Origin of the sequence: Halomicrobium mukohataei DSM 12286, from assembly GCF_000023965.1 — an archaeon.
GTDB classification, from domain to species: Archaea; Halobacteriota; Halobacteria; order Halobacteriales; family Haloarculaceae; genus Halomicrobium; species Halomicrobium mukohataei.
On the sequence record NC_013202.1, the window covers coordinates 2551878 to 2774089 of the forward strand.

The window sequence follows — 222212 nt, forward strand, 5'->3', positions numbered from 1 at the left end:
CGTGTCCAGTCGGTCGTAGTCGTCGGGATCGTGGCGATCGGCGACGACCTCGCGGACGCGGTCGACGTAGCCGTCGAAGCCGAAGACGACTCGCTCGCTCGGGACTGTCTCCGGGAGCTGTGCCCGTGCAACGGCGACGGCGGCCTCGGTCTCGTCGTCGAACGAACTCATAGTGGTCCTCTCTCCTCCCGTCCCTTAGAGTACGTCGTCTGCACTCGCACCCTCGAAGACGACCCGTTCGAGTTTGTCGAGGATGTCGTACGGGTCCTCTCGTTGCCAGACGTTGCGGCCGACCGCGAGCCCGGAGACACCCGCGTCGAGACAGCCCTCGACCAGTTCGAGGAACTCGCGGTCGGAGGTCTTCGAACCGCCAGAGAGGAGGACGCCGGTGTCGCCGGCCGCGTCGACGGCGTGAGCCATGGCCCCCGGACTGCGTGGGTACTTGACCTTCACGAAGTCACCGCCGAGTTCGAGGCCGATGCGGGCGGCGTAGGCGATCGCGTCCCGACTCCGATGCTCCTTGATCGCCTGTCCGCGCGGGTACGACCACATCGCTATCGGGAGGTCGTGATCGCGTGCTCGCTCCTGAACCGGCCCGAAGTCCTCGAACAGCCGCGGTTCGTCGTTGACGCCGGGGTAGACCGTGTACCCGACGGCGTCGGCACCCAGCTCGGCGGCGTAGTCGACCGACCAGTTCTGGGCCGCGTACGGTTCGCCCATCCAGAGGTCCGAACCGCCGTTGAGCTTCGCCAGCAGATTCACCTCGTCGTCGTAGCTGGGATAGTACGTCTCGGTCAGTCCCTTGCCGACGGCCAGAGCGGTGACCGCGTCGTGGGTCGCCATCTCGAAGACCGCGTTCGGATCGAGACGCGCCTCGACGCCGTCGAACTGCTTTGGCCCGTGTTCGAGCCCGTGATCGTGCGCGAGGACGATCGTCTTGCCGTTGCGGACGAGCGGCGAGTCGTCGCTGACGTGCATGCACGCTCGTACGAAAAACGATCACAAAGCGTTTTCGAATATGATTGTTTCGTACCGTTTCCGATCGGGCCGGCCAGAGCGTCGCCACTATCGGGAGTCACGGTCACGAAACGTCGCTCCGGGCGCTACGCGGCGCGGTCGCAGACCATACTCCAGCGCCCGTTCGTCTCTAGCTTCTCCTGGAGCAGTCCCGCGTACTCAGCCGCGAGCTCCTCGGCTTCCTGGATGCGGTCGTCGCCGCCACCACCGCCGCCGAGTCCCAGCGCGTCCTTGACGCCGCCCAGGATCCCTCCGCCGGTGTCGCCGCTCGAACCGCCGCCACCACCACCACCCATCGGCCCCTGCTCGGCGATCCGATCGAGTTCGGGCATGATCGTCGAGAGGTTCGACGTGTCGGCCACGATCTCTGCCGTCTCCGGATCTTCGGCCCCGTTGATCTCGAATTCGAGTGCCGTCATCACGAGGTTCCACTGCTGGTTCGAGAACGACGAGGCCTCGACGCGGTCGTTGAACTCGGTGTCGACCTCCATTCGCTCCGCGGCGATCGCGTTCGTCCAGTCGCTACTCATACACAGGCGTTCACGAGCCGGGGGTATGAGCGTTTCCCGCTCGTATTACCTTGTTTTCCACCACCGTGGAGTCTCCGCTAACTCCGTGACACATAAGTTGTCCTTTCAGTTAGACAGTGTACATGGACACACAGGTCGGTACAGGGCAAGCAACGGGAGATAACGGTGACGCCGCCGGTATGGCAGCAGCGCGTGAGGCTCTTAACGGCATTGAAGCTGATAGCCCCGACTTCTGTCAAGTATTCTGTTCACCAGTCTACGACTACGATGCAGTGCTGTGGGGCATTCGAAGCGTCGTCGGTTCAGACACCGAAGTCATCGGCTGCTCGTCTTCGGGAGAGTTCACTGAAGCGGGCTCGAAAGCAGAGACCGTGACAGTTGGCATCGTCGCTTCGGACTCGATGGAGTTCTTTACTACGCTCTCGACGGGGTTGGGTGCCGACCACAAGCGCTGCCTGTTCGAAGCGGTACACGATCTTCCGGAACCGGATGCTCCGCAGATCGACCAGTACCCACACCGTGCGGTAATCAACCTCCATGACGGAATCGTCAGCATCGGAGACGAGATCACGAAGCTCACCGAGCAGTATCTCGACGACGACCAGATTCCGATTGTCGGCGGCTCTGCTGGTGACGACCTTCGGCTAGAGGAGACACACGTATTCTGTAATGGACAGGTCGAATCAGACGCCGTCGCGCTCGCGCTACTGGCCTCTGAAGATCCATTCGCGGTAACGGTCAACCACGGCCACGAACCGATTTCGGAGCCGATGGCTGTCACGCGGGCCGAAGGAAGCACAGTCTACGAGCTCGACGGACGGCCCGCTTTCGAGGCCTGGCGAGATGCAATTCAGACAGATGCGAGAGAGTCGTACGGAATCGACGTCGACGACTTGGATGCCGGTTCTGAGGAGTTTCTAATGTTACTCGGCCGCTACGAGCTGGGTATCGAGTCGGAACCCGACGCCGACGCACAGAGTATCGCGTCTCGGATTAGAGATTTCGTCGCGTCTGCGTTCATTTCGACGGAAGGGTACAACATCCGGTGGCCGGGACGGACCGCAAATACTGATGGCTCTCTCGGATTTACCGTAGACATTGCCGAAGGAACTGAGTTACGTGTCACACACAGCAGCAAACCCGATCAGGTGTCGGCCGTCGAAACAGCCGCATCGAATGCCGCCGACGAACTCGGCGGCAATGCCGTTGCTGGCGGGTTCGTCTACGACTGTGCGTGTCGGGCGATGATTCTGGGAGATGACTTCGACGACGCAGTCGACGCGATCAGCCGTTCGATCGATGCACCGTTCGCTGGCTTCGAAACATACGGCGAAGTCTGCTCGGCGGACGAGGACTATACGGGCTATCACAACACCTCTGCAGTTGTGTTCTTGTTCCCGGAGTAACCGCCGGCAAAAGTCGTCTCCTCGCGGCTCAGACCACGTCGTCGTGCAGCGTGATCTCGGCGTGGAGTTCGTCCTGGAGTGCCGAGTGAACGTGACAGATCTCCTCGCCGAGTTCGACGATCTCCTCGACGTCGTCGCCGAGGTCGGCCTCGACCTTGATCTCGAACGCCACCGCGTCGAGGTCGTCGTCGTCGTCGAGATCAGCTGCAACCTCGGCCTCGACAGCGCCCAGATCGTCGTAGCCGGTCTGGTCTGCGGCGACGCGCAGCGCCGGGATGTAACACGAGACGTAGTCCGCCGCCAGCACCTGGTTCGGAGACGGACCGTCCTCGCTCAGCGCGTCGACGACCAGTTCCCACTCGTCGTCGATGACGTTCGTGACCGTATACCCTTCCTCACACGTACTGCTGACTTCGATGTCTGCCATAGCACTCGTGAGGTCGAACGGCTCCGCCGTAAACGTTGTCGATCCGTAATACTGAGGGTCGACAGGCGGGGTGGAGAGGGCCTCGCGGTTTCACCGCTCGGCTTTCGGAGACCCTCGCTTCGCTCGGCGCGCCCTTCGCTGCTCGCGTGTCGCTACGCTCCCGCTCGCAAAAACGAGACCCCTCGCTTCGCTCGGCATGCCCTTCGCTGCTCGCGTGTCGCTACGCTCCCGCTCGCAAAAACGAGACCCCTCGCTTCGCTCGGCGCGCCCTTCGCTGCTCGCGTGTCGCTACGCTCCCGCTCGCAAAAACGAGACCCCTCGCTTCGCTCGGCATGCCCTTCGCTGCTCGCGTGTCGCTACGCTCCCGCTCGCAAAAACGAGACCCCTCGCTTCGCTCGGCATGCCCTTCGCTGCTCGCGTGTCGCTACGCTCCCGCTCGCAAAAACGAGACCCCTCGCTTCGCTCGGCGTCTCGCTTAGTCCGCGCTCGCCGTCTGTCCACCGACCACGTCGATCTCGCCCTCGTCGAGCTCCTGTTCGATCTCGCGGGCCGCCTGGACCATGTTCTCCATCTTGCCGTAGGCGACCTCGCGGGGCAGGAGCTTGATCCCGCAGTCCGGGGAGACCGTCAGCTGCTCGGGCGGAACGACTTCCAGCCCTTTCTTGATGTTGTCTTTGATCTCCTCTACGGACTCGACCTCGGCGACGTGGGCGTCGACGACGCCCATCGCGAAGTCCTTCGTGAACTCGTCGTTCTTGAACACGTCGAGTTGCTCGTAGTCGCCGTTGGCGAGTTCGAGGTCGTACTCGTGGACCGGGTACTCCAGCATCTCGGGGTAGATCCGAGAGTAGTCGCCGTAACAGACGTGCAGGCCGAGGCGCACGTCCTCTGGGAGCCCGTCGGCGATGCGTTCGAGACACTCGCCGACGATCGCGTGGTCGTCCTCGTACTGGGCGAGAGCCGGCTCGTCGATCTGGACGTACTTACAGCCGGCGTCGACGAGGCGCTCGATCTCCTCGTTGACGAGGTCCGCCAGGGCGTAGGCGGCGTCCTCGGTCGTCTCGTAGGCCTCGTTGAAGGCCCAGCGGGCGAGCGTGTAGGGACCGGTGATCGGCACCTTGACCGGGCGGTCGGAGACCGACGACGTGAACTTGTACTCGTCGACGAGCCACTCCTCGCCGTACTCGACCTCGTCGGCGATCGAGGGCTTGTCGAAGTAGTTGTGGCCCCACACCTTCACGCGGCCGTTGAACTCGTAGCCGTCGATCAGCTCGGCGAAGTACTCGACCATCTCGTTGCGGCGCATCTCGCCGTCGACGACGGTGTCGAGCCCGGACCGCTCGTGTTCCTGCGTGATGAGTCGGGCGGCGTCGTCCTTCGCCTCTTCCCAGTTGTGCTCGTCGAAGTCGGCGTCGGGGTCTTCGAACAGCTCGCGGGCGCGGTCGTGCCACTTGGGCTTGGGGTAGGAGCCGACGACGCTGGTCAGCAGGAAGTGCTCGTTGTCGTGGTCCTCGGGTCGGAACTGCTCTCGGGGACCCGTCATGCTTCCACCTCCTCGATCGCGGCGGCGTCAGCCAGCGCCTCGATCTTGGCCTCGAACTTGTTCTGCGGGAGGTAGAACAGCTCGGTGTTGGCCGTCGCGTAGACGGTGTCGTAGTCGCCGTCGGTCTGCTCGACGAACCACTCGACGCGCTCGCGGATCGTTTCGGGAGTCTCGACGAACGTGTTCTGGCCGTCGACCAGGCCGAGTGCCACGTCGTCTTTGGTGCCGTACTCCTGGACGTTGTAGACGTTCTGCTCGTGGTCGGCGATCAGGTCGAAGCCGATGGCGTCCACGTCGGCGTCCATGAGGTGGGCGTACACCTTCTCGTCGAGACTGCCCCAGTAGGTGTGAGCGACCACGTCGGCGTCGACGGCCGAAGCGACGGTGTCGATTGCCTCGCTGGCGCGCTCGTCGGCCCCCTCACCGGGCGCGTTCTCGACGAGAGACGGCTCCAGCAGGAACAGCGTCTCGACGTCCGGGAACTGGTCGGCCTCGGCGGCGAGAAAGTCCGCGACGGCGTCGAGGAACGCCGCCTCGTCGCCGTAGTGCTCGTCGGTCGCGAGGTCCGCGAGCGAGTACGGACCCGGCAGGACCGCCTGGAGCCCCGAATCGACGTGTGCTGCCGCGGCGTCGAGTTCGCCGGCCACGTCGCCGGAGGCTTCGAGGTCGCCGGTGACGACCGGCTCTCTGTAGAAGTTGTTGTTGTCGTAGTAGCGGACGATCCCGCGGGTCTCGACGCTGTCGGCGACCGCCAGCGGGTGAGCGATCATGTCGTCCCAGCGCAGCTGGCCCTCGGAGACGCGGTCGAGGCCGGCGTCGGTCTGGACGCTGACGACCTCTTTGCGAGCGCGGTCGTAGGCGTCGACGATCTCCGGTCCCTCGTCACCGCTGACGAGGTCGGACTTCTGGTGGCCTTTCAGTCGAGACAGTTCGTCTTTCGCCCAGTCCGGAAGCGGGAACAGACCGGCTGTCGTGGCGACTACCTGTGTCATTACGGCTAGGTTGGAAATGACGGGCTTTAATATTTCCTATATCAGAAAATGTCCGGTAGTTATTCGACGGAGTTCCGATCACCGGGCGTCACAGCCCTGTGGTGGTACGTGCTACCGCACCTATATTTGTGTGACGTTCGAAGACGCAGTATGGCACACAGCCCCGAAAACGTCGTCGAGTTCGTCTGTTCGAACTGCCAGGTGACACACGCCGGCACGCCGGTTCACCGCTCGGCCGGCGATCACCAGTTCGAACCACCCGAGGCCTGTGGAGCCTGCGGAGCGACGGCGTTCGTCCCGACCAGCGAGTGGATTCACCACCACGAGTGACGCCGCCAGTCGTCTCACGCGAGAGTCGACTCGGCGTCTGCCCGTCCCTCGGGGCGGCCCCGTCTCACAGCACACAGCCGATCACGGGAGCGGGCTCTCGTCTCGCGACTCGAACCGGATCACGACCAGTCGCTCGTAGGGGTGTGCCTCGTCGGCGACGATCTCGCCCGCGAGCCCCCGCTCGTGGGCGTAGCGTTGCACGTCGCCGATCCCGGTGAGGCTGCTGATCAGCAGGAAGACACGTCCGCCGGGGGCCAGCACGCGCTCGACCGCTTCGAGGAAGGGGTCGACGAGCCTGCGGCCGTCTTCCCCGCCCGAGAGCGCGTGTTCCATCCAGTCGTCCCACTCCTTGTCTGGCTCGGTCGGGAGGTACGGTGGATTGAACGTGACGAGATCGAAGGCGTCCTCGCGGAACGGAGCGAGCAGGTCGGCACGGACGGCCGGGACACCGCGAGCCGCTGCCTCGCGACAGGCGTCCGGGTTCAGATCGGACGCGACTACGTCGACGCCCGCCTCGGCCAGCGTCTCGGCGACGTAGCCCGAGCCCGTTCCCACGTCGAGCCCGCGGTCGCCGGGCGTGGCGTGTGACCTGGCCGTCCGCGCCAGCAGATCGGAGTCCGCTGCCGGCTGGTACACCGTCTCCGTGTCGCGCTGTGTGGCAAGCGAGGGTCGTCCGTCGTCGTCGTCCGTCGGCGGCTGGCCGGGCATCGCTAGTACTCTCCGGGTCGGCCGGTCTCGTACGCGAGTGTCGCCAGCGCCGCGAACGTCGCGGGCGATAGCTCTCCCGCGCGCTTGCCCATCAGCGACTCGTCTGCGGCGTCGACGACGGCGTCGGGATCCCCGAGGTCGGTGATGTGGGCCGTGTTCCGGACGGCGTTTCGCATCGTCTTGCGACGCTGTGTGAACACGCCCTTGAGGAAGTCCATGAAGAAGTCGTCGTCCGGGACGCTGTAGTCGGGTTCGCGCGGCCGGAGCCGGACGATGGCACTGTCGACGCGGGGCTGTGGGTCGAACGCCGTCGGCGGCACCGTCTCGACGATCTCGACGTCGGCGTAGTGGCCTGCCGTCACCGAGAGCCGCCCGTAGTCGTCGCTTCCGGGATCGGCCGCCATCCGTTCGGCGAACTCCTGCTGGAACATCAGGACGAGCGGCTTTCCACGCGGAAGCAGCCGGAACGCGATCTCGCTGGAGGCCCCGTATGGGAGATTCGAGACGCTCGCGGAGAACTCGGGCAGGTCCACGTCGAGGGCGTCGCCCTCGACGATCGTCAGGCGATCGGCGTCGATGGCGTCGGCGAACTCCTCGCGGAGGTGGGCCGCGAAGTCGGGATCGCGCTCGATCGCAGTTACCCGGTCCGCGACCGCGAGCAGTCGATCCGTCAGCGCGCCGGGACCGGCACCGACTTCCAGTACGTGGGATCGGTCCATCTGGTCGGCGTACCCCGGAATCCGGTCCAGAACTCGATCGTCGATCAAGAAGTGCTGGTCCTGTCGGGTGTCCGCTCGCTTGCCCGCACGGGCGACGAGCGCGTCAGGATCGCGAGCGCCGTCGGCCCCCTCGGAGGGCGGTCCGTCGGTAGTCATCGCTCCCGGATAGCGGGCAGGCCCGTAAAACGCTGTCACTTCCGGGCCGACTACGACTGGTCTTCGCGGCGCACGAACCTGCTGTACTTCAGGTCGTCTTCCGATAGCTCTTCGAGGATCCGTTCGACCAGGACTTCCTTGGGGTTGTGGAGGCCACTGACTCGTTCTTCGAGCTCCTCGAAGCTCTCGAAGGGCTTGCGCTTTCGCTCGTCCAGAATGGAGTTGCGCAGCTTCTTGCCGATTCCGGGCAGCAGGTTCAGCTGGTGGAGCCGGAGCGTGATCGGCTGGGCCTCGTTGTAGAAGTCGACGAACCGACCTGCCTCTGCCTCGACGAGGTCCTCGACGGCGTAGTCGAGTTCGGACTGCGCACCGCTCGGGAGGTCGTCGTACTCGACGACGCTGACCCGGTCGAAGTCGGTGCTGTGAACGTCGATGCGGTCACCGAAGGTCACGTCCGTCTCCTCTCCGACCACGATCTCGTAGAGCCGGAAGTCTTCGGTCCCCATCGCGTACGCGAGCGGCTGCTTTTGATACTGTGGCCGGTCGTCCTCGGACTTGCCGTGTGGCAGGAAGTCCAAGACGACGGCCGGTTCGCCGTCGTCACCGCTCTCGGTATCGCTCATGGCAGTCGATAGGTCTAGCGCCCACTTAATGGCGTGGGTCGGGGAGGCCGGTGACAATCGCCACGCGGGCGACCGATCTACGCGTACTGTTTGACGACGTTGAGAATCTCGTCGAGTTCGTCGCCCGACAGCGAGTACCGCTCCTGTGCGAACACGGAGCGCAGCTCGTCGCGATCCAGCGGTCGGAGGTTCGCGATCTTGTAAGCGGTCGCCTCGTCGACCTTCTCCAGGTCCCGGAGCTGGTCGACGAACTCCTCGGCCTCGTCGGGATCGAGCATCGCGAATCGGTTGACGTGCTCGATCGCACGAGCGAGTTCGTAGCGCATCTCCCGGTCCTCGTCCATCGAGCGCTCGGCTTCGATGTCTTCGAGGATCTCCTTCGTTTCGGCGATCGTGAGGTACTCCTCGTCGACCTTCTCTTTGAAGATCGTCATACCTTACTCCTGTCGGCGGAGGTGTGCGGGCGTGACGATGATCGTCTTGTCCTTGCCGTTGTCGTTGATCTCGACCTTGTAGGCTTCGCCCTGCTGTCCGAGGACGACGCCGGTCGAACCGTCGAAGCGCGGGTGGAAGCGACCGTCGTTGACCGACGGGTCGATCTTGAGGTGGACCGTGTCGCCCTCCTCGTACTGCTCGACGGCGCGCTGGGGCGGCGAGGTGCCGCGCTCGCGAGGCTTGTTCTTCAGCTTGTTCCGCGTTCCTTTGAGGGGTCCATCCGAACTGGGCATTCGTGCGGAGGGGTAATCCGGTCGTCCTAATAAAACGTGCGTTCCCGTCGCGCCAGCGCCACCGGACTCTCGGCAGGGCGGATCGCACCTCGACCAGCGCGAGCGTCGCGACTCGGTGCGTCGAACGGCGGGGAAGAAAGCGCTCGGTCTATATTCGGCCGACGTTCTCGACGGAGACCGACTCCACGTCGTCGACGTTGCTGAAGGCCTCCTCGACGGCTTCCGTGCCACCGCTGTCGTCGGGGACGATCACCGTCGGGAACAGGGCGACGAGCCCGAAGGCCACGTCGTCGCGCTCGACGCCGTTGATCTTCGCGCCCTCGGGGAGCGAGCCTTCCAGACGCTCCTGGAGCGCGTCCAGGTCGACGTCGGGGCTGTTCGGCATGACCTTGATCTTGGCGGCGACTTTCCCCATCGTTAGGGCCCCCGGAAGCCACAGTCGGGACACTCGTAGAGGTTGCTCTGCTTGCGGCAGGTCCCACAGCGGTAGATCTGCTGACCGCAGTCCGGGCACTTGAACGCGGCGGCGTTCGTGCCGGCGATGTTGATGCCACACGAGACGCACTTCTGCGTGCGTTTTTGCTGAGTTTCGCTCTCGCTCATACACTCTCGTATCCGGCCACGACTTTTAACGATTGTCAAACGCACCGGAGTAGGGAGTGGGTCTCCGAACGGCCGCAGTAGTCCGCTGGACTAGCTCCCCGGCAGGATGTCACCCAGCGCGGCACCGATGGCCATCGGGAAGAAGGCCACGACGCAGACACAGAAGTCCAGCCACGGGTCCGCCCAGTCGACGACGCCCCAGACACTCAACAGCGCGACGGCCGTCGCGAACGACGAGCCGAGGACGCCCACAAGTCGCCGAGGGACGAGACCGAAGAACGCGTAGGCCACCCGCACGTCCTGAATGTCGGCCACGTAGAGGATCCCGACGACGACCGCGACCGTCGCGATCAGCGTCAGGATCAGGAACAGGGGGCGAGCGGCGATGAACTGCCCGGAGTCGACCGTCCCGCCCTCGACGGCCATCGGGATGCCAAAGAGCAGCGCGCCCAGAACCGACTCTGCGAGGTCCGCACGGTCGAACCCCCAGACGACCCGGCCGAACACCGGCCCGTCGTCGTCGACCTCGCTCGCCGTCTGCATCGCCTCGCGGACGCGGGCTCGTTCCTCCGGTGAGTCGACGAGGCTCTCCAGCTCCGAGAGGTCGTCGAACAGGTCGCTCATGTCGGCGTCGTCCTGCTCGACCGGCGAGTCCCCTCGCCGCCGCTCGGACCGGCTCATCGCTCACTCGCCTCAGCTGATCGGGTTTCGACCGTCGGATTCGGACTCGCCGGCCCGACCCGTTCACCGTTCTCCCACTCGTAGAAACCGGTACCGGTCTGGCGACCGAGATCGCCCGCCTCGACCTTCTCGAAGAGGAGGTCCGGCGGATCGAACCGCCCACCGAGCTCTAGGGCCAGGGTTTCAAGCGCCGACAGCACGGTGTCGAGCCCCAACCGGTCGGCCAGTCCGAGCGGACCGATCGGGTGGTCGCGACCCAGTTCGAGCGCGCGGTCGATGGCCGTGACGCTGGCGACCCCCTCTTCGACCATCCTGACGGCCTCCACGATGGCCGCCAGGTCGAGTCGCGTCGTCGCGAATCCCGGCGTGTCCCGGACCACGATGGGCATGGTGTCGAGCGACTCGACGAACGACACCGCGCGGTCCCGCGTGTCTGCCGTCGTCTGCTCGGCGACGACGAGTTCGACCAGCCGGCTCTCTGCCGGATCGACCACGTGGATGCCGAGCGCGCGGCCGGGCCGGCGGAGACCCGCCGCGACGGCCGTGATTCGGTCGGACGTGTCTCCGACGACGAGCAGCGTCTCCACCGCGACCAGTGCCTCGACCTCGGCCAGCAGGTCCCGCCGAGCGTCGATCTCGCGTCCGGTGAGGTCGAAGACAACGTCGGCACCGCCGACGGCCGCTTCCAGTCCGGTCGTGCCGTCGATCGCGTCCTCGCGGCCAGCGCGTCGCTGGACCGCGTCGACGCTGTCCATCACGGCGTTGGCGTCGTCCCCGTAGAGACGAACGGCGGCGTCGGACCGAAGGCACCACGCGGCGAGCGCGTGACCGGTGGTCGAGGTCCCGAGTACGGCAACGTCCATGGATGTTATCGGGTCGTCGTATCGGATAAGCCTTTACTGGAACTCACTTCTCGTTGGGATACCGCCGTGGGAATCGCCCGATCGATGGATTCACACGAGAGGGGTGCTGAAACGAGATCCGTGCAAAGAAGCGCTGAGCTGTCACATTCCGTCGAGTAAGCTCGTGTTACTATCGGCACTGGTCGCCACCAGCCAAACGTTTATATGTCTGAATTGTTTCTCCATAAAAGGACACATGGAGCGCCCCACCCGCCAGCGCGAGCACGACGGGACGCAGGAGCAGGAGACGGAAGAATCCGAGCAGACCTGTCCTGAGTGTGACTCGACGGCAATATCGACGGACGGGAGCGGCGAACTCATCTGCGAAGACTGCGGACTCGTCATCGAAGATGAGAACATCGACCGCGGCCCGGAATGGCGCGCGTTCAACCATTCTGAACGGCAGAGCAAGTCCCGCGTCGGGGCACCGACGACCCAGACGATGCACGACAAGGGGCTGACGACGACGATCGACTGGAAGGACAAGGACGCGTACGGCCGGTCCATCTCGTCGAAGAAGCGGTCCCAGATGCACCGACTGCGAAAGTGGCAGGAGCGAATCCGGACGAAGGACGCGGGGGAGCGAAACCTCCAGTTTGCCCTCTCGGAGATCGATCGGATGGCGTCGGCACTGGGCGTTCCTCGTTCGGTGCGAGAAGTCGCGTCGGTGATCTACCGGCGCGCGCTGGACGAGGACCTCATCCGCGGCCGTTCCATCGAGGGCGTCGCGACCTCCTGTCTGTACGCCGCCTGCCGACAGGAAGGCATCCCACGGAGCCTCGAAGAGGTCTCGGACGTCTCTCGGGTCGAGCAAAAGGAGATCGGGCGCACGTATCGCTACGTCGCCCAGGAGCTCAAGCTCAAGATGGAGCCGGTCGACCCCAAACAGTACGTGCCGCGCTTCGCCAGCGAACTCGAACTGAGCGAGGAGGTCCAGTCGAAGGCCAACGAGATCATCGACGTGACCGCCGAGCAGGGCCTGCTGTCGGGCAAGTCCCCCACGGGCTACGCCGCGGCGGCGATCTACGCCGCGTCGCTGCTGTGCAACGAGAAGAAGACCCAGCGAGAGGTCGCCGACGTCGCCCAGGTGACCGAAGTGACGATCCGGAACCGCTACCAGGAACAGATCGAAGCGATGGGCATCCACTGATTCCGATCGTTTAGCCGTACGACGGTTTTTCCTCGACTCCTTCGGTGATCGCCGGTCACGAATAGACGATCGCAAGCAGTGTGAGTGACTGCCCCACACTCAGGACGCGTTTTCACGATGCGTCTTCACGGCATCGCCAGAGATGTACAGCCGGTAGAGTCAGTCAGACGGCTGTGCGTCGTGGTCTGGAGCCATCACCGCGTCCTCGTCTTCGAACACCTGCGTCCCGAGTTCTTCGACGATCGCCTCGCCACTGAGCGCAAGCAGGCCGAAGCCGACCTTCGTCACCACGTCGAGGTAGGCGACGACCAGCGCCGTCGTTTCGAGGTCCATCAGCCCGAGTCCGGACTGTCCGAGGATCCAGATGATCGGATAGATGCCCCAGAGCACGACGACGAAGTTGCGCAGCGTCTCGTAGACACCGAATCCGACCTCCGAGAGCGTGTCGACGGCCGCGTCTGTGATCGCGCCGTACAGCAGGTAGCCGACGCCGACGAAGGCGAGCCCGCCCAGCGCGAACAGTCCCCAGGAGAGCAGCCCTCCGATCACCGCGCCCGCGAATCCGAAGACGATCGTCAGGACCTGCAAGCCGACGAGTTTCCCGATCGTCTCGCGGTCGGCACCCGCGAACAGCCCGAGGAACAGGACGTTCAGGGGTGTCGTCAGCAGCCAGTCGACGTAGCGGGGAATCCAGACGGTGTGGGTTCCCGTGTCGAAGCCGCCGATGCCGAGTGCCATGATCGCGTAGGCGAAGATCGCGATGCCGGGAATCGAGACCAGCACCGCGTACCGGGTGCGTCTCTCGGCCGGGACGAGCCTGAAGCCGTAGGCGAGAATTGCCGTCCCAGCGAGCATACCGATCGTACCGAGTGTGAACCAGAGTTCTATCATCGTTAGTCGTCGTCAGTGGCCGCAGTCGTCTGCTGGCCGGGACTCTCGGCAGACTGCACCGAGAACCGGTCGAGCGCCTGTTCGAGTTCGTCTGCACGCTGTCTGAGTTCCGTCGCGGAGTCAGACACCTCGCCGATGGAGTGTGCCTGGTCCTCGGCCGCACCGGCGACCGTGTCCGCCTCCGTCGCGGTCTCCTGGCTGATCTCGGTCAGCTTGTCGATCATCTCCAGCAGCTCCGTCGCCGTCTCTGCCTGCTCTTCGGTCGCCCGGTCGATCTCCTGGATACCGGCGTCGACCTCCTCCGTGTACTCGACAATGGTCTCCAGGGCGTTGACGGCCTCTTCGACGGTCTCGACGCCGTCGGTGATCCGCTGGCTGGTCGACTCCATCGTCTCGACGGTGTCGCCGGCCTGTGACTGGATGCGCTCGATGCGCTCCTCGATGTCCCCCGCGGCCTCTTTGGTCTCTTCGGCGAGGCCCTTGATCTCGTCTGCGACGACGGCGAAGCCCGCGCCCTCCGCGTCGGCGTGGGCCGCCTCGATCGAGGCGTTGAGCGCGAGCATGTTGGTCTGCTCGACGATCTGGGTGATCACCGAGACGATCTCGCCGATCTCGTCGAGATCCTCGTCGAGCGCGTTGATCTCGGCGACGGTCTCCTCGGTCTCGGCCTCGATGCTGTTCATCTCCTCGATGGCCTCCTGGGCCGCACTACGGCCGTCTTCGCCGACCTCGGCGGCCGACTGGGACGTGTCGGCCACCTGCTGGGCCGACGCCGCCATCTCCTCGGAGGCCGCAGAGAGGTTCTCCATCTCCGAGGCCGCGTTCTGGAGTCGTTCGCTCTGTTCGTTCGTCCCGTCGAAGATCTCCTGGATCGACTCGCTGACCTGCTGGCTGGCCCGGTCGACCCGCTGGGCGTTCGTCCCCACGTCGTCGCTCGCCTGCAACACGTTGCTCGCGAAGGACTTCATCTCGGCGATGGTCGTAGAGAGATCCGCCAGCATGGCGTTGATCTCCTCGCCGACCTCGCTCATCGCGTCGTTCATGCTCTCGGTGTCGACGCGGACGGTGAGGTCGCCGTCGGCCGCAGAGGACAGTGCGTCACTGTACTCGGTGGCCTTCAGTTCGAGGTGGCCCGTCAGTGCCTCCATCTCTGCCTGCTCTTCCTCGGCGTCCTCACGAGCCTGTTGGGCGTCGCTCTTGGCTTGCTCGGCCTCGCGTCGTGCCTCCTCGGCGTCTGAGATCGTCTCTCGGAGGTTCGTCCGCATGTCGTCGAGCGACTGGTACAGCGAGCCGATCTCGTCGGTCCGGGCGGTGGTCAGGTCCACGTCGAGGTCGCCGGCACCCATCTCCTCGGCCCTGTTGGAGAGTCGGCGAAGGGAGACGATCGTGCCGCTCCCGATCGTGACGCCGACGAGCCCGAGGTTGATCACCGCGAACAACACGATCCCGATCAGGTCGGAGTTGATCTGGGAGCTCAGCGCGTAGGCCTCGCTCCGGTCGGAGTGGACCATCACCGTCCAGTCGGCCGTTTCGAGCGTCGTCATGCCCATCAGCGTGTCGCCCATCGCCACGAACCCGGATTCACCCGACGCCGGCATCGTCATGCTGCCGTCGTGTGCCGTGTTGATCTTGCTACTGTTGGGGTGGGCGATGTACTGACCGTCGTCGTTGACCACGGCGGTGTATGACCCGTCACGCTGGTCGGAGAACGCCTCCGTCCGCTCCTTCAGATCGGTCATGAAGACGATCGCGTGATCGCTGTCGCCCTCGACCGGCGAGAGAACGGCGATGATCGGGTGGTCGACGATCGAGACCTGGAATGGATCGGTCACGTGCGTGTCGTCCGGCCCCTCGAAGCTCGGGGGGTCGGTCGCGAACGGCGCTCCCTGCTCGCTGGCGTCGACGCCGACGAAGTCCTCGTTCGAACTGGCCTCGATCTCCATCGTCGTCGTGTCGACGTAGTGGACTGCGACGACGTCGGCCGGGAGCCTGTCGTTGTCCTGTAAGGTGTTCAACTGCGCCTGTATCTCGCTGGTCGACCCGGACTCGAAGACCGGCAGCGCAGAGGTCATCCGGACGCTCTGTCGAGCCGACTCGAGCCACGCGTCGATCTGGTCGGCCTGAGTCGCCGAGGTCGCGCGCAGATCGGACGCTACGTCGGACTCCAGCTCGTCTGAAGCCTGGACGCTCACCACAGCGCCGACGGCGATGACGACGATCACCGCCAGCGCCAGCGCGAGTCCGAGTCGCAGGGCGTAACTGTCCCCGATAAACTCAGGAAGGAGAGATGATGTCTCAGAACTCATCGTGTCGATGCTGGGCGTTCACGGATTAATAGATTCGCGCGCAGTTTTCAGCGGTGATAAGCGGATTCTGAAACGCGGGGGTCTCCCGGGACGGTGTCCCCGTCGAGGGCCGATCTGTCGTCGCCAGAACCCATAGAACTGTGGGTATCGCCCACCGATTCGTGACGTGTCGGCCGTGCCGGACACGCCACCGAGTCGTCGGACACGTCGCCTCGCCGTTCGTCCCGCCGTCACTTCGTCTTATACTGGCTGTAACTGTTTCAAGTGCTCTGTTGAATCCGCAGACGGCACTGGGATTGAGGCTGAAGATACAGTTATCAGACTCCATTGGTGGCGAATTCTTACGACCGACCTTCGATTGATGGGTCAGCTTTGGAGAGCGAAAGCAGATTCTGACTCGCTATCTGTTGCCGACTCCATCTGACACACTGGACGCTATAGTAGCCATTGAAAATCAATGCACACCCGATCGCACGACGGCAGTGCGATCGGTGTGTAAATCGTTTCAATTGTTACTATAGCCCGTCGACTTGGCCGCCATCACCGGATTCAACAGAGTAGAGTCAGGCTTATCCGAGATCCAGATTGCGGTGTGATTATTACAGCATTCCCAGAATTATTCGTATGAAATCCGTTGAACTATCTGTGAAATTCGACGAGAACCCAGTTAGTCAGGCGATGGTCACTGGGAGAATTCAGGTTGTCGCAGACGGACAGACCTTAACTCGTCTTATTGACGAGAACGGCGAACTCGTTACCGACAGGACGGCCCCATGCGGATACGTCGGAACACGTATTTTATTTGATTTGCTCAATCTAACGAAAGCGGTGAGTTTACTGAAACGCGGCAATGTAGGTCTTTACGAGCAGTATCGATCCGAATTTACTGGAGAACGGTTTGACTTGTTATTTGAACGGCTGTCGGATAACGCTGTCCGGATCTGTTATCAAGATCGAACGACCAAGTCCAAATCGGTTGAGCATCCAGCACCACCTGCTGAAGTGGCATTGGGTGCTTCTGTAGAACTTGATGAGCTCTGCGATCAGGTGATCTCATGTGATGAACGACTTCTCAAGTTTGCAAGAGAGGCTGATTTGGATGTTGAAGAGCCGCCGCTTGCCGCCATCTCAGAGATTGTGAGTGAGTTGGAGAGATTGCGGGAGGATTACGAGGGCTTCCCACAGTGATTCAGTTCTCCATCTAAGCTTTTACTGAACAGCATCGCGTTAAGTTTGGCGTGCTCTGTTGAATCCGCAGACGGCACTGGGATTGAGGCTGAAGACACAGTTATCAGACTCCATTGGTGACGAATTCTTACAACCGACCTTCGATTGATGGGTCAGCTTTGGAGAGCGAAAGCAGATTCTGACTCGCTATTTGTTGCCGAGTCCATCTGACACACTGGACGCTATAGTAGCCATTGAAAATCAATGCACACCCGATCGCACGACAGCAGTGCGATCGGTGTGTAAATCGTTTCAATTGTTACTATAGCCCGTCGACTTGGCCGCCATCACCGGATTCAACAGAGTAGTTTCAAGAGATTCGCGATACGGGATCGCGAAATTCTTCACAGACGTACAGCCGGTAGTATCAGAAACGAAAGGCTCCGCTGTGGGCAACTCGGACTGGGTTTTATCCGCTGTCGGCCCGAGCTACCCCGTATGTCAGTCGAATTTGACTTCGACGGCAGCGTCGTACTGGTGACCGGCGTCGGCGGTGCTCTCGGTGGTGCCGTCGCTCGTGCGTTCGACGACGCCGGTGCGACGGTCTGTGGAGCCGACATCGTCGCCCCGGAGAGCGAGGACTTCCTGCTCGACGAGACGGAAGCCATCGACTACTACCAGGGCGATTTCACCGACGAGGACGACGTGGCCGACATCGTGGCCGGTGTGGTCGAAGAGCACGGCCGCCTCGACGCCCTCTGTAACATCGCCGGGACGTGGCGCGGCGGCGATCCGATCCACGAGACCGACGCCGACACGTTCGACTTCCTGTTCGACGTAAATCTCAAGACGATGTTTCTGGCGTCGAAACACGCGCTTCCGCACCTCCGAGAGAGTGAGGGTGCCGTCGTCTCGGTCTCGGCGCGCTCCTCGCTTGAGGGTGGCGAGGGCGACGGAATCTACCGCGCGACCAAGGCCGGCGTGCGACTTCTGACCGAGACGATTGCCGCCGAAAACGAGGGGGTCGTCCGGGCCAACGCGGTCATGCCGAGCGTCATCGACACGCCGATGAACCGCGAGATGATGCCCGACGCCGACTTCGAGACGTGGGTCGACCCGGACGATATCGCGACGATGATGCTGTTCCTGTGCTCGGAGGGAGCCCCCGTCACCAGCGGCGCTGCGGTCCCGGTGTACGGCGAAGCCTGACGCGCTGGTAGCCCCGGCCTGCCGAACACAGCGGGCCGGTCACCCGATCCTCAGATAGCCTCGACGGCGTCGAGCACGTCGTCGTACTCCGGCTCGACGCCGGGATCGTCGCTCACCCAGGCGTACTGGACGACGCCGTCGCCGTCGATGACGAACACGGAGCGTTTGGCGACGCCGTCGACACCCAGTTCGTCGAAGTCCATCGAGAGGCCCCACTCGTCGACGACCTCGCGGTTCGAGTCGCTGAGCAGGTCGAACTCCAGACCGAGCTTGTCGCGGAACTCGTTCTGTGAGAACGGCGTGTCGATGCTGACGCCGTACACGCTCGCGCCGGCCTCGCTGAAGTCGTCGAGGCGATCCTGGAACGTGTTCATCTCGTGGGTACAGACGCCGGTGAACGCACCCGGGAAGAAAGCGAGGACGATCGGTGCCTCGTCGAGGCGGTCTGTGAGCGTGAACGACTCGATGTCACCGTTCGCCAGTGGTGCCGTAAACGACGGCGCTTCGTCACCAGTAGAGAGCATCACTCACCCGTAGCGGGTACCAGATCAAGTCGCTTGCGTTCCAGAACCTCCCGAGCGATACGGTTCGTCGATCAGGGTGAGCAAAAAGCCTATATTAGACCTCACGCTAAGTCCTGCTACAATGGTAGCAACCCTACTGCAGATCGGTTTACCGGGGACCCAGGAGATGATGATCATTCTCCTGATCGCGGTCCTGCTGTTCGGTGCAAACAAGATCCCGAAGCTCGCTCGCTCGACGGGTGAGGCGATGGGCGAGTTCCAGAAAGGCCGCGAGGAAGTCGAGCAGGAACTCGAAGAGATCCGCGAGGGCCCAGGCGAGAGTCAGGGCGCGACCGAGGAGCCCGACTCCGAGTTCGTCGAGACGACCGCCGACGACACCGCTTCGGAGACCGCCTCCGAAACAGCCACCGAGTAACGCCCGCGACGGTCCCGACAGGTTCCCAATCCCTTCTCCATCCATCCACCGGTTAGCTCCTGGGTCCCACGGCGGAACAGCAGCGTTTTTCAGCCGTCTCGTACACCGCTCGATAGGGCGTGTGGCCTAGTGGACGAGGGCGAGGGGTTCCTAACCCCTCGATCGCGGGTTCGAATCCCGCCACGCCCGTGCAGCGAACGCAGTGAGCGAACCGGCATGGCGGGATTCTAATCAGGGAGGTCGCGCGCAGCGAAGCGAGCACGTCCGACCGTGGTTCGAATCCCGCCACGCCCGCTTCGTGGTTTCTCGCGTCCGCTCGAAACACACTTGCGGCCGTGGCGTAGCTCGCAAACGCTCCGCGTTTGCTCACTCCCGCCACGCCCGCTCTCTCACCCCGTTCGTTCGCGGCCGTCATGCAGGTCGCGAAGCGTCGTGTTCGATCACGCCCGTCGGCCCGCACTCAGTACGACACGGACCCACGAAGCACCGAGCAAAGCGAGACGGTCGGCCGGAACACGGTTCTTGCCGTCACAGCGCGACAGACGCGACCGAGCCGTGGTTACTCCTCGACGACGATGCCGCCGCGCTGGCCGATCCCCTCGTGAGGGCGGCAGGCGTACAGGTAGACGCCCGGTTCGTCGAAGGTCACTTCGAAGTGGCGGCCGCTCTCGCTGTAGATGTCCGAGGTCCCGATGTCGCCCTGGAACGCGATGTCGTGTGCGCCACCGTCGCCGGTCCACTCGAACGCGACAGTCGTTCCGGTCGAACACCTGACTGCGAGCGGATCGAACGCGAAGTTACCGCCGTTACCGGGGCTGCCGACGGTCACAGAGACCGCGTCCGAGTCCGTGCGGTCGGCGAGGCTCCCGTCCCAGCCGTCGACGTCGACGAGCCAGTGGTCGAGGTCGGGATAGCCACTCTCCGGCGGCTTCCGGACCCGGATCACGCCTTTCAGTCCGTCGTCCCGCCGAGGTTCGGAGACGTAGGGGTACACGCCGGTCGTCTCGAAGTGGTGGGAGTAGGTCTCGTTTGGCCGGTCGGTGGCCTCGCCGCTATCGAAGCTGCCGTCGACCGCGACGACGTTGTGTGGGCCGCCGTGGTCGAGCCAGCGCCACACCACCGTCGTGCCGGGCGTGACGGTGACGGCCGGCGGGTCGAAGGCGTAGCCGTCGCCCTCTATCGGATGTCCGACCAGTACCTCGACCAGGTCGTCGTAACCGACGTTTCGGGAGCGGCCGTCGTAGCCGTTGGCGTCGGCGAGCCACGCGTCGAGGTCGTCGACCGGGGCGTCGGTCGACGAGGGTGTCGCTGTCGTCGGCGTCGGAGTCGCCGCCGCAGGTGAGCCGGACCGGCCGGACCCGAGACGGGCGGCGAGTGCCGGGACCGACGCGAACGATACGCCCTGGAGGAGCTGTCGTCTGGAGAGGGACCGTCGCATAGCGAGTGAGAGCTACTGGGGGCTCGCTCGTAAAAGGGACCCCCGGTTTGCAGGATCTGGAAAGCATGACTTTTCCCTTTACATTGCGGGGACGATACTACGGTGGGCACGCCGCGCGCGGTTCCCCGCCGTCCGACTCGGACCGCTACCATTCCCAAGCCTCCACCCGACTGGCAGACAGTCTTGTTCCGACTGGTCCGGTCGGACGCGACCGCAGCGGCCACGGCCCACAGAGACGCATGACTGACGAGGTGCCGTCCGAACAGGCCCTGTTCGATGCACTGGCAGACCCCGACTGCCGCGCGATCGTCGCCGCGCTCGACGAACCGACGACGGCCAAGGGAGTCGCCGACCAGTGTGATCTCTCGCAGACGAGTGCCTACAGGAAGCTGGAGACGCTGAGCGACGCGGCGCTGGTCGCCGAGCGAACGAAAGTCCGGGACGACGGCCACCACACGACGCAGTTCGTCAGGGACTTCAGGGGCGTGTTCGTGGCGTTCGACGGCGACGAATCGTTCGACGTAGACGTCGTCGACCACGAGGAGACACCGGACGAGCGCCTCGCGCGCTTCTGGTCACAGATCAGTGAGGAACTATGAACACGGAGATACCGCTCGTCGTCATCGCGTTCAAGACGGGCACGTTGGCGCTCGGGGCGTTGATCACCTATCTGGCCGCGAAAGCGGGGTACAGGACCGGCGCGTCCGGACTACTGTACCTCGCAGCCGGATTCGGCGTCGTCACGTTCGGCTCGCTGCTGGCCGGCATCGCCGATCAGTTGATCGCCGATCCGTCGGTGGCGCTGGTCGTCGAGAGCGCGTTGACCTTCGTCGGCTTCGGGATCATCGCGTACTCGCTGTACGTCACGAGAAGTAATGGGACCGACCGCGGCTGATACTGCCGACTGTCTGTCTGTGACGAATTTTGCGACCCCGTGTCGCGAATATCGCGAAACAGTGACAGCCGGCAGTATAAGACGAGGCGGTCAGTGAGCGGTGTCGCCGCCCGGTGGCGGCGAGACGATCGTCACGAGGCTGGCGTCGGCCGGATCGTCACTCGACGACGATAGCGCCCTTCATCCCCAGCGACTTGTGGGGCGTACAGTAGTAGCGGAAGGTACCGCTCGACTCGAAGGTGTGTTCGTACTCGACGCCCTCGGTGTCGACTGCTCCGCCGGAGTCCAGCGGACCGTCACCCTCGGACTTCACGTTGTGGGTTCCGCCCTCGCCGGTCCACTCGAACTCGACCGTCGTGCCCGAGGAGATCTGGACGGCAGCGGGGTCGTACCCGAACGCGCCGCCGTTGGCCTCTGCCCCGACCGTGACGGTGACGGTGTCCTGTCCGGTCATGTCGGCGACCGTCCCGTCGAAGTTCGACGTTTCGCCGAGGTAGTCGGCGACCTCGTCGCTGGCCTCCATCGACGAACCGCCGCTCTCGGTCATCTCCGCTTCCGTGGCGCTCTCGGTCATCTCGTCGTCCGTCGCGCTCTCGGTGGCGTCGCCGCCGTCCCCACTACAGCCAGCGAGGAGGCCTGCTGCGGCGATTGCACCGGTACTGCGGAGGAGCGTCCGTCGGTTCAGGGAGTCACTCATAGACACAGCGACGTAGGAGGGGGAGACGGATAAGGTGGCCGAACACGGGGAATCCCGCCGGATGGGGTGCGATGACACGCGACAGCGAAACGCGGCTCGTCGGGGCATCTGGCGGCGTCGAAACGGCGACGACCAACGTTCGTTGGGGTGGTGTTCATTGTTCGTGTGGACGAAGGGCGGGACATGCGACAGAGTGGTTCGCAATGACCGTGCTGGTGCTGGGCGACCAGCTGTCCCGGCGATTCGGTCCACTCGCCGACCGGCCCGACGACCGCGTGGTGATGATCGAGTCCAGCGGTTTCCTCCGTCGGTTACCCTACCATCCGCACAAGCCGACGCTCGTGTTCAGTGCGATGCGTCACTTCCGGGACGCGTTGCGCGAGGCGGGCCGGACCGTCGACTACTACCGAGCGGAGACGTTCGAGGACGGGTTCGAGACACACTTCGAGCGACATCCCGACGACGATCTCGTGACGATGACCCCGGCGAGTCACGGCGGCACCGAGCGGCTGCGGACGCTGATCGAGCGACACGGCGGGACGCTCACGACGGTGCCGGACGAGCGGTTCCTCTGTGCGCCAGGGACGTTCGACGAGTGGACGGACGGTCCGCCGTACCGTCACGAGTCGTTCTACCGATCGATGCGTCGGGAGACCGGCTATCTGATGGACGGCGACGACCCGGTCGGTGGCGAGTGGAACTACGACGAGCAGAACCGCGAGACGCCGCCCGACGAGTGGGAGCCCCCGACGGTGCCGACGTTCGAGCCCGACGAGACGACGCGTCGGGTCCAGTCGTGGGTCCGCGACCACCACGACGGAGGCTACGAGGAAGCGCCCTACGGCGGTGACTGGGCCGATCCGGAGCCGTTCCGGTGGCCGGTGACGCGACAGCAAGCCCGCCGAGCGCTGGACGCGTTCGTCGAGGACCGCCTCGCCGACTTCGGGGCGTATCAGGACGCGATGGTCGAGAGCGAGTGGGCGATGGCTCACAGCCTGCTGTCGACTTCGCTGAACCTCGGACTGCTGGGGCCCGCGGAGGTCGTCGAGCGCGCGATCGAGGCCTACGAGGCCGGCGACGCACCGCTGCACAGCGTCGAGGGGTTCGTCCGGCAGGTGATCGGGTGGCGGGAGTTCGTCCGGCACGTCTACCGTCGGGAGATGCCCGAGCTGGCGACGGCGAACCAGCTCGGTGCGAGCGAAGACCTCCCGGCGTTCTTCTGGACGGGCGAGACGGACATGGCCTGTCTGGACGCGGCCATCGACGGCGTTCGCAAGCGGGGCTACGCACACCACATCGAGCGGCTCATGCTGCTCTCGAACTTCTCGCTGCTGCTCGGTGTCGAGCCCGCACAGCTCAACCGCTGGTTCCACGCCGGCTACGTCGACGCCTTCCACTGGGTCACGACGCCAAACGTCGTCGAGATGGGGCTGTACGGCTCTGGCGCGTTCGCCACGAAGCCCTACGCCGCCTCGGCGAACTACGTCGACAAGATGAGCGACCACTGCAGCGACTGTCAGTACTACAAGACGAAGACGACCGGAGAGCGAGCGTGTCCGTTCAACACGCTGTACTGGGACTTTCTGGACCGCAACGAGTCACAGCTCCGGTCGAACCACCGGATGGGGCTCGTCTACAGCCACCTCGACGACAAGGACGACGACCAGCTGACGGCGATCCGACAGCGAGCGGACGAACTGCGGACGCGAGCCGCCGACAGCGAGCTGTGAGCGCTACTCCTCGCCGCTCTGGCGGCGACGCATCTCCTGGCGGATGAACTGCGGCGACGCGCCCAGGCCGGGACCGCGCCGGCCCCGGAACGACCAGACGAGCGCGAGAGCGAACAGTGCTGTCAGCCCGCTCACGGCGGCCAGCACACGCAGCGCCCCCATCGCGTAGAGCCCGGCGATCGCGAGGAGGCCGACGCTGACACAGAGCCCGTAGACGAGCCGCCGAGCCATCCTGCGGAAGGCACCGCGGTCGTCTTCGATCACCGCCGAGAGGGGGAGGTCGCCGCGTTCGACCTTCTCGAGCGCGTCGTCGAGTCGGGGCGGGACCGCGACGGTCGCCCGCGCGCTGGCTCGCAGCTGGTCGGTCACGCGCTCGCGGATCTCCCCGCCGCCACTCGCCATCCCCCGTTCGAGGACGTAGTCCGTGACGACTTCGATGAAGTCGAACTCGGGGGCGAGCGTCCGGGTCACGCCGTCGAGAACCGTCGTCACGCGGACGACGTGTGCGAGGTCCTGGGGGATCCGCATCGGGAACTCGTACATCGCCCCCTCGAACTCGCTGATGATCCCCTCCACGTCGAACTCGTCCAGGTCGGCCCCCCGGAACTGCTCGAAGGCGATCTCGAACAGCTCGCGCACCATCTGTCGGTCGGCCGTCGGGTCCAGCGCCTCCATGGCGACGAACGAGTCGATCACCTGATCGATGTCGTCGGTCGCGATGGCGACGTAGAAGTCGACGAGGTGAGAGCGAGTCTCCGGCCCGAGCCGGCCGGTCATCCCGAAGTCGTAGAAGACGATCGTCCCGTCGTCCTGTACCGCGAGGTTTCCGGGGTGGGGGTCGGCGTGGAAGACGCCGTCCTCGACGATCATCTTGATGTAGATCTCGGTCAGGCGCGTGACGATGCGCTCGCGGTCGACTCCCAGTTCGTCGATCGCGGCCACGTCGTCGATCTTCGTCCCCTCGACGTAGCGCATCGTGAGAACGCGGTCGGTCGAGTACTCGGGCAGCGAGTCGGGGATACACACGTCGTCGACATCGGCGAAATTCTCGCGGACGGTGTCGAGCCGGCGGGCCTCGTGAGCGTAGTCCATCTCCTCGCGGATGGTCACGGTGAACTCCTCGGCGAGGTTCCCGAGCGTGAACGCCTGGCCCGGCGGGGACGCCCAGCGCAGGACCGGCGTCAGCGTCGCCACGACGCGGAGGTCCGACTCGACGCGGCGACGGACGTTCGGCCGCAGTACCTTCACCGCGACGCGGTCCCCGTCGACCTCGCCGACGTACACTTGTCCGAGGCTCGCGCCGCTGATCGGATCGGTGTCGAACGTCTCGAACACCGAATCGATCGGTCCCAGTTCCCGCTCGATCACCGGCTCGATGTCCGTCCACGGAGCCGGCGGCACCTGGTCCTGAAGCTCCGCGAGCACGTCGACGTAGGCCGCCGGCAGCGCGTCGGGCCGCGTCGAGAGCATCTGCCCGATCTTGACGAACGCGGGACCGAGGTCGACGAACGTCGCTTTCAGCGCTCGCGCCCGGCGGGACTGCTGGGCGCTGGTCACGTCACGCGAGCGACCGAAGAGAAGGAACCGGCGGCGATCACGCAGGAGGGTGATCGCGAACGGGACGAACTGCCAGGAGATGACGACCGCGCGCCAGAGCGCACGCAATCGGACGCCCAGTCCGGTCGGCCGGCGCACGGTCTCGCTGCCGGTTCGCTGGTCGTCGGTCTCTTCGACGGCGTCGGTCCGGGCCACGATATGGGAACGTCTCGGGTCGCTTGCCGCTTGAGGCTGTCGGAGAGTTGCGGTGACCGATCCGGTCTCCTCGACAGATCCGGCGTAATAAAACCTTTTTACCGGCGAGTAGGAATCAGGTCAAAGATGGTTTCGCTCCCCGAACGAATCACCGACATCGAACTCTCGCGTCGGGACCGACTCGTCGTCTACTATCTCCTCGGACTGACGGTGCTGGTCCTCGCCTACGCAGTCGTTTACAACATCATAATGGCGCGTCTGGAAGGCGTCGACCAGTCGATCTTCGCGTCGTTCGAGTGGGTCGTCCAGACGATGACGACCACCGGCTACGGCCAGGACTCGAGTCTGTGGACACATCCGGTCACGCTCGTGTTCGTGGCGCTGACACAGCTGTCGGGGATCGGGATCGGCTTTTTCACGCTCCGGCTCGTGATCATCCCGCTGTTTACCGGCGCAGAGGTGAACCTCGACGATCGGCTCACGCCGAAACAGGACCACGTCATCATCTGCGAGTACCGGCGCGACTCGGCCGTGTTGCTCGACGAACTCCGGGAGCTGGACATCGATTACGTCCTGCTGTCCTCGGACGAGGAAGAGGCGAAAGACCTCTCCGACGAGGGGTACTCCGCGATCTACGGCTCCCCACAGGCCGCCGAGAGCTTCCGGCGTGCGAGCATCGACAGCGCGCGGGCGGTGATCACGGACGCCGGTGACGCGAACGTCAACACGATCCTGACGGTGCGGTCGATCAGAGACGACGTCGACGTGATCGCGCTGACAGACGACAGCGACGTGGAAGACGTGCTGACCCAGGCCGGGGCCGACAGCGTCCTCTCGCCGCACGGCGTTCTCGGCCACCGCCTCGCCGAAAAGGCGGTCTCGTCGCTCAGTTCGGAGCTGACAGACACGATCGAGCTCGGCGCGGACATGGAGGTCACGGAGATTCCCGTCGATCATGGCAGCCGCCTCATCGGGAAACAGCTTCGAGACACCAATATCAGGGAACGAACGGGCGCGAACGTCATCGGGGCCTGGATCGACGGCGAGCTACAGCTCCCCCCGGACCCCGGCGCAGTCATCCACCAGAACACCGTGTTGCTCGTCTCCGGAGATCACGAGGCGCTGGAGGCGTTCGGGAACGTGACCCAGTCGCCCCGGACGCTCAGGCGGCACGATCGGATCGTCGTCGCCGGCCAGGGAGAAGTCGGGCAGGCCGCCCGCGCGGTCATCGACGAGGCGGGGATCGACGCGGTGACGATCGACATCGAGGACGGGGACGAGGTGGACATCGTCGGCGATGCGGCCTCGAAAGCGACGCTCCACGAGGCGGGCATCGAGACCGCAGGCGCGATCGTCGTCGGCCTGCCCGACGACTCGGCGTCGCTGCTGTCGACGGTACTGACGCGCTCGCTGAACGACGACATCGAGATTCTCGTGCGGGTCAGCGACACCGACGCGACGCGGAAGGCCCTCAGTGCCGGAGCCGACTACGTGTTGTCGGTGCCTCGGGTGAGCGCACGAATGATCGCTCGGGAACTCCGCGGCGAGGAGGTGCTCGCGCCCGCGAGCCAGATCCGGCTCGTCCGCGTCCCGGCAACCCCGTTCGCGGGCCAGACGCTCGCGAACTCGGGCATCTACGAACAGACCGGCTGTCGGGTGATCGCCGTCGACGACGGGACCGACAAGATGGTCGAAATCGACCCCCAGCGAGAGTTCACCGGCGAGGAACACCTCACGCTCGTCGGGCCGGACGAGGCGGTCCAGCAGTTCCTCAAGCGCCACGACGTCTCACCGACCGAGGAACGCGGGATCTAGCGGAGCCGGCCCAACAGCCGGTAGTCCGTATCGGGCGTGTACCCCCGGAACAGCAGGCTGTTGGTCAGGACGGAGACGCTTGACAGCGCCATGGCACCGGCCGCCAGCACCGGCTGGAGCAGGCCCAGCGACGCCAGCGGGATCATCAGCGTGTTGTACCCCAGCGCCCAGACGAGGTTCTGCTTGATCTTCTGTAGCGTCGCTTCCGAGACGCGGATCGCCTTCAGCACGTCCGCCGGATCGTCTCGCATCAGCGTCACGTCCGCGGCCTCGATCGCCACGTCGGTGCCAGAACCGATCGCACAGCCGACGGCCGCGGTCGCCAGTGCCGGTGCGTCGTTGACGCCGTCCCCGACCATCATCGCCTCGCGCCCGTCGCTCTGAATCTCGTCGACGGCGTCGGCCTTGTCCTCGGGGAGCACCTCGGCCATGACGTTGTCGGGATCGATCCCGACCGCTCGGGCGACCGCGCGAGCCGTCCGCTCGTTGTCGCCGGTGATCAGCCACACGTCGAGATCGCGGTCTCGCAGATCGGCGACGGCGTCGCTCGCCGAGGGTTTGATCGTGTCCGCGTCGGCGACGACACCGACCACGCGGCCGGCCCGCTCGTCGATCTCTCCGTCCGCGTCGCGGGGACGGAGTCCGACGAGCATCGCCGTCTTCCCCTCCGATTCGAGCCGCTCGCGGTCCGAGTCGGCGGGGGTGGGATCGATGCCGTTGGCGTCCAGCAGTCGGGGGCTCCCGACGAACACCTCCCCGCGATCGATCGTCGCGCGCACCCCCTTGCCGGGGACGTTCTCGAAGGCCTCCGGCGAGTCGAGAGTGAGTCCGCGCTCGCGTGCGCCCTCGACGATCGCCTCGGCCAGCGGGTGCTCGCTCTCCTGCTCGGCGCTTGCGGCCATCGCGAGCACGTCGTCCTCGTCGAAGCCGCTCGCTGTCTCGTGTCCGCCGCGCTGGACGCCACCGTCGGGCGCGGCCGGATCGAGCGCTACGACATCCGTCAGTTCCATCTCGCCTTCGGTGAGCGTCCCCGTCTTGTCGAAGACCACGGCGTCGACGTCGCGGACCCGTTCGAGGATGTCGCCGCCCTCGAAGAGGACGCCGTGTTGGGCACCGATGGCGGTGCCGACCATCGTCGCGGCCGGCGTCGCGAGCCCCAGGGCACAGGGGCAGGCGATCAGGACGGCACTGGCGAACACGACGATCGCGAACTCGGTGACGCCGATCGGTCCACCGACTGCCTCGGGGCCGCCGCCCAGCAGCCCCCACAGGGGCAGCGCGTCGACGAACCCGCCCAGGACGGCGGGGAACTGCCACCACAGGACGCCCCACAGCAGGGCGTTGGCGATGACTGCCGGGACGAAGTACGCCGAGATTCGGTCGGCGATCCGCTGGATGTCCGGCTGACGCGACTGGGCGTCACGGACGCGGGCGACGATCTGCTGGATCGCCGTCTCCTCGCCGACCTTCGTCGCCTCGACGACGAGCGCGCCGTTCTCGTTGATCGTCGACCCGATCACCTCGTCGCCCTCGGCTTTCTCGACCGGGACGGACTCGCCGGTGACCATCGACTCGTCGACCGCGGATTCGCCGTCGACGACGACGCCGTCGGTCGGGACCTTCTCGCCGGGCCGGACTTTCAGTCGGTCGCCGACCGCGACCGCTTCCAGCGGGACCTCCTCCTCGGTGCCGTCTTCGTGGACGACCGTGGCGGTCTCGGCCTCCATCTCCAGCAGCGACCGGATCGCCTCGCCGGCTTGGCCCTTCGAGCGGGCTTCGAGGTAGTTCCCCAGCGTGATGAACACGAGGATCAGCGCGGCCGTGTCGAAGTACAGCCCCGCACCGGGGATCAGCCCGATCAGGGCCGCGACGCTGTAGACGTACGCCGTCGACGAGCCAAGCGCGATCAGCACGTCCATGTTCGCCCGGCCGTTGCGCACCAGCGCGCGGTAGGAGTTGACGTAGAAGGGCTTGCCGAGCGCGATCTGGACCGGCGTCGCGAGCGCGAAGGCGAACCAGCCCACGTCGATGCCGGCCAGCGAATCGCCGAGCAGTCCCAGCCCGAGGACGTGATCGACCAGCATCACCAGCAGCGGGACCGAGAGCGCGCCGCCAAAGAGCGTGAGGCGAAGCTGGCGGCGGATCTCCGCTTGCCGCGCGAGGTCGCGCTGGTCGCGGTCGTCCCCGCCGTCTCCGCTGTCGTCTCCCGCCTCCCGGACCGGCGTGTAGCCCGCCGACTCGATCGCGTCGTAGAGGTCCGAGCGGTCCGCCTCGGCCGGGTTGTACCGGACCTGTGCCTCGTCGGTGGCGTAGTTCACGTCGGCCGCGACGACGCCGGGGGTCGCCAGCAGCGACTCGGCGTTGGCCTCGGCGCAGTTGGCACACGACATGTCCGTGATGCCGACCGAGACCGTCTCGTCGACGGCACCGTAGCCGGCCGACTCGACGGCGTCGTAGATCGCCGACAGCGACGTGACTTCGGGATCGTACTCGACGCGCCCCTCGTCGGTGGCCGCGTTGACGTCGGCCGACGCGACCCCGTCGAGGGCGTCGAGCGCGTCCTCGATCGTGGCTGCACAGTTCGCACAGCTCATACCCGTCACCGACAGACGGGTCGTCCTGGTACTCATCTCGTGTATCGATACGGGCTCCTGTTTCATGCGGTTTGCCCCTTCGAAGCCAAGGTCTCTATCGAGGTAGACTTTCGAATAGAAGGATATCGCGGCCCGAAACGATCGCTTCCAAACCGATCACGTCCCGTCTCGGAGCTGGTCGTACGTCTCGACGAACCGAGACTCACAGGACTCACAGCAGAAGTAGTACTCCGTCCCGTCGAGGACGCGGCTCGTCCCCTCGTCGTCGACGGTGTTGCCACACTCGACACAGGTCGGGGCCAGCTCGGCAGAGCCGACGCTGGGCGACCAGACGGTGTCGGCGAGGACGCGCACGTCGAACTCCCGGACGTACTGGAGGAGGTCCCACTCTTCGAGCAGCGACGTTACGTCGGCCTCGGGCACCGTCGCGGTAAAGAGGAGCCGCGCGTCGACGGTCCGAAGCACGTGTTCGACGGCGTCGACGGTGCCCAGGCGCGTCGCGACGTCGGCGGCGATGTCCGGATCGACGCGCAACTCGACGAGGACCGAGACGCCGTCGCGAAGCATCTGGCGGTCGAGTTCCACCGTGAACCGTCGCAACAGCCCGCGCTCTTGCAGCCGTTCGATCCGGTCGGACACCGCGGGTCCGGACAGATCGACCGCGTCGCCGATCTCGCTGTAGGGCCGGCGGGCGTCTTCTAACAGCAGTTCGAGGATCTGGCGATCCGTGTCGTCGAGCGTGTCCATGGTCAGGCAGTGCCGGTGTTCTCCTCTGTGGGAACGGGCCGAACGTGTATCAGTTCTGCGACGCGGTCGGGTAAGGACACCTCGCGGCCGTCGATGGCGACGGTGACCATCCCGATCGGAGCCACGTCGACGATCTCCAGCCGGCTCTCGGGGGCGATTCCGCGCTCGGAGAGGTACGCCAACTCGTCGGAGTCCCGGTCGCTGATCCGCTCGACGACGACCTCGTCGCCGGTCTCGTGTTCGCCGAGCGTCTCGCCGAACTCCTCGTCGAGGGGCTCCAGAGTCTCGCTCGGAATCGGGTCGCCGTGGGGATCGACCTCGGGGTCGCCCAGCGCGGCCGCGACGCGGCGCTCGAACTCCTCGCTGATGTGGTGTTCGAGCCGGTCGGCCTCGTCGTGGACCTCCGACCAGTCGTACCCCAGGTGTTCGGTGAGGTACGTCTCCAGCAGCCGGTGGTGGCGGACGACTTCGAGCGCGACGGTCTCGCCCTCCGGTGTGAGGTGCGCTCCCTTGTACTTCTCGCGCTCGACGAAGCCGGCGTCGGCGAGCGTATCGAGCATGCTCGATGCCGTCGGCGGCGTCACGTCGAGTGCGTCGGCCAGCGACGAGGTCGAGACCGCTCCCTCCTCGTCACGCTGGAGCTGGTAGAGGGCCTTCAGGTAGTCCTCCATCTTCGCGCTCAACATTCACTCTCTGGTAGGGCCATCGCAAGGAAATAAGTATCGTTGCCGAGGATTCGGCCGCGCGGCTCGACCGCTCGCGCTCACCGCTCGGGCGGCTCTGAGTCGTCCTGTCTCCGGACGCCGTCGCCGTCGTCGGCCGCCCACTTTCGCTGCTGACCGGTCAGGACCCAGAGCACCGCGTAGCCGGCTACGCCGACGACGAACAGCGTCGCCGGGATCAGGAACGGGCCGAACGTGTCGACGGCTGTCGCGACGACCATGTGCCGGCTAGGGTCACCGCCGGCATAAGTGCCAGCATCCGGCCCAGCCGTCGCTCACAGTCTGTGTCCAGACGGCCGAACCGTCGACGCGACGAGCCGGCGGCGCTCCGGCCGGCTGGACGACAAAACCGCGGCGGGAACGGCCTATAGAAGGTCCTGATCGTCGAGCTGTTCCATCACGCTGTCGACGAACTCGTCGACGCTGTCGTAGGGGAAGTCTCCGCCGAGCTTGGTGTTGAGCTCCATCGCCGTCATCGAGAAGTCGCCGGACTCGAACTTCGTCGACGGCCCGCTGGGCAGGGCCGGGACGAGGTCCATCGGACTGGAGATCGGGTAGTCGGCTTCCTCGAACGCTTCGGTGAACTGCTCTCTGAGGTCGTCTTTGTCTGCCATGTCATCCCGTTTGTCGACCGGTCTAAAAAAGCATTCGACCACACCACACAGCCACATTGTTTAGAGTTTATTGTGAGACCGCCACCGGTTCGCCGCGGACAGACCGTCAGTCGTCCGCCGCGACCGGTTCGCCGTGGCTGATGTCGGTCCCCAGCAGGTCGAGGAACTGTGCGAGCCACTCGTCGTGGTCCGGCCAGGCCTGACCGGTGACGAGGTTGTCGTCGGTGACGACCTCGTCGACCCACGAACAGCCCGCTGCCTCACACTCCGCCCGGACGGCAGGGAAAGACGTCATCTCGTACCCGTCGAGGACGCCGGCAGCCGCCAGAATCTGTGGGCCGTGACACAGCGAGGCGACGGGCTTGTTCGCCTCGAAGAAGTGCCGGACTGCGTCGAGCACCGGCTCGTGGATCCGGAGATACTCCGGCGCGCGTCCGCCCGGCACGACCAGCGCGTCGTAGTCGCTGGGGGTCACGTCGGCCAGCGTCGCGTTCAGCTCGAAGTTGTGCCCACGGCTCTCCATGTAGGTCTGGTCGCCCCGGAAGTCGTGGACGGCGGTCTTGATCGTCTCGCCGGCCTCTTTCTCCGGACAGACCGCGTCGACCTCGTGGCCGACCATCTGCAGCGCCTGGAAGGGGACCATTATCTCGTAGTCTTCGCCGAAGTCGCCGACGATCATGAGGATGTCACTCATTGGAAACACCGCGCTCGTCGAGAGCGCGTTAGAGAGTGACACAGCCGGCGACAATAAAGCAGACGGTGAACTGACAGAATCTCGTCAGGCGAGCGACAGTGAGCGGCCGTTCAGCGTTCGGAGAGAACGCTGTCGACCTCCGCGATCGAGTCGAGGACGTGGTCGGGTCGCACGTCGCTGTCGGCGAGATCCTCCCGCGTCGTGGCACCCGAGAGCACCAGCGCGGTCTCCATGCCGGCCCGTTCGCCCATCGCGACGTCCGTCGAGAGTCGATCTCCGATCACGAGACAGTCCGACGCCGGAACGCCCAGCCTGTCGAGTGCCGCCTGTATCGCCCGTCTCGACGGCTTGCCGAGGATCTGGTCGGGCTCCGCTTCGAGGACACCGGCGACCGCGTTGACGATGGCTCCCGACCCCGGCGTCGGCAGGCCGTTCTGGCCGGGGAAGGTGCGATCGGGGTCCGTCCCGAGGAAGGTCACGGTCTCGTCGTAGGCCCGAAGGGCGTCGACCATGTCGTCGTAGTGGAACTCCGGGCTCCACCCTGCGAGCAACACGTCCGCTCGCTCGGGGTCGTCGGTGAGCGCCACTCCTTCGGTGTCGAGAATCTCCGCGATTCTGTCCGCGCCGACGAGAAATACGGCGTCGTCGGCGTGGCGAGCCCGGAGGTACTCGGCTGTCACGTCGGCCGCCGAACAGGCCTCGCCCGGACGGACCGTCACGCCGAGGTCGGCGAGCCGGTCGACGTAGGCCGCCCCGTTGCGGGTCGGATTGTTCGAGAAGAACAGCAGCGACTCGCTGGCGGCTCTGAGGGAGTCGATCCCTGCCGGTGCGCCCGGAACGAGGTCGTCGCCGTGATACACGGTTCCGTCGAGATCGACGATCACGCCGCGGCTCATCGAGAGGCGCTACGGACTGGATCGTCAAAGGCCGACCGGTCACTCGACGAAGGTGACGCCGCTGATCTCGACGGCCAGACCGCCGTCCTCGCTCTCGCCGAGGTCGACCGACCAGCCGTGGGCCTCGGCCACCCGCTCGACGATGGTCAGTCCCATGCCGGTCCCCTCGGTGTCGCTTGAGTACCCCATCTCGAAGGGGTCGCCGTCCGTCGAGAGGTCCATGCCACAGCCGTCGTCGGCGACGACGAACCCGTCGTCGGTCACGCTGACGGTGACGGTCACCGGCTCGGCGTTCTCGGCGTCCGACGAGGGGCGGCCGTGGTCGACGGCGTTCCCGTAGAGGTTCGAGAAGATGCTCCCGAGACGGCCGTCGTCGGCCTGAATCCGGGCCGACGAGTCGATCACCAGCTCCGCCTCGCCGCTGTCGGTCACCATCCAGCTCTCGCGGGCGATCGTCCCAAGGTCGACGACGCTGGGGTCGTCGACGGTCTCGCCCTCGCGAGCGAGTGTCAACACGTCGTCGATCAGCGACTCCATCCGGTCGAGCGAGCGCGTCAGTCTCGCCCGCAGCTCGGCGTCGTCTCCCCTGTCTTTCTCTAACAACTGGAGTGCGGACTGGGCCACGTTGAGCGGATTTCGCATGTCGTGGCTGACGACGCTGGCGAACTCTTCGAGGCGCTCGTTCTGACGCTTGAGCTCTCGTTCGCGTTCGACGCGCTCCGTGATGTCCCGAGAGACCAGCTGGAACGACGGCCGGTGGCTGTGTACGTCGATCGGGACGTAGATGTTGTGAAACGACCGGCCGTCGATCTGGTCTTCTGCGTGGGTGGGATCGCCGTCCTCGATGACGGACTGGCCGACTGCCGTCCGCTCTTCACCGATCGTCCCGAGGACCGCAGCGAGCGTCTGGCCGACGAGTTCCGCTCGGCTGATGTCGGTGAACTCGGCCATCGCGGGGTTGGCCGCGAGGATCGTCCCGTCCTCGGCGACCTGTGCGATCAGGTCCGGCGAGGTGTCGACCAGCAGCTCGTACTTGGCCTGGGTGCGGCGCTTCGAGACGACGTTTCGGATTCTGTTCGCGAGTCGGCCGTACTGCTTGTCTTCGACGACCTCGAGCTTCAGCAGGTAGTCGGTGACACCCGCGGCGATGGCCTCGCTGGCGACCTCCTCGTCGCCGCGCCCGGTGAGGAGGATAAAGGGGATGTCGGACTCGCGTTCCCGGACCGCATCGAGGAACTCCAGGCCGTCCATTCCGGGCATCTCGTAGTCGCTCACGATACAGTCCACGTCGTTGTCAGAGAAGTAGTCGAGAGCAGCCTTCGGGTCGCTGGCCGCGTGCGTACCGAAGCCGTGGTCCTCGGCCAGCGTCTCGGCAGTCATCTCCGCGAAGAATTCGCTGTCGTCGACGACGAGGACACTGAGTTGTTCTCGACCGCTGCTTGGCGTTGTCACGTGGGACACCTGTTCGATTATCGTGGTATTGCGTGAACGGACACTTATAGGTACTCGATGCAGTCGCGTCGCCACGGCGTCCACTGGCAAACCGCGACGACAGCCTCACTCGCGGAAGACGCTCGTCCACCGCGGGCCGGCCCGTCTCGTCAGCACCAGGCCCGCGACCGCGCCGACGAGCGCGATCGCTACGGCGACGGCGCGTACGAGAAGGGGGTCGACGCGCACCGCCAGCGCGGCGACTACGAGGGGCGTCGCCAGCGTGGCGAGGGCGGCACCGAACAGCGCGAACCGCGGCGTGTCGAACAGCAACTCGTTGGGCGAGAGCCCGGACACCGCCGCAGTCACGCCGAAGACGTACAGCGCGACCAGCGGTTGAACGACGGCTCCCAGCGCGATCTCGGCGAGAGGGTACCACAGGAGCGCGACCGCGAGATAGAGCAGCGACGCCCCGACCGACAGCAGGAGGTACGCCCGCAACGCGCCGCGAAACACCGCGTCGTAGCTGACGGGATACCGGAGGTACTCCCGCGGGTCCCCGAACTGGGTCACCCAGCTGTAGGTCGTGAACCCGCCCAGGCCCAGCAGCGTGCCGAAGGCGATGCCGACGCCCGGCTCGATACCCGTCGCGGCCGTCACCTGCCGAAGCACCAGCGCCGTGACGCCGAAGAGGACTCCCATCGAGAACAGGACTTTCCAGACCGAGCCCGCCGAGCGCGCGACGGCGAGCAGCGGGCGACGCGTCAGCCCGTCGGGCGCGACGGCGACCAGCAGGCGGTCCAGCCGCCGGTGGCGGCCGTCCGTCCCGTCGTCTTCGGTCGGCTCGAACAGCGCGATCCCGAGGCCGCCGAGAGCGATCGACGGGACAACCGCGGCGACGAGGGCCGCCACGGACGGATCGGTGAACAGGCGGTACGGCGTCAACGCGACGGGATCGGTGCCGGTAGCGACGACCGCGACCACGCCAGCGGCCAGCGCGACGCCGACCGCGAGCGCGTTCCGCGCGGCCAGCGCCGCGAGTGCGAGGCTGGCCGTCGCGCCGAGCGCGAACGCCAGCGTCACCGTCAGCCAGGCGAGCGCGACCGCCGCGGGAGCCATCCCGCGGCCGACGGCAACCACACCGAAGCCCGCCAGCACGGGGGTGACGAACAGCCCCGAGTAGTAGAGGACCTCCTTCACGAGGAAGAGACCGAGGAGCCGTTTCGTCGACAGCGGGAGCGTCCGGGCGGAGAAGAGCAACAGCGTCACGTCGCCCAGCACGTCCCGCAGGGCGTCCCGGCCGACGAGACCGATCGTCCCGACCTGGAGACCGAACAGCGCCACCAGCGCGTGCAGTCCGCCGAGGACGGCCGCAGGCCCCGTCCCAGTGGCCGCCAGCAGCGCGGTTCCCAGCGCGGTGAGTGCGCCGATCGCCAGCGGAAACCCCGCGAATCGACGGCCGCCAAACAGCTCGCTGTGGAGTCGCCACTCCTCGCGGACCATCCACGACAGCAGCGTCCGGTTGGACGCCGTCATCCGACGACCGCCTCGCGCTCGGCGTCGACCTCCGCGACGAACACGTCGAGCAACTCGCCGTCGTCGAACTCGCGGGGATCGCAGGTCGCGACCAGCCGGCCGTCGGAGACGATGCCGACGCTGGTACACAGCTCCTGGGCCACCTCGACGAAGTGCGTCGAGAGGAAGATCGTGTTGCCCGCCGCGCAGTAGTCGGCGAGGTGGCGCTTGACCTGTTCTTGCATGATCGGATCGAGGTTGACCAGCGGTTCGTCGATGAAGACCAGTTCGGGCTCGTGAACGAAGGCGGCGGCGAGCATCACGCGCTGGCGCTGGCCCTCCGAGAGGTTCGTCGACAGGGTGTCGAGCGTCTCGACGAACGACAGTCGCTCGGCCCACCGCTCGACGTGGTCTTCCGGATCGGACAGCGCCCGGACCTCGCAGACGAATTCGAGGAACTCCCGCGGCGTGAGGAAGCTCGGCGGATCCTCCCGCTCGGGCAGCGTCCCGATAGCCCGACGGACCGCCATCGGTTCGGCGACGGGATCGTGGCCCAGGACGGTCGCCGTACCCGACGTGGGCGTCCGCTGGCCGGTCAGTATCTCGATCGTCGTGGTCTTGCCCGAGCCGTTCGGTCCGAGCAACGCGAACAGTTCGCCCTCCCCGACCGTCAGCGACAGTCCCGACAGCGCGTCGAGGTCGCCGTACTCCTTCGTGAGCCCCGTCGTTTCGATCGCCGGCATGGGGCTATCCAGTAGACGGCTCGGCTTAGCTGTTGGGCCGTCCGAGCGCTCGGTCGCCCGTCAGGTGCCAGTGTGCGGTGACGACGACCCAGCCACAGAAGACGACTGCGCCGTACATCTCGGGAATCGCCAGCCCCGACTGCCGAACGCCACCGGTCAGGAACCAGACGTACCAGCCCCCGAGGTGGGCGATACCCAGCAGGATCGTGACCGCGCCGCGCAGCCGGTCGCCGGCGAGGACGTTGCCCGTCCCGTAGAGCCAGAACGCGACGGTAAACAGCAGGTAGTGGCCGATCGCGACCGCGAAGTGCGGGGCGGTCCCGTCGGGGAAGGTACCGACGCCGGCCAGCGAGAGCAGCGAGAGCCCGAGGACGACGGCACCGAGCCGTTCGACGAGGCCATTGCTCCCGAGCCAGACCGCTCCGGCGAAGCCCAGCCCCGCGAGCCCGCCGACGATCAGCCCGCCGTTGAACAGCAACCGCGTCGGGCCCGTCGCGACACCCTCGGCTGCGGCCCTACTCTCCAGAGCGCCGAGATGCGAGAGCGCGTTCACCGTCCAGTCGAACCCCGGCGAGAGCGTCGTCGCGAGCAGAATCGCACCCAGCGTGACGATCGGTACCCCGACCCCGGTCCACGCGGCCATTCGCTCGTACTGCATCACAGACACCACAGAGACCGCGCGTTCATAATCGTTGTGGGCGACAGCGGCTCCAGCACGCCGACGCCCATCTCGACGCCGGGACTGTAGTGGGCCAGCGGTTCGCCGTCCAGGGCGTCGACTCCCGCCGCGTCCAGCAGCGTCGTCTCCGTCACGGCCGCGTCGGCGGGCTGGACCGTCCACGGCGGGTGTCCCACCGACCCGACGAGCCGCGCCTCCAGCGGCCCGGTCGTCACGTAGCGCTCGCGATCGAGCAGGAAGGCGGCGAGGGTGTCGGGAGCCGTCGTCGTCGGCGTCCCGGTCGGCTCGAACGTGACGCCCAGTCGCGCGTTCCCGCCGTCTCGCCGCCGCGAGACCACCTCCGTGCGGCCGCCCTGGCGTCGTCGTCGTACGTCGGCGTGGGACGCCGGCAGGTGAAAGAGCGTTCGGAGTGCGTCTACGACGAGACGGTCGGTCACGTCCAGCGAGAGAAACGCGACCGCACGGTCGCCGGACGGCGTCTGCACGTACGTGCGGACGGCGACGGTCTCGACGTGCTCGCGAAGGGGAACGCCGAAGGCGTCGAAGCAGTCGATCGAGAGCGACAGCGCGGACACCCACGCCGTGCCGTCCGTCGTGTCCGGTCGCGCCCAGGCGGGGAGCGCGTCACGAACCGCGGCGGGCGCGACCGGCCAGTGGAGGAAACACACGTCCGAGAGCGCGATAGAGAGGGGACGCAGCGGTCCAGACATGTCCCACCGTAGGAGTGCGAGTAGCTTTAGTGACCCGGCGGTCGAGAAGCACCGCCGATCAGCGGTGTCGGTGGAGTCGGCCCGCGGTCACGTCGAGGCCGGGGCTGAAGTGGACGACCCGCTCGGAGTCGGGCGCGTCGAAGCCGCTGGCGGCGAACAGGTCGTTGCGGTCGAACGTGACCGTCGCCGGCTGGAGGTCCCACGGCGGGTGGTCGATGTCGGCGAAGTAGATCCGGCCGCGGTCGTCGGCCACGTAGAACCGATACCGCTCCGTGAGGAACGCGGCCAGCGAGTCGTCGCGTGCGGGCTCGGGCAGGCCGGTGGGCTCGAAGCTGGCTCGGAATCGAACGTCCGGGGCGTCGGGGTGGGTGCGCACGCTCTGGAGGCGCGTCCGCGAGCCGTGGCGATGAGCGGTCATCCGTGCGCGGTAGTAGGGCAGCCGGAACAACCGGCGAGCCACCGCGACGCCGAGCCGGTCGTCGGCGTCGAGGTTGTAGAAGTACACCCCCGGCTGGCCGTCCAGCGTGACGTACGTCCGGAGGTTCAGCTCGTAGAACGAGCGTCCGATCGGGGAGCCCCGCGGCCGGATGTCCGCCATTCGGAAGGGGACGACGCCGAGCCACGCGGACCCGTCGAAGGTGTCGACGGAGAGCCCCTCGGGCAGGGACTGGGCGACCGTCTCGACCGGGACCGGCCAGTGGGCGAACAGGACGTTTCGCCACTCCATCGAGAGCAGACGACGCATACTCGACGTTAGGGCTGGTGACAATAAGGGGTGTCGCCCGGGGAACTTTGGGGCTTCCCACTCCAGTGGCGGACATGGAGTGTGCAGTCAGGCAAGGCGGCGCAGGCCGGAGACAGCGATGAGTGACGAGGACTCGGACGGCGGACCACCGGAACGCTGCCCCATCTGCGAGACGCCGTACGCCTCCGTCTCGGTCCACGAGGAGGGCGTCGCGGTGAACCTGATCGAGAACGAGCGCTTCCGACGGGTCTGTTTCGAACCGATCGACGACGGCGGCCCGCGGTTGCGGTTCTACCACCACACCCACGAGCAAGCCGGGACGACCCCGTCGAGCGAACGCGGGACCCCCGGTGGACGGGTTCCCTGAGCCTGTTTGCGATGTGAGTATACGTAATACGTTTCGACTCCCGCTCGCCCTTTCGCGGCCCGCTGCTCGCTTCGCTCCCAGCGCGCCGCGCTACTCACGGATCGTTCCTCCCCGCTCGCCCTTTCGCGGCCCGCTGCTCGCTTCGCTCCCAGCGCGCCGCGCTACTCACGGATCGTTCCTCCCCGCTCGCCCTTTCGCGGCCCGCTGCTCGCTTCGCTCCCAGCGCGCCGCGCTACTCACGGATCGTTCCTCCCCGCTCGCCCTTTCGCGGCCCGCTGCTCGCTTCGCTCCCAGCGCGCCGCGCTACTCACGGATCGTTCCTCCCCGCTCGCCCTTTCGCGGCCCGCTGCTCGCTTCGCTCCCAGCGCGCCGCGCTACTCGTGGCCCGAAACCGGCACCGGCTCGTAGGGCGCTTCCAGCCACTCGATGTCGCTGTCGGACAGCGAGATGTCGAGCGCCGCGACGGCCTGTTCGAGGTGCTCGATGCTCGTGGTGCCGACGATCGGGGCGTCCACGGCGTCTTTGTGCAGGAGCCACGAGAGCGCGATCTGGGCCATCGTCGCGTCCCTCTCGTCGGCCAGTTCCTGGACGCGCTCGTTGATCTCGCGGCCGCCGCCCTCGAAGTAGGGGTGTTCCCGCGCGTAGTCGTCGGTCTGGCCCCGCGTCGTGGCGTCGAACTCCTCGTGGGGGCGCGTGAGGTAGCCGCGGGCGAGCGGGCTCCACGGGATGACGGCGACGGCGTCCCGCTGGCAGAACGGGAGCATCTCGCGTTCCTCCTCGCGATAGAGGAGGTTGTAGTGGTTCTGCATCGTCTCGAAGCGGGTCAGGTCCTCGCGCTCGCTGGTCCGCAGGGCCTCGGCGAACTGGTAGGTCCACATCGAGGACGCACCGGCGTGGCGGATCTGGCCGCGGCGGACGGCGTCGTCCAGCGTCCGTAGCGTCGTCTCGATTGGCGTGTCGTCGTCCCAGCGGTGGATCTGGTAGAGGTCGACGGTGTCCATGCCCAGCCGGTCCAGCGAGGCCGACAGCTCCTGCTCGATGGCCTTCCGCGAGAGACCGCCGGAGTTGGGGTCGTCCTCGTCCATCTGGAAGAAGCCCTTCGTGGCGACGACCTGCTCGTCGCGGTCGTACGCCGACAGCGCCTCACCAAGGACGCGCTCGGACTCGCCCGCCGAATACATGTTTGCCGTATCGAAGAAGTTGATCCCCAGGTCGATCGCGCGATCGATGACCGCCCGGCTCTCGGACTCGTCGAGGACCCAGTCGCGCCACTCGGAAGTGCCGAAGCTCATACACCCCAGACAGAGCTTCGAGACCTCGATCCCGGTCGAACCCAGCGTCGTGTACTCCATACCGGAGCCAGCGGACGGTGCCACAAAAAGGTACGTCGGCGACGGCCGACTACAGCGACTCGGGCTCGACGCGGGCGACGTACCGGCGCGCGACCACGAACAGCACCACGGCGGCGACGACGTAGCCGACGACGTGACCGTAAGTCACGAGCGACGGGCTGTCGACCGCGAGCTTGGCCGCCGTCGTCGATGGGTGTTCCGGCAGGAGGATCGCCGCGCCGAACACCACCAGCGTCAGAACCGAGTACAGGAGCTGTGCGGGCCGTCGGCGACCGAGCTGCAGTCCCAGCACGACGCCGAAGACGACGACGATCGTCGCCGTCGCGGTGACGAACACCAACAGCGCCAGCGGATTCGACACCGCGATACCGTTGGCCGACAGCAGGCCGATCCACAGCGCGGCCTGTGCCGGTGCCAGCGCGATCATCGCCAGCGACTTCCCGTCGACCACGTCGACCAGGCTGACCGGCGCGACCCGCAGCAGTTCGAGCGTGCCGCGTTCGATCTCCTCGGTGATGGTGTCGACGGCGACCGAGCCGCTGATGAACGGCGGCAAGAACAGCAAGAGCGGGATCAAGACGGTGTAGGTGAAGCTGAAGTACGGACTGGCGTTCGCCTCCGGCGGGAGTTCGAGGGGCGGCGCATCGAGCGAGTCGGCGCGCTCGAACCGTTCGTTGCGCTCCAGGGTCTTCAGCACCTCGCGCAACTGGACGACGATCAACGTCGTCCGGATGCTGCCGTCCGGCGCGATCGCCGTCACCTCGATTACCCGGCCGTCACTGTCGGGCGGAGAATCGTAGGTCCCCGTCAACACCGCGTCGACGCGCCCGACGTTGAACGCCTGCTGGGCGTCGTCGGTCGCGTCGAACGCGACCGGCTGGACGCCCTCGGTCTCCGCGACGGCCTCGAACAACTCCTGTTGGGCGTCGCCGGTGACGGCCATCTCGATGCCGCCCGACTCGACCGAACCGGGATCGTACAGCGACGTGAGCCCGACCACGAGGAACGACGAGAACGCCGCCACGAACAGCTGGATCAGAATCGCGAGCACGATCGTCTTCTCGCGTCCGAGCGACGCCAGGTCCCGGCGGGCGATCACGAGTCGCGGGTCCAGCGAGCGATCACTGGCCAAGGGCGATCACCACCGTGTAGTTGTAGGCGAAGTGAATCGCCATCGCGGCCCCCAGGGCCAGCAGGTACGACCGCCGAGAGCGCCGCGCCCCGAGCGAGGAGACCGTCGCGGTGACGACGTGCAAGAGGAGCGGCAGGAGCAGGAGGACGGCGACGGTGAGCCAGATCGGCACGCCGGACGGCAGCAGCTCCAGCCCGACCTGGCTGGTCTGTATCTCCCGGAGTCCCGGATTGACCAGTTGCGCCACGAGCGTCACCTTCTCTGCCAGGAAGAACCCGACGCCACTGAGTGTGCCGACGACCACTCCGGTCCGGAGCGACCGGTCGTACCGACCGCTGGTGTAGCCGGCATAGAGGTGCAGACTCTTCGCGACTTCTTCGATGAAGACGACCGCACCGAGGATCAGGGGGATCGTCAGTGCCGTCGACAGCCCTTGTAGCGGGAAGATCAGTGCGATCGCCACCAGCTCGGCGACTAATACGAGCGGGATCAGCAACACGGAGAGTTTCAGCGCGCTCCAGTTCGACTTGATTCGACCCGAGAGCGCGTCGAGTACTTTCAGGGGAATCGATCGCTGGGTGAACATGTCCTCTTCCCGGTAGAGTCCGGCCCCCAGTCCGAACAGGACGACGGCCGTCAGCGTGGGCGGGATCGTCGAGAACGCGAAGTTGCTCGCCGTCACGGTCTGGGCCTGGAGATCACGGACTACCACCGTCAGCGGCGAGATCAGCGCGATCGGGGTCACGTCGGTGAAGATCGCCGGCACGAAGGCGTAGCTGGTCAGCGAGACCGTCACGGTCACCGTGACGAAGGTCAGCTCCTTGAACGACCGCGCGAACATCGCGCCACAGAACGTCGCCGAGAGGAAGAGCAGAGCGATCGGGAGCATCGCCAGGACCGCGATCGGCCCGCCCCCGGCGGTCAGCCCGCCGAATCGCAGACCGAGCGTAATCGCCGTTACGACGCCCATGGCACCGAGGAAGTACGGCATCGTCTTGCCGGCGACGATGTCGAACCGGCTGACCGGAGAGACCAACAGCAGTTCCCCTCGTCGGTTGAGCCGCTCGGAGAGCATCGTCGAGCCGTAGGCCTGGATGACGAAGTTCATCGGGACGATAAAGAGGAAGGCGAGTACGAGCGACTCGAAGGGGAAGGGCGGCTGGATGTCCGAGGGAGAGCCGGTTGTCGATCCACCCGTCAGTCCCGCGCCGAGCCCGGCCAGCCCACCGGCATCGCTGTCGGTCGAGCCGCCGGCACTGCCGCCGTCGCCGCCGTCGCCGCCGCTCCCGCCGCTCGATCCGCCGGCACTGCCGCCGTTACCGTCGCCGTCTCCGTCCGAACCGCTGTCGGACGCGATCGTCTCAGAGACGCCGGACTGTTCGAGATAGACCAGCGTCACCGAGACGGGCTCTGCGGCGGTCCGGTTGTCATCGCGGGCCATCTGGCGGCTGTTGTACCGGTCGACGCTCGTGCGGAACTCACCGAGCGCCGCCCGCTCTTTGGGGTCTTCCGGACTGCTCGCCAGCTGTGTCCCGACGAAGAGCAGTTCCTGGTCGCCGCGTTCGACCGCCGCAGGGTCGGGCTCCTGGACGACGAAGGCCGCGTCGTCGCTGGCCGGTGCGTAGTAGGAACTCGACTCGTCGACGCCGATCCGGTAGAGCCCGCTGTCGAGTCCGCTGGCCCCACTGCTGGCTGCGAGCCCGGCGACCAGCACCATCGCCACGACCGAGACGGCCATGATGGCCACGGTCCGTTTGTCGACGCCCCCGGCGTTCTTGGTCACCTCCCACTTGGCGATCCGCAGTAGCTTCCGCGGGTTCATCTAGGCCTCCTCGACGTAGCGGGTCCCCGGCGTCTCGCTCTCGGCGACGTTGAGGAACACTTCTTCGAGACTCGACTCCTCGGTCCTGATGTCGATGACCTCGCCGCCGCGTTCGGCGGCGGCCGCCCGAACGTCCTCGACGCCGTCCATCGTCTCGACGACGCGCCGCCAGTTGCCGTTCTCCGCGACCGCGCCGGGCACCTCGACGGTCGTGTAGACGTGGTACTCCCGATCGCCGTACTCGTCCTGGAGAGCTTCCAGATCGCCGCGAGCGACGATCTGGCCCTCGTTCATGATCGCCACGCGGTCGCAGATCGTCTCGACGTGATAGAGGTTGTGCGCCGAGAAGACGATGGTCTTGCCCTCCCGAGCCAGCTGCTCGGTGAACTGGATGACGTAGTTCGTCGTCAGCGGGTCCAGTCCGCTGGCGGGTTCGTCGTAGACCAGCACGTCCGGGTCGTTGATCAGCGATCTGGCGATGGCGACCTTCCGCTTCATCCCCTTGGACATGTCGCCCAGCTTGCGCTCGCGGTGTTCGAGTTCGAGCTCGTCCAGCGTGTCGTGCATCCGTTCGGTCGCTACGTCCGTCGGCACGTCGTACAGGTCCGCGAAGAATCGCAGGTACGACAGCGGCGTCATCTCCTCGTAGAGGGGCGATTCCTCGGGGAGGAAACCGAGCTGCTGGCGCATCTCGGTGTCGGTCACGTCGTAGCCGGCGACGGACACGTCGCCGCTGGTCGGTTCGAGCAGTCCGGAGAGCATCTTCAGCGTCGTCGTCTTGCCCGCACCGTTCGGGCCGATGACGCCGAACACCTCGCCCCGGTCGACGGAGAACGTGCTCCCCTCGACGGCGACGAAGTCCCCGTACTCCTTGCGAAGGTCCCGAGCTTCGATCATCTGCCCGACGCTTGTGACCGAACTCCCCTATAGTTGCCCCCCGTTTATTAGCAGTGAGAACGAACTGCGGCCGTGGCTCTGAACGTCGAGCGGACTCCAGACGGGCGTCGCCTCTGTATGAGCCGGGAGATTCCGGCGACCCGCGACGCCGCCTGGCGCGTTCTCACGGACACGAACCAGTGGCCCGACTGGGGACCGTCGGTGCGGGCCGTCGAGTCGAGCGAGCGGATCGTCGAACGGGGAACGACCGGCCGGGTGACGACGCCGATCGGGACGGTGCCGTTCGAGATCACGAGCTGTCGAGACTACCGGTGGACGTGGCGGGTCGCGAAGATCCCTGCGACCGGCCACCGCGTCGAGAACGTCCGTGCGGACCACTGCCGGGTCGTCTTCGAGATCCCACTGCTCGCGGCGGGCTACGCGCCCGTGTGCCAGCGGGCACTGGGTCGGATCGAGGCGCTCCTGCGGGACTGACGGGTCGATCCTGGATACGGTCACTCTTTCCGCTTCGAAAAGAGGGTCGCGCTGGTTCGTGGTTAGAAGTCGCCGTTGATGATGTCGCGGACGCGCTGGCGGTCGAAGAGTTGATTCTCTTTGGAGACTTCGGGAAATTTCTCGGCTTCGAATGCGCCGAACTCCTCGGGGTAGAGCTGCTGGGCAGCCATCTCGGTCTGGAGTAGATTTACCAGTGGCCCCTGGGAACCGAACGCACCCGCGTAGACGTTTCCTTCCTGGACAGCGGTAAGCTGTCCCCCGATGGAGTCTTCTTGGAGCGGTGTCACGAACTGCTCGCGGAACGCTCTCTGAGAGAACGTGTTTTGATTGCCCGTCGTGCCGATTCCCCAGTGGATGACGATCATCTCGGGGTCGAGTTCAAGCAGTGTTTCGTAATCGATAGTCCCTGCCTCAATGTGGTCTGCAGTAAACGTACTCCGGATGTCGAGATCCCGATACGGCTTCAGCTCGACGCCCTCAGCCTGCGTCCGCATCGGATAAAACGTCCCTTCATTCGGGTTCGATGCGCTGTTGATCAGTGCAATTTCTGGGCGTTCGTCAGCGGGCGGGAGCCGGGATTGGACCTCCTGCTGAAGTTCGTCGTGAACCTCAGCGAGCGCCTCGTAGCGTTCGCGCTCCTGGAACAGCTCTGCAACCCGTTCTAACGCCTCGTACATCGAGTAGAGTTTGTAGTCGTGCCACTCGCGGCGGCGGAGGATGTTGTTGCCGAAGAACGGGGCAACGTTTTCACGAATCTCGTCGGTGTCGGACTCGTCCCACGACTCGTCCCACCCGGTGCTGTGCATGTAGTTGGGGTCCATCAGAATCACGTCGGGATCCCGCTCGTAGAAGATTTCCTTGTCCCAACTCGTCTGCGACAGTGATTCGGTCTCCGAGAGCGGCGGGACATCAAGTCCGAACGGCTCGAAGAGAAACCCGGGAATCATGTATGCCGAGGTTAGAAATCCGTCACGTTGGCCGAGCGCGAATGCCATGTCGGCCCACTCGCCGTTGTTAGCGATGTAGGTCTCCGGCACTTCCTCGAAGGTGATGCAGCCGGCAGGCTCGATACAGGCCTCGTAGGAAGTGTCTGTCTCGGTTTCCGTCTCGTCATCGGTGTGCGTCTCGGTCTCGGTACTCGTCAACGCCGGGGTCAATTCGGAATCGGATTGACCCGCACACCCAGCAAGCAGTCCGCCACCCACGATCACTCCGCTGTATTTCAAGTAGTCTCTACGCGTCGGTGCTTCATGCCTGCGGTTATCTTCGGGCATAGTTTTTAGGCTAGCCTAAATCATAATGACTGTTTCGGTCTTTAGACGGCTACTGGCAATTCTCCCTGTGACCGACTCGCGCTGTGTATACAGCACGCGCGGTGTCCATCGAAACTGAGGATTTCTCTAACGGGCAGTCCAACACCTGTATAACGGCTATTCTGGCAAGAAAGATGTCGAGAAAACCACATTCCGGGGTAGTGTTCAGATAAGCGACTGTCAGCGTAGTGGTGCAGACACCGAAAGCCCTCGCACAGTTGCGGTCCCGCGACTCGCTGCGCTCCAGTCGGTGCTTGCATCGTCGGGGTTCCTGCAACTGCGCTCGCCCTTTCATCCACCAGGGTCTAGACGGCTCAACGGCCGAATCCTGGCGTCTGTGCGAACAGGGTGAGCACAGGCTCAGGAGAGCGTGCTCTCCTGGCGGATGAAAGGGCGAGTCGTGGTCCGGCATTCTGTGGCGGCACTATCTGAACGAAGTGAAGATATCCGTCACAGAATGCCGGAGCGCGACGAGGGCTTTCGGTGCTTCGAGTTTCTGATCCTGATTTCTTATCTGAACACCACCCATTCCAGCGGCCGTAGCTCTTTATACAATCGAGTCCACGCTGTCGTGCAGTTGACCGGGCAAACGGCGACGATGATCCGTCTCAGGGCGTCTGGACGCGGGCCTTCGATACCCGGTGGATCGCGTCGTCGATCCCTTCCCCGTCGCAGTCGTCGTTCGGGCATCGATAGTGCCAGCCGTCTTCTGTCCCCGCTCGCTCGGAGAACCGCTCCCCGCACTCGTCGCAGAACAGTTCGCCCGCACTGCAGGTGTCTCGGTGGAGTTCCAGTTCCAGTTCGGTTTCGAAGGTGCGTTTGCACTCCCGGCAGATATGTGTCATAGTTGAGCGTTCCCACTCGTCCACTATAACTACATCGGAACGTTCACGTCAGGGGTTCTCCGACCCGGAAACAGAGTATTATCGACAAAACCGCTGGACGGCTATCCAGCGAGTGTCGATACGAGCCGCCGAACGTAACAGATCGCGAACTGCTCTGCGATGGACGGTTCGCGGGCCGTCGTCTGACCCGCTACAGGATGTCTTCGACGTGGTCGACGACTTCCTCGGGCGTGTCACCGACGGGCACGCCGATAGACTCGCTTTGCTCGCGCATCGCTCCGCTCCCGCTCGCACCGTGGTTCTCGCTTCGCTCCGAACCACACACCGCTCGTCTATCGAGCCCTCACTCACTTCGCTCGCGAGGACGCCGTTGCTCTCCAGCGCGTCGATCTTGGACTCGGCAGACCGAAAAAGACGAGCGTACGGCGATCCGCCGACGCTACAGGATGTCTTCGACGTGGTCGACGACTTCCTCGGGGGTGTCACCGACGGGCACGCCGTTGCTCTCCAGAGCCTCGATCTTGGACTCGGCGGTGCCGGTCCCGCTGCCGGAGACGATAGCGCCCGCGTGGCCCATCCGCTTGCCCGGTGGCGCGGTACGGCCGGCGATGAAGCCGGCGACGGGCGTGTCCATGTGCTCGCCGATGTAGCGGGCGGCCTGCTCCTCGTCCTCGCCGCCGATCTCGCCACACATCACGACGGCCTTCGTGTCGGGGTCGGCCTCGAACAGTTCCAGCGCGTCGATGAAGCTCGTCCCGATGATCGGGTCGCCGCCGATACCGATAGCGGTCGACTGACCGATGTCGCGGTTGGTGAGGTTGTCGACGACCTGGTAGGTCAGCGTCCCGGAGCGAGAGACCAGACCCACGTCGCCCGAGGAGAAGATGTTGCCCGGCAGGATGCCGAGCTTCGCGACTCCCGGCGTGATGACGCCCGGACAGTTCGGACCGACGAGGTGGGTGTCGGTCTCGTCCTGTTTGCGCTTGACGCGGGACATGTCCTGGGTCGGAATGCCCTCGGTGATGGCGACGACGAGGTCGACCGGTGCGTCGAGTGCCTCGAACAGCGCGTCGCCAGCGAAGGCCGGCGGGACGAACACGACGGCGGTGTTCGCGTTCTCTTCGCGCGCGGCGCGGTCGACGGTGTCGTAGACCGGCACCCCGGCGACTTCCTGGCCGCCGCGGCCGGGCACGGCACCGGCGACGACGTTGGTGCCGTACTCCATCATCTGCTCGGTGTGGAACTTCCCCTCGCCGCCCGTGATCCCCTGGACGACGACGCGAGTGTCCTCGTCGACGAGCACGCTCATGCTTCCACCTCCTCGGCGTAGATGACGGCACGTTCGACGGCGTCTTCGAGCGTCTGTTCGACCGTCACGAGGTCTTCGTTGAGAATCTCCATCCCTTCAGTAGCGTTGGTGCCCGCGAGTCGGACGACGACGGGCTTGGGAATCTCGTCGAACTGTTCGAGCGCCTGGTTGATTCCCTTGGCGACCTCGTCGCCCCGCGTGATCCCGCCGAAGATGTTGAACACGACGGAGTCGACGTTGTCGTCGGAGAACACCATATCGAGCGCGTTGGCGATCCGCTGGGCCTTCGCACCGCCGCCCACGTCGAGGAAGTTCGCCGGCTCGCCGCCGAAGTGGTCGACGAGGTCGAGCGTCGTCATGACCAGCCCGGCACCGTTGCCGATGATGCCGACGTTGCCCGACAGGCGGACGTAGTCGAAGCCGTACTCGTCGGCCTTCTGTTCGAGTTCGTCGCCGCCGTCGGCCTCGTCTTCCATCGCCTCCAGATCGGGGTGACGGAACAGGGCGTCGTCGTCGACGTTCATCACGGCGTCGGCCGCGATGACCTCGTCGTCGGCCGTGACCATCAGCGGGTTGATCTCGGCGTCGGAGCCGTCTTTGTCCTCCCAGAGGTCGTACAGCGTCTTGAGGACGCCGGCAACGTCGTTGGCGACCTCGCGGTCGACACCGGCGTCGTAGACGACCTTCCGGGCCTGGTAGTGGTGCATGCCGAAGGCCGGATCGATGTGCTCGCGGGCGATCGCCTCTGGCTCTTCTTCGGCGACTTCCTCGATGTTGACGCCGCCGCGCGTCGAGACCATCGCGACGGGCTTGCCCTCGCCGCGGTCCATCGTGACGCCGACGTACAGCTCGTTGACGAAGTCGACGGCCTCTTCGACGAGGACGCGGTCGACGTGGAGCCCCTTGAGGTCCATCCCGAGAATATCGTCGGCGTACTCACGGGCCTCGTCGGCGTTCTCGGCGAGCTTGATCCCGCCGGCCTTCCCGCGGCCGCCGACCTGCACCTGTGCCTTGATCGCGACCGGATAGCCGATCTCCTCGGCGGCGTCGACCGCTTCGTCGACGGTCGTCGCCAGCGTCGATGCGGGCGTCGGAACCCCCGCGTCGGCGAAGACCTGCTTCGCCTGGTACTCGTGCAATTTCATGTCATACGAAACGCCGTCACGCGCCCGCTTAAATCCCATCTTTTTCCGTGGCTCGCGGAGGAACCTGGCGTTCTGCGCGAACCTCGGGAGCGAATCACTCGGGAGTCGAACGGTGTGTGATGCGGAACGAAGTCACAGGCGGTCGTACGGGAACCACGATGCGACCGGGAACAAAGCGAGTGGGCCAGTGGCCGCCCGGGTCCGTCGACGGCTCAGTCAACCGGGTGGTACGTCCGTTCGCAACCAGGACCGAAAGGCTCGGAGTCGATCGTTCAGTGAGTGCCAGACACAATTGTGTGGCCAGTAAAGTGTAGTTCTGAAGGAGTGCTCGCATCCGGTGGATCTTCAGAAATCTGCGTTTTTGATCACAATGCTCTGTTGAATCCGCAGACGGGACTGGGATCGAGGCTGAAGACACAGTTATCAGACTCCATTGGTGAGGAATTCTCACAACCGACCTTCGATTGATGGGTCGGCTTTGGAGAGCGAAAGCAGATTCTGACTCGCTATCTGTTGCCGACTCCATCTGACACACTGGACGCTACCCCGTCGACTCGGCCGCAGTCACCGGATTCAACGGAGCACTCTAGTCACATTCACTCTTTCCGCTTCGCTTCCACCTTCACAGCGGCGCTATCCTGCTGCCGTTATCGGATTCAACAGAGCAGATCACAAGCAATAGCCAGACTATCGGGGCAAGAGCGACTATCAAGCCGAATACGCCGATCAGATAGTTCCCCTCCACGAGTCCCCGTGCCCACCCCCTTCCGAGGTGAAAAATGAACAGCAAAAGGGCAACCAAAATCACAGTGCGGAGCGGAGAGCCGAACCCTCCCGTACTGGGATCGGTCGGTGACATGACGTGAGACTCCGTCTCACTGTCTGATAACGGTTCCCTTGGATACATCGTCTTCAACTGGGAGACAATCCGTGGTCTAAGAACGCACGGAACGCTCCCTCTCAGAGTTCGGCGAGGCCGAGGCTGTATTCGAGTGCGGTGTCGACCTCCTCCATCCGTTCGGGCGGAATCGAGCCGAGATTCTCGTCGATACGGTGCTGGAGAGAGATGGTTCGAATCTGGCTACAGAGCGCGACCGAGTCTTCCCGAAGCGCACACTCTTGGGCTGGGACGAGCACTTCGAACGGATAGAGCTCCTCGCCGAACGAGGTGGTGAACGGAACGACGATCGTCGTCGGTGCGTTGGCATTCCCGACATCGTTCTGTACGACGAGACACGGGCGTGTTCCCCGTTGTTCGGACCCCTGGGTCGGATCGAGGTCGACAATAACGACATCTCCTCGACGGACAGACGTAGCCATCCGCTACCACTCTGGGGCATCGCCCAGCTGTTCGTTAGCCTCCGTCGAAACGTCCGCCAGTTCGTCGGCGAGTTCGCGGATCCGTTGGGAACGCTTGCGGTACCCCTCAGCCAACTCTTCACGAGTGAGTGGCTGTTCGATAACGAGCTTGCCAGCCTCTTCGTGGATCAGGACGTCGTCGCCGCCCTCGATCCCGAACCGTTCGCGAAGCTCTTTGGGGATCGTCACTTGCCCTCGCTTCCCGACCTTCCGGTGTTCGCCCTCACTCATACGTATTCATATCATATTCGTACTAATAAACCCTTTCACGGACGGCTATCGATACGGTTCTTCTATAGTAACAATTGCACCGATGTCCACACCGATCGCACTGCAGTCGTGCGATCGGGTGTGCATTGATTTTGCCCGGCTCGAAGCTGTGGGGCTGCTTCGAAGACCCACTGGGACACCCGGGCACGCTCACGCGCGGGTCGACGACCGACCGCGAAGCCCTTCGCGTCCACGGAGGAGCGCCACGCCGCCGAGCAGCACCGCCTGATGGAGCACCGTCCCGAGCGCGATGGCACCGAACGCCATCCCCGCCGTCAGCGCGAGCGACGCCCCTTCGAGCACCGACACGGCGACGACCAGCACGGCGGCGACGGTGCCGTTCCCGAGCGAGCGAGGGAGTTCGTCTCGAATCATCTCCACGACCGATCGATCCGTCGCGTCGCCGTTCAGGAGCGCTGCGAAGCACATGACATCTCCTGTGGACTGGAGACAGTTAACTCGACCGTGCGATTCGGCGGCGACATCGCCGAATTTAGCCCCACTGGCCACGAAAAGGCGGCATGGATCAGTCCACCGAATCGAAGGTCGCCGACCTCGTGGCGTCCCTGCGCGAGAGCGACACCGCCGTCGTCCTCACCGGCGCTGGTGTGAGTACCGCCTCGGGCATTCCCGCCTTCCGCGGCGAGGACGGCCTCTGGTCGGAGTTCGATCCGAAGGCGTTTCACCGCCGACGGCTGGACGCAGACCCGGCGGGGTTCTGGGCCGACCGCCTCGAACTCAGAGAACGACTCACCGGCGGCTCGATCGAACCGAACGCCGCTCACGAGGCCATCGCGACGCTGGAAGCCGAGGGACACGTCGACGCAGTCGTCACCCAGAACGTCGACGGGCTCCACAGAGAGGCCGGCACGGAGAACCTGATCGAACTTCACGGGACCAACGAGCAGGTCGCCTGTGACGACTGTGGGCGACGGACGGCCGCCGAGCCGGTCTTCGGGCGGGCGGCCGAGGGAGAGCGACCGCCACGGTGTGAGTGTGGCGGCGTCTTGCGGCCCGACGTGGTTCTGTTCGGCGAATCGCTGCCCGGCGAAGCGATCGAGCGAGCGAACTGGCTGGCCCACCGGGCGGACTGGTTCCTGGTCGCGGGCTCGTCGCTGACCGTCGCTCCGGCCGCGGGACTCCCCGGCAGAGCGGCGCGGTCGGGAGCGACGGTCGGCATCGTGAATCTCGAGTCGACGGAGAAAGACGACGCGGCGGCAGTCGTCGTCAGAGCGGATGTGACGACGATATTGCCGGCGATCGAACGGCGCGTCTAGAGTTCGACGCCGCCGGGGATGAGGCTCCGTCCGCGACTGAGGCTGCCGCTCTCGTCGTAGACGAGCAGGATCTCCTTCGTGTAGACTGTCGATTTCCCGTCGCCGTCTGTGAGTCGGAGGCGGTATCTGGTTCCCTCGTCGTCGCTGGCGGCGGCGACGACCGACTCGATGACGCTCGGGGCGACGTTCGCTTCGAGGACGTACTCGCCGTTGTGACGGTTCGCGATCGAGAGGACGCCGGCCGCCTCGCTGCCGTCGGCTCGGGTGCGATAGGTCACGTCCAGTTCGCCCGCGTCGAGTGTGCCACCGTCGCTGGTGAGTCGATCCGACAGGAGGTCGTCGGGACCGTCGAACGCGATCGCGATCACCGGATCGTCGGTCGACGACTCCTCGGTCCCGCTCACGTCGATGTCGAAGTAGTCACGCCGCATCTCGTACCCGACGGTAGGGGACGCTGGGCAAAGAACGTAACGGCGATTGGTACCACGACACACGGGATCGGGCAGAGCCGACAGCTATAATCCACAGTGGGACGCGGTGACGGGCATGGCCTGGGTCAAGTCCGAGTACGCGCCGGAGCTCGCGGTCCTGTCGACGTGGCTCGTGGCGCTGTTGCCGTGGTCGGGGGCGGTCCTGCCGATCGAGGTCGGCGGTCGCCAGGTGACCGTCGTCATCATCCGGTTTCTGTACTTTCGACTACAGTACATCTTCGGCATCTCCTTCGGCGAGCAAGAGCGGCCGTTCCTCTGGGTGGTCGAGGCACCGGCGTTCAACCAGACCCTGACGACGGCGAGCTGGGTGTGGGTCGGAGCCGCGGTCCTCTCGCTCGCTCCGCTGGCGTTGAGTGTCGCCTACTACGTCGACGAGGACGCCCACGAGGCCGCGATGCCGGTCGACCCGGTCCGACTCCAGGGCGCGCTGCTGGCACTGTTGGGCGTGGGACTGGCCGCCGCGACGCTCCTGTTCTGGGACCGCCAGCCGGTCACGATCCCGGTCGGCACCGCGCTGACGCTCGTGTTCGGCTACCTCCTGCTGACGGTCGACCGGACCGACGACGGGGGCGTCGGCGAGGAGTGACGCCGCCCGCCCACGGGATTTCAATTCGCAATACTGGGAGGGGCTCATTTAAGTACGTCGGCGAAGTATCGTGAGACGATTCCACACGGTATCGAGCGATGGCAGGCGACGAGACAGAGCACGACGGATCGAGTTCGACGCCGCTCTCGGGCGTGCGCGACTGGCTCTCGCGGACGGCTCGCATGCTCAGCGGCGCGGCCGTCCCGTCGACGAACTACGATCCACAGCGCCACGGCAAGCTGGTCGAGTACACGGTGCCCGAGCAGTACGACGAGATCGACCGCTACTGGCTCAACGCACCCTTTGCCTTCGCCTCGATCAACCACGATCCCGAGGCCGACGAACAGTTCTACCAGGTCGTCGAACCCTCGCTCGACGAGTTCGAGCGCGATCTGCTCGATCGGCTCTTCGAGGACATCCGCGGTCCGCTCATCTACCGCGAGGACGTGAGCGACGACCCCGAGGCGGCGCTGGCCGCGGCGCTGCGGGACCGGATCGAGGAGTACGGCGTCGTCGTCGAGCCCGAGACGTTTTACCGGCTGCTGTACTACCTCTATCGGTCCTTCCTGGGCTACGGCCGGATCGACCCGCTGATGCACGATCCCCACATCGAGGACATCTCCTGTGACGGGGCCGGGCTACCGATCTTCGCGTATCACGACGCGTACACCGACATCGAGACCAGCGTCGTCTACGAGGAGGGCGAGCTGAACGACTTCGTGATCCAGCTCGCACAGCGGTCGGGCCGGCACGTCTCCGTCTCTGATCCCGTCGTCTCGACGACGCTGCCGGACGGCTCGCGGATCGAGCTGGCACTCGGCGAGGAGGTCACGCCCCGCGGCTCCGCGTTCACCATCCGGAAGTACGCCGACGAGCCGTTCACGCCGATCGATCTGCTGAACTACGGGACCTTCTCCGTCGAGATGCTGGCCTACCTCTGGCTGGCCATCGAGTCCAACAAGTCCCTGATCTTCGCCGGGGGGACGGCGGCGGGCAAGACGACCTCGATGAACGCCGTCTCGATGTTCATTCCGCCCCGATCGAAGGTGTTGACCATCGAGGACACCCGCGAACTGTCGCTGTACCACGACAACTGGCTCTCGTCGGTGACCAGGGAGCGACTCGACGAGTCGGACATCACGATGTACGACCTGTTGCGGTCGGCGCTGCGCCACCGGCCGGAGTACATCATCGTCGGCGAGGTCCGCGGCGAAGAGGCGATTACGCTCTTCCAGGCGATGAACACGGGGCACACGACGTTCTCGACGATGCACGCCGACTCGGTCCAGACGGTGATCAACCGGCTGGAAAACGAGCCGATCAACGTGCCGCGACCGATGGTTCAGAGCCTCGACATCCTCTGTGTGCAGGTGCTTGGCCGCTCGGGCGGGGAACGCGTCCGGCGAGCCAAGACCCTCGCCGAGATCGAGGGGATCGACCAGCGGACCGGGGAACTCGACTACTCCAACGCCTACGCCTGGCAGGCCGACGAGGACTACTTCGAGGACTCAAACAGCGATCTGCTGGACGAGATCAGGCGCGAACGGGGCTGGAGCCAGTCGGAGTTGCTCCGGGAGATGGACGACAGAAAGCGGTTCCTGCGATACCTCCAGGCGGAGTCGATCACGGACTACCGGCGATTTACCGCGATGGTCAACAAGTACTACGCGGACAGCGAGACGGTGATGGAGCGGATCGACCGGGCCGACATCGACGCGACACCCTGACATGCAACTCAATCCACTGGGGACGCTCCCCGTCTTCGCGGTCATCGCGATCCTGTGCGTGGTCGCGCTCGCGATGCTCGACGAGACGTTCGACACGTCGCTGACGCGGTTCGGCCGACGGCTGTTCGGCCGGTACATCCCGGAGTCTGAGGAGCGAGAGCGCCTCCTGAAGTCGGCGTTCGTGGTGTACACCTATCGGACCTACGCCGCCCGGACGCTGCTGTACACGGCGCTGGCGGCCCTGGGCGGTGCGATCACTGGCGTCTACCTGTTCGGCGGACTGTTGCTGGCGATTCCGGGCATCGTCGATCTCATGATGGGGTTGCCCCGGACGATGGTCAACGCGCTGGGGATCCGCGGGTTCGAACTCGTGTTGACCCCGCGGGAGATCCTGTGGATCCTGATCGGCGGGGGCGTGATTACCGGCGTGACGGCCGCGGGGCTGACCTACTGGCTGCGCTGGGAGATGCCCCGAAGCAGAGCCGCGGTCCGCCAGCGAGCGATCGACGAGGGACAGGGGCGGACCCTCGCGTTCCTCTATGCGCTCTCGCGGGGCGGCGTCTCGTTTCCCGCGGCGTTGCGGACGCTCTCGGACAACCGCGAGATCTACGGGGCCAGCGCGGAGGAGGTCTCGGTCGCGGTCAGGCAGATGGACCTGTTCGGCCAGGACATGATCACCGCCGTCAGAGGGATGGCCGGTCGGACGCCAAGCGAGGACTTCCAGACGTTCGCCGAGAACCTCGCGAGCGTGCTTCAGAGCGGGCGCAGCCTCTCGACGTTCCTCAGAGAGCAGTACGAGCGGACGAAAGACGAGAGCGAGCGCCGCCAGGAAGAGATCCTCGAACACCTCGCGACGGTCGCGGAGGCGTACGTGACGGTGCTGGTCGCCGCCGTGCTCTTTTTCATCACGATCTTGCTCGTGTTCGGCCTGACCCTGGCCGACACGCTCGTGTTCATCCAGATGGTCGGCTACCTGATGATCCCGCTGGCCAACGCCGGGTTCGTGCTGTACCTCGGCCAGCGGCTGGCGATCCTCGGCATCGGAAACAACAAGACGACCACGTTACTCGATCGACGAGCGACGACGACGTTCGCCAAGCCGACCGACTCGGGCGGGTCGACGGCGACTGACGGCGGCTACGCCGACTCCATCGAGCGACGCCAGCTGGCCGTCTACGACCGGATCGCGACGGTCAAGCGCCTCGTCACCTCGCCGGTCCAGACGTTCCTCTGGAACCCGTCTCGGGTGCTCTACGTCACGGTGCCGATCGCCGTCCTCGCGGTCGCGCTCCGGGCACCGGCGGCCTTCGAGACGGGGACGGTCAACCTCCGGGTCCTCGACGACGTCCTGATCCAGTCGCTCCTGTTCGTGCTGGCGACGTTCGCGATCGCCCGGGAGCTGTACACCCGTCGGATCCGCCGGATCGAGGCTTCTACGCCGGAGTTGCTCGAACGCCTGGCCAGCCTCAACGAGGCCGGCATGACGGTCGTCGAGAGCCTGGAGCGGGTCCGCGGGACCGACGTTGGCGCACTCAGCGAGGAGGTCGATCGGATCTGGGCGGACGTGACGATGGGTGCCAACGTCGAGGACGCCCTGACGAGGTTCGGCCGCCGGATCAGGACGACCTCGATGTCTCGAGTGGTCACGCTGCTGATCAACGCCATGCGATCGAGCGGCAAGATGGGGCCGATCCTGCGGATCGCCGCCGATCAGGCCCGCTCCGACTACCGGCTGCGCCGCCAGCGCCGCCAGGAGATGCTCACCTACCTCGTCGTCATCTACATCTCCTTTCTCGTCTTCCTGGTCATCATCGCGTCGGTCCAGGAGGTGCTCGTGCCGGCGTTGCCCTCCAGCGTCCCGACCCCCGAGAACACGGGGCGATTGGGCGTCAACGTCGATCAGTTCGCGCGACTGGGCCAGGTCGACAAGGCAGCGTACACGCTCGTGTTCTTCCACACGGCGCTGATCCAGGCGCTGTGTACCGGCTTCGTCGGCGGGCAACTCGGCGAGGGGTCGCTCAGAGACGGCGCAAAACACGCCGCGATCATGCTGGGCGTGGCCTACGTCGTGTTCCTCTTGCTGTCCTCGCCGGTGGCCTCGCTGACCGTCGACAGTCCCGCCGCCGGACAGGAGCGCATCACGGTCGATTCCGCCTCGCTGTCCGGCGGCGGCTACGTCGTCGTCTACGAGGGCGAAGCCGGCGGCGAGGTCGTCGGCCAGTCGGCGTATCTCGTCGCCGGCACCCACGAGGACGTGACGATCGAACTCGACAGCCCGGTCGAGCGGCGGGACTCGCTGGTCGTCGTGGCGCATCTCGACACCGACGACGATCGGGTGCTGAACTACGGCGGCTTCGAGCGAGACCGGCCCTACCCCGCGCCGGGGCAAGGCGAGTTCGTCGCCGTATCGGTCACAGTCGAGTAGCCGACGCGCATCGAAGGGTGTTTGCGACACCGGATCGGTAGCCTCCGGTAATGGAGTTCGCCGAGTTCGCCGCGACGGCGGCCGAGATCGAGGGCGAGAGCGCCGACATCGCGACGACCGAGCTGGTGGCCGGGCTGCTCGCAGACGCCGACGAGGACCTCCCGATCCTCACGCGGCTCGTGCAGGGACGGGTGTTCCCGGCCTACGAGGCGACGAAGCTCGACATCGGCCCGAAGCTGTGTTACGAGGCCCTGGCGCGGGCGGCGGGCCGAAACGTCGCCGTCGACGACATCGAGGCCCGCGTCGCGGACGTGGGTGAGATCGGTGCCGTCGCGACCGAGCTCGACCTGGGCGGCCAGCAGGGACTTGCCGCCTTCGGCGCTGGCTCGCAGTCGCCCCTGACCGTCGCCGAAGTGGCGGACGAACTCGCGGCCATCGCGTCGGCCAGCGGTTCGGGGAGCCACGACACGAAAGTCGAGACGCTGTTTGGCCTGTTCAACCGCGCCAGCGACGCGGAGGCCCGCTACCTCGCCCGGATCGTCCTCTCGGAGATGCGGATCGGCGTCGGCGAGGGGACGGTGCGCGACGCCATCGCGGCGGCCTTCGACGCGCCGGTCGACGCCGTCGAGAGCGCGCTACAGGTCACCAACGACTACGGGAACGTCGCCCGGGTGGCCCGAGACGAGGGGGCCGACGGGCTGTCCGACCTCGAACTGACGATCGGACGGCCGGTCAAGGCGATGCTCGCACAGGCCGGCACCGTGACCGAGGCCCTCGAAGACTGGGAGACCGCAGCGGTCGAGTGGAAGTACGACGGCGCGCGGGTCCAGGTCCACGACGACGGCGAGACGGTCCGGCTGTTCTCTCGGAACATGGAGGACGTGACCGATCCGCTGCCGGAGGTGGTGTCGGCCGTCGAGGACGCCGTCGACGGTCCGGCCATCCTCGACGGCGAGGTCGTCGCGGTCGACGGCGACGGCGATCCGCTCCCCTTCCAGGAGGTCCTGCGACGCTTCCGGCGCAAACACGACGTGGCCCGTGCCAGCGAGACCGTCGGCGTTCGCCTGCACGCGTTCGACTGCCTCCACGCCGACGGTCGCGACCTGCTGGACGCCCCCCTCGTCGACCGACGGGACGCGCTCGACGCGGTGCTTGGCGACACCGACGCCGTCCGGTCGACGTTCTGGCTCGCAGACGACACCGAACGGATCGAGGACATCGCCGACGAGGCGCTGGCCGCCGGCCACGAAGGGATCATGCTGAAAGATCCCGACTCGACGTACTCCCCTGGCAAGCGGGGCAAACACTGGCGCAAGCGCAAGCCCGACGTGGAGACCCTCGACCTCGTCGTCACCGGTGCACAGTGGGGCGAGGGACGGCGAGCGACCTACCTGGGGACCTTCGAGCTGTCGGCCCGGACCGACGACGGCTACGCGCCCGTCGGCAACGTCGCGACCGGGATCACCGACGAACAGCTGGCGACGCTGACGGAACTGCTGGAGCCACACGTCACCCGGGAGACCGGCCAGCGCGTCGAGATCGAACCGGCCGTCGTCTTCGAGGTCGGCTACGAGGAGATCCAGCGCTCGTCGACCTACGAGTCGGGGTACGCGCTCCGGTTCCCGCGGTTCGTCGAGATCCGCTCGGACAAAGCCGTCGCGGACGGCGACACGCTCGAACGGGTCGAGCGGCTGGCCGCCCGGCAGGGGTGAGGTGCCGGATAGATCTCCGCGATGACTCCGACCGTCGGCGTCACGGGCCATTTATACGCCGCTCGGCCGAACCGTGATCCATGACCGTCCACTTCGAGGACATCACGCTGGACTGGCTTGGTTACGCGACCCTCCGGGTCGAGAGCGACGACACGACGATCTACTTCGACCCGGGACGGTACGGCGTCCTCACGGGCGAGTGGGAACCCCACGTCGAGGGGATCAACCACCCGCCGACGCAGGACTACGACGCGCGGGACGGCGACGTCGTGCTTGTCACACACATCCACCACTACGACCCCGACGGCATCCGCCGGGTAGCGAGCGACGACGCCACGATCGTCCTCTTCGAGGGGATCGACGTCCACGCGACCGACCGCGACCTCGACCGGCCGGCCGATCTCGACTTCGAGGTCGTCGAGGTGGGCATGGAAGACGAACTCGTCGCCGCCGACTGCCCGATCTGGACCGTGCCGGCCTACAACGAGGAAGACGGCCCGAACGTCGACGACGACGGCACGCCGATCCACCCCAGGGGGATCGGCTGTGGCTTCCTGGTCGAGATCGGCGGTGAGCGGGTCTTCTGGCCCGGCGACTCCGACGTGTTGCCCGGCCACGAGGAACTCGACGTGGACGTGTTCGTCCCGTCGATCGCGAAGCACTACACGATGGATCGCCACACGGCCGCCGACCTCGCGGCGGAGATGCGACCGGACTGCGTGGTGCCGATCCACTACAACACCTTCGAGTCCCTGGAGGGCGACGACGAGGCCTTCGCAGTCGACGTTGCGGGCCGTGGCGTGCCGGTCGCACTGGATCATTGAACCTCGTTTCGGTCGCCCGCTTCCCTGCCGCGCCCGAAAGGGGGTTACACGACACACCCCTACGGAGAGTGCATGACTACCGCACTGTTCATCGTCAGCGAAGAGGGCTACTGGGGCGAGGAGTGTATCGAGCCGCTCACGACGCTCACCGAGGCGGGCGTCGAGGTCACGGTCGCGACGCCGACGGGGAACCCACCCGTGATCGACGAGCGATCGATCGACCCCGAGGAGGTCGGCGAGGAGACCGCCGAACGCGTCACGAGCGTGGCAGAGAGCGACGACCGCCTCAACGATCCGATCGCGCTGGCCGACGCCGACGCCCAAGAGTACGACGCCGTCGTCTTCCCCGGCGGCCACGGTGCCGAGTGGGACGTGACTCAGGACGTACACGCCCGTGACGCGCTCCGTACCGCCGTCGAGGGCGAGGAGGGGACGGCGCTGGTCGTCTGTCACGCTGTCGGCATCCTCGCGTTCACCCGCGACGCCGACGGCGAGTTCCTCGTCGACGGCCGATCAGTCACCGGCTTCCCCAACGCCTGGGAGGAGGGGATCGTCGACGAGCAGGACCTGCTGCCCGACGGCCGCAAGCTCCCGTACTGGGTCGAGGACGAAGTAGTGGCCGCTGGTGGCGTCTGGGACGCCGAACTCGACGCCGACACGTCGGTGACCGTCGACGGCGATCTCGTCACCGCACGAGGGCCGCCCTCCTCACACGCCGCGGCGGTGACGCTACTGGACGAGATCGGGATCGAAGCGTAATCGCGGCCAGACGGCCACCGCAGTCGATTCACGCGGCGAGATCATCCCGCCCAGTTCCGCGGATCGAGCGCGTAGTAGACGGCGGTCATCGTGAGCGCCATCAGTACCGCATCGACGAAGAGACGGTCCCCACCGATCACCAGGCCGGCGACGAAGACACCGCCTCCGGTGAGTACACCCGTCAGCACTGCGTAGCCACCGCGCGATCGGTTCTCGATCCACCCGTTCACGCGGCCGGAGAGCGACCGGTCAGAGGGCATCTACGAGGTCACAGCGCGCCCGCTCGCATCAGCCTTTCGAGCGTCAGGTCGAGAATGGATAGTCGGTGTGTCGGACCTACAGCACGCCCATCTCGGTCAGCCGTTCAGGAAGATACGTGTCGGTCACGAAGTCGAGACCCCGCGAGGCCAGTGCCTGCTGTTCGGACTTCTTCCCGATGTCGAGCTGGAGCTCGATCTGTTCCTCCCAGAACTCCGTCTGGAAGCGTGGGTCCTCCAGTTCCGATTCGAGGGCGTTGATGTCGGAGTCCGAGAGCGGATCGGTCGGCAGGTCGTACTCGACGATGTCCTCCGGTCGAATACCGATGAACTGGGCTTCCGGCGTCGCGAGGTACTCAGAGAGGTGGGCCGACTTGATCGAGCCGTAGGCGACAGAGCCGTAGATGCGGTACGACCACGGGTCGCCGTCAGTGAAGACCACGACTGGCAGGTCGAGTTCGTCGTGAAGTCGCTTGGTCAGTCGCCGGGTCGCGCGGGCGGGCTGGCCGCCCAGGTGGACGACGATCGAGTCGTACTCGTCGTCGAAGCCGTTCTCGACGAGCCGATCACGCATCCCGCCGGTCTCGACACAGAGGACGAAGTCGGCGTCGTTGTCGAGGAACTCGATGGTGTCTGGGTTGTTGGGGATCTGGTAGCCGCCCTGGCCCACGTCGTCCTGGCAGTGGATCTCGCGGTCGCCCCGCCTGGTCTGCTCGCGCAACAGCAGCGGTCCCATCACCTTCGCGCCCGACTCCTCTGGGCGCATGTGGAAGTCCTCGCGTTTGACCTCCGAGACGATCTCCAAGTCCTCGATGAGGTTGTTCGACTCGTCCTGGGTGTTGAACTGGGCCTCGTCGAGGTCCCACGACTCGGAGAGATAGTACAGTTCACGCAGGGTCGACGAGCGGTCCTCTTCGAGTTGCTGTGCGAGGAAGTCGATGGTGTAGGTCGCCTTCAGGAGCTTCTGGGCACCCGAGACGGTCTTTGCCGACCGCGTCGAGGAGCGGTCGCCGTACACCCACACGTCCTTGTCCTCGTCGTACTCGATGTTGGACTTCGTCCGGGTGGGGATCTGCATCGTCGGCACGTCGCCTTCGGCGAACTGGTCGTAAAAGTCCGCCGCGAGGTCGAGTAGCTGTTCGCGGGCTTCTGCCTCGTTGAGGTTGCTGTCAGTACTCATAGATTACGCGTTCACCGTCAGTTTCTCGTCTTCGACGCCGTCGACCGCGATGTCGAATTCGGCGTCGCCGTCGATCCGATACTCCAGGACTGCGTCGTCGCCGGCAGCGACGGTCGTCTGCCACTTGACGAACCACTCGCCGTCCATCTCGACGACGTTCGCGCCGTTCGTGGCCTGCGGTTCGGCCGTGACGATGTCCGTCAGGTCGATGTCGGCGTTGGTGTCGTCGTTGTTCTCGACGACGACCCGGACCGTATCGCCTTCGACCTCGCGCTCGACGAGGACGTTGTTCATGATGCGGGCCATCGAGTCGTCGATGTCCAGTCGCTCGTTGCCCGTCACCGTCGCGAGCTTCTCGGCCATCTCGGGGAGGATCGTCGCGAGCTTGTTCTCTTTCTTCCGGCGCTTTTGCATCGACCGGCGCTTGTTGAGGTAGCTCTTTAGCTCCCGTGCGGCCTCGCGGATCGCCAGCTCGATCTCGGACTCGATCTCCGGGATGTTGGCGACGGCGTCCTTGGACTCGCTGGTGAAGGGGACGTTCGTCGAGGCGATGTGGACCATGACGACTGCGGCGTCGTTGGGGATGCCGCTACCCCCCGGCTGGTCGAGGCCGTAGTTGCGCCAGTTGATGGACTTGACCACGTCGGTCGTCGCGCACGCACCGCGCTGATACACGAGCGGGACGCGGTTGGCAAAGCGCATCACCTGCGCCTGATCGTGTTCGATGTCGCCGCCGTAGGCGATGCCGGCCTCGACGATGAACGGGTCGCCGCCGTGGACGGAGGCGTCCCGGGTGGAGGCGGCGAAGAAGTCCGCGTCGAACTCCTTTTTCAGCCCGGCCTCGACGAGCTCGGCCGTGATCGGCGCGAGACAGTCCGTCGGCGGCGCGATGATGTCGGCCTCGCGCATCGCCTCCAGCAGGTCGCTGGTGGTGTCCCGGTCGTCGGCGATCTCGCTGACGTTGGGCGGATCGTCGGAGACCCGCGCGGCGACCTCCCAGAGGGCGTCGACGATCTTCTCGCGGGCGGTCTCGCCGAAGGTCGCGTCGTCCATGTCCTCGGTCATCTCGGCCGCGCGGTCGACGTAGTCTTCGAGCGCTGCGTACGTGACGCGGTTGGAGCCGTCGTCGAACTTGTCCGCGATTCGCTCGGCGATGCCCTGCACCGCGGCGTCGTCCTTTCGCGTCGTCGTGACCTCGTCGACGAGTTCGTACACGTCCGGCGTTCGATCGGCGGTGATCTCGCTCCACGCCGCCTCGATGGCGGCCTCGCGGACGGTGTCGCCGAAGGTCTTCTCGTAGTCGTCCTCGATCCGGTCGGCGTGGTCGTCGACGATCGCTTCGAGGCGACCGTGGGAGACCCGACCGGCCTCCGAGACGGCGCTGGCGACCGCGTCGGCGAACTCCGCGGTGGCGTCTTTGCCCTTGTTCGAGACGGCCTGCTGGACCGCGCGTGCGACGTCCATTTCGACGGCTTCGCCGTCTCCATCTCGTTGTCCCGTCGGGACAACGCTGTCCTCGTGGCTCTGGGGCCCGTACCACGACATCTCGCGGCCGTAGTGGCGGTCGTTGAAGTTCGCGATGACGTCGTCGCTGGTCTTCTGGCCCACCCGGGTGAACTCGCCCTGCATGAACCCGGAGACGGAGTACGAGTCGGTCGACTCCAGCATCTTCAGCAGCGTGCCGAGTTCGACGCCGTGGGGGTGGGGACGGATCTCCTCGGTCTCGTCTGGGAGCTGGTCGGTCGTTCGTTCGTACTTGAGGTGTTCCTTTGGCTCGACGAGTTCGATGCGGGCGTGGGGGTTGACCACCGCCGTGTGCTTGATGTAGTCGTGGAGCTGCTGGCGGGCCCGCATGTTCGCCTCCATCTCCAGTTCGATGCGGGTGCCGTGGGGCCGTTCCCAGGTCGTCGTGTCCTCGACGCTGATCTCGGGTTCGTTGGCGTCCGTGTCGACGATCAGCTCGAAGTACTGGGCGTCTGCGTGCTGCTCGGTTCGGCTGGTGATCTTCGCCGGCTTGCCGCTGGTCTTCTGGGAGTGGAGGACGGCCGCCGAGATACCGATCCCCTGCTGTCCCCGGTTCTGCTCGCGCTTGTGAAAGCGCGAGCCGTAGAGCAGCTTCCCGAAGATGTTGGGGATCTGTTCTCGGGTGATGCCGGGGCCGTTGTCTTCGACGATGAGCCGGTAGTAGTCTCCGGCTTCCTGAATTTCGACGTAGATGTCGGGGGTGATCCCGGCCTCCTCACAGGCGTCGAGCGCGTTGTCGACCGCCTCCTTGACGGCCGTGACGAGCGCCTTGGCCCCCGAGTCGAACCCGAGCATCTGCCTGTTCTTCTCGAAGAACTCGGCGATGGAGATGGATCGCTGGCTCTCGGCCAGCTCGTCGGCGATCCCTTCTCCTTCCCCGAGGCGAGACTGATACGAGGTCATTCGTGGCGATACGTATCAGCGGGCGCGTTATAAGGTGTTCGCCACCGGAGTGAAAGTGATCGCCCCGCCCACACTACCGTGAGACGGTCACATTACTGGATACGGTTGCTCCCGGGGAGATGTTCCGAGAGGGTCGACACGACCCGTGGGCAATGTCGGAGGACGCTTCGGTGTCGTCCGCTACGCGTGCGCGTGCGGGAAGTTTAAGACCCCCGCACGACTAGACGCAGTAGATTCTATGTCACAGGACCGTGATTACGGTGCGGAACAGATTCAGGTTCTGGAGGGGTTACAGGCCGTTCAAAAGCGGCCGGCGATGTACATCGGGTCGACCGACTCCAGAGGCCTCCATCATCTCGTCTACGAGGTCGTAGACAACTCCATCGACGAGGCACTCGCCGGGCACTGCGACGAAATCACCGTCACGATCCACGAGGACGACTCCGTCTCTGTCTCCGACGATGGCCGCGGCATCCCGGTCGACACCCACGAGAAGCACGACCGGCCCGCGCTCGAAGTCATCATGACCGTGCTCCACGCGGGTGGGAAGTTCGACAGCAAGTCCTACCAGGTCTCCGGCGGGCTCCACGGGGTGGGCGTCTCCGTCGTCAACGCGCTCTCGAAGTGGCTCGAAGTCGAGGTCAAGCGCGACGGAGCCGTCTGGAAACAGCGGTTCGACCACGGCGAACCGGAGGACGAACTCGAACGGGTTCGCGACATGGAGCCCGACGAGGAGACGGGCACGCAGATCCGTTTCTGGCCCGACGACGAGATCTTCGAGGCGACCGACTTCGTCTACTCGACGCTGGCGTCTCGCCTCCGAGAGCTTGCCTTCCTCAACTCCGGCGTCGAGATCTCGCTAGTCGACGAACGCGACGGCGACTCCGAGACGTTCGTCTACGAGGGCGGCATCAAGGAGTTCGTCCAGTATCTCAACGAGACCAAAGAGCCACTCCACCGCGACGTGATCTACTTCGAAGACGAAGAGCAGATCGAGGACGGGCCGGTCCAGGTCGAGATCGCCATGCAGGGAACGGCCGAGCTACAGGGGTCGATCCACGCCTTCGCCAACAACATCAACACGCGAGAGGGCGGGAGTCACATGACCGGGTTCAAGACGGCCCTGACCCGGACGGTCAACGACTACGCCACGAGCAACGGCCTGTTGAACGATCTCGACGACACCCTCTCGGGCGAAGACATCCGCGAGGGGCTCACGGCCGTCATCTCGATCAAACACCCCGATCCGCAGTTCGAGGGCCAGACGAAGACGAAGCTGGGCAACAGCGAGGTCCGTGGAATCGTCGAGTCGGCGATGCACGACGGGCTCGGGACCTTCTTCGAGGAGAACCCCGACACGGCGGAAGCCATCGTCGGCAAGGCCGTCGAGGCCGCAAAAGCCCGCAAGGCCGCCAAGAAGGCCGAGGAGCTGACCCGGCGCAAGTCGGCGCTGGAATCGACGGCGCTGCCCGGCAAGCTCTCCGACTGCCAGACACGAGATCCCGACGACGCGGAGCTGTTCGTCGTCGAGGGCGACTCTGCCGGCGGCTCGGCCAAGCAGGGACGCAATCCGGAGTTTCAGGCGATCCTCCCGATCCGCGGGAAGATCCTCAACGTCGAGCGACACCGCCTGGACCGCATCCTGGAGAACGACTCGATCCGCAACGTCATCACGGCGCTCGGGACCGGCATCGGCGACGAGTTCGACGTCGAGGACATCCGCTACAAGCGGATCATCATGATGACCGACGCCGACGTGGACGGAGCCCACATTCGGACGCTCCTGTTGACCCTGTTCTACCGCCACATGAAGCCGCTGCTTGAAGCTGGCTACGTCTACGCCGCCCAGCCCCCGCTGTATCGGGTCCGGTACAACGGCGAGACCTACGACGCGATGACCGAGGCAGAGCGGGATCGACTCGTCGAGGAGAAGTGTGGCGGCGACCCCGATCAGGTCCAGCGGTTCAAGGGCCTCGGAGAGATGAATCCCCAGCAGCTGTGGGATACGACGATGGATCCCGATCAGCGGATCCTCAAGCAGATCACCATCGAGGACGCCGCGGCCGCAGACAAGATGTTCTCGGTGCTGATGGGCGACGCGGTCGAACCCCGCAAGGAGTTCATCAAGGAGCACTCGCCGGAAGCCGACTGGGTGGACATCTAACATGAGTTCTGAAGCACCTGACCCCGACGATCCGCAGGCGGCATCGCGCGTCGACCGCGTCCGCATCGAGGACGAGATGGAACAGAGCTACATCGACTACGCGATGAGCGTCATCGCCGGTCGTGCGCTCCCGGACGTTCGCGACGGGCTCAAGCCCGTCCACCGCCGGATCCTCTACGCGATGCACGAGATGGGCGTCTCCTCGCGCTCGGCTCACCGCAAGTCCTCCTCGATCGTCGGGGAGACGATGGGTGATTACCACCCCCACGGAGACAGCGCGATCTACGACACACTCGTCCGGATGGCCCAGCCGTTCTCGATGCGGTATCCGCTCGTGGACGGACAGGGGAACTTCGGCTCGATGGACGGCGACCCCGCGGCCGCGATGCGCTACACCGAGGCCCGGATGTCGCCGATCTCTGAGGAGTTGCTCGCCGACATCGAGAAAGACACCGTCGACTTCCAGTCGAACTACGACGACCGACTCCGGGAGCCGGAGGTCCTGCCGTCGGCGATGCCGAACCTGCTGGTCAACGGTTCCTCGGGAATCGCCGTCGGGATGTCGACGAACATCCCACCACACAACCTCGGCGAGGTGATCGACGCGACGGTCCACCTCATCGACAACCCCGACTGCGAGGTCGAGGACCTGATGGACCACGTCAAGGGACCGGACTTCCCGACCGGCGGCAACATCGTCGGCAAGGACGCCATCTACTCGGCGTACGCGACGGGTCGCGGTCGCCTCCGCGTCCGGGCGGACTACGAGGTCGATCCCGAGGAGAACCGGATCGTCGTCACCGAGATCCCGTACCAGGAGAACAAGGCCCGGATGGTCGAGCGGATCGCCGAAGACGTCAACGAGGGCGTCATCGAGGGGATCGCGGACCTCCGCGACGAGTCGGACCGCAACGGCGTCCGCATCGTCGTCGAGCTCAAGCGCGGCGCGAACGTCGACGTGGTCGAGAACCAGCTCTTAGAGAGCCACCTCGAATCGACCTTCGGCGTCATCAACCTCGCCTTAGTCGACGACGAGCCCCGCGTGCTCACGCTCAAAGAGACGCTCGAACACTACGTCGCGCATCGCAAGGAGGTCGTGCGTCGGCGCTCGCAGTTCGAACTCGACGAGGCTCAGGACCGCGCACACATCCTCGAAGGTCGCCTGAAGGCGCTGCAAAACGTCGACGACGTGGTCGAGCTGATCCAGGACTCGGAGGACCGCGACGAGGCGCGCACCGAGCTACGGAGCCAGTTCGACTTCTCCGAGGAACAGGCGGCCCACATCGTCCGGATGCAGCTTGGCTCGCTCACGTCGATGGAGACCGCGGAGATCGAGTCGGAGTACGAGGACGTACAGGCCCGAATCGAACGGCTCCAGACGATCCTCGACTCCGAGGACGAACTGCTGACGGTCATCAAAGACGAGCTCCGCGAGATCAAAGCGGAGTACGACGACGACCGCAAGACCTCGATCCTCGAAGCCGAGGGCGAGGTCACCCACGAGGATCTCATCCCCGAGGAAGACTGCGTCGTCGTCATCACGGAAGACGACTACATCAAGCGGATGCCCGTCGACGCCTTCGACGCCCAGAACCGGGGCGGCAAGGGGATCATCGGCTCGGACCCCAAGGACGGCGACCGCGTCTCGAAGGTCTTCCGGGCGAACAGCCACGACTACCTGCTCTGTTTCACCAATCAGGGACAGGTCTATCGCCTGAAGACCTACGAGATTCCGGAGATGTCCCGCACCGCCAGGGGCAAGTCGGCGGTCAACATCATCGACCTCGGCGACGACGAGGAGATCACCGCCGTGGTCTCGACGGACGACTTCGAGGAAGACGAGTGCCTGACGATGGTCACTCGTAACGGCTACGTCAAGCGCACCTGCGTCGACGAGTTCGAGAACATCCTCTCGACGGGGATCATCGCCGCGAAGCTCGAAGACGGCGACGCACTGGTCGACGTGGAGGTCACCGACGACAGCGGCGATCTGGTCGTCGCCACCGAGGGCGGGATGACGATCCGCTTCGACGAGTCGGAGGTCCGCGAGATGGGACGCTCGGCCCGCGGTGTCCGCGGGATCGACCTGCAAGACGGCGACAAGGTGGCTGCGATGGTCGCGACGGACGACCACGACGACCGCGCACTCCTGACCGTCACCGAGAACGGGTACGGGAAGCGCACCCTCCTCGCCGAGTACAGCAAACAGTCCCGCTACGGCAAGGGCCTGATCGACATCAAGACCGACGATCGCAACGGCCGCGTCGCGACGGCGAAGGCGGTCCGCGAGGACGACCACCTCGTCATCATGAGCGAGAGCGGCCAGATCATGCGCATCCCCGCGGGCGACGTGTCACAGGTCGGCCGCAACACGAAGGGCGTCAAGATCATGGCACTCGACGGGGTGGACAACGTGGCGAGCGTGACGGTAGTGCCCGCCGAGGTCGAAAACGACGAGTAGCACGCGGGCCGCTAGGCAACGCCATCTTTTGGCGGATATACTGACACAAAAAAGCGTGGTATGAAGTCGCTGCGCTACGAGAGGGAAACGAATGCCAGAGGTTCCGCGCCACAAGAGCAAACACGAACGGCTGGCCGCCCACCCGCTCGTCACCGACGAGGGGCACGTGACGCTCGTCGAGCCACTGGACCGGAGCCGGAACGGCGAAGTCCGTAGCGCCGTGCGGCGGGAGGTAGCGGCCGCGGGCGTCGACTGCCAGCTCGCTGACTTTCGCAGCGGCTCCGATGTCGACTGGCCGGGACTGTACGAGGCGCTGCGTGCCGAGGGCGCGTCGCGCCGACGGATCGGAGCCGTACGAGACCTCGCCGATCGGTTCGAACGTCCGTATCCGTCGCTGCTGCGACTGCGCGTCGATCCCGACACGGAACTGGACTTCGAGCCGGGGCAGTACGTCACGCTGCGCAGCGGCGACACGCCGCGGGCGTACTCGCTCGCGAACACGCCAGCGGAGCACGAACTGGAGTTCTGTATCCGGCGTGTGCCCGGCGGACGGCTCACCAGCGAACTGTTCGTCCACGTCGAGGAAGGCGACGAGGTGGTCGTCCGCGGTCCCTACGGCGAGATGGCCCTCTCGAACCCTTCCAGCCGGGACGTGGTCTTTCTCGCGACCGGCACCGGCGTCGCTCCGTTTCGCAGTATGATCGAACACCTCTTCGCGACCGGGCAAGACACCTATCGAGGTACGGAGCGGGACGTGTGGCTGTTTCTCGGCTGTGCGTGGCGCGACGACCTACCGTATCGCGAGTGGTTCGAGTCGCTGGCCGAGAACCACGAGCGGTTTCACTTCGTCCCGACGCTGACGCGGGAGCCGCTCCTGAGCGACTGGACCGGCGAAGTCGACTACGTCCAGCGGGTGTTCGCGAAGTACCTCGACGGGGAGGCGGTCGATCGCACGTCGGTTCCGCGGTCGATGCAGCGGTACGTCGAGGCAGAGCCCGTGGGGACGCAGGCTCGGCTCGACCCCGACGACCTCGACCTGTACGCCTGTGGGATCAACGCCATGGTCGAGACGCTCGTCCGGACGGCACGGTCGGTCGGCGTCCCGGAGACACACATGGACTACGAAGGGTTCGGGTAAGGGTTCACTCGGCGAAGCCGTCGGCTCGAAGCGTCTCGTAGATGGCGTTGAGCTGGTGGTAGCCGACTTTGACCTCTGGCGTGTCGTCGATTGCGTCGGTCGCGACCTCGTTGTCCGGCGTCAACTGGAAGTACCAGTTCCCGTAGCGGTCGTTGACCGCGTGGTCCAGCGCGTAGTTCCAGATCCGGTCGTACCACGCTCGATACCGGTCGTCGTCGAAGCGGTCGGCCAGCAGTGCGGTCGCGCCGATTCCCTCACACAGCGGCCAGTAGTACTTGTTCTCGACGAGCGGGTCGCCGTCCCGGTCGAAGTTGTAGACGAAGCCGCCGCGGTCGTCGTCCCAGCCGTTCTCGACGGCGGCATCGAAGAAGCGAACGGCGCGGTCGGCGAACCACGGAGCGTCGCGGTGGCGAGCCAGTATCAGGAGGAGTTTGCTCCACTCCAGCAGGTGGCCAGGCTGATAGCCCCAGGGCCGGAAGAGGTCGCCCGGCTTGTCGCGGTTGTACGCCCAGTCGTGGTCCCACTCGCTCGTGTAGTGTTCCCACAGCAGGCCGTCGCCCTCGTCGGCGAGGTCGCGAGCCAGCCCCTCGGCGATACGAGCGGCGCGGTCGAGGTACTCCTCGGTTCCGGTGGCCTCGTAGGCGGCCAACAGCGCCTCGCAGGTGTGCATGTTGGCGTTCTGGCCGCGGTAGTCGCTCGTGCCGGACCAGTCGCGGTCGAGTTCGACGCGACAGCGACCGTGCTCGTCCTCCCAGAAGTGCTCGTCGAGCAGCGCGTACGCGGGCTCGATCCGTTCGCGGGCACCCGGGACGCCGGCACGTGCAGCCGTCGCGTACGCCAGGAGGACGAACGCGTGGCCGTAACACCGCTTGCCGCCGTCGGCCACGTCCTGTCCGTCCAGCTGCCAGACGTACCCGCCGTGGCGGTCGTCGCGGTGGTGTCGTTCGAGGTGACGAATGCCGTGTGCAGCCATCTCCTCGCAGTAGTGGGGGCCATCGAGGAGTGCGCCGACGCTGTAGTTGAACACGAAGCGGGCGGTGGCCGGCAAGAGCTTGGCGCGAGCGTCGTAGACGGTGCCGTCGCGGTCGCTGATCTGTGGGACGAACCCGCCGTGAGTCGTGTCGACGGACCGTTGGTGGTAGAACTCGAGCACGGAGAGCGCGTGTCGCCGGAGGTACCGGGGATCTCTGACTGTCGTGTCGGTGCGGGCGAGCATTGCCGGCCCGTCGACGTGACGAGTAATAAGCTTGCCCGAACTCGCAGGTCGTGTTTCACAGCGAGTGCCGTCGGCCAGAACGGACCGGCGGCGGTCCGGTTCACAGGATCCGTTTGCCCATCGCGCTGGCGGTGAGTTCACAGGCCAACTCCGCGGTCTGGTTGTGCGTGTCGAGGATGGGGTTGGCCTCGACGACCTCCATCGAGCACAGTTCGGTGTCACAGTTGGCGACGTACTCCATGGCGACGTGGGCTTCCCGATACGAGACGCCGCCCCGGACCGGCGTTCCGACGCCCGGCGCTTCGTTGGGATCGAGCCAGTCCATATCGAGACTGACGTGCAGGCCGTCGGTGCCGTCTCCGGCGACGGTCAGGGCCGACTCGACAACGTCCGTCACGCCGCGGTCGTCGATGTCGCTCATCGTGTAGGCCGTCACCGGCGACTCCTGGATGCGTCGACGCTCGCCCTCGTCGAGGCTCCGCAGCCCCACGAGTGCGACGTTCTCGGGGTCGACGTTCGAGGCGTGTGCCCAGTCGGTGTCCGCGAAGGAACCGAACCCGAGAATCGCGGCCAGCGGCATGCCGTGGACGTTGCCACTCGGCGTCGTTTCGGGGGTGTTGCAGTCCCCGTGAGCGTCGAACCAGACGATACCGATGTCGTCGGCCGTGGTGCCCGCGACCGTTCCGATCGCGATGGAGTGGTCGCCGCCCAGAACGAGCGGGAACTCGCCCGCGCTCGCCGTCGAGTCGACGGCCGACGCGATGCGTTCACAGACCACCTCCGTCTCGGCGAGGTACTTCGCTCGCCCGTCGACCGATTCGTCGGCGACCGGCTCCAGCTCCTCTGGGCGTGGAACCGTCACGTCACCGTAGTCGACACACTCGATGGCGGCCGATTCGAGCTGGTCGGCGAGGCCGGCGTACCTGATCGCCGAGGGACCCATGTCGACGCCGCGGCGATCCGCTCCGAGGTCCATCGGTGCACCGATGAGACGTACCTGTCGGTCCATGTCGGGGGGCTACGCGAGCCGGCACTAAAAGACAGATGGACGACGCGAGCTGCGATCCGTGCCAGCCGGGCGCGTGCTGCTACTGTCGGCCGTCCGTCCGTGACCGATGTCGCTACCCCGGTATGGCGAATATCGCCACGACGTTACAGCCAACAGTACGAATCGAGGGAGTCCTATCAACAGTATCTAATCGTTCTGTGAAGAACTGGGCTGACGACGGTACTCGTGGGTGTGACTCTGACGACGGGCAGAACTTCAAGTCGGGTCGCGACGAGTGTCGAGAAACACCGGCCCTGTCGAGGAACTCCCGGAGACAGTGCTGTTTCCGCTCGATTTGTGAATGTGGTTTTTTACCACGATACACAGTGACAGTCGGGATGGGGTCACCGTCGGCTTTAAGGACAGGTACATCCAATCTTCGGTTATGTCATCAATCGAACTCACACCCAGTCAGAAGAACATCTTGCAGGAACTGGTCAACCTGTACAAAGAGAGCGAGAGTGCGGTCAAGGGAGAAGACATCGCCGAGAAGGTCGACCGCAACCCCGGAACGATCCGTAACCAGATGCAGAGTCTGAAGGCGCTCCAGCTCGTCGAGGGCGTGCCCGGTCCGAAAGGCGGGTACAAGCCGACGGCGAACGCGTACGACGCGCTCCAGATCCAGGATATGGACGACGCCGCACGGGTCCCGCTCCGACACAACGGCGAGCTCCTCGAAGACGCCAACGTCGAAGAGATCGACCTGACGAGCGTTCACCATCCCGAGAAGTGTCGTGCCGAACTCCAGTTGCAGGGTTCGATCTCGGATTTCCACGAGGGCGACTCGGTCACCGTCGGCCCGACGCCGCTCTCGAAGCTCCAGATCATCGGTACCCTCGCGGGAAAAGACGACACCAGCAACAAGCTGATCCTGACTATCGACGACATGCGGGCACCGGCCGGCGAACCGGAACATTAATTCTGTCGTTCGTTTCCCGATAGTGGAAGTTTAGCGTTTCTAACTATTATTCAAGCCTTCATTTCGTGACATAAATAATAAATGCAGCCCCGCTGAATGTTTGATCGTCCATGACGGACAAAGACATTGGGGGGAGTACCAGACGAACCTTCCTCGGGACAGTAAGCGGTATCGTCGGATCAACAGCAGTCGGCACTGCAGCCGCGGTCGAAGGACGCGATCCAGACGGAAACGGCGGGGGGCACCGCGAGGCGGGAGAACTCATCGTCGGAATGGAGCCGACGGCAAACGCCGCCGAGACGAAGGCGACGATCCAGTCGGGGCTTCCCGAAGGAGCCTCGGTCGTCAGCGAGAACGACACGCTGGGGTTCATGGAAGTTCAGCTGCCTCAGCAGACCGGCCCACAGGCACAGTCGGCGGCCAAGAAAGACCTGGAGAACCAGCCCGGCGTCGCGTACGTCGAGCCAAACGCGATCTACTATCCGATGGTCATCGACGTCGACGACCCGCGGGTGGGAGAGCAGTACGCCCCGGAGCTGGTGAACGCTGGTGGGGCGTGGGAGACGACGCTGGGATCGACCGACGTGACGATCGGCGTCGTCGACCAGGGAACCCAGTACACACACCCCGACCTCCAAGCGCAGTTCGGAGAGGTCAAGGGACGGGACTTCGTCTCCGACGACGACGACCCGAGCCCGAGAGGCGGGAACGGCCACGGGACCCACGTCTCGGGCATCGCGGCCGGAACGACGAACAACGCCACGGGGATCGCGGGCATCTCGAACTCCTCGCTGCTGGCCGCACGCGCGCTTGGCGGTCAGGGCGGCGGTGGGACACTGAGCGCGATCGCAGACGCGATCGTCTGGTGTACGGACAACGGTGCAGACATCATCAACATGTCCCTCGGTGGCGGCGGTGCCAACCGGACGATGCGGAACGCGTGTGACTACGCGTTCGACAACGGCGCACTGCCGATCGCAGCGGCGGGCAACAGCGGCCAGCGAGGGATTTCGTATCCGGCAGGCTACGACTCCGTCGTCGCTGTCTCCGCGGTCGGTCCCAACGAGTCACTGACCGACTTCTCGCAGTACGGCCCTGGCGTCGACGTTGCCGCACCGGGACTGAACGTGCTCTCGACGTATCCGACCGACGGCTACAACTCGCTGTCGGGAACGTCGATGGCCTGCCCGGCGGCTGCGGGCGTCGCGTCGCTGGCCCTCGCGATCGATCCGAGCCTGTCGCCACAGGAGCTCAAAGACGTGCTCACCGAGAGCGCTCGCGACATCGGTCTCCCGTCGGACCAGCAGGGCAGCGGTCTCGTCGATGCCGGTGCGCTCGTCGACGCCGTGAGCGACGACGACGGCGGTGGCGGCGGCGACGAAGACGCGACGAGCGGCTCGCTCACCTTCGGCGATCAGGTGCTGGGCGACGACGGGAACGTCACGGTCAGCGACGTGACGACGAACGGCGACGCGACGGTCGTGGTGACCTATCCCGACGGCGACCAGAACGTGGTCGCGGGCGTCTCGTCCGCAGACGACGCCAGCGGCACGTCCGTGCCGGTGTCGGTCCAGGACGACGGCGGATTCCCCGGCGAGCACACGGCCTGGGTGTTCGGCGACGGAGACGTCGAGGGCGTCGCGATCGGCGACGACGCGACGCCGGTGGCCGGTAGCGCGCTCGATTCCGACACCGCGGTCGTGTCGGACGGCGACGACGGCGGGGGCGGCGGCAGCGAGTACCCGCAGTGGTCCGCCGACGAGGTCTACACGAGCGGCGACCGCGTCGTCTACGAAGGAACGATCTACGAGGCCCAGTGGTGGACTCAGGGCGACGAGCCCGGTTCGAGCCAGTGGGGTCCGTGGGAAGAAGTCGGTCCGGCAGACGGCGGTGACGGCGGTGACGGCGGTGACGGCGGTGACGGCGGTGACGGCGGTGACGGCGGTGACGGCGGTGACGGCGGCGACGGCGGCGACGGCGAGTACCCACAGTGGGACGCCGACACGGCCTACACCGGCGGCGACCGCGTCGTCTACGACGGCTCCGTCTGGGAGGCCCAGTGGTGGACCCGAGGCGACGAGCCCGCCGAAGGGAAAGCGGTCTGGGAACGCGTCTCCTGATCGCTGTCGCACCGTCGGCCGTCGCTCCGTGACGGCGTTCGCGACGCCGGGTCGCGAATAGCACACCGCAGCAGGCGGCCGACGACGCGACCTCAGCGCCCGCCGTTCCCGTCGAATCGGGGCGACGTGGCGAAGAGACAACGCAGTTGCCACAGGAGAGCGATTTCAAAGCCTTTGTATCGCCCGCTGCCCGACCTTTTCACACATGACCGACAACGTTGTCGTTCTCGGAGCTGGCTACGCCGGCGCGGGTGCGATAAAGAGCCTCGAAGACGAACTGAACGGCGAGGCCGACATCACTTGGATCTCGGACACCGACTACCACCTGGTACTCCACGAGTCCCACCGCTGTATCCGTGACCCGACCGTCCAGGAGAAGGTGACCATCCCCGTCGGCGACATCAAGTCTCGACAGACCGACTTCGTGCAGGCGTCGGTCGCCGACATCGACACCGAGGAGCGCGTCGTCGAACTCGACGACGACTCGACGGTCGAGTACGACTACCTCCTCGTCGCCATCGGTTCCCAGACCGCCTTCTTCGGTATCGAGGGACTGGCGGAGTACGCACACACGCTCAAGTCGCTGGACGACGCCCTGAACATCCACGACGCCATCGCCAGCGCCGCCAGAGACGCGACGCAGAACGATCCCGCTCAGATCGTCGTCGGCGGTGCCGGCCTCTCTGGCATCCAGACGGCCGGAGAGATCGCCGAGTACCGCGACGAGCGCCGCGCGCCCCTGGAGATTCACCTCGTCGAGGGACTCGACGAAGTGATGCCCAACGGCGATCCCGAGCTACAGGGCGCGATCCGCAAGCGCCTCGAAGCGGCGGACATCAACATCATGTGTGGCGAGTTCATCGGCGAGGTCGACGAGGACACGGTCTACGTCGGCGAAGAGACGGAACTCGACTACGACGAACTCATCTGGACCGGCGGCATCACCGGCCGCGACGCCGTCCGCGACGTGGAACTGGACAAAGACGAACGCTCCCATCGCATCGACTCCGAGCGTGACTTCCAGACCTCCGACGACCGCGTCTTCGCCATCGGCGACTGCGCGCTGATCGACCAGCCCGGCGACGACCCCGCACCACCGACCGCTCAGGCCGCCTGGCAGGCCGCCGAGGTCGCCGGTCGGAACCTCGCGCGCGCCGTCCGGGGCCAGCCACTGGACACGTGGACCTACGACGACATGGGGACGGTCGTCTCCGTCGGCGACAAGGCCGTCGCCCACGACGTGGAGTACATGGGCATCAGCGTCCCCGTCGACACGTTCGGTGGCTTCCTCGCTGAGAACCTCAAGAAGGCCATCGCAGCCAAGTGGATCCGCCGAGTCTCGACGACCGGCCGGGCCGCCAAGGCCTGGCCCGACATGTAAGTCGGGCGTTTCTGTCGGGCAGTTACACACCCGATTTACCGCTCGCGAACGACGACAGCCGCGTGTACCGCCAGGACGACCAGCGCGGACAGCACGACCCCGACGCCGAGTGGCCCCTCGAAGACGGCTCTCGCGTACGGCACCGCGCCGACCGCGATCGGTTCGCCGAGTGGGAACGGCGTCACCAGTCGTGTAGGCTGAGCGGAACCGTGAACGTACCCGGCGAAGTAGCCGTGTCCATAGAGTTCCGGGGGCGAGAGATACACGATCCGCTCGTACAGCGCCTCGATGCCGAGTCGGTACAACAGGTACGACACCGTGACGACGCCGACGAGTCGTTTTACCGCACGAGCGTACGCGGCGAGGTACCAGCGTCTGGCCGGGCGGAGCTGTGGTCGTTCGTACGATCGCATTGCTTTCACGTAACTCCAGGCATATATGAATGTTCGCCCGACGGAGATCCCAGAGTCCTACGATACTCCGTCTCGACTCACAGCGACAGGCCGGCGTGCCAGTGGTCGGCGTCGCTGGCTTCGACGGCCGCGTCCATCCGCGCGAGGTAGTCGATCGCGAGACTCGCGGTCTTTGCGGCCCTGCGTTCTCCTTCCGTGCGAAACTCTCCGGTGACGCGGTTGGCGTAGACCGTACAGACCGCGCCGGCCCGGAGCCCGTAGAGGTTCGCCAGCGTCAGGATGGCGCTGGCTTCCATCTCGAAGTTGAGGACGCCGGCCTCACGGAGTGCGTCGATGCGCTCGTCGCTCCCGCTGGCCTCGAAGCCCTCGAAGCCGGGCCGTGACTGGCCGGCGTAGAAGCTGTCCGTCGAACAGGTCAGTCCGAGGTGGTAGTCGTATCCTAACTCCTCTGCGGCGGCGACGAGCGCCGAGACGACGCGGTGATCGGCGGTCGCGGGGTAGTCCTCGCGGACGTACTCCTCGCTGGTTCCCTCCTGTCGGACCGCGCCCGTGGTGATGATCAGATCGCCGATGCTGGCCTGCTCCTGGATCGCGCCACAGGAACCGACGCGGAGCAGCGTCTCGGCGTCGACGCGAGCCAGTTCTTCGACGGCGATGGCTGCCGAGGGCGAACCGATCCCGGTCGACGTGACCGAAATCGGCGTTCCGTCGTACTCCCCGGTCGCCGTGCGGTACTCTCGGTGGTCTGCGACGACCTCGTGGTCGTCCCAGGACTCGACGACCTTGGCGACGCGCTCGGGGTTGCCCGGCAGGAGGACGCTGGGTGCCACGTCGCCCGGCGCGACTTCGAGGTGGTACTGCTCGCCGTCGTTGGGATCTTCGCTGTCGTCGGTCATTCCAGGTGCTCCTGTGTGATCGTCGCCGGAATCAGTTCGCCCAGCTGGTACGTCGTCGTCTCGCCGTCGCCCTCGTCACAGACCACCGGCAGGTCGTCGTCACAGAACTCGATCAGCGTCTGGCGGCACATCCCGCAGGGAGTGACGCCGTCGCGAGCGTCCGACGAGACGGCGATCCGCTCGAACTCCCGGTGACCGTCCGCGACCGCGCTCCCGACGGCGACCTCCTCGGCGTGGAGGCTGTTGCTGTAGTTGGCGTTCTCGACGTTGCAGCCGGTGTACACCGCGCCGTCGGCGGTCTCGATCGCCGCACCGACGCCGTACTCGGAGTACGGCGCGAACGACTCCTCGACCGCCGTTCTGGCTGCTTCGACCAGCGAATCCATGTGCAGGGCCACGGCTGGCCGGGTCAAATAGCCATCGCCCAGAAGGACGGGCGACCGGCTCAGGCTGCCGTGGTGACCGCCTGCTCGACGATCTGGGCGACCCGTTCGACGAGGTCGTCCACGTCGTCGCTCTCGGCGTACACTCGGACGTAGGGCTCGGTGCCGGAGGGGCGCACGAGGGTCCACGAGTCGTCGGGGAACGTCAGCCGGACGCCGTACTCCGTCTCGACGGCGGCCTCGGGAAACGTCTCGGGGAGCGTCGTCGCCAGCCGCTCCATCGTCGCCGTCTTGTGCTCGTCCGGACAGTCCACGCTGTGTTTGCGGTAGGGTCGCTCGGTGACGGGCTCCCGGAGCGCGTCGAGTCCTTCGTCGTCGATCAGCGCCGTCAGGACGGCTGCGCTGACGACGCCGTCGATCCACCCGCCGAAGCCGGTGTGGACGTGTTTCCAGGGTTCGGCGGCGAAGACGACGCTCCCCTCCGCGGCCGCGATGCCCTCGTGGAGCGCACCGAGTCGGATCCGCTCGACGCGACCGCCGGCCTCGTCGACCCGCTCGTCGATCCGGCCGGAGGCGTTGGGCGTCGTCACGACGACCGGGTCCCGAGCGGACGAGCGGCGAACGTAGTGTTCGGCCAGTATCGCGAGGACGGTGTCCTCGTGGACCACGTCACCGTCGGCGTCGACGATCACGATGCGGTCCGCGTCGCCGTCGTGGCCGATGCCGAAGGCCGCGTCCGTGTCGGCGACGAACGAGCGGAGTGCGGCCAGTGACTCCGGCGTGGGCTTGCTCTGGCGGGCTGGAAAGTGACCGTCGACCGACGCTTCGAGCGCGCGCACGTCCGCACCGAGTGCGCGGAGGACCTGTGGCGTCGCGAGCGAACCCATCCCGTTGCCACAGTCGACCGCGACCGTGACATCCAGGGGGCCGTTCCCGTGATCCGCCGCGTAGGCCGCGACCGCGTCACGGTACTTGTCGAGCACTGTGGCTCGCTCCGTATCGCCCCACGCGGACCACTCGGCGGCGTTGTCGCCGTCAGCGACTCGCTCCTCGACTCGCGCCTCGGCCTCGCGGTCGTACTCGCTGCCGTCGACGAACAGCTTGATGCCGTTGTCCTCCGGCGGATTGTGACTCGCCGTAAGCATGACGCCCCGCTGGCCCTGCGAGGCGTACGCGAGCGCTGGCGTCGGACACTGACCGATGCGGACGACCGAACCGCCCGCGCTTTCGATGCCCGCTTCGACTGCCGCGGCGAGGGCCGGGCTGGTGACGCGACCGTCGAAGCCGACGACGAACTCCGCGCCGTCGCGGCCGACCGCCTGGCCGACCCGAAGCGCGCGTTCGGGCGTCACTGTCTCGGCGACCGTACCACGGATTCCCGCCGTCCCGAACAGTTCCATACGTCACCGGTCGTTCGGGCCGCACTTGGGGGTAGCGGTACGCTCTCGTGGTGGCAGTCGGCCTCGAACGGATCGTCGGTAGGGAGAATTAGCTCGGCGTCGCACCCGCGTACGCGCCTTCCAGTCGAAGCACGACTCTGTGGATCGGCAGCGACAGCCCCATCCGACCGAACAGGAGTGCGATCGGGAGCAACACGATGCCCAGCAGCAGGCTGAACTGGTACAGTGCGAACACGAAGCCGCGGTAGAGTTGCGATTCCATCGTCCCTCGCTCTGCTATGGGCGAGTAGGAGTATATAAAGGTTAGCATCGGGCCACCGGCGTCGAATCGACCGCAGTCGTGCGGTTTCGTCGGTTCGTCCCGTCGACGCATCCCGCCTCGAAGATCCGCCGATGTTCGGGTAATGGAGCCGTTGGCACTACGGGACGTTCGCATAACTTATGACGATATTCGCCGTCTCGTGCGCAGGCACGAATCAAAACACACGTGTAGTGGGGACGCGGAGAAACGTGTATGAATTACCTCGTGGCGATGGAAGCAGCCTGGTTGGTCAGAGACGTCGAAGACATCGACGACGCGATCGGTGTCGCAGTCAGCGAAGCGGGGAAACGCCTCAACGAGTCCGAGATGGACTACGTCGAGGTCGAGGTCGGTGCGACGGGCTGTCCCGCCTGTGGCGAGCCCTTCGACTCCGCGTTCATCGCCGCCGACACCGCGCTGGTCGGCCTCGTCCTCGAAATGAAGGTGTTCAACGCGGAGTCGATCGAACACGCCCAGCGGATCGCCAAAAGCGAGATCGGCGGGTCGCTGCGCGACGTGCCGCTGAAAGTCATCGACACGATCGAGTTCGAGGGCGAGGAAGCCGACGCCGACACACAGGCCTGATACGGAACGTTGTCGTTGCGTACCGGTGAGCCACTCTCTGTCCCGACGCTCACCAGTACATCGCGACGACCGTCCGTGCGAGGGGCCGGCGTCGCTCTCACGGACCGCACACTCTGTAGTGGCTGTGACACGGACGAGCGACGGTACAGGCGGGCCGTCCTGCCGTGGCGCTCGAACGTCGACAGCGCCGTCGGTGTCTTTATATATTACCGTAGGTAATTGGAGGTATGGAACTTCCGACGCCCGACGATCTGCGGGAACGGCGGACCGAACTTGGCCTGACCCAGAGCAAACTCGCGGACCGGGCAGACGTATCACAGCCGCTGATCGCGCGGATCGAGGGCGGCGACGTGGACCCGCGGCTGTCGACGCTTCGACGGATCGTCAACGCCCTCGAAGAGGCCGAAGGCGGCATTCTCCGAGCCGACGAGCTGATGAACGCCCCGGTCCACAGCGTCGCACCGGACGACTCCGTCCACGAGACCCAGGACATCCTCGACGAGGGCAAGTACTCGCAGGTGCCGGTCGTCCGTGACGGCACCCCCGTCGGCCTGATCGGCCACTCCGACATCATCCAGCACGACCGCGAGAACGTGGGCGACCTCCCGGTCGCCGACGTGATGCACGAGTCGATCGCGACCGTCGAGACCGACGCGACGATCGACGAGATCGACGCCTACCTGACGCACAACGACGCCGTCCTCGTCGTCGACGCCGGCGAGACGGTCGGCATCATCACCGAAGCCGACATCGCGGCCCACGTGAGCTAGCGGGTCTTGGGGCGTTAGTCGCCGTATACTCGGCTGAACGGTCGGATCACCTTTTGTAGCCCCGTCGCGTCCAGAGCAGCAATGACGGTTCGTCCCGACGACGACAGACTGCACCGGCAGCTCGAAACGGCGCTCGAAATTGCCGACGACGATCGCATCAGATATCACCTCCGCGAGGCCCTCCAGTTGCGACTCGTCGCGAACGAACCGCGAGAGCAGGGGATCGATCGGTAGTTGGCCCCGCTCGCGTTCGACCGCTCACCCGGTCAGCTCTAGCCCGCGGACGGCGACGCAGCTCTCTCCGTCCGTGACCTCGCCGATGACGCGTCCGTCGGTCGCCTCGACGACGGTCTCGACGGCGCTTTCCGGCATCGCGGCCACGAACCCGGTCCCGCATCCACCTTTTTCGTCGTCGGGTTCGCTCACGGTGCTCGCGAACCACTCCTCGAAAAACGTGGGCGAAAAACGCGGCTCGCTCCGCTCGCGTTCGACCGCTCACCCGGTCAGCTCTAGCCCGCGGACGGCGACGCAGCCCTCTCCGTCCGTGACCTCGCCGATGATGCGCCCGTCGGTCGCCTCGACGACGGTCTCGGCGGCGCTTTCCGGCATCGCGGCCACGAACCCGGTCCCCATGTTGAAGGTCCGGTGCATCTCTTCGTCGGAGACCGAGCCCTCCGACTGGACGAACTCGAAGATCGGCTGAGCGTCGAACGGGTCGGTTATCTCGTAGCGGTGCTCGCCCATCCGGGTGAGGTTCGTCCAGCCACCCCCGGTCACGTGGGCCGCGGCGTGGGTCTCGGCGTCCCGGAGCGGACCCAGCAGGTCGGTGTAGATTCGGGTCGGCGTCAACAGTGCCTCGGCGATCGTCTGCTCGGGATCGCGTGGGTAGTCGTCGGTGTACTCGTGGTTCGCGGTGACGGCCTCGCGAGCGAGAGTGAGACCGTTGGAGTGGATACCGGCCGAGGGCCAGCCGACGATCGCGTCGCCGGGCTCGGCTTCGCCGGGGAAGACCGCGTCCTTGGGCGCGAGCCCGGCACAGGTGCCGGCGATGTCCAGCCCCTTGATCACGTCCGGCATCACGGCGGTCTCGCCGCCGACCAGCGCCACGTCGGCCCGCTTGGCACCCTCGCGCAGTCCGGCACCGATCTGCTCGGACTCCTCGTCGTCCGGCTCCTCGACTGCGAGGTAGTCGACGAACGCCACCGGTTCGACCCCCGTCGCCACGAGATCGTTGACGTTCATCGCGATGCAGTCGATACCGATCGTCGAGTAGTCGTCGATCGCTTCGGCGACGAGGAGCTTGGTGCCGACGCCGTCGGTCGCCAGCGCGAGGTACTGGTCGCCGATGTCGACCAGGCCCGCGTAGTCGCCCTCGAACTCGCCGGCCGCTCCGATGAGCGCCGCCGTCGCGGCTTCGCTGGCGTCGATGTCGACGCCGCTGTCCGCGTATGTCAGCCCCTCCTCGTCGTCGCTGTCGTCGGTCATATGCGAGAGCGGGCGGCCCGAGAGCAAAAGACCACCGTTTCCGTGGGACTGGACTACAGTCCGGGAACGCCGGCAAGGAGCACGAAGACCCCCAGCAGGAGCATCGGCGCGGCGACGACGGCGTAGACCGGCTTGCTCCAGGCCAGGACCTTCTTGCCGTCGAGAGGACCGAACGGGATCATGTTGAAGCCCGCGAGCAACAGGTTGATCGAGACGCCGAGCGCCGCCAACTCGAACAGGAGGCCCCCGAAGAGCCCGAACCAGGCGACGACCAGCGGGACGACGAACACCAGCGCGAGGGCGACGTTGGTCACGGGGCCGGCGAGTGCGATCAGCCCGTTCTCTCGCTCGGAGATCCGACCGCGGTGGTGGACCGCGCCCGGCGCGGCAAAGAGGAAGCCGGCCAGCGCGCTGACGACGGCCAGGAACAGCATGTTGTAGTCGGCGCGAAACTCCGCGATCTGGCCGAACCGGACCGCGACGACCTTGTGTGCGAGTTCGTGCAACAGGAAGCCGATCCCCGCGGTGAACAGACTCACCGCCAGCGCCCCGACGACCGCAGCCGGGTTCGGCGGCCGGCCGGCGAGCATGCCCTGGACCATGTCGTAGTTGATGAAGATCGCGAAGGCGAGACCCAGCGCGAGCCACGCGATCAGGAGGTCCTTGAGTTCGCGCTCGCTGAAGCGGACGTTCATCGCACCAGCCCCCACAGCAGGTCGGCGCTGTTCCGTGCGCCCTGGATCATGAGTCGAACGACGCCGTCGACGCCGTTGACGTTCGGTGCGCCGGCCGCGATGATCGGCAGCAGCGTCGTCGCGAACAGCGCGCTCGCGATCATGCTCCCGACGTTGGTCATCGCAACGATGAGGATGAGTCTGAACAGGGGCACCGCCCGGAGTCGCTGGAAGATGTCGGACAGCGGGGCCTGTTCGTCGTCGAGGATCTCGTTGAGCGTGCTGATGTCGCCGACGTTGACGTTGACGTATCGCAACTCGATGTAGCCCGCGAACCACCCGGGCGCGAGCAGCGGATTGACGCTCGTGAGCCACGCGACCGCGCCGCCGACGGCGGAGCTCGACCAGTGAGCTCCGGCGAGTCGGGCCAGGGCCGCGGCGACGATCCCGTTGACGAGGAACCAAGTCCCGAACAGCGTGAACAGGAACTCGCTGGAGGCCCCCGGCACGCCGGTGTAGACTGCCATCGCCAGCAGGAGGAAAAAGACCAGGAAGCCAAGCGTAAAGAGGTAACCAAAGAGCTTGTACGGCGAGAACCAGCCGCCGGTCTCCCGACCGACCAGCGAGGACTCCGGCGGCAGTTCCTCGGGGTGATCGAGGTAGCGTTCGATCCCCGCGCGGTGGCCGGCACCGACGATAGCGACGACGTGGTAGCCGGCGTCACGGAGGTCCACGAGGTTGTGTGCGATGTAGGCGTCGCGCTCGTCGATCAGGGCCTCCGCACCGCCCGGCGAGAACTGGCGAAACTCCTCCATCATCGCCGTCACGACGTCCACGTCGGTGAGTTCGGCGGGGTCGAACTCCTCGTACTCTTCGCCGCCGCTGGCACGGGTCAACAGTGCGAGGACCGGGATCCCGACCACCAGTGCGACGGCGAGCGCGACGACGAGTCCGTCTGCGACGGCGACGCCCAGGCCTCCCAGCGCACCGACGAGTGGGAGCGAACCGCCGAGCCAGTTCCCGGCCGGAACCACGAGCGGACCGATCGTCGACTCGACGACGACGCTCACTAACACCCCGATCGTGAGGCCGATCGAGAGCCCGACGGTTCGGGACTCCCCCATGCCGGCGAACAGAGCGCCGACCAGTGAGAGCTTCTCCCAGAAAGAGAGGCGCGCCCAGAACCGCTGGACCGTCATCTGGATGTCGCGGTCGACGAGTGCGACCCCCAGACCGTTGCGTTCGGCCGTCTCGACTGCGGCCATCATGTCTGCACCGGGACTCACGTCGAAGCGGTCGCCCAGTCGCGTCTGGACGTACGACAGCATCCAGTAGGCCAGAAACTGAAAGACCGTGTTCCCCCGAAGCAGATCACTGGCGTCGAGATCCTCCGGCGTCTCGCCTTTCATCTGCCTGTAGCGACCCTCGTCCAGCTCGACGGCGACCACGTCGGGCTGTTCGTCCTCGATCGTCCGTTCGACTTCCTCGACACTATCCTGTGAGACGTGTGCCGTCCCTACTACCGTCACACGCCCCTCGCCACCACCCCCCTGTGGCAGATTGCGCGTGGTCTCGGCGCGGTCGGTCATCACACCGGCTACACGGCGGCCACTGTTATGCGTTTCTGTCGGTCACGACTGTCGGTCGGCCGTCAGGTCACCTGTCGGAACGAGGACTATTCACTGGATCGAACTATCACGGAGAACCTCGTTCTCATCCAACACTATTGCTTTCCGAACGGTAGTTCGAAAAATTACCAGACGGCTTGCGATTACATTGTGGTTAGTGACTTTCGAACATCCCAGAAAACGTGATATATCGGGGTTTTCAATATACGTCCGAGTTCAATGTACGATCTGACTGGATTTCAGCGTGACTTGCTGTACGTCATCGCAGGACTGGACGAACCACACGGGCTCGCGATCAAAGACGAGCTCGAAAAGTACTACGAGAGCGAGGTAAACCACGGACGCCTGTATCCGAACCTCGACACGCTCGTCGAGAAGGGGATGGTCGAGAAGGGACAGCGCGACCGGCGAACGAACTTCTACGCCCTGACCAGTCGCGGCAAGCGCGAGCTCAACGCCCGCCAGGACTGGGAGTCCCAGTACGTCACCGCGTAGCTCGGCCCACGAATCCGCGTCGGCGTGTCGAAGTCACCGACAGCCGTCCGAATACTCGCCACCGCCCGTCCCAGCGTCGCAGTCCTCGACGGCACACGCTTATACGACAACCAGACGAACGCCCAGTCATGCCACTGGACGTAGAACCGCCGGCACCGCCCGAACTCGACACCGCCGTCGACGCCAGCGACTACGACGACGTCGACGTGGACACGAACGAGTACCGGCGCGAAGAACTGGAGACGTTCTTGCAGGACGGTGCCTGGGAGCAGGCGTTCACGGAGTGGGCCGAGACGACCGACCTCGACGAGACGGCGTTCGAGATCGTCAGCGAACTGGATCTCGTCGAGCAGTTCGACTTCTTCTGGGACGACTTCGCACAGCGGGTGGGGTACCACGCCCCGGGACTGCCCGAGGACTGGCGAGAACGATCGCTGCACCCGGATCTGAACTCCTGGGACACCGTCTCGGGGATCAACGCCGGCATGGCCGAGCTGGGACGGACGGTCAGCGAGACGCTCAAAGCCGATTACGTCGACTGGCAGACCGACCCGGACCTGCCGGACGACCTGCCGGAGTTCGGCGACGAGTGACGCCGCGGCCGTTCACTCGGCCAGCGGACTGTAATTGCCGTTGATGTCCCACTCGTGGAGACAGAAGGGATTGCCGGCCTCCTTTTGCTCGCCGTCGACCACGATCTGCCACGAGTCGGTCTCGTCGTCCCAGACGTCGTGACGACCGCAGCGTTCGCACGTCCGCTCCGAGGGCGGGACGAGTTTCGTCATACCGCGACAGTGGTGCCAGAGAATAATGAGCGTGCCGGTCCCGTCCGGCGGCTCCGCGTCAGTTGCCGCTCTCGGTCGCGGTGTCGGTCTCCTGTTCGGGCGTCGCCGTCGGGGTCGATGTCGTCGTCTCGTCGGTCGTCTCTGAGCCGTCGGTCCCGTCGGTCGTCTCGGAGTTGCCGGTGTCGCTGGTCGTGTTCGTTCCGTCGGTCTCGTTCTCGGACGGCGAGAGATCGATCTCCGAGCTGTTCATCTCGACTTCGGCCGGCTCCTCGTCGACGCCAAGCACCTGTCCCTCCGAGACGTCGGTCGTTCCGCTCCACTGGGTGAGCGTGCGGTTGTCGACGCTACCGGCACGGAACTGGTAGCTGCTGTTGGCTCTGACCGAGACGTTCGTGTAGCCGTTGTCCGGTCCGAACTCGTCGTACCCAGTCGTCGAGTACGGGACGGTCATCGTGAACGTCCCGTCGTCGCTCGTTCGGGTCTGTTGGGTGTAGGTGAACGTCTCGTCGGAGGCGGGGTTGTACATCTCGACGCTCGCCTGCACGGTCGCGTTCTCGGGACCGGTTCCCTCGACGGTCGCGCCGGGAACGCGCTCGAAGACCTTCAACCACTGCGGGGCCGTGTCGTGGAAGACCTGCTGTTCGATCCCCTCCGGCAGACACGCGATCTGTCCCGGGCCGGACTCTGCGACCCGGAGTGTCACGTCAGAGGTACACTCCGCGGTACTGTTGACACGCTGATAGCCCAGTCCAGAGGCCGCGGCGGACTGTAGCAGACCGCGGTTGTACTGACCGCTCGCCGTCGCGGACTGCTCGCTGGTGCCGACGAGTCGGTAGTGTTCCATCGCGGGGACGCGTTCGGACGGGAGCGCACCGATCCCGCCGACGCTCGACGTGGAGTCGTTGGCCGTGTACGCGCGTGCTTCTTCGAGCGTCTGGGTCTGGAAGATCGCCCGCTGGCCGTCGACCTGTGCGACCTGTCGGCCCTGTAGCGTGCTCGGTTCCCAGTCGACGCCGATCGGTCGTGGCTCGACGGCACTGCCGTGGTAGCGGTAGAGACGCACCACAGTGCTGTTGTAGTAGGCCTGTCGCTGGTGGACGAAAGACGGGCCCCGGAGCGACTGTGCGCGACTGGAGTAGACCGGACTGTAGTAGTCCTGCTGGCTGACCTCCGACACGTCGTAGAAGTTCGGCGGCGCGAAGAACTTCCCGCCGACGTTGCCGTTGGTCTCGGCCATCTTCCAGTCGACGGCGACGTAGCGGGTCTCGGCCTCGGAGCTGTTCTCGCTCACCGTGTCGAGCGCGTCGTTGGCCTGGGTCTCGTTGGGGGCCAGCAGGAAGTTCGCGGCCTCGGTGGCACCCTGCTGGAACGGGTTGGCGGTCGGAATCCGCTGGCCCTGGGCGGTTATCCAGTGGCCGTAGTCCCACCACGAGAGGACGCCGTACTGACCGTCTTCGTAGTCGAAGTCGCCGACGTTGGGGAAGGTCCCGTAGTGGTCGAGTTCGTTCGAGGCACCGCCGAAGGTCCCCTCGGCGGGCGTGTGGTTCTGCATCCAGTCGAGTCCGTCGCTCCAGCCCTCGATACCCTGACCGGGGCTGTCGTATCGGTCGATGTCTGTCGGGGACGCGACCGCGACCATCGGTGCGACGACGAGGACGGCGATCGCGGCGACGGTGAGGACCTGGTACGTCTCGACGTTGATCCCGTCGCCGTCGACGATCGAACGGTCGCCGTCAGCGAGGTATCGGAGCACGGCACCGACCGCGTAGGCCGTCAGTCCGCCGATCGGCACTGCGAGGTAGTAGGCGAACCGCGCCTGCGTGATCGTGGCGGCCGTGACGAACGCCGCCCAGACCACGACGAGGAGCTGCTGGGGCTCGACCTTCGAGCCGATCAGGTTCCGAACGACGACGAGGGCCCCGGCAGCGAGTGCGATGAACGTCGCGAAGCCGTGCATCTGGAACAGTGCGATCGCCGGCCGGCGCATCGGCGTGATCTCGCCGATCGTCCCGGCCGTCGCGGACGGCCCGATACCGAGGACGCCGCCGAAGATCCGGACCAGGTTCCGGGCGAACAGATCGTAGATGCCCGGGGTCGCGAGCTGTGCGAAGACGACACCGAGGACGAGGATACTCAGGATCGTCAGCGGATAGAACACCGTGTCGATGTCGCGGTCGTCCCAGAAGCGTGCCAGCCAGGCCATGAACACGCAGCCGGCGGCGACGCCGAACGCGAGCGTCGGGTGTAGCAGCGAGAAGACGCCGACCCTGAACTCGGCGGCGGTGATCGGGATGAACATCAGGACCCCGGTCACGCCCAGTGCGACGGCACCGGCGATCGCCGTGTGCTCCGGGCTCTCGCCGCGGACGAACTCGATCGTCAGCTGGAAGAGCAGGTAGACGCCGACGATGCCCAGCAGGAGGACGCCGAAGGGCCAGACCCACAGGTACAGCGTGATCGCGACGCCCGCGAGCGCGCTCCAGACGAGCGTGCTCCGGAGCCCGTCGAAGTCCCTGTCGAGAAACTGCTCGTAGACCGGGCGGTCCCGGCGGGCGACCGTCACGGCGACCATCATACCGAGGACGCCCAGCGTCTGGAAGAGCACCTCCGCGATGTGGTGGTCCGAGAAACCGACCATGCTCCGCTGGAGGATCGAGCCCGCAGAGAGCGCGAACACGGCCAGTGCGACGACACCGCCTGCGCGGCCGCCGAGGCGACGGCCGATGACGTACGTGGGGATCCCCGTCAGCACCGCGAACACCGCCGGTGCGAACAGCACGACGAGTCGGATCGTGTTGTCGCTTGGCGATCCGAGCCCGACGATCAGTGCGACGGTCGCGAGCAACTGGTCGAACAGGGTGCCGAACTGACCCACGTCGGTCCCGTGGGGGAAGTACGTCCAGGGGTCGAACGGCATCGTCTGTGGCCAGTTGCGGACGGTGTAGGCCGTCGAGCGGTAGTGATACCAGGCGTCGTTCCCGTTGAACAGCACTTCACCGTCGACGATGTAGTTGTTCCACGGTCGGACACGATTCCACAGTGTGAACCCGAGGAGGAGGGCGCCGAAAGCGAGGTGGTAGTACTGCTGCACCAAGTCGACGGCCCGCTCGAGTTCATCGCTGTCTTCGAGGCGGCCCCGCCATTGACTCATTAGCCGAACGAATTGCCATCGCGCGCATAAGCCTTGTCATATGGGTGCGGCAGGGCGGTTGTCGTCGCCGTTCAGGCCGCTAGTAATGAAAACGCCTATGCGACGAGGCGGGGCAGAACTCTGCATGCGCGTCTCGGTCGTGATCTGTCTGCACACGATGGACCGCTTCGATCACTTCGTCGAGGCGGTCGAGAGCGTGTTCGCTGGGACGTACGACGACGTGGAACTCGTGTTGGTCTCGGACGGGAGCGACGCGGTCTGTGGGGCCATCGAGGACCGCTTCGGCGACCGAGCGGACGTACAGATCGTCTGCAACGAGGAGAACCGCGGGCTCGCAGTCAGTCGAAACCGCGGCCTCGACGCCGCCAGCGGGGACGTAGTCGCGTTTACCGACGACGACGTGATCGCCGACGAGCGGTGGCTCGAAGCGCTGGTCTCGGTGTACGAGGAGCGCGACGTGCCGGCGGTCGGGGGGCGACTCGTCCCGGAGTGGGTCGCCGACGAGCCCGACTATCTGCCCGCCGAGTTCTACTGGCTGATCGGCGTGATGCCACCGACGTTCGGACCGGCCGACGACGCCTCGGTCGGCGGCGAGGTACGCAACACCTACGGCGGGAACATGTCGTTCCTGCGGTCGGTCCTCGAAGACCTCGGCGGCTTCGAGCCCGAGATCGGCGGTCGGACCGGCGACAAGAACCTCCAGGGCGAAGAGACGGAGCTCTGTGCGCGACTCCAGACCGAGTACGGCCGCGGGATGTACTACACGCCCGACGCGATCGTCGCCCACAAGATCTTCGACTACCGGACGGAGCTCGGGTGGCTCCTCGATCGGGCATTCTGGCAGGGCTACTCCAAACGCGGGCTCGAAGTGCTCGTGCCGGAGACCGACGGCACGGAGTCGGACTACCTCGCCACGTTGCTGTTCGTCGCGACGCCGCGGCGGCTCCGCGGCCTCCTCACGGAGCCGTCGCTCGCGGCCGTCGTCCAGCTCGCGATGCTGTTCGTGTTCACGGGCGTCGTAGGGCTGGGCTATCTCTACGGGGCGGTGAAGTGGTGACCATGTCCGAGGACGGCCTCCCCGGCGTCTGTGTCGTCACCCACCCGCTCGCGTCGGCCGGCGAGAACGCTACCCGGAGCTTGCTGGAGATCCTCGCCGCGGTGACGACGGTGTCGCTCGTCACTGCTGACCTGCCGGCCGACTCCGAGATCCGAGACCGCCACGAGCTGATCGAGCTCACGGAGCGAGGAGCCGGCCAGTCGAACGTCGCCGTCGCGGCCGCCCGATTCCTCCTGAACCAGCTCCGGATGTGCCGGGCGCTCGTCGGCAGAGACGAGGCGGTGGTGCTGTTCTACGGGGCGACCGCGTACCTCGCGCCGATCCTGTTCGCACGACTGCTGGGCAAGCGCGTCCTCGTCGAGCCACGCGGCGACGTGCCCCTGACGCTCCGATTACACTGGGAACAGTCGCTGCCGGCCGTCCTCGCGCGGACGCTCGCGGGACTGGTCCGGGCGCTGGAACGGTCGGGCTTCGCGGCCGCAGACGGCGTCGTCACGTACACGCCAGCGATGGCGGCCCAGCTCGGGCTCGACCCACAGCGCCAGCGCGTCTATCCCAACGGCGCACGGTTCGTCCACACCGACCGGTTCGACGTGGAGACGCCCCACGCAGAGCGCGAGCGAGTGGTGGGCTTTCTCGGCCGCCTCGACGAGGAGAAGGGGATCAGAACGCTCGCGAGCGTCGCACGGTCGCTCCCGCCAGAGTACACGTTCCGGTTCGTCGGTGACGGCGGACTGCGCCCCTGGCTCGAACGGGAGCTCGCCGAGGAGATCGCCGACGGGCGCGTCGAGGTGACCGGGTGGGTCGACCACGACGACGTGCCCCGACAGCTGAACGACCTCGAACTGCTGGTGTTGCCGTCGGACCCGACCGAGGGGCTCCCGACGACGATCCTCGAAGCGCTCGCCTGCGGAACGCCGGTGTACGCGACGCCGGTCTCCGGCGTGCCGGACGTGGTTCGGGACGGCGAGACCGGCTTCCACATCGCGGATCGCGACCCTGCGACGCTGCGTGACGGGATCGAGTCGATTCTCCGTCGCGACGACCTCGACGAGATCAGCGCCCGCGGACGGACGCTGATCGAGGACGAGTACAGCTTCGCGGCGGCCTGCGAGCGGTACCGGGGGATCCTCAGAGCGGTCGTCGACGATCGAGCAGACCGGGCGTAAGCGCCCGTCGAGACGGGGCCAGTCCGGGACAGATCGACCCATCCGAAAGGTACTTTGGACGCGTCGGAGTGGGTCCGACAATGACTGCCCCTAACGTCCTCCTGGTGATACTGGACAGCGTCAGAGCCAGAAACACCGGTCTGCACGGGTACGGGGACCGGACGACGCCGTTTCTCGACTCGTTCGCCGGCGAGGCCGAGTGGTACCGGCAGGCACGGGCCCCGAGCATCCACAGCGTCGCCAGCCACGCAAGCCTCTTTAGCGGGCTCCACGTGGACCAGCACGGCGTCACGAAACACGAGTCGCAGCTGGATCCCGACGCCACTGTCTGGTCAGACCTGTCCGAACGGGGCTACGAGACCGGTCTGTTCACGCCCAACGTCGTCGTCACGGAGTCGTCGAACCTCGCGGAGCCGTTCGACACTGTCGACGGCCCGCGGCGGGATCCGAAACACCGTTACTTCGAGGACGCCCTCTCGCCGACGGACGTGGAGGGCCACCAGACGAACGTCGAGTACCTGCGGCGGTGTGTCGCCAGCGGCAAACCGCTCCGATCGGCGTTCAACGGCCTGTACTTCATCTCCAGCAACAAGGACGCGTACGATCCAGAGCAGGAGGCGGGCACCGAATACGTCGAGAGCTTCCTGCAATGGTCGGACGAGCGAGACGGCCCGTGGGCTGCCTGTCTGAACTTCATGGACGCCCACTTCCCGTACGAACCCGTTCGGGAATTCCGGTCGGCGGGGACGGAGGAACTGCTGGACGTACACGATTCGCTGTCGTCGCCGATCTCGAAAGACGTCGCCGCGTCCGGGGAGTGGTGGAAGCTCCGAGCGATCGAAGCCCTCTACGACGACTGTATCCGGCAGGCCGACGACGCCGTGGCGACGCTGGTCGACGCGCTGCGAGAGCGCGGTGTTCTCGACGACACGCTCCTGGTCGTCACCAGCGACCACGGCGACGGCTTCGGCGAGTGGAGCCGCGTCGACCCGCGGGTCCGTGCCGCCTACCACAGCTGGAGCGTCCACGAGGTGCTGACCCACGTGCCGCTCCTCGTGCGCCGTCCGGGCGGAGAGGACGGCGGAGCGAACGACTCGCTCGCCAGTCTCACCCGCTTCCCGGCCGTCGTCGAAGCGACGCTCGACGGCGAGACGGAGAGTTTCGCCGTCGACGACCGCGCGTTCGCCTCGACCCACCGGCTCGAACGGCCGACGGTCATGCTACCGGACGCCTGCGAGGATCCCGAGCGGTACGCCGGACCGTGGCGGGCGGTCTACGAGCAGGACGACGACGGCGTGTACAAGTACGGGACCCACGATTCGGCGTCGGCGACGATACGCGTCAGAGACGCACAGGTGTCCTACCGCGTCGCCGACGACGACGGCGGTGTCGTCGCGCAGTCGTACGGCGAGCTGGAAGGGGCCGACGTGAGCGACGGCGAGTCGGACTCGCTGGAGGACTCCGTCGAAGACCAGCTAGAGAGTCTCGGCTACATCCGGTAGACCGCGACGGGATTCCGGGTCAGAGCCCGATCGCGGGCGCGTTCTCGCGGACGACCGTCCTGAACTCTCCGGAGAGCGCCCAGAGAAGGGCGAAGTACGCCAGCGCGCCCACCACGACCAGCAGCGCTGCCGTCGCGGTGGGATCGACCAGCGGGAAGACCGGTCGTGCGACCCGTTCGACGGTCGCGACGACGACGCCCATCCCGGCGGCGGCGACCACCTGCGTCCCGATCCGTTTGACCGGGAGCGAGACCGAGACGTGGCTCCGCAGGACGAAGTAGCCGACGACGAAGCTCAGGACGACCGACGTCGCGGTCGCGACCGCCGCTCCGCGGATACGGTACTGCCAGATCAGCGCGAAGTTGAGGACGACGTTGGACACGACGAGGACGGCGTTGACCTTGAACGCCTCGCCGGGCCGGTCGATGCCGCTGAGTGCGTTGACGATCTGGCTCTGGTAGCCGTAGACGAGGACGGCGACGATGAGTAGCCACAGCACCTCGGTCCCCTTGAGGAACTCCGAGCCGTAGATCTGCAAGAGGCGATCGCTCAACAGGACCCCGCCGACCAGCCCCGGAATCGTGAACAGGCCCGCGTAGGCGAACGAGTCCTCGACCAGCGACGACACCCGCTCGAAGCTGTCCTCGGCCGAGAGCTTGCTCAGCTCCGGGAACAGCGCCGAGCTGATAGCGTTGCTGAAGATGATGAGGAAGTTCGCGAGGCTCCACGTGATCGCGTAGACGCCCACGAGCTCGTCGGAGACGAAGACACCGAGGACCAGTACGTCTGCCTGGTTGAACGTCTTGCCCCGGATGCGCCCGAGCCAGGCGTACCTCGCGTACTCGTAGAGGCTCTCGAAGTGTGCCCGCGTCGGCAGTCGGTACGGACGGCCGACGAAGTACAGCCCGACGACGACGACGACGAGGCTCCCGGCCGCGTAGCCGTAGACGAGCGCGGCCAGCCCGAACGACAGCAGGATACCGCCGACCTGCAGAGCGGTCCGGACGATCTGTCGGACCGGCCGCAGCGACGACGCGACGTGGACCAGATGGACGCCGTTCAGCATCGAGTCGACGTACGAACTCGCCACGCCGACGAGCAGCAAGACCGCGACGAACTCGACCCGACGGATGTCGAACAACTGCTCGACCAGCCCCTCGCCGAGGAAGAGGAGGACGACGATCGAGCCCGTCAGCGCGGCCATACAGAGCCCGCCAGCGACCTTGTAGGCACCCCGATCCTCGCCTTCGCTCAGCCGTTTGGCGATCGCGCTCTCGAAGCCCAGCGTCCCGGCGAGGGCCAGCCACGCGACGATCGAGAGCAACAGGTAGTACCGACCCAGCACGTCCGCGCCCAGCAGCCGGGCGAACACGATGGTCCCGACGAACCCCGCGCCAGAAGCGAGAAACTTGGAGACGAACGTGACGAACGAGGTCTGGCCGATGCGCATCCCTATCGAGTCGAACGTCGGCAAGCAGTGGTTTATATTGGACGGTTCGGCGACCGTCGGTCGGGGTCCGAACCGTTCCACGGCGGTGCCCCGCCGGCCGACCACCGTGGTCTATATCCGTGGCCGGAATATCCCCTCGGACATGGCGCGCGTCCTCATCGCCCCGGCGGACACCAGTCTCTCGAATCTGCGGTACGGCAAGAGCTACAACGTGTTGAACAACATGACCGCAGACGACGTGTGGATCGACGCGCTGGTCGGGAAAGAGGAGACGACGGTCGAAGCCGAGAACGTCACCGTTCGGGAGCTGGGGACGCAAAACAGACTGCAGTACTACGGCCGGTCGTTCCGGACGGCCGCCCGCGAGATCCGGGCCGGATCTGTCGACATCTACCACCACATGAACCTGAGCTACCGGTGGTTCAACCCCGTGTTGCTCGCCGGGATCGCCGCCGACACACCGACCGTCCTCGGCCCGTGCCAGACCGGGCACGCGATCATGGCCGAAGAGTTCAACAACATGCTCTCACAGGCGATCGGCTACGAGCTCCCGCTGCCGGTCAGTAACGCGGTCTACTACCCGATGAACGCCGTCCGCGACGTGACGATCGACCCCGCCCGGATGTCGCTGTTCCGGCGGACCCTCGAAGCCGCCGACCGGATCACCGTCGTCCACGAGGAGGCGCGCGAAGCGTACGCGCGATACGTGGACGAGTCGAAGATCGACGTGATCCCCCTCGGCGTCGACGTGGAGCTGTTCGAGTTCACGGAGCGCCAGGACACGGAGACGCTGGTCGCGATCGGACGACTGGAACGGCGAAAAGGGTACGACGTACTCCTCGACGCGCTCGCGACCGTCGTCGAAGCCGTCCCGAACGTCCATCTCGACGTGTTCGGCGAGGGGCCCGAAGAGCAGGCGCTTCGCGAACAGGCGGCCCGCCTCGGCGTCGCGGACAACGTCACCTTCCACGGGTACGTCGACCAGTCGGTGGTTCGGGACCACCTCGCGCGGGCCAGAGCGTTCGTCCACCCGTCGCGTTCCGAGAGCTTCTCGCTGGTCCGACTGGAAGCGATGGCGGTCGGCTGTCCGGTCGTCGTCACCGACACCTCCGGCGCACACGAGATGGTCCGAGACGGTAACGAGGGGTTCGTCGTCCCGACGGAGGCGGCCGAGCCGATCGCCGACGCGCTGCTGGAACTGCTCTCTGACTTCGAGCTGGCGCGGGCGATGGGAGCGCGCGCTCGCGAACGCGTCGAACGGAAGTACGACTGGCGAGCGATCGGACAGCAGTACGTCGACCTGTACAGATCGCTCCTGTAGCACGGCGACGCCGGTCGGAATACTGCCGGCTGTCACTGTTTCACGATATTCGCGAGATGGGGTCGCGAAATTCGTCACAGACGGACAGTCGGTAGTAAAACCCGACCGCTTAAATGGAACTGCCGACACCTTCCGGTACTCGACCGGGCGACCGGCGTCGCCCACCGAGGCCGTGACGACCACGGGAGATCCAGTGATGAACGTCGCAATAACTGTCAAGGAGTTTCCCCCCGACATCATCGGCGGGACCGAGACCCAGACGCGCCGAATGGCCCGCGCGCTCTCCGGGGCCGGACACGACGTGACCGTCTACACGAAGGCCTACGGCCGCGAGACGGAGGTCGACGAGCCCTACGAGATCGTCCGGGTCCCCAACTGCCGGCGGTCGTCGTTTCTGAGTACGCTGACGTACCTGCTCGCACTGACTGCGTTGCTCGTCCGGGACCGGAACGAGATCGACGTGTTGCAGTGCATGATGATCTACCCCAACGGCTTCGTCGGGACGGTCGTCCACTATCTGACGGGAGTCCCCTACTTCGCGTGGATCCGGGGCGGGGACTACTACTTCATGAAGGACAATCCGGTCAAGCGGTGGCTGATACGGACCGTGCTGTGGGACACGACCGTCCTGGTCCAGTCGGAGGCGGTGAGAGCGGACGTGACCGCGGAGTTCGATCCGACGGACGTTCGCGTCCTCGGCAACGGCGTCGACGTGCCGGCGGGGACGGCGTCTGGCGACGAGATCGTGTTCGTCGGGCGGCTGGAAGAACAGAAGGGCGTGGCCGTCCTGCTCCGCGCACTGGCCGGGACTGAGGCGGCCTCCGCAGTCACCGTCGTCGGGGACGGCTCCCGGCGATCGGAGCTGGAGGCGCTGGCCGACGAGCTGGGCGTCGACGCGACGTTCGTCGGCGAGGTCGCCCCCGAGGCCGTCGGGGAGTATCTGGAGCGTGGCAGGCTCTTCGTGTTGCCGTCGGTCCGCGGCGAAGGGCTCCCCAACGCCGTGCTGGAGGCGATGGCGGCCGGTCTCCCGGTCGTCGCCACGGATACCGGCGGCGTCGCAGACGCGATCGTGGACGGAGAGACGGGCTACGTCGTCGATCCGGGCGACGAGCAACGGCTGCGTGACCGTATCGAGACGATCTACGCCGACGAGCAGCGAGCCCGCGAGATGGGCGAGCGGGCCCGCGAGTACGTGATCGAGACCTACTCGTGGGACGCGATCGTCGGACGCCTCGAAGCGCTGTACGCGGAGTGTACCGACCGCTGAAAATCGCCACACGGACGAGAGTCCGGACGAGACAGATCGATCGTTCCGGCCGCGGACGGCGACCGACGCCGCCGAGTCCGTCGAGGGGCGGCTGAAGGCGCTGGGCTACGCAGAGTGAAGCTGTGGCTGTCAGTTGGCGCGTCGACTCGCCACCGGGACACGGGGGCCGTGTGACGGCGCTGCTATACGCTTAAGTGACAGCCGGCAGTACGTCCACGTGACCATGGAGATCACCTGGCACGGCCACTCGACGTTCCACGTAACGGTCGACAACACGGCACTCCTCGTCGATCCGTTCTTCGACAATCCGAAGACGGACCTGGAGCCCGGAGCGGTCGACGCCGACTACGTCCTGTTGACCCACGGTCACATGGACCACATCGCAGACGTCGGCGCGTTCCCCGACGCGACCGTGGTCGGACTGCCAGAGGTCGTCGGCTACTGTGCGGACAACTACGGCGTCTCGGAGACGATCGGCGCGAACCTCGGAGGGACCGTCGAACTCGGCGACGCGTTCGTCACCCTCCACCGCGCCGACCACACGAACGGCATGGAGACCACCTACGAGTCGACCGGCGGTGGGATGCCGGCCGGCTTCGTCATCTCCGACACCAAGCCGACGCAGGTGTCAGACGCCGAATCGTCGACGTTCTACCACGCCGGTGACACGGGACTGATGACCGAGATGCGAGAGGTGATCGGTCCGTATCTGGAGCCCGACGTGGCCGCGGTCCCCATCGGCGATCACTTCACGATGGGGCCGATGCAGGCCGCGATCGCCGTCGATTGGCTAGACGTGGACGTGGCGTTGCCGATGCACTACGACACCTTCCCGCCGATCGAAGTCGATCCCGAGGAGTTCCGGCGTGAAGTTACTGCCACCGGGAGCTCCACAGAGGTGCGGATTCTGGCCGGCGACGAGTCGATCACCGTCGCCGAGTGACGACGCTACACTCGACTTTCCGACGCTCGCCGCGACAGACCGCGGACGTGGCGTCTCATACGGACGGTTGTAGGCGTTTACCCAGTCGACCGCACGACGGCGTGCGGTCGATCTGGTAAAGACCTACAACTTTCCGTATCAGTCGTCCGACGAGAGCGAGATGCCGGTCTGTTCGGCCAGCGGCTCGACGACGGCAGCCATGTCTCGGTCGCCGAGGCCGGCCGCTCGGGCACCGCTGAACAGTTCGCGGGCCGCTGCGGTGAGTTGCATCGGGACGCGGGCGTCGCCCGCCGCGTCCAGCGCCAGGTCCAGGTCCTTGAACTGGTAGTCGACGGGGAACCGCGAGTCGTAGTCGTCCGTTCGGATCTGCTGGCCCTTCGCCGAGAACAGCGGCGAGTCGAGCGCGCCGTTCTCGACGACTTCGAGCATGTCCTCGATTTCGAGTGCCTGGTTCGCGCCGAAGGTCAGCGCCTCGGCGAGCGCGCCCATGGCGGTACCCAACAGGAGATTGACGAACAGCTTCATGCTGGTTCCCTGCCCGACCCCGCCACACCGGACGACGGGGTCACACATGGCCGATAGCACCGGCTCGACGTCGTCGATCACGTCGCCGTCGCCGCCGGCGAGTCCGACGAGCGTCCCCTCGCGGGCCGGGCCGACCGTCCCCGAGACGGGGCAGTCGAGAAAGCGGCCACCGTGCTCGCGGACGGCCTCGGCCGCCGCCAGCGTCTCGTCGCGACCGATCGTGCTCATCTGGACGACCGTCGTCGTCTCGTCTAGCCCCGCCAGGATACCGAAGTCCCGTTCGAGGACCTCGCCGACGGCCGTGCCGTCGGTGACGATCAGACAGACCACGTCGACGCGCTCGGTGAGGTGTTTCGGCGAGTCGGCGACGCTGACGCCCGCCTCGGCGAAGGGGCGCTCTCGCTCGGTCGTCCGGTTGTACACGGTGAGGTCGAACCCCGCGTCGTCGAGGTTCCAGGCCATCGGCGCACCCATCGCACCGAGGCCGACGAAACCGACAGATCGTGCCATGTCACCGGGTTCGGTCGCCGGGGACTTCAAAACAGGGCCGGGAAAGAGTTTTGAGCCCCGCGCGAGCATGTCAACTCGAATGATGGACCAGAGCCACGACCGGCAGCTGCGGGCGGAGCTGTATCTACGGGGGGACACCTACGGGACCTACGACGCCCAGCGGGACGTGTTACAGCGGGTCCACGAACTCGAAACCGAGAACGTGATCGACGAGTCGAGCGTCGCCGACGAGTGGCAGCGCATCCGGACCCTGAACGAGGATCGCCGCGACGGCGCACTTGCCACCTACGACGAGTTCGCGGCCTGGGCACAGCGAAACGACTACGCGCTAGAGCCCGCGTTCGAACGACGGGCGCGGTCCTACGTCGGCCTCAGTCGGGTCGACGACGTCGTCGTCTTCCCGGTCGTCTCGCTGGCGATCTACGAGCGCGACCGGCTCCAGGCGGTCTTTCCGTGCTCGGACGGCGAGCGAAACTACCGCGTCCAGGACTGCCTGGACGCGTTCGAACGCGGCGACGAGCGGTGGCTCACGCAGTTCGACACGGTGACCGTCGACCGCACCGCGCCGCGGCTCGAACCGGGACTGGACGCCTGATCTACAGGAGCTACTGATACGGATGGTTGTAGGCGTTTACCCAGTCGACCGCACGACGGCGTGCGGTCGATCTGGTAAAGACCTACAACTTTCCGTATGAGAGACGCACTCGCACGACGACAGTACGAGCGCCGCCGTGCTTATTGGAACCGATAGCCAAAGCTACGTATGGACGAGCCACCGCTGCATCCCCGCGTCGAGACCGTGGCCGAGGACATCGAGACCATGGAGACCCGCGGGGCGGCGACGATCGCCGACGCGGCGGCGTCGGCACTGGTCACACAGGCAGCGGAGAGCCGGGCCGAGACGCCGGCAGCGTTTCGCGGGGAGATCAGAGCGGCGGCACGCACCCTGCTGGACACGCGGCCGACCGCCGTGAGCCTGCCCAACGCCTTGCGGTACGTGCTCCAGCGGATGGACGGCGAGAGCGTCGCCGCGCTGCGAGCGTCCGTCGAGCGGGCCGGGTCGTCGTTTCGCGACCAGCTCGACCGTGCCCAGGACGACCTCGGCGAGATCGGCGCGAACCGGCTGCGAGACGGCGATCGAGTGATGACACACTGCCACTCGACGGACGCCGTCGCCTGCATCGAGCACGCGGTCCAGCAGGGCAAAGCCATCAGCGCGGTCGTCAAGGAGACGCGACCGCGCAAGCAGGGCCACATCACGGCGCGGGAACTCCGAGAGCTCGGGGTCCCGGTGACCCTGATCGTCGACAGCGCCGCCCGCCGCTCTCTGGGCGACGTGGACCACGTCCTCGTGGGGGCCGACGCGATCGCCGCCGACGGCAGCGTCGTCAACAAGATCGGCACGTCCGGGCTGGCGGTCAACGCTCGCGAGCGCGGCACGCCGGTGATGGTCGCCGCCCAGACGATCAAGCTCCACCCGGACACGATGACCGGCCACACCGTCGACATCGAGATGCGCGACGAGTCGGAGGTGATCGCTCCCGAAGACCGCGCGGAGATCGGCGAGATCACGGTCGAGAATCCCGCCTTCGACGTGACGCCACCTCGCCACGTCGACGCCATCGTCACCGAGCGCGGCCAGTTCCCGCCCGAGAGCGTCGTCACGCTGATGCGCGAACTGTTCGGCGAAGGGACCCGAGAGCCGTGGGCGGAGCCGACGACGAGGGAAGCCGAACGCCGACCCGAGGACGAGTCGTAGGCGACTGGAGTCCGGCGCTGGCTCTCGGATGGACATCCAGGTCAAGGGGTCGCGCCTACCGAAGAGTCACAGAACGGCCCCGACCCTCACCGTCTCGATTCGGTCGGTGTACGGTCGGTACAGGTGAAGCACGTCTCATTCAGTATAGACGATATATTTAACCCCGTATTGTTCGATTAGACGGTTAATGACGGACTGGGAGCGTGTGAGACAGGAACTCGAAGAAGCGGGCTATTCTGGATTCGAGTTCGATAGCGGCGATACGGCTGTGTCGGGGCTGTCCGGTGAGTGGGTATCCGGTAAAATCCCACGCGAGGGAGGATTGAAACACGAGAATCAAACACTTTGGATGCGAATTCTCGACACGTTATCATGGAACGGTGGTACCGTGGATGCTGCTCCAGAAAACGCCCCCGAAAGCATACGCAATATCGCCACTGAACACGGGTTGGAAGTCGTGATATTCACCGTCTCTGCCGAGGAGGTGCGAATCGCACTTTGTGACCCCTCAAAACATGATCTGTAACGGTGTGTTCGCACATGCACGGTTCAGCTATTCCACAGCCACTGGGGTAGAAAGCAACTATCATATAGGATTTCCGACGACATACCGAATTATCGACGTGCTATCGTCTCGCGTCTCTTTTTGACGGCGTTCAAATCATGTGTAGGAGTATTTGCAGCGATGTCAGTGCGACCGCTACAGCGAGAGCGAGGATGATGATGGATATCCCGACACTATATTCGCTGAACGGCGGATTCCGTCTCGACTGAAATAGCACGACAAGTCCGGTAACGAGGATGAGTACGTCGACGCCGACTTCGAGTCCCGATGCGGTGCCCTCGACGAAAACTCCGTTGATCGCTCTCAGTGCGCCTGTCAGGGTAAAGAGAACGCCGATCAGTTTGGAGGGTGAAACGTTCACAACGAACCACTCGTGTCCGGGCGAAATAATCTCTTGTCATCTGAACAGCCACTCTCTCGAATTGCAGACATGCGACTGTCCTGCGCCCGGTGAGAGACAGACAGCGACGCCACGCGGATAGTTTGGTGGTGGCCGTCGCCGGTGGGTGATATCCGCACTTCGAACTGGCGACCTGTCACGCGGACTGACGGCCGGCGATGTGCGCGGTCGCGGGGGCCGCCAGCGCGGGATCGTTCCCCCGAGGTACTTATTCACGCCCGACGGACAGTGGCGTAATGGCGCGCGTGCTCTGTGCCGGCCACGTCAACTGGGACGTAACGCTGCAGGTCGATCGGCTTCCGGGCCCGGACGGCGAGGCCCAGATCGTCGACCAGTGCCAGTCCGGCGGCGGGAGCGCGTCGAACGTCGCGGTCCTGCTGGCGGGCCTGGACGTGGAGACGACGCTGCTGGGCAGCGTCGGTGCCGACGAACACGGCTGGCTGGCGGCGCGCGAACTCGATCGGGCGGGCGTCGAGACGGTGCTGGTCGAGGCCGACGACGCGACCGCGGTGAAGTACCTCGTCGTCGACGAGGGCGGCGAGGTGATGGTGCTGGGCAACGACGGCGCGAACGAGGCGTTCACGGCCGACGACCTCGAACCGGGGACCCTCGACACGACCGATCGGCTCCACCTGACGAGCCAGCGGCCGGCGACCGCCGTCGCGCTCGCCCGGCGGGCGACCGAAGCGGGCTGTCCAGTGAGCTTCGATCCGGGCCGACGGCTCGACGAGCGCGACTACGAGCCTGTGCTCGCCGCGGTCGATCTGGTCTTTCTGAATCAGCGCGAGGCCGACATCGCCGCCGAGGCCGGGCTGCTGTCCGGCGTCGATCGCGTCGTGGTCAAGCACGGCGCGGGCGGGGCCGAGGTTCGGACCGACGGCGAGACGATCAGTCACCCCGGATTCGCCGTCGATCCGGTCGACACGACTGGTGCCGGCGACGCGTTCGCGGCGGGGTTTCTCGCCGCTAGCCAGTCCGGTAGCGACGAGTACGCGCTGGCGGTGGGCAACGCCTGTGGCGCACTGGCAGCGAGAACCACCGGGGCGCGACTCCACGCGGAGTGGCGCGACGTCGAGGCGCTGCTCGACATCGGGCCGGGAGAGTGATACTGCCGGCTGTAACTTCGTTCAGATATTCGCCACCCTGGGGTGGCGAAATCCGTGACAGATTTACAGCCGGTATAGTAACAATTGAAACGATTTACACACCGATCGCACTGCAGTCGTGCGATCGGGTGTGCATTGATTTTCAATGGCTACTATAGTATGAGTCAGGGCCGCGGGAGCGCCTCGACGAGGCGCTCGAACTCCTGGCGGTACTGGGCCTCTGCGCGTGCCCGTGCGAGGCCGGAGTCCTCTGCGAACGATCCCTCGAACCCGCCCATCCGCCACAGCAGCGTCGAGAGCTGGTAGATCGGGCGTTTCAGGACGTACTCCTCGTCGAAGGCGAAGGGGCGTTCGCTGTTGTACCCCTCGTAGAGAGCGCTCCGGAGGCGCTCACGGACGCTCTCGTCCTGGAACGACGAGTCGACGAAGAGAAACTCCGTCTGTGCGAGGTGGTACTCCGGGAGCGCGGCGAGGACGTCCTGCCAGTCGAGCACGGCGGTGATCGGGTCGTCCAGCGTCGGATCGAACAGGAGATTCGCCGGCCGGAAGTCGTCGTGGACCAGCCGCGGGACCCCCTCCTCGGGGACGAGCGAGAGCGCCGGCTTCAGGTTGCGCTCGGCCCGCTCGCGCAGGTCCGCGAACGGCGTGTGCGCGAGGCCGTCCAGGTGAGCCGTCGTCAGTTGCTCGAAGTACGCACGCCAGCTGGCGGTCAGATCCCGGACGATGATCCGGTCGTTCCAGAGGTCCAGCCAGCCGAACGCCTCGAACGCGATCTCGGAGTGGAGATCGCCGAGCATGCGGCCGACCTGTTTCAGGACGCGCTCGTGGTCGGCCGTCGAGAGGTCGGCGTAGCTCTCCGCGAGATTGTCCCCTTCGAGACGCGCCGTCACGAAGTACGGCGGGACGGCGACTTCGGGCTCCTGTTCGAACACGAGGATATCCGGCACCGGCAGCGTCGTTCGCTCCGAGACGTAGTCGTGGAGCGTGGGCTCGACGGCGAACGACTCCATGTCGTCGGGCTCGAACTTCACGACGACCTCGTACTCCTGGCCGGCGTGTTCGAGCGTCACCATGTACACGTCGCTCTGGTGGCCACTGCCCGGTCGCTCGAACGAAAAGTCAGTGTAGTCCGGCCCGGACTCCTCCAGAACGGCTTCGATGTCGGTGACGGGAGTCGACACGACCGCCAGTAGGACGGGGGTCGGCAAAAATCTGGTAGTTTCTCGTCTCGGTGCGGTGGCTACCTGGGCGTCTCGGTGCCCCACTTGTCGAGAGCCGTCGCCAGCGCGGGCTCGTCGTCGGCAGCGGCCTCGATCGATCGGCCCTCGGCAGCGGCTTCGACGGCCGCACGGAGAGCTTTCGCACCTTCGTGGGTCCCGTCGGGGTGGCCGTGGACGCCCCCGCCCGCCTGAATCCCGATGTTCGTCCCGCAGCGATCGACCAGTTCCGGAACGAGGCCGGGATGCAGTCCCCCGGAGGCCATCGGCAACACGTCGTCGAGCCCGTACAGGTCGCTCGTGAGCCACTCGTTGATCCCGACAGTGTCCTCGTTTGCGAGCTTGCCCAGATCCGCGGTGCCGGTGTGGATCTGGTCGACGCCACAGAGGCGTGCGATCTGGGCGATCACCCGCATAGAGACTCCGTGAGACGGAAGTCGATCGAAAGCCGCGTGCATCGCGCGGTGGGCGTGGATCGCCAGCCCGTGGCGTTCGCAGCGTTCGCGGACCTGCTGGACGGCCGCCCATCCGCAGGTCACCACGTCGACCATGACGTACTCACAGCCGTGTTCGGCGGCCATGTCGACGCGTTCGAGCATCTCGGTGCCCCCGGCCGTGACGTTGAGCAGGTAGCTCTTTGGCTCGCCCGTCTCCTCGACCGCCCGGTCGCGCTGGGCCAGACTCTCGGTCAGGCGGTCCTCGAAGGGGTTGAACGCCTGATCGGTGAGGTTCTCGTCGTCTTTCAGGAGGTCGAGCCCGCCGGTCCAGGCCTCGTAACCGATCTGGGCGTGCTGGTCGGTCGAGAGCCCGACCTTCGGCTTCGGGACCGTCGCGGTGATCGGCCGGTCGTCGGCGTCGAAGATCTCGGAGCGGACGCTGGTCCCGAACTGCGGGCCCGCGAAGCTCGTCGCCAGCGGTTCGGGCCACGTACAGTCCAGCAGGCGGATCCGGTCGACGGCCTTCATCCCGAGGATGTTGCCGGCGATACAGGAGAGGATCTGGGGCATGTTCCCGCCCTCGAACAGCGCGTCGGGGTAGGCGACGGTCACGCGGTAGCCCTCGCGGTCGCCGGCCGTGGCCGCCTCGATACCGCAGGCCGTCGCCGAGAGGTCGGTGACGCCCCCGTCGACCTGGAGTTCCGCCCAGGTGCCGTTGGAGGACTCGCTTGCGACCCGGCTGGCCGCCGACTCTGCGTCCTGGTCGGCGGCGGGTTCGACGTAGAACTCACAGACGAGATCGGAGTCGGCCGGGTCGTAGGACAGGTCGAGGAAGTCTTCGTAGGTTATGCCAACCATACCCACGGCTACGTCGTCCGGTCGTATAAATGTGGGACGCAGCGACGAAACCACGGCCGCTCCGTTGTCGATCGTGTTCTCTACCCGGATTTATCAGGTGAGCGGTCCTCTGTGGGTGTATGCCGGACCAGTTCAGTGTCGACGGCGACGTGGCCATCGTCACGGGTGCCTCGCGCGGAATCGGCCGCGCGACGGCAGAAGCGTTCGCCGCCGACGGAGTCGACGTGGCGATCTGCTCGCGAGACGAATCGGAGATCACGACGGCCGCCGACGAGATCAGCGAAGCCCATCCGGGGGACGCCGTCGGCGTCGCCTGTGACGTACGCGACGAAGACGCGGTGTCGGCGCTCGTCGCGGCCGCCGTCGACGAGTTCGACGGCCTCGACGTGCTCGTCAACAACGCGGGCGCGTCGTTCATGTCGTCGTTTACCGACATCTCGCCCAACGGCTGGGAGTCGGTCGTCGACGTGAACCTCACGGGGACGTACAACTGCACGCAAGCTGCGGCGGACGAGCTGGCAGAGGGCGGCGGGAGCGTCGTCAACGTCGCCAGCGTCGCCGGCCAGGACGGCGCGCCCTACATGAGCCACTACGCGGCGGCCAAGGCCGCGATCATCAACCTCACCAAGACGCTGGGCTACGAGTGGGCCGGCGACGGCGTCCGGGTCAACTGCGTCGCGCCGGGCTACGTCGCCACGCCGGGTCTGACCTCTCAGATGGGGATCGAGGCCGACGACGTCGACCGCGAAGACCCGGACCGCAACGTCGGCACCAGCGACGAGATCGCTGACGTGGTCCAGTTCCTGGCCAGTGAGGGCGCGTCGTTCCTGACCGGTGAGACGATCACGCCACGCGGTGTCCCAGACATCGAGGAGAACCCAGAACTATGAACCGAGACGTGTTCTTGCCCGTCGCAGCACAGCCCGGCGTCGACACCTTGGTCGAGATGAGTCAGCGCGCCGAATCGCTGGGGTACGACCGCGTCTGGCTCCCCGAGACGTGGGGTCGAGACGCGGTCACGACGCTGACCTGTATCGCCCGCGAGACGGAGTCGGTCGGGATCGGGACCTCGATCATGAACGTCTACTCGCGGAGTCCGGCCCTGATCGGCCAGACCGCCGCGACGCTGCAAGAGGTCTCGAACGGGCGGCTGCGGATCGGACTCGGGCCCTCCGGTCCGATGGTCATCGAGGGGTGGCACGGCGTCGACTTCGAGCGGCCGCTGCGCTACACCCGCGAGACGATCGACATCGTCAAGTCCGTCCTCGCGGGTGAGACCGTCGACTACGACGGCGACATCTTCCAGCTGTCGGGGTTCCGGCTTCGCTGTGAGCCACCCGAGCCCGTGCCCGGCATCGACGCCGGTGGGCTGGGTCCCAAGTCCGTCGAACTCGCCGGCCGCTTTGGCGACGGCTGGCACGCGCTGATGACGACAAAGGAAGGGCTTCGAGACCGGCTCGAAGACTTCGAACGCGGCGGCGACCTCGGGGACCGCGACCGCAGCGAACAGCGCGTGACGCTGTCGCTGCCCTGCTGTGCGCTCGACGACGGCGCGGAGGCCCGTCGGCTGACCCGCCAGCACATCGCGTTCTACGTCGGCGGCATGGGCACCTTCTATCGGGACGCCCTGGCCCGCCAGGGGTACGAGGACACCGCTCACGAGATCGCACAGGAGTGGGCCGGCGGCGACCACGAGGCGGCCATGGCCGCGATCGACGACGACCTGCTCGACGCGCTGGCGGCGGCTGGCACGCCCGAGCAGTGTCGCGAGCGGTTCGCGAGCTTCGCGGATATCGACGGCGTCGACGCCGTCTCGGTCTCGTTCCCGCGGGCCGCAGACCCCGAGCAGATCGACGCGACCCTCTCTGCACTGGCACCCGATTGATCCGGCTCGGGGACGACTCTGCGACCATGCAGCGGACGAACGATCGGCCACACTGTGAGGTGTGCGGCCAGCGCTTCGAGAACCGGACGGCGTTGCACCGCCACGTCAGGGACGCCGGCCTGCTGTGGTAGCGTCCTGGGACGAGGCCGCGACCATCGCTGAACGACCCACGCCGCGGAACCGTGCCGGATGGCGCTCCCGTTACTCGACTGGCAACGCTGAGGTGTCGATGCCGCCGCGACGCCCGTCGAGCACGTCGAAGCGCTCGCCGCGGCGTCGTTCGAGCCAGTAGAGCAGTCGCTCGGCCCAGTCGAGCTTGCGCCGCTTCTGGGCGCTGACCGACGGGTCGTCGAACGACCAGCCGGGAAAGACCAGCGTGGCCCCACCGAGGTGGTCCGCCAGGAACGCCGCCCGGTCGCCGTCGGTGAAGCCGCCGAAGTTCGCAACGCCGTCGGCGGGGGCGGCCTGGGTCGTCGGGAGGACCGCCGCCGCGTCGCACTCGGGCACCGTCGACTCGACGAGGCCGAGGTTGTCCCCGTGGGCGTGGATCGCGACCGGCGTCCCGCCGTTCGTGAGCCGGACGACTGTCTCGGAGTGTTTGTCCAGATCCGTGACCACGCAGTCGACTTCGACGCCCGTCGCCAGGAGTCGATCCGCTGCCGTCGACGCCGCGACGACCGCGTCGGCCTCGACCGCGAGGTCGATGTCGTCGTACAGCGACGGCCCACCGCCAGCGACGGCGACCGTCCGTCCCGCCAGATCGATCGACTCGGGATCGAGGGTCGAGGCTCCGGCCAGCAGCGCCGCCAGTCGGTCCCTGGCCCGCTCGTCGCCAGCCCGCGGATAGCCAAAGTCCGACAGTATCGCCTCGTAGACCGGGTTCCAGTGGTGGTAGTCCATAGCTACTGCTATCGAGTTCGTGTCAGGATAAACCGTAGTTTGAGCCGAAATGGCACGACCGTGTACCCCTACCCGGGTGCCCTTTCGGCCTTCATCCGTCCTTTCTGGGGCATTGGGTATAAGTTTTCTCTTACTATACGTCGTTTGCTATCCAGTTCATCACGTCGCCGACCCGGCCGCTGTCGTCCAGCATCGCCGCGAGACGGGTCAGCGAACGCGGTGTGCCAAAAACAACCACAGGAAACCTACCGGCGATTCGGACGTTCGTGTCGGCGGCGGCCGCTGCCAGTGACTCGCGGCCGGCGGGGTCGAGATCGGTGATCCGGAAGGCCCTCGTCGTCCCGTCCTCGGGGTCGAAGTCGGCGTCTACTGCCTCGAGGTGGCGGGCGACCTCCATGCCGTTCGTCACGTCCAGTTCCTCGACGCCCAGCGACGCCTCACGCAGGAGCGAGCCGCCGAACGCGTCGCCGATGCGGGCGGCGTCCAGCGTCTCGGCGACGTCGTGGGTTCGGACGACGTGTGCGCCGCGGTCGATCGCCATCGACGTGGCGGCCAGCGACACCGGCAGCGCCCCCTCGGTGGAGCGATCGGCGAGCGACCGCAGGAAGTTCTTGCGGTTGATCGAGACCAGGATCGGTCGGTCCAGCGCTCGAAACTCCCGCAGTCGTCGGAACGTCTCGCGATCGTTCGCGAGCGTTTTCGCCTCGGACCAGCCGCCGAAAGCGGGGTCGACGATCGTCTTGTCCGTCAGCCCGTTTTGCCCCAGGGCCTCGTACACCTGATCGACGTAGTCGGCCTGCTGGGCCCACGACGGAGACTTGCGCGCCGCCCAGTCGGTCTCCTCGACGGCCCCCGGCCGTTCGAGGTCTGGCGGACTCGCCATCTTGCCGACCGCCACGTCGTACTCCCGGCAGATCCGTGGCATCTCCGGGTCGGCGAAGCCACAGATGTCGTTGACCATGTCGAAACCCGCCTCGATGGCCGCCTCGGCGACCTCGTGATAGCGGGTCTCGATCGAGAAGATCGCGTCGCCGCTCACCGACTCCATGGTCTGGATGGCCGTGTCGAGCCGGTCGAGTTCCTGCTCGGCCGAGAGCACGTCGAATCGCTTGTTGGCCGACTCCAGGCCCACGTCTACGATGTCCGCGCCCTCGCCGACGAGTTCCTCCTCGACGTAGGCGGCCGCTTCGTCGTGGTCGTCGAACACGCTGGGGTCGTACGGCGACTCCCGGCTGACGTTGAGCACACCCATGATCCGGGTGGGGTGGTCGTCACCGATCCCGAGTCCGGCGGCGTCGACGTTCTGCATAGCCCAACTGAGGCGTCACCACCCAAAAACGGCCCGCTTGCGGCGGTCCGTTCATGCCGTCCGATTCGCTCCCCGATCGGTCGCTGGAGCCCTACTTTTCGAAGATGTCCGATACGTCCACGTCCGTCCGTGCCCGGGTCCCATCGGGCAGTCGGTCCCCACACTCCTGGCAGAAGTCGTACCCGGCCGTGTTCTCGGTCCCGCAGGACGAACACAGCTCGGGGTATCGCGAGTGGTCTGCCTGGAGCAGGCTCGAATACTGCGCCGGCAACACCGGCCGACCGCCGCGCTGGGGCTGCCTGCGGGCTCGCCGCCGCCACAGCACGATGGCGACCAGTCCAGCGAGAAGTGCCAGTCCGACCCAGAGCGGGTCCATACGTATACTGTAGGGATCGGTCAGAATAAGCACTGTGCCGACGACAGTCGGCATCGCGCCGCTTTTATCCGCTCCCGGCAAACGCACTACATGGGCAAGGTCAACATCGGACTCCGAGGGTGGCGCTTCGACGAGGACGAGGTCTTCGACGACGACGGCCGCGTCAGACCGCTCGGAGTGATGGACGAGGACACGAAGGCGCGCGTGCTGCGGCTGACAGAACGGCTCTCGGACCCCTGTGACGCCTGCTGGCTCCAGTACGGACAGGACGACCCACAGCAGTGCTCGCCGGCCGAGGTGATCTACGGCGAACCCCGCGGCGAGGTGATCCTCTGTAGGGACCACGAGACCGACTTCGTCTACTGGTTCCGCGAGGTCGCCGACGAGGAACTGATCGGGACCCGAGACCTGCAAGACGCGTTCCACGGCTGGTTCGCCGACGGCGGTCGCGCCCCCGAAGCGTACGCGGGCGTCGAACACGTCGACGAGGATCCCGACGGCGTCCCCGAGACGCCGGATCCCCACGAGGAACTGCCCGGCATCGAAGAGGAGATCGAGCGCGTCGCCGACGAGGATCTGGAGGCGCTCGACGTCGACTTGGACGACCTCGACGTATGAGTTCGGTCGCTGTCGCCGTCGTCGACGCCGAGACGCCGGGCAACGTCGGGACGATCGCTCGCTCGATGAAGAACTTCGGGCTCGACGAGCTGCTGTTGATCGATCCGCCGGACCTCCCTCGGGAGAGCGAGGCCTACGGCTACGCCGGGCAGGCCCGCGAGGACATTCTCCCCGAGGCCCGGGAGATCTCGTTCGACGAGCTCGTCACCGAGTACCACACTGTCGGCTGCACCGCGATCACGAACGAAGACGGGAGCAAGCACGTCCGGTACCCCTTCGTGACGCCCCGAGACCTCGCCGACGACCTTGCGGGCCTCGACGCCGACACTGCGATCGTGTTCGGCCGCGAGCGAGTCGGGCTCACCAACGACGAGATCGAACGCCTCGACCAGGTCTGTTCGATCCCCGCCAGCGAGGAGTACCCCGTGCTCAACCTCGGGCAGGCGGCGACGATCGTCCTCTACGAACTGCGGTCACTGACCGTCGAGGACACGCAGCTTCCGGACCCGACTCACGACCGTGCCGCCCAGCCCGAGATCGAGGGGCTCCACGAGCAGTTCGCCGGCTTCCTCGACGCGATCGACCACCCCGAGGAGAAACGGGCGAAGACACGGCGGTTGTTCCAGCGGCTGATCGGCCGCGCACATCCGACCGGCCGCGAGACGACGACGTTGCGGGGGCTGTTCCGGCAGGCGAGCCAGCGACTCTCAGACGAGGAGTGACGCCGATCCGGCCGCCTACGACGGTGCCTGCTGTCCGGTCTCTTCGAGCACGCCGTAGGTATCGCGCAGATAGCGAAACACGTCCCGAGAGATCGAGGGCTCGTAGGTCCAGAACCCCTCGTAGACCTCCGGATCGGTCTCTCGGACGACGAGGGTGCCCGTCCGGTCGGTGCGGCCGTCCCCGTCGTACGTGACGAACCACGACTCTTCGATCTCGGTCGAGGAGTCGGGGTGGATCGTCACGTTCGGGCGGTCGACGGTCGGCACGACGTCTGGGACGCCGTAGATGTGTACGTCGACGCCCGCGTCGGCGATCCGGTGCATCACCCGCCGGGATCGCTGGCTCTCCCAGTAGCGCGAGAGGTGCTGAAAGCCCGCGAGCAACTGGCCGCCGCCGGTCTGCCAGGCCGTCATCTCGATGGCCGTGCTGGCGTCGATCAGGAACTGCTTCTCGACGCCGCGCGCGCCGAAGATCCGCTCGTGGAGCGCTTCGAGCACGTCCGGTCCCCGACGCGTCGCGAACGGGTCGTCGTCCGCGTTGGCCGTCTCGACGCCGCTTGCCAGCTGCGAGAGCGGCGAGGACGCCATCTGGACCGGCCCCCGGTGTAGCAGCGCCACGTCTCTGGGGTTCTCGGCCGCGAGCTCCGTCTCGCGGACCTCTATGTCGATATCCTCGAAGAACGCGCGGACGGTTTCGAGCCGGTCGTCTGGACTCTCTCGGTTGCAGACGGTCAGCGTCGGACGGTCGCTGTCGACCTGTGCGATCAGTTCGGCCAGCGAGTCGAACGCGAGGTCCGTCGTCGAGCCGGTCGGCTCGGACGTACCGGAGGCCGGCGTCGCGGGCTGGGGAACGCCGAGTTCGCTCCGAGGCGCGGTCGAGATCGGGACGGACGCCCACTGTCGCCCGCCGTCGAGGCCCTCGACGCGGACTTCGAGACCGTCGGTGCCCTCTCGGGTGTAGACGACGCCGTCGACCAGCGCCTCGACCTGGCCCAGGTCCGTCTTGCTGAACGAGTTCTCGTGTGCCGTCAGCACGGCGAACCCGGAGCGCTCCTCGACCAGCCGTGACAGCGAGTGGACGAACCGAATCGTCTGGTCGACGTCGGCGTTGAGCGCCAGCGTCGTCAGCGAGAGGACGCCGATTCGATCGACGCTGCCGTCCCGGCCCTCGCCGAGCGCGTCGAGGAGGTCTAAGACGGCACTCCCGACGTTACCGAGCTCCGCCGGCATCGACACGTGGCGAGTCCACTCGTTGTCTGTCGCCTCGCCGTAGGCGTCGCCGGCCGAGTCGACGATGCCGACCGCCGGTGACGCGCCGTCCAGTGCGCTCTCGTACTCGGCGCGCAGGGCGGCCGTGCTACTGTCCGTCGAGACGAGCACGGTCGTATCGTCGTCGGTGGCCCCGTCAGCGAGGAGTCTGAGTGCGAGTCGTCGCTTACCCGCCATCGGCGGGCCGACGCACAGCAGCGTCGTCCCACCGGGGACGGAATCGATTGGCAGGCGGTCCCCGGTGCGTACCATGCACAAACCTATGACGCCCAGTGTATACAAAACCCACGGTCAAGGCACCGGTCGAACTGCTGCTAAGCCGCTGAATACGCTTATCTACGCCCGTTTCTGGATCTCTTCTCGCAGCACGTCACTGACAACGTCGCCGTCGGCTTTCCCGCGGAGTTCCCCCATGCACTCGCCCATCAGCGCCGAGAACGCGCCCATGCCCTCCTCGGCCACCTGCTCGGCGTGGCGCTCGACGACCGTCGAGACGGCCGCTCGGACCTCGTCCTCGCCGGCACTGCCCAGCCCGGCGGCCTCGGCGGCCTCGGCAGCGTCCATACCGGGCTCCTCGGCCAGAGCCGTCAGCAGTTCCGGCACGCCCTCTTTGGCCAGTTCGCCGTCGGCGACCAGCTCCAGCGTCGCACGGAAGTGGTCGTCGGTGAGATGTGCGACGGGTACGTCGTCCCGGCGCAGTTCCGTCACCGTCGACTCCAGGGTCTGTGCGGCCAGCGTCGCGTCCGCGCCCCGGTCGACGGCGTCCTCGAACAGCCGCCATCGCTGGCCGTACGCGACCTGCTCGGCGAGGCCGGCGTCGAGGCCGAACTCGGACTGGTAGCGGTCGACCTTCTCGGTCAGCAGTTCCGGCGTCTCGACCTCGCTCTCGTCGGGCGTCACCGGCGGCACGTCCGTCTCGGGGTACATCCGCGCCGCGCCCGGCAGCGGACGGAGGTACCGAGACGTGGCGTCGTCGTTGGCGTCCCGGGTCTCCTCGGGCACCCGGTCGAGCGCGGTCTCGGCCCGCTCTGCGGCGGCCTCGATCGCCAGCTCGGCGGTCTCTGGGTCGTCCGCGACGATGACGACGGCGTCCTCGGGGCCAGCATCGACAGCTTCCCGCAGCGCAGCGACCTCGTCCTCGGTCACGCCGTAGGCCGGCAGTTCGTCCGTGTGGAAGATGCCGCCGGCACCGTGACGCTTGGCGTGGTCGGACAGTTCCGTTCCGAGGCGGCGATCCGGCTGGATCTCGCGGCCGACGAGGCCGTCGAAGCCCGAGAGCCGGACGGCCTGCACGACACCGCCCGAATCGAGCGCGCCGCGGATCACACCGGAGTCCGTGTCCTCGAAGACCGCCGTCACGTCCTGTGGGTCGCCCACGCTGGCGTCGCGGTCGTTCAGTTCCGCCCTGATATCGAGCAGTTCGACCTGCCGGCGAACCTCGTTACGGACGAGGTCGTCGATGTCGTCGAGGCTCTGGACGCCCTTCAGTTCGATCCGTGCGCCGTCGGCGATGGAGACGTTCACGTCCTGGCGGATCGTCCCGAGTCCGCGCTTGACGTGGCCCGTCGAGCGCAGCAACATCCCGATGCGCTCGGCGGCCTCGCGGGCCTGGGCCGGCGAGCGGATGTCGGGCTTGGTCCCGATCTCGACCAGCGGGATTCCCAGCCGATCCAGCGAGAACCGGACGCCAGCGTCGGTCTCCTCGACGCGCTGGGCCGACTCCTCTTCGAGCAGCATGTCCTCGATCCCGACCGACCCCTCGCTGGTCGAGATCTCGCCGTCGTTGGCGACCAGCATCGAGCGCTGGAACCCCGAGGTGTTCGAGCCGTCGATGACGATCTTGCGCATCACGTGGACCTGATCCGCGACGTTCATGTCCAGTAGCTGGGCGATCTCCAGGGCCACGTCCATCGCCTCGCGGTCGACGCGGTGTGGCGGCTCGTCGTCTTCCTCGACGAGACAGGTCGTGTCGTAGGCCAGATACTCGAACTCGCGGTCGACCATGCTCTCTTCGAGCGCGGCGTCGTCGATCTCGCCGAGTTCGCTCTTGGTCGGGTGGAGATAGCGGGTCAGCGATCGCGTCGACTCCTCGGGTTCCCGGATTCGGGTCGGACACTGACAGAACAGTTTCGTCGCCGTGTCGAGTTGCTGATGGATCTCCAGACCGGCCACCAGTCCGAGCTCCTCGTAGTCGTACTCAGTCATTAGTGGGCGGTCCGAGCCCCACCCGCAAAAAACGCACCGTTGTCGGCCGGTCCGGCACCGAGCGGCCGCCGGGTGGCTGGGTGTCACTTTTGACCGTCGAGTCCGTGATACGGGTATGGACCGCAGGCTCGTCGCCGTTCTCACGACGGTACTCCTGGCGGGCTGTGGCGGCATGGCGACCTCCGACGGCGGCACCGAGACGCTCACCCCGGCCCCGGTTCCGGAGCCGGCCGACGCGACGACAGAGACGGGGGCACTCCCGCCGGGCGTCACCGGGAACGGCGTCGCGAACGTCGACCGGCTCACCGCCGCACATCGGCGCGCGACGGCCGACCAGTCGTACACCCTCACGACGGAGCGGTCGACGAGCCGCCAGAGGGCCAACGAGACCCTCGACACGCGACAGGTCGTCCAGGTAGCCAACGAGTCGACGTACGCCTACTGGACGAACGAGCGCGTCGTCTGGGACGAGAGCCGGGCTCGCTACTTCGACAACTACTCCGAGTTTCAGGGCCCCGACGGCCGGTACGTCCGCTACACCGAACTGGACGGCGAGACCCGACAGCGCCAACTCGGCTCGACGGCCCCGCGTCCCGAACTCGACAGGGAGGCGACGGTCGCCATCGAGCGGTTCCTGACCATCGACAACGCGACCGTCAGCGTCCTGCGAGACGACGGCCAGCGCCACTACGAACTACGGGGCGAGCAGCGAACCTTCGTCACCGAGCGCCCGATCCGGAACGTCTCGGTCAGCGCGGTGATCAGACACGACGGGCTCGTGCGGTCGCTCTCGGTGCGCTACTGGCGGGGCGACAGCGACTGGGGCGAGTTCGTTCGCTACTCGTTCGCGTACGAGCGGCTCGGGACGACGACCGTCGAGAAACCGTCGTGGGTCCGGACGAGCGACTGATACGGACGGTTGTAGGCGTTTACCCAGTCGACCGCACGACGGCGTGCGGTCGATCTGGTAAAGACCTACAACTTTCCGTATGATACCGCCAGCCGTACCTTCGTGCGGGTATTCGCCACCCCGGGGTGGCAACGTTCGTCACGGCCGTCCAGCGGGCAGTACGAACCGCCAATCGGGGGACGAAGGCCCGCCTCGCTAGTCGTCCCCGAGAATCACGCGCTCGGTCATCTTTGCCGGATCGAGCACGTCGTCGGCCTCGGCCTCGCTGAGGTACCCCTCTTCGACGACGACTTCCTTGACGGTCTTGCCTTCCGCGAGGGCCTGCTTGGCGACCTTGCTGGCCTTGTCGTAGCCGATCGCCGGGTTGAGCGCCGTCGCCAGCGCCATCGACTGCTGGACGCGTTCGGCGCAGTGCTCCCGGTCGGCTTCGAGTTTCGCGACGAACTTCTCGGCGAAGACCTCGCTGCCGTTGGCGATGAGACGCGCCGACTGGAGGAAGTTGTTGGCCAGGACCGGCTTGTAGAGGTTGAGGTCGATCTGTCCCTCGGCAGCGCCGGCAGAGACGGCGGCGTCGTTGCCGACGACCTGCTTGTGGACCTGGTTGACGGCCTCGGCGACGACGGGGTTGATTTTGCCGGGCATGATCGAAGAGCCGGGCTGGTTCTCCGGCTGGTCGACCTCGCCGAGACCGTTGCGCGGGCCGGAGGCGAGCAGGCGGAGGTCGTTGGCGATCTTGTTGAGGCTGCCGGCGACGGTCCGGAGCGCGCCGTGGGCCTCGCTCATGGCGTCGTGGGCGGCCTGGGCCTCGAAGTGGTTGTCGGCCTCTCGGAAGTCGATCCCCGTCTCCTCGCTGATGTACTCGGCGGCTCTGGCGGGGAACTCGGGATGGGTGTTCAGGCCGGTGCCGACGGCAGTGCCGCCAAGCGCCAGCTCCGAGAGGTGATCGCGCGTGTGTTTGACGCGGGTGATGCCCTTCTCGACCTGGGCGCGATAGCCAGAGAACTCCTGGCCCAGCGTGATCGGCGTCGCGTCCTGGAGGTGGGTGCGGCCGGTCTTGACCACGTCGTCGAACGCCGACTCTTTGTCCGCCAGCGCGTCACGCAGCGTCGACAGCGCGGGCAGCACGTCCTTCTCGACGGCCTCCAGTGCGGCGACGTGCATCGCCGTCGGGATCACGTCGTTGCTCGACTGGCCGTAGTTGACGTGGTCGTTGGGGTGGATCGCCCGCGTCCCGATCTCGCCGCCCGAGAGCTCGGTCGCCCGGTTGGCGATGACCTCGTTGGCGTTCATGTTCGAGGACGTTCCCGATCCCGTCTGGAACACGTCGACTGGGAACTGGTCGTCGTGCTCTCCGGCGATCACTTCGTCGGCGGCCTCGACGATGTACGCCGCCGTCTCGCTCTCGACTGTGCCCAGATCTTCGTTGGCCTGCGCGGCGGCCTTCTTGACGATGCCCAGCGCTCGGACGAAGCGTCGGCCGAAGGTCTCCTCCGAGATCGGGAAGTTCTCGACCGCGCGCTGGGTCTGTGCGCCCCAGTACGCGTCGGCCGGCACCTGCATCTCTCCGAGGCTGTCGCGTTCGGTCCGGAACTCGTCGCTCATGACACACGGAACGTCGCCCCGGTCGGCGTAAAACCCACCGCTTTCACGCTCGCGCCAGCGGTTGCGGGGGCGTCGCCGCGACTCGAACCCGCCGGGGAAAAAGATGGTCAGGCCCAGTCGTCCAGTCCGGTCTGGACGACGCTGGCCTCGATGTGCTCGAAGGCGCGCGCGACCTCGCCTTCGTCGACCTCCCACTCGCCGGTGACGTACTCGCGGGCGGCGTCAAGGTCCGGGTTCACCGCCAGATCGAGGTCGTAGTCGTCCGTGACCGCCGGATCGAGGAACAGCTCTCGGATGCGGTCGCCGTGTTCGACGTGGGCGTCGCGGGCGTCGAGCGCGCCCCAGAGGTCGCCGTGCTCTTTCACCAGCTTGATCGCGGTCTTCGGCCCGACACCGTCGATGCCGGGATTGAAGTCCGTCCCCATCAGGATCGCGGCGTCGACCAGTTGCTCCCAGGTGATGCCGTGGTGGTCCAGCGTCGCCTGGAAGTCCATCAGTTCGGGGTCGCCGCTGCTGGTGAGTTGGCGCAGCGTCAGCGGTGCGCCGAGCAGGAGCGCGTCGTAGTCTTCGGTCCCGACGTAGTCGACGACGTTCTGGCGTGCCATGTGGGCAGCCTGGGCCTCGCCCTCTGCGGGCGCGTCGACGACGGGCACGTCCAGCAGCCTCAGCACCTCGCGAGTCGTCGTGAGGATCGTGTCGGTCAGGCGCTGGGTCTGGGAGTCCAGCCGAGCGACAGCTTTCGAGTCCCCGCGCTCGCGGGCGGCTTCGAGTTTCTCCTCGCGGGCCTCGCGGGCCTCGCGGCGCTGCTCGACCTCGTCGTCTTTGAGTTCCGTGACGCCGCCGTCGAAGACGAAGACCGGCGTCAGGTCGTGTTCGAAGAACTTCGGGAGCCCCTGGACGACGCCGATCAGGTTCGCCACCTCCGTCCCGTCGCTGGTGGTGTACTTCTCGTCGCTGGTGAACCGAACCGTGGTCGTGAGATACCGGTAGAGCCAGTTGTGGGCGTCGACGGCGACGACGCTGTCACTCAGCTCCTCGAAGGGAACGTCTTCGAGCGACGCCAGCGATCGTAGGTCTGCGTTTCCCATCGCACCGACGTAAGTGCGAGCAGGGTTTGAATGGTGGTGGTCGGCGTCGTCGGTCCCACGCGGGATTTATTATCGTCCGGATCGGTAACGAATCGTATGGCGACAGACACACTGCGTCGCTACCAGGATCCGGAGTACACCGGCACGAATCGGTGCGTGCCGTGTACGCTGGTCAACAGCGCCATCGGGATCCTGCTGAGTGGGGGTATCGGTGCGGCTGGGGCGATCTGGGCGACGACGGCCGTCGGGGTCGCTGGCGCGGGCGTCGTCCTCCTGCTCTCGGCTGTGAGTATCTACTTCAAGGGATATCTCGTGCCGGGAACGCCCGCGTTGACCAAGCGGTACTTCCCGCCCTGGCTACTGGAACTGTTCGGGAAGGAACCGGCAGGGGCCGCGGCGGGCGTCGCGAAGTCGGCCGCGGATCCCGCCGTCAGAGAGGAGACCGAAGAGCCGGCGGAGATCGATCTCGAAACGTACCTGGTCGAGGCCGGTGCGCTCGAACCGTGCCGGGGCGGCGAGGACCTCTGTCTCACCGACCCGTTCCAGGCCGAGTGGAACGAGGCGATCGAGCGGATTCGAGACGCGGACGTGGGGCGAGAACGCCTGCCTGCGCTGCTCGACACCACGGCCGAGGAGGTGACCGTCGAAGAGCACGGCTCGGCGTTCCGCGCCCGCGTCGACGGCCAGTACGTCGGCACCTGGGAGTCCCGCGGCGCTTTCGTCGCCGACATCGCCGCGGCGGAGGTGCTTGGCGAGTGGCTCGACGACTGGGAGAGCGTCCCCGTCACGCACCGGGGCCAGCTGCTCAACGGTCTCAGGCTCTTCCTGACGACGTGTCCCTCGTGTGGCGGAGCGCTCGCCTTCGGCACCGACACCGTCGAGTCCTGCTGTACGACCCACGAGGTGGCCGCCGTCTCCTGTGAGGACTGCGAGACGCGAGTCTTCGAATCAGACCCCGTCGGGTGACGGGACGGCGACCGTCGCCGGTGGATCGGCACCGCGACGGTCGTCGAGAAAGGCGACTTCTTCGGGACTGAGGTCGCGTTCGCGGTAGCGTTCCAGACCGGACCGGTAGCGCGCTGGCGACCGGTCGCCGGGCCACGCGAGCACGAGTTCGGCGATGCCGGTCGTCTCGCCGGTGTAGGCAAAGCCCGCGCAGTAGCCGGCCTCGTAGGCGAAGGGGTTGTTGACCGCGATCCGAAGCGAGTCGTACCCGGAGTCGGCGGCCCGAGAGCGCGTAAACGAGAGCAGTCTGGGACCGATCCCCTCGCCGCGGCGATCCTCGCGGACCGTGACGTAGCGCAGCCAGAGGGTCGTCTCGTCGGTGCGGTCTTCGTTGAACGCGACCGCAGCGACGATTTCGCCGTCCTCGCGTGCGACACTCTTGCCGGTGGCGGACATGACGAACTTGCCCGCGTAGCTGAACGTCCGGTAGTCCAGTTCGAGCGTCGGGCCGTCCGGCGGCCACCCCAGCAGGACGAACTCCATACCGACGCCTCGGCGGGGAAGCGAAAGAGTCCGGCGGTCCGGGGCGGCTACAGGTCCCGCGAACGGTGGATGTTCCGGAGCGTGCCGCCACACTCCTCGCAGGTGCGGTCGGTCGTCGACTGCCGGCGCTGGCCGCAATCGAAACATTCGTACAGTTCTCTCTCTGTCGTCGTGGCACTCGGGCGCATATTCTCCTATACGAAGATCAATCTAATACCGTCTCCCCTAGAACACATTATATGATACATATTCAGATCCGTCGAGGATCGAACGTGCGGTCAGGTTCGACGATACGGTCAAGCGGCTGGGCCGAGACGGGCCGGTATGCACGGCGATGCCGCAGTCTTCGATCGGTTCGCCTGGGCGTACGACCGCCTGATGCCGTCGGCGGACGCAGGTGCGCTCGCGGCCGGACTCGCCGAGGCCGACAGAGACGTGGACCGCGTCGTCGACGTAGCCGGCGGCAGCGGTCGCGCACTCAGAGCGGTCTCGGCCGGTGAACGACTCGTCGTCGACGCCGCCCGTGGGATGCTCCGGCAGGCCACGCGCCACGGGCTGGCGACCGTCCAGGGCGACGCGGCGGCGCTGCCACTCGCAGACGACAGCGCCGACGCAGTGACTATCGTCGACGCCTTGCACCACCTCCCGGACCGCGACGGGGCGATCCGCGAGGCCGAGCGCGTGCTCGCACCGGGCGGGGTCCTCGTGGTGGCAGACTTCGATCCGTCGACGATCAGGGGGCGGGGGCTGGTCGCCGCAGAACACCTGGTCGGCTTCGCCTCTCGCTTCGACACGCCCGAGCAGCTCCACCGACGGATGGCCGCCGCGGGGCTGGAGCCGGTGATCGTCGAAGACGGGTTCGGCTACGTCGTGGCCGGCGTCCGTTCGACGGCGTGACGAAACGGGAGAACAAAGACGATGGAACTCCGAGACGCGGGTATGTCAGTCTCCTCGTCGGTCGGCCGGCGCGTCGATCCGGAACTGTCGATGGTCCTGCTCGCGCTGGGAGACGTGCTCGCGGTGACGATCTTCGTCGGCATCGGCGAGATCACCCACGGCGTCGACCCGATCGCACAGCCCGGCCGCGTCGCGGGAACGCTCGCGCCGTTCCTGATCGGACTCGCCGTCGTCACCGTCGGTGGCGGACTCTACACGCGAGACGCGATCAGGTCACCGGGGCGGGCGGTGTCGCTGATCGTGCCGGCGTGGATCGTGGCAGTCGTCGTCGCCCAGTTGCTCCGGGCGACGGCCGTCTTCCCCGGTAACGCCGCGATCACGTTCGCGATCGTCTCGACGATCGTCGGGGGAGTCCTGTTGCTCGTGTGGCGTGCCGTCGCGTCGGTGGTGCTCTGATACCGCTGGCTGTCACGATCGTCGCCACTCCGTAGCGCCGAGCGGCGACACGGCGGTCGCTTCTCAGTGTGAGTGACGAGACGGTGAGAGCGTGAAGAATCGTCCCCGATCGAAACGGTCTGTGGCCGGCGATCGGCTGGTCCCGTCGTTTCGGCGGGGACGCGTACAGCGGTGTCGTGCCAGTGGTGAGTGCCCCGTCCCGGAGGGACCGCGTGCCACGCGACCGGTCTACTGGAGCGTGCCTACGTCGAGTGCCACCGTCGACTGGATCCACGCCTGATGGTTCTCCCGGTCGTAGATCACGAACTCGTCGTCACCGATAGTGAGTTCGGCGTATCGCCGAGTCTGCTCGTCGGTCGTGGCGTCCGTCACGTCGTCCGTGGCATTCGTGCTCATAGGTATCGAGGGGAGCAGTAGGGTGTGCCTCTGTCCCTCCGCTCTCCGGTTGCAGGCCGGATCCCTTAAGCGCGACCCCCTAGTTATCACGTCAGATAATTCACTGTCTGACAGGCCTCCTTCGATACACTTCGATTATCAGCGCAGATATCTCGCTAGGCAGTGGTTGATCCCCGCCAGGGCGACGGCGTTCGTGACACCAGCCTGCGTCGGGACGACGACAAGTGAAGCTCTCCCAATAGGACTCATACGGACGGTTGTAGGAATTCACCGGTGAGCGTCGCCACGGGGTAGACGCTCACCGGTAAGCAACTACAACGTTCCGTATCAAGCTTCGACGGTTTGGGGCCTGAAACACACGTTCTCTACCGAGTAGCTATTCATAAGTTATAGATTGAATTTGCAATGGCGACAGAAGAACTACAGAATGCCTATAGAGACGATAATTCAGTAATTATGCGAAACGCTTATACGTGTATTCATCATACCAATAATCACATTCATGACGGGATACTACGATCTTGTACTCGGTCTCATTCCGGTCGCGCTCGCAGGCATCTCCGGCACACTCGTGATCGGTGGCATCCCGTTGACCACGGCGATTCCGATGGCGTCTGTCGTCGCGGTCGGCCTGATCGGACACGCGATGTTCGTCCGTGCGCCGGTCGACTCGCCGCCGGCGACCGCGAGCGGATCGGAGTCGGCGCAGATCGCAGACTAGATCCCCGTCGCCGCGACGTTTTCTTACCCCCTCGCCTCGAAGGTGGTCGTATGTCCGCTTCCGACGAACCGACGCTGTTCCTGACGAGTGACGACATCGACGGACTCGCGACGATGGCGGAGTACGTCGAAGCCGTTCGCGACGGCTACCGCGACCGAGGCCACGGCGCGCCGGCCCGGCCCAGAACGACGCTGTACGCCGACTCACCGGCCGGAATGCTGACGGGATACACGGCAATCTTGCCGACGGTGGGCGCGATGGGTGGCTACACCTACGCCGCCGGTTTCGGCGGGCAGGACGCTCACTTCGTGTTGCCCCTGTTCGACGCCGAGAGCGGCGATCCCCTCGCGGTGTTCGACGGCGCGTCGCTGAACCCCTTCAAGACCGGAGCGACCGGCGGCGTCGCGATCGACGAACTCGCCCCGCCACGCGCGGACGACCTCGCTCTGTTCGGGAGCGGAGCGCAGGCGCGCGCACAGCTGAAGGCCGCCGCCGCGGTCCGGGAGCTGGAGCGCGTCGAAGTGTACTCTCCGACCGCCGACAGCCGGATGTCCTTCGCGGCCGAGATGAACGAACAGCTTGATGCGACCGTCGCGGCCGTCGCGTCGCCGTCGGCGGCCATCGAGGGCGCAGACATCGTCGTAACGGCCACGAACGCCAGCGAACCGGTGTTCGACGGCTCGGAGCTGGAACCGGGCACCCACGTGACGGCGATGGGCCAGTACCACCCCGAGAAACGTGAGGTCGACGCGACGACGATCGAGCGGGCGACGTACGTCACGGACCTCCGCGAGCGGGTCGCGAACGACGCCGGTGCGTTCATCCACGCCGTCGAGGAGGGCGTCGTCGACGAGGACCACGTCCACGCCGAACTGGGCGAGATCGTCGCCGGCACGGCGCAAGGCCGGACCAGCGAAGACGAGATCACGCTGTTCGACAGCGGCGGGACGGCCATCGAGACGGTCGCGGCCGCACAGATGCTGTTGGAGCGAGCGCGCGAGCGCGGGCTCGGCGAGGAGATCGAGTTCGCGCCGGCCAGCGAAGCGCTGACGGGACGCTAGAAGTACGGTGCCAGCCCGAGCGCGTCGATCAGCGTCAGGCCGCTGAGGAGTGCGCCGACGAGGTACCCGCCGATGGTCCCGCCGTTGAGCAGCGGGAGGCCGGCGTGTGCGCGTCCTTTCAGTACCATCCGCATGAGGACGGCGAGTCCGACGAACGATCCGACCATCGCAGTCAGCGCCGGTAGCGGGATCGACAGTACTTCCGGCGTCGTCTCGCCCGCGAAGTGTGCGGCACTCGCCACGAGCACGGTCGGAATCACCACGTCGCCCAGACCGATGAACAGGGCGTCACGTTCGAGCGGGCCTTCCTCGGCGACCCCCTCCACGGGGTCGTCGGCGTCGACGGCTACGCCGCCGTCACTGTCGGTGACCGGCGTGGCCGCCGTGTCGTCGTCCGCGGCGCTCCCGTCGTCTTCGGCACTCGTCTGGGCCGTCGCGTCGGGAGTGTCGCTGTCGAGAAACGAGTACGACAGCGTCAGCGGAATGACCAGCACGACCGGCACCTTCAGGTCCATGACGCCGTTCGCAAGCGTCAGCATGTGTTCGGTCCCGTAGACGCTGATCGCGTCGTAGACCGCGAGCACGGTCAACAGGAGCAACGCCGGCAAGACGCCGAAGCTGATGCCGAACAACCCGGCTCCCGCGGCTCCCATCAGCGCCCCGGCGGTGTCGATGACGTACCACTCCGGGTAGACGTACAGGCCGACACCGATGGCGACCGCACCGGCGAGTGCGATGGCGTTGATCCCTAACACCGGCGGTGCGGGCGGGACGAGGACGCTGAAGACGTACAGCGAGAGCCAGGCACCGGAGCCGACCACCAGCAACCGGATCAGCTCGTCGACGCCGAGTTTGAACGCCGCGAGCATCACGCCGGTGGCGACGAGGATGGCGACGACGTAGTAGATCGTGTTCGTCGGGTCCTGGGGGTTCTCGACCGGATCGTACACCTGGTCGAAGGGTTCGACCAGCGCCAGAGCGCCCAGCTGGACGAACAGGAAGATCGCGACGACGATCCCGAGCCCCAGAGCGACGCGCTTTCGCTCCTCCATGCTCTGGACTCCGTCGCCGCAGGTATGAGGATTTCGGAGCCTACCGGGCGTACAGCCGCTGGCCGACCAGCGTCGGGAGCCGCACCTCGTCGTCGGGCGTGACGGCGACGTAGGGGTTCTCGACGGGGCCGAACACGTCGACCACCGAGCCGGCAGTCGCGAGATCCTCCGTCACGACCTCGGTGCCAAAGCCGGGGTAGCCGTCGTCGCCCGAGCGGACGATCGCCAGCCCCTGTGCGATCCGGACGACCTCGCCGACGCGTTTCATGCCCGCAGGGCCTGCAGGTACGCCGCGACGGCACCCAGCAGGTCGCTCTTGGTCGCGTCGTCGGCGTCTTTCACGAGGACGCGCCCCCGCGGTTCGTACTCGCGGGGATACGTCTTCTCGCGTTCGATGACGGCGTCGTAACCGACCTGCTGGACTGCCTTCGCGATCTCGTCGACCGTCGGCTCGGGGACGGCCTGTTCGCGCGAGACACGCCGGCCCTCGTTGCGGGACAGCGCCGCGTCGAGCGCGGCCGGCCAGATGACGTTCTCGACCATACGTGCAGTGGCCGCGTGGGCCTTATGAGCCTTTCCGACGGACGCCGAGTGCGAGCGTCGCGACGAGGGCCAGGACCGTGCCGACGAGGCCGAAGCCGGGACCGCTCCCGTCTGTCGTCACCGTGGCACTCTCGGTCACGATGTCCGGCGTCGCGCTCTCGGTAACGGTGTCGGGCGTCTCGCTTTCGGTGATCGTGTCGGGCGTCGCGGACTCTGTCGTCGCTGGCGTCGCGCTTGTGGTCGCCGTCTCGAAGGCGTCCGGGTGGAACGCCTCGGCCATCGCCTCCAGCGCGAGGACGACGCGGGGGGCGGGCTGGCTCACGTAGTTGGCGTCGACGGAGAGCACCTGTTCCCGCTGGACGGCGGTCGTCTCGTTGTACGGCGCACCGGTCGGCTGGGAAGCGTCAGACGGGTAGACGAGCCACTGCGGGTCGCTGTCCGCGACGACCTCGGCGTTGATCGGCTGGTAGCCCGAGAGGCCAGCCTCGGCGGCGACGTTTTGGCCGCCCGCGGTCTCGATCAGGTCGTGGATGTGCGTCTCGTTGCCGGTGGTGTACTGGTAGAAGTAGTAGAGGACGCGCGGCCGGTCGCGATCCGAGACCGTCTCTCGGACGGTCTCGACGCGTTCGTCCATCTCTGCGACGGTCTCGGTCGCGCCCTCGCAGTTGCCGGTGAGCCGACCGACCGTCTCGGTGTTGTTCGCGATGTCGTCCAGGCTCGTCGCCAGCGGGAAGTGATACACCGTCAGCCCCGCGTTCCGGAGCTGGTCGACGGTGTCGCTGCGAGTCGCGTTGGCTGCCAACACGAGGTCCGGGTTCGCCCCGACGACGGCCTCCACGTCGGTCGTGCCGTCGTCGTTGGTCACGTCCGTTCGGTTCCCGGTGTCGTTCAGGTACGCCGTGTTGGCGTTCCGGGGCATACCCGCGACCTGGTCGCGCGCGCCGATCTCCCACATCGTCTGGGCGTCGCTGGGCTGGAGCGCGACGACGCGGTCTGGCGCGCTGTCGAGGGTGACCTCCGTGCCGGTCGCGTCGGTCGTCGAGTGAGGGAACTCACAGCCGTCGCTCTGTACGTCGCTCGTGGTCGCCGTCACCGGGACGGCGACGGCAGAGAGCACGAGCACTGCCGCGAACACCACCGCACTGAATCGTCTCATCGTGTTGTCCCGTCCGGGCGAACACAATAAGTTCTTGTCTATCCCAACTGTGGTTGGAACCGTGTCGTCCCGTCACTGGCTCGTCTTCTCCCTGCTGTCCGCGATCTTGCTGGCGACGGTACTGACGAGTGCGACGATCGGGCCGGTCTCGATCGACCTGCCGACGGTCGCGAGGGCGGCGACCAACGCCGTCGGCGTCCCGGTCGGCCTCGCCCTGGAGAGCGAGCACGCCGGACTGTTCGGCGTCGAGTTCTCGCTTCCCGTCCCGTCGGTCGAGTACCGCTACCCCTTCGCCTTCGACGTGCCGGAGACCAGCGAGACGATCGTTCGCCAGATCCGCCTGCCGCGGATCGTCCTCGGTGCCGTCGTCGGCTTCGCGCTGGCGGCTGCCGGCACCGTCATGCAGGGGTTCTTCCGGAACCCGCTGGCGGACCCGTCGATCATCGGCGTCTCGTCCGGGGCGGCCGTCGGCGCGGTCGCCGCGATCGTGTTCACCGTCGCGCTCCCGCTTCCCGCGATGGCGTTTGCCGGCGCGTTGCTGGCCGCCTTCGGCGTCTACGCGATCGCGACCCAGAACGGCGAGACGCCGGTCGCGACGCTACTGCTTGCCGGCGTCGCCGTCCAGACGTTTCTCGGCGCAGTCATCTCCTACATGCTCGTCCAGTCGGGCGAGAGCCTCCGCGAGGCGGTCTTCTGGCTGATGGGGCACCTCCACAACAGCACCTGGGCGGAGGTCGAGGCGACGCTGCCCGTGGCCGTCCTCGCCGTCGGCGTCCTCTACGCTTACGCCCACGATCTGAACGTCCTGCTGATGGGCGAAGCCGACGCCCACGCGCTGGGCATCGAAGTCGAGCGAACCAAGCGGATCTTGCTCGCGCTGGCGAGCGTCGTCACCGCGGCCGCGGTCGCGGTCACGGGCGTCATCGGCTTCGTCGGGCTCGTCGTTCCCCACGTGATGCGCCTGCTGGTCGGCCCCGACCACCGGATTCTCCTGCCGACCAGCGCGCTCGCTGGCGCGTCGTTTCTCGTCGCCGCCGATACGCTCGCCCGCAGCGGCGCGGCGGAAGTACCGGTCGGGATCGTCACCGCCGCCATCGGCGCGCCCTTCTTCCTGTACTTGCTCCGGCGACGGGAGGTCCACACCGTATGATCGAGGTCGAATCCGTAGACGTGTCGCTAGGGGACACAGAGATATTGCGTGACGTGTCGCTGCGGGTTCCGGCCGGCGAGTTCGTCGGACTCGTCGGTCCGAACGGCGCGGGCAAGACGACGCTGTTGCGCACGGTCAACGGCGCGATCGATCCCGACGCGGGGCGGGTCCTCGTCGACGGGGATCGGATGAGCGATCTCTCCTCGCGGGCCGGGAGCCGCCGCGTCGCGACGGTCCCCCAGGACACCGGAACGCGGTTCGCGTTCAGCGTCGAGGACGTGGTCGCGATGGGCCGGACCCCGCATCGCTCGCGCTTCGGTTCCGACGACGGCGGCGACGCCGTCGAGCGCGCGCTCGAACGCACGTCGACCGCGTCGTTTCGCGATCGGCGGATCAGCACGCTCAGCGGGGGCGAGCGCCAGCGGGTCTTCGTCGCCCGCGCGATCGCTCAGGAGGCTCCGGCGCTCGTCCTCGACGAGCCGACGGCCAGTCTCGACGTGAACCACGCGACACGGACGCTCTCGCTCGTGTGCGAGCTCGTGGCCGACGGCCGGGCCGTGCTGGGAGCGATCCACGACCTGGAGGCCGCCGCACGCTTTTGCGATCGCCTGGTCATGCTCGCAGACGGCGAGGTCGTCGCGTCGGGCGCGCCGGCCGACGTGCTCACGGCAGACGCGCTGGCGACGAGTTTCGACATGGAGAGTGTCGTCACGCGAAACCCCGTCACGGGAGCGCCGACGGTGACACCGCTGTCGGACACCGGCGACGAGCGGCGGTCCGTCCACGTGCTGGGTGGCGGGCGCGTTGGTGCGGCAGTCGTCGCGCGCCTCCACGCTGCCGGCTTCGGGGTCACTGCCGGCCCGGTGCCGGAGGGAGACGAACTGCTCGGCGTGAGCGAGCGACTGGACGTGCCGACCGAGACCGTCCCGCCGATGTCGGCGCTGGACGGGTCGACGCTCGCAGCGGCGGGCGAGCGGATCGACGAGGCCGACGTGACGGTGCTCGCCGATCTCACGCTGACGCCGGACGGGGGACTGCTCGACCTGGCCGCGGAGGCGGGGCAGACCGTCGTCGTCGAGGAGCGACCGCTCGACGAGCGCGACCGCGCTGGCACGGACCAGCGGCGTCGCTACGAGCGGCTCCGCGAGCGAGTCACCACGAGCGGGCTCGACGACGTGGCGGCGACCGTGCGGTCGGTCGGGGCAGACGCCGGCCGACACGTTAGCCGCCGAGGGATATAGACTTACATGGGGCGACCTGCAAGCGTCGGACGCTATGGTCAACAAAGCCATCGTGGGGATTCTCGTCCTCATCGTCCTGACGTCGCTCGGCGTCGGGGTGTTGATCGGGACGCAACTCGGTGGCGGTGACGCGACAGCGGTCCCCGATACCGACTCCAGTGACGGCTCCGCCACGGGGGGTGGCGGTGACGCCACGACGTCGACAGCGACAGCCTCCAACGAGACGGCGACGGCCGTCGAATCGACGGAGACGGCGACCGCGACCGCGACGCCGGTTCAGACGACGGTCCCCGCCCGCGAGTTCGACAGCGAAGCGATCGAGCGAGAGGTACTCGCGGCCATCAACGAGAAGCGCACCGAACGGGAAATTGAGACGTTCAGGAACGACACCACCACCTGGCAGCGGCTCCGGACGATGGTCCGATCGCACAGCCAGGCGATGGCCCAGGAGCGGAGTGTGACGTTCTCGGCCGGTGGCAACAGTAGCTCCGACCGGTACGAAAACGCGGGCCTGTACGGTCGGTGTCAGTACCAGGACCCCGAGACCGGCGACATAATCCGGCCAACCAACAAGTTCCAGGCCGTCGGAAGCACGGTCGCCGGCCAGGCCTACCAGGAAGGCGGACAGCGCCGGTTCAACGGGAACGAATCACAGGTCGCGACGGCGCTCGTCGAGAACTGGTTCGACTCGTCGACCTACCGACCGTCGCTGGTCAACAGGGGCGTCGAGTTGCTGGCCGTCGGCGTCACTGTCACCGACGACGGCAGGGTGTACGCGGCGACGGCGATCTGCGAGTAGTCGGCCGGTCTCGCCCGCGAGCCGCTATCGATCCCGTTCTGTCCGCTCGTGCCAGTCCAGGAGTCGCCGCCGAGTCGCGACCCGACCCACCGACAGTGTTATATGGTACCAATACACATGGTTAGACGGTAACGACAGATGACTACCCCAGGAGTCGACTGGATGGAACCCAACGACGGCGACATCCTCGCGACGCTTTCACGAACGGGACCGGAGTACGGGCCGGTGATCGCGTACCAGCTCGGCATGGACAACACACAGTTCGAGCGGTACTGCGAACGGCTCGCGGCCAACGGCGTGCTCGAACGGGTCTCGGAGGAGCCGCTGTATCGATTGACCGCACGCGGACAGCAGCTGGTCGATCGGAGTCCCGAGTCTGCCCGGGACCGACTCCCAGTCGAGTGAGTCCCCCTTCGTCGCTGTCGCACGGTCGATCCCTACTTCCAGAGGGGCCGGCGGCGCTTCTCGCTGCCCGACGGTGGCGCGAGCGACGCCCGATCGCCGCCAGATTACGCTTCCTTTCGCTCCCAGAGGACCAGCGCAGTCATCGTCTGGACCGGGACTCCATCGTTGTTCGTGGTTTCGATCGCGACGTGCACGAGGCCGCGGCTCTCGTCCCACGGTTCGGTCTCGACGATCTCCGTCTCGACGGTCAGAACGTCGCCCGGCTTGACCGGGTTTCGCCAGCGGAGCTCGTCGACGCCGGCCGCACCGAGCGCGCGTGACGACGCGATGTACTCGTCGACGAGCAGTCGCATCGTCATGGCGGCGGTGTGCCACCCGCTCGCGACGAGCCCCCCGAACATCGAATCCCGGGCCGCGTCGGCGTCGGTGTGAAACGACTGTGGATCGTACTGCTCGGCGAACGAGACGATCTCGTCTTCGGTGACCTCGTAGCGACCGAACGACTCCGTGTGCCCGACCGTGAGCTCCTCGAAGTACTCCATACCCGGAAGAGAAACCCGCGGGAGAAAAAGCCACCTCGTCGGTGGTCTCCCATCGGGTGAGAAAACTCGTCGCGAAGAGAGCGCCGACAGTGTCAGGAAGACTGCTGGTCCTCGACCCAGTTCTGGTACTCGTCTTGCGGGAGAACGCGCACCTCACCGAGCATCTGCGAGTGACCCGAGCCACAGTATTCGGCACAGTACAGCTGGTAGGTGCCGGTCTCGGTGACGCGTGTCTGGATCGTGTTGTGCTGTCCGGGCATGGCGTCCTGTTTCAGCGCGAGCCCCGGAACGTGGAAGGCGTGGAGCCAGTCCGTCGAGGTGACCGACAGCCGGACCGTCCGGTTGGCCGGCAACACCAGCGTCCCGCCGTTGCTCAGCCTGTTGTCGGCGCTGTACTCCTGGGACGTGTTGGCGGCGGTACCGTTGTAGTTGAACGTCCAGGCGTACTTCTGGGCCACCACTTCGACTTCGAGTGGCTCCTCGCTAGTGTCGAGTTGCTGTGTCGACTGGGCGGTGACCATCGGCTCGGCCATGACCTGATACGACGCGACGCCGACGAACAGGAGGATGATCGCGGTCGCGACCGTCCAGGTGATTTCGAGGCGTCGGTTCTCCATCGTCGGGAGCGGCTCGTCGTTCTTGCTGAACCGCCACACGGTGTAGATCAGGATGCCCTCGACCAGCACCGTGATCGGGATCGCGACGTACAGGAGGTTCATGTTGAGCCCCCAGATGAGCTCCGACGTCTCCGAGGCAGACGTCTGGGCGACGGCCGGCTGTGTCAGGGCGGCGAACGCGATCGCCCCGAACAGCGCGACGAGCCCGACTCGATGTCTCTTCATGCGTATTCGGCGCTTAGTATTTCGGAGGTAAATAGCTGCTGTCTTGAGCCAGTGCCCGCCGCCGGGGTCGCAGTTCGAGGCGGTCGGTCGCGCCGACGTGCGCTGGGGTCAGGTCAGCGATCGGGGGCGAATCAGGGGGTCTAAGTGCAGGCATCCATAGGTTCCAACAAGGAGACAACGAACGATGAACGGCCGCCGCCCACGGTTCACGACGATGCTCGCCGCGAGTGCGGTTGGCGTCTACCTGCTGGTCGTCGCTGGCGCGACGACTTCGATCGCCGACGCCGTCCACGCCTGTTCGACGTGGCCGACGTGTGAAGGGCCGATTCTCGGAGACGTGGGACTCGCGATCGCCTGGACCCACAGGCTGCTCGCGGCCGCGGTCGGTGTGCTGGTAGTCGGGGCGGCCGCCGTCGGGATCCGTACCGGTGCCAGACGACGGGTCCTGGGGACGCTGGCAGTCGCGCTGGTCCTCTATCCCGTCCAGATCGCGCTCGGCGCGTTCGTCGCGCTCAACGGTGCTGGCACTCCGTTCCCGGGTGCCCACCTCGCGACGGGCATGGCGATCTTCGCCGCCCTCGTGGGCGCGCTGGCGTGGCAACTGGAAGCCGAGACGGGGACCGACGACGAGACGCCGGTGACCGAAACGGTCGAGGTGCCCGAAGTCGACGACGACGAGCCCGAGGGGCCGCCGATCGGCGCGCTCTCGACCCGCGAGCGCATCACCGCGACCGCGTTCGCGTACTTCCGGCTGACGAAGCCCCGGCTGATGTGGCTGCTCTGTCTCGTCGCGGCGGCCGGGATGGCACTGGCGGCCGCACACGTCGCCGGCCCCGCGAACCCGAGCCTCGCGACGTCGACGATCCTGCTGACCCTCGGTGGGGGCGTGCTCGCGATCGGCGCGTCGGGGACGTTCAATCACGTCCTCGAACGCGACATCGACAAGCGGATGGACCGAACGTCCGACCGACCGATCGCGACCCACCAGCTCCCGGTCCGGAACGCGCTGGCCTTCGGGATCGCACTGGCCGTGGCCTCCCTCGCGCTGTTCTGGCAGGTCAACGCGATCGTGGCCGCGCTCGGACTGGCGGCGATCCTGTTTTACAGCGTCGTCTACACGCTCGTCCTCAAGCCCAACACCGTCCAGAACACCGTCATCGGCGGGTTCGCGGGATCGCTGCCAGCGCTGATCGGCTGGGTCGCCGTCACCGGGAGCTTCGACCTGCCCGGGCTCGCACTGGCGGGCATCATCTTCCTGTGGACGCCCGCTCACTTCTACAACCTCGCGCTGGCGTACAAGGAAGACTACGCCAGGGGCGGCTTCCCGATGATGCCGGTCGTCCGCGGCGAGACTGAGACGCGAAAGCACATCGTCTACTACCTCGGCGCGACGCTGGTCGCGGCCGGCGTCATGGTCTCGATCACGTCACTCGGTGCGCTGTACACCGTGACGACGGCGCTGCTCGGTGCCGTCTTCCTGTGGGCGGTCGTTCGGCTCCACCGCGAACGGACCGAGCAGGCGGCCTTCCGAGCGTTCCACGCCTCGAACGCCTACCTCGGGGCGCTGCTGATCGCGATCGTCGTGGACGCACTCGCAGTATGAGCGCCACCACGTACTCGATCGGCCGGTTCGAACTCGACCGGGGGACCCTCCTGTGGGGACTGCTGGTCCTCAACACGGAGCTGCTGTTGGTCCTGGGCTACGTCTTCCTCGCCAGCAGTCAGGTCACCGGCGTCGAGCCGCTCGTGATCCCGTTCGTCTGGATCAACGTCTCGCTGTGGGTCTTCGCACGTGCGGAGGTCCCGCGAACGTCCGACCGCCAGCGGGTGATCGGGCTCGTCGTCGCAGTGGCGTACTTCGGGCTCCTCACCTACTTCGGCGGGCTCTGGGGCGGGGGTGTCCCGGAGTTTCCGACGCAGTTCCGCGTCGCGTGGTTCTCGCTGCCACCGGGCTGGGCACCGGCCGTACTGCTCAACAGCGACCACCTCCGCGTGAGCGTCATTCCCTACCAGCTGGTGGGCTATCTCGCGCTCGCGTACCTGGTGTACGCGACGGTGCTGGACGCGGCCGGTTCGGCGATCACGGGCGTGCTGGGACTGCTCTCGTGTGTCTCCTGTTCGTGGCCGATCCTCGCGTCGATCTTCTCGACGGTACTGGGCGGCTCCGCGGCGCTGGCCGGTGAGCTGTACGATCAGTCATACCTGCTCTCGACGGTCGTCTTCCTCGTGACGATCGCGCTGCTGTACTACCGACCGGGCTGGCAGCGCGGCTATAGTAGCCATTGAACGTCAATGCACACCCGATCGCACGACAGCAGTGCGATCGGTGTGTAAACCGTTTCAATTGTTACTATAGAACGGGAGTTCTACGTCCACCGGCCGCGGGCGAATGGCGACCGTCGCGAGCCATCCCTGAACGCGTGCGAGCAGGTTACAGAGGTGCAGCGAGAGGAGTCCGAGCACTGCGCCTCCGGCGGAGACGGCGAGGGCCTCTCGCAGCGTCGTCACCTGCCAGGAAGTGATGGTAAAGGGCAGTGTGATCACCGCCGCACCGTCCCAGAACTGGACGACGTAGGACAGCGAGAACTCCACGGGACCGGTCAGGTAGAAGCCAAGCGAGGTCGAGTCGTAGTACAGCGGTGCCAGCAGGAGACTGGCGACGAGGACGAAAAGCACCGTCAACACGACGAACGTCACGACGCCGACGACGAACTTCGCCGCCAGGTAGGCGATGCCGACCCACGTCCCGAGGTCGGTGATCGGCTGTCTGACGTAATCGCGCCAGTCGTCGGTCTCGGTGTCTCGATCCAGCGGGATCGAACAGTCCAGCAGCCGACAGGCCAGCCAGCGTTCGAAGACGAGCAGCCGATCGGAGACGACGAGGACCCCGATCAGAACCGGCAGGCCGACGACGACCGAGAGCAGGCGGACTCCAAGTGGGACGCCGGCAACAAGCAGCGTGAAGTAAAACAGGCCGAGCGGAAACGTCAACGCCAGATAGAGGAGGTTCTTGTAGGTCTGTGCCCGTACGACGACACCGAGGACCGGCGGGGACGACAGCGAATGTCCCTTGATCTGGCGGGAACGGAGACTCATACAGATATGTATCAACGGCTCAATGCAAAAAACCACTCTTTTCCGGGCTCCGCGAGAGGTGTCCGTATGAGCACCGTCGAAATCGAGTACTGCGTTCCGTGTGGCTTCCGGGAGCGAGCGATCGAGATGAGCGAGGCGATCCTCAACGGTTGTGAGCGAGAGCTGGACGAGCTGTCGCTGGTGATGGGCGACCACGGCGTGTTCCGGGTCAACGTCGACGGCGAGACGGTGTACGACAAAGCCGAGGACAGCGCCGAACTGGACGAGGTCGTTCGGACGGTTCGGTCGGCGCTGTGAGCGGGGTGCGTGTCGCTTTCGGACCGGGGTATAGTAGCCATTGAAAATCAATGCACACCCGATCGCACGACAGCAGTGCGATCGGTGTGTGAATCGTTTCAATTGTTACTATAGCACACCGCGGCCGAGCGCGGTGGCGAGTCGAAGCGTCTTTCGGCGACACGACCGGACCACAGCGTATGGACGAGGTACTGGTCGCCGAAGACGTACGCCGCAGTTACGGGGACACGGTCGCGGTCGACGGCGTGTCGCTGTCGCTGGGTGCGGGAGAGGTGTTCGCGCTGGTCGGCCCCAACGGCGCTGGAAAGACGACGCTCGTGCGAGCGCTGACGGGGACGACCGACGCGGCGGGACGAGTCGAACTGTTCGGCCAGTCGCCGACGGCGATCGACAGAGCTCGGATCGGGCTGCTCCCACAGGACTTCACGCCACACGAGCGGCTCACGGCGACGGAGCTGGTCTCGTACTACGCCGGGCTCTACGACGACGCTCGCTCCGTCGAGGACGTGCTCGCGGACGTGGGTCTCGAAGAGGATTCCGACACCTGGTACGAGGAACTGTCCGGCGGCCAGCGCCGACGGGCCTGCGTCGCGACGGCGCTGATCAACGACCCCGACCTGCTCGTGCTCGACGAGCCGACGACGGGGATCGATCCGGCCGGCCGGCGCTCGCTGTGGCGACTGCTCTCTGGACTGGCCGACCGCGGCGTGACGATCCTCGTGACGACCCACTACATGGAGGAAGCCCACCGGCTGGCCGATCGGGTCGGACTACTGGCCGACGGCTCTCTCGTCGCGGTCGACAGTCCCGAGGCGCTCGTCGCCGAGTACGGCGGACAGCGAACGCTCACGGTCGGCGGGACGTTCGACCCGTCGGTCGCACAGACGCTGGATCGACCGGTCGAGGTCGGCGAGGACCGGCTGGTCGTGTTCGACGTCGATCCCGCGGAGATCGGCGGCGTGGTCGCGACGCTCGACGGGGCCGGCGTCGAGTACGACGAACTCGCCTGGAGCGAGCCCGATCTGGAAGACGCCTATCTCGAACTGACCGGGGACGCCGTCGGTGCGGTCCAGGGCGGTGCGGGTCGTCCGGCGGCGGTCGGGGGTGAGCAGTCGTGAGCCGCGTCGGTCGGATCGGTGCGGAACTCACGGCCGCCCGGAAGGCCTTCCTGCGGCGACGGACGGCCGTCTTCTTTACGTTCTTTTTCCCCCTGTTGATCGTCGTGATCTTCGGGGCACTGGTCCAGACCAGACCCGGCGACGGCGGGCTGTTCACCGAGTCCCCGGCCTTCTACGTACCGGGCTATCTCGCGGTCGTCGTCCTCTTTACCCCGCTGTCTCGCGTCGGCAGCGAGGTCGCTCGGCACCGCGACGGCAACCGCTTCGAGAAGCTCGCGACGACGCCGCTGACCCGCCCGGAGTGGCTGGTCGGTCAGACCCTCGTCAACGTTGGCGTCATCGGCCTCGCCAGTCTGCTCGTGCTGGGTGTGATGGTGCTGTTGACCGGCGCGTCGATCGTGGTGACCCCGGCGACGGTCGTGCTCACGGCGCTGTTCGTCGCGGTCGGCGTGGCGCTGTTCTGTGGCGTCGGCGCGTTGCTGGGGAGCTACGCCGACTCACAGGACGGCGTCATCGCGGCCTCCAACGGGATCGCGCTCCCGCTGCTGTTCCTCTCGGAGACGTTCGTCCCGACGAGCCTGCTGCCGGGGTGGCTGCCGACGTGGCTCTCGCCGCTGACGTACTTCTCGCGGGGCGTCCGTGCGGTCGCGACGCGGGGCGACGTGGCCGGCGGCGTCGAACACCTCGCGGTGCTGACGGTCGTCGGTGTCGTGGTCTTCTTCGCCGGTGCGCTCGCGCTCCCTCGGACGGACTGATACGGAACGTTGTCGTTCCGTACCGGTGAGCGTCTACCCCGTGGCGACGCTCACCGGTACATTCCTACAACCGTCCGTATGACCGGAACGGGCCGACGCCGCCGGGACACTACCGCGGTTGCCACATGTAGATGTGGTTCAACATGACGTAGGTCACCAGGCCGAGAAAGAGGCTCAGCGACCACGCGGCGGCCGCGATACGTCCCACGCGGGCGTGGATCGTCTCTCGGAGCTCTGCCGGCGAGTGAGTCAGGCCGAGCACGACGGCGTGTAACACGACCGGGACCGAGACGGCCGACAGGAGGATGTGGACGGCGAGCATCGCGATGTAGGCACCCCAGACGACCCCCTCGGCGAGGATCTCCTTCTCGAAGCCCGCCCCGACCTTCGTGAGATAGAGCACGAGAAAGAGCATGATGAGCCCGAAGGCGGTGAGCATCGCCGCCCGGTGTTTCCGGACCGCGTCGTTCCTGATAAAGTAGACGCCCGCCAGGATCGAACAGAGCGCGAAGAAGTTGACGACGGCGATGGCGTCCCCGAGCAAGATGACCGCGTCCGTCGAGATCTCGGGCAGGGGGAGCGTTCCGGTGAACGCGCCAGCGACCAGTGCGTATCCGATCAGCGACAGGACGGCCGTGACCACACGCGGTCGAGCACGAGCACGCGACTGGAGTTGTGGGACTGCCATTGTTCGATCTCGGTCCCGCAGCGTGTTTGTGCTTTCCGGTCGCCCCGGACCGGCGGGTGCCAGCCACCGTCAGAGTGAAACCGGTCGGCGTGGTAGGACCTGTCATGAGTGCGGACCAGCAAACGGAGGGGCAACGCATCCGCTGTCTCGTCGCCAAGGTCGGACTCGACGGCCACGATCGAGGCGCACACGTGATATCGCGGGCGTTCCGCGACGCCGGCTTCGAAGTGATCTACTCCGGGCTCCACCGAGCCCCCGAGGAGGTCGTCCAGGCGGCCGTACAGGAGGACGTAGACGTGCTCGGCATCTCGATTCTCTCGGGTGCGCACAACACGCTGGTCCCACAGATCCTCGACGGGCTCAAAGAGTACGGCGCGTTCGAGGACACGCTCGTCATCGTCGGCGGGATCGTCCCCGACGACGACAAAGCCGAACTGCGCGACCTGGGCGTCGCCGAGATCTTCGGTCCGGGCGCGTCGATGGACGAGATGATCGAGTACGTTCGCGAGCACGCGCCCGACCGCGAGCGATGAGCGACCTCGTCGAAGATCTGCTCGCGGGCGAGCACCGGGCGCTGGCGAGAGTGATCAGCAAGATCGAGGACCGCTCGCCGGGGTACCGCGAGATCGTCTCCGAACTGCACCGCCACACCGGATCGGCCGACGTGATCGGCGTCACCGGCTCGCCCGGCGCGGGCAAGTCGACGCTGGTCGACAAAGTCGCAGCGACCTACCGGGAGCGTGGCGAGACCGTCGGCGTCATCGCGATCGACCCCTCCTCGCCGTTTACCGGCGGGGCCGTGCTGGGCGACCGCATCCGAATGGGCTCGAACGCCGGGGACATGGACGTGTTCTTCCGGTCGATGTCCGCACGCGGGTCGCTCGGCGGGCTGTCGACGGCGACGACCGACGCGGTCACCGCGCTCGATGCCTTCGGCAAGGACAGGGTCATCATCGAGACCGTCGGTGCCGGGCAAAACGAGATCGACATCGTCAGAACGGCAGACACCGTCGCAGTGCTGGTCCCGCCCGACAGCGGCGACGACGTGCAGATGCTCAAAGCGGGCATTCTGGAGATCGCCGACCTGTTCGCGGTCAACAAGGCCGACCTCGACGGGGCGAACCGGACCGTCCAGCAGCTCAAAGAGATGCTCCACTACGGCCAGGGGCGGGCCGGGAGCGACGCAGACGACTGGGAGCCGCCGGTGATCGAGACGATCGCCGACAGCGGCGAGGGCGTCGAGGAGTTCATGGCGGCGGTCGACGACCACCTCGACTACCTCGACGCGTCGGGCCAGCGCGAGGCGAAGCAGCGCTCTCGCTACGCCGCCGAGATCCGGGCGCTGGTGCGGGCAGACACCAACGACCTGCTCGAAGCCGAGCTGGCCCAGCGCGGCGGGATCGAGGCGTACGTCGACGAGATCGTGGCCCGCGAGTCCGACCCGTACACCGTCACCGAGGAGATCGTCGCGCCGCTCAGAGAGTGTCTCGACGCGCCCAGTCAGGACTGACCCACCGCCGCGGGTCGCGGTTCGGGCAGTGATTATTTATCCGACAGGCACTTGCATTGAGATATGAAACTCCGGAACCTCCTGGGAGTCGCTGCGGGCACGGTCGGGCTGACGGCGGTCGCGAACCGATTGCTGGCGGCGCGGGCCGACGAGTTCGAACCGCTGCTCTCGGGTACACAGCGGACCTACCGCTGGCGCGGGTTCGACGTGGCCTACACCGAGGCCGGGGATCCGTCCGATCCGGACCTCGTCCTGTTGCACGGCATCAACGCCGCCGCGTCGAGCCACGAGTTCCACGCCGTCTTCGAGGACCTGGCCGAGGACTACCACGTCCTGGCACCAGACCTGCCGGGCTTCGGTCACTCCGACCGGCCGCCGCTGCTGTACTCCTCGTCGCTACTGACGACGTTCGTCACGGACTTTCTGGCCGACAACACTACCGACGCCACCGTCGTCGCGTCGTCGTTGACCGGCTCCTACGCCGCTCTGGCGGCACGGGACGTGGACGTAGCGCACCTCGTGCTGATCAGTCCCACCGCCACGTCGATGGGCGGACGCCAGACGTGGCTGCGCTCGCTGTTGCGCTCGCCGATACTCGGACAGGGGATCTACAACCTCGTCGTCAGCAAGCCCTCGCTACGGTACTTCCACGACGACCACGGGTACTACGACGTGGACAACCTCGACGAGGAGATCGTCGACTACGAGTGGCAGTCGGGCCACCAGCCCGGCGCTCGATTCGCCCCCGCGTCGTTCGTGAGCGGGTTCCTCGACAGCGAGATCGACCTGTCGGCAGAGCTGGCTGCCCTCGACGTGCCGGTGACACTCGTCTGGGGACGGGACGCCGACATCACGCCCCTCTCGGAGGGCCGAGAGCTGGCAGACGAGGCCGACGCCCGGCTGGTCGTCTTCGACGACGCGTTGCTCGTCCCCCACGCGGAACACCCCGACCAGTTCGTCGACGTGGTTCGGGGCGAGTACGACGAAGCCGTCGCGTGAGCTATCGCGGCCGGAAGACGACGGCCTGCTCGCCGGTCGTCTCCCGCTCGCCGATCTCGATCCCGACGGTCGTCCCGATTTCGACGGCGTCGGGTTCGACCCCGCGGACGAGGCCGGTGATCGAGACGGGTCCGAAGTCCGCGATCGCAGTGACGTAGGGCGCGTCGTCCTCGAACTGCGGCGTGGCGACGTGGACGGCCGTGTGGGTCGCGATCGTTCCCGCGTCGGGGAGCGTCTCTCGGGACAGTTCGCGCGAGCCACAGTCGGGACAGACCCGGCGGGGCGGCAGCCAGCCGTGGCCGTTCTCGCAGCCGAGGTAGTAGGGATCGCCCGTCGCGAGCGCGTCCAGCCAGTCGTCGAACGCGCCGTCGCGTGCGCGGTCGGTCATTCGCCCACCTCCAGACCCGCGGTCTGTCGGTTGCCCGCTCGCTCGCCCCGCTCGCTCGCGGGACCGCCGGGAGAGCAGCGCACTCCCGAGGCGGGCGCATTCGCGCCACGTCGTTCGCTCATTCGCCCACCTCCAGTACGTGGACCGTCGTGCTCGCGACCGTCCCACCGGCGTTGTGGGCGACGCCGACGGTGGCGTCTGGCACCGCGTCGGCGCGGGGATGGGAGCCGTCGAGGACCCACGCGATCGTCGCGAGCTGTGCGACGCCGGTCGCGCCGACCGGGTGCCCCTTCGCTTTCAGTCCGCCCGAGAGGTTCACCGGCAACTCGCCGTGGCGAGTCGTCGTCCCGTCGCGGGCGGCCGTGATGGCCTCGCCGCGCTCGAACAGCGCCAGCGACTCCAGTGCGAGCACCTCGGCGATCGTGAAACAGTCGTGTACCTCCGCCACGTCGACGGCGTCTGCCCCGATCCCGGCGTCGTCGTAGGCCTCTCGTGCGGCCTTGTCGGCGGCAGGGGTCTGTGCGTAGTGAGCGCGGTCCTGGAGCGCGAGGTTGTCGCCGCCCTGTCCGGTCCCCGAGATCCGGACCGGCGCGTCGAGGTCGTGCTCGGCGGCGTAGGCCTCGCTGGTGACGATCGCCGCCGCAGCGCCGTCGGTGATCGGACAGGCGTCGTACAGTCCGAGGGGCTCGGCGACCATCGGGGCCTCCAGTGCGTCGGCGACGCTGATCTCCTTCTGTAGCTGGGCGTGGTCGTTGACCAGCGCGTGCTCGTGGTTCTTGACCGCGACGTGTGCGAGGTCCTCCCGAGAGCCGCCGTACTCCTCGAAGTACGAGCGCGCCATGAGCGCGTACGCTCCGGGGAAGGTCATGCCGGCCCGAATCTCGTAGAGGTCGTCGGCCGCGATCGAGAGGGCGTCGGTCGCCCCGGCGGTCCCGATGTTGGTCATGCGTTCGGCACCGCCGACCATGACCACGTCGGCCTCGCCCGATCGGATCGCCTGGACGGCGCTCCGTATCGCCGCGCCGGCAGAGGCACAGGCGGCCTCGTAGCGCGTCGCGGGCGCGTCGACACCGACCATCTCGGCCATCAGCGGCCCCTGATGGCCCTGGTGTTCGGCGAGCTCGCCCATGAAGTTCCCGTAGTACAGTGCCTCGACGTCCGCGGCCGGGACGCCGGACTGGTCGAGCGCCTCCAGCCCGGCCTCCGCGAAGAGGTCACGGCCAGTGCGTTCGGGGTAGCTCCCGAACGTCGTGACGCCGGCCCCGGCAACGCGTGGGTCAGTCATTAGCCGATTGATCGGTCTCGGTAGTTAAATGCCTGCCGCCCGTGTGACCACTTGCCACGAAATCGCCCGGTCAGAATCGCAATACGGCGCTATTTCTACCGGTCGTTCGATACATTCCTTCGTGGCGATTTACGACCTTCGTGGGCAACAGGCCGGCAGCGAGCGGACGGTCGCGCCTCACTCGACGATCTCGGCGATCTGGCGTGGCTCGCCCGAGAGGGAGGGCTCGGGTTCGACGATCTTGAGCACCTCGTGGTCGGTCACGTCCGGGTAGGACTTCCCGACCGCGTCCTCGATCAACGCCTTCTCCAGTCGAAATTCGGTTCCGTCGTACACCACGTCGACACCCTGCTCGTCGAACGAAAGAACGGTCATGCTCGCCGGTACGCGCAGGACGAACAAAAAGGGTTGCAGACGGCGACGACCGACGAGGCCGTGGCGTCAGACGCACGTCGGACGCTCGTCATCCACAGCATGAGGCTTTAAGACCGCAGAAAGCCGTATTGTACGCGTGCGAATCGGCTCCGATCCCCTCGACCGGCTGAGCATTCCCGACGGCACGACCGTCGAGGAGCACGATCTGGTCACCGACGGGAACGTCATCGTCGGCGGCCAGAGCACGGTCGACTTCGGGGTCCGGGGCCACTCGGTCATGGCGGGCGAGCGTGTCTCCTTCGGCGGCCACATCGAGGCCGAGGGCGACTGCCGGCTCGACATGTGGTCGACCGTCGACGACAACGTGTTGGTCGGAGAGAACGCCTACCTCGGCGAGCGCGTCCAGATCGACGGGGAGCTGAAGGTCGCGGGTGACCTCGACATCGGCGACGACGTGGACATCGAAGACGGCTTCGAGGCCAACGGCTGGATCGTCATCCGCAACCCGATGCCGACGATCGTCTTCCTGTTCGTCTACCTCTCCCAGCTGCTTCGGGTCGGCGAGGAGGAGGCCGCCGAGGAAGTCCTCTCCTCGCTGACCGAGGACGACGGGCCGGACCACGACCCGCTGTTGATCCCTCGCGGCGCGACCGTGAGCGACGACCGCTGGCAGGTCTCGACGCCCGCGACGATCGGCGACGACTGCCGACTCCACGGCAACGTCCGGGCCGAGGAACTGACGGTCGGACGCGACGGCGTGGTCTTCGGGAGCCTCCGGGCGAGGGGAGACGTTGCCGTCGGCCGCGGGACGGAGATCAAAGGCGACGTGACGACCCGGAGCGGCGACGTTCGGATCGGCCCCGGCGTCACGGTCTGGGGCGACGTGGTGGCAGAGAACGTCGCACTCCACGAGAACGCCACCATCGATGGGACGATGCGAGCCAGCGGCGAGATGCGGATGCACACCGACGAGGTGCTCGACCGCCCCGACGAGACGGCCGAAGCGATGGCCGAGGCCGCCGAGGAGCTCGGCGACGACCAGGCCGCGGTCGCCGCTGCCGACGAGACGGTCGCGGGCGAACACGGCGAGACGAGCGCGGAGGAGGCGGGGGAAGCGAGCGACGACGGTGACGACGAGCCGGTCGAGGCACACGAGTGATGTCGCCGGCCCTCACTCGTCGATCGTGACGCCGGAGAACTCGAACCGTGCGCCGCCGTCCTCGCTCTCGGTGAGCGTGATCTGCCAGCCGTGGGCCTCGGCGATCCCGGAGACGATCGCGAGCCCGAACCCGGTCCCGTTGGGCGCGGTCGAGTACTGGGTGTCGAAGACGCGGTCGTGGTCGGCCGCGGGAATGCCACGGCCGTCGTCCGCCACGTAGAAGCCGTCCGGGAGCGTCCCGACTCGAACCGTCGTGTCCGCACCGGCGTGCTCGACCGCGTTGCGCAGGAGGTTTTCGAGGAGCTGTCTGAGTCGGAGCTCGCTGGCACGGATCCGCAGGTCGGTCTCGACGACGAGCGTCGCGTCGGCGGTCCGGAGATTCTGCCAGGCGGTCTCGACGATCCTCGCGAGCGGGACCGTCCGGAACTCGCCCACGGCGTCCTGGCGGGCAAGGGCGAGGATGTCGGTGATCATGTCCTCCATGCGATCGATCGCGCGGTGACCGCGCTCGAAGTGCGCTCGATCGCCGGTCTCGGCCGCGCCGTCGAGTGCCCCACGCAACACCTGCAGGGGATTTCGGAGGTCGTGAGAGACCACCGACGCGAACTCTTCGAGGCGGTCGTTCTTGCGCTGGAGTTCGCGCTCGCGTTCCCGCTGGTCGCTCACGTCGCGGCTGATCGCCAGGAACCGCTCGCCGTCGTCGACGCCCAGGCAACGGATGTGGACTTCCGTGGGGAACGTCGTGCCGTCTCGACACAGGAACTCGCCCTCCGAGCGACACCTGTCGCCGGGTTCCATCTCCTCCCAGAGCGACAGCGCGCGCTCCGGATCGGCGGCCTGATCGAGGTCCCAGACGGACATGTCGGTCAGCGTCGACTCGTCGTAGCCGGTCATCTCGCGCATCTGGGCGTTGGTCTCGACGATCCGTCCCTCGGCGTCGTGGACGTTGATCATGTCGGGCGAGTGTTCGAACAGCGCCCTGAGCCGCCGCCTGGACTGTCTGAGTTCCGCCTGGCGTTCGTGTTCGCCCGTGACTTCTCGGACGACGACGAGGAGCTTCTCGGCGTCCCCGCCGCTTCCGATCGGCCGGATCTGTGCCTCGTGGAACACACGTCCGTCCAGTGACTCGGGACCGACCGTGTGCGACACCGGCTCGTCAGACGCCAGCGACTCCCGGTATCGGGCCTCGATGGAGGGGCCGTACTCCGGACCGAACGCCTCGGTGGGCGTCCGGCCTTCGATCTCTGGGACCGACGTACCGGCCAGCTCCGCGAGCCGCTCGTTACACCGGCGATACCGGCAGTCGTCTTCGGAGAGTTCGACGATCGCGACGCCACAGTCGACGTGCTCGAACACCGCCGTCCACTCGGACGGCGTGAGAGTGCGTGCGGTCGTCGCCGCCGACGAGACGGCGGTCCGAACCCGTCGAGCCAGCAGCGTCGCCTGGTCCGTCGCCGGCCACCGGAAGACCTCGGTCGCGCCCGCATCGATCGCGGCGACGGCGACCCCCGTCGCCGCGGCGTCCGTAGTGACGACGACCGGCAACGCTGGCCGCCGCTCGTGGACGGCGTCGAGTGCGTCACGGACGAGCGGCGAGGACAGACCGCGGTCGACGACGACACAGTCGAAGGCGTCGGCGTTCGACTCGAACTGTCTGACGATCCCGTCGACCCCTGCGACGGTGTCTACCCGAAAGTCCTCACCGGACCGGTTCAGCACCGCCCCCACGTCGTCACCGTCCTCCGACTGCCCACGGACAGCCAGGATCCGAATCGTGGATTGCACTGGATTATTGTTTGCGCCGTCGTACAAAAGTTCGGCTCCTAGATCGAGAAACGATATCGGCCTGACAGCACCGGAGCGGTCGGAAGTCGGCGGCCGTCCGAGGACGGGTTACGACACGACGCGGTGTCACTCACGGGCACCGGTGCTGCGGGGAACCGAAACCCCCTTTTCCGTGACCGCGGTAGCGGGTGGCATGCTCTCTGTGGCGCTGGCGGGCAAGCCAAACGCCGGCAAGTCTACGTTCTACACCGCCGCGACCGAATCGGAGGTCGACGTGGGGAACTACCCGTTCACGACCATCGACGCCAACCGCGGCGTCAGCTACGTCCGGACCGACTGTCCCTGTCTCGACCGGGCGGAGCGCTGTGGCGACGAACACTGCCGGGACGGCAAGCGCTACGTCCCGGTCGAACTGCTCGACGTGGCCGGCCTCGTCCCCGGTGCCCACGAGGGGCGCGGACTGGGAAACCAGTTCCTCGACGAGTTGACCAACGCCGACGTGATCCTCAACGTCGTCGACGCCTCCGGAGGGACCAACGAGGAGGGCGAACCGGTCGAGATCGGCGACCACGACCCCGTCGAAGACGTCGACTTCGTCGAGACGGAACTGGACCTCTGGCTGGCCAGCATCGTCGACCGCAACTGGGAGGCCGTCGAGCGGGCGTCCCGGTCGCCGGAGTTCGACCTCGACGAGGTGCTGACGGACATGCTCACCGGCGTCGGAGCGACGCCCAAAGACGTGGCGACGGTGCTGCGAGAGATGAGCTATCCAGAGGACCCGATCGCCTGGACCGACGACCACCGCGAGACGCTGGCCCGAGAGATCCGCCTGCGGACCAAGCCCATCGTCGTCGTCGCCAACAAGGCAGACATCGCGCCCCCGGAGAACGTCGAACGGCTCCGTGAAGCCGCCGAGATAGTGGTCCCGGCGACCGCCGACGGCGAACTCGGTCTGCGCCGGGCCGCGGACGCGGGCGTCGTCGACTACGATCCCGGCGACGACGACTTCCGGATCCTCGGTGACGTGAGCGACGACCAGCGCGAGGGGCTCGAACAGATCCGCGACGTGATGGACGAGTGGGACGGGACCGGCGTCCAGCAGGCCCTCGATCGCGCCGTCTACGATCTCCTGGACATGCTGACGGCCTACCCGGTTCAGAGCGAGAGCAAGTGGACCGACGGCCAGGGCAACGTCCTCCCGGACGCCTTCCTGCTCCCCGACGGCTCGACGCCGAAAGATCTCGCCTACGCGGTCCACTCGGACATCGGCGAGGGCTACCTCCACGCCGTCGACGCCCGCGAGGACCGGCGGATCAGCGACGATCACGAGCTCTCTGAGGGCGACGTGGTCAAGATCGTCAGCTCGAACTAGACCGCCGTAGCCACCGAGAATCGTTCTACAGCGGCCCCAGCCACACCGCGGCCACGAGCACCGCGAGGAAGACGTACGAACCACGGATCAAGAGCTTCGTCGCGAGCTCCGGCCCGGCGTCGCGCGCGAGGAGCGCGACCCCGAGGAAGGCGACTGCCGCGAGCCCACCGCTGGGCGGGATGCCCGGCAGCGTCAGCGCCGCGGCGACGACGGCGACCATCCCGGCGAGCATCAGTCCGTACGCGACGCGGCGCGCGCGGGCAGGGCCGAGGACGACCGCGACGGTCCGCTTGCCGATCGACCGATCGTAGTCGTAGTCGGTCGCGTCGTCGATCACTTTGATCCCCGAGAGGACGACGAGAAAGACGGCAGCCAGCGCGAGCATCGTCGCCGTCAGGGCCGTCGTCTGGACGTAGTAGCCCCCGAGCAGTGCCAGCGCGATCCCGGAGGGGTAGCCGGCCGTCGCCGTCAGCGGGTGCATGTCCAGTTGGGGCGCGTGGTGGAACCCGATCAGCCAGCCCGGCAGCGTCAGCAGCGCGGCCGGGAGATTCACGAGGAGCGCGAGCGCGACCGTCGCCGCCACGAACCCCGCCGTCGACAGCGCCAGCGCGACCCGACAGCCACGTTCCGTGAGCGGGTGTGCCTCGTCCTCGCCACGCTCGTAGAAGTCGACGTAGCCGTCCTTGACGTGGGCCGTGTACAGCGCACAGAACACCGCGACAGCGTGCAGCGCAGCCAGTCGAACCGAGAACGACGACCCGTACAGCCCCCCGAACAGCGACGCTGCGACCGGCGGGAGCATGAATACGGGGTGGATCTGAGAGGCGAGTGCGCGAACCGCCGGAACCGGCCCCTGTCCCTCGGTGGCGAGTGGCATACGCGACACGTCGAACCGAACTGACAAAAAGTCGGGCCCCGTCGGTCGAACAGAGCGTCGGTGTCCGTGCTACGCCCAGTTACCGCGATCGAGGACGAACCCGGAGACGTGAGATGCCAGTTCTCGGGCCGCCCGCTCGCTGTGAGCGTGCAGTTCGCCCGAGACGTGGCCGGCCTCGCCGCCCACCCCCTCCGCCTCGGAGATCGGGTCGGTCCCCGTCGGGTAGCCCCGGCGCGAGCGGACCCGATCACGGAGCGACTGGACGACGCCGCTGGTGAGGCGAGCGTCGAGGTGCTGGAGGTCGTACTTGACGATGTACCCGCGGTCGGCGTTCCGGACGGCGAGTACCGGCTCGCCTCGGTCGCGACAGCGGTCCCAGATCGCGCGCTGCTCGTCGCGGCTCTCGTAGACCGGAACGTTCGACGATGCCAGGTGATCCATACGGCTACCGTACGGGTCGCGAGGATAATGTGGCTATCGGCTACTGCACCGTCACGTAGCTCAGGACGGCGATCGCGACGAACTGCAGGCTCCGGAGCACCAGGACAGCCTGCTGAACGTGTGGATCACCGGCGTAGAGACTCGACATCGAGAAGAAGAAGTAGACCGCGACGGCGTTCTCCGCGAGCATCGCGACGGCGAAGACGACCAGTCCGCCCACGAGATTCGTCCGGAACGTCGAGTAGTTGCGGATCCAGATCCCGATCAGGGGCAACAGGATGAGCACGTTCAGCGCCGCCAACGCCGAGGCCGCCTTGATAAGTGGTCCCATCGCCATCAGTCGATCCGCTCCATGATCTCCTCGAACGTCTCTCGGTTCCGCTCGAACCGATCGGTCAGGAAGTACAGTTTCGCGTAGTCGGTGTCGCCCGGTTCGACGACGTCGTGTTCGATCAACTGGTCCATGTGGTGTCGGATCGTCTTGTAGCCCACGTCGAGTTCCTCCGCGAGTTCGTTTGCGTTCATCGGTCTGTCAGAGAGCGCGTCGATAATTCGAGCGCGATTTTCCCCACCTCGTGTCGCAGTCAGTAGATACCAGAGGGCCTTCTCCATCGCACCATCTTGAAACAACTCCAGCGGCGTCGATTATAGTCCTGTCCATCGAGTCGGCACGGTGTCAGTGACGGGGCGGGCGCACAAAACGGTTGTTCGAACGCCGTCCCGAAAGTGGGTCGAATGTGACCCACATCGCGGACCGGCCAGACATCGGCGCGACGCCGTCGGTCTATGTCCGGCTACCGACGCGTCGCCTCCTCGGGACCGACTGTCGTCGGTGTCTTATCGGGGCTGTACGAGCACGCGAAGCACGTCGCTGGTGTCGGGGTAGTCGTAGCCGTTGATCGTCTCGACCGGTGCGACCGTGCCACGCTCGACCAGACCGACGCCGGCACCTCGCTGGCGCTGGACCTGGTTCTCGCCGACGCCGGGCTCCTCGTTGATCTCGGTCCCCGCGTCCCAGAGGTCGACGCGGTCGGTCACGTCGCCCTGGACCGACTGTTCGTCCGAACTGAGTGGAATCCCCGTCGCGCCCCCCAGCGCGTAGAAGAGGTCGTTCGAAGGAACGAACATCGTCACCATCGAGAGGTACAGATCGTCGGTCGCCAGTCGCTCGGTCTCGAAGTCGTAAGAGTGGTTCGGCAGTAGCGGACCGGGTTCGTCGCTACCGGCCGGAACTGCCTGAACACCGGCGTCGTGGACCGTCTCTCGTTCGCCGAGCGACGCGACGAGAGACTTGGGCGAACCGTCTTCGGCGACGCCTTCGAGCCCGTTGCCTCGCGCCGACTCACCGGCGGTGAAGATCGGTTCGTCGGCTTCGTGGACTGCGTAGACGACCGGCGAGAGCGGGACCGGCTGCTCGGCCGCGTCCCCCTCCGCCGTCGTCTGGAGCGTCTGTCCGTCCGAGACGTTCGTGACACGAACGTTGTACCGGAGCTCCTGTGTGCTCTGTACGGTCGCCGCGACCGTCCCGGTCCCACCCAGCAGGACGGCTCCGGCACCCGCAACGAAGCCGCGCCGTGATACCCGTCGACCGTGCGATTCCTCCGTCGTCGCTGTGTTGTCGTCCGTCATCGTAGTTCAGTGCCAGCTGGCACGAGCGATCGAACGGAGGTTGGTTTAAAGAGTATTTTTCTGAAACGATCCACACTGTGGGCTAATTCCGTTCCAAATTCGACTCAGATGTCGGCCAGTCGGGAGAACGGACCGGCCCCGTCGACGAGAACCGCGGTCACGCGCCGGAGCGCGCTCCCGAGGACGAACCCACAGACCGCGATCGGCACCCCGAAGGCGATGGCGAACAGGGCAGCGATGCCGACGGCGTCGGGAAGCGAGACGACGCTCGCGCCGTACTCGTAGGTGAGGGTCGTGCCGTACCGAGCGACGCCGACGCCGAACACCGGGCCCGCGACCAGCAGCGTCGTCGGCAAGAGTCCGGAGTTGACCGCGGCGCTCGCGGTGGCGAGGACGAGCAGTGCCGCGACACCGAGGAAGACGGTCAGTGCGGGATCGGTCCCGTACCAGGTGCCACGGACCCACGCCTCCAGCGTCGCGTATCCCATCGTCGAGCGAACCCACCACGTCGTCAGAAGCGCCAGTGGCACCGACAGCAGTCCGGCGAGCAACGACACCTCCAGACGGCGGCCGAACAGTCCGTTACGCACGGGGCCGGCCAGCGCGCGCTTGACCGGACCGGAGAGGAGAGCACTCAGCCACTCGGTGACACGCGCGAGTACGGACCGAGAGAGGATCCAGGCCAGCCGGACAATGGACAGACACAGTTTCAGCGCGGTTCGGAGGCTCGCAGCCGTCCACGAGAGGGCCGCGAGAACGACCGAAAGGGCTCGCTGCGACGCCGCCGGGAGGGAGCGTTCAGGGCTCATCAGTCAAACGTTCTCCGGCAGTGATATTAGACGTTCCGGAGTCACTGGACGGCCGCGAGCGCCTCGTCCATGATCGACAGCGCCTCTTTCAGCGTCTCCACGTCGACGGGGTACGAGATTCGGGCGTAGCCCGCGCCCTGGGCACCGAAGGCCTCACCGGGGACGACGACGACGCCACGCTCGATGCACTCGTCGACGAACCCGTCGGGCACCTTCGGCATCGCGTAGAAGGCACCTTCGGGCGTGGGACACTCCAGTCCGATGTCTTCGAGGCCGTCGAGCAACACGTCACGACGCTGCTCGAAGGCGGCCCGCATCTCCTCGACAACGTCCTGAGGTCCCGACAGGGCCGCTTCGGCCGCGAACTGGGCGGGCGCGCTCGCACAGGCCTGTGCGTACTGGTGGACCCGCAGCATGCGCTCGATGCGGTCGCTGGCACCCGTGACCCAGCCCAGCCGCCAGCCGGTCATCGAGTAGCTCTTCGAGCAGGCGTTGACGACGACGACGTTGCCGCCGTCGTCGAATTCGGCGGGACTGCGGTGCTCGCCCTCGAAGACGATGTGCTCGTACACCTCGTCGGAGAGACAGAGCACGTCGTGCTCGTCTGCGATCCGGGCGAACGCGCGCATGTCGTCGGGCGACTGGACCGCGCCGGTCGGATTGGCCGGGCTGTTGACGATGAAGGCGGCGGTGTCGTCGGTGATCGCTTCCTCGACGGTCGCCGGGTCGAGCGTCAGATCGTCCCGCAGCGGGACCGGCTTGGGCGTCCCGCCAGCGAGGTGGGTCAGCGCGTCGTAGGAGACGAAGCCGGGGTCGGGGAAGATCACTTCCTGGCCCGCGTTGTCGGACTGTGTCCGATCGCTCCCGGGACTGTGTCCCGGGCCGTCGACGTGGGCCTCCAGCGCGATGTGCAGCGCCTCGCTGCCGCCCGAGGTGGCGATCACGTTCTCGGGGTCCACGTCCATGCCGTTGTCTCGCGCGTGCTTGTCCGCGATGGCTTCCCGCAGCTCGCGGGTCCCCTTGTTCGACGTGTAGGCGTCTGCTTTCCCCGCCTGGATCGCCTCGACCGCCGCCTGGCGGGCGTGGTCTGGCGTCGGGAAGTCCGGCTGGCCCAGCCCGAGATTGATCGCGTCCTCACCTGCGGCCTCGAAGACCTCTCGGATCCCCGAGATCGACACCTGCTCGACTCGACGGGAGAACTCTGTCATACTCTACCGGCCGGCTTCGGAGCCGATAACTCTTGATGATCCGGCCGCTGGCGGCGACGATGCACGGTGGCCGCGCCCGCTCCGGATCACTCGTCGGCGGCCGTCCGCAGGTCGTCGATGTGGGCTTCCAGCCGGCGCAGGGCCGCGTCGGCGTCGTCGTACCCTCGGTCGTAGTCGGCGTAGCAGTCGTCGGCCGCTGCCAGGAACTCGTCGACGGCGTCTTCGAGATCGCTCATACCGCGGGTTCGTCGCCCGCGTACGGAAACCCTGCGATTTCGGACCGACCCGTCAGGCATTTGCCCGAGCCAGCCCGAGTGGGAGGCGATGGAACTCACCTACGACGACCGGGCCGTCGTCGTCGGGGAGACGCTGGTACTGGCCGACCTCCACGTCGGCAAGGGGTCTTCGAACCTGGAGCTGCCGGTCGGAGACAGCACGGACACGCTGGATCGACTCGACGGGCTGCTGGCGCGCCACGAGCCCGAGACGGTCGTGATCGCTGGCGACCTGTTACACTCGTTCACCACGGTCCCGCGGACGGTCTCGGACACCGTCGCGGAGATCCGACAGCGCTGTCGCGCACACGACGCGCGCCCGATCGTCACGCCCGGGAACCACGACACCATGCTCGACTCGGTGTGGGACGGGGCGACCACGCCCGAGTACGCGGTCGGCGACACCGTGATCTGTCACGGCCACGAAGCGCCGGAGACCACGGCCAAGCGGTACGTCATCGGCCACGACCACCCGACGATCGAGATCGAGGGCCAGCGTCGGCCCTGCTACCTCGTCGCCGAAGACGCCTACGGGCGCGCGGACGTGGTGATGGTGCCGGCGTTCAACCGCCTGCTCGCGGGCGTGCGGGTCAACGAGATGCGCGCCGACGAGTTCATGTCGCCGCTGATCCAGTCGGTCGACCAGTTCCGGCCGCTCGTCTGGAGCGAGGCCGGCGACGAACGCCTGGATTTTCCCCCGCTCGGGGAGTTCCGGCGACTGCTGTAGCGTTCGAAGCGGCAGATATTTGGCCCGTGACGGTGGATCGGCGGATATGGTTGCGACCAACGCCGCAGTGGCACTCATCGTCACGACGATCGTCGTCCTCGCGTTGCTGACGCTGGCGACGGTGTACTACGTGCCGAAGGTGCTGCCAGGAAACGACGAGCACGGCGAGGGAAACGACGAGGGAAATGAGCGCCCGCCCGGCGGTCACGCCGCCTGACACTGTCGGCCCTTTTCGAGGTATTCGAACTGCAGAGGCGACGCCGAGAGATCACTCGCCGTCGCCCAGCCACGCGTCCTCGATGCGGACCCCGCCCCTGTCGCCCTCCCACTCCGTGTCGTAGGAGAGCCTGATCGGGCGATCCATGTGGGGGCCGTCGGTCACGAGCGTCTCGAACTCCCCGCCCTCGCCGAGAATGTGGACGCCGTACTCCTCGTTGAGCGTCGTCAGTTCGTCCAGCGCGGTCTCGTCGAGCGTGCGCCCGAGCCAGGACTCGTCCAGTCCGTAGGCGGCCACCTGGATGATCCGGATCTCGAACCCGGCCGCGAGCATGGCGTCGGCGAGTGCGCGCGGGTCCTCCTGCCAGAGCGGGGCGAACAGCTCGGCGTCGAGGCGATCACACATCGCCCGGATCCGACTCGTCTGATACTCGCTCTCGACGGCCCCGGCGGTGACGCCGGCCACGCCGCCCGGAAGCTCCGCGTCGAGCGTTTCCAGTGCCGCCTCCAGTGGCTCCAGTTCGGCGTCGCCTTGCTGGCCCGAGTCGACGGCGCTCTCGGCCGCGAGGTCGTCGGGCTCGACGTCGACGAGTTCGATCCCGATGCTGTCGGCGGCCAGCGTCGCCAGCGAGGTCGCCGGGATGTGGTACATGTACGAGTCGTCGGACGGGTGGACGGTGACGAGTCGCTGCACGTCGCGGCCGCTCTCCAGGGCGCGATACAGCGCCCACGCCGAGTCTTTGCCACCCGAGAACAGACTCACCCACGCGTCGGTCATACCCGCCCTTGCCCGCGGCCGAATAAAGCGATGTGGATTCCCGCAGGAACGCATTTCCCGTCGGCGTGTGAACCGCGAGACATGTACGACCGAATCCTGTTGCCGATCGACGGCAGCGACGGGGCGAGGCGGACGATCGATCACGTCGCCGACATCGCGGCCGACCAGGACGCGTCGGTGACCGCGCTGTTCGTCGCGGACACGACGCTGGACTCGGTGACCCGCATCGAGGGCGACATCGTCGAATCGCTGGTCGAGACCGGCGAAGAGATCGTCGGCGAAGCGGGCACCGTCCTGGCGAGCAGCGGTGTCGACTACGAGACGGATGTCGTCTCCGGCGGCCCCGCACGGACCGTCGTCGACTACGCCGACCGGTACGGCTTCGACCTGATCGCGATGCCGACACACGGGCGGACGGGGATCTCACGGCGGCTGCTTGGCAGCGTCACCGAGACGGTGATCCGGCTGTCCCAGATCCCGGTGTTGACGATCCGTCTGGCAGACGAGACCAGAACGACGTTCCCCTACGAACGGCTCTTGGTGCCGACCGACGGGAGTCCGGCGGCGACCGCTGCCGTCGAACACGGGCTCGACCTGGCGGCCGCGCTGGACGGGACGCCACACGCGCTTTCAGTCGCCGAGTCGGGCTCGGTCCTCGGACTGGGTGGTGACGGAAGCAACCCTCAGTCCGCCGCCGAGACGGCCGTCGAGAACGTCGAGCCGATGGCGAGCGAGCGCGACATCGGTACGCTCGTGACGGCCGTCGAACACGGGTCGCCACACGAGGCGATCACGGCGTACGTCGACGCGAACGATATCGACGCGATCGTGATGGGAACGACGGGAACGCGGGGGATCGGCGAGATGCTCCTGGGCACCGTCGCGGAGCTGGTCGTCCGGACGGCACCGGTACCGGTGATCACTGTCACGGCCGAGGAGTGACCGGCGGCGGCCTAGTCGACGAACTCGTCCTGGACGCTCGACTGGCTGAAGTACGCGGCAAAGCGGACGCCGATCAGGCTCACGAGGATCCCACCGAGAATGAACACCGCGAGCCGCGGGCCTCGCTCCAGCGTGACGGCCTCGATCAGCACCGGGCCGATCGTCGCCGGTCCGATCTGGAACTGGCCGATGGCGCCGGCCCGTTCGAGGAAGTACTCGGAGAACCCTCGGACGACCAGTCCGACGGCGATCGTCCCGAACGGGAGATTGACGTACGCCGAGCGGATGGAGTCGCGCTGCATGAGTTCGTCGATGAGCCGGCCGGTTGCGGCCGCGAGTGCCGCCGCCGTGAACCACGGCACGCCGTCGAACGCGAAGCGCATGGCGTGGATGAACGCGCTCTGGTCGCCGGTCGACCGCACGCCCAGCGCACCCACGAAGACGCCGACCAGCGCCAGGCCGGCGGCGACCACGTAGGTGACCAGCGACACGCGCCCGGAGTACAGCGCCGCCTGGATCTCGCCGGGGAGCCGCGAGAGATACTCGTCGATCCCTAGCCCCTTGTAGATGAGGAACGCGCCGACGGCGGCCGCGATGGCCCCGACGGCGAAGGTGGGCGACGTGACCAACAAGAGCAAGGGGAGCGCGATCAGTGCGATCCCCAGCGGGACGAGGACGGTCTTTCGCAGTTCCTCGTCGGCGAGGAACTGCTTGAGCAGGTAGTACGTCGATTCGATGTCGCGGGCCTGCCGGACGACCACGCGGTCGACCGCGTCGACGCGCAGGCGACTCTCGATGATCGGGACCAGCCGCTCGTCCTCCGCGCTGTCGACGACGACGACCGCGGAGTCGGGATCGTGGACCTCGACCAGCTCGTCGACCTGTCTGGCGACGCTCCGGTCGGCGCTGACGCCGTCGCCGCGGTCGCCGACCACCGTCACGATGGCGTCGTCGCCGTCGGCTTCGAGGTCGTTGGTCACCCGCAGCCCTTCCAGCATCGTGTTGACGCGGCTGTCTTCCGGGTCCGCGAGGCCGACCTCGGTCACGAGTGCCTCGACGGCGTCGTAGCCCGCGACCGGGAGCGATGTGTCTGGCGGAAACGTCCCCCCGCGGTCGATACAGACCACCAGCGTCGTCACGTACGTCTGGTCACGTCGCCCGGATAAAAATCCTCGCCAGGGCGACGGCCTACCGACGGAACGAGAGCCCGTCGAGATCGCCGTCGAACGCGCTCGCGACACCGGCCCCGAGCGCGAAGGCGGCCGTCTGAGCACCGGTCTGGAGCCTGCCGGCCAGCCCGCGGGACGGCTCGAACGCCTCGACGGTGACCGGCTCGCCCAGTTGCTCCTCTAGCTTCGCCTCGACGTCCCGCCGCGTCCCGATCTCGTCGACCAGCCCCAGCTCGTGGGCCTCGCTGCCGAGGAAGATCCGGGCCTCGGTGTCGCGGATCTCGGCGGCGTCCAGTTCCCGCCCCTCGGCGACGGTGTCGACGAACTGCTCGTAGTAGTCGTCGACGATCGACTGGAGATACTCGCGTTCCTCCTGCTCGAACTCCTTGAGTGGGGTCCCGGCGTCTTTGAACGTGCCCGCGGTGAACTGTTCGTAGGAGAGTCCGACCCGGTCTGCGAGCTCCTTGGCGTTGACTCGCGAGCCGATGACGCCGATCGAGCCGACGATGCTCCCCTCGCGCGCCCAGAGCTCGTCACAGCCGGCGGCGATGTCGTACCCGCCGGAGGCACACACGTCCGTCGCGTAGCCGACGGTGGGGCCGTCGAAGCGCTCGGCGGCCAGCCGGATGTCCTCGCTGGGAACGATCTCGCCGCCGGGCGTGTTCAGCTCGACGAGCAGCGCGTCGACCGCGCTGTCGTCGTCGGCGCGCTCGATCTGTTCGACGATGTCCTCGGCACGCGCACCGACCGGCGGACTGGCAAGCGAGCCGCCGCCGTCGCGACTGATCGGCCCCTCGACAGCAACCTCGGCGACGTTGTAGCCGGGCAGGATCGAACCGGCGAGCGAGCCACCGAGCTTGACGCCAGCCACGACCGCGACGACGACGAACACCACACCGAGGAGATCGGCGAGGCTCCCCGGCAGGACGTAGAACGCGAGCCAGCCGACGACCCCCACTACGACCGTGACAGCGGCGACGAGCGACAGTCGCCCGACCGTGCGTGTCGTCGACATGGTCACTGGAACATCCCGAGCGGCTTCGCGCTCGTGGACTCGTCGTTTGCCTGCTGCATCTGTGCAGCCAGGTCCGCCTTCGCCTCGCTGATCTCCTCGGCGTGCTCGACCAGTGCCTCAGTGTCGATGTCGATTCCCGCGAGGGGCTGGACGCCATCTTCCAGGACGACGCGGGCCGCCGCCGGATCCGGGAACTGCTTGTCGGCATCGACGACGAGCCCGACGCTGTCGAGGCCCTGACGCTGTGCGGCGTAGAGCAGGGCACCGGTCGGGCCGGTGACCGCGCCGTCGATCGTCGGCGCGCCGATGTCGGCCGCAGAGAGCAGCGCCTTCCCGTCACCGGTCCCGACACCGTACATCGACGCCGTCCCCTCGCGCTTGGCCGGCATCCCGCTGAGGTAGATCGGCGTCACGTCGTTGTCGGCCAGCCAGCCCGTCAAGCAGGTAGCGAACTCGTCGGCGGTGCTCGGCGAGACCGGCGCGTCGCTCTGGAGGACGAGCAGATCCCGCTCCGCGTCGGCGTAGAGCCTGACCGGCGGCTTGAGCTGCTGGTCGCCCTGTCGGTAGACGGCGATCTCCGGGAGCCCGTCGCAGTGGATCGAGGCGTACTCGGTCATCTCGAAGGTCTCGACCAGGTGATCGGCCGCGATCTTGCCGACCAGCCCGACCCCCGGAAGCCCCTCGACGAGCGTCGGCGATTCCAGCGCGAGGTCGTCACGGTGGACTGCAATGTGTGCCATACCCGAATACAGCGCGTCCGTGGAGTTAACAGTCGGGGGCGGCCGTCGACTCGGCGATCGCCTCGGCCGCCCAGAGCGACCCACTCCGAAACAGACAAGCGTGCGACCGCTATACGCACCGCCAATGGACGTTCTGGAGCGGTACGAACCGCTGATCGATGATTTTTCGGCGTTCCGCGACGCCTGCGCGCGCCCGCTCCCGCCGGTCGTTCGAGTCAACACGCTCAAGACGACCGTCGACCGGGCCATCCGGGCGCTGCGAGACGAGGGCATCACCGTCGAACGGACCGACTGGCACGAGGGGCTCCTGGAACTGCCCGACGATCAGCCGGGGGCGAACTGGCCGTACTTCCACGGCTGGATCTACGGACAGGAAGAAGTCTCGGCCGTGCCCGTCCGCGTCCTCGGTCCAGAGCCCGGCGAGCGGATCTGGGACGCCTGTGCCGCGCCGGGGAGCAAGACCTCACAGATCGCGGCCCGACAGGGCGACGACGGCGTCGTCGTGGCGACCGACTCCAACCTCGGCCGCCTCTCGGCGCTGCGGACCAACACCGAACAGCTGGGCATCACCAGCGTCGCCGTCACCCACGAGGACGCCCGCAACCACTCGCTGAAGCCGTTCGGGGACGACGACAGTGCCGAGTACGACCGCGCGCTCGTGGACGTGCCCTGTTCGTGCGAGGGGACGGTCCGCAAGAACCCGGACACGCTCGACGAGTGGACCCTCGAACACGTCGAGGGCATCGCCGGTGTCCAGAAGGGCGTGCTCCGGCGCGCGATCCAGACCACGAAGCCCGGCGGGACGGTCGTCTACTCGACGTGTACGTTCGCGCCCGAGGAGAACGAGGCGGTGCTCGACTACGCGCTCGAAACGGAGGCGTGCCGACTCGTCCCCTTCGAGATCCCGCTGGCCTCGACGGGCGGCGTCACGGAGTGGCAGGGCGAATCCTACGACGACAGCGTCCGGCAGGCCCACCGGATCTACCCCCACCACAACGACACCGGCGGGTTCTTCTGCGCGAAACTGGAGGTCACAGCATGACCCACGGCGACGTGACCTTCGACCGGGTGCCGGCCGACGACGCGGCCCGCGAGGACCCCGACGCGCCGACGCGCGAGGAGATTCTGGACTACTGGCCCGACCGGTTCGCCATTCCCCGCGAGGTGTTCGAACCCTACACCTTCTGGGAGCGTGGCAACGGCAAGATCTGGCTGTTCCGCGGCGAGGCACCCGACACGGTCCCCATCCAGGGGCTCGGCATGACGTTCCTGCGCACTCGCCAGGAGTTCTGGAAGCCGACGACCGACGCCGTCCAGCGCTTTGGCGGCCACGCGAGCGAGAACGTCCTCCACCTCGACCGGGACGCCGCCCGCGCCTTCGTCGCGGGCGAGGACCAGGAGATCGAGTGGGACGGCGACTGGGGCTATCTCATCGTCACCCACGACATCGCCGGGGCGACCGAACCCCTCGGCGTCGGCCTGTACACCTACGGCGAACTCAAGACACAGGTCGCCAAGGGTCGCCAGCGAGAGCTGTAACGGACGGTTTACTGGGGTCGTCGCTCGACTGCTGCACACCACAATCCACCAGATGACCGAGATGGATTCATGTTAGAAGCTGTTTCGGGCTAGTATTAAGTAGGTGGGGCCACATGGTTGAACTGACGCGTCAGCGTCCGTAATCAGAGCATCACCCCGTCCAAAGAGAGATGCCCTGATTACGCCGAAAACCGAGCAATGAAACTCACTCGGGCTGCGTTGGCAGCGAGCTAACGTATGTGTCGGTCCGATTTAGGGGTTTGGTTGCTCCAGCGAGAGGCTTCACTATGAACCGACCAAGCACACGACCCGACATCCGGCCGACGTTGAACTGGATCGAACGATCACACATCCGTGACGAGAAGGCGGACGTGAAGACAGACGAAGACAGGCAAAACAACTAAATCGATTTCTCCTCTCTCCAAACATGCCCGTAGTACAGTCGAATTTTCAGTCGGACGCTGGTGCCGTTGAAGCATGTTCGAAGCTGTTGCGGGCACTGCTGTTTCAGCTGGACCCTTTTGGGTTCATATTCATCATCACCACGATTACATTTATATAGAATCGTTCGGTTGTGAGTATCACAATGACACAAAATGACACGAAGTAGGGAGTACAACGGATGCGAGTGATCGCACATCTGCAAGCACGTGCCGATACGGCGTACGACGCGACGTATCACCACAAGCTTCGAGGGCGTCTCTGGGACGCTCTCGACGGGACGGCGTACGAGTCGCTGCACGACGAGAACCGTCCGAAGGGGTTCACGTACTCGAACCCGTTTCCGCCGGGAAACATGCGCGAGGGCGACGAGAAGACGTTGCTCGTCGCCTCGCCACACGAAGAGTTACTCGCCCACGTCGCGGCCGACCTCAAACTCGACCGCGAGCTGAACATCGGGGAGATGCCCTTCCACGTCGACGCGGTCAACGGGCTGGCGACCGACGTGGGCGAACCGGGCACGTCGGGGACGATCGAGACCGGAACGGGGGTCCTGGTCCGGATTCCGCCGTGGCGGTTCGAGGAGTACGGCATCGACACCGACCACGACGAGGCCGAGTTTTGGCGGCCGGAGCACACGATGGAGCCGTTCCGGAACCAGATCGAGAACAACCTCGACAAGAAACACGGACTGTTCTGTCAGGAGTACCAGCCCGGGCCGTCGGAGACCGACGGCGATCTGTTCGAGGGCGCGGATCTGATCAAGACGTTCTCGATTCCGGTGACGGTCACGCAGGGCCAGCGCGAGACGTGGGTGTTGAGCAAGTGGCGATTCGACTACACCGTCCGCGACGACCACCACCGCCGCCACCTGAATCTGGCGCTGGACACCGGGCTCGGCGAGCGCAACTCGCTGGGCTTCGGATTCGTCAACATCACCGAGAAGGACGGTCGCCAGCCCGGAACGGAGGACATCGATGCTTGATCCCGACGAGTTCTACGATGAGTATCCGCCCGAGAAGCTCGAAGACGAGCTCCCCGAGCGACCGATCTCGTCGCTGCGGGACATCCAGCACCTCTACGGGCGACTCTACACGCTGGCGACGGCCGGCGGCGGCGACTACGCGGCCTATCTGACGCCCGATCAGGCCAACGATCTGATCGGGACAGAGGAGAGCCTGATCGCCGTCTGCGTCGATCTGTCCGGAGAGCGGCCGACGCTCGACGCGGAGGAACCCGTCCGGGTGACCCAGTACACCGACGACCTGGTACAGCGGGTCGCTCACTGCAAGTACAACGCGGCGCGGGGGATCGACCACAGCGTCACGCACCGCTCCGGACGCAACAGCGATCCCGAGAAACTGGCCCGGTACGCCTGCGAGCGGCTGACGAAGTGGGCGACCGACGACGTGGTCCAGAGCATCGCAGACGATCACCCCGACGGCGACGTGATCCGCGGACTGGCGACCGTCGGCGAGGACGAGAACGCCCTCGACAGGATTCGAGAGGCCGTCCAGACCGAGCTCGGCGGTTCGACGACAGCGCTCCTCACCGTGCAGGTGCGCCGGGAGGAGGGCGGCGAGTACGAGTGGCCGGGACAGATTTCCGTGTTCGACGAAGCGATGCGTGCGCGGAAGCTCTCGAAGCTCGTCTCGAAGGGGCAGGCGACGAACTCTGCCGGCGAGGCGACGGATCTCGTCAGCGGCGAACGGACGCGAACCGTCGGCACCGCCGAGGATCCGCTCAACTACTTCCTGGGCAAGCAAATGGAGAAGTTCCCGGGGCTGGATCCCGACGAGGCCTGGCGGAGCCACCCCATCTCCGAGGACGGCGCGGTCACGCTGATGAACGCCGAGGAGTTCGTCGACGCCTGTTCCTACCGGACGTTCAACGCCGACGTGTATTACCTCCCGTACTTCCTCGGACGACCGACGCCCGAAGAGACGTACAAGCTGTACGCGGCACTCCACAGAGTCACACGGGACGACGACATGAATCCGGTTCAGGCGCTCTACGACGAGTTCGGCGACCACGAGGCGGCGCCCGAGGGGCGACTGCGCTTCTACGTCGCGGCGGTGATGAAACACCAGATGTCCCGATTCGACGTGTACGGCGAGACGCTGAACGGCCGGATCCACTACCCGACCGAGGTCGGGCAGCGACACGAGCAGGTGACCGGCAGCTGGGTCTTCGACGAGGACGACGCCAGGAACGGAGGTCGGACGCCGCCGATGCCCTCCCACGAAGAGTGGGCGCTCACTAATTACCAGCGGTTTCGAGAGATGGTCGCGTCGGGTGCCTATCTCTACGGCACCTTCCCGTTCACCGACGAGGACACCGACGCGACGGTCGACGACGAGCGAATCGACGTTCACGTCTCGATCCTTGCCGGCGATCCCGTCCCGCGGAACCAACTGGTCAGCGCCTACGTCGATCGATTGCTCGACCGTGACGGTGACGAAGTCCCCGAACTCCTGATCGCCTCCCAGTTCGCACAGCTGTGCGCGCTGGAAAACGCCGGCCTCGTGACGACGGACGCCGGCGAGACCGAACCGACGCTGATCGACGGCCCCGATTACGACACTATGGAACCAGAACACGCGCGAACCGACGGCGGCACTGCTGCCCTCGATCGCACCGAGAAACTCGAATCGTTCATCGAACAGACGGACGGACTGGACGACGCCGAACGGAAGGGAGCATTCCTGCTCGGCACGCTCGTCGGCCAGGTCGGCACCTACCAGCAGGGGTATCACGATCGATCGACGACCGTCATCGACCAGTACCCGATCAAGTCGATGACCAAGACGAAGATCAAGCGCATCACCCAAGAGGTGATCGACAAAGACGTAGTCTACTCCCGGGAGATGGCCAAGAAAGGGTCGGAGATCAATTCGACGATGTACAAGGAAGTTACGAACGCCATCGTCGAGACCATGGCCGAAAGCGATCCGTCGGACTGGGAGATCAGCACCGACGATCTGCGCTTCTACTACGCCCTGGGACTGACCTACGGAATGAACGACCGATCGACTAACGAGAACGACGCTGCCGACGACGAAACCTCAGAAACCAATGAGTGAACACTATCCCACCGTTTCGAACAGGTCCGAAATCGTCTTCGCGTACGACGCGGTCGACGCGAACCCCAACGGCAATCCGCTGAGCGGCGCGAACCGACCGCGTATCGACCCCCACACCGATCAGGCGATCGTCACCGACGTTCGCCTCAAGCGCTACCTCCGCGATCAGCTACAGGACGACGGTCACGGCGTCTACATTCGCAACGTCAAGGAAGACGACGGCGATCAGGCGACCCGCGAGGACCTCCTCGAAGACCGTCTCAAGGACATCGACCTCGACGACGTGGACGAAGCCGACATCGAAAACGCCGTCTTCGGTCAGTTCCTCGAAAACAGCGCCGACGTTCGCTACTTCGGCGCGACGATGAGCATCGATATGGACGATGAGAAGGTCGACCACCTCCCGGATCACTTCACCGGTCCCGTCCAGTTCTCGCCGGGCAAGTCGCTCCACCGAGTCATGGAAAACGAGGAGTACAACAGCCTCACAAGCGTCATCGCGACCGGCGACGACAAGGCACAGGGCGGGTTCGATCTCGACGACCACCGGATCCAGTACGCGTTCATCGGGTTCCACGGACTCGTCGACGAGCACGGGGCCGAAGGCACGCTCCTGACGGATGGGGACGTGCGGCGACTGGACACGCTGTGCTGGCGCGCGCTGAAGAACCAGACGATCAGCCGGAGCAAGGTCGGACAGGAGCCCCGGCTCTACCTCAGAGTCGAGTACGCCGACGAGAGCTTCCATCTCGGCGGGCTCGATCAGGACATCGATCTCGACAGTTCGGAATCCGCTCCCGTCGAGGAAATTCGCAACGTCCGAGACATCTGTGTCGACGTGTCGGCGCTGCTCGAACGGCTCGACGCGGCGTCCGACCGGATCGACACCGTCCACGTCGTCGCCAGCGACGTTCTCGAACTCTCCGTCGACGGTGAGACGGGCGGTCCGGAGTTCCTCTACGACGCCCTCGAATCGAGGGTCGGTAGCGAATCCGTCCGCGAGATCGACGTGTACGAGGACGCGAAGGCGACGATGCCGGAGGAGTGATCCGTGTCCGAGCACGCACCGACTGCGTCGGGGCTTCCCGACGGCGCTGAGACGTGCCTGTCGTTTACCGTTAGCGGCCCCTGGGGGCACTTCCGGCGCATCGAGGGTAACATCGTGAAACAGACCTATCGGGTCATTCCCCGGACCACCGTCGCCGGCCTGATCGCCGCGATGCTGGGGATCGAACGCGACGGCTACTACGACCTGTTCGCGCCGGGCGAGTCGCTCGTCGCCATCGAACCGACGAGCGAACTGCGGACGATGAAGCTCCCGATGAACACGCTCTCGACGGCCGACGAGCATATGGCGTCGCTGAACCCGCGCGGGAAGCTCTCGATCAAGCTTCCAGATCCGTCCAAGCCCCGCCAGCAGCACAACTACGAGGTCCTGGTGGAGCCGGCCTATCGAATCGACGTGTGGCTCGCCGACGACGAGCGGTACGACCGGCTCCGCTCGCTACTCGAATCGGGAGAGTCGTACTACGTCCCGAGTCTCGGTCTCTCGGAGCACCTCGCGACGATCGACTACCACGGCGAGTTTCCGGTCGAGCACGGACCGGACGGTGAGACGGTCGCGATCGACTCGACCGTCCCCGAGGCGGTCGACTCGATCGTCCCCGATCCGGAGACGCGGTACCAGATCGAGCAGACACCGGCGTTCATGGAACGTGACGACGGCGGGCGCACGACCAGTGCGTTCGTCTCCTACGCCTACAATCCGGATGGTGGCTCGCTGAGAGTCGCTGACGTGTCGACGTACTCGGTCGACGACCGAGCCGTGGTGTTCACCTGATGGGGACCGAGCCGATCTCTCATCCGGCCACAGACGGCGACGAGGCGACGCGACTCCTCGACCACCTCGACGACGTGGCCGGACGGGCCGAATCTGTCGTCTCGGCGGACGCAACGACGATCGGCGGTGATCCCCTCCCCGAGATGACGGCAGTCGTCGCACGGTGTCACGACTTCGGGAAGGCGACGACGTGGTTCCAGGCGTACGTGGTCGGCGAGCGCGACGCCAGTGACCGGACGAACCACTCCCTGCTGGGTGCCTATCTCGGGTACTACGTCCTCGACCGGCTGGGATACGACAGCGAGGACTGTCTCGCGGCCCTCGTCGCCCTCGCGAAACACCACGGCCAGCTCCCCGATGTCGAGGAGTACGTCGACGGCGTTTCGCGTTTCGAGAACACGAGCGAGGCGAGCAACGAGCGCCAACGGATACTGATCGAACAGGTCGGGAACGTCGACGACCACCGCCGGCAGTTCGCGCAGTCGTTCGTCGCGGACGCGACCGACGGTAACGGGTCGTGGGAGGAGTTCGCACAGAGCATCGAGGACGAGTCCCTGTTCGACACCGTCCACGAACACGTCTCTCTGTTCGGCTTCGGCAGCGACCGCTCGGCACCGTCCGAGGAGTTCTACGGGTTGCTCCTCCAGCTCTGGAGTGGACTGGTGTTTGCCGATAAAACGGTGGCTGCCGGTATCGAGAACGGCGATCTCGACGGCTCCGAACCGGATGCCCGTCTCCTCTCGGAGTACATCGCCGACCTGGGCGGTGACACAGACGAAGACGGTCAGGCCGCCGCGCTCGATACGCTCCGTGGCGAGGCGAGAGACGACGTACTCGGCGGTGTCGAACGGTTCCGCGACTCGGAGGTATCTATAGCTACGCTGACACTACCGACCGGCATGGGGAAGACGCTGACCGGCCTCAGTGCCGCTCTGGCGCTCCGCGACGAGGGCGAACGCGTCGTCTACGCACTGCCCTTTACCTCCGTCATCGACCAGGTGGCCGACGAGCTCGCGGACGTGTTCGACACCGACGCTCGCGACGACCTGTTGACGATCCACCACCACCTGGCAGAGACGGTGACGAAGCTCGGTGATCCGGACGAGGACCCCGACGAGTACGCCCGGCTCGCGGAGATGGTCGCCGAGAGCTGGCGCTCCGGGATGACGCTCACGACGTTCGTCCAGCTCTTCGAGAGCCTCGTCGGCCCGAGCAACACCCAGTCGATGAAACTACCCGCGCTGTACGATTCCGTGATCGTGCTGGACGAACCCCAAGCACTGCCGATGCAGTGGTGGAAGCTGGTCCGGCGGATCGCGACGATCCTCACCGAGGAGTACGACGCGACGATCGTCGCCATGACGGCGACCCAGCCGAGAGCGACCGACGAGGAGACGGCGTCGCAAGCCCTGTTCGACGATGCGTTCGAACTGGTCGACGACGTCGATCGATACTTCGGCCACTTCGAACGGGTCGAGTACGACGTTCACGACTCCGTGCTCGCGTTCGACGACACCGACGCGATCGTGGACTACGAGACCGCTGGCCGGACGATCCTCGACGAGACCGGCAGATCCGAGTCGACACTCGCGATCTGTAACACCATCGACAGTGCCACTGCGCTCACGGACGCGATCGAGGAACGCGAAGCGGTCGTCGACGTTGGCCGATGTCTCGAACTGGAGCTCGACGACGGGGCTGACGTGGACGCTCTCGTCGAACGAGTCGAGTCGACCCTCAGTTCGAACGAACGGGCGCTCGTCCACCTCTCGACTCGCCTGCGCCCGCGCGATCGACTCGCGCTCGTCGAGGCGACAAAGCGCCTCACCGAGCGCGACGTTCCGGTCCTGGCGGTGTCGACACAGCTCATCGAGGCCGGCGTCGACATCAGCTTCGATCGGGTGTACCGCGATATCGCACCGATCGACAGCGTCGTCCAGGCGGCGGGTCGGTGTAATCGGTCCTTCGAGAGCGACCTCGGAACGGTGACTGTCTGGTGGCTCGCACCACCGGCGGGCACGACAACGACACCGGCACAGGCAGTCTACGACTCCGAGGGCGTCAGTACGATCTCACTGACCGCCAGGACGCTCGACGCGATCGGTGCGGACGACGGAACCGTCGCCGAACAAACGATGACTCGCGATGCCGTCGAGCACTACTACGGGCTCGTCGCCGACCGTAACCCCGGTGACCCCGAGTACGTCAAGTGGGTCGACGAGGCCAACGCCGACGCGCTCGGGGGCCTCTCGCTGATCGGCCAGCGCGAGAGCGTGGACGTGGTCGTCTGCCGAACCGATGGCGATCGAGAACTGGCCGATGCAATGGTGGCGGCTCTCGACGAATTTGACTACGACGCGTTCGGCGACTACCGCGAAGCGGCCAAAGATATCACCGTCTCGCTCCCGATCTACAGTCGAGACTCGACCGAGGCCGAAACAGTTCGAAATCTCGAACCGCTCGGCGATGCCGATCTCCGTGTGCTCAGGCGAGCGCGAGGCACTTCCTACTTCGACGAGACGAAGGGCCTCGCCGTGGACGAACCCTGCGTCGACGATCGGTTCCTATGACGGACTCCTCTGGCGACCCCGTCGACCGGTTTCTCGCCGCCGCCAGAGACGAGAGCGCAGAACTTCCCTTTCGGCTCACGGGCGTCATGTTCCAGTACTACGTCGTCTGTGAGCGCGAGCTATGGTTTCTCAGCCGCGACGTGGAGATCGATCGCGACACACCGGCGATCGTCCGCGGGAGCGACGTGGACGACTCGGCGTACGCCGACAAGCGCCGCGACGTTCGCGTCGACGGCATCATCGCAATCGACGTGCTCGACAGCGGCGAGATTCTGGAGGTCAAACCCTCCTCGTCGATGACCGAACCGGCCCGGCTGCAGCTGTTGTTTTACCTCTGGTACCTCGATCGGGTCACCGGCGTCGAAAAGACCGGCGTGCTCGCACACCCCGCGGAAAAGCGCCGCGAGACCGTCGAGTTGACGCCGGAGACGAGCGCCGAAGTCGAATCTGCGATCGAGGGGATTCGCGCGGTCGTCACTGCCGAATCGCCGCCGCCGGCAGAGGAGAAGCCGGTCTGTGACTCGTGTGCCTATCACGACTTCTGCTGGAGCTGTTGATCATGAACGACAACTACCACGTCTTTTCCGACGGACGCATCGAACGCCACGACGACACGGTACGGGTCATCACCGACGACGGCGAGAAAAAATACCTCCCGGTCGAGAACGCCGAGGCGATCTTCCTCCACGGTCAGATCGAGTACAACACCCGCTTCGTCTCCTTTCTCAATCAGGAAGGCGTCGCCGTACACGTCTTCGGCTGGCACGATCACTACGCCGGGTCGATCATGCCCAAGCGGGGCCAAACGTCCGGACAGACACTCGTCGACCAGGTCCGGGCCTACGACGATCCGGCCCACCGGCTCGAACTGGCTCAGGCGTTCGTCGACGGCAGCATCCACAACATGCGTGCGAACGTCACGTACTACGACGGCCGAGGACACGACTTCGAGGACGTGCTGGCAGAGCTGACCGAAGCCCGGTCGTCACTCGACAGGATGGAGACGATCGACGAGACGATGGGCGTCGAAGCACGCGCCCGAAAGGCGTACTACTCGACCTTCGACGAGATCCTGCCCGACGAGTTCGTCTTCGGCGGCCGCCAGTACGATCCGCCGAACAACGAAGTCAACAGCCTCATCTCTTTCGGCAATTCGCTCGTCTACGCCAACGTCGTCTCGGCCATCCGAGCGACGGCACTCGATCCCACGGTCAGCTTCCTCCACGAGCCCGGCGAGCGTCGGTACTCGCTGGCCCTGGACATCGCCGACCTGTTCAAACCGTTGCTCGCGGATCGAGTCATCTTCAGACTCGTCAACCGCGGCCAGCTGACCAGCGACGATTTCGAGGCCGAGATGAACGCCTGCCTGCTGAACGAGCACGGCCGGAAGACCTACTCGAAGGCCTACGAAGAGACGCTCGACGAGACGATCGAGCACCCGGATCTGGGAAAGAAGGTGAGCTATCAGTATCTCCTCCGAGTCGAGGTGTACAAGCTCAAAAAACATCTCCTGACCGGCGAGGAGTACGTCCCGTTCCAACGGTGGTGGTGACGCGTGGTCTACGTGGTCGTCGTCTACGACATGGAAGCCGACCGGACACACAAGATGCTGAAGTTCCTCCGCCGGTATCTCACCCACGTCCAGAACTCCGTCCTCGAAGGAGACGTGACCGAGGGCGATCTCGAAAAGATCCGCTCCGGCGTCGACGACCTGCTCAAACCCGGAGAGTCGACGATCATCTACCAGATCTCCTCGGAGAAGCTGGTCGACCGAAGCGTGTTCGGTGACGATCCCGCCGCAGACGACCAGTTCCTGTGAACTACCCTACCCTACTCGCACACGGCTGACACCGTTCGCTCCTTGAGGGTAGGGCTTCCTGATTCGACGACGCGCTTTGCAGATATATGTGTATCCACAGGGAGCGCAGTCTCCACAGGCGTTGATTCGAAGTATCCCACTCCTACGTTTTCGAGGCCGCGAGAAAGAATGTTCCACGCTGCGTTCGCGTCCCTGTCCGCCTCGAACCCGCAGGCGGGACAGGAGTGTTCACGGACCCACAACGGCTTCTCCGTCGAGACGCCACATGACGCGCATTTCTTGGTCGTCCCTCTCGGGTTGACCGCCACGAAGTGCGTCCCTTCGCGCTCACACTTGTATTCGAGCAACGAGAGGAACGTCCGCCACGCGGCGGAGGCGGTGTTGCGGCTGTTCGACGGCGACTCCATCATCCCCTTCACATTCAGGTCCTCGACCGCCACAAGGTCGTACTCCCGAGCGTAGTAGTTCGACAACTTATGCAGGAAGTCGCGGCGCTTCCGTCGGAGGTCGGCGTAATACTTCGCGACTCGCCGCCGTTGCTTCTCGTAGCTGTTCGACCCGTGTTGTTTTTGCGAGAGCTTCCGTTGCTCACGTTCCAAGCGTTCGCGTTCGTCGGTGAGGTCGAGCGACCCGACTGCTGTACCGTCGGTGTCGTGAGCGTACTTGCAAATCCCCACGTCGATACCGACGCACTTCTCGGGATTCTCAGGTGGCTCGGGAGGTTCACGATCCATTTCGACACCGAACGTGGCGAACCACTCGCCCGTCGGTTCCTTCTTGACTGTGACCTGCTTGAGCGTGGCGTCGTTGGGGATGGCGCGGTGAAGCCGAATCGGTATGTCCGCGAGTTTCGAGAGTGACAGGACAGTCTGACCGCCCTTCTTGTCGAGCTTGAAACCAGACTGACTGTACGTGAAACTGCGGAACTCCCGTGGCGGCTTCCACTTGAGTTGGCCAACGCCGTAGCCGTTCTTCTTGAGCTTGGAGAGGCCTTTGAGGTTGTCAAACAGGCGTTCCACGACGGTTTGGAGAACCTTCGAATACACGTCGTTGAGGTCGTCCCACCACTTTTTGAGGTCGGGGAGCTCCGACCGAAGCGTGGTCATGGACGGCAGTTCACCGTGTTCATCTTGGTACTCGTTGAGGCGGTAGAGCGTGTGGTTGTACAGCTGCCTACAAATATTGCGGTGTCGGTCCAACTCCTCTCGGTGGGCGTCGGACGGCTTGAGACGGTACTTGTAGGCGTAGTACATTCTACTCGCGTTGGTCCTCGACGTACTGTTTCAACACATCCAGCGACACCTGCCCCGTCGAGATGAGGCAGTACGAGTCGTTCCAGAACGAGTCACCCCACAGTTCGGTTTTCAGTTCGTCCGCGTACTCGTTGCGGATACGGCGGGCGGTTGCGCCCTTGACCGTGTTGATGAACTTCACAAGGTCCGTGGTTGGTTTCGCTCGGAACAGGATGTGCACGTGGTCGTCCTCGCCGTCGAGGTTCGTCAGTTCGACACCGTAGTTGTCCGTGAACCCGCTGATGACCTCGTGAATGAATTGGGTTCGCTCCTCGGTTAGCACTCCGCGCCGGTATTTCGTGGTGAGTATCAGGTGGTAGTGCAGGGAAAACGTCGAGTGCGCTCCCGAGTCGAGGTCGTACTCCATTAGGTTCAGTCAATATGATACTACCCTATTGCAAAAACATTGTGATTACGTGGGCCTGTGGGCTTTCTATCGAATTGTGTATGAGAACTGTGCAGCGTTAACGAGATGCTCGCGTCTCGTTCGCACACCAGAATCTTTGATTCTGGGGACGCTGTATCCCCTCCCTGCTCGCGCCTCCTGTTCGGTCGGCGCTCGCTGAGGAAGGGGGCTTAGCGCCTCAATTCAGCTAATACTGCCGGCAGTACAACCCCACTTCCATCGACCCCCCGGGGGTTCGGGGGCTATCGAAGGTCGACGGAAACGATGAAGTGTGAACGGCGAATAGAGGTGCATACGTGGCCTAATCGGCCATGGTTTCAGACGGACCCTTGTGGGATTGAAGCTGCGTCGTCCGGTGGCCGTCAATAAATGTCGCAAGGGGTTTCAGACGGACCCTTGTGGGATTGAAGCTCCTACGACCTCGTCGGCGTCAACGGCTGGCCCGAGTTTCAGACGGACCCTTGTGGGATTGAAGCCACCCTACAACAGGTGAAATCTACCAGACAAAAGAGTTTCAGACGGACCCTTGTGGGATTGAAGCTCACCCAAGCGCAAGCAACAGCTGATCGAGGACCTGGTTTCAGACGGACCCTTGTGGGATTGAAGCGCGACGGCGGCCAGTTCCGCGAGGGCGGGAAGGTCCGTTTCAGACGGACCCTTGTGGGATTGAAGCTGCGAGTGTTGCGGGGAACCGACTCGGGTAGGCCAGGTTTCAGACGGACCCTTGTGGGATTGAAGCACGGTTTCGCTACCACCATCGCCACCAGCAACTGCCGGTTTCAGACGGACCCTTGTGGGATTGAAGCGACGAGTATGCCAACCGGCTCGTGAGCGGGCGCGTTTCAGACGGACCCTTGTGGGATTGAAGCTGGTAGGCGTCGTAGGTGTTCGTGGCGAGCGTGTCGTTTCAGACGGACCCTTGTGGGATTGAAGCACTCACTGGATTATGACCCCTACAACGAGGGCGTCAGTTTCAGACGGACCCTTGTGGGATTGAAGCGGATCTCGATCGTTGTAGTATCCATAGCTGCTATACCGTTTCAGACGGACCCTTGTGGGATTGAAGCGAAGTAACGCAACTCCAGTGAGCGCTACTGAGAGCCCGTTTCAGACGGACCCTTGTGGGATTGAAGCCCGATCACGCCCTGCCGATACTGGTAGTTCGCGATAGTTTCAGACGGACCCTTGTGGGATTGAAGCTCGTCGGCCGGCTCGTCGGCCGACGTGGACTTGCGTTTCAGACGGACCCTTGTGGGATTGAAGCAGTAGGTCTAATGTCTCTCTGTCGTCTATCAGCCCCGGTTTCAGACGGACCCTTGTGGGATTGAAGCGCTCTCCGGTGTCACAGGTCAGGTCACGGTCTCCGCGTTTCAGACGGACCCTTGTGGGATTGAAGCACGGACAAGTCATCCACCCGCCAGTATCTCCCGGTGTTTCAGACGGACCCTTGTGGGATTGAAGCAAATACGATCCTGCGGTGACGCTACGTCCGGGGCAGCGTTTCAGACGGACCCTTGTGGGATTGAAGCCAGATGTGGGGTCTGTGGCCACAGTCTAACATCTCTGTTTCAGACGGACCCTTGTGGGATTGAAGCCCTGATAACGGACTCTTGTAGGTCCGTTAGGTCGTGTTTCAGACGGACCCTTGTGGGATTGAAGCAAAAATGAGTGACGTAGACATTCGGCAAAATGCCGGGTTTCAGACGGACCCTTGTGGGATTGAAGCCAGCAGCGAAACGAGCCGTCCGTCCTTTTGAGACAGTTTCAGACGGACCCTTGTGGGATTGAAGCGTCTAGCCCAGTCTGGTCGGGGTGGTCGGCAGGATCGGGTTTCAGACGGACCCTTGTGGGATTGAAGCCACTCCTCATATGTCTGTTCGAGCAGCGGGACGTGGTTTCAGACGGACCCTTGTGGGATTGAAGCACCGTTGCCGCCGATCGGCAGCGAGCCGGTGATGTGTGTTTCAGACGGACCCTTGTGGGATTGAAGCTCAAAGCGAGCCTCGAACGCGACGACGAAGATATGGTTTCAGACGGACCCTTGTGGGATTGAAGCTCCTCCTTGTACCCACGGTCTTGCCGATCCATCCCGGTTTCAGATGGACCCTTGTGGGATTGAAGCGACTGGCGTGTTGCCGTTCAGGCCGGCGTTGATCCCGGTTTCAGACGGACCCTTGTGGGATTGAAGCCTCAGCAGCAGTCAACGGCATTTTATACACCTTGTGTTTCAGACGGACCCTTGTGGGATTGAAGCCACCCCTTCCGGGGAGACGAGGAAACCCCGGACGAGTTTCAGACGGACCCTTGTGGGATTGAAGCGTCACGCTGTCTGACGATATGGCTGACCAGGTGCGTTTCAGACGGACCCTTGTGGGATTGAAGCCACTCCTGGGCGGCCTCATCGGCGGCCATCGTCGTTTCAGACGGACTCTTGTGGGATTGAAGCGTTGTGTGAGGTATGCGATGGACACCACCGATCACGGTTTCAGACGGACCCTTGTGGGACCCGGCACTGTCGCTGGGGACGATCGGCTCACTTCTTTCGGATCGTCCCGCCGCCGAGCCCCTCCCACTCGACTCGGTATCCGAGCGCCGACAGGACGGCGCTGGCGTCGTCGAGCCCGTACTCGTCGAGGACCGCCTCGGCGGCCGACAGCGACATTCCGGTCTCGATCTCGTCGTCGACCGCCGACAGCACGGCCGGCCTGACCAGCGTCCGCCCGACGCGCTCGTGGTCGGGAACGGATCGGTCCTCGACAGCGGCCTCGCTGACGCCGTGTTCCGCGGCCAGTTCGGCGAGCGTGAGCACGTCGGCGTCGGGAGTGAGTGTCTGGGGGAGCGTCGCGGCGTTTGCCGCCGTCAGTTCCGACTCGTATCGGCCCAGTGCGTCGCGAACGTCTTTGATCCGGACGGTGCCCGAGTAGGGGATGGCTCGGTGGTCGCGGGCCTCGATCTCCGCGCCGATATCGCCGGACTCGGTCCGTGAGGCCGACTGCTGGTCGCCGACCGCGAGGCTCTCGTCGACGGCGACGAGCAGTTCCACGTCGTCGATCTCGGCCAGCTGTGACAGTTTCTTCTCGACGTACTCGGGCGTCCAGAACCCCATGATCTCGAAGAACACGCGGAAGTCGGCGTACTCGTAGTCGAAGGCGAAGTCGGGGATCGCGACGCGGGAGCCGGCGGCCAGCGGTTCCGGCTCTCGGGTGAGTTCCCAGTCGAGATCCAGCGCTTCGAAGCGGGCGGCGAAGTCGGCTTCGACGCCGCTGTCGTAGCTGACATCGGTCACCGGCTCGACGTCGGGGACGGACACGTCTTCGTGGGAGAGCCGGAGCGTTCGCTCGGTGCCGCGGTCGTCGATCGTCGCCCGGAGCGTCCACTCGGCGGCCGAGGCGGCGACGGTTCGCAGGAGTCGGGCAAAGCGTGTACCGTAGCGCCGCGTTCGCTGGAAGAGCCGGTCCGGGCCGGTGACGACGACGGTCCGGCCCTCGTCGGTGGCTTCGATCTCGTACATGAGACGGAGGCGCTTGACCGCGGAGACGAGCGTCCGGGGATCGCTCGACCGGAGACGGACCTCGGTGGCGTCGAACAGGGCGGTCTGTGCCAGCGAGAGGTTGTACTGGGCGATCAGTTCGTCGGGCTCCCAGCGCGTGTCGACGCGGGTCAGGACCTGCCGGCACTCTCGGTCGGCGTAGAGGGACCGTTCGATGTCGGCGGCGTCGACGGCGAGTCCGTCGGCCGCCCGTTCGATCGCCGCGCGTCGCTCGTCCTCGGAGGCGACCCCGACCGCCTCGCCGGCCTCGAAGGCAGCGCGGCGGGCTCGCGCCGGTGGGACCGCGGTCCGGGTCTCGAAGGTGGCCTCGCGTTCGACCAGCTTCGCCAGCCCGCGGACGAGCTTGAAGTCGTCGGCCCCTCGTTCGAGGTCGGTAAGCGCTGTCTGGAGTGTCTCGCGGGCTTCGCCGACGTGGCCCTGGTAGGTGCCGATCACGCTGGCGGCCAGCGGTTCGTCGGCGTCGTCGGCGAACTGCGGGTGGTACCCCCCGCCCGCTCGCGAGACGCGCAGCAGGTCCTTCGTGAGCACGGCAGACTATCGGATACCGATCGGCAAAAGCCCGGCGTCGCTCACCGACGCCGGGCGGCGACGTTCTCCTCTGCCGTCTCCTCGCTGACGAGTTCGTACAGCAGCGCCCGCGAGCCGTCCGCCGTCGGCCGCAGGATCCGTCCGAGGCGCTGTGTGAACTCCCGCTCGCTGCCGCTGCCAGAGAGGACGACGGCGACGTTCGCGTCGGGCACGTCGATCCCCTCGTCGAGGACGTTGGCGGTGACGATGCGAGAGTACGTGCCGTCGCGGAACCGTTCGAGGATTTCGCGGCGCTCGTCGGCTCCCGTCTCGTGGGTGATCGCCGGCAGCAGGAACCGCTCGGAGAGCCGGTAGACCAGATCCGTGTGGGCCGTGAAGACGATCACGCGGTCGTCGCGGTGGCGGTCGAGGATCGTCGCGAGCCGCTCGATCTTCCGGTCGGCGTTCATCATGACTTCGCGTGCGCGCTGTTTGGCCAGCAGGGCCTCGCGCGCCTCGGGATCGGTGCCGGACCGCTTGACCAGTTCCTGGTAGTCGCTGCCCGACCGCATCGTGATCGAGGACCGCTGGAGGTAGCTGGTAAACGTCTCCTGGTGGCGCTCGTAGGTCGCTCGCTCGGCCTCGGTCAGCGCGACCGCGATGCGCTTGATGTCGTAGTCCGCGAGGTGGTCGCCAGCGAGTTCGTCGACGGCGATCCGGTCGGCGAGGTCGCCGATCAGTTCCGCGACGGCCTCGTGGGCACCGTCCGGACGCTCGAAGGTCGCCGTGAGCCCGAGACGGGCCGGGGCGGCGAGCAGGCGGGCGATGTCGCGGTACCCCTCGCCGCCGAGGTGGTGGACCTCGTCGAAGACGACGAGTCCGAAGCGGTCGCCGAGTTCGTCGGCCCGGAGGTACGCCGAGTCGTAGGTGGCGACGGTCACGTCGGCGACGCGCTGCTCGCCGCCGCCCATGCGGCCGATCTCGGAGTCGAACTCTCGTTCGAGCTCCGACTGCCACTGGTCGAGGAGGTCGATCGTGGGCACGACGACCAGCGTCGGCGTCTCCAGTGCCTCCATCGCCGCGATCCCGACGACGGTCTTGCCGCTCCCGGTCGGCAGTTCCAGCACGCCGCGATCGCCGCTGTCTCGCCAGGCGTCCAGTGCCGCCTGCTGGTAGTCGCGGAGTTCGTAGGTCGATTCGAGCGCCAGCGTCGGCAGATCGAGCACGTCGTCCTCGTAGGCGACGCCGCGCTCGTCGAGGGCCGCCCGAACGGCGGCGTAGCGGTAGGCCGGTGCCCGTCCGGTCTCGCTGCGAGCGTCGTACTCGACGCCGGGGAAGTCGGCGGGCAGTCCCTCCGAGAGGCGGATCGTCCCCTCCTCGAACGACAGTCGTTCCATCGTCGCCCGGTTGGGCGCTCCGGGGCAAAACGCTGGCGACGGATCGACACCGACAGACGGTCCGTATAGAAAACATCTGTATTTTGGTTATTCCATATTTTTGGCTATTCTCGTCGAATCAGCGTACCGTCGAGTGAATCCGCCATTACCCGCAGCCAATTATTTTGGCGGTGAAGTTCGCGATGGCTAACATACTCTGTTACTCCTATTGGCCTGAAACTCCACCAGTCGTAAAATAGTGCCCAGAATCGAACAACAGTAACAGATCCAGGCGTTCGAACGGCCAACTGATCAACCTAGGCTAATTATAAAATATCTATTACGTCCCCATATGATTCTCGAGAGTAAACTTAGAGCCAGTGATAAGTATGTGGTGTCTGATTTACAGGACGCCATGACACATGGTACACAGAGCTGGCGACGCAGAGGAGTATTGAAATCTATCGGCGCACTCGGGGCACTCGCCGGTGTCGGCGTGACGGGCGCGACTCCCGGACGGAGCCCCGGGCCGAAGCCGGACGAACTGATCGTCGGCGCGAAGCGGGGCGTGAGCACTGCCGATGTCGAGTCGGAAGTCTCGGCCGCGACGACGGCGAACACGTCGGTGGTCCACCGAAACGAGGCGCTTGGCTATCTCGCCGTCGAGCTTCCGGAGGTGAGCACACAGTCCGAACGCGAGTCGGTCCGACAGCAGTTCGAGAGTCAGCCGAACGTAGCCTACGTGGAAGACAACGTCACCTACGAAACCCAGCTGACGCCCAACGATCCGCAGTTCGGTGACCAGTACGCGCCCCAGCAGGTCAACGCCGAGGCGGCCTGGGACACGACGCTTGGCAGTACGGACGTGACCGTCGCCATCGTCGACACCGGCGCACAGTACGAACACCCGGACCTGACGAACCTGTTCGGGAGCAATCCCGGCCGGGACTTCGTCGACGGCGACGGCGACCCCGCCCCGGGATCCGCCGGTGAATCCCACGGGACCCACGTCAGCGGGTGTGCGTCGGCAGACACCGACAACGGCGTCGGCGTCGCGGGCGTGAGCGACTCGCGACTGTTGAGCGCCCGAGCACTCGGTGGCGGCGGCGGCGGCGCGCTGTCGGACATCGCCGACGCGGTTCGATGGGCGACCGACCAGGGTGTGGACATCATCAACATGTCGCTGGGCGGGGGCGGCTACACCCAGACGATGAAGCGAGCGGTGGAGTACGCCTACGACCAGAACGACGTGCTGGTTGTCTGTGCGGCGGGCAACGACGGCGGTTCCGTCTCGTATCCCGCGGCCTACGACGAGTGTGTCGCCGTCTCGGCGCTGGACCCGAACGAAGAACTCGCGAACTTCTCGAACCGCGGGCCAGAGATAGAGGTTGCCGCACCGGGAGTCAACGTCCTCTCGACGGTTCCATACGACGGGTACGACTCCTTCTCCGGGACCTCGATGGCCTCTCCCGTTGCCGCGGGGGTCGCGGCACTGGGGAAGGCCGCCGAGCCGGGCCTGTCGGCGAGTCAGCTCCGCGAACGGCTCAAGTCGACGGCCGACGGCGTCGGACTACCCGGCGACCAGCAGGGCTCGGGCCGGGTCGATGCCGCCGACATCGTCCGTGCCAGCGGCGACCCGCCGGACAACGAGACACCGTCGGCCTCCGCCGCCGCCGATCCGACGGATCCCAGCGTCGGCGAGAGCGTGACCTTCGACGGGAGCGCCTCGTCCGACCCCGACGGCACGATCGAGAGCTACCAGTGGGACTTCGGGGACGGGAACACCGGATCTGGCGTGACTGTGGAACACAGTTACGACGCTGCCGGGGAGTACCAGGCGACCCTGACCGTGACCGACGACAGCGGTTCCTCGACGACCGACGGCGTCGTCGTGAACGTCGCAAGCGGCGGCGGGGACTGCAGTCAGAGCGCCTCGGGGAGTGCCGACGGCCGGCTCACCGGCTGGCGAGACAGCGACAGTTACACCTGGGCGAGTCAGTTCTCGTCGACCTGTGAACTGACGGTCGATCTCTCGGGAGCGTCGGGGACAGACTTCGATCTCTACGTCACCGCGGACGGCCGGACGCCGACGACCAACGACTACGACGCACGGTCGGTGTCGAGCGACAGCGAGGAGTCGGTGACGCTGTCGGAGATCGGTGACTCGGTCGGCATCCTCGTCGACTCCTATCGGGGCAGCGGCTCCTACACGGTCAGTGTCGAGGAGACCGGCGCGGGCACTCAGGCGACCGCCAGTTCGGAGGGACTGTAACGCGAGTCGGGCAGTATCGACCGACGCGTCACCGCAATCCCGACGAGCGAGTACGACCGGATTCTGTAATTCTTTTACCCGCGCGACCCCCTGCTACAGGTATGACCGAGCAGGACGCGGCAGAGACCGAGGCGTCGTCCGGCGAAGCCGACGAGGACGGGACCGAACGAGAGGACGCCGACGCGTCGGGCGAGTCCGCATCCGAGGAGCGTGTCGACGAGGACGCCGACGAGGAACTGATCGAACGGGTCGCCGAGTCGGATCCCGAAGAGATCGCCACCGAGCTAGCGGCGCTGCGGACACGCGTCGACGGCCTCGAAGGAGAGGTCGACGAGCGCGACGCGGCGATCGACGACCTGGAGTCGAAGCTCAAGCGCAAGCAAGCCGAGTTCCAGAACTACAAGAAGCGAATGAAAAAGCGCCGGGAAGAAGAGAAAAAGCGCGCCACGGAGAATCTCGTCTCGAAACTGCTCGACGTGCGCGACAACCTCCAGCGTGCGCTCGAACAGGACGAAGACGTGGACATCCGCGACGGCGTCGAATCGACGCTCCGACAGTTCAACGACGTGCTCGACGCCGAGAACGTCGACGTGATCGAACCCGAACCGGGTACCGACGTGGACCCCGAGTACCACCAGGTACTGGCCCGCGTCGACTCCGACCAGCCCGAGGGGACCATCGACGAGGTCCACCGGGCGGGCTACGTGATGGCCGAGAAGGTGCTTCGGGAGGCACAGGTCACCGTCAGCGAGGGCGAGTAGACACTCGATCCGACACCTGGCGAGTCCGGCGTAGAACCACTCTGAGCGGTAGTATTGTGGTTGGGTTTATATCCACCGGTCGAATAGTCACCACTGGTCGAAAACGGTACGCATGCGGTCCCTCCCCGTGATTCCTCACCATCGAATCTAGCAACTTTTAACCGGCGCAATCGGGTATAGACGAGTAAGATGGCGAGCAACAAGATTCTCGGAATCGACCTCGGTACCACGAACAGCGCGTTCGCGGTCATGGAGGGGGGCGACCCCGAGATCATCGTGAACAGCGAAGGCGAGCGAACGACACCGTCGGTCGTCGCGTTCGACGACGGCGAGCGCCTCGTCGGCAAGCCGGCCAAGAACCAGGCCGTCAAGAACCCCGACGAGACGATCCAGTCGATCAAGCGCCACATGGGCGACGACGACTACTCGGTCGAATTAGATGGCGAGGACTACACCCCTGAGCAGGTCTCGGCGATGATCCTCCAGAAGATCAAACGGGACGCCGAGGAGTATCTCGGCGACGAGATCGAGAAGGCCGTCATCACCGTCCCCGCGTACTTCAACGACCGCCAGCGCCAGGCGACCAAGGACGCCGGAGAGATCGCCGGCTTCGAGGTCGAGCGCATCGTCAACGAGCCGACCGCCGCGGCGATGGCCTACGGGCTCGACGACGACTCCGACCAGACCGTCCTCGTGTACGACCTCGGCGGCGGGACCTTCGACGTCTCGATTCTCGACCTCGGCGGCGGGGTCTACGAGGTCGTCGCCACGAACGGTGACAACGACCTCGGTGGCGACGACTGGGACCACGCGATCATCGACTACCTCGCCGACCAGTTCGAAGACGAGCACGGCATCGACCTGCGCGACGACCGTCAGGCCCTCCAGCGCCTGACCGAGGCCGCCGAGGAAGCGAAGATCGAACTCTCCTCGCGAAAGGAGACCCGCGTCAACCTCCCCTTCATCGCGACGACCGACGACGGTCCACTGGACCTCGAAGAGAAGATCACGCGTGCCACCTTCGAGTCCCTGACCGAGGACCTCATCGAGCGCACCGTCGGCCCGACGGAGCAGGCCCTCGCAGACGCCGACTACGACGAGAGTGACATCGACGAGGTCATCCTCGTCGGCGGTTCCACGCGGATGCCCCAGGTCCAGGACAAGGTCGAGGAGATGACCGGTCAGGAGCCCAAGAAGAACGTCAACCCCGACGAGGCCGTCGCGCTGGGCGCGGCGATCCAGGGCGGCGTCCTCGCGGGCGACGTTGACGACATCGTCCTGCTGGACGTGACGCCCCTCTCGCTGGGTGTCGAAGTCAAGGGCGGTCTCTTCGAGCGGCTCATCGAGAAGAACACCACGATTCCCACGGAGGAGTCGAAGATCTTCACCACCGCGGCGGCCAACCAGACCCAGGTCCAGATCCGCGTGTTCCAGGGCGAGCGCGAGATCGCCAACGAGAACGAACTGCTGGGCGAGTTCGCGCTGACCGGCATCCCACCGGCCCCCGCCGGAACGCCCCAGATCGAGGTCTCGTTCAACATCGACGAGAACGGCATCGTCAACGTCTCGGCCGAGGACAAAGGCTCGGGCAACAAGGAGGACATCACCATCGAGGGCGGTGCCGGCCTCTCGGACGAGCAGATCGAGGAGATGCAACAGGAAGCCGAAGAGCACGCAGAAGAGGACGAGGAACGCCGGAAGACGATCGAGGCCCGCAACGAGGCCGAATCGGCTGTTCAGCGCGCCGAGAAACTCATCGACGAGAACGAGGACGAGGTCGACGACGACCTCGTCGCGGACATCGAGGCCGAGATCGAGAACGTCGAGGCAGTGCTCGAAGACGAGGACGCCGACCGCGAGGACTACGAGGCGGCAACCGAGGCACTGACCGAGCAGCTGCAGGAGATCGGCAAGCAGATGTATCAGGAGCAGGCCGCCGAAGGCGCTGCCGGCGCTGGCGGCGCTGCCGGTGCCGGCGGCATGGGCGGTATGGGCGGCGCTGGCCCCGGCGGTGCGGCGGACGCTGGCGGCGCTGCCGGCCAGGGCGAGGAGTACGTCGACGCCGACTTCGAAGACGTAGACGAAGACGACGAGGACTGAAAGGACGAGTCGTCTTCGTCTGCACGGAAGACGAGGACTGAAAGGACGAGTCGTCTTCGTCTGCACGGAAGACGAGGACTGAAAGGACGAGTCGTCTTCGTCTGCACGGAAGACGAGGACTGAAAGGACGAGTCGTCTTCGTCTGCACGGAAGACGAGGACTGAAAGGACGAGTCGTCTTCGTCTGCACGGAAGACGAGCGGAGCGAAGTCTTCCGGTGTTTCGAAAAGTGAGCGAAGCGAACTTTTCGAAGAGGACGACGACGAAGAGTCGTCCTCCTGAGCCTATCAGAAATCTCCGATTTCTGAGGACGTCGAGGAAAACGACGAAGACGAGTAAAAACGAGTCTGAGGAGCTTTTCTCGGCTCGATAGACGAACGCGGTGAGTCTATCGGTGTTTCAGAAAGCGAGCGTAAGCGAGCTTTCTGAAGTGGACGAAGACGACGAATAGTCGCCGTCCTACGATCCGTCTTCGGTCGCGCGTTCGTATCGCCGTGTGAACCGGAGGAGATCCCGAACCGGGTCCGGAAACTCACGCAGTCGAACGTCGCCGGTGGCGCTATCGTACTCGATTAGCGTCGCTTCGGCGAGCTCTGGGAGGTGGACGTGGCGGAGTTCGATCGCGACGCGGTCGCGTTCGGTCGGGTCGACCGGGCCGTCGGCGGTCGAACGCTGGCCGGCGAGCAGCGTCGCCAGCGTCTCGACCGTCGTTCGAGGCTCGTCGAACAGGTAACACAGCGTCTGCCGCCTGACCGTCGACGCGAACACGTCGAAGAGCCGGTCCAGATCCGGCAGGTCACCTGTTGCATCGGTCCCACTGTCGAGGTGCCCGAGCGGCGGCGTCCCATCCCCAGCATTGTTATCCATTGACAACACCAGGAGACACGTTCACAGGGGTTGATTATTTAGATACCGGTTGTATACCTAAGATGTCGTTGCGATTGGGGTCGTCCGGCGCGTTCGTTCCGAGTGGATAACCACAACACCCATTGTTCTCAGTTCGCAACGCTCCGGTATGACCGAGCTACCACCGGTCGGGATCGGAACGTGGGAGAACACGGACCCCGAGGCGTGCGCGAACGCCGTCCAGACGGCCCTGGAGATGGGGTATCGCCACGTCGACACCGCCGACATCTACGGCAACGAGGAACACGTCGGCGAGGGAATCGAGCGTGCGGACGTGGATCGCGAGTCGTTCGTCCTCGCCTCGAAGGCCCACACGCAGGCGACGGGGCTGACCTACGACGCCGTAGTCGAGACCGCCGAGCAGAGCCTCGATCGACTCGGCGTCGACGCGCTCGACCTCTTCTACGTCCACTGGCCGACGGGAGAGTACGACGCAGAGGAGACGCTGCCGGCGTTCGACGAACTGGTCGCAGACGGACTGATCCGGGAGGTCGGCGTCTCGAACTTCACGCCCGAACTGGTCGAGGAGGCGATGGAGATACTCGATGCGCCGCTGTTCGCGAACCAGGTCGAGATGCACCCGCTACTCCAGCAAGAGGAGCTCGTCGCCCACGCACAGGCACACGATTACTACCTCGTCGCGTACTCGCCGCTGGCACGGGGCGACGTGTTCGACGTCCCCGAAGTGAGCGAGGTCGCCGACAAACACGGCGTCAGCGAGGCCCAGGTCAGTCTCGCCTGGCTGCGCTCGAAGGACAACGTCGTCGCGATTCCGAAGGCGACCAGCCGGGCACACATCGAGGACAACTACGCGAGCCTCGACCTCGAACTCGACGAGGAAGACGTCGCGACGATCGACGAGATCGAACGCGAGGATCGCCACCTCGACTTCGACGCAGCACCCTGGAACTAAGTAGCCATTGAAAACCAATGCACACCCGATCGCACGACGGCAGTGCGATCGGTGTGTAAATCGTTTCAATTGTTACTATAGGTGCCGGAAAACGCAGTAACAGTCCGTCTCGATCGGTCAGAGTCGATCAGTTCGCGCCGACCGCGTAGGTGTCGAGCGTCACCGTCTGCGCTCCGGCCCCACCAAGCGGCCGACCGGTCCAGCGTACCTCGACGGTCACACCGGCGGTCAGGGGGAAGCCGACCGTTCGATCGGCGTCGAAGTAGTCACCGTCACCGTCGGCGTCGACCGTCGGATCGTCGAGCGAGAGCGTCCCGCCGGGAGCGAGTTTCTCGCCGCCGTCCTCGGACCAGTTCACCGTCGCCACGTTCGTCCCTGACTCACCGGTCACGACGAGCGCGAGCCGTGCCGTCGAGACGGTGTCGCCACCGGCGTGGGTGATCGTCACGGTGTGCGTGTCGGCGTCGTAGGAGCCGTCGAAAGAGGCCGTCGGCGGGTCGACGATCCCCGCGCCGGACGCACCGACGGCGAGCACGACGACGGCGACGGCGACGCCGGCCGCGAGCCAGACGGCCACGCGCTCGACGCCGAACGCCGCCCGGACGTAGTCACTCACTTCCATCGCTTCGGGAGTCACGAGGGAGCGTCTTGAATCGGTCGATGCCCGGTCGAAGCCGTCGAACCGTCATCGCGCACTCGTCCCCGACCCGTTCTTTTCAAGTAGCTCAATCGTCTACGGGTGGACAACGAATGAGCGAGGACTTCTACGAAGTACTCGGGGTCTCCCGGGACGCCAGCGAAGACGAGATCAAAGACGCGTACCGGAAGAAAGCACAGGAGTACCACCCCGACGTCTCCGACGACCCGAACGCCGAGGAGAAGTTCAAGAAGATACAGAAGGCAAAGGAGGTCCTCACCGACGAGGAGAAACGCCAGATGTACGATCAGGTCGGCCACGAGCGGTTCGAGCAGGCCGAGAAACACGGCGGCGTCGGCGGTGGCGGTGCCGGCGGTGCCGGTGGCAGCGGCCCGTTCGGCGGTGCCGGGGGCGGCGGTCCCTTCGGTGGCGGTGGCGGGATGGGCGACATCTTCGACCAGTTCTTCGGCGGCGGCCGCTCCAGCAGCGGGCCCCAGCAGGGACAGGACCTCAAGACCTCCGTCACGATCGATCTCGAAGAGGCCTACGACGGCGTCGAGAAGGAACTCACAGTCCGCCGGCCAGAGACCTGCTCGGACTGTAACGGACGGGGCCACCCGCCCGACAGCGACTCCCGGACCTGCCCGCAGTGTAACGGCCAGGGACAGCAGACGACTGTCCAGCAGACGCCGATGGGACGCGTCCAGCAGACCCAGACCTGCCGGCGCTGTGAGGGCGACGGGACGCTGTACGACGAGACCTGTTCGACCTGTCGCGGCGACGGGACGGTCCGCAACCAGGCGACGCTGACCGTCGAGGTCCCGGCCGGCATCCAGGACGGCCAGACCCTCCGGATGAACGGCGAGGGCGCGCCCGGCGACCGGGGCGCGCGCAACGGCGACCTCCTGATCGAGGTGTCGGTCCGTGACCACCCCGAGTTCGACCGCGACGGCGCGGATCTGCACTACCACCTCCCGATCTCCTTCCCGCAGGCCGTCTTCGGCGACACCGCCGAGGTCGAGACGTTCGACGGCACCGTCGAGTTCGACGTGCCGTCGGGCACCCAGAGCGGCGAAGTGTTCCGCCTCTCTGGCAAGGGGATGCCCCGACTCCGGCGGCGCGGGGAGGGCGACCTCTACGTCGAGGTCCAGGTCGTGACGCCCGACGAGCTGACCGACGAACAGCGCGACGCGCTCAAGCAGTTCGCCGAGGCCGGCGGCGAGGAGGTCTCGGTCGACGAGGGGTTCTTCGAGAAGCTGAAGAACTCGCTGTAGCCGGATCCGCCGTCTTTTCTTACCCCGTCCCTAACTGCCGGCCATGCAGACACTCGGGGACCTCGTCGCCGACGCACGCGACAGCGACGGTTCGCTGTTCGCGTCGAGCGACCGAGCCGCACCGTACAGCTACGCCGACTTCGCGATCAACGTCTGGAAGACGGGGAATCTCTTGCGCCACTACGGCGTCCGCGAGGGGGCTCGCGTTGCCGTCGTCGTCGGTCCGAAAGCGCCGACTGCGGACGACGAACCGGGCTGGCTCGGCGGGACACCGGACCCCGTCCTCGCCGTCCTCGCGGCGGCGGTCGACGGCGCGGTCGTCGATCTCGCACCGCCGACGGCCGTCGACGCGAAGGCGATGATCGCACCCGACGACTGGGTCGCCCGCTACGAGCTGGCACCCGGCACGAAGGCACTGGCCTACGGTGGACCGCCCGACGATCCGACCGTCGCACACCTCGAACGCGAGGCCTGGAGCGAGAACCCACTGGCACCGCCCGCGGCGCTCGATCCGGACGATCCCGTGCTGGCGGCCGACCGCACGTACACCCACGGCGAGTTGCTGGCCGGAGCCGACCGCGTCGTCGACGAGTACGATCTCACCGCAAGCGACGAGGTGACGATCGCCGCGCCCCTGACCGAGCCGGGGACGCTAATCGCCGGTGTGCTTGCCCCCATGCGAACCGGTGCGACGATCTTGCTGGGCGAGGATCAGTCCGGTACCGTAGCTGTCGGGGACGGTGCCTCGACTGGAGCGCGCGTGATCGATCCGAAAAGCGTCCGCTGACTATAGTAGCCGTTGAAAATCAATGCACACCCGATCGCACGACGGCAGTGCGATCGGTGTGTGAATCGTTTCAATTGTTACTATAGTGGCTGGCGCGGTACTCGCCGTGCTTGACGCCGACGAACAGGACGAGCAGTCCGAACACGAGCAGTCCGCCGGTGATACCGAAGCTCAGCGTCTGGGGCATGGGACTGGTGATCGTCCCACCGGCGAGCACGCCGAACAGGACGACGAACGCGGCTGCGGTGACCGTGGTGTTGAACTCCATGTGTGACGCTTAGCTGCTGCGATCAAAAGCCTTGTCGAGACGGTGATTCCCGCGGGCGGTCACGTCGGACGCACGAGGTCGGCGAGCGTGACCAGGATCCCCAGCAGCCAGCCAAGCGGCACCGAAATGGCGAACCAGATGATTGCATGGGCGGCTCCCTCCCGCTCGAAGTTGGCCCGGAGGAACTCCCCGGCACCGAGCGGGTCCATCACGGTGAACAGGAGCCAGCGCGCGAGGCTGTCACTCAGCGGGATCACGGCGTCGGCGACGGCCGGCGAGAACAGCGCCGCGACGACCGGCGGCAGGAAGATCGCCGTCACGCCGAACGGGTACGAGACGAAGACGGTCACCGCTCGTCCGCCAGCGCGTCGCGTGAGCACCGCCAGCGCGGCCGAGACGGTCGCTACGAGGCTGGCGGCGGCGACCGCGACGATTCCGCCGGTCGCGAGGGCGAGCTGGTACCGTGCGAGCGCGATCAGGCCCCCCCAGACGAGCACCGACAGCACGACGACGCCGACGACGCCGAGCCGCGTCGCGGTGCTGTCGACCCGTCGCGTCTGGAACCGGAGAAAGGCACCCAGCAAGACGAGCGGATAGGTCAAAGCGACGACCGGGAGGCCGACGGCCGACCAGAGGCGGTAGAGGGCGAGTCCGAGCTGGCTGTCGGGCGTCCACTTGCCCAGCACGCTCTCGTCCGTGGCCCGCTGGCGGGGATAGACCAGCGCCATCCAGGTCTCGTGAAGCCGTTTGATGTCGATCCGGATCCCCCCGACGATGCCCTGTTCGCTCCCGGCTGACATACTTCGTCGTTTGGGTGGCCCCCATTTAACGGCTTGTGGCTGTGAATCCGTCACCGCAACTGGACAGCACACCGACAGCCGTCAGAGCGGTGTGGTCGCGGGACTCCAGAGCAGTCGTCGGTGGTCGGGGAGCCGTATCGAAGTATATACTACGGGGGACACCCAAGCGCCGCGTATGACAGAGGGTTCAGCCGACGTGTCACGCCGTGGGTTCATGCGGACGGCCGCGGGCGCGGCGACCGCCGCCGGGGCGGCCGGAACCGTGGCGGCCCAGGAAGAGGAGGGCGGCGACGGCGGCGGTGGCGGCACACCGGATTACGGCGGATGGTTAGGCAGCGTGAGCAACTTCGACGAGACGGTCGACGCCACGGGGCAGGACTCGACGACCGTCGAGGTCGGCACCCAGGCAAACGGCGGTGCCTTCGGGTTCGGGCCGGCGGCGGTCCACGTCGACAACGGCGCGACCGTCCAGTTCGAGTGGACCGGCGAAGGCGGCCGGCACAACGTCGTCTCCGATGGCGACGGACCGCTCGACTCTGGCGACGCCGTCGAAACGACCGGCGTCGAGTACGAACACACCTTCGAAGAGGACGGTATCTACCCGTACTACTGTGTGCCCCACAAGAGCCTCAACATGAAAGGTGCCATCGTCGTCGGCTCCGACTACCCCACGGCTGACTCCGGCGGTGGCGGCGGCGGCGGTGGTGGCGGTGGCAGTAGCGCAGCACCGGCCGTCCCCGAGAGCATCAAGTCCCTCGGCGTCGCCGCGTCGGTCGTGATGACCGCGACGCTGGGACTGGCCTACGTGTTCATGAAGTACGGCGGCGACTACGACACGCCGGAGTAGCACACGCCGTCTTCGGCCGAATCGCGCCGCTGTGATCGATTCACGTCGCTATCACGAACGTCGTCCGTGAGCGCCGGCCGATAGTATCAGACGGCGTCGGGACTGGTGTGAATCGTTAGCTCCACGTCGCGCCGACGCCCCTCCAGATCGGCGACGATCCGCTCGACCACGCGCTCTGCCTCTTCCTGGATCAGCGGCTTTACCTTCTCGATCACCCAGTCCATCGACACCAGCCGCGGGAGGTCGAGCGCGCTCGACGACGCCGACCCCGGATCGAAGTTCACCGTCAGTCGCACTTCGGTGGCGTGGTCCTCGTCCTCGGGTCGCTCCTCCGGGAGCGACGTGATCCGCCAGCGACCGGTGGCGTCGAGGTCTTTCGTGATCTTCCAGTCGATCTGGTCCGGCGGATCGACGGCGACGACCTCGGATCTGGCGGTGTAGCTGAGCTTCCACCAGGCAAAGCGGAGCGCGTACTGCGTGCCCGGCGTCCCGTCGCCGCGTTGCTCTACGTCCGTGAGGTACTTCGAGTAGCGAGCGTAGCCGGGGAAGTCCATCAGGAACTCGTAGACTTCCGCTGGCGAGACGTACACGACGGTGCTGACGTCGACGGAGTCCACGGTGACACGTGTGGCCGGGATCGGCATAGGTCTGACCCTCCATCGCGGCTGTCGCCCGACATTATATACTACCCCGCGTCTAACCACCGGCAATGCTTTCGGGAGTGAACGTCGTCCTGGGGGTGACCGGCTCGATCGCGGCGGTCAAGACCGTCGAACTCGCCCACGAGCTTCGCCGACAGGGCGCGACCGTCCGGGCCGTCGTCACCGACAGCGCGTCGGGCATCGTCCACCCGTGGGCCGTCGAGTTCGCGACGGACGGCGAGGTGGTGACGGAGCTGACGGGGGCGGTCGAACACGTCGAACTGTGTGGCGTCGACGGGTGGGGCGACGTGTTGCTGATCGCGCCAGCGACCGCCAACACGGTCGGCAAGATCGCGGGTGCGATCGACGACTCGCCGGTGACGACGTGTGCGACGACGGCGCTGGGTGCGGATCTCCCGGTCGTCGTCGCACCGGCCATGCACGAGCCGATGTACGACCACCCCGGCGTGCTCGACGCGATCGACCGCGTCGAGTCGTGGGGCGTCGACTTCGTGGCTCCGCGCCTCGAAGAGGGGAAAGCGAAGATCGCCAGCGAGGGCGCGATCGTCGCCGCGACGGCGCGTGCAGCCGGCGAGCAGCCCCTCGCTGGCGAGCACGTCGTCGTCACGAGCGGCGCGACGACGGAGTCGATCGACCCGCTCAGGACGCTGTCGAACCGGGCGTCGGGGCGCACCGGTCGGGCGCTGGCTCGCGCTTGCTACGTCGCCGGAGCCGACGTGACGCTGGTCCACGACGGTCCGGACGTGCCCGTCGCGGAGGTCCGTCGCGTCGAGAGCGCCGCCGAGATGACGGCGGCGACCACAGAGGCCTGTGCGGACGCCGACGCGCTCCTCTCGGCGGCGGCGATCTCGGACTACACCGTCGAGCAACGCGACCGAAAGATCAAGTCCGGCGAGCCCTCGCTGACCCTGGAGCTGTCGCCGACGCCGAAGCTGGTCGACGCCGTTCGATCCGAGCGGCCGGACCTGCCGATCGTCGGCTTCAAAGCCGAGACCGACGTGGACGACGAGACGCTCGTCGAACGGGCCCGCGAGATTCGCGACCGCGTCGACATGGCGTTCGTCGTCGCCAACGACGCCGATGTGATGGGTGCTGAGCGTACGCGGGCGCTACTCGTGGGCGACGACGTATCGACCTACGAGGGCGACAAGCAGGGCCTCGGACGGCGGGTCGCCGCGGAGCTGACGGGGCATCTCTAAACGCCACGCACGGCGCGTGGGACTCCGCGAACTGACAGACGAAACTGGATCCCGAAATAGTTATGCGTGGGCCGAAGTACCTCCAGAACGAGTCGAAACACGCGTCAACGATCCGTATTCGGACTGGACAACTGTGACATCAAACACACGAACGTTCCTGGTTCCGGTCGCCAAGTCGGTGACGTTACGCGACACCGTCTCGTACGCGATCGAGACGGCCGGTGACGCGGCCGAAACCGGGGAAGCGACCGTTCACTTCGTCGTCGTCGCCAGTGGCAGAGCTATCGATCCCGACGGCCCGGACGAGCTGGCCGCCGACAGGGAACTGCTCGAACGAGTCGAGGCCTGGGCCCAGGAAGACCGCAGCGAGGCTGACGGGATCGCCGTCGAGACCGACATCGTCGGCCTCGACAGATATCTCTTCTCTCCCGGCGAGTACGCCGAGACGCTCATCGAGTACGCGACAGCGCACGGGGTCGACCGGATCGTCCTCGATCCGGAGTACGATCCCGGCGGCTCCGCGCCGATGTTGCGTCCGCTGCAGGTCGATCTCGCGCGCAGCGAGATCGAGATCGAAGAGGCACCGGTCGAGCGACAGACCCGCAGAACCGTACTCGCGCGTGCCGAGACCCTGCGGAAGGCCGCCGTCGTCTTCGGCGCGTCGCTGCTGTTTTACCTCGTTCTGGGATCGCTGTCTCTGTTCGACGTACTGACCGGAGCGGTGACGGCCGGCATCGTCGCGGTCCTGCTGGCCCCCGTCGCCTTCAGCGAGCAGCCGTCGTTCGGGCGGCTCGCACGACAGCTCGTGCGAATGGCGCTGTACGCTCCTTTCCTGCTGTGGGAGATCACGAAGGCCAACGTCGAGGTCGCGTACGTGGTGTTACACCCCTCGCTGCCGATCGACCCCAAGATGGTGCGCCTCCGGGCGGCCGTCTGGGGGGATACGCCGGTGACGACGCTGGCAAACAGCATCACGCTCACGCCGGGAACGCTGACCGTCGACGTGGCAAGGCGCTCGTTCACGATCCACTCGCTGACCCAGTCGGCGCGGGACGATCTCTTCGACGGCGTGCTCGAACGGGCCGTTCGATTCGTCTTCTACGGCCGTGCCGCCGCTCGGATCGCGAGCCCCGCCGAGCGCGACGACGGGGAGGTAGTCGATGATTGAACTGACCACTGCCCTGCAGGGCGTCGCGGCGCTGTTCGTCTGTTTCGCCGTCGTCGCCCTCTACCGCGTGTATCAGGGACCGACAGCCCACGACCGCGTGATCGCCGTCAACGTCGTGGGTACCAACACCGTCATCGCCATCGCGTTGCTCGCAGGTGCGTTCGACGACCAGCTGTTCCTGGACGTGGCGCTGGTCTACGCGCTGTTGAACTTCCTGCTGAGCATCGCGTTCTCGAAGTTCAACGTCGAGCGCGGGGGTGTGCTGTGATGGAGCCGATCGGCTGGCTCGCCGTCGGCCTCGGGGTCGCCGGTGCCTTCTTCGGGTTCGTCGCGGCCGTCGGCCTGGTGCGACTGCCCGACGTGTACACCCGCACCCACGCGGCCTCCAAGAGCGACACGCTGGCCGCCGTGCTGTCGCTGGCCGGCGCTGCCATCGCGATCCAGTCGGAGCTGGCGACGATCAAGGCCGTCCTGTTGCTGGTGTTCATCTTCCTGACGAACCCGACGGCCGCCCACGCCATCGCTCGCGCTGCCGACGACCAGGGCATCGAACCGTGGACGACCGACGACACGGAGGTGACTGACAGTGCCGACGACAGTTGAACTGGCCTTGCTCGTGTTCGTCCTGGGCTGTGCGCTCGGGACGGCGGTGCTGCGTGACGTGCTGGCCTCGGTGATCGCCTTCGCGGCCTACAGCCTCGGGGTCTCGATCATCTGGATCGTCCTGCAGGCACCCGACGTCGGCCTGACCGAGGCCGCCGTCGGGGCCGGCGTCATGACGATCCTGCTGCTGATGGCGCTTGCCAACACGTCCCGGCCCAGCGAGGATCGGCGCTTCGAGTCGATCAGTCTCCGGACGGCGATCGTCGTCCTCGTGTTCGTCGCCGTCATGGCCTCGACGATCCCGGCGCTCCCGGCCATCGGTGGCCCGGACAATCCGGTCGTCGACGGCGAGGTGAGCCAGTACTACCTCGACAACGCCTACGACCAGACGGAGGTCCACAACGCCGTGACCGCGGTACTCGCGGGCTATCGGGGACTGGACACGCTCGGCGAGGCCGTCGTGGTCTTCGTCGCGGGCGTGGCGACACTGTCGGTGCTCCGACGGGAGGACTTCGCATGAGCGACGCCGAACAGCCCGGTCTGTACGTCGAGAGTACGGTCATCATGACTACGGTGCGGGTCGTCACCCCCTTCATCCTCACCTTCGGCCTCTTCATCATGTTCCACGGGGCCGACTCGCCCGGCGGCGGGTTCCAGGGCGGCGTCATCGCGGGCTCAGTCGTGATGATGCTGGCGTTCGCCTACGGGATCGAGGCCACGCGAGACTGGCTCGACAGTCGGCTCGTCGTGGCGATCGCCTCGCTTGGCGTGCTCACGTTCGCCGGGATCGGGCTCGGATCGATCCTGCTCGGTGGCACGTTCCTCGAATACCACCTGTACCCCATCGAGAAGGCCAGCAAGTACGGCATCGAGCTCGTCGAGCTGGGGATCGGCGGGATCGTCGCCAGCGTTATTATCGGTCTGTTTTTCGTGATCGCGGCCGGCTTCGGCCACGCGATCGACGGAGGTGACGAGTCGTGATCGACACGTTCCTGACACACTACAACTACTACGCGGTCGTCGCGTTGCTCGGGATCGGCGTCTACATGCTCGTCGAGTCGAGCAACCTCGTGAAGAAAGTCATCGGGATGAACGTCTTCCAGACGGGGATCTTCCTGTTCTTCGTGACGACGGCCTACCGGAGCGGTGCCGGTCCGGCCGTCGTCTACGAGGGGGCGGGCCCGTACGTCAGTCCGCTCCCGCACGTGCTGATCCTGACCGCGATCGTCGTCGGCGTGAGCCTGACGGCCGTCGCGCTCGCCCTGATCGTCCGCATCTACGCGGAGTACGGGACGCTCGACGAGGAGGTGCTGCGAGAACTCGACCATGATTGAACACGCTCCTGTCCTTGTGATCGCGCTGCCGATCGTCGGCGGCGCGCTCCCGCTACTGTTCGGACTGTTCACCGACCGTCTCGGCTGGCCGATCGCGACGGTAACGCTGTTGGGCCAGACCGTCCTCGCCGTCGCACTGGCGATGACGGTGGTCGACGGCGGCGCGGTGTCGTACGTCCCGGGCGGGTTCGTCGCCCCCTACGGGATCGAACTGGTCGTCGACGGGCTCTCGGCGGTGGTGCTCGTCCTGATCGCCGCCGTCTCCCTTGGCGTGCTCGCGTACGCTCGTCGGGCGGGGCCTCACGCGGACAGCTTCTACGCCCAGTACCTGCTGCTGGTCGCAGGCCTCTCCGGGATGACCGCCACCGGCGACGTGTTCAACCTCTACGTCTTCCTGGAGATCACGGGACTGGCCGCCTACGGCCTCGTCGCGAGCGGCCGGTCTGCCAGTGCCGCCGTGGCCGCGCTGAAGTACCTCATCGTCGGGACGATCGGCGCGTCGCTGTACCTGCTCGGTGCGGGCTACCTGCTCGCGGCGACGGGAACGCTCAACATGGCCGATCTGGCGGGCAAGCTCGCCGAGGCGGGCTACGGCTCCACGCTCGTGCTGACGGCCTTCGGACTGATGGTCGGCGGGCTGGCGGTCAAGGTCGCGCTCTACCCGCTGCACACGTGGCAGCCAGACGCCTACGCCAGCGCCCACGACACCGTGAGCACGCTCATCTCGGCGCTGGTCTCGACGGTCGCGGCCTACGCGCTGGCACGCCTGCTGTTCTCGGTCTTTACCGTCGGCTTCTTCGACGCCGTGCCGATCGCACAGACGGCGCTGTTGACCGTCGCCGCGGTCAGCATCGTCGCCGGGAGCCTGCTGGCCGTTGCCCAGTCGGACGTACAGCGAATGCTGGCGTACTCCTCGGTGTCGCAGTTCGGGCTGGTGATCGCCGGGTTCGCCGTCGGTACGCAGGTGGCCATCGTCGGCGCGCTCGTCCACCTCGTGGGCCACGCCGTCATGAAAGGCGGGCTGTTCGCCGCGACCGGGATCGTCGAGCGACGGACCGGCGCACGACGGCTCACGGAGTACGCAGGACTCGGCGAGCGGGCACCCGTCACGGCGGCCGGCATCGCCGTGCTCCTGTTCGCGATGGTCGGCGTCCCGCCGGCAGTCGGCTTCGTCGGCAAGTGGTACATCGTCGTCGGCGCGGTCGAAGCGGGCACGTGGTCGCTCGTCGTCGTCTTGCTCGCGAGTACGCTGCTGACGCTCGCGTACTTCGCGCGGCTGTTCGAGCGGATGTACTTCACCGCGCCGCCCTCGGCCAGTACCACGGACGTGACGCCGATGCCGGACGGCGGTGACGGACGCGAGGCGGTGTCGACGGGGATGGTGGCCGTCGTCGTCGCCGCGGCCCTGCTCGCGGTCGTCCTCGGCGGGACCGCGCCCTTAGTCGAACAGATCGTCGAACAGACTGTCAGTACTTTCCCACACCCATGATCGATCCTTCACTGCGACCGGTACTCGCCATTCTGGCGTCGTTGCTGGCGATTCCGCTGATCTTCGCCACGAGTAGCAGACGGAACCTCCGGGAGGGCGTGACGATCGCAGCCGCGCTGACGAAGTTCGGCCTGATCGCGAGTCTCGTCCCGAGCGTCGTCTGGGGCGGCGAGACCTACGAGTACGCACTGTTTACCCTCGCCAGCGGCATCGAACTGGCACTGGAGGTGGACGCGCTCGGCCTGCTCTTTGGCCTGCTGGCGAGTCTGCTGTGGATCGTGACGAGCTTCTACAGCATCGGCTACATGCGCGGCCTCGACGAGCACGCACAGACGCGGTACTTCGCCTCTTTCGCCGCCAGCCTCGCTGCCGCCGTGGGCGTGGCCTTCGCCGCGAACCTCCTGACGCTGTTCGTCTTCTACGAGCTGCTGACGGTCGCGACGTACCCGCTGGTCACCCACGACGAGACTGACGAGGCCCGCACGGCCGGCCGCAAGTACCTCACGTACACCTTCGGGGGCGGCGTCGCAGTGCTCGCCGGGACGGTGCTGCTGTTCTGGGCGACCGGCACGACCGCGTTCACGCCCGGCGGGATCGCCGAGCTGGCGACGACCGACCCGGCGATCGCTCGCGCCATCTTCGCGCTGCTGGTGACCGGCTTCGGCGTCAAGGCCGCGTTGATGCCGATGCACTCCTGGCTGCCCGACGCGATGGTCGCGCCGACGCCGGTGTCGGGGCTGCTCCACGCCGTCGCCGTCGTCAAGAGCGGCGTCTTCGGGCTCGCTCGGGTGATCCTCGACGTGTTCGGCCCCGAGACCGTCGAGAGCCTGGGCGTCGGGTTACCGCTTGCCGTCGTCGCGACGGCGACGCTGCTGATCGCGAGTATCATCGCGCTCGGTCGCGACAACCTGAAGCGCCGGCTCGCGTACTCGACGATCAGCCAGCTCTCCTACATCGTCCTCGGGCTCGCCTTGCTCAAGGAGAGCGCGCTGATCGGCGGACTCTTGCACATCCCCGCTCACGCGTTCATGAAGCTCACGCTGTTTTTCTGTGCGGGCGCGATCCACGTCGAGACGCACACGGACGACATCTCGGACATGGCCGGGATCGGTCGGCGGATGCCGCTGACGATGGCCGCCTTCGCCGTCGCGAGCGCGGGGATGGCCGGCATTCCCCTGCTGGCCGGCTTCGTCAGCAAGTGGTATATCGTGATCGGCGCGATCGAGGGCGGCGGGTGGTTCTTCGCCGGGGCCCTGCTGCTCTCGGGCGTGCTCAACATCGGCTACTTCTGGCCGGTCGTCTACCAGGCGTACTTCGAGTCGCCAGACGACCACGACGAGAAGCCTCTCGTCCGGGGGATCTTCGGCGGCCAGACCGCGGTCGAGACCGACGGGGGCGAACCGGTCGGCGCGGCAGACGGGGCCGAGACCGGCGACCACGATCACACCGACGACGAGCCAGAGCCCTACGAAACGGACCACCTCGGCAAGTACGACGAGGGGCACGACCACCACGGCGGGCCGCCCGAGGGTGGCTGGACCGCCGCCGGCTGGCGGGGCGGTGAGAGCACGTGGTTCATTCTCGGCCCGATCCTGGCGGCGGCGACCGGGGCAGTCGTCCTGGGAATCGTCCCCAACACGGCGGTCTTCCTGGAGATCGTCACAACCGTCGTCGACAATCTGGGGGTGATGGTCTGATGACCGGTCTCGCGACCGTCCCGCCAGTGTTCGTCCTGCTGGCGGTCGCGCTGCTGGTGGCCGTGCTCCCGCGGCGCGTCGGCCACGGACTGGGGATCCTCGCGACGGGCGCGCTGGTCCCGTGGTCGCTGTCGATCTCGGCCGGCGTCTACCACGACGTGACCTTCCTTGGGTTCGACGCCGTCTTGCTGAACGTCGACGAGTTCTCGCGGCTGATGGGCCTGATCTTCGGGATCATCGGTGCCGTGGCGGTGCTGTATTCGCTGGCCAGCGACGCCGAGCGAGTCCAGACGGCCTTCGCTCTTTCCTACGTCGCGACCAGTGTCGGCGCGGTGTTCGCCGGTGACTGGCTCACCCTCATCTTCTTCTGGGAGCTGATGGCCGTCACCAGCACGCTGCTGGTCTGGCACTACGGCGGCAAGGCCGTCCGGGCCGGCTTTCGCTACGCCCTGCTCCACGGCCTCGGCGGCAGCCTCCTGATGGGGGCGATCCTCTGGCACTACAGCGTGGCGGGGACCTTCCTCTTTACCGGCGAGGGAATTGCCGCCGGGCCGGCCGCGATCCTGGCCGCGCTGGGGATCGGCGTCAACGTCGGCTTCGTGGGCCTGCACACCTGGCTGCCGGACACCTACCCGCGCCCCCACATCGCCGCGAGCGTGTTCCTCTGTGTGTTCACGACCAAGACCGGCGTCTACGGGATGTATCGCGCGTTCCCCGACGGCCACCTCCTGATCGCCTACATGGGCGGTGCGATGGCCGTCTTCGGCGTCTGCTACGCCCTGCTGCAAAACGATATGCGCCGGCTGCTCTCGTATCACATTCAGTCACAGGTGGGCTACATGGTCGCCGGTGTCGGCATCGGATCAGTACTCGGCGTCGGCGGTGCCTTCGCCCACGTGTTCAACCACATCCTCTACAAGGCCCTGCTGTTCATGACTGCCGGGGTCGTCATCTACCGGACCGGCGAGGAGAGCCTGAAGAAGCTGGGCGGTCTGGCCCGCGAGATGCCGATCACGGCCGGTGCGTTCAGCGTCGCGGCCCTGTCGATCGCCGGCTTTCCCGGCTTCAACGGCTTCGTCAGCAAGGGCATCGTCATCTCGGCGAGTCACTACGACTTCAAGAAGGAAGCGCTGGTCCACGTCGGCGAGTACACCGGGCTAGAGTTGCTCCTCTTGCTCGGCGGCGTGGGCACGTTCATGTCGTTCATCAAGTTCGGCTACTACGCCTTCTTCCACGGCGAGCACGACGGCGAGGTGAGAGACGCCAACCGCGGCCAGAGCGTCGCGATGGTCGTCGTCGCCGTCCTCTGTGTGGTCTACGGGCTCTACGACACGGCGCTGTTCTCGATTCTCCCCGTCGACGTGACCGCGGCGAGCCTCGCACATCCGTACGAGACCTACACGATCCCCCACGTCGCCGAGGGCGTCGTCCTCGCGGTGCTTGGCCTCGTCGGGTTCTACGCCACGAAAAAGCCCCTCTCGAAGCTCGGACGCGTGCCGGACCTGGACCGCATCTACAACCCGGCGGTGTTCTACGGCGCGCGCGGCGTCGTCCTCGGGACGATCCGACTGTACGGCGCGGTCGACCGCGTCGCCGTCCGGACGGCGACCACCGCGACCGCCGTCGCGACCCACCCCGAACGGGTGGCCGAACGGTTCGGAGCCAACAGCCAGGACGACGGTCCCGTGACCCTGCGGGCCGGCATCGGCCTCAGCGTCCTCGTGCTCGCGCTGTTCGTCGCCGTCGGGCTGATCCTGCTGTTCTGACCGCGATCCTCGGGGCCCGAATCCCCTGCCGAAACGGAACCACCGACAGACGAACGCTGCCGTTCATTCTCTTCGTTGATTCTGTCGCCAACCCGCCGCTGAAGCCCGAGAACAGCGTCTCAAGCCGTGCCTAATTTTCTGCTTTGATACTGGCGCAAGAGCCTTTATTTACCTGTCTCAGGTATCTCTGGACAAGCGCGTGAGCACCGGACGGCGCGTCGCAGATGGGATGTCGTGACGACACCCCCGACCGCTCGCCGGCAGGCGCGCGACGAACGGAGACAACACATGGACGTGAAAGCACTCTTCGACGACGACGAGGCCGTGAGCCCGGTGATCGGTGTCATCCTGATGGTGGCCATCACCGTGATCCTCGCGGCCGTGATCGCAACGTTCGTCCTCGGGCTCGGGGACCAGATCAGCAACACCGCACCGCAAGCCAGCTTCAGCTTCGACTACACTGAAGATGGAGGTAGTAACGGGGACACCCTTCAAGTGACCCACAACGGCGGTGAGACGATCTCACCGAACGAGCTCAAGGGGGCTGCGTCAGGTGCTACGGACTCTGACAACCCCAGTACTGATTACTCGTACGTGGGGGACCTATTCGAATCCAGCAGCTACTCGGATGTAAACGCTGGCACGAGCGATACAATCGACCACACGTTCTTCGAGGATTCCGGCGGAAGTAATCCCTCCAGCCTCGACCTCAGCGGCGCGACCGTCCGCGTCACCTACCAGCCCGCAGACGGCGGGAACTCCGCGACGCTCGGTCGCTGGGACGGGGCCGACGCCTAACTGACGCCGCCTTTTCTCTCGGTTTCGCTCGTTATGTCAATCAAGAGGGCAACCGCCGTGGTTATATAGGATCATCCCACATTCCAGTTGTACGAAGGATGGTCGCGTGGGACTGCACCGGCTGGGGGCCGATACACTGTGAGTAACGCCGACGCAACGCAGGCGACGGGCACACCCCGAACGCTCTCGAAGGGCGAGATCTTCGAGGTACTCCAGAACAAGCGGCGGCGCTACGTCATCCAGTACCTCCGTCGACACGGCGGCCCGGTCGAACTCGGAGAGCTGGCCGACTACGTCGCCTCCCTGGAGTACGACTGCCCCCAGACCAACGTCACGTCGACCCAGCGAAAGCGCGTGTACACCACGCTCCAGCAGACCCACCTCCCGAAGATGGACAAGGCCGGCATCGTCGCCTACGACGCCGACGACGGCGTGATCCAGACGACGCCACAGACCGACGACCTGACGGTGTACCTGGAGATCGTCCCCGGCGGGGAGTTCCCCTGGCGAGAGTTCTACCTCTCCTTTGGCGCGGTGAGTCTGGCGATCATCGCCACGCTGTGGCTCGGCGTGTTCCCGTTCACGATGGTCTCGCCGCTGGTGTGGGCGACGCTGTTCGCGGCGATCCTCACCGCCGCAGCGGCCTACCACACCGTCTCCGGCCGGACGATGACGCTCACGGAGTACGACGAGGCCGTCGACGACTGCGACGGCGAGGCCGACGAGGAGTGACGCCGTCGGGCGTCGTCGCGTGCGCGCTCGAACAAAACCCAACGACGAAGACCGGCGGCGGGCTCATAGTCGAGTGACGATTGCAGGCCAGCTGCCACATCGGCCTGTCGTACTCCCGGCGGTAATGCCACGTCACATCGACGTACACGCTATCGGATTGCCGCTGTCATAAAACGTCTACAGTAAAAAGTCTGCTAACCGATTATGCGGTTGGACCGCTATCGGTCGTCAGCGTAGTCGACGTATCGCTACCGGGTTCCTCGTAGACGAGCGAAATTTCGTAAGCATCGCCGTTAACACCGACTATTGTTGACATCCCAGCTTTAATCAGCGACGTGGACCCTGCATCTGCCCCATCATTCCAGCTATCACCTTCGCTCTCAACAGCAGTGGACGAACTGGCACTATCAACATCACCACGGAAAACAATGTTTTGGGCCTCGATCTGGTCTCCTCCCTGGTGAGTTACTGTCACTTCACCTTTGTCCGAGTCATATTCAAATCCAAAGCTCGCCTGTGGTGCTTGGCTCGTCTGATCGCCGAGCCCGAGAACGAACGATGCGATCACGGCCGCGAGGATTACAGTGATAGCCACCATCAGGATGACCCCGATGACTGGCGACACTGCGTCGTCGTCGTCGAATAATCGTTTCAGATCCATATTGTCCACTCCTGTCTCTTACCCGGTATGTATTAAAGGGTCCAGTCGGTTTGGCAGTGATTACTGCTCTCAAGCTGGTGTTGAAGGTCCCAAGTGACCCTTGGAAAGAGGATATCACTACTTGAAAAGGCAGTCCATCCACTATATCTCACTCCCCCGTGGATACTGTTGGACGGCATTTCTCGATGAAATAGGGGGGCCGCTACTACCGATTGCAAATCTGCAAATGGGTTCGCCGTCTCAGATAGTGAAGATTTCACAAAGAGATCGCCAACAGTACGAGGATTTTTCCACCGGTGAGCGGCGGCGCTACCTCGTCGTCGACCGCGACAGCTTTATTTCCCGTGTCGCACTGCCGTGATACGATGGACGTAGACCGGGCCGTCGTCTGGGGAGTCGTCGGACTCGTCGTGGTGACGACGCTCGTCTCCGGGCCGCTCGTGGGGGCCGTCGATCTGACGAGCGACGCCGAGACGCCCGCGTACGGTGTCGGATCGGTCACGGTCGAGTCGGCGTCGCTGCCAGAGCGGTCGACGCTGACGGCGGGGCGGTTCGGAGCCGGCGAGTACAGGCTGCAGGTGCCCGACGCCGCGGTGGCGGTCGCCGCCGTCGAGGGCCGGCCGTTGCTCGTCTACAAGCTGGAGATCAGCGAGCGCGGGTACACGCGATCGACGACGCACTTCCTCTCGGCGGAGAACGTCGGCTCGTACGCGGCGTCGATGTCCGACGACACGTTCGCGCCGGACACGGTGAATCAGACGGCCTACGACGGCCGGCTGTCGCTGGTCGTCCGCGCGAACGACAGCAGCCGCGTCGTCGCGGAGCGCTCGATCAGGGTGGAGGTGATCGAATGATCGACCGCGAGCGGGCGACGCGACTGCGCGGGCTGTCCTACCGGTTCCTCTTTGGCGACCGCGTCGGGCTACTCGTCTTTCTCGGGAGCCTCTGTCTGTTTCTGGCGCTGTGGCGCACGGCGTTTCTGATCAACGACTCTTACACGATCGCCAACGGGCTGGCCGCCGTCGCCGACGGCAGCGTCGCGCTGACGGAGCCGGCGTACGGCTCGCTCCGGTCGCCGGGGACGAACTTCTACGGCGGTTCGACGTACTCGCGCAACTACGGCGTGATCGTCCTCTCGCTGCCCGTCCTCTACGCACTGGGCGGGATCGAGGCCGTCGCCGACCTCCCCGTCGCGCTGGTGGCGCTCTGGTCACTGCTGGTGTACGGGACTGTACTCCTCGCCGGCCGGCAGTTCGGTCGCGAGCGCCTCGCACGGCTCGGCGGCGGCTGCGTCGTCGCCGCGGTGTTCCTGCTCAACGTCGCACTCGTGGAGCCGATCAGCCCCGTTCCCCGCCATCTACTCGCGTTGCAGTTGCTGCACGCGACCGCCGCCGCGTTCGTCGGCGTACTGGCGTTCCGCCTGCTCGCCTTCACCGACAGTCGACGACGGGGGCTCGTCGCCGCCGTCGCCGCCGTAGGTGGGACGCCGCTGGCGTTCTGGGCGACCGTACCCAAGCGCCACGTCGTCACGGCCGCGGTCGCGCTGGCGGTCGCGTTCGGGCTGGTGTACAGCCGCGACGCCGATCGCGACTGGGCCTTCGAGGCACGGGCCGTCTGTTACGCGCTGCTGGCGCTGCTGGCGTGGATTCACGCCCCCGAGGCACTGGTCCTGTTCGTCCCGTTCGTGCTCGTCGACGTACCGACCGCGCCGGACAACGGTCCGCGGACTCTGGGTGTACTCGGCGGCGTCTTCCTGCTGGCGCTCGTCCCGCTGTTCGTGACGAACACGCTGATCACCGGCGATCCGCTGACCGTTCCCCGGATGCTCCGGACCGTCAGCCAGGGGAGCGACATCTCGCTCACCGGCGATCTGTCCTCTGGAGACGCGTCTGGCGGTGGCGACACGACAACCCTCCCCCGGTTCGTGCTGGTCGGGATCGGACTCGTACAGTCTGCAGTCGAACCGCTCACGAAGCTTCTCGCACTCTTTCGGGCCGGTATCCACTCGCTACAGACGGACCCGACAGACGCGTATCGAACGCTGGTTCGGAGCGGGTACATCGAGCACGTCGCCGAGCGCGCCGAGGGGACTCCCGAGGCGAACCTCACGCTGCTGGAGTCGTCCCCCGTCCTCGCGACGATTGTAGCGGCGGTTTCGACCAGCTTCGTCGCAACCAAACGATCGATCGAACGGCGATCACTGCCAGACGGCGTCACGTCGGCCGACGCGTTCCTCGCTCTCGCTGCCGTTGCGCTGACGCTCGTGTACATCGGTTCACTCCCGCTCCACGCACAGGTGACTGTTCGGTACCTGTTCCCCGTCGCTCCCATCCTCGTCTGCCTCGCCGTGCGGCTCCCACCGGTTGGGCGAGCGCTCGACGCCCACTGGCGGACGGTGCTCTGGAGTTGGAGCGCTGGCGTGCTGATCGGCGGCCAGCTCGTCCTCGTCGCGCTCGTCGCGCTCGACGTGGGCCGTGCCGAAGCGTTCCAGTTTCACGCCGTCCTCGGCCTCGCCGTGGCGCTGGCCCTGGGCAGCTGGTCGCTGGTCTCCGTCGCGACCGAGCGCTTCGACTGGATCGGCGCGGCGCTGTTCGGGCTGGCGCTCGCGTCGTCGACGGCGTTCGTCGGGTTCGCCGCGATCGAGTACTTCGGTCTCGGCGGCGCACACGCGTTGCCGATGGTGCGGGCGCTGGCCGACGCGATCCCGCTCCGTTGACGACGGGTTTTTGTGCCGGCTCGAAGTACCGCCGACATGGATCAGCTCAAGCAGTCGCTGTTGGACGCACCCATCATCGAGAAGGACGGCTACCACTACTTCGTGCATCCGATCAGCGACGGCGTTCCGATGCTGCGTCCCGAACTGCTCCGCGAGATCGTCATCAAGATCATCCGCAAGGCCGAACTCGAAGACGTCGACAAGATCGTCACGCCGGCCGCGATGGGCATTCACATCTCCACTGCGGTCTCGCTAATGACGGACATCCCCCTCGTCGTCGTCCGCAAGCGCCAGTACGGCCTCGACGGCGAGGTATCGCTCTCGCAGGTCACCGGCTACTCGGAAAACGAGATGTACGTCAACGACGTCTACGAGGGCGACCGCGTGCTCGTGCTCGACGACGTGCTCTCGACCGGCGGCACGCTGGCCGCGCTCACTGGCGCGCTCGAAGACATCGGCGCGGACATCTGTGACATCGTCTGTGTCATCAAGAAGGAGGGCGGCGAGAACAAGCTCGCAGACGACGGCTACCACGCGAAGACGCTCATCAACGTCGACGTCGTCGACGGCGAGGTCGTCGTGGTCGACGACTACGGCGACGACTAAAAGCGCCGTCTTCACTGTCGGTCGCGACGAAACCGAACTGGAACGAATCGCCGAAAAACACGAGCGGGACGGGCCGAGGCGTCCGTTCGAGTCCTTCGGCCCGTTCCGTCGCTCGGACAGAGCGACGCGGCGCGCGCTGTCGCGGCCGCCGTGCCGCGACGACCTTGCGCGAGGGATGAGCGACCGGAGGGAGCGAATCGGTTGGGGAGGCGTGTGGCTGTCGCGTCTGCTGGCCTGGCGGACGAACGGGCGAGGCGCGGTCGGCGGTTCTGCGCGGGCGCTATCGAACGAGCGTCGCGAGTGACGATATCCCGCACAGAACCGTCGAGCGAGTCGAGGGCGTTCAGTAGACGATCCGCCTCGCCGTCGTGATACTGTCGGCGGTGCCGTGCAGACAGAGTCGAACTCTCTCGACAGCCGTTCTCTACTCGACTGGATACTGCCCGACTCACTCGTCGCTCTACATCTCGTTCGGTCGGTCGCTCAGAAACTATAGTAGCCATTGAAAGTCAATGCACACCCGGTCGCACGACAGCAGTGCGATCGGTGTGTAAATCGTTTCAATTGTTACTATAGCGGGAGGTGGATTTGAACCGGAATCAGACGTGCTCGCTTCGCTGCGCGCGACTAATAGGGTACAAATCCACTCGGCGTAGATTTGCCGCTCGCGAGTTTGCTCGCGGCAAAATATAGCGGGAGGTGGATTTGAACCGGAATCAGACGTGCTCGCTTCGCTGCGCGCGACTAATAGGGTACAAATCCACTCGGCGTAGATTTGCCGCTCGCGAGTTTGCTCGCGGCAAAATATAGCGGGAGGTGGATTTGAACTTGGGGAAGAAATGCTCGCTCACTTCGTTCGCTGCGCGTTCCGTCCCGAGTTCAAATCCACGCTGTGCTCTCTTTCCCGACGCCGAACTCGTCGCTTCGCTCCTCGGTTTGGCGTCGGTAAAATATAGCGGGAGGTGGATTTGAACCACCGATCTACGGGTTATGAGCCCGCCGGAATCTCCTGGCTATCCCATCCCGCTACTATCTCGTATCGTCTCCCCCTGATTAAGGGTTGTGATTCGGTCGTCCTCTGTGGGTTCCTCTCGCGGCACACTCACTCGTGGACGCGCCAGGTGAAGATGCTCTCGAAGACGTAGTTGACGAACATGGCGATCCCGATCGCGCCGCCCTTGACGAAGATCGGCCAGAGGTCGACCGGGCCCACCGAGACGGGCACGCCGACCTCGTAGACGACGAGGACGGCGAAGAGAATGCTCCACTGCAGCGTCGACCCACCGGCACGGACGAGATGCGAGCGCAAGAGGCGCGCGCCCAGCGAGCGGCGGTCGTCCTCGCCTTCGCTCGCGAAGGTCCAGTTGTCGTTGACGACGAACATCACGAGAATCGCGACCTCGATGCCGACGGCGTTGGCGACGGCGGTCGGGACGCCGACGAACTGGTCGAGGACGACGAAGGTCGTCGTGTCGAAGGCGGCACCGACCGCACCGACCGAGGCGAACTTCCCAAAGCGGACCCCCGAGAGCAACGATCGGAGGGGTGCGAGGCGGCTACTCATCGTTGTCGATCAGTGCGGGACCCTCCTCGCGTGTCGCGGCGATAGCGGCGTGGAGACGACTGTCGCTCAGCCGCTTCGCCCGGTGGCGTGCGCGCAAGAGCGCCGTCGCCATGTTCAGCGACGTTCGCACCGGCGAGACCGTCGAGCCGGGTCTGTCCTCCCACTCGATGGGGACCTCCGCGACGGTCAGTCCCAGCGCACCGGCGATCGCGACCAGCTCCACGTCCCAGGCGAAGCCGGCGTCGTAGAGGTGCGTGCGCACGTGCTCCCACCCCTCGGCCGTGATCGCCTTCGCGCCACACTGGTAGTCGTACAGCGACACGTCGAGCAGGTGGCCGGCGATCCAGGCGAAGCCGTCGCCCAGGAACCGCCGCGCGAAGGTCTGGTGGCTGCTGACGGTCGCGTCGGGGTGACGGCGAGAACCGACCGCCAGGTCCGCCTCGCCGGCCCTGACCCGGTCGATGACGTGTGCGAGAGAGGCCGCGTCGGTCGATCCGTCGGCGTCGGCGAACGCGCGAACGTCCGTCTCGATCGCCTCGAAGCCGGCGGTGATCGCGGCTCCCTTCCCGCGGCGGTAGGGGACGGCGTTGACCGTGGCTGGGAGCGAAGCCAGCCCCTCGGTGACGCCGGGTTCCGGGTCGTCGAGTTCGATACGGATCCGTGCCGGAGCCAACTGCTCGTCGAGCGTCCTGACGTACGAGCCCAGTCGATCCACGTCCGGTCGAAACGCAGGGACGACGATACCCACCGACTGATCCATTCGTCCGGGCAATCGAGACCGCGGCTAAAAACAGTTCGACATTCCCGCCGACAACGGGGCAGTGCAAAAAGCGTATTATCGGTGGTGACGCTGTCCCCACTAATGGAATACGGTCTCGTCGCGCTCTGGCTGGCGCTCTATCTCGCCCTACTGGTGGCCGGCAGCGTCGTCACGAGCTGGCTGTTCCCGCGCTTCGAGGACGGGGGCTCCGGCGTCGCGGTCGTGCTGTCGGTCACCGTCGTCTGGTTGGTCACCTTCTTCGTCGGTCGACTGTCGATGACGGCGGGGATCTGGCTGGGCGTCGCCGTCCTCGTCGGGCTGGTCGTTCTGGCGGGGAGTCGTGGCGTCGACCTCGATCTGGGGCGGATCGGCGAGAGCTGTCTGGTCTTTAGCGCGGCTTTCCTGTTCCTGGTCGGGATGCGCGTGTTCGCGGTCCCGCTGGGCGCGAGCGACCCGGTGATCGCGCCGCTCCCGCTGGCGATCGGCGAGAAGATGCTGGATTTCGGCCTGCTGAAGTCGCTCGTCCGAACCGAAGCCCTGCCGCCCGAGGACGTGTGGTTCGCCGGTGAGCCGGTCGCGTACTACTACGGCGGCCACCTCGTCGCGGCGATTCTCACCCGCATCACCGGTACCGCGGGGCGGTTCGCCTACAACCTCTCGCTGGCGGGTTTCTACGCGATGCTCGTGACCGCGGTGTACGGCGTCGCCGGCAACGTCGCGGCCGACCGCTCGATCCCGCGTCGGCTGGCCGGCGTCCTGAGCGTCTTCGCGGTCGGGCTCGCGAGCAACCTCACGACGCCGGTGCGAGCGGTGCTCGCACTCCTGCCCGACGGCCCGTCCGCGTGGCTCGCTGGCGTCGTCGGGATCGAACGGGACGGGCTTGCAGACGGGCTCGGCCAGTTCTACTACTTCGACGCGAGCCGCGTCATCACCGACCACCGGAGCGACTTCGCGTTCCAGTTCGGCGACGCCGACCCGGGTGCGACCGCGCCGACGATCAACGAGTTCCCCTTCTTCTCGTGGTTCAACGGCGACATGCACGCCCACATGATGAGTACCGCGTTTCTCGTCTTCGCCGCGGCGGTCTGTCTGGCCTACTACCGGACGCCCGCCCGCGAGGTGACGCGCCGTCGGCTGCTCGTGGTCGGCGTCCTCCCGCCAGTCGCAGGCCTCCTGGCGGTCACGAACACCTGGTCGTTCCCGACGCCGGCAGGGCTGGCGCTGCTGACAGTCGCCCTCGCACCGGCCGACGCACGGTCACTGCTGCCCGAACCACTCGCCGACCGGTTCCCCGAAACTGCCCTCTGGCGGGAGGGATCGCGCCTCGCCGTCGGCCTGGGCGTCGCCGTCGCCGTCGTCGCGCTGGGTTTGCTCTGGTCGCTGCCGTTCTGGCTCGGGCCGGCGAGCGGGCGCGAGATCGCCGTCCTGCCGGACCGATCCTCGCTCACCGAACTGCTGCTCGTCCACGGGCTCTTTCTGGCCTCCTTCCTCGCGTACCTCGCGGCTCGCGGCCGGCAGCGATTCGGCGAGCGAGCGACCACCGCGACGATCGGCTCCGCCGTCGCGATCGCCGGCTTCGCGGTCCTCGACCTCGCCGCCCTCGGCCTGTTCGTCCCGCTTGTGGGCGCGTGCTGGGCCCTCGCGCGACGGCCCGGCACGACGCCGAGCGCCGCCGAACCCGCTGGCGACACGGACCGCGCACGCTCGGACGGCGGCGCGGCGAGCGCCGGCTTCGAGACGGTGCTGATCGTCGCCGGCATCGGGCTCGTGACGCTGATCGAGTTCGTCTACCTCAAGGAGCCGACCGGTCGGATGAACACCGTCTTCAAGGTATCGATGCAGGTGTGGGTGCTGTGGAGTCTGGCCCTCGGGCCGGCGCTGGCGTGGGTGTTCACGAACCGCGCCACCGTCCCAGAGGACACACTCGGTCGGGTCCGATCTGCGCTGCCCCGCGTCGCCCTCGCCGTCCTCGTCGTCGGTGCCGGGCTGTACGCGCCGCTGGCGGCGACGACCGCGTTCGACGGCTCGGACCCGACGCTGGACGGGCTCGCCTACCTCGACTCGGAGTATCCCGAGGAGGCCGCCGCGATCCACTGGCTCGACGATCGATCCGGGCGACCGGTCCTCGTCACGGCGGCACCGGGCGGGTACACCTGGGACGCCTCGGACGGCGAGGGGTCGAGTGCGCCGGCCAGTCTGACCGGACGCCCGACCGTCCTCGGGTGGTTCCACGAGGCACAGTACCGCGGGGACGAGCCGTATCGGGAGCGACTGAGAGACGTGCGGACGATCTACACCGGCGAGCCCGAAGAGCAGGCCGCGCTGCTCGAACGCTACGACGTGCGGTACGTCTACGTCGGCCCGGTCGAGCGGGCCACCTACGATCAGATCACCGTCGACGCGGTGGCGGGCGTCGAGCCGGTCGAGGAGTTCGACGGTGTGACGATCTACCGGGTCACCGACGACAGTGAGGGAGGGTCGTCATAGCCCGTCGCAAACGGCGTGTGCGCCGTTTCGACGGTCCCGGTCGCGGACCGCGAGCGTCAGCCACCGGGACCCAGCGCGGCGATGTCGGCCCCGACCGTCGCCAGCGCGTCGGCGGGGTTCGGATCGCTGTCCGCGAGGTGTCGCCAGTCGTCGTCCGGTGCCCGTTCGAGTAGCGCGACGACGGCCGCTCGGTACTCGCGGAACTGGGCACCGGGATCGGCCCGCTCCTCCCAGACGCTCCGGATGACCGTCCGCGAGTCGATCCTGACCTCGATCCGTGCGGGCTCGAACTGCGCCAGCAGGCGCGCCAGCCCGAGCGCGAGCGCGGCGTACTCGGCGGTGTTGTTGTCCGTCCGCGAGCCGACCGGTCGCGCGAGACGGAGCAGCGACTCGCCGGCCTCGTCCTGCACGACGGCACCAGCGCCCGCCGGCCCCGGGTTCCCGCGAGAGCTGCCGTCGACGTAGAGAATCGCCGTCTCGCCGGCCAGGTCGCGATCGACCCGTGTCTCGTGGTCGTCGGCCGACAGCACGCGTTCGATCGCCGCTCGCAGCTCCGCCGGCTCGGTTCCGGGTTCGAACAGTCCGCCGACGCCGGGGACCGCCGCGTCGATCGCGTCGATCGCTGCCGACACCTCGTAGTCGTACGCGGCCAGGACGCGCTCGACGCGCTCGGCGAGCGGTGACAGTGACTCCGACGGGAGATCACGGGCCGCCGTCACCGTGACCACCGCCGCTGTCGTCGCGACCGTTCCATACGCGGCGTCGGGGCCGTAGCCACCTATCGATGTCGGTGGGCTCTTCGACGGTCGACAGCTGTCGCTACGAGGGACCGTCGTCCGGCAGTGACCGCAGAGAGGACGAAACAGACCGCCAGCAGGATCAGGCGTCGCCGCGTGGCTCGACGACGCCGACCGCACCGGCGTCGACGTCTTCGGTGTCGAGGTGCATCGCGACGAACTCACGACGCATGAACCGTTCGCGCTCCTCGGGTTTGCCGATCGTACACCACAGCTGCGGTTCGTCCGGCCCGTGCCAGTCGCCCTGACGGGCGATCGCGAAGCAGACGTACTCCTCGCCGTCGTACTCGATGGTGGCACCCTTCCGGATTCCGGGATCCCCGTGGATAATGAGCTTCTTCATGCGCCGGCTTTTGCCGACAGCGCACTTAGCTTCTACGGTGCGGAGCGCGAATCTCCCGTCGTGACCGAGCGACGCGGGGCGTGAGCGGGCCAGCCAGGGCCGAGTGCCCGACCGTCACGGGCGACTCTCGAACGGCCACAGCAGCTTTGTCGATGGGACGACATCGCTTCGAGCATGGACGAGGTGTTCGGACGACGTGACACGGATTCGGGGACGAGCGTCAGGGGGACAGTCGTGTGGGGCCTCCGCCTGCTCGGCTTGGCGATCGTGGTGCTGGGTCTGGCACTGTGGCTGCTGACCAGTTCGGGTCTGGTCCTCCTGCCCGGCGGACTCGTCGTCGCCGGCCTCGCGGTGATGGTCGTTCCCGGACTCCTCGCCGGGCTCGTCGAGTTGCTGTCCTGATACCGTCGGCGTGGTCGGGACCGAACCGTCGGGGTTTTAAGCACCGCTGTGTAACCTCGCCGTAAGGTCGATATCTATGCAGATGCCACGCCGATTTAACACGTACTGTCCGCACTGTAACGAGCACAACGAACACGAGGTCGAGAAGGTCCGTTCCGGCCGCACGTCGGGCATGACCCAGATCGGCGGCCGCCAGGCCGACCGCAACTCCAAGGGGATCGGGAACTCCGGGAAGTTCTCGAAGGTGCCCGGTGGGGACAAGCCCACCAAGAAGACGAACCTCAAGTACCGCTGTAGCGACTGTGGCAAGGCCCACCTCCGCGAGGGATGGCGAGCTGGCCGACTGGAGTTCCAGGACTAGAACGATGGCAGGAAGCTTCCTCTCCGTCGAATGTCCGGACTGTGAGAACGAACAGACGGTCTTCAGCAAGGCCGCCACCGAAGTCGCCTGCGCGGTCTGTGGGCACACGCTCGCCCGCCCGACCGGCGGCAAGGCGACCATCGAGGGTGCGGTCCTCGAAACGGTCGAACAGCGATGAAGTACAGCGGCTGGCCCGAATCCGGCGAACTCGCCGTCGGCAAGATCGACGAGATCGAAGACTTCGGCGTCTTCGTCGACCTCGAAGAGTACGAGGACAAGCGCGGCCTCTGTCACATCAGCGAAGTCGCCAGCGGCTGGATCAAGAACGTCCGCGACCACGTCAACGAGGGCCAGACTGTCGTCGTGAAAGTGCTGGAGATCGACGAGGACGCCCAGCAGATCAACCTCTCGATCAAGGACGTCAACGACCACCAGCGCAAAGAGAAGATCCAGGAGTGGAAAAACGAGCAGAAGGCCGACAACTGGATGGAGCTGGCCTTCGGCGAGGATCTCGCCGACGAGCAGTACGCCGCCGTCGCAAACGAACTGCTCGCCGACTTCGGCTCGCTGTACGACGGCTTCGAGGCCGCGGCGATCCACGGGACGGAGGCCCTCGACGAGACGGACCTCTCCGAGGACGAGATCGACGCCGTCGTCGAGACCGCACGCGAGAACGTCTCGGTGCCCTACGTCGACGTGACCGGCTACGTCGACCTGACCTGTCCCGGCAGTGACGGCGTCGAGCTCATCAAGCAGGCGCTCCAGGCCGCCGAGGGCGACGCCGACGCACTCCCCGACGGCGCGGATGCAGACGCCGACGTGCCCGAGGAGGTCGAACTCGAAGTGACCTACGTCGGTGCGCCCGAGTACCGGATCAAGGTCCGGGCTCCCGACTACAAGCGCGCCGAATCCGAGCTCGAAGCCAGCGCCGACCGTGCCCGCGCGGTCGTCGTCGAACACGGTGGCACCGGCGAGTTCCACCGCGAGCGCAACGAAGACGAAGAGTAAGCCGATGCGGGCCGATCTCCGCGTCTGTTCCGAGTGGGCGTCCGAGCACGACCGGCCCGTCTACACGCTTTCTGAGCGCTGTCCCGACTGTGGGAGCGACGCCGTCAACAGCGCGCCGGCACCGTTCGATCCCGCGGACCCGTACGGCGAGTATCGACGCGCACTTAAGCGGCGGCGACGGGAGTAGGGCCATGGACGAGTTCGAGATCGAGCGAATCGCGGACGGCGAGTTGACCGATCCGGTACTGGTCGAAGGATTACCCGGCGTCGGCCATGTCGGCAAGCTCGCGGCCGAACATCTGCTCGAAGAACTCGACAGCGTGCTGGTCGCCCGCGTCTACTCCCAGCACTTCCCGCCACAGGTCACCGTCGAAGACGGCACGACACAGCTGGCGTCGGCAGAGTTTCACGCCGTCAGGCCAGAAGACGGGCGGGACATGCTCGTGCTCACGGGCGATCACCAGGCACAGGACAACGAGGGCCACTACGGGCTGACCGACACCTTCCTCGACGTGGCCGAGGAGTTCGGCGTCGAGTCGGTGTACGCGCTCGGTGGCGTTCCGACCGGCGAACTGATCGAGGAGTACGACGTGCTCGGCGCGTCGACGACCGACTCGCTGGTCGAGGAACTCGAATCGGTCGGCGTCGCCTTCCGCGAGAACGAGCCCGCAGGCGGTATCGTCGGCGTCTCGGGCCTCCTGCTTGGCCTGAGCGGCCGCCGTGACCTCGACGCGGCCTGTCTCATGGGGGAAACCTCGGGCTATCTCGTCGACCCCAAGAGCGCGCAGGCGGTCCTGGAGATCCTCCAGGAACTGCTCGGCTTCGAGATCGACTACGAGGCACTCGAAGACCGCGCAGACGAGATGGAGGAAGTCGCCCGGAAGATTCAGGAGATGGAACAGGGGACGCCGACCCCCTCCGACGAAGACCTTCGGTACATCGGCTGATCGCGCCGACAGCGAACGATTCTTTATCACGCCAGCCGAACGTGAGGCCGTGTTCGCGCAGTTTGGGTCGCTGCCGGAGTGGCTCGTCGTCGGCCTCGGGCTCGGAGCGGCCGGCAGTGTCGCCGTCGCCGGCCTGTTCGTCGCTGCAGCCAGACTCTTCCCGCCGCCGGCAGCCGATGGTTCGTCCGGCACGGGTGAGCGACGGCGACGCGAGGAGCTTCGGTCGTACCTGCGAGCGATCGAGGAGCCCTTCGCGGAGGATCACTTCGTCGAGGGCCAGCCCGTCGCCTTCTACCTGCCCAAGCGCGACGTAGCGATCACGTTCGACGCGCGGGCCTACTACCGGATCGACCGATCACCGACCGTCCCCGTCCTGGTCGAACACGAGATGCCGGGCTGGCACCTCGGTGCCAGGCTCCCGTTCGAGACGCCGGAGATCGACGGTGGGTCGACCGGAGAGAGCGAGAGGACGGAGTACCACCCGACGGCCGACGCATTTCGGGAGCTCGGTCTGCCCACTTCGGCGACCCTGGAGGAGGTCAAGGGAGCCTACCGGCGCAAGGTCAAAGAGGTCCATCCGGACCACGGCGGCGACGAGGAGGCGTTCAAGCGCGTCAGACGGGCCTACACGAGAGCGAAGCAACACGCCGCCGACTAGATGCCCTGACTCATGAGGTGGCTGCGAAGCAGGTCGTCCTCTTTCGAGCCTGCGACGGGGTTGACCAGCGCGACCGTCTCGCCTTCGAACTCCGCGGCGAGTTCGCGCGCGCCGGCCAGGGCGACGCCGCCGGTCGCGCTGAGTTCGACGCCGGCAGTGCCGGCCGCGTCGACGGCCGCCTGCAACGCGTCGCTGTCCGAGACGGCGACGCCGCGCCCGCCGGTCTCGTCGACGGCCGCGACGGCGAGAGAGCCGACGGCGGGATCGGGGACTTCCAGGGGGCCGACGATCGTGTCGGGCTGTTCGGTGGCCGCGACCGCGTCGGCGGTTCCGCAGGCGTCGACGATGGGCGCACAGCCCGCTGGCTGTGCGGCGTAGAGACGCGGCGTCACGTCGAGGGCACCGGTTTCCCGGAGTTCCTCGATCGCCGTGTGGATCGCGGCGAGGACGATCCCGTGGCCGGTCGGGACCACGATCGCCGACGGGGCCGGCCCGGTGAGCAGCTCGTAGCCCAGTCGCTTGACGCCCGCGCGACGGTACGGCGACGACGGGCCGACGGGGAACCGCGCCCCGTCGCTGTCCTCGTAGGCCGCCAGCGCGTCGGGATAGCGTCCCTCGACGACGTTCATCTCTCCGCCGTGGACGTTGATCATCGCTTTGTTGACGAACGGACACCGCGAGGGGACGTAGCTGTGAGCGGTCACGCCGGCCCGACCGGCGTAGGCAGCCGCCGACTGACCGCCGTTGCCGGTCGTCGGGAGCGAAACGGCGTCGGCACCGACTGCCGCGCCGGCACTGACGGCGACCGCGAGTCCGCGATCCGTCACCGCGCCGGTCGGATTTCGCCCTTCGTCTTTGAGCAGGAGTCGATCGGCCCCGATCTCGTCGGCCAGTGTCGGACAGTCGGTCGCGGGCGTCTCACCCTCGTCGAGCGAGTGGCGGCGCTCGCGGGCCAGCGGGAGCGGCGGCCGCGTCGGTTCCGTACGGAGATCGTGATCGTACCGGGCCACGAGGAGGCCGCCACACGCCGGACAGCGCAGTTCGATCTCGTCGGCGTCGAACGTCTCCTCACAGTCTGCACAGGCGAACTCGCGAAAGGCCGGACTCGTCTCCATACTCGCACTGTGGGCCCCGCTCCCTTGTGCTGTGCGGTCGGGCTCCTTCGACTCCCGTCTCGGCGTGGCTCGACCGCGACGTAGCAAAGCCCGAGTCGTTTTTGTGGTCGCGGTCGAACGATCCGGTATGGATGTCGTGGTCGTCGGCGGCGGACTGGCTGGGCTGGTCGCGGCCCGCCACATCGCCGAGTCGGGCGCGGACGTGACGTTGTTCGAACGACGCGAGACCGTCGGTGGGCGCGTTCGCTCTCGCACCGTCGACGGCTACACGCTCGACCGTGGGTTCCAGGTACTCTTTCCCGCCTATCCGGCGGTCGAACGGGAACTGGACCTCGACGCGCTCGACCTCCGGCGGTTCACTCCCGGTGCGACGATCGCCCGGCCGGGCAAGCGATCGGTGCTGGCCGATCCCCTCCGGGATCCCCGCTCGGCGCTGGCGACGGTCTTCAACGACGAGGTGACGATCCGGGACCTACTCAGGCTCTACCGCCTCCAGCGAGAGCTGCGCGGACGGTCGGTCGACGAGATTCTCCGGCGTGGCGGCTCCTCGATCGAGGCGTATCTTGCCGATCGAGGATTCTCCGACGGGTTCGTCGAGTCCTTTGCAGCGCCCTTCTACGGCGGGATCACGCTCGACCGATCGCTGTCGACGGACAGCGCCGTCTTCGAGTACACGTTCAAGATGCTCACCGAGGGATCGACCGCCGTCCCGGCCGAGGGGATGGGTGCGATCACGGCCCAGCTCGCCGACCGGGCGCGGGCGGCCGGCGTCACCGTCGAAACCGGAACGACCGTCGACGCGGTCGTTCCCGGCGACGGCGTCACCGTCGAGACCGGCGACGAGTCCGTCGGGGCCGACGCCGCCGTCGTCGCGACCGATCCGAAGGCCGCGAGCGACCTCACCGGCGTGGCGGCGATCACGACGACGGCACGGAGCTGTGTCACCCAACACGTCGCGCTGCCGTCGGGCGATCGTCCGGAGATGGGGCGGCGGATCGTGCTCAACGCCGAGGACGACCGGCCGAACCAGATCGCACCGCTGTCGGCGGTCGCACCGGGGTACGCCCCGGACGGCCACGCGTCGTACGCTGCGACCTTCCTCGGAGAGCGAGAGGCCGACGACGAGACGCTGTTCGAGACGGTCCGGACGGCCCTGTCCGAGTGGTACCCCCAGACCAGCTTCGCCGACCTCGAACTGATCGGGACCGACCGCATCGAGTTCGCGCAGTTCGATCAGCCACCGGGATTCCGGGCCGGCTTGCCGGCGGTCGACGCTCCGGAGGGGCCGGTGGTGCTGGCCGGAGACTACACCCGCTGGTCGTCGATCCAGGGCGCACTGGAGAGCGGCCGAGTCGCCGCCGGAGCGGCGCTCGATACGCAGTGAGAACGTCGGAGCGAGCGATCACTCGCCGTTCGTGATGTGCGTGTGGGCCCCGATCAACGCGCCAGCCAGATCGAGGTCTTCGATGTGGGTCTCGCGGTCGATGATCGACTGCCGGACATCGCTGTCACGAATCGTCGCCTCGGGGAAGACGACGGAGTTGTCGAGCCTGGAATCGACGATCTCTGCGCCGTCGAGGACGTGGACGTTCTCGCCGACGGTGGTGTTCTCGACCGTGGCCGAGTCGGCGACGACGGCGTCGCCGTCCAGTTCCCAGGCGACCGCTTCGAGGTAGCTCTCGGGCGTACCGATGTCGTACCACGCGCCGTCGAAGGTAAAGGCGGAGACGGCGTCGTTGGCGACGAGCCACTGGATGAACCAGCCGGGCTCGTCGGGGTTGTTCCCACCCGAGAGGTACTCCTCGAAACGGACCGATTCGGCGGGGAACGCGTAACAGGCGATCGAGACGAGCGTGCTGTTGGGATCGTCGGGCTTCTCCTGGAAGTCGACGACCTCGTCGCCGTCGAGTTCGACCAGCCCGTAGGACTTCGCTCGTTCTCTGGAACCCACGTCGTAGGCCGCGATCGTCGGCGTGCCGGCACCTTCGAAGAAGTCGAGGAACTCGGCCACGTCGAAGCTGATGAGGTTGTCACCGGCGACGACCAGCAGATCCTCGTCCGTGATCCCCTCCCGGTCGACGAGCTGGGCGAGCGCGCCGACGACGCCGAACTTCTCGTCTTCCTCCGTCGTGTCCTCGACGGTGAGTTTCGGCTTCTCGTACGACGAGTCGGCGAGGTGAGCCTCGAAGTCGGTCGCGAACCGCTCGTTGGTGCTGACGAACACCTCCGAGATGCGATCGTCGCGTTCGAGTTCGCCCAGAATGCGGTCGATGACGGTGCTGTCACCGATCGGCAAGAGCATCTTGGGCCGATGTTTCGTGACCGGCCAGAGACGGGTCGCGTAACCGCCAGCGAGGACGACAGCCTTCATACGGGAACGCACCCGAGGCTGGAGTAAGTCTTTTTTGTTCTCGCCGACGGTCCCGAACGAGGAGGGCGGTCAGTGCTCGACGAACTCCAGCAACACGCCGCCGGTCGAGCGCGGGTGGAGGAACGCCACGTCGTGGCCCCACGCTCCGGGTCGGGGCTCCTCGTCGATCAGGTCCACGCCGGCAGAGCGTGCGGCCGCCAGTGCGTCCTCGATGTCGTCGGTCGCCACGGCGAGGTGGTGGATGCCGGGGCCGTGGTCCGCGAGATAGCCGGCGATCGCGCCGTCGGCGTCGGCCGTCGGCTCCAGCAACTCGAAGTAGCCGCCGTCGAGTTCGAGAAAGACGACATCGAGGCCGTCGAAGCGCTCTTCGTGAGCGATCGGTGCGTCCAGAAGGTCACGATACAGCGCCGCGAGCGTGGCCGCGTCGTCGGTCGCGATGCCGGCGTGGTCGAAGTGCATATCCGAGCCGACGGCGCGATCCCACTAATGACTGGGGCCTAGGCGGCCGATTCGTTGAGCTGCCAGAACCGTGACGTGCCGTCGCCCCGGTTCTGGATCCGGAGCACCGTGCGCTCGTCGTGCAGCACCGTCAGCGATTCGAAGTTGTCCGGCAGCGTCAACACCGCCTCGTACCGACAGCCGGGCTCGGAGCTGTTGGTGTCGATCGTCAGGCGGAAGTCGGCGTCGCCCTCCAGTGAGCTACCGGTCACCGGACCCGAGATCGTCTGGTTCAGCAGGATCGTCTGGTGGCCGCGGTTCGGGACCTGTGCGGTCCATCCGCTCACGTCAGCGGTCGAGTTACAGTCGCCGGACACGGACGCCGACGGCACCGAAACGCTCAGCGATTGCTGAAAGCCCAGGCTCACGGCCGTCGTCGCGGCGACGCCGACGAGCAGTCCGATCAGGAAGACTGCGACGAGCCGTCTCGTTTCGACCATGTATGCTCCCGATGTACTGCCTACTTAAATCAGTTGTCGCTATCGCCAGACGACGGTCCTACGCCGGCCCACCCGGCTGGTACTCCCCGAAGGCGTCACGGAGCACGTCGCAGATCTCGCCCGTGGTCGCGTAGGCCTTGACCGCTCGGATCATCGGCGGCAGGAGATTGTCGTCGCCCTCGGCGGCGACACGGAGAGCGTCGAGGCGCTCGGCGACGAGGTCGTCGTCGCGTTCCTCGCGGAGGGCGTCGAGGCGTTCGTGCTGTCTGGCTTCGAGCGTCTCGTCGACCTCCTCGATCTCGACTGGCTCTTCCTCGTCGACGGTGAACTCGTTGACGCCGACGATGATCCGATCACCGGACTCCTGTTCTTGCTGGCGCTCGTAGGCCACGTCCTGGATCTGGCGCTGGACCCACTGGTCCTCGATCGCCCGGCGCATCCCGCCGCGGTCGTCGACGGTGTCGAGGATCTCGCGGGCGTCGGCGGCCAGCTCGTCGGTGAGCGATTCGACGTAGTAGCTCCCGCCCAGCGGATCGATGGTGTCGGCGACGCCGGACTCGTGGGCGAGGATCTGCTGGGTCCGCAACGCGGTCCGAACGGAGTCTTCCGTCGGGAGGCCGACGGCCTCGTCTTTGCCGTTCGTGTGGAGGCTCTGTGTCCCGCCCAGCACCGCAGCCAGTGCCTGGTAGGCGACCCGGACGACGTTGTTCTCGACCTGCTGGGCCGTCAGCGTCGAGCCGGCCGTCTGGGTGTGGAACTTCAGTTGCTTGCTCTTCGGGTCGTCGGGGTCGAAGCGCTCGTCCATGATCTCGGCCCACAGCCGCCTGGCCGCTCGGAACTTCGCGACCTCTTCGAAGATGTTGTTGTAGGCGGCGAAGAAAAAGGACAGCTGCGGAGCGAAGTCGTCGACGTCGAGCCCGGCTTCGAGAGCTGTCTCGACGTACTCGATGCCGTTCCCGAGCGTAAAGGCGATTTCCTGGGCCGCCGTCGATCCGGCCTCGCGGATGTGGTAGCCGGAGATGGAGATCGTGTTGAACTTCGGCACCTCCTGGGAACAGAACTCGAAGATGTCGGTGATGATCCGCATCGACGGCTCCGGTGGGTAGATGTAGGTGTTGCGTGCGATGTACTCTTTGAGCACGTCGTTTTGAATCGTCCCGCGCAGTTCGTCTCGCGGGACGCCCTGCTGGTCGCCGATGGCGACGTACATCGCCAGCAACACGCTCGCTGGCGCGTTGATCGTCATCGAGGTCGAGACCTCGCCCAGATCGATCCCGTCGAAGACGACCTCCATGTCCCGAAGCGAGTCGATGGCGACGCCGGTCTTCCCGACCTCGCCGGCCGCCATCGCGTCGTTGGAGTCGTAGCCCATCTGGGTCGGCAGGTCGAAGGCCATCGACAGCCCGGTCTGGCCCTGGTCGAGCAGGTACTGGAACCGTTCGTTCGTCTCGGCCGCGGTACCCATCCCGGCGTACTGACGCATCGTCCACAGCTGTCCGCGGTACATCGTCGAGTAGACGCCGCGGGTGTAGGGCTCCTCTGCGGGGAACCCCAGATCCTCCTCGTAGTCGAGATCGGCCACGTCTGCGGGCGTGTAGAGTCGGTCGACCTCGCGGCCCGCCGTGTCAGTGGTGAACTGCTCCTCGCGCTCCCCGAATCGGTCGAGCGTCGGCCGGGCGGTCTCCTCGTGCCAGCGCTCTTTCTCGGCGCGGATGGCCGCCAGTTCCTCGGGATCGAACATAGCTGATCTCTCGGGCGGCGCGATCAAAAGGGTGGCGCGCCACGTCTCACTCGATCGGCGAGAGCGACACCGTCAGCCGGTCACCGTGAGAGACGTCGTCGATCTCCTCGTCGAGCCGCAACAGTGTGACACCGTCCTGGGCGTCGATAACGCGGGCCTCGAACTCGTCGGCACGGAGCCGCGTTTCGATCGCGTCGAGTCGGCGTTCGATGTCGGCCAACCCCGGCGATCCTTCGTCCGCAGGCTCGCCAGCGTCGTCCACCGCAGACTCCGCCGCGTCGTCCACCGCTGACTCCGCCGCGTCGTCGGCCGTCGGCGACGGCGGACTCGTGTCCGCGACCGACTCGCCCCCTCCGAAGCGCTCGTCGAGGCTGTCGAGGTGGAGTCCCTCACCGGTCAGATCAACGGAGGGAGTTCGCTCGACCGTCGGGACGGGAACCGACGACGACGAAATGTCCTGGAACAGGTGCCCGGTCATGTCGGTGTTGGCTTCGACGGTTCTGACGGTGCGCTCGGACACCCAGGGCGGTCCCGTCCACCCGCCCCGATCGAACAGGCAGTACTCGTCGGCGTCGTCGGTGGCCCACACGTAACTGTCGTACCGATCGGTAAAGCGGTCCGCGCCGTCGTTGCGCTGGTGGACGATGACCGCGTGGACCGGATCGTACGCCGCGACCACGTCGTCGACGACCTCTCTCGTCGGATGATTGCTGAAGACGAAATCGGCCGTGGTGCATCGACCCGACGTGACCGGGTCCGTCCCGCCGCCGGTCACTTGGACGACGAAGGCGTTGGCGTCGGTCCGCAGTTGCTCGAAGAGCCTGCTCGAACTCCCGCCGACCGGCACCTCGGGGCCGGCGATGGCGATTGCACCGTTCTCGACGAACTGCCCCGGATCGTCGAATACGGGGATCGACTCGACGGCGGGAACCTCGTACCCGAGCCGGTCGTACACGTTCGCGACGTGACCCGCGAGTCGAATCGGCACCCGCTCGTCGATCCGATCGAAGTAGTGGCCGAGCCAGTAAGCGATCTGGACGCCGGTGAGCGCACTGACACAGGCGAGGACCGGTGCTCCGGCCAGTACCCGCTCCGTGATCGACGTGACGAGCTCCGTAGCCGTCGCCTCGAACGAGGAGTTCGTCGCGCCGGTCAGGACCAGCACGTCGACCGGGAGGTCCGTCGGGAGGCCGGGATACCCCGCCGCCCCGCGTCGCGTGAAGTCCCCGGTGGCCAGGATCGTTCGGTACACGTCGTCGTCCCTGACGGCGAAGAGGAACCCACAGGCACCCGGTGCGTGACCCGCGGGGACCGGATGGACGTGGAGCCCCTCGACGAGGCGCGTCCACGAGTCACACGCGTCGAGTCGGTCGATGACCCGCTCGGTCTCGGTGATGTCGTAGTACGCCTCTCCCGCCGCCAACACGTCTTCGAGAATTGCGGTCGTCGACGGCGTTGCCAGAATCGGTGCGCCGTCTTGAATCACCCGACCGAGCGACTCGTAGTGGTCGAGGTGGGCGTGTGTCAGACAGACGGCCGTCAGGTACTCGTCGGCCGACCGATCCAACAGGTCGTCGACTGTCGCTCCACTTCCGGCGTCGATCAATACGGCGACGGTCTGATCGGGAATCAGCTCCTCGAAACGCAGCAGCGTCGACTCCCTGCCCCCGCGAGGATTCGCGTGTTGATACGTTATGCGCACACTGGTTTCACCATCCCACTGGATCGAAACACTCGATTCGACAATAAATATGTCCCCTGCAAGCCCCGGTGGGGCGGCCGCGGCACAGTCCCGCGTCGCTGCCGTCGTGGACGACGGGAGGGGACCCAGAACCGACGTGGCGACCGCAGTTCACGCGTCGTCGAGCAGGTACCGGAAGGCCCGCAGCGTGTTGTGACCGGCGTCGGTCAGTTCGACGCGTTTCGAGCGCCCTCGCTCGGTGATCGTGACGTAGCCGGTCTCGGCCAGCGGCGAGAGGACGTGACTGTCCAGCAGCCGGTACTGGCTCTTGCGGTTGGCCGCGTCGTGTTCCGCGAGGAAGGGCAGCCCCTCCTCCTCGCCGAAGTCGATCAACGCCCGCTTGGTCACACCGCCTTCCGCTTCGAGGTGTGCCATGACGGCCACCTGCTGGGGATCGGGATGGTCCATTGGATACGTCGGTAGCTCCGTCACCTCGCGGATGCCCTCGGCAACGTCGCCGTCCGTCTCGGCGGCGTAGCGCTCGGCGCGCACGTAGTACGGCGTCGCGCCCGTCGCCATGCAGGCGATCATGCCGCCGATGGCGGTGACCTTGCTGCCGGTCGCGAGGTTGACGTACACGTCGTGGTCGGCGAACTGGGTCGCCAGTTCGGCGATGGTCCCCAGCGAATCGTAGAAGTCGAAGATGTTGCAGTCGATCGTCTCGTGGTCGATGCCCGCACCGTCCAGGCGCTCACGGACGGTCTCGCTGTAAGAGGGATGGGGCGTCTGGTCGTCGTACGCCAGCAACACGACGCGGTCGGCGCTGAACCGCTGGGCAGAGAGGACGATCCGATCGTTCTCGTAGCCGACGGGCATCAGGTGTACGCGCTGGGCAACGTCCATGTCTACGGCGTCGACACCCCGGCACAAAAAGACTGTGTCGACAATAGCGACAACTGTGTCGGCCGTCGCGTGACTGTCGCCGCTGTCGTGACAGAACTCTTACCAGACCCCCGAGTGCGCTCGACCGTGCCGACAGATCTGACCGCAGTCGACGAGTCGCTCGCGGACGCACTGTCAGCCGAACGAGAGCGCCAGCGCGAGACGCTGACGCTGATCGCCAGCGAGAACCACGCCAGCGAGGCCGTCTTGCGGGCACAGGGCTCTGTCCTGACGAACAACTACGCCGAGGGCCGTCCGGGCGACCGCTACTACGCCGGCTGTGAGCACGCCGACGAGGTCGAACGACTGGCAATCGAGCGCGCGAGAGAACTGTTCGACGCGCCCCACGCCAACGTCCAGCCACACTCGGGCACGCAGGCCAACCTCGCGGCCTACGAGGCCCTGCTGGCACCGGGTGACCGCATCCTCTCGCTGGAACTCTCCGATGGCGGCCACCTCAGCCACGGCCACGACGCGAC

The 222212-nt window shown here is 66.2% G+C and carries 233 protein-coding genes, 2 tRNA genes, 1 pseudogene and 1 CRISPR repeat array (2 of these 237 cut by a window edge); of the genes and pseudogenes, 110 read left to right on the plus strand and 126 right to left on the minus strand.

The annotated features are described in order from the left end of the window. From HMUK_RS12895 to HMUK_RS17785, 3 genes are all read right to left on the minus strand, one after another. Positions 1-171, minus strand: partial view of a PfkB family carbohydrate kinase gene (locus HMUK_RS12895; RefSeq protein WP_015763610.1) — the start only. The gene continues 948 nt to the left of window position 1, outside the view; only the first 171 of its 1119 coding nucleotides appear in the window; the start codon lies at positions 169-171; its stop codon lies beyond the left edge, outside the window. A 24-nt stretch (positions 172-195) separates the two neighbouring features. Further along, on the minus strand, positions 196-978 hold the full coding sequence (locus HMUK_RS12900) for a class I fructose-bisphosphate aldolase (protein WP_015763611.1): 783 nt from the start codon (positions 976-978) through the stop codon (positions 196-198). A 125-nt stretch (positions 979-1103) separates the two neighbouring features. Continuing rightward, a complete protein-coding gene (locus tag HMUK_RS17785; protein ID WP_015763612.1) occupies positions 1104-1547 on the minus strand; it encodes a DUF5799 family protein in 444 nt (147 codons plus the stop codon). A gap of 122 nt (positions 1548-1669) precedes the next feature. Here HMUK_RS17785 and HMUK_RS12910 point away from each other — a divergent pair, with 122 nt between their 5' ends. Next, complete coding sequence (locus tag HMUK_RS12910) at positions 1670-2953, plus strand: FIST signal transduction protein (protein WP_015763613.1); 1284 nt, start codon at positions 1670-1672, stop codon at positions 2951-2953. A gap of 28 nt (positions 2954-2981) precedes the next feature. Here the strand turns inward: HMUK_RS12910 and HMUK_RS12915 are convergent, their stop codons facing one another. The 3 genes from HMUK_RS12915 to HMUK_RS12925 all read right to left on the minus strand — a co-directional run bounded on the left by HMUK_RS12915 (position 2982) and on the right by HMUK_RS12925 (position 5915). After that, positions 2982-3380 carry an OsmC family protein gene (locus HMUK_RS12915; protein WP_015763614.1) on the minus strand — a complete coding sequence of 133 codons (399 nt, stop codon included), beginning with the start codon at positions 3378-3380 and terminating at the stop codon, positions 2982-2984. Positions 3381-3855: 475 nt separating this feature from the next. After that, complete coding sequence (locus tag HMUK_RS12920; protein ID WP_015763615.1) at positions 3856-4923, minus strand: methionine synthase; 1068 nt, start codon at positions 4921-4923, stop codon at positions 3856-3858. Continuing rightward, a complete protein-coding gene (locus HMUK_RS12925) occupies positions 4920-5915 on the minus strand; it encodes a hypothetical protein (protein ID WP_015763616.1) in 996 nt (331 codons plus the stop codon). The genes HMUK_RS12920 and HMUK_RS12925 overlap by 4 nt, the downstream gene beginning before the upstream one ends. A gap of 150 nt (positions 5916-6065) precedes the next feature. Here HMUK_RS12925 and HMUK_RS12930 point away from each other — a divergent pair, with 150 nt between their 5' ends. After that, the gene (locus HMUK_RS12930; RefSeq protein WP_015763617.1) at positions 6066-6245 is read left to right on the plus strand and encodes a hypothetical protein; all 180 of its coding nucleotides are present in this window, start codon (positions 6066-6068) and stop codon (positions 6243-6245) included. Positions 6246-6326: 81 nt separating this feature from the next. Here the strand turns inward: HMUK_RS12930 and HMUK_RS12935 are convergent, their stop codons facing one another. The 9 genes from HMUK_RS12935 to HMUK_RS12975 all read right to left on the minus strand — a co-directional run bounded on the left by HMUK_RS12935 (position 6327) and on the right by HMUK_RS12975 (position 11326). Continuing rightward, positions 6327-6953, minus strand: a complete 627-nt coding sequence (locus HMUK_RS12935) for a HemK2/MTQ2 family protein methyltransferase (protein WP_015763618.1) — start codon at positions 6951-6953, stop codon at positions 6327-6329. Positions 6954-6955: 2 nt separating this feature from the next. Then, positions 6956-7828: a 16S ribosomal RNA methyltransferase A gene (locus HMUK_RS12940; RefSeq protein WP_015763619.1), complete on the minus strand. Its 873-nt coding sequence runs from the start codon at positions 7826-7828 to the stop codon at positions 6956-6958. A gap of 50 nt (positions 7829-7878) precedes the next feature. Continuing rightward, positions 7879-8451 carry a DUF655 domain-containing protein gene (locus tag HMUK_RS12945; RefSeq protein WP_015763620.1) on the minus strand — a complete coding sequence of 191 codons (573 nt, stop codon included), beginning with the start codon at positions 8449-8451 and terminating at the stop codon, positions 7879-7881. 77 nt (positions 8452-8528) lie between these two features. Next, positions 8529-8885: an RNA polymerase Rpb4 family protein gene (locus HMUK_RS12950; protein WP_015763621.1), complete on the minus strand. Its 357-nt coding sequence runs from the start codon at positions 8883-8885 to the stop codon at positions 8529-8531. Between the two features lie 3 nt (positions 8886-8888). Beyond that, positions 8889-9179 carry a 50S ribosomal protein L21e gene (locus tag HMUK_RS12955; protein ID WP_015763622.1) on the minus strand — a complete coding sequence of 97 codons (291 nt, stop codon included), beginning with the start codon at positions 9177-9179 and terminating at the stop codon, positions 8889-8891. A 148-nt stretch (positions 9180-9327) separates the two neighbouring features. After that, a complete protein-coding gene (locus tag HMUK_RS12960) occupies positions 9328-9594 on the minus strand; it encodes an elongation factor 1-beta (protein WP_015763623.1) in 267 nt (88 codons plus the stop codon). Between the two features lie 2 nt (positions 9595-9596). After that, positions 9597-9782, minus strand: a complete 186-nt coding sequence (locus tag HMUK_RS12965; protein ID WP_015763624.1) for an HVO_2753 family zinc finger protein — start codon at positions 9780-9782, stop codon at positions 9597-9599. 90 nt (positions 9783-9872) lie between these two features. Then, positions 9873-10463, minus strand: coding sequence for a DUF2391 family protein (locus HMUK_RS12970; RefSeq protein WP_015763625.1), 591 nt, complete (start codon positions 10461-10463; stop codon positions 9873-9875). Then, positions 10460-11326 (minus strand): 3-hydroxyacyl-CoA dehydrogenase family protein, encoded by an 867-nt coding sequence (locus HMUK_RS12975; RefSeq protein WP_015763626.1) that lies wholly within the window; start codon positions 11324-11326, stop codon positions 10460-10462. The genes HMUK_RS12970 and HMUK_RS12975 overlap by 4 nt, the downstream gene beginning before the upstream one ends. A 235-nt stretch (positions 11327-11561) precedes the next feature. Between HMUK_RS12975 and HMUK_RS12980 the strand changes: the two genes are divergently transcribed. Further along, entirely contained in the window at positions 11562-12515 is a 954-nt protein-coding gene (locus HMUK_RS12980; protein ID WP_015763627.1) for a transcription initiation factor IIB, read from the plus strand. Positions 12516-12674: 159 nt separating this feature from the next. On the opposite strand, the gene HMUK_RS12985 is transcribed toward HMUK_RS12980, so the two are convergent. Further along, complete coding sequence (locus tag HMUK_RS12985) at positions 12675-13406, minus strand: bacteriorhodopsin (protein ID WP_015763628.1); 732 nt, start codon at positions 13404-13406, stop codon at positions 12675-12677. A 2-nt stretch (positions 13407-13408) separates the two neighbouring features. Continuing rightward, positions 13409-15712: a methyl-accepting chemotaxis protein gene (locus HMUK_RS12990; protein WP_015763629.1), complete on the minus strand. Its 2304-nt coding sequence runs from the start codon at positions 15710-15712 to the stop codon at positions 13409-13411. 645 nt (positions 15713-16357) lie between these two features. On the opposite strand from HMUK_RS12990, the gene HMUK_RS17270 reads away from it, so the two are divergent. Together HMUK_RS17270 and HMUK_RS12995 are read left to right on the plus strand one after the other, a co-directional pair. Further along, complete coding sequence (locus tag HMUK_RS17270) at positions 16358-16900, plus strand: hypothetical protein (protein ID WP_126967071.1); 543 nt, start codon at positions 16358-16360, stop codon at positions 16898-16900. A 477-nt stretch (positions 16901-17377) separates the two neighbouring features. Continuing rightward, on the plus strand, positions 17378-18088 hold the full coding sequence (locus HMUK_RS12995) for an SDR family oxidoreductase (protein ID WP_015763630.1): 711 nt from the start codon (positions 17378-17380) through the stop codon (positions 18086-18088). Between the two features lie 50 nt (positions 18089-18138). Here HMUK_RS12995 and HMUK_RS13000 read toward each other — a convergent pair whose 3' ends face one another. Then, positions 18139-18612, minus strand: a complete 474-nt coding sequence (locus tag HMUK_RS13000; protein WP_015763631.1) for a redoxin domain-containing protein — start codon at positions 18610-18612, stop codon at positions 18139-18141. A 121-nt stretch (positions 18613-18733) separates the two neighbouring features. Between HMUK_RS13000 and HMUK_RS13005 the strand changes: the two genes are divergently transcribed. Then, positions 18734-19027, plus strand: a complete 294-nt coding sequence (locus tag HMUK_RS13005) for a twin-arginine translocase TatA/TatE family subunit (RefSeq protein ID WP_015763632.1) — start codon at positions 18734-18736, stop codon at positions 19025-19027. A 115-nt stretch (positions 19028-19142) separates the two neighbouring features. Then, a tRNA-Arg gene (locus HMUK_RS13010) sits at positions 19143-19216 on the plus strand. 370 nt (positions 19217-19586) lie between these two features. Here HMUK_RS13010 and HMUK_RS13015 read toward each other — a convergent pair. Beyond that, positions 19587-20465, minus strand: coding sequence for a halocyanin domain-containing protein (locus tag HMUK_RS13015; protein WP_015763633.1), 879 nt, complete (start codon positions 20463-20465; stop codon positions 19587-19589). Between the two features lie 239 nt (positions 20466-20704). On the opposite strand from HMUK_RS13015, the gene HMUK_RS13020 reads away from it, so the two are divergent. Both HMUK_RS13020 and HMUK_RS13025 read left to right on the plus strand, forming a co-directional pair. Further along, positions 20705-21064, plus strand: coding sequence for a winged helix-turn-helix domain-containing protein (locus HMUK_RS13020; protein ID WP_015763634.1), 360 nt, complete (start codon positions 20705-20707; stop codon positions 21062-21064). Then, positions 21061-21360 carry a DUF7521 family protein gene (locus HMUK_RS13025; RefSeq protein WP_015763635.1) on the plus strand — a complete coding sequence of 100 codons (300 nt, stop codon included), beginning with the start codon at positions 21061-21063 and terminating at the stop codon, positions 21358-21360. The genes HMUK_RS13020 and HMUK_RS13025 overlap by 4 nt, the downstream gene beginning before the upstream one ends. A 157-nt stretch (positions 21361-21517) precedes the next feature. Here the strand turns inward: HMUK_RS13025 and HMUK_RS13030 are convergent, their stop codons facing one another. Beyond that, entirely contained in the window at positions 21518-22057 is a 540-nt protein-coding gene (locus HMUK_RS13030) for a halocyanin domain-containing protein (protein WP_015763636.1), read from the minus strand. Between the two features lie 203 nt (positions 22058-22260). Here HMUK_RS13030 and HMUK_RS13035 point away from each other — a divergent pair, with 203 nt between their 5' ends. Further along, positions 22261-23787 carry a cryptochrome/photolyase family protein gene (locus HMUK_RS13035; RefSeq protein ID WP_015763637.1) on the plus strand — a complete coding sequence of 509 codons (1527 nt, stop codon included), beginning with the start codon at positions 22261-22263 and terminating at the stop codon, positions 23785-23787. 3 nt (positions 23788-23790) lie between these two features. Here the strand turns inward: HMUK_RS13035 and HMUK_RS13040 are convergent, their stop codons facing one another. Further along, complete coding sequence (locus HMUK_RS13040; RefSeq protein ID WP_015763638.1) at positions 23791-25539, minus strand: ABC1 kinase family protein; 1749 nt, start codon at positions 25537-25539, stop codon at positions 23791-23793. A 126-nt stretch (positions 25540-25665) separates the two neighbouring features. Between HMUK_RS13040 and HMUK_RS13045 the strand changes: the two genes are divergently transcribed. Then, the gene (locus tag HMUK_RS13045; RefSeq protein WP_015763639.1) at positions 25666-27354 is read left to right on the plus strand and encodes an NAD-binding protein; all 1689 of its coding nucleotides are present in this window, start codon (positions 25666-25668) and stop codon (positions 27352-27354) included. On the opposite strand, the gene HMUK_RS13050 is transcribed toward HMUK_RS13045, so the two are convergent. The 13 genes from HMUK_RS13050 to HMUK_RS13110 all read right to left on the minus strand — a co-directional run bounded on the left by HMUK_RS13050 (position 27351) and on the right by HMUK_RS13110 (position 39444). Next, complete coding sequence (locus HMUK_RS13050; protein ID WP_049940897.1) at positions 27351-29984, minus strand: heavy metal translocating P-type ATPase; 2634 nt, start codon at positions 29982-29984, stop codon at positions 27351-27353. The genes HMUK_RS13045 and HMUK_RS13050 overlap by 4 nt on opposite strands. A gap of 120 nt (positions 29985-30104) precedes the next feature. Next, positions 30105-30695: an AsnC family transcriptional regulator gene (locus tag HMUK_RS13055; protein WP_015763641.1), complete on the minus strand. Its 591-nt coding sequence runs from the start codon at positions 30693-30695 to the stop codon at positions 30105-30107. 2 nt (positions 30696-30697) lie between these two features. Then, positions 30698-31381 carry a metal-dependent transcriptional regulator gene (locus tag HMUK_RS13060; RefSeq protein ID WP_015763642.1) on the minus strand — a complete coding sequence of 228 codons (684 nt, stop codon included), beginning with the start codon at positions 31379-31381 and terminating at the stop codon, positions 30698-30700. Positions 31382-31458: 77 nt separating this feature from the next. Continuing rightward, positions 31459-31638, minus strand: coding sequence for a hypothetical protein (locus HMUK_RS13065; RefSeq protein WP_015763643.1), 180 nt, complete (start codon positions 31636-31638; stop codon positions 31459-31461). Between the two features lie 144 nt (positions 31639-31782). Beyond that, the gene (locus tag HMUK_RS13070) at positions 31783-32031 is read right to left on the minus strand and encodes an MTH865 family protein (RefSeq protein ID WP_049940840.1); all 249 of its coding nucleotides are present in this window, start codon (positions 32029-32031) and stop codon (positions 31783-31785) included. 106 nt (positions 32032-32137) lie between these two features. Then, entirely contained in the window at positions 32138-32725 is a 588-nt protein-coding gene (locus tag HMUK_RS13075; RefSeq protein ID WP_015763645.1) for a DJ-1/PfpI family protein, read from the minus strand. Between the two features lie 110 nt (positions 32726-32835). Further along, on the minus strand, positions 32836-33621 hold the full coding sequence (locus HMUK_RS13080) for an HAD-IIA family hydrolase (protein WP_015763646.1): 786 nt from the start codon (positions 33619-33621) through the stop codon (positions 32836-32838). Positions 33622-33660: 39 nt separating this feature from the next. Then, entirely contained in the window at positions 33661-35073 is a 1413-nt protein-coding gene (locus HMUK_RS13085) for an ATP-binding response regulator (RefSeq protein ID WP_223270955.1), read from the minus strand. A gap of 105 nt (positions 35074-35178) precedes the next feature. After that, positions 35179-36588: a hypothetical protein gene (locus HMUK_RS13090; protein ID WP_015763648.1), complete on the minus strand. Its 1410-nt coding sequence runs from the start codon at positions 36586-36588 to the stop codon at positions 35179-35181. Continuing rightward, positions 36585-37310, minus strand: coding sequence for an ABC transporter ATP-binding protein (locus HMUK_RS13095; RefSeq protein ID WP_015763649.1), 726 nt, complete (start codon positions 37308-37310; stop codon positions 36585-36587). Before HMUK_RS13095 ends, HMUK_RS13090 begins: the two co-directional genes overlap by 4 nt. 25 nt (positions 37311-37335) lie before the next feature. Beyond that, on the minus strand, positions 37336-37968 hold the full coding sequence (locus tag HMUK_RS13100) for a DUF998 domain-containing protein (RefSeq protein ID WP_015763650.1): 633 nt from the start codon (positions 37966-37968) through the stop codon (positions 37336-37338). Beyond that, complete coding sequence (locus tag HMUK_RS13105) at positions 37968-38699, minus strand: YqjF family protein (protein ID WP_015763651.1); 732 nt, start codon at positions 38697-38699, stop codon at positions 37968-37970. Before HMUK_RS13105 ends, HMUK_RS13100 begins: the two co-directional genes overlap by 1 nt. Before the next feature lie 58 nt (positions 38700-38757). Beyond that, the gene (locus tag HMUK_RS13110; protein WP_015763652.1) at positions 38758-39444 is read right to left on the minus strand and encodes a YqjF family protein; all 687 of its coding nucleotides are present in this window, start codon (positions 39442-39444) and stop codon (positions 38758-38760) included. 118 nt (positions 39445-39562) lie between these two features. Here HMUK_RS13110 and HMUK_RS13115 point away from each other — a divergent pair, with 118 nt between their 5' ends. Continuing rightward, entirely contained in the window at positions 39563-39811 is a 249-nt protein-coding gene (locus HMUK_RS13115; RefSeq protein WP_015763653.1) for a hypothetical protein, read from the plus strand. A gap of 374 nt (positions 39812-40185) precedes the next feature. Here the strand turns inward: HMUK_RS13115 and HMUK_RS13120 are convergent, their stop codons facing one another. From HMUK_RS13120 to HMUK_RS13135, 4 genes are read right to left on the minus strand one after another with little or no spacing between them, the layout of a single operon-like run. Then, on the minus strand, positions 40186-41163 hold the full coding sequence (locus HMUK_RS13120) for an aldo/keto reductase (protein WP_015763654.1): 978 nt from the start codon (positions 41161-41163) through the stop codon (positions 40186-40188). A 49-nt stretch (positions 41164-41212) separates the two neighbouring features. Continuing rightward, positions 41213-42295, minus strand: a complete 1083-nt coding sequence (locus HMUK_RS13125) for an ABC transporter permease (protein ID WP_049940841.1) — start codon at positions 42293-42295, stop codon at positions 41213-41215. Further along, positions 42285-44117, minus strand: a complete 1833-nt coding sequence (locus HMUK_RS13130) for an ABC transporter permease (protein ID WP_015763656.1) — start codon at positions 44115-44117, stop codon at positions 42285-42287. The genes HMUK_RS13125 and HMUK_RS13130 overlap by 11 nt, the downstream gene beginning before the upstream one ends. Further along, positions 44118-45014: an ABC transporter ATP-binding protein gene (locus tag HMUK_RS13135; RefSeq protein ID WP_015763657.1), complete on the minus strand. Its 897-nt coding sequence runs from the start codon at positions 45012-45014 to the stop codon at positions 44118-44120. A gap of 117 nt (positions 45015-45131) precedes the next feature. On the opposite strand from HMUK_RS13135, the gene HMUK_RS13140 reads away from it, so the two are divergent. Then, positions 45132-45488 (plus strand): SRPBCC family protein, encoded by a 357-nt coding sequence (locus HMUK_RS13140; protein WP_015763658.1) that lies wholly within the window; start codon positions 45132-45134, stop codon positions 45486-45488. Positions 45489-45550: 62 nt separating this feature from the next. Here HMUK_RS13140 and HMUK_RS13145 read toward each other — a convergent pair whose 3' ends face one another. The 9 genes and pseudogenes from HMUK_RS13145 to HMUK_RS13180 all read right to left on the minus strand — a co-directional run bounded on the left by HMUK_RS13145 (position 45551) and on the right by HMUK_RS13180 (position 52179). Continuing rightward, complete coding sequence (locus HMUK_RS13145) at positions 45551-46783, minus strand: ABC transporter substrate-binding protein (protein WP_015763659.1); 1233 nt, start codon at positions 46781-46783, stop codon at positions 45551-45553. Positions 46784-47430: 647 nt separating this feature from the next. Beyond that, a complete protein-coding gene (locus tag HMUK_RS13150; protein WP_015763660.1) occupies positions 47431-47667 on the minus strand; it encodes a hypothetical protein in 237 nt (78 codons plus the stop codon). A 190-nt stretch (positions 47668-47857) separates the two neighbouring features. Next, positions 47858-47956, minus strand: a pseudogene (locus tag HMUK_RS18045) (succinate--CoA ligase subunit alpha); the annotation flags it as partial. A 150-nt stretch (positions 47957-48106) separates the two neighbouring features. Beyond that, complete coding sequence (gene sucD / locus HMUK_RS13155; protein WP_015763661.1) at positions 48107-48976, minus strand: succinate--CoA ligase subunit alpha; 870 nt, start codon at positions 48974-48976, stop codon at positions 48107-48109. Beyond that, positions 48973-50121 (minus strand): ADP-forming succinate--CoA ligase subunit beta, encoded by a 1149-nt coding sequence (gene sucC / locus HMUK_RS13160; protein ID WP_015763662.1) that lies wholly within the window; start codon positions 50119-50121, stop codon positions 48973-48975. The genes sucD and sucC overlap by 4 nt, the downstream gene beginning before the upstream one ends. A gap of 622 nt (positions 50122-50743) precedes the next feature. Next, positions 50744-50980 (minus strand): hypothetical protein, encoded by a 237-nt coding sequence (locus tag HMUK_RS13165; protein WP_049940842.1) that lies wholly within the window; start codon positions 50978-50980, stop codon positions 50744-50746. A gap of 101 nt (positions 50981-51081) precedes the next feature. Continuing rightward, positions 51082-51441, minus strand: a complete 360-nt coding sequence (locus tag HMUK_RS13170) for a type II toxin-antitoxin system PemK/MazF family toxin (protein ID WP_015763663.1) — start codon at positions 51439-51441, stop codon at positions 51082-51084. A gap of 3 nt (positions 51442-51444) precedes the next feature. Beyond that, positions 51445-51711, minus strand: a complete 267-nt coding sequence (locus tag HMUK_RS13175; RefSeq protein ID WP_015763664.1) for an AbrB/MazE/SpoVT family DNA-binding domain-containing protein — start codon at positions 51709-51711, stop codon at positions 51445-51447. Positions 51712-51900: 189 nt separating this feature from the next. After that, positions 51901-52179 carry a hypothetical protein gene (locus HMUK_RS13180; protein WP_015763665.1) on the minus strand — a complete coding sequence of 93 codons (279 nt, stop codon included), beginning with the start codon at positions 52177-52179 and terminating at the stop codon, positions 51901-51903. Between the two features lie 92 nt (positions 52180-52271). On the opposite strand from HMUK_RS13180, the gene HMUK_RS13185 reads away from it, so the two are divergent. Continuing rightward, positions 52272-53027 carry an SIR2 family NAD-dependent protein deacylase gene (locus HMUK_RS13185; RefSeq protein ID WP_015763666.1) on the plus strand — a complete coding sequence of 252 codons (756 nt, stop codon included), beginning with the start codon at positions 52272-52274 and terminating at the stop codon, positions 53025-53027. Here HMUK_RS13185 and HMUK_RS13190 read toward each other — a convergent pair. Continuing rightward, positions 53024-53458, minus strand: a complete 435-nt coding sequence (locus HMUK_RS13190) for a DUF5793 family protein (RefSeq protein WP_015763667.1) — start codon at positions 53456-53458, stop codon at positions 53024-53026. The genes HMUK_RS13185 and HMUK_RS13190 overlap by 4 nt on opposite strands. Positions 53459-53573: 115 nt before the next feature. Between HMUK_RS13190 and HMUK_RS13195 the strand changes: the two genes are divergently transcribed. From HMUK_RS13195 to HMUK_RS13220, 6 genes are all read left to right on the plus strand, one after another. Next, positions 53574-54104 (plus strand): DUF7549 family protein, encoded by a 531-nt coding sequence (locus HMUK_RS13195; RefSeq protein ID WP_015763668.1) that lies wholly within the window; start codon positions 53574-53576, stop codon positions 54102-54104. 98 nt (positions 54105-54202) lie between these two features. Continuing rightward, positions 54203-55831 carry a type II/IV secretion system ATPase subunit gene (locus HMUK_RS13200; protein WP_015763669.1) on the plus strand — a complete coding sequence of 543 codons (1629 nt, stop codon included), beginning with the start codon at positions 54203-54205 and terminating at the stop codon, positions 55829-55831. Between the two features lies 1 nt (position 55832). Then, a complete protein-coding gene (locus tag HMUK_RS13205) occupies positions 55833-58256 on the plus strand; it encodes a type II secretion system F family protein (RefSeq protein WP_015763670.1) in 2424 nt (807 codons plus the stop codon). Between the two features lie 50 nt (positions 58257-58306). Beyond that, positions 58307-59968, plus strand: coding sequence for an ATP-dependent DNA ligase LigA (gene ligA, locus HMUK_RS13210; RefSeq protein WP_015763671.1), 1662 nt, complete (start codon positions 58307-58309; stop codon positions 59966-59968). Between the two features lie 80 nt (positions 59969-60048). Next, positions 60049-60792, plus strand: coding sequence for an MBL fold metallo-hydrolase (locus HMUK_RS13215; protein ID WP_015763672.1), 744 nt, complete (start codon positions 60049-60051; stop codon positions 60790-60792). 72 nt (positions 60793-60864) lie between these two features. Then, positions 60865-61551, plus strand: coding sequence for a type 1 glutamine amidotransferase domain-containing protein (locus HMUK_RS13220; RefSeq protein ID WP_015763673.1), 687 nt, complete (start codon positions 60865-60867; stop codon positions 61549-61551). 41 nt (positions 61552-61592) lie between these two features. Here the strand turns inward: HMUK_RS13220 and HMUK_RS13225 are convergent, their stop codons facing one another. The 3 genes from HMUK_RS13225 to HMUK_RS13235 all read right to left on the minus strand — a co-directional run bounded on the left by HMUK_RS13225 (position 61593) and on the right by HMUK_RS13235 (position 65415). Next, positions 61593-61811, minus strand: coding sequence for a hypothetical protein (locus HMUK_RS13225; RefSeq protein WP_015763674.1), 219 nt, complete (start codon positions 61809-61811; stop codon positions 61593-61595). Positions 61812-61887: 76 nt separating this feature from the next. Beyond that, positions 61888-62988, minus strand: coding sequence for a DNA topoisomerase IV subunit A (locus tag HMUK_RS13230; RefSeq protein WP_015763675.1), 1101 nt, complete (start codon positions 62986-62988; stop codon positions 61888-61890). Positions 62989-62991: 3 nt separating this feature from the next. Beyond that, on the minus strand, positions 62992-65415 hold the full coding sequence (locus HMUK_RS13235) for a DNA topoisomerase VI subunit B (protein ID WP_015763676.1): 2424 nt from the start codon (positions 65413-65415) through the stop codon (positions 62992-62994). Between the two features lie 238 nt (positions 65416-65653). Here HMUK_RS13235 and gyrB point away from each other — a divergent pair, with 238 nt between their 5' ends. From gyrB to HMUK_RS13250, 3 genes are all read left to right on the plus strand, one after another. Beyond that, on the plus strand, positions 65654-67579 hold the full coding sequence (gene gyrB, locus HMUK_RS13240) for a DNA topoisomerase (ATP-hydrolyzing) subunit B (protein WP_015763677.1): 1926 nt from the start codon (positions 65654-65656) through the stop codon (positions 67577-67579). Position 67580: 1 nt separating this feature from the next. Then, positions 67581-70040: a DNA gyrase subunit A gene (gene gyrA / locus HMUK_RS13245; RefSeq protein WP_015763678.1), complete on the plus strand. Its 2460-nt coding sequence runs from the start codon at positions 67581-67583 to the stop codon at positions 70038-70040. Positions 70041-70131: 91 nt separating this feature from the next. After that, on the plus strand, positions 70132-71178 hold the full coding sequence (locus HMUK_RS13250; RefSeq protein ID WP_015763679.1) for an FAD-binding oxidoreductase: 1047 nt from the start codon (positions 70132-70134) through the stop codon (positions 71176-71178). Positions 71179-71182: 4 nt separating this feature from the next. On the opposite strand, the gene HMUK_RS13255 is transcribed toward HMUK_RS13250, so the two are convergent. Together HMUK_RS13255 and rocF are read right to left on the minus strand one after the other, a co-directional pair. Beyond that, positions 71183-72394 carry an AGE family epimerase/isomerase gene (locus HMUK_RS13255; RefSeq protein WP_015763680.1) on the minus strand — a complete coding sequence of 404 codons (1212 nt, stop codon included), beginning with the start codon at positions 72392-72394 and terminating at the stop codon, positions 71183-71185. A gap of 100 nt (positions 72395-72494) precedes the next feature. Further along, a complete protein-coding gene (gene rocF / locus HMUK_RS13260; protein WP_015763681.1) occupies positions 72495-73403 on the minus strand; it encodes an arginase in 909 nt (302 codons plus the stop codon). 424 nt (positions 73404-73827) lie between these two features. On the opposite strand from rocF, the gene HMUK_RS13265 reads away from it, so the two are divergent. The 3 genes from HMUK_RS13265 (at position 73828) to HMUK_RS13275 (ending at position 77862) form a co-directional block, all read left to right on the plus strand. Next, the gene (locus HMUK_RS13265) at positions 73828-74361 is read left to right on the plus strand and encodes an HTH domain-containing protein (protein ID WP_015763682.1); all 534 of its coding nucleotides are present in this window, start codon (positions 73828-73830) and stop codon (positions 74359-74361) included. A 110-nt stretch (positions 74362-74471) separates the two neighbouring features. Next, a complete protein-coding gene (locus tag HMUK_RS18050) occupies positions 74472-76481 on the plus strand; it encodes a S8 family serine peptidase (protein ID WP_015763683.1) in 2010 nt (669 codons plus the stop codon). Between the two features lie 205 nt (positions 76482-76686). Beyond that, on the plus strand, positions 76687-77862 hold the full coding sequence (locus tag HMUK_RS13275) for an NAD(P)/FAD-dependent oxidoreductase (RefSeq protein ID WP_015763684.1): 1176 nt from the start codon (positions 76687-76689) through the stop codon (positions 77860-77862). Positions 77863-77897: 35 nt separating this feature from the next. Here the strand turns inward: HMUK_RS13275 and HMUK_RS13280 are convergent, their stop codons facing one another. The 5 genes from HMUK_RS13280 to HMUK_RS17650 form a co-directional block, all read right to left on the minus strand. Next, positions 77898-78275: a hypothetical protein gene (locus HMUK_RS13280; protein WP_015763685.1), complete on the minus strand. Its 378-nt coding sequence runs from the start codon at positions 78273-78275 to the stop codon at positions 77898-77900. A gap of 77 nt (positions 78276-78352) precedes the next feature. Then, complete coding sequence (locus HMUK_RS13285) at positions 78353-79171, minus strand: nucleoside phosphorylase (protein ID WP_015763686.1); 819 nt, start codon at positions 79169-79171, stop codon at positions 78353-78355. Then, a complete protein-coding gene (cdd, locus tag HMUK_RS13290; protein ID WP_015763687.1) occupies positions 79168-79557 on the minus strand; it encodes a cytidine deaminase in 390 nt (129 codons plus the stop codon). The genes HMUK_RS13285 and cdd overlap by 4 nt, the downstream gene beginning before the upstream one ends. A gap of 59 nt (positions 79558-79616) precedes the next feature. Next, positions 79617-80954 carry a phosphopentomutase/phosphoglucosamine mutase gene (locus HMUK_RS13295; protein ID WP_015763688.1) on the minus strand — a complete coding sequence of 446 codons (1338 nt, stop codon included), beginning with the start codon at positions 80952-80954 and terminating at the stop codon, positions 79617-79619. 88 nt (positions 80955-81042) lie between these two features. Then, positions 81043-81216, minus strand: a complete 174-nt coding sequence (locus HMUK_RS17650) for a hypothetical protein (protein ID WP_018258248.1) — start codon at positions 81214-81216, stop codon at positions 81043-81045. 252 nt (positions 81217-81468) lie between these two features. On the opposite strand from HMUK_RS17650, the gene HMUK_RS13300 reads away from it, so the two are divergent. The 3 genes from HMUK_RS13300 (at position 81469) to HMUK_RS17655 (ending at position 82844) form a co-directional block, all read left to right on the plus strand. Further along, complete coding sequence (locus HMUK_RS13300) at positions 81469-81840, plus strand: DUF555 domain-containing protein (protein WP_015763690.1); 372 nt, start codon at positions 81469-81471, stop codon at positions 81838-81840. A 227-nt stretch (positions 81841-82067) separates the two neighbouring features. Continuing rightward, on the plus strand, positions 82068-82610 hold the full coding sequence (locus HMUK_RS13305) for a CBS domain-containing protein (RefSeq protein WP_015763691.1): 543 nt from the start codon (positions 82068-82070) through the stop codon (positions 82608-82610). Positions 82611-82691: 81 nt separating this feature from the next. Then, a complete protein-coding gene (locus HMUK_RS17655; protein WP_015763692.1) occupies positions 82692-82844 on the plus strand; it encodes a hypothetical protein in 153 nt (50 codons plus the stop codon). A gap of 24 nt (positions 82845-82868) precedes the next feature. On the opposite strand, the gene HMUK_RS17275 is transcribed toward HMUK_RS17655, so the two are convergent. The 4 genes from HMUK_RS17275 to HMUK_RS13320 form a co-directional block, all read right to left on the minus strand. Continuing rightward, positions 82869-83036 (minus strand): hypothetical protein, encoded by a 168-nt coding sequence (locus HMUK_RS17275; protein WP_394324816.1) that lies wholly within the window; start codon positions 83034-83036, stop codon positions 82869-82871. Positions 83037-83105: 69 nt separating this feature from the next. Further along, on the minus strand, positions 83106-84095 hold the full coding sequence (purM, locus tag HMUK_RS13310) for a phosphoribosylformylglycinamidine cyclo-ligase (protein ID WP_015763693.1): 990 nt from the start codon (positions 84093-84095) through the stop codon (positions 83106-83108). Between the two features lie 53 nt (positions 84096-84148). Beyond that, entirely contained in the window at positions 84149-84790 is a 642-nt protein-coding gene (locus tag HMUK_RS13315; RefSeq protein WP_015763694.1) for a zinc metalloprotease, read from the minus strand. Continuing rightward, positions 84787-86358 carry a TraB/GumN family protein gene (locus HMUK_RS13320; RefSeq protein WP_015763695.1) on the minus strand — a complete coding sequence of 524 codons (1572 nt, stop codon included), beginning with the start codon at positions 86356-86358 and terminating at the stop codon, positions 84787-84789. Before HMUK_RS13320 ends, HMUK_RS13315 begins: the two co-directional genes overlap by 4 nt. A gap of 258 nt (positions 86359-86616) precedes the next feature. Between HMUK_RS13320 and HMUK_RS13325 the strand changes: the two genes are divergently transcribed. After that, entirely contained in the window at positions 86617-86892 is a 276-nt protein-coding gene (locus HMUK_RS13325) for a PadR family transcriptional regulator (protein WP_015763696.1), read from the plus strand. A 128-nt stretch (positions 86893-87020) separates the two neighbouring features. Next, positions 87021-87485 (plus strand): hypothetical protein, encoded by a 465-nt coding sequence (locus HMUK_RS13330; RefSeq protein ID WP_015763697.1) that lies wholly within the window; start codon positions 87021-87023, stop codon positions 87483-87485. A 12-nt stretch (positions 87486-87497) separates the two neighbouring features. On the opposite strand, the gene HMUK_RS13335 is transcribed toward HMUK_RS13330, so the two are convergent. Both HMUK_RS13335 and HMUK_RS13340 read right to left on the minus strand, forming a co-directional pair. Then, a complete protein-coding gene (locus HMUK_RS13335) occupies positions 87498-87677 on the minus strand; it encodes an HEWD family protein (RefSeq protein ID WP_015763698.1) in 180 nt (59 codons plus the stop codon). Between the two features lie 58 nt (positions 87678-87735). Further along, positions 87736-90828 (minus strand): oligosaccharyl transferase, archaeosortase A system-associated, encoded by a 3093-nt coding sequence (locus HMUK_RS13340; RefSeq protein WP_015763699.1) that lies wholly within the window; start codon positions 90826-90828, stop codon positions 87736-87738. Positions 90829-90952: 124 nt separating this feature from the next. Here HMUK_RS13340 and aglG point away from each other — a divergent pair, with 124 nt between their 5' ends. The 3 genes from aglG to HMUK_RS13355 all read left to right on the plus strand — a co-directional run bounded on the left by aglG (position 90953) and on the right by HMUK_RS13355 (position 94556). Continuing rightward, positions 90953-91885, plus strand: a complete 933-nt coding sequence (gene aglG / locus HMUK_RS13345; protein ID WP_015763700.1) for a glucosyl-dolichyl phosphate glucuronosyltransferase — start codon at positions 90953-90955, stop codon at positions 91883-91885. A 2-nt stretch (positions 91886-91887) separates the two neighbouring features. Further along, complete coding sequence (locus HMUK_RS13350) at positions 91888-93054, plus strand: glycosyltransferase family 4 protein (RefSeq protein WP_015763701.1); 1167 nt, start codon at positions 91888-91890, stop codon at positions 93052-93054. An 80-nt stretch (positions 93055-93134) separates the two neighbouring features. Next, entirely contained in the window at positions 93135-94556 is a 1422-nt protein-coding gene (locus HMUK_RS13355) for a sulfatase-like hydrolase/transferase (RefSeq protein WP_015763702.1), read from the plus strand. Positions 94557-94575: 19 nt separating this feature from the next. On the opposite strand, the gene HMUK_RS13360 is transcribed toward HMUK_RS13355, so the two are convergent. Next, positions 94576-96006 (minus strand): oligosaccharide flippase family protein, encoded by a 1431-nt coding sequence (locus HMUK_RS13360; protein ID WP_015763703.1) that lies wholly within the window; start codon positions 96004-96006, stop codon positions 94576-94578. Between the two features lie 142 nt (positions 96007-96148). Between HMUK_RS13360 and HMUK_RS13365 the strand changes: the two genes are divergently transcribed. The 3 genes from HMUK_RS13365 (at position 96149) to HMUK_RS13375 (ending at position 99537) form a co-directional block, all read left to right on the plus strand. After that, positions 96149-97327, plus strand: coding sequence for a glycosyltransferase (locus HMUK_RS13365; RefSeq protein ID WP_015763704.1), 1179 nt, complete (start codon positions 96149-96151; stop codon positions 97325-97327). A gap of 196 nt (positions 97328-97523) precedes the next feature. Continuing rightward, the gene (locus tag HMUK_RS13370) at positions 97524-98594 is read left to right on the plus strand and encodes a glycosyltransferase family 4 protein (protein ID WP_015763705.1); all 1071 of its coding nucleotides are present in this window, start codon (positions 97524-97526) and stop codon (positions 98592-98594) included. Positions 98595-98817: 223 nt separating this feature from the next. Continuing rightward, positions 98818-99537, plus strand: a complete 720-nt coding sequence (locus HMUK_RS13375; RefSeq protein ID WP_015763706.1) for a metal-dependent hydrolase — start codon at positions 98818-98820, stop codon at positions 99535-99537. A 138-nt stretch (positions 99538-99675) separates the two neighbouring features. On the opposite strand, the gene HMUK_RS13380 is transcribed toward HMUK_RS13375, so the two are convergent. Continuing rightward, positions 99676-100572, minus strand: coding sequence for an NAD(P)-dependent oxidoreductase (locus tag HMUK_RS13380; protein ID WP_015763707.1), 897 nt, complete (start codon positions 100570-100572; stop codon positions 99676-99678). Positions 100573-100654: 82 nt separating this feature from the next. On the opposite strand from HMUK_RS13380, the gene HMUK_RS13385 reads away from it, so the two are divergent. The 3 genes from HMUK_RS13385 (at position 100655) to HMUK_RS16820 (ending at position 102857) form a co-directional block, all read left to right on the plus strand. After that, positions 100655-101167 (plus strand): HTH domain-containing protein, encoded by a 513-nt coding sequence (locus HMUK_RS13385; RefSeq protein ID WP_049940899.1) that lies wholly within the window; start codon positions 100655-100657, stop codon positions 101165-101167. A gap of 168 nt (positions 101168-101335) precedes the next feature. Beyond that, positions 101336-102331, plus strand: coding sequence for a ribose 1,5-bisphosphate isomerase (locus HMUK_RS13390; protein ID WP_015763709.1), 996 nt, complete (start codon positions 101336-101338; stop codon positions 102329-102331). 187 nt (positions 102332-102518) lie between these two features. Then, positions 102519-102857 (plus strand): hypothetical protein, encoded by a 339-nt coding sequence (locus tag HMUK_RS16820; protein WP_015763710.1) that lies wholly within the window; start codon positions 102519-102521, stop codon positions 102855-102857. 130 nt (positions 102858-102987) lie between these two features. Here the strand turns inward: HMUK_RS16820 and HMUK_RS13395 are convergent, their stop codons facing one another. Next, entirely contained in the window at positions 102988-103257 is a 270-nt protein-coding gene (locus HMUK_RS13395; RefSeq protein WP_049940843.1) for a hypothetical protein, read from the minus strand. 275 nt (positions 103258-103532) lie between these two features. On the opposite strand from HMUK_RS13395, the gene HMUK_RS13400 reads away from it, so the two are divergent. Next, positions 103533-104402: a carbohydrate kinase family protein gene (locus tag HMUK_RS13400; RefSeq protein ID WP_015763711.1), complete on the plus strand. Its 870-nt coding sequence runs from the start codon at positions 103533-103535 to the stop codon at positions 104400-104402. A 164-nt stretch (positions 104403-104566) separates the two neighbouring features. On the opposite strand, the gene HMUK_RS13405 is transcribed toward HMUK_RS13400, so the two are convergent. Further along, positions 104567-105583, minus strand: a complete 1017-nt coding sequence (locus HMUK_RS13405) for a phosphotransferase family protein (RefSeq protein WP_015763712.1) — start codon at positions 105581-105583, stop codon at positions 104567-104569. A 59-nt stretch (positions 105584-105642) separates the two neighbouring features. After that, entirely contained in the window at positions 105643-106914 is a 1272-nt protein-coding gene (gene rbcL / locus HMUK_RS13410; protein ID WP_015763713.1) for a type III ribulose-bisphosphate carboxylase, read from the minus strand. A 119-nt stretch (positions 106915-107033) separates the two neighbouring features. On the opposite strand from rbcL, the gene HMUK_RS13415 reads away from it, so the two are divergent. Continuing rightward, on the plus strand, positions 107034-107804 hold the full coding sequence (locus HMUK_RS13415; protein ID WP_015763714.1) for an SDR family NAD(P)-dependent oxidoreductase: 771 nt from the start codon (positions 107034-107036) through the stop codon (positions 107802-107804). After that, positions 107801-108799 carry a TIGR04024 family LLM class F420-dependent oxidoreductase gene (locus HMUK_RS13420; RefSeq protein WP_015763715.1) on the plus strand — a complete coding sequence of 333 codons (999 nt, stop codon included), beginning with the start codon at positions 107801-107803 and terminating at the stop codon, positions 108797-108799. Before HMUK_RS13415 ends, HMUK_RS13420 begins: the two co-directional genes overlap by 4 nt. 201 nt (positions 108800-109000) lie before the next feature. Here the strand turns inward: HMUK_RS13420 and HMUK_RS13425 are convergent, their stop codons facing one another. From HMUK_RS13425 to HMUK_RS13435, 3 genes are all read right to left on the minus strand, one after another. Next, on the minus strand, positions 109001-109699 hold the full coding sequence (locus tag HMUK_RS13425) for a 6-hydroxymethylpterin diphosphokinase MptE-like protein (protein ID WP_015763717.1): 699 nt from the start codon (positions 109697-109699) through the stop codon (positions 109001-109003). 133 nt (positions 109700-109832) lie between these two features. Beyond that, entirely contained in the window at positions 109833-111008 is a 1176-nt protein-coding gene (gene folP / locus HMUK_RS13430) for a dihydropteroate synthase (protein ID WP_015763718.1), read from the minus strand. Between the two features lie 91 nt (positions 111009-111099). Then, the gene (locus tag HMUK_RS13435) at positions 111100-111384 is read right to left on the minus strand and encodes a DUF7577 domain-containing protein (RefSeq protein WP_126967069.1); all 285 of its coding nucleotides are present in this window, start codon (positions 111382-111384) and stop codon (positions 111100-111102) included. A 90-nt stretch (positions 111385-111474) separates the two neighbouring features. Between HMUK_RS13435 and HMUK_RS13440 the strand changes: the two genes are divergently transcribed. Further along, on the plus strand, positions 111475-112002 hold the full coding sequence (locus HMUK_RS13440) for a hypothetical protein (RefSeq protein ID WP_015763720.1): 528 nt from the start codon (positions 111475-111477) through the stop codon (positions 112000-112002). Continuing rightward, positions 111999-112724, plus strand: a complete 726-nt coding sequence (locus HMUK_RS13445; RefSeq protein WP_015763721.1) for an RNA methyltransferase — start codon at positions 111999-112001, stop codon at positions 112722-112724. Before HMUK_RS13440 ends, HMUK_RS13445 begins: the two co-directional genes overlap by 4 nt. Before the next feature lie 15 nt (positions 112725-112739). Here the strand turns inward: HMUK_RS13445 and HMUK_RS13450 are convergent, their stop codons facing one another. Both HMUK_RS13450 and gatE read right to left on the minus strand, forming a co-directional pair. Beyond that, positions 112740-114245 (minus strand): DUF7504 family protein, encoded by a 1506-nt coding sequence (locus HMUK_RS13450; RefSeq protein ID WP_015763722.1) that lies wholly within the window; start codon positions 114243-114245, stop codon positions 112740-112742. 84 nt (positions 114246-114329) lie between these two features. Then, on the minus strand, positions 114330-116198 hold the full coding sequence (gatE, locus tag HMUK_RS13455) for a Glu-tRNA(Gln) amidotransferase subunit GatE (protein WP_015763723.1): 1869 nt from the start codon (positions 116196-116198) through the stop codon (positions 114330-114332). Positions 116199-116313: 115 nt separating this feature from the next. Between gatE and HMUK_RS13460 the strand changes: the two genes are divergently transcribed. Next, the gene (locus HMUK_RS13460; protein ID WP_015763724.1) at positions 116314-117108 is read left to right on the plus strand and encodes a hypothetical protein; all 795 of its coding nucleotides are present in this window, start codon (positions 116314-116316) and stop codon (positions 117106-117108) included. Between the two features lie 195 nt (positions 117109-117303). Here HMUK_RS13460 and HMUK_RS13465 read toward each other — a convergent pair whose 3' ends face one another. Continuing rightward, positions 117304-118710, minus strand: coding sequence for a class II fumarate hydratase (locus HMUK_RS13465; RefSeq protein WP_015763725.1), 1407 nt, complete (start codon positions 118708-118710; stop codon positions 117304-117306). 107 nt (positions 118711-118817) lie between these two features. Further along, complete coding sequence (gene fen / locus HMUK_RS13470) at positions 118818-119798, minus strand: flap endonuclease-1 (protein ID WP_015763726.1); 981 nt, start codon at positions 119796-119798, stop codon at positions 118818-118820. 96 nt (positions 119799-119894) lie between these two features. Between fen and HMUK_RS13475 the strand changes: the two genes are divergently transcribed. Beyond that, on the plus strand, positions 119895-120764 hold the full coding sequence (locus tag HMUK_RS13475) for a hypothetical protein (protein ID WP_015763727.1): 870 nt from the start codon (positions 119895-119897) through the stop codon (positions 120762-120764). Here HMUK_RS13475 and HMUK_RS13480 read toward each other — a convergent pair. Beyond that, entirely contained in the window at positions 120747-121286 is a 540-nt protein-coding gene (locus HMUK_RS13480; protein WP_015763728.1) for a GNAT family N-acetyltransferase, read from the minus strand. The genes HMUK_RS13475 and HMUK_RS13480 overlap by 18 nt on opposite strands. A gap of 47 nt (positions 121287-121333) precedes the next feature. After that, the gene (locus HMUK_RS17280; protein WP_015763729.1) at positions 121334-121474 is read right to left on the minus strand and encodes a rubrerythrin-like domain-containing protein; all 141 of its coding nucleotides are present in this window, start codon (positions 121472-121474) and stop codon (positions 121334-121336) included. Positions 121475-121610: 136 nt separating this feature from the next. Here HMUK_RS17280 and HMUK_RS13485 point away from each other — a divergent pair, with 136 nt between their 5' ends. Together HMUK_RS13485 and HMUK_RS13490 are read left to right on the plus strand one after the other, a co-directional pair. Next, entirely contained in the window at positions 121611-122183 is a 573-nt protein-coding gene (locus HMUK_RS13485; protein WP_015763730.1) for a class I SAM-dependent methyltransferase, read from the plus strand. A gap of 42 nt (positions 122184-122225) precedes the next feature. Continuing rightward, positions 122226-122639 carry a DUF3054 domain-containing protein gene (locus tag HMUK_RS13490; RefSeq protein ID WP_223270956.1) on the plus strand — a complete coding sequence of 138 codons (414 nt, stop codon included), beginning with the start codon at positions 122226-122228 and terminating at the stop codon, positions 122637-122639. A gap of 228 nt (positions 122640-122867) precedes the next feature. Here HMUK_RS13490 and HMUK_RS17660 read toward each other — a convergent pair whose 3' ends face one another. Continuing rightward, a complete protein-coding gene (locus HMUK_RS17660; RefSeq protein ID WP_015763732.1) occupies positions 122868-123035 on the minus strand; it encodes a DUF7331 family protein in 168 nt (55 codons plus the stop codon). A 502-nt stretch (positions 123036-123537) separates the two neighbouring features. Between HMUK_RS17660 and HMUK_RS13495 the strand changes: the two genes are divergently transcribed. Then, positions 123538-123756 carry a hypothetical protein gene (locus HMUK_RS13495; protein WP_015763733.1) on the plus strand — a complete coding sequence of 73 codons (219 nt, stop codon included), beginning with the start codon at positions 123538-123540 and terminating at the stop codon, positions 123754-123756. A gap of 50 nt (positions 123757-123806) precedes the next feature. Further along, positions 123807-124817, plus strand: coding sequence for an ornithine cyclodeaminase family protein (locus HMUK_RS13500; RefSeq protein ID WP_015763734.1), 1011 nt, complete (start codon positions 123807-123809; stop codon positions 124815-124817). Here the strand turns inward: HMUK_RS13500 and HMUK_RS13505 are convergent. Genes HMUK_RS13505 through HMUK_RS13520 form a run of 4 tightly spaced genes read right to left on the minus strand, consistent with a single transcriptional unit; the run spans position 124814 to position 127568 of the window. Further along, positions 124814-125869: a presenilin family intramembrane aspartyl protease PSH gene (locus HMUK_RS13505; RefSeq protein ID WP_015763735.1), complete on the minus strand. Its 1056-nt coding sequence runs from the start codon at positions 125867-125869 to the stop codon at positions 124814-124816. The genes HMUK_RS13500 and HMUK_RS13505 overlap by 4 nt on opposite strands. A 40-nt stretch (positions 125870-125909) precedes the next feature. Continuing rightward, positions 125910-126137, minus strand: a complete 228-nt coding sequence (locus HMUK_RS13510) for an H/ACA ribonucleoprotein complex subunit GAR1 (protein ID WP_015763736.1) — start codon at positions 126135-126137, stop codon at positions 125910-125912. After that, positions 126134-126412 carry a signal recognition particle subunit SRP19 gene (srp19, locus tag HMUK_RS13515; RefSeq protein ID WP_015763737.1) on the minus strand — a complete coding sequence of 93 codons (279 nt, stop codon included), beginning with the start codon at positions 126410-126412 and terminating at the stop codon, positions 126134-126136. The genes HMUK_RS13510 and srp19 overlap by 4 nt, the downstream gene beginning before the upstream one ends. A 22-nt stretch (positions 126413-126434) precedes the next feature. Beyond that, positions 126435-127568 carry a PGF-CTERM-anchored ABC transporter substrate-binding protein gene (locus HMUK_RS13520; protein WP_015763738.1) on the minus strand — a complete coding sequence of 378 codons (1134 nt, stop codon included), beginning with the start codon at positions 127566-127568 and terminating at the stop codon, positions 126435-126437. Between the two features lie 61 nt (positions 127569-127629). On the opposite strand from HMUK_RS13520, the gene btuC reads away from it, so the two are divergent. From btuC to HMUK_RS13540, 4 genes are all read left to right on the plus strand, one after another. Further along, positions 127630-128718, plus strand: coding sequence for a vitamin B12 ABC transporter permease BtuC (btuC, locus tag HMUK_RS13525; protein ID WP_015763739.1), 1089 nt, complete (start codon positions 127630-127632; stop codon positions 128716-128718). Continuing rightward, positions 128715-129959: an ATP-binding cassette domain-containing protein gene (locus HMUK_RS13530; protein WP_015763740.1), complete on the plus strand. Its 1245-nt coding sequence runs from the start codon at positions 128715-128717 to the stop codon at positions 129957-129959. The genes btuC and HMUK_RS13530 overlap by 4 nt, the downstream gene beginning before the upstream one ends. A 34-nt stretch (positions 129960-129993) precedes the next feature. Beyond that, the gene (locus HMUK_RS13535; RefSeq protein ID WP_015763741.1) at positions 129994-130758 is read left to right on the plus strand and encodes a CAP domain-containing protein; all 765 of its coding nucleotides are present in this window, start codon (positions 129994-129996) and stop codon (positions 130756-130758) included. Between the two features lie 138 nt (positions 130759-130896). Next, on the plus strand, positions 130897-131163 hold the full coding sequence (locus tag HMUK_RS13540; protein WP_223270957.1) for a hypothetical protein: 267 nt from the start codon (positions 130897-130899) through the stop codon (positions 131161-131163). Positions 131164-131267: 104 nt separating this feature from the next. On the opposite strand, the gene HMUK_RS13545 is transcribed toward HMUK_RS13540, so the two are convergent. After that, a complete protein-coding gene (locus tag HMUK_RS13545; protein WP_015763743.1) occupies positions 131268-131705 on the minus strand; it encodes a MaoC family dehydratase in 438 nt (145 codons plus the stop codon). Between the two features lie 92 nt (positions 131706-131797). Continuing rightward, on the minus strand, positions 131798-132547 hold the full coding sequence (gene coxB / locus HMUK_RS13550) for a cytochrome c oxidase subunit II (RefSeq protein WP_015763744.1): 750 nt from the start codon (positions 132545-132547) through the stop codon (positions 131798-131800). 184 nt (positions 132548-132731) lie between these two features. Between coxB and cyoE the strand changes: the two genes are divergently transcribed. Both cyoE and HMUK_RS13560 read left to right on the plus strand, forming a co-directional pair. Continuing rightward, positions 132732-134150 (plus strand): heme o synthase, encoded by a 1419-nt coding sequence (cyoE, locus tag HMUK_RS13555; protein WP_015763745.1) that lies wholly within the window; start codon positions 132732-132734, stop codon positions 134148-134150. Next, positions 134147-134833, plus strand: a complete 687-nt coding sequence (locus HMUK_RS13560) for a DUF7546 family protein (RefSeq protein WP_015763746.1) — start codon at positions 134147-134149, stop codon at positions 134831-134833. The genes cyoE and HMUK_RS13560 overlap by 4 nt, the downstream gene beginning before the upstream one ends. A gap of 54 nt (positions 134834-134887) precedes the next feature. On the opposite strand, the gene HMUK_RS13565 is transcribed toward HMUK_RS13560, so the two are convergent. Next, complete coding sequence (locus tag HMUK_RS13565; protein WP_015763747.1) at positions 134888-135643, minus strand: sensor domain-containing protein; 756 nt, start codon at positions 135641-135643, stop codon at positions 134888-134890. Positions 135644-135709: 66 nt separating this feature from the next. Here HMUK_RS13565 and HMUK_RS13570 point away from each other — a divergent pair, with 66 nt between their 5' ends. The 3 genes from HMUK_RS13570 to HMUK_RS13580 all read left to right on the plus strand — a co-directional run bounded on the left by HMUK_RS13570 (position 135710) and on the right by HMUK_RS13580 (position 137813). After that, positions 135710-135940 (plus strand): SelT/SelW/SelH family protein, encoded by a 231-nt coding sequence (locus HMUK_RS13570; RefSeq protein WP_015763748.1) that lies wholly within the window; start codon positions 135710-135712, stop codon positions 135938-135940. Positions 135941-136119: 179 nt separating this feature from the next. After that, a complete protein-coding gene (locus HMUK_RS13575; RefSeq protein ID WP_015763749.1) occupies positions 136120-137058 on the plus strand; it encodes an ABC transporter ATP-binding protein in 939 nt (312 codons plus the stop codon). After that, positions 137055-137813, plus strand: coding sequence for an ABC transporter permease (locus HMUK_RS13580; protein ID WP_015763750.1), 759 nt, complete (start codon positions 137055-137057; stop codon positions 137811-137813). Before HMUK_RS13575 ends, HMUK_RS13580 begins: the two co-directional genes overlap by 4 nt. A gap of 109 nt (positions 137814-137922) precedes the next feature. Here HMUK_RS13580 and HMUK_RS13585 read toward each other — a convergent pair whose 3' ends face one another. Beyond that, positions 137923-138501 (minus strand): DUF420 domain-containing protein, encoded by a 579-nt coding sequence (locus HMUK_RS13585; RefSeq protein WP_015763751.1) that lies wholly within the window; start codon positions 138499-138501, stop codon positions 137923-137925. Between the two features lie 104 nt (positions 138502-138605). Here HMUK_RS13585 and HMUK_RS13590 point away from each other — a divergent pair, with 104 nt between their 5' ends. The 3 genes from HMUK_RS13590 (at position 138606) to HMUK_RS13600 (ending at position 141010) form a co-directional block, all read left to right on the plus strand. Continuing rightward, positions 138606-139034: a cobalamin B12-binding domain-containing protein gene (locus tag HMUK_RS13590; RefSeq protein WP_015763752.1), complete on the plus strand. Its 429-nt coding sequence runs from the start codon at positions 138606-138608 to the stop codon at positions 139032-139034. Beyond that, positions 139031-140011 (plus strand): methylmalonyl Co-A mutase-associated GTPase MeaB, encoded by a 981-nt coding sequence (gene meaB / locus HMUK_RS13595; RefSeq protein WP_015763753.1) that lies wholly within the window; start codon positions 139031-139033, stop codon positions 140009-140011. Before HMUK_RS13590 ends, meaB begins: the two co-directional genes overlap by 4 nt. 63 nt (positions 140012-140074) lie before the next feature. Then, entirely contained in the window at positions 140075-141010 is a 936-nt protein-coding gene (locus tag HMUK_RS13600; RefSeq protein WP_015763754.1) for an alpha/beta fold hydrolase, read from the plus strand. Position 141011: 1 nt separating this feature from the next. Here HMUK_RS13600 and HMUK_RS13605 read toward each other — a convergent pair whose 3' ends face one another. The 4 genes from HMUK_RS13605 to HMUK_RS13615 form a co-directional block, all read right to left on the minus strand. Then, complete coding sequence (locus HMUK_RS13605; RefSeq protein WP_015763755.1) at positions 141012-141398, minus strand: Zn-ribbon domain-containing OB-fold protein; 387 nt, start codon at positions 141396-141398, stop codon at positions 141012-141014. Continuing rightward, complete coding sequence (locus tag HMUK_RS18055) at positions 141395-141520, minus strand: hypothetical protein (RefSeq protein ID WP_015763756.1); 126 nt, start codon at positions 141518-141520, stop codon at positions 141395-141397. The genes HMUK_RS13605 and HMUK_RS18055 overlap by 4 nt, the downstream gene beginning before the upstream one ends. Then, a complete protein-coding gene (locus tag HMUK_RS13610) occupies positions 141517-142683 on the minus strand; it encodes a thiolase C-terminal domain-containing protein (RefSeq protein ID WP_015763757.1) in 1167 nt (388 codons plus the stop codon). The genes HMUK_RS18055 and HMUK_RS13610 overlap by 4 nt, the downstream gene beginning before the upstream one ends. Positions 142684-142860: 177 nt before the next feature. After that, a complete protein-coding gene (locus HMUK_RS13615; protein ID WP_015763758.1) occupies positions 142861-143058 on the minus strand; it encodes a DUF5800 family protein in 198 nt (65 codons plus the stop codon). 136 nt (positions 143059-143194) lie between these two features. On the opposite strand from HMUK_RS13615, the gene HMUK_RS13620 reads away from it, so the two are divergent. Then, positions 143195-144217 carry a polymer-forming cytoskeletal protein gene (locus tag HMUK_RS13620; protein ID WP_015763759.1) on the plus strand — a complete coding sequence of 341 codons (1023 nt, stop codon included), beginning with the start codon at positions 143195-143197 and terminating at the stop codon, positions 144215-144217. Between the two features lie 12 nt (positions 144218-144229). Here the strand turns inward: HMUK_RS13620 and HMUK_RS13625 are convergent, their stop codons facing one another. Next, positions 144230-146002, minus strand: a complete 1773-nt coding sequence (locus HMUK_RS13625; RefSeq protein ID WP_015763760.1) for a PAS domain S-box protein — start codon at positions 146000-146002, stop codon at positions 144230-144232. Between the two features lie 193 nt (positions 146003-146195). Between HMUK_RS13625 and HMUK_RS13630 the strand changes: the two genes are divergently transcribed. Then, a complete protein-coding gene (locus HMUK_RS13630) occupies positions 146196-147374 on the plus strand; it encodes a redox-regulated ATPase YchF (protein WP_015763761.1) in 1179 nt (392 codons plus the stop codon). Positions 147375-147399: 25 nt separating this feature from the next. Here the strand turns inward: HMUK_RS13630 and HMUK_RS13635 are convergent, their stop codons facing one another. The 8 genes from HMUK_RS13635 to HMUK_RS17665 form a co-directional block, all read right to left on the minus strand. Beyond that, the gene (locus HMUK_RS13635) at positions 147400-148251 is read right to left on the minus strand and encodes a UbiA family prenyltransferase (RefSeq protein ID WP_015763762.1); all 852 of its coding nucleotides are present in this window, start codon (positions 148249-148251) and stop codon (positions 147400-147402) included. 69 nt (positions 148252-148320) lie between these two features. After that, entirely contained in the window at positions 148321-148692 is a 372-nt protein-coding gene (locus HMUK_RS13640; protein WP_015763763.1) for a hypothetical protein, read from the minus strand. A 40-nt stretch (positions 148693-148732) separates the two neighbouring features. Then, entirely contained in the window at positions 148733-149029 is a 297-nt protein-coding gene (locus HMUK_RS13645; RefSeq protein WP_015763764.1) for a hypothetical protein, read from the minus strand. Beyond that, on the minus strand, positions 149029-149304 hold the full coding sequence (locus HMUK_RS13650; protein ID WP_015763765.1) for a winged helix-turn-helix domain-containing protein: 276 nt from the start codon (positions 149302-149304) through the stop codon (positions 149029-149031). The genes HMUK_RS13645 and HMUK_RS13650 overlap by 1 nt, the downstream gene beginning before the upstream one ends. A gap of 225 nt (positions 149305-149529) precedes the next feature. Then, the gene (locus HMUK_RS13655; RefSeq protein WP_015763766.1) at positions 149530-150321 is read right to left on the minus strand and encodes a spondin domain-containing protein; all 792 of its coding nucleotides are present in this window, start codon (positions 150319-150321) and stop codon (positions 149530-149532) included. Between the two features lie 104 nt (positions 150322-150425). Then, positions 150426-151130 carry a hypothetical protein gene (locus HMUK_RS13660; protein ID WP_015763767.1) on the minus strand — a complete coding sequence of 235 codons (705 nt, stop codon included), beginning with the start codon at positions 151128-151130 and terminating at the stop codon, positions 150426-150428. A 41-nt stretch (positions 151131-151171) separates the two neighbouring features. Continuing rightward, positions 151172-152338 (minus strand): pyridoxal phosphate-dependent aminotransferase, encoded by a 1167-nt coding sequence (locus tag HMUK_RS13665; RefSeq protein ID WP_015763768.1) that lies wholly within the window; start codon positions 152336-152338, stop codon positions 151172-151174. An 86-nt stretch (positions 152339-152424) separates the two neighbouring features. Then, entirely contained in the window at positions 152425-152574 is a 150-nt protein-coding gene (locus tag HMUK_RS17665) for a hypothetical protein (protein WP_015763769.1), read from the minus strand. A gap of 88 nt (positions 152575-152662) precedes the next feature. Here HMUK_RS17665 and HMUK_RS13670 point away from each other — a divergent pair, with 88 nt between their 5' ends. Both HMUK_RS13670 and HMUK_RS17670 read left to right on the plus strand, forming a co-directional pair. After that, positions 152663-153340, plus strand: a complete 678-nt coding sequence (locus HMUK_RS13670; RefSeq protein ID WP_015763770.1) for a metallophosphoesterase — start codon at positions 152663-152665, stop codon at positions 153338-153340. A 46-nt stretch (positions 153341-153386) separates the two neighbouring features. Then, a complete protein-coding gene (locus HMUK_RS17670; protein ID WP_015763771.1) occupies positions 153387-153557 on the plus strand; it encodes a hypothetical protein in 171 nt (56 codons plus the stop codon). 51 nt (positions 153558-153608) lie between these two features. Here the strand turns inward: HMUK_RS17670 and HMUK_RS13675 are convergent, their stop codons facing one another. Then, a complete protein-coding gene (locus tag HMUK_RS13675) occupies positions 153609-154334 on the minus strand; it encodes a diphthine--ammonia ligase (protein WP_015763772.1) in 726 nt (241 codons plus the stop codon). Between the two features lie 81 nt (positions 154335-154415). Between HMUK_RS13675 and HMUK_RS13680 the strand changes: the two genes are divergently transcribed. Beyond that, a complete protein-coding gene (locus HMUK_RS13680) occupies positions 154416-155276 on the plus strand; it encodes a universal stress protein (RefSeq protein ID WP_015763773.1) in 861 nt (286 codons plus the stop codon). A gap of 11 nt (positions 155277-155287) precedes the next feature. On the opposite strand, the gene HMUK_RS13685 is transcribed toward HMUK_RS13680, so the two are convergent. Genes HMUK_RS13685 through HMUK_RS13695 form a run of 3 tightly spaced genes read right to left on the minus strand, consistent with a single transcriptional unit; the run spans position 155288 to position 158200 of the window. Next, positions 155288-156415 (minus strand): DUF373 family protein, encoded by a 1128-nt coding sequence (locus HMUK_RS13685; RefSeq protein ID WP_015763774.1) that lies wholly within the window; start codon positions 156413-156415, stop codon positions 155288-155290. Positions 156416-156464: 49 nt separating this feature from the next. Beyond that, positions 156465-157460, minus strand: a complete 996-nt coding sequence (gene sppA / locus HMUK_RS13690; RefSeq protein ID WP_015763775.1) for a signal peptide peptidase SppA — start codon at positions 157458-157460, stop codon at positions 156465-156467. A 2-nt stretch (positions 157461-157462) separates the two neighbouring features. After that, on the minus strand, positions 157463-158200 hold the full coding sequence (locus tag HMUK_RS13695; protein ID WP_015763776.1) for a proteasome assembly chaperone family protein: 738 nt from the start codon (positions 158198-158200) through the stop codon (positions 157463-157465). 124 nt (positions 158201-158324) lie between these two features. Here HMUK_RS13695 and HMUK_RS13700 point away from each other — a divergent pair, with 124 nt between their 5' ends. The 10 genes from HMUK_RS13700 to cas2 all read left to right on the plus strand — a co-directional run bounded on the left by HMUK_RS13700 (position 158325) and on the right by cas2 (position 169492). Continuing rightward, positions 158325-159242: an RsmB/NOP family class I SAM-dependent RNA methyltransferase gene (locus HMUK_RS13700; RefSeq protein WP_015763777.1), complete on the plus strand. Its 918-nt coding sequence runs from the start codon at positions 158325-158327 to the stop codon at positions 159240-159242. After that, on the plus strand, positions 159239-159739 hold the full coding sequence (locus tag HMUK_RS13705) for a DUF7122 family protein (RefSeq protein ID WP_015763778.1): 501 nt from the start codon (positions 159239-159241) through the stop codon (positions 159737-159739). The genes HMUK_RS13700 and HMUK_RS13705 overlap by 4 nt, the downstream gene beginning before the upstream one ends. Before the next feature lie 622 nt (positions 159740-160361). After that, entirely contained in the window at positions 160362-161165 is an 804-nt protein-coding gene (gene cas6 / locus HMUK_RS13710) for a CRISPR-associated endoribonuclease Cas6 (RefSeq protein ID WP_015763779.1), read from the plus strand. Then, on the plus strand, positions 161158-163263 hold the full coding sequence (cas8b, locus tag HMUK_RS13715; RefSeq protein WP_015763780.1) for a type I-B CRISPR-associated protein Cas8b/Csh1: 2106 nt from the start codon (positions 161158-161160) through the stop codon (positions 163261-163263). The genes cas6 and cas8b overlap by 8 nt, the downstream gene beginning before the upstream one ends. After that, positions 163256-164311, plus strand: coding sequence for a type I-B CRISPR-associated protein Cas7/Csh2 (gene cas7b / locus HMUK_RS13720; RefSeq protein ID WP_015763781.1), 1056 nt, complete (start codon positions 163256-163258; stop codon positions 164309-164311). The genes cas8b and cas7b overlap by 8 nt, the downstream gene beginning before the upstream one ends. Before the next feature lie 3 nt (positions 164312-164314). Beyond that, on the plus strand, positions 164315-165103 hold the full coding sequence (gene cas5b, locus HMUK_RS13725) for a type I-B CRISPR-associated protein Cas5b (protein ID WP_015763782.1): 789 nt from the start codon (positions 164315-164317) through the stop codon (positions 165101-165103). After that, positions 165103-167673 carry a CRISPR-associated endonuclease Cas3'' gene (locus HMUK_RS13730; RefSeq protein WP_015763783.1) on the plus strand — a complete coding sequence of 857 codons (2571 nt, stop codon included), beginning with the start codon at positions 165103-165105 and terminating at the stop codon, positions 167671-167673. Before cas5b ends, HMUK_RS13730 begins: the two co-directional genes overlap by 1 nt. Next, positions 167670-168230 carry a CRISPR-associated protein Cas4 gene (locus HMUK_RS13735; RefSeq protein WP_015763784.1) on the plus strand — a complete coding sequence of 187 codons (561 nt, stop codon included), beginning with the start codon at positions 167670-167672 and terminating at the stop codon, positions 168228-168230. Before HMUK_RS13730 ends, HMUK_RS13735 begins: the two co-directional genes overlap by 4 nt. A gap of 2 nt (positions 168231-168232) precedes the next feature. Then, on the plus strand, positions 168233-169225 hold the full coding sequence (gene cas1b, locus HMUK_RS13740) for a type I-B CRISPR-associated endonuclease Cas1b (protein WP_015763785.1): 993 nt from the start codon (positions 168233-168235) through the stop codon (positions 169223-169225). Between the two features lie 3 nt (positions 169226-169228). Beyond that, complete coding sequence (cas2, locus tag HMUK_RS13745; RefSeq protein WP_015763786.1) at positions 169229-169492, plus strand: CRISPR-associated endonuclease Cas2; 264 nt, start codon at positions 169229-169231, stop codon at positions 169490-169492. An 11-nt stretch (positions 169493-169503) separates the two neighbouring features. Here cas2 and HMUK_RS13750 read toward each other — a convergent pair whose 3' ends face one another. The 4 genes from HMUK_RS13750 to HMUK_RS13765 all read right to left on the minus strand — a co-directional run bounded on the left by HMUK_RS13750 (position 169504) and on the right by HMUK_RS13765 (position 176644). Beyond that, complete coding sequence (locus tag HMUK_RS13750) at positions 169504-170745, minus strand: RNA-guided endonuclease InsQ/TnpB family protein (protein WP_015763787.1); 1242 nt, start codon at positions 170743-170745, stop codon at positions 169504-169506. Position 170746: 1 nt separating this feature from the next. Further along, the gene (tnpA, locus tag HMUK_RS13755) at positions 170747-171151 is read right to left on the minus strand and encodes an IS200/IS605-like element ISHmu6 family transposase (RefSeq protein ID WP_015763788.1); all 405 of its coding nucleotides are present in this window, start codon (positions 171149-171151) and stop codon (positions 170747-170749) included. Between the two features lie 353 nt (positions 171152-171504). Beyond that, a CRISPR array of direct repeats spans positions 171505-173636; the repeat unit is 30 nt; unit sequence GTTTCAGACGGACCCTTGTGGGATTGAAGC. Positions 173637-173723: 87 nt separating this feature from the next. After that, entirely contained in the window at positions 173724-175268 is a 1545-nt protein-coding gene (locus HMUK_RS13760; protein ID WP_015763789.1) for a DUF790 family protein, read from the minus strand. 41 nt (positions 175269-175309) lie between these two features. After that, on the minus strand, positions 175310-176644 hold the full coding sequence (locus HMUK_RS13765) for a DEAD/DEAH box helicase (protein ID WP_015763790.1): 1335 nt from the start codon (positions 176642-176644) through the stop codon (positions 175310-175312). Between the two features lie 433 nt (positions 176645-177077). Between HMUK_RS13765 and HMUK_RS13770 the strand changes: the two genes are divergently transcribed. The 3 genes from HMUK_RS13770 to dnaK all read left to right on the plus strand — a co-directional run bounded on the left by HMUK_RS13770 (position 177078) and on the right by dnaK (position 181756). Beyond that, the gene (locus tag HMUK_RS13770) at positions 177078-178895 is read left to right on the plus strand and encodes a S8 family serine peptidase (protein ID WP_126967068.1); all 1818 of its coding nucleotides are present in this window, start codon (positions 177078-177080) and stop codon (positions 178893-178895) included. A gap of 101 nt (positions 178896-178996) precedes the next feature. Then, a complete protein-coding gene (gene grpE, locus HMUK_RS13775) occupies positions 178997-179656 on the plus strand; it encodes a nucleotide exchange factor GrpE (RefSeq protein WP_015763792.1) in 660 nt (219 codons plus the stop codon). A 189-nt stretch (positions 179657-179845) separates the two neighbouring features. Continuing rightward, a complete protein-coding gene (gene dnaK / locus HMUK_RS13780; RefSeq protein ID WP_015763793.1) occupies positions 179846-181756 on the plus strand; it encodes a molecular chaperone DnaK in 1911 nt (636 codons plus the stop codon). Positions 181757-182214: 458 nt separating this feature from the next. Here dnaK and HMUK_RS13785 read toward each other — a convergent pair whose 3' ends face one another. After that, entirely contained in the window at positions 182215-182622 is a 408-nt protein-coding gene (locus HMUK_RS13785) for a DUF7344 domain-containing protein (protein WP_015763794.1), read from the minus strand. A gap of 148 nt (positions 182623-182770) precedes the next feature. On the opposite strand from HMUK_RS13785, the gene HMUK_RS13790 reads away from it, so the two are divergent. Next, positions 182771-183574: an aldo/keto reductase gene (locus HMUK_RS13790; protein WP_015763795.1), complete on the plus strand. Its 804-nt coding sequence runs from the start codon at positions 182771-182773 to the stop codon at positions 183572-183574. Positions 183575-183701: 127 nt separating this feature from the next. On the opposite strand, the gene HMUK_RS13795 is transcribed toward HMUK_RS13790, so the two are convergent. Then, entirely contained in the window at positions 183702-184196 is a 495-nt protein-coding gene (locus HMUK_RS13795; protein ID WP_015763796.1) for a type IV pilin, read from the minus strand. Positions 184197-184324: 128 nt separating this feature from the next. Between HMUK_RS13795 and dnaJ the strand changes: the two genes are divergently transcribed. Together dnaJ and HMUK_RS13805 are read left to right on the plus strand one after the other, a co-directional pair. Continuing rightward, positions 184325-185485, plus strand: a complete 1161-nt coding sequence (gene dnaJ, locus HMUK_RS13800) for a molecular chaperone DnaJ (RefSeq protein ID WP_015763797.1) — start codon at positions 184325-184327, stop codon at positions 185483-185485. Positions 185486-185528: 43 nt separating this feature from the next. Then, complete coding sequence (locus HMUK_RS13805) at positions 185529-186272, plus strand: acyl-CoA synthetase family protein (RefSeq protein ID WP_015763798.1); 744 nt, start codon at positions 185529-185531, stop codon at positions 186270-186272. 70 nt (positions 186273-186342) lie between these two features. Here HMUK_RS13805 and HMUK_RS13810 read toward each other — a convergent pair whose 3' ends face one another. Then, entirely contained in the window at positions 186343-186540 is a 198-nt protein-coding gene (locus HMUK_RS13810; RefSeq protein ID WP_015763799.1) for a DUF7333 family protein, read from the minus strand. A 59-nt stretch (positions 186541-186599) separates the two neighbouring features. Beyond that, entirely contained in the window at positions 186600-187340 is a 741-nt protein-coding gene (locus tag HMUK_RS13815; RefSeq protein WP_015763800.1) for a hypothetical protein, read from the minus strand. 175 nt (positions 187341-187515) lie between these two features. On the opposite strand from HMUK_RS13815, the gene HMUK_RS13820 reads away from it, so the two are divergent. Further along, positions 187516-188187: a halocyanin domain-containing protein gene (locus HMUK_RS13820; RefSeq protein ID WP_049940845.1), complete on the plus strand. Its 672-nt coding sequence runs from the start codon at positions 187516-187518 to the stop codon at positions 188185-188187. Between the two features lie 86 nt (positions 188188-188273). Here the strand turns inward: HMUK_RS13820 and HMUK_RS13825 are convergent, their stop codons facing one another. Then, positions 188274-188831: an SRPBCC family protein gene (locus tag HMUK_RS13825; protein ID WP_015763802.1), complete on the minus strand. Its 558-nt coding sequence runs from the start codon at positions 188829-188831 to the stop codon at positions 188274-188276. A 65-nt stretch (positions 188832-188896) separates the two neighbouring features. On the opposite strand from HMUK_RS13825, the gene coaBC reads away from it, so the two are divergent. The 12 genes from coaBC to HMUK_RS13885 all read left to right on the plus strand — a co-directional run bounded on the left by coaBC (position 188897) and on the right by HMUK_RS13885 (position 199635). Beyond that, a complete protein-coding gene (coaBC, locus tag HMUK_RS13830; protein WP_015763803.1) occupies positions 188897-190048 on the plus strand; it encodes a bifunctional phosphopantothenoylcysteine decarboxylase/phosphopantothenate--cysteine ligase CoaBC in 1152 nt (383 codons plus the stop codon). A gap of 133 nt (positions 190049-190181) precedes the next feature. Further along, positions 190182-191216, plus strand: a complete 1035-nt coding sequence (locus tag HMUK_RS13835) for a monovalent cation/H+ antiporter subunit E (protein ID WP_015763804.1) — start codon at positions 190182-190184, stop codon at positions 191214-191216. Beyond that, positions 191209-191484 (plus strand): cation:proton antiporter, encoded by a 276-nt coding sequence (locus tag HMUK_RS13840; protein WP_015763805.1) that lies wholly within the window; start codon positions 191209-191211, stop codon positions 191482-191484. The genes HMUK_RS13835 and HMUK_RS13840 overlap by 8 nt, the downstream gene beginning before the upstream one ends. Beyond that, complete coding sequence (mnhG, locus tag HMUK_RS13845; RefSeq protein ID WP_015763806.1) at positions 191484-191819, plus strand: monovalent cation/H(+) antiporter subunit G; 336 nt, start codon at positions 191484-191486, stop codon at positions 191817-191819. The genes HMUK_RS13840 and mnhG overlap by 1 nt, the downstream gene beginning before the upstream one ends. Then, on the plus strand, positions 191803-192339 hold the full coding sequence (locus tag HMUK_RS13850) for a DUF4040 domain-containing protein (RefSeq protein ID WP_015763807.1): 537 nt from the start codon (positions 191803-191805) through the stop codon (positions 192337-192339). The genes mnhG and HMUK_RS13850 overlap by 17 nt, the downstream gene beginning before the upstream one ends. Continuing rightward, positions 192336-192800, plus strand: a complete 465-nt coding sequence (locus HMUK_RS13855; RefSeq protein ID WP_015763808.1) for a Na(+)/H(+) antiporter subunit B — start codon at positions 192336-192338, stop codon at positions 192798-192800. Before HMUK_RS13850 ends, HMUK_RS13855 begins: the two co-directional genes overlap by 4 nt. After that, on the plus strand, positions 192797-193153 hold the full coding sequence (locus HMUK_RS13860) for a cation:proton antiporter subunit C (RefSeq protein ID WP_015763809.1): 357 nt from the start codon (positions 192797-192799) through the stop codon (positions 193151-193153). The genes HMUK_RS13855 and HMUK_RS13860 overlap by 4 nt, the downstream gene beginning before the upstream one ends. Further along, positions 193146-194642 carry a monovalent cation/H+ antiporter subunit D family protein gene (locus HMUK_RS13865; RefSeq protein WP_015763810.1) on the plus strand — a complete coding sequence of 499 codons (1497 nt, stop codon included), beginning with the start codon at positions 193146-193148 and terminating at the stop codon, positions 194640-194642. Before HMUK_RS13860 ends, HMUK_RS13865 begins: the two co-directional genes overlap by 8 nt. Beyond that, entirely contained in the window at positions 194639-196339 is a 1701-nt protein-coding gene (locus tag HMUK_RS13870; RefSeq protein ID WP_015763811.1) for a cation:proton antiporter, read from the plus strand. The genes HMUK_RS13865 and HMUK_RS13870 overlap by 4 nt, the downstream gene beginning before the upstream one ends. Beyond that, positions 196339-198105: a Na(+)/H(+) antiporter subunit D gene (locus HMUK_RS13875; protein WP_015763812.1), complete on the plus strand. Its 1767-nt coding sequence runs from the start codon at positions 196339-196341 to the stop codon at positions 198103-198105. The genes HMUK_RS13870 and HMUK_RS13875 overlap by 1 nt, the downstream gene beginning before the upstream one ends. 288 nt (positions 198106-198393) lie before the next feature. Continuing rightward, positions 198394-198903 carry a type IV pilin gene (locus tag HMUK_RS13880; RefSeq protein ID WP_015763813.1) on the plus strand — a complete coding sequence of 170 codons (510 nt, stop codon included), beginning with the start codon at positions 198394-198396 and terminating at the stop codon, positions 198901-198903. A gap of 138 nt (positions 198904-199041) precedes the next feature. After that, positions 199042-199635: a DUF7344 domain-containing protein gene (locus HMUK_RS13885; protein ID WP_015763814.1), complete on the plus strand. Its 594-nt coding sequence runs from the start codon at positions 199042-199044 to the stop codon at positions 199633-199635. Positions 199636-199837: 202 nt separating this feature from the next. Here the strand turns inward: HMUK_RS13885 and HMUK_RS13890 are convergent, their stop codons facing one another. Then, positions 199838-200296 carry a type IV pilin gene (locus HMUK_RS13890; RefSeq protein WP_015763815.1) on the minus strand — a complete coding sequence of 153 codons (459 nt, stop codon included), beginning with the start codon at positions 200294-200296 and terminating at the stop codon, positions 199838-199840. A 365-nt stretch (positions 200297-200661) separates the two neighbouring features. On the opposite strand from HMUK_RS13890, the gene HMUK_RS13895 reads away from it, so the two are divergent. Genes HMUK_RS13895 through hpt form a run of 3 tightly spaced genes read left to right on the plus strand, consistent with a single transcriptional unit; the run spans position 200662 to position 203618 of the window. Beyond that, positions 200662-201150 (plus strand): hypothetical protein, encoded by a 489-nt coding sequence (locus tag HMUK_RS13895; protein ID WP_015763816.1) that lies wholly within the window; start codon positions 200662-200664, stop codon positions 201148-201150. Further along, positions 201147-203012 (plus strand): hypothetical protein, encoded by a 1866-nt coding sequence (locus HMUK_RS13900; protein WP_015763817.1) that lies wholly within the window; start codon positions 201147-201149, stop codon positions 203010-203012. The genes HMUK_RS13895 and HMUK_RS13900 overlap by 4 nt, the downstream gene beginning before the upstream one ends. 36 nt (positions 203013-203048) lie before the next feature. Further along, positions 203049-203618, plus strand: a complete 570-nt coding sequence (gene hpt / locus HMUK_RS13905; RefSeq protein WP_015763818.1) for a hypoxanthine/guanine phosphoribosyltransferase — start codon at positions 203049-203051, stop codon at positions 203616-203618. A gap of 953 nt (positions 203619-204571) precedes the next feature. Here the strand turns inward: hpt and HMUK_RS13910 are convergent. The 3 genes from HMUK_RS13910 to HMUK_RS13920 all read right to left on the minus strand — a co-directional run bounded on the left by HMUK_RS13910 (position 204572) and on the right by HMUK_RS13920 (position 205942). Beyond that, positions 204572-204646: transfer RNA gene (locus HMUK_RS13910), tRNA-Met, on the minus strand. 74 nt (positions 204647-204720) lie between these two features. Then, positions 204721-205182: a GtrA family protein gene (locus tag HMUK_RS13915; protein WP_015763819.1), complete on the minus strand. Its 462-nt coding sequence runs from the start codon at positions 205180-205182 to the stop codon at positions 204721-204723. After that, positions 205175-205942 carry a glycosyltransferase gene (locus HMUK_RS13920; protein ID WP_015763820.1) on the minus strand — a complete coding sequence of 256 codons (768 nt, stop codon included), beginning with the start codon at positions 205940-205942 and terminating at the stop codon, positions 205175-205177. The genes HMUK_RS13915 and HMUK_RS13920 overlap by 8 nt, the downstream gene beginning before the upstream one ends. A gap of 102 nt (positions 205943-206044) precedes the next feature. On the opposite strand from HMUK_RS13920, the gene HMUK_RS13925 reads away from it, so the two are divergent. Beyond that, the gene (locus HMUK_RS13925; RefSeq protein ID WP_015763821.1) at positions 206045-208429 is read left to right on the plus strand and encodes a DUF2298 domain-containing protein; all 2385 of its coding nucleotides are present in this window, start codon (positions 206045-206047) and stop codon (positions 208427-208429) included. 56 nt (positions 208430-208485) lie between these two features. Here HMUK_RS13925 and HMUK_RS13930 read toward each other — a convergent pair whose 3' ends face one another. Together HMUK_RS13930 and HMUK_RS13935 are read right to left on the minus strand one after the other, a co-directional pair. Beyond that, positions 208486-209157 (minus strand): ribonuclease HI family protein, encoded by a 672-nt coding sequence (locus tag HMUK_RS13930; RefSeq protein ID WP_126967066.1) that lies wholly within the window; start codon positions 209155-209157, stop codon positions 208486-208488. Positions 209158-209308: 151 nt separating this feature from the next. Beyond that, positions 209309-209569, minus strand: a complete 261-nt coding sequence (locus tag HMUK_RS13935; RefSeq protein WP_015763823.1) for an HAH_0734 family protein — start codon at positions 209567-209569, stop codon at positions 209309-209311. A gap of 174 nt (positions 209570-209743) precedes the next feature. Between HMUK_RS13935 and HMUK_RS13940 the strand changes: the two genes are divergently transcribed. The 7 genes from HMUK_RS13940 (at position 209744) to HMUK_RS13970 (ending at position 212945) form a co-directional block, all read left to right on the plus strand. Next, a complete protein-coding gene (locus HMUK_RS13940; RefSeq protein ID WP_015763824.1) occupies positions 209744-209971 on the plus strand; it encodes a hypothetical protein in 228 nt (75 codons plus the stop codon). Between the two features lie 76 nt (positions 209972-210047). Continuing rightward, positions 210048-210332, plus strand: coding sequence for a 50S ribosomal protein L44e (locus tag HMUK_RS13945; RefSeq protein WP_015763825.1), 285 nt, complete (start codon positions 210048-210050; stop codon positions 210330-210332). Positions 210333-210336: 4 nt separating this feature from the next. Then, positions 210337-210510 carry a 30S ribosomal protein S27e gene (locus tag HMUK_RS13950; protein WP_015763826.1) on the plus strand — a complete coding sequence of 58 codons (174 nt, stop codon included), beginning with the start codon at positions 210337-210339 and terminating at the stop codon, positions 210508-210510. Further along, entirely contained in the window at positions 210507-211340 is an 834-nt protein-coding gene (locus HMUK_RS13955) for a translation initiation factor IF-2 subunit alpha (RefSeq protein WP_015763827.1), read from the plus strand. The genes HMUK_RS13950 and HMUK_RS13955 overlap by 4 nt, the downstream gene beginning before the upstream one ends. A gap of 4 nt (positions 211341-211344) precedes the next feature. Then, positions 211345-211527: an RNA-protein complex protein Nop10 gene (locus HMUK_RS13960; RefSeq protein WP_015763828.1), complete on the plus strand. Its 183-nt coding sequence runs from the start codon at positions 211345-211347 to the stop codon at positions 211525-211527. Positions 211528-211531: 4 nt separating this feature from the next. Then, positions 211532-212287, plus strand: coding sequence for a proteasome assembly chaperone family protein (locus HMUK_RS13965; protein WP_015763829.1), 756 nt, complete (start codon positions 211532-211534; stop codon positions 212285-212287). 49 nt (positions 212288-212336) lie between these two features. Further along, on the plus strand, positions 212337-212945 hold the full coding sequence (locus tag HMUK_RS13970; protein ID WP_015763830.1) for a J domain-containing protein: 609 nt from the start codon (positions 212337-212339) through the stop codon (positions 212943-212945). Here HMUK_RS13970 and HMUK_RS13975 read toward each other — a convergent pair. Beyond that, the gene (locus HMUK_RS13975; protein ID WP_015763831.1) at positions 212942-214060 is read right to left on the minus strand and encodes a threonine synthase; all 1119 of its coding nucleotides are present in this window, start codon (positions 214058-214060) and stop codon (positions 212942-212944) included. The two genes, HMUK_RS13970 and HMUK_RS13975, sit on opposite strands and share 4 nt — an antisense overlap. A gap of 127 nt (positions 214061-214187) precedes the next feature. On the opposite strand from HMUK_RS13975, the gene HMUK_RS13980 reads away from it, so the two are divergent. Beyond that, on the plus strand, positions 214188-215444 hold the full coding sequence (locus HMUK_RS13980) for an NAD(P)/FAD-dependent oxidoreductase (RefSeq protein WP_015763832.1): 1257 nt from the start codon (positions 214188-214190) through the stop codon (positions 215442-215444). Positions 215445-215462: 18 nt separating this feature from the next. Here the strand turns inward: HMUK_RS13980 and HMUK_RS13985 are convergent, their stop codons facing one another. From HMUK_RS13985 to HMUK_RS14010, 6 genes are all read right to left on the minus strand, one after another. After that, the gene (locus tag HMUK_RS13985) at positions 215463-216431 is read right to left on the minus strand and encodes a sugar phosphate nucleotidyltransferase (protein WP_015763833.1); all 969 of its coding nucleotides are present in this window, start codon (positions 216429-216431) and stop codon (positions 215463-215465) included. 69 nt (positions 216432-216500) lie between these two features. Then, positions 216501-216890: a methylmalonyl-CoA epimerase gene (gene mce, locus HMUK_RS13990; RefSeq protein ID WP_015763834.1), complete on the minus strand. Its 390-nt coding sequence runs from the start codon at positions 216888-216890 to the stop codon at positions 216501-216503. A gap of 38 nt (positions 216891-216928) precedes the next feature. Beyond that, the gene (locus tag HMUK_RS13995; RefSeq protein WP_015763835.1) at positions 216929-217369 is read right to left on the minus strand and encodes a hypothetical protein; all 441 of its coding nucleotides are present in this window, start codon (positions 217367-217369) and stop codon (positions 216929-216931) included. Positions 217370-217427: 58 nt separating this feature from the next. Continuing rightward, positions 217428-219110: an acyl-CoA mutase large subunit family protein gene (locus tag HMUK_RS14000; RefSeq protein ID WP_015763836.1), complete on the minus strand. Its 1683-nt coding sequence runs from the start codon at positions 219108-219110 to the stop codon at positions 217428-217430. A gap of 46 nt (positions 219111-219156) precedes the next feature. Further along, on the minus strand, positions 219157-220812 hold the full coding sequence (locus HMUK_RS14005) for an MBL fold metallo-hydrolase (RefSeq protein ID WP_015763837.1): 1656 nt from the start codon (positions 220810-220812) through the stop codon (positions 219157-219159). 150 nt (positions 220813-220962) lie between these two features. After that, positions 220963-221694: an HFX_2341 family transcriptional regulator domain-containing protein gene (locus HMUK_RS14010; protein WP_015763838.1), complete on the minus strand. Its 732-nt coding sequence runs from the start codon at positions 221692-221694 to the stop codon at positions 220963-220965. A 126-nt stretch (positions 221695-221820) separates the two neighbouring features. On the opposite strand from HMUK_RS14010, the gene glyA reads away from it, so the two are divergent. Continuing rightward, a protein-coding gene (gene glyA, locus HMUK_RS14015; protein WP_015763839.1) for a serine hydroxymethyltransferase crosses the window boundary here: on the plus strand, positions 221821-222212 show its 5' end (the start). Its footprint extends 853 nt past the window's final position; 392 of the gene's 1245 nt are visible here — the first part of the coding sequence; it begins with the start codon at positions 221821-221823; the stop codon falls past the right edge of the window.

Coding starts and splice junctions, on each gene's coding strand:
- HMUK_RS13045 (WP_015763639.1), top strand. CDS start 25,666: ATGGTTTCGCTCCCCGAACGAATCACCGACATCGAACTCTCGCGTCGG.
- HMUK_RS12980 (WP_015763627.1), top strand. CDS start 11,562: ATGGAGCGCCCCACCCGCCAGCGCGAGCACGACGGGACGCAGGAGCAG.
- fen (WP_015763726.1), bottom strand. CDS start 119,798: ATGGGAAACGCAGACCTACGATCGCTGGCGTCGCTCGAAGACGTTCCC.
- HMUK_RS13370 (WP_015763705.1), top strand. CDS start 97,524: ATGAACGTCGCAATAACTGTCAAGGAGTTTCCCCCCGACATCATCGGC.
- cas7b (WP_015763781.1), top strand. CDS start 163,256: ATGAGTGAACACTATCCCACCGTTTCGAACAGGTCCGAAATCGTCTTC.
- HMUK_RS13360 (WP_015763703.1), bottom strand. CDS start 96,006: ATGCGCATCGGCCAGACCTCGTTCGTCACGTTCGTCTCCAAGTTTCTC.
- HMUK_RS13385 (WP_049940899.1), top strand. CDS start 100,655: ATGGACCAGAGCCACGACCGGCAGCTGCGGGCGGAGCTGTATCTACGG.
- HMUK_RS13935 (WP_015763823.1), bottom strand. CDS start 209,569: ATGAAGAAGCTCATTATCCACGGGGATCCCGGAATCCGGAAGGGTGCC.
- HMUK_RS12960 (WP_015763623.1), bottom strand. CDS start 9,594: ATGGGGAAAGTCGCCGCCAAGATCAAGGTCATGCCGAACAGCCCCGAC.
- mce (WP_015763834.1), bottom strand. CDS start 216,890: ATGCACTTCGACCACGCCGGCATCGCGACCGACGACGCGGCCACGCTC.
- HMUK_RS13050 (WP_049940897.1), bottom strand. CDS start 29,984: ATGAGTACCAGGACGACCCGTCTGTCGGTGACGGGTATGAGCTGTGCG.
- HMUK_RS12945 (WP_015763620.1), bottom strand. CDS start 8,451: ATGAGCGATACCGAGAGCGGTGACGACGGCGAACCGGCCGTCGTCTTG.
- HMUK_RS13975 (WP_015763831.1), bottom strand. CDS start 214,060: ATGGAGACGAGTCCGGCCTTTCGCGAGTTCGCCTGTGCAGACTGTGAG.
- HMUK_RS13765 (WP_015763790.1), bottom strand. CDS start 176,644: ATGGAACGACTGTCGTTCGAGGAGGGGACGATCCGCCTCTCGGAGGGA.
- HMUK_RS13275 (WP_015763684.1), top strand. CDS start 76,687: ATGACCGACAACGTTGTCGTTCTCGGAGCTGGCTACGCCGGCGCGGGT.
- HMUK_RS12970 (WP_015763625.1), bottom strand. CDS start 10,463: ATGAGCCGGTCCGAGCGGCGGCGAGGGGACTCGCCGGTCGAGCAGGAC.
- HMUK_RS13460 (WP_015763724.1), top strand. CDS start 116,314: ATGGACCGCAGGCTCGTCGCCGTTCTCACGACGGTACTCCTGGCGGGC.
- HMUK_RS12910 (WP_015763613.1), top strand. CDS start 1,670: ATGGACACACAGGTCGGTACAGGGCAAGCAACGGGAGATAACGGTGAC.
- HMUK_RS18050 (WP_015763683.1), top strand. CDS start 74,472: ATGACGGACAAAGACATTGGGGGGAGTACCAGACGAACCTTCCTCGGG.
- HMUK_RS13480 (WP_015763728.1), bottom strand. CDS start 121,286: ATGGAGTTCGTCCTGCTGGGGTGGCCGCCGGACGGCCCGACGCTCGAA.
- rbcL (WP_015763713.1), bottom strand. CDS start 106,914: ATGGTTGGCATAACCTACGAAGACTTCCTCGACCTGTCCTACGACCCG.
- HMUK_RS13445 (WP_015763721.1), top strand. CDS start 111,999: ATGAGTTCGGTCGCTGTCGCCGTCGTCGACGCCGAGACGCCGGGCAAC.
- HMUK_RS13650 (WP_015763765.1), bottom strand. CDS start 149,304: ATGGAGAAGGCCCTCTGGTATCTACTGACTGCGACACGAGGTGGGGAA.
- HMUK_RS13420 (WP_015763715.1), top strand. CDS start 107,801: ATGAACCGAGACGTGTTCTTGCCCGTCGCAGCACAGCCCGGCGTCGAC.
- HMUK_RS13895 (WP_015763816.1), top strand. CDS start 200,662: ATGGACGTAGACCGGGCCGTCGTCTGGGGAGTCGTCGGACTCGTCGTG.
- HMUK_RS13600 (WP_015763754.1), top strand. CDS start 140,075: ATGAAACTCCGGAACCTCCTGGGAGTCGCTGCGGGCACGGTCGGGCTG.
- HMUK_RS12925 (WP_015763616.1), bottom strand. CDS start 5,915: ATGACACAGGTAGTCGCCACGACAGCCGGTCTGTTCCCGCTTCCGGAC.
- sppA (WP_015763775.1), bottom strand. CDS start 157,460: ATGTCGACGACACGCACGGTCGGGCGACTGTCGCTCGTCGCCGCTGTC.
- HMUK_RS13610 (WP_015763757.1), bottom strand. CDS start 142,683: ATGACTGACCCACGCGTTGCCGGGGCCGGCGTCACGACGTTCGGGAGC.
- HMUK_RS14000 (WP_015763836.1), bottom strand. CDS start 219,110: ATGTTCGATCCCGAGGAACTGGCGGCCATCCGCGCCGAGAAAGAGCGC.
- HMUK_RS17655 (WP_015763692.1), top strand. CDS start 82,692: ATGACGGTTCGTCCCGACGACGACAGACTGCACCGGCAGCTCGAAACG.
- HMUK_RS13645 (WP_015763764.1), bottom strand. CDS start 149,029: ATGGCGATGGGACCACTTATCAAGGCGGCCTCGGCGTTGGCGGCGCTG.
- HMUK_RS13015 (WP_015763633.1), bottom strand. CDS start 20,465: ATGCGACGGTCCCTCTCCAGACGACAGCTCCTCCAGGGCGTATCGTTC.
- cdd (WP_015763687.1), bottom strand. CDS start 79,557: ATGGATTCGCTGGTCGAAGCAGCCAGAACGGCGGTCGAGGAGTCGTTC.
- HMUK_RS13100 (WP_015763650.1), bottom strand. CDS start 37,968: ATGCAGTACGAGCGAATGGCCGCGTGGACCGGGGTCGGGGTACCGATC.
- cas1b (WP_015763785.1), top strand. CDS start 168,233: ATGAACGACAACTACCACGTCTTTTCCGACGGACGCATCGAACGCCAC.
- HMUK_RS13305 (WP_015763691.1), top strand. CDS start 82,068: ATGGAACTTCCGACGCCCGACGATCTGCGGGAACGGCGGACCGAACTT.
- HMUK_RS13120 (WP_015763654.1), bottom strand. CDS start 41,163: ATGGAGTACACGACGCTGGGTTCGACCGGGATCGAGGTCTCGAAGCTC.
- HMUK_RS13230 (WP_015763675.1), bottom strand. CDS start 62,988: ATGAGTACTGACAGCAACCTCAACGAGGCAGAAGCCCGCGAACAGCTA.
- HMUK_RS13900 (WP_015763817.1), top strand. CDS start 201,147: ATGATCGACCGCGAGCGGGCGACGCGACTGCGCGGGCTGTCCTACCGG.
- HMUK_RS13450 (WP_015763722.1), bottom strand. CDS start 114,245: ATGGTACGCACCGGGGACCGCCTGCCAATCGATTCCGTCCCCGGTGGG.
- HMUK_RS13570 (WP_015763748.1), top strand. CDS start 135,710: ATGAGCACCGTCGAAATCGAGTACTGCGTTCCGTGTGGCTTCCGGGAG.
- HMUK_RS13130 (WP_015763656.1), bottom strand. CDS start 44,117: ATGAACCCGCGGAAGCTACTGCGGATCGCCAAGTGGGAGGTGACCAAG.
- HMUK_RS13940 (WP_015763824.1), top strand. CDS start 209,744: ATGGACGAGGTGTTCGGACGACGTGACACGGATTCGGGGACGAGCGTC.
- HMUK_RS13560 (WP_015763746.1), top strand. CDS start 134,147: ATGAGCGCCACCACGTACTCGATCGGCCGGTTCGAACTCGACCGGGGG.
- HMUK_RS13180 (WP_015763665.1), bottom strand. CDS start 52,179: ATGTGCTTCGCAGCGCTCCTGAACGGCGACGCGACGGATCGATCGGTC.
- HMUK_RS13150 (WP_015763660.1), bottom strand. CDS start 47,667: ATGACACATATCTGCCGGGAGTGCAAACGCACCTTCGAAACCGAACTG.
- HMUK_RS13880 (WP_015763813.1), top strand. CDS start 198,394: ATGGACGTGAAAGCACTCTTCGACGACGACGAGGCCGTGAGCCCGGTG.
- HMUK_RS17665 (WP_015763769.1), bottom strand. CDS start 152,574: ATGAGCGATCTCGAAGACGCCGTCGACGAGTTCCTGGCAGCGGCCGAC.
- coxB (WP_015763744.1), bottom strand. CDS start 132,547: ATGAAGAGACATCGAGTCGGGCTCGTCGCGCTGTTCGGGGCGATCGCG.
- HMUK_RS12985 (WP_015763628.1), bottom strand. CDS start 13,406: ATGATAGAACTCTGGTTCACACTCGGTACGATCGGTATGCTCGCTGGG.
- HMUK_RS13810 (WP_015763799.1), bottom strand. CDS start 186,540: ATGGAGTTCAACACCACGGTCACCGCAGCCGCGTTCGTCGTCCTGTTC.
- HMUK_RS13500 (WP_015763734.1), top strand. CDS start 123,807: ATGTCCGCTTCCGACGAACCGACGCTGTTCCTGACGAGTGACGACATC.
- HMUK_RS13510 (WP_015763736.1), bottom strand. CDS start 126,137: ATGAAACGCGTCGGCGAGGTCGTCCGGATCGCACAGGGGCTGGCGATC.
- cas8b (WP_015763780.1), top strand. CDS start 161,158: ATGCTTGATCCCGACGAGTTCTACGATGAGTATCCGCCCGAGAAGCTC.
- rocF (WP_015763681.1), bottom strand. CDS start 73,403: ATGGACCGACAGGTACGTCTCATCGGTGCACCGATGGACCTCGGAGCG.
- HMUK_RS13520 (WP_015763738.1), bottom strand. CDS start 127,568: ATGAGACGATTCAGTGCGGTGGTGTTCGCGGCAGTGCTCGTGCTCTCT.
- HMUK_RS13795 (WP_015763796.1), bottom strand. CDS start 184,196: ATGGAAGTGAGTGACTACGTCCGGGCGGCGTTCGGCGTCGAGCGCGTG.
- HMUK_RS12965 (WP_015763624.1), bottom strand. CDS start 9,782: ATGAGCGAGAGCGAAACTCAGCAAAAACGCACGCAGAAGTGCGTCTCG.
- HMUK_RS12990 (WP_015763629.1), bottom strand. CDS start 15,712: ATGAGTTCTGAGACATCATCTCTCCTTCCTGAGTTTATCGGGGACAGT.
- HMUK_RS13730 (WP_015763783.1), top strand. CDS start 165,103: ATGGGGACCGAGCCGATCTCTCATCCGGCCACAGACGGCGACGAGGCG.
- HMUK_RS13025 (WP_015763635.1), top strand. CDS start 21,061: ATGAACACGGAGATACCGCTCGTCGTCATCGCGTTCAAGACGGGCACG.
- HMUK_RS13415 (WP_015763714.1), top strand. CDS start 107,034: ATGCCGGACCAGTTCAGTGTCGACGGCGACGTGGCCATCGTCACGGGT.
- HMUK_RS13590 (WP_015763752.1), top strand. CDS start 138,606: ATGAGTGCGGACCAGCAAACGGAGGGGCAACGCATCCGCTGTCTCGTC.
- HMUK_RS13475 (WP_015763727.1), top strand. CDS start 119,895: ATGGCGACAGACACACTGCGTCGCTACCAGGATCCGGAGTACACCGGC.
- HMUK_RS14010 (WP_015763838.1), bottom strand. CDS start 221,694: ATGGACGTTGCCCAGCGCGTACACCTGATGCCCGTCGGCTACGAGAAC.
- HMUK_RS13545 (WP_015763743.1), bottom strand. CDS start 131,705: ATGGAGTACTTCGAGGAGCTCACGGTCGGGCACACGGAGTCGTTCGGT.
- HMUK_RS13075 (WP_015763645.1), bottom strand. CDS start 32,725: ATGAGTGACATCCTCATGATCGTCGGCGACTTCGGCGAAGACTACGAG.
- HMUK_RS13325 (WP_015763696.1), top strand. CDS start 86,617: ATGTACGATCTGACTGGATTTCAGCGTGACTTGCTGTACGTCATCGCA.
- HMUK_RS13785 (WP_015763794.1), bottom strand. CDS start 182,622: ATGGATAACAATGCTGGGGATGGGACGCCGCCGCTCGGGCACCTCGAC.
- HMUK_RS13825 (WP_015763802.1), bottom strand. CDS start 188,831: ATGCCGATCCCGGCCACACGTGTCACCGTGGACTCCGTCGACGTCAGC.
- gyrA (WP_015763678.1), top strand. CDS start 67,581: ATGAGTTCTGAAGCACCTGACCCCGACGATCCGCAGGCGGCATCGCGC.
- HMUK_RS13175 (WP_015763664.1), bottom strand. CDS start 51,711: ATGAGTGAGGGCGAACACCGGAAGGTCGGGAAGCGAGGGCAAGTGACG.
- HMUK_RS13220 (WP_015763673.1), top strand. CDS start 60,865: ATGACTACCGCACTGTTCATCGTCAGCGAAGAGGGCTACTGGGGCGAG.
- HMUK_RS13960 (WP_015763828.1), top strand. CDS start 211,345: ATGCGGGCCGATCTCCGCGTCTGTTCCGAGTGGGCGTCCGAGCACGAC.
- HMUK_RS13340 (WP_015763699.1), bottom strand. CDS start 90,828: ATGAGTCAATGGCGGGGCCGCCTCGAAGACAGCGATGAACTCGAGCGG.
- HMUK_RS13065 (WP_015763643.1), bottom strand. CDS start 31,638: ATGGTCGTCGCGACAGCCGTCGACACGTTCGGCCCGTTCCTGATCCCG.
- HMUK_RS13465 (WP_015763725.1), bottom strand. CDS start 118,710: ATGAGCGACGAGTTCCGGACCGAACGCGACAGCCTCGGAGAGATGCAG.
- HMUK_RS13350 (WP_015763701.1), top strand. CDS start 91,888: ATGTCCGAGGACGGCCTCCCCGGCGTCTGTGTCGTCACCCACCCGCTC.
- HMUK_RS13145 (WP_015763659.1), bottom strand. CDS start 46,783: ATGCCCGAAGATAACCGCAGGCATGAAGCACCGACGCGTAGAGACTAC.
- HMUK_RS13080 (WP_015763646.1), bottom strand. CDS start 33,621: ATGAGCCGCGGCGTGATCGTCGATCTCGACGGAACCGTGTATCACGGC.
- HMUK_RS13365 (WP_015763704.1), top strand. CDS start 96,149: ATGGCGCGCGTCCTCATCGCCCCGGCGGACACCAGTCTCTCGAATCTG.
- HMUK_RS13070 (WP_049940840.1), bottom strand. CDS start 32,031: ATGGCAGACAAAGACGACCTCAGAGAGCAGTTCACCGAAGCGTTCGAG.
- HMUK_RS13945 (WP_015763825.1), top strand. CDS start 210,048: ATGCAGATGCCACGCCGATTTAACACGTACTGTCCGCACTGTAACGAG.
- HMUK_RS13855 (WP_015763808.1), top strand. CDS start 192,336: ATGAGCGACGCCGAACAGCCCGGTCTGTACGTCGAGAGTACGGTCATC.
- HMUK_RS13335 (WP_015763698.1), bottom strand. CDS start 87,677: ATGACGAAACTCGTCCCGCCCTCGGAGCGGACGTGCGAACGCTGCGGT.
- dnaJ (WP_015763797.1), top strand. CDS start 184,325: ATGAGCGAGGACTTCTACGAAGTACTCGGGGTCTCCCGGGACGCCAGC.
- purM (WP_015763693.1), bottom strand. CDS start 84,095: ATGACCGACGACAGCGACGACGAGGAGGGGCTGACATACGCGGACAGC.
- meaB (WP_015763753.1), top strand. CDS start 139,031: ATGAGCGACCTCGTCGAAGATCTGCTCGCGGGCGAGCACCGGGCGCTG.
- HMUK_RS13660 (WP_015763767.1), bottom strand. CDS start 151,130: ATGAGCCCTGAACGCTCCCTCCCGGCGGCGTCGCAGCGAGCCCTTTCG.
- HMUK_RS13820 (WP_049940845.1), top strand. CDS start 187,516: ATGACAGAGGGTTCAGCCGACGTGTCACGCCGTGGGTTCATGCGGACG.
- HMUK_RS13805 (WP_015763798.1), top strand. CDS start 185,529: ATGCAGACACTCGGGGACCTCGTCGCCGACGCACGCGACAGCGACGGT.
- HMUK_RS13000 (WP_015763631.1), bottom strand. CDS start 18,612: ATGCTCTCTACTGGTGACGAAGCGCCGTCGTTTACGGCACCACTGGCG.
- HMUK_RS13605 (WP_015763755.1), bottom strand. CDS start 141,398: ATGACCGACCGCGCACGCGACGGCGCGTTCGACGACTGGCTGGACGCG.
- HMUK_RS13190 (WP_015763667.1), bottom strand. CDS start 53,458: ATGCGGCGTGACTACTTCGACATCGACGTGAGCGGGACCGAGGAGTCG.
- HMUK_RS13540 (WP_223270957.1), top strand. CDS start 130,897: ATGACTACCCCAGGAGTCGACTGGATGGAACCCAACGACGGCGACATC.
- HMUK_RS12950 (WP_015763621.1), bottom strand. CDS start 8,885: ATGACGATCTTCAAAGAGAAGGTCGACGAGGAGTACCTCACGATCGCC.
- HMUK_RS13675 (WP_015763772.1), bottom strand. CDS start 154,334: ATGACCGACGCGTGGGTGAGTCTGTTCTCGGGTGGCAAAGACTCGGCG.
- dnaK (WP_015763793.1), top strand. CDS start 179,846: ATGGCGAGCAACAAGATTCTCGGAATCGACCTCGGTACCACGAACAGC.
- HMUK_RS13425 (WP_015763717.1), bottom strand. CDS start 109,699: ATGGACTACCACCACTGGAACCCGGTCTACGAGGCGATACTGTCGGAC.
- HMUK_RS13965 (WP_015763829.1), top strand. CDS start 211,532: ATGGACGAGTTCGAGATCGAGCGAATCGCGGACGGCGAGTTGACCGAT.
- cas6 (WP_015763779.1), top strand. CDS start 160,362: ATGCGAGTGATCGCACATCTGCAAGCACGTGCCGATACGGCGTACGAC.
- HMUK_RS12920 (WP_015763615.1), bottom strand. CDS start 4,923: ATGACGGGTCCCCGAGAGCAGTTCCGACCCGAGGACCACGACAACGAG.
- HMUK_RS13985 (WP_015763833.1), bottom strand. CDS start 216,431: ATGAAGGCTGTCGTCCTCGCTGGCGGTTACGCGACCCGTCTCTGGCCG.
- coaBC (WP_015763803.1), top strand. CDS start 188,897: ATGCTTTCGGGAGTGAACGTCGTCCTGGGGGTGACCGGCTCGATCGCG.
- HMUK_RS13750 (WP_015763787.1), bottom strand. CDS start 170,745: ATGTACTACGCCTACAAGTACCGTCTCAAGCCGTCCGACGCCCACCGA.
- aglG (WP_015763700.1), top strand. CDS start 90,953: ATGCGCGTCTCGGTCGTGATCTGTCTGCACACGATGGACCGCTTCGAT.
- HMUK_RS13530 (WP_015763740.1), top strand. CDS start 128,715: ATGATCGAGGTCGAATCCGTAGACGTGTCGCTAGGGGACACAGAGATA.
- HMUK_RS13055 (WP_015763641.1), bottom strand. CDS start 30,695: ATGGACACGCTCGACGACACGGATCGCCAGATCCTCGAACTGCTGTTA.
- HMUK_RS13640 (WP_015763763.1), bottom strand. CDS start 148,692: ATGGATCACCTGGCATCGTCGAACGTTCCGGTCTACGAGAGCCGCGAC.
- HMUK_RS13165 (WP_049940842.1), bottom strand. CDS start 50,980: ATGTCACCGACCGATCCCAGTACGGGAGGGTTCGGCTCTCCGCTCCGC.
- HMUK_RS13255 (WP_015763680.1), bottom strand. CDS start 72,394: ATGCTCGCCCGCACCGACACGACAGTCAGAGATCCCCGGTACCTCCGG.
- HMUK_RS13320 (WP_015763695.1), bottom strand. CDS start 86,358: ATGACCGACCGCGCCGAGACCACGCGCAATCTGCCACAGGGGGGTGGT.
- sucC (WP_015763662.1), bottom strand. CDS start 50,121: ATGAAATTGCACGAGTACCAGGCGAAGCAGGTCTTCGCCGACGCGGGG.
- HMUK_RS13950 (WP_015763826.1), top strand. CDS start 210,337: ATGGCAGGAAGCTTCCTCTCCGTCGAATGTCCGGACTGTGAGAACGAA.
- HMUK_RS13185 (WP_015763666.1), top strand. CDS start 52,272: ATGGATCAGTCCACCGAATCGAAGGTCGCCGACCTCGTGGCGTCCCTG.
- HMUK_RS13330 (WP_015763697.1), top strand. CDS start 87,021: ATGCCACTGGACGTAGAACCGCCGGCACCGCCCGAACTCGACACCGCC.
- HMUK_RS13400 (WP_015763711.1), top strand. CDS start 103,533: ATGGCGCGCGTGCTCTGTGCCGGCCACGTCAACTGGGACGTAACGCTG.
- HMUK_RS13250 (WP_015763679.1), top strand. CDS start 70,132: ATGCCAGAGGTTCCGCGCCACAAGAGCAAACACGAACGGCTGGCCGCC.
- HMUK_RS13705 (WP_015763778.1), top strand. CDS start 159,239: ATGACCCACGGCGACGTGACCTTCGACCGGGTGCCGGCCGACGACGCG.
- HMUK_RS13440 (WP_015763720.1), top strand. CDS start 111,475: ATGGGCAAGGTCAACATCGGACTCCGAGGGTGGCGCTTCGACGAGGAC.
- HMUK_RS13110 (WP_015763652.1), bottom strand. CDS start 39,444: ATGCGTCGTCTGCTCTCGATGGAGTGGCGAAACGTCCTGTTCGCCCAC.
- HMUK_RS13390 (WP_015763709.1), top strand. CDS start 101,336: ATGGACGAGCCACCGCTGCATCCCCGCGTCGAGACCGTGGCCGAGGAC.
- HMUK_RS13030 (WP_015763636.1), bottom strand. CDS start 22,057: ATGAGTGACTCCCTGAACCGACGGACGCTCCTCCGCAGTACCGGTGCA.
- HMUK_RS13285 (WP_015763686.1), bottom strand. CDS start 79,171: ATGACCGACGACAGCGAAGATCCCAACGACGGCGAGCAGTACCACCTC.
- HMUK_RS13955 (WP_015763827.1), top strand. CDS start 210,507: ATGAAGTACAGCGGCTGGCCCGAATCCGGCGAACTCGCCGTCGGCAAG.
- HMUK_RS13375 (WP_015763706.1), top strand. CDS start 98,818: ATGGAGATCACCTGGCACGGCCACTCGACGTTCCACGTAACGGTCGAC.
- HMUK_RS13665 (WP_015763768.1), bottom strand. CDS start 152,338: ATGACAGAGTTCTCCCGTCGAGTCGAGCAGGTGTCGATCTCGGGGATC.
- HMUK_RS13170 (WP_015763663.1), bottom strand. CDS start 51,441: ATGGCTACGTCTGTCCGTCGAGGAGATGTCGTTATTGTCGACCTCGAT.
- cyoE (WP_015763745.1), top strand. CDS start 132,732: ATGAACGGCCGCCGCCCACGGTTCACGACGATGCTCGCCGCGAGTGCG.
- HMUK_RS13875 (WP_015763812.1), top strand. CDS start 196,339: ATGACCGGTCTCGCGACCGTCCCGCCAGTGTTCGTCCTGCTGGCGGTC.
- HMUK_RS13635 (WP_015763762.1), bottom strand. CDS start 148,251: ATGCCACTCGCCACCGAGGGACAGGGGCCGGTTCCGGCGGTTCGCGCA.
- HMUK_RS17670 (WP_015763771.1), top strand. CDS start 153,387: ATGGTTGCGACCAACGCCGCAGTGGCACTCATCGTCACGACGATCGTC.
- HMUK_RS13915 (WP_015763819.1), bottom strand. CDS start 205,182: ATGAGTAGCCGCCTCGCACCCCTCCGATCGTTGCTCTCGGGGGTCCGC.
- HMUK_RS17280 (WP_015763729.1), bottom strand. CDS start 121,474: ATGCGCCCGAGTGCCACGACGACAGAGAGAGAACTGTACGAATGTTTC.
- HMUK_RS13495 (WP_015763733.1), top strand. CDS start 123,538: ATGACGGGATACTACGATCTTGTACTCGGTCTCATTCCGGTCGCGCTC.
- tnpA (WP_015763788.1), bottom strand. CDS start 171,151: ATGGAGTACGACCTCGACTCGGGAGCGCACTCGACGTTTTCCCTGCAC.
- HMUK_RS13700 (WP_015763777.1), top strand. CDS start 158,325: ATGGACGTTCTGGAGCGGTACGAACCGCTGATCGATGATTTTTCGGCG.
- HMUK_RS13295 (WP_015763688.1), bottom strand. CDS start 80,954: ATGGAACTGTTCGGGACGGCGGGAATCCGTGGTACGGTCGCCGAGACA.
- gatE (WP_015763723.1), bottom strand. CDS start 116,198: ATGACTGAGTACGACTACGAGGAGCTCGGACTGGTGGCCGGTCTGGAG.
- HMUK_RS13870 (WP_015763811.1), top strand. CDS start 194,639: ATGATCGATCCTTCACTGCGACCGGTACTCGCCATTCTGGCGTCGTTG.
- HMUK_RS13925 (WP_015763821.1), top strand. CDS start 206,045: ATGGAATACGGTCTCGTCGCGCTCTGGCTGGCGCTCTATCTCGCCCTA.
- HMUK_RS13505 (WP_015763735.1), bottom strand. CDS start 125,869: ATGGAGGAGCGAAAGCGCGTCGCTCTGGGGCTCGGGATCGTCGTCGCG.
- HMUK_RS13490 (WP_223270956.1), top strand. CDS start 122,226: ATGTCAGTCTCCTCGTCGGTCGGCCGGCGCGTCGATCCGGAACTGTCG.
- HMUK_RS13995 (WP_015763835.1), bottom strand. CDS start 217,369: ATGGTCGAAACGAGACGGCTCGTCGCAGTCTTCCTGATCGGACTGCTC.
- srp19 (WP_015763737.1), bottom strand. CDS start 126,412: ATGGTCGAGAACGTCATCTGGCCGGCCGCGCTCGACGCGGCGCTGTCC.
- HMUK_RS12995 (WP_015763630.1), top strand. CDS start 17,378: ATGTCAGTCGAATTTGACTTCGACGGCAGCGTCGTACTGGTGACCGGC.
- HMUK_RS13695 (WP_015763776.1), bottom strand. CDS start 158,200: ATGGCACACATTGCAGTCCACCGTGACGACCTCGCGCTGGAATCGCCG.
- HMUK_RS17785 (WP_015763612.1), bottom strand. CDS start 1,547: ATGAGTAGCGACTGGACGAACGCGATCGCCGCGGAGCGAATGGAGGTC.
- HMUK_RS16820 (WP_015763710.1), top strand. CDS start 102,519: ATGACGGACTGGGAGCGTGTGAGACAGGAACTCGAAGAAGCGGGCTAT.
- HMUK_RS13300 (WP_015763690.1), top strand. CDS start 81,469: ATGAATTACCTCGTGGCGATGGAAGCAGCCTGGTTGGTCAGAGACGTC.
- HMUK_RS13265 (WP_015763682.1), top strand. CDS start 73,828: ATGTCATCAATCGAACTCACACCCAGTCAGAAGAACATCTTGCAGGAA.
- HMUK_RS13535 (WP_015763741.1), top strand. CDS start 129,994: ATGGTCAACAAAGCCATCGTGGGGATTCTCGTCCTCATCGTCCTGACG.
- HMUK_RS13200 (WP_015763669.1), top strand. CDS start 54,203: ATGGCAGGCGACGAGACAGAGCACGACGGATCGAGTTCGACGCCGCTC.
- HMUK_RS12900 (WP_015763611.1), bottom strand. CDS start 978: ATGCACGTCAGCGACGACTCGCCGCTCGTCCGCAACGGCAAGACGATC.
- HMUK_RS13485 (WP_015763730.1), top strand. CDS start 121,611: ATGCACGGCGATGCCGCAGTCTTCGATCGGTTCGCCTGGGCGTACGAC.
- mnhG (WP_015763806.1), top strand. CDS start 191,484: ATGGAGCCGATCGGCTGGCTCGCCGTCGGCCTCGGGGTCGCCGGTGCC.
- HMUK_RS13315 (WP_015763694.1), bottom strand. CDS start 84,790: ATGAACGTCCGCTTCAGCGAGCGCGAACTCAAGGACCTCCTGATCGCG.
- HMUK_RS13235 (WP_015763676.1), bottom strand. CDS start 65,415: ATGACCTCGTATCAGTCTCGCCTCGGGGAAGGAGAAGGGATCGCCGAC.
- HMUK_RS13215 (WP_015763672.1), top strand. CDS start 60,049: ATGACCGTCCACTTCGAGGACATCACGCTGGACTGGCTTGGTTACGCG.
- HMUK_RS13680 (WP_015763773.1), top strand. CDS start 154,416: ATGTACGACCGAATCCTGTTGCCGATCGACGGCAGCGACGGGGCGAGG.
- gyrB (WP_015763677.1), top strand. CDS start 65,654: ATGTCACAGGACCGTGATTACGGTGCGGAACAGATTCAGGTTCTGGAG.
- HMUK_RS13035 (WP_015763637.1), top strand. CDS start 22,261: ATGACCGTGCTGGTGCTGGGCGACCAGCTGTCCCGGCGATTCGGTCCA.
- HMUK_RS13115 (WP_015763653.1), top strand. CDS start 39,563: ATGAGTGACGAGGACTCGGACGGCGGACCACCGGAACGCTGCCCCATC.
- HMUK_RS13005 (WP_015763632.1), top strand. CDS start 18,734: ATGGTAGCAACCCTACTGCAGATCGGTTTACCGGGGACCCAGGAGATG.
- HMUK_RS13655 (WP_015763766.1), bottom strand. CDS start 150,321: ATGACGGACGACAACACAGCGACGACGGAGGAATCGCACGGTCGACGG.
- HMUK_RS13355 (WP_015763702.1), top strand. CDS start 93,135: ATGACTGCCCCTAACGTCCTCCTGGTGATACTGGACAGCGTCAGAGCC.
- HMUK_RS13060 (WP_015763642.1), bottom strand. CDS start 31,381: ATGTTGAGCGCGAAGATGGAGGACTACCTGAAGGCCCTCTACCAGCTC.
- HMUK_RS13205 (WP_015763670.1), top strand. CDS start 55,833: ATGCAACTCAATCCACTGGGGACGCTCCCCGTCTTCGCGGTCATCGCG.
- HMUK_RS12935 (WP_015763618.1), bottom strand. CDS start 6,953: ATGCCCGGCCAGCCGCCGACGGACGACGACGACGGACGACCCTCGCTT.
- HMUK_RS13225 (WP_015763674.1), bottom strand. CDS start 61,811: ATGCCCTCTGACCGGTCGCTCTCCGGCCGCGTGAACGGGTGGATCGAG.
- HMUK_RS12930 (WP_015763617.1), top strand. CDS start 6,066: ATGGCACACAGCCCCGAAAACGTCGTCGAGTTCGTCTGTTCGAACTGC.
- HMUK_RS13195 (WP_015763668.1), top strand. CDS start 53,574: ATGGCCTGGGTCAAGTCCGAGTACGCGCCGGAGCTCGCGGTCCTGTCG.
- HMUK_RS13735 (WP_015763784.1), top strand. CDS start 167,670: ATGACGGACTCCTCTGGCGACCCCGTCGACCGGTTTCTCGCCGCCGCC.
- HMUK_RS13575 (WP_015763749.1), top strand. CDS start 136,120: ATGGACGAGGTACTGGTCGCCGAAGACGTACGCCGCAGTTACGGGGAC.
- HMUK_RS17650 (WP_018258248.1), bottom strand. CDS start 81,216: ATGGAATCGCAACTCTACCGCGGCTTCGTGTTCGCACTGTACCAGTTC.
- HMUK_RS12955 (WP_015763622.1), bottom strand. CDS start 9,179: ATGCCCAGTTCGGATGGACCCCTCAAAGGAACGCGGAACAAGCTGAAG.
- HMUK_RS13435 (WP_126967069.1), bottom strand. CDS start 111,384: ATGGACCCGCTCTGGGTCGGACTGGCACTTCTCGCTGGACTGGTCGCC.
- hpt (WP_015763818.1), top strand. CDS start 203,049: ATGGATCAGCTCAAGCAGTCGCTGTTGGACGCACCCATCATCGAGAAG.
- HMUK_RS17660 (WP_015763732.1), bottom strand. CDS start 123,035: ATGAGCACGAATGCCACGGACGACGTGACGGACGCCACGACCGACGAG.
- HMUK_RS13615 (WP_015763758.1), bottom strand. CDS start 143,058: ATGACCGTTCTTTCGTTCGACGAGCAGGGTGTCGACGTGGTGTACGAC.
- HMUK_RS13790 (WP_015763795.1), top strand. CDS start 182,771: ATGACCGAGCTACCACCGGTCGGGATCGGAACGTGGGAGAACACGGAC.
- HMUK_RS13105 (WP_015763651.1), bottom strand. CDS start 38,699: ATGTCTGGACCGCTGCGTCCCCTCTCTATCGCGCTCTCGGACGTGTGT.
- HMUK_RS13585 (WP_015763751.1), bottom strand. CDS start 138,501: ATGGCAGTCCCACAACTCCAGTCGCGTGCTCGTGCTCGACCGCGTGTG.
- HMUK_RS18055 (WP_015763756.1), bottom strand. CDS start 141,520: ATGAGCGAACGACGTGGCGCGAATGCGCCCGCCTCGGGAGTGCGCTGC.
- folP (WP_015763718.1), bottom strand. CDS start 111,008: ATGCAGAACGTCGACGCCGCCGGACTCGGGATCGGTGACGACCACCCC.
- HMUK_RS13565 (WP_015763747.1), bottom strand. CDS start 135,643: ATGAGTCTCCGTTCCCGCCAGATCAAGGGACATTCGCTGTCGTCCCCG.
- HMUK_RS13630 (WP_015763761.1), top strand. CDS start 146,196: ATGCTCTCTGTGGCGCTGGCGGGCAAGCCAAACGCCGGCAAGTCTACG.
- HMUK_RS13815 (WP_015763800.1), bottom strand. CDS start 187,340: ATGTCAGCCGGGAGCGAACAGGGCATCGTCGGGGGGATCCGGATCGAC.
- HMUK_RS13890 (WP_015763815.1), bottom strand. CDS start 200,296: ATGGATCTGAAACGATTATTCGACGACGACGACGCAGTGTCGCCAGTC.
- HMUK_RS13865 (WP_015763810.1), top strand. CDS start 193,146: ATGATTGAACACGCTCCTGTCCTTGTGATCGCGCTGCCGATCGTCGGC.
- HMUK_RS12915 (WP_015763614.1), bottom strand. CDS start 3,380: ATGGCAGACATCGAAGTCAGCAGTACGTGTGAGGAAGGGTATACGGTC.
- HMUK_RS13140 (WP_015763658.1), top strand. CDS start 45,132: ATGAGCCGGGAGATTCCGGCGACCCGCGACGCCGCCTGGCGCGTTCTC.
- HMUK_RS13670 (WP_015763770.1), top strand. CDS start 152,663: ATGGAACTCACCTACGACGACCGGGCCGTCGTCGTCGGGGAGACGCTG.
- grpE (WP_015763792.1), top strand. CDS start 178,997: ATGACCGAGCAGGACGCGGCAGAGACCGAGGCGTCGTCCGGCGAAGCC.
- HMUK_RS13280 (WP_015763685.1), bottom strand. CDS start 78,275: ATGCGATCGTACGAACGACCACAGCTCCGCCCGGCCAGACGCTGGTAC.
- HMUK_RS13380 (WP_015763707.1), bottom strand. CDS start 100,572: ATGGCACGATCTGTCGGTTTCGTCGGCCTCGGTGCGATGGGTGCGCCG.
- HMUK_RS13980 (WP_015763832.1), top strand. CDS start 214,188: ATGGATGTCGTGGTCGTCGGCGGCGGACTGGCTGGGCTGGTCGCGGCC.
- HMUK_RS12975 (WP_015763626.1), bottom strand. CDS start 11,326: ATGGACGTTGCCGTACTCGGGACCTCGACCACCGGTCACGCGCTCGCC.
- HMUK_RS13095 (WP_015763649.1), bottom strand. CDS start 37,310: ATGCCGGCGATCGAAACGACGGGGCTCACGAAGGAGTACGGCGACCTC.
- sucD (WP_015763661.1), bottom strand. CDS start 48,976: ATGAGCGTGCTCGTCGACGAGGACACTCGCGTCGTCGTCCAGGGGATC.
- HMUK_RS13020 (WP_015763634.1), top strand. CDS start 20,705: ATGACTGACGAGGTGCCGTCCGAACAGGCCCTGTTCGATGCACTGGCA.
- HMUK_RS13135 (WP_015763657.1), bottom strand. CDS start 45,014: ATGATCGAAGCTCGGGACCTTCGCAAGGAGTACGGGGACTTCGTCGCC.
- HMUK_RS13090 (WP_015763648.1), bottom strand. CDS start 36,588: ATGACGGCGTCCAACCGGACGCTGCTGTCGTGGATGGTCCGCGAGGAG.
- HMUK_RS12940 (WP_015763619.1), bottom strand. CDS start 7,828: ATGACTACCGACGGACCGCCCTCCGAGGGGGCCGACGGCGCTCGCGAT.
- HMUK_RS13840 (WP_015763805.1), top strand. CDS start 191,209: ATGATTGAACTGACCACTGCCCTGCAGGGCGTCGCGGCGCTGTTCGTC.
- HMUK_RS13920 (WP_015763820.1), bottom strand. CDS start 205,942: ATGGATCAGTCGGTGGGTATCGTCGTCCCTGCGTTTCGACCGGACGTG.
- ligA (WP_015763671.1), top strand. CDS start 58,307: ATGGAGTTCGCCGAGTTCGCCGCGACGGCGGCCGAGATCGAGGGCGAG.